This is a genomic window from Sphingomonas chungangi (genome assembly GCF_013778325.1).
Classification (GTDB): Bacteria; Pseudomonadota; Alphaproteobacteria; order Sphingomonadales; family Sphingomonadaceae; genus Solisphingomonas; species Solisphingomonas chungangi.
This window is the reverse complement of record NZ_JACEIB010000001.1, coordinates 170,252-393,550: the sequence shown is the minus strand read 5'-3', so window position 1 is coordinate 393,550 and position 223,299 is coordinate 170,252. Positions and strand designations below refer to the sequence as shown.

At 67.7% G+C, this 223,299-nt stretch carries 229 protein-coding genes and 2 riboswitches (2 of these 231 only partly in view); of the genes, 115 read left to right on the top strand and 114 right to left on the bottom strand.

What is annotated here, in order from left to right; genetic code table 11:
• Window positions 1-184: the end of an ABC transporter transmembrane domain-containing protein gene (locus HZF05_RS01915; RefSeq protein WP_160364930.1), read on the top strand. It extends 1,610 nt beyond the left edge of the window; the window shows 184 of its 1,794 coding nt (coding positions 1,611-1,794); its start codon lies off the left edge, out of view; it ends in the stop codon at window positions 182-184.
• A gap of 87 nt (window positions 185-271) precedes the next feature.
• The gene (locus HZF05_RS01910; protein WP_160364929.1) at window positions 272-424 is read left to right on the top strand and encodes a hypothetical protein; all 153 of its coding nucleotides are present in this window, start codon (window positions 272-274) and stop codon (window positions 422-424) included.
• Between the two features lie 6 nt (window positions 425-430).
• On the opposite strand, the gene HZF05_RS01905 is transcribed toward HZF05_RS01910, so the two are convergent.
• From HZF05_RS01905 to hutI, 5 genes are read right to left on the bottom strand one after another with little or no spacing between them, the layout of a single operon-like run.
• Window positions 431-985, bottom strand: coding sequence for a HutD family protein (locus HZF05_RS01905; RefSeq protein WP_160364928.1), 555 nt, complete (start codon window positions 983-985; stop codon window positions 431-433).
• Window positions 982-2,649, bottom strand: a complete 1,668-nt coding sequence (gene hutU, locus HZF05_RS01900) for a urocanate hydratase (RefSeq protein WP_160364927.1) — start codon at window positions 2,647-2,649, stop codon at window positions 982-984. Before hutU ends, HZF05_RS01905 begins: the two co-directional genes overlap by 4 nt.
• Complete coding sequence (gene hutG, locus HZF05_RS01895; protein ID WP_160364926.1) at window positions 2,646-3,455, bottom strand: N-formylglutamate deformylase; 810 nt, start codon at window positions 3,453-3,455, stop codon at window positions 2,646-2,648. Before hutG ends, hutU begins: the two co-directional genes overlap by 4 nt.
• On the bottom strand, window positions 3,452-4,981 hold the full coding sequence (gene hutH, locus HZF05_RS01890) for a histidine ammonia-lyase (protein ID WP_343046808.1): 1,530 nt from the start codon (window positions 4,979-4,981) through the stop codon (window positions 3,452-3,454). The genes hutG and hutH overlap by 4 nt, the downstream gene beginning before the upstream one ends.
• Window positions 4,978-6,189: an imidazolonepropionase gene (gene hutI / locus HZF05_RS01885; protein ID WP_160364924.1), complete on the bottom strand. Its 1,212-nt coding sequence runs from the start codon at window positions 6,187-6,189 to the stop codon at window positions 4,978-4,980. Before hutI ends, hutH begins: the two co-directional genes overlap by 4 nt.
• Window positions 6,190-6,275: 86 nt before the next feature.
• On the opposite strand from hutI, the gene HZF05_RS01880 reads away from it, so the two are divergent.
• From HZF05_RS01880 to HZF05_RS01865, 4 genes are all read left to right on the top strand, one after another.
• Window positions 6,276-7,628, top strand: coding sequence for a formimidoylglutamate deiminase (locus HZF05_RS01880; protein WP_160364923.1), 1,353 nt, complete (start codon window positions 6,276-6,278; stop codon window positions 7,626-7,628).
• The gene (locus tag HZF05_RS01875; protein ID WP_160364922.1) at window positions 7,625-8,323 is read left to right on the top strand and encodes a histidine utilization transcriptional repressor HutC; all 699 of its coding nucleotides are present in this window, start codon (window positions 7,625-7,627) and stop codon (window positions 8,321-8,323) included. The genes HZF05_RS01880 and HZF05_RS01875 overlap by 4 nt, the downstream gene beginning before the upstream one ends.
• 252 nt (window positions 8,324-8,575) lie before the next feature.
• On the top strand, window positions 8,576-9,943 hold the full coding sequence (locus tag HZF05_RS01870; protein WP_160365234.1) for an amidohydrolase: 1,368 nt from the start codon (window positions 8,576-8,578) through the stop codon (window positions 9,941-9,943).
• Window positions 9,940-11,238, top strand: a complete 1,299-nt coding sequence (locus HZF05_RS01865; protein ID WP_160364921.1) for an amidohydrolase family protein — start codon at window positions 9,940-9,942, stop codon at window positions 11,236-11,238. The genes HZF05_RS01870 and HZF05_RS01865 overlap by 4 nt, the downstream gene beginning before the upstream one ends.
• Before the next feature lie 132 nt (window positions 11,239-11,370).
• On the opposite strand, the gene HZF05_RS01860 is transcribed toward HZF05_RS01865, so the two are convergent.
• A complete protein-coding gene (locus tag HZF05_RS01860; RefSeq protein WP_160364920.1) occupies window positions 11,371-12,567 on the bottom strand; it encodes an FAD-dependent oxidoreductase in 1,197 nt (398 codons plus the stop codon).
• Between the two features lie 252 nt (window positions 12,568-12,819).
• Here HZF05_RS01860 and HZF05_RS01855 point away from each other — a divergent pair, with 252 nt between their 5' ends.
• The 9 genes from HZF05_RS01855 to HZF05_RS01815 all read left to right on the top strand — a co-directional run bounded on the left by HZF05_RS01855 (window position 12,820) and on the right by HZF05_RS01815 (window position 20,231).
• The gene (locus HZF05_RS01855) at window positions 12,820-14,205 is read left to right on the top strand and encodes a S41 family peptidase (RefSeq protein WP_160364919.1); all 1,386 of its coding nucleotides are present in this window, start codon (window positions 12,820-12,822) and stop codon (window positions 14,203-14,205) included.
• A 10-nt stretch (window positions 14,206-14,215) separates the two neighbouring features.
• Entirely contained in the window at window positions 14,216-14,683 is a 468-nt protein-coding gene (locus tag HZF05_RS01850) for a disulfide bond formation protein B (RefSeq protein ID WP_160364918.1), read from the top strand.
• 20 nt (window positions 14,684-14,703) lie between these two features.
• Window positions 14,704-15,195 (top strand): demethoxyubiquinone hydroxylase family protein, encoded by a 492-nt coding sequence (locus tag HZF05_RS01845; protein WP_160365233.1) that lies wholly within the window; start codon window positions 14,704-14,706, stop codon window positions 15,193-15,195.
• A 129-nt stretch (window positions 15,196-15,324) separates the two neighbouring features.
• Window positions 15,325-15,735 carry a hypothetical protein gene (locus HZF05_RS01840; protein WP_160364917.1) on the top strand — a complete coding sequence of 137 codons (411 nt, stop codon included), beginning with the start codon at window positions 15,325-15,327 and terminating at the stop codon, window positions 15,733-15,735.
• A 92-nt stretch (window positions 15,736-15,827) separates the two neighbouring features.
• Window positions 15,828-16,328, top strand: a complete 501-nt coding sequence (locus HZF05_RS01835; protein ID WP_181638768.1) for a hypothetical protein — start codon at window positions 15,828-15,830, stop codon at window positions 16,326-16,328.
• A gap of 59 nt (window positions 16,329-16,387) precedes the next feature.
• Entirely contained in the window at window positions 16,388-16,888 is a 501-nt protein-coding gene (locus tag HZF05_RS01830) for a DUF2306 domain-containing protein (protein ID WP_160364916.1), read from the top strand.
• Between the two features lie 36 nt (window positions 16,889-16,924).
• Window positions 16,925-18,169 (top strand): putative DNA modification/repair radical SAM protein, encoded by a 1,245-nt coding sequence (locus HZF05_RS01825; RefSeq protein ID WP_160364915.1) that lies wholly within the window; start codon window positions 16,925-16,927, stop codon window positions 18,167-18,169.
• A 17-nt stretch (window positions 18,170-18,186) separates the two neighbouring features.
• Window positions 18,187-18,819 (top strand): DUF4328 domain-containing protein, encoded by a 633-nt coding sequence (locus HZF05_RS01820; RefSeq protein WP_160364914.1) that lies wholly within the window; start codon window positions 18,187-18,189, stop codon window positions 18,817-18,819.
• Window positions 18,819-20,231, top strand: coding sequence for a UdgX family uracil-DNA binding protein (locus HZF05_RS01815; protein ID WP_160364913.1), 1,413 nt, complete (start codon window positions 18,819-18,821; stop codon window positions 20,229-20,231). Before HZF05_RS01820 ends, HZF05_RS01815 begins: the two co-directional genes overlap by 1 nt.
• Window positions 20,232-20,234: 3 nt before the next feature.
• Here HZF05_RS01815 and HZF05_RS01810 read toward each other — a convergent pair whose 3' ends face one another.
• The 5 genes from HZF05_RS01810 to HZF05_RS01790 form a co-directional block, all read right to left on the bottom strand.
• Window positions 20,235-20,498, bottom strand: a complete 264-nt coding sequence (locus HZF05_RS01810) for a GCG_CRPN prefix-to-repeats domain-containing protein (protein ID WP_160364912.1) — start codon at window positions 20,496-20,498, stop codon at window positions 20,235-20,237.
• Between the two features lie 81 nt (window positions 20,499-20,579).
• Window positions 20,580-23,984 carry a chromosome segregation protein SMC gene (gene smc / locus HZF05_RS01805; protein WP_160364911.1) on the bottom strand — a complete coding sequence of 1,135 codons (3,405 nt, stop codon included), beginning with the start codon at window positions 23,982-23,984 and terminating at the stop codon, window positions 20,580-20,582.
• A 28-nt stretch (window positions 23,985-24,012) separates the two neighbouring features.
• Window positions 24,013-24,753, bottom strand: a complete 741-nt coding sequence (locus HZF05_RS01800; protein WP_160364910.1) for a thioredoxin domain-containing protein — start codon at window positions 24,751-24,753, stop codon at window positions 24,013-24,015.
• Window positions 24,754-24,771: 18 nt separating this feature from the next.
• A complete protein-coding gene (locus HZF05_RS01795; RefSeq protein ID WP_160364909.1) occupies window positions 24,772-25,485 on the bottom strand; it encodes a thioredoxin domain-containing protein in 714 nt (237 codons plus the stop codon).
• The gene (locus tag HZF05_RS01790; protein ID WP_246331455.1) at window positions 25,482-26,048 is read right to left on the bottom strand and encodes a DUF721 domain-containing protein; all 567 of its coding nucleotides are present in this window, start codon (window positions 26,046-26,048) and stop codon (window positions 25,482-25,484) included. The genes HZF05_RS01795 and HZF05_RS01790 overlap by 4 nt, the downstream gene beginning before the upstream one ends.
• Before the next feature lie 26 nt (window positions 26,049-26,074).
• Here HZF05_RS01790 and HZF05_RS01785 point away from each other — a divergent pair, with 26 nt between their 5' ends.
• Together HZF05_RS01785 and nudC are read left to right on the top strand one after the other, a co-directional pair.
• Complete coding sequence (locus HZF05_RS01785; RefSeq protein ID WP_160364907.1) at window positions 26,075-27,115, top strand: A/G-specific adenine glycosylase; 1,041 nt, start codon at window positions 26,075-26,077, stop codon at window positions 27,113-27,115.
• Entirely contained in the window at window positions 27,112-27,987 is an 876-nt protein-coding gene (gene nudC, locus HZF05_RS01780; RefSeq protein ID WP_160364906.1) for an NAD(+) diphosphatase, read from the top strand. The genes HZF05_RS01785 and nudC overlap by 4 nt, the downstream gene beginning before the upstream one ends.
• A 131-nt stretch (window positions 27,988-28,118) precedes the next feature.
• On the opposite strand, the gene HZF05_RS01775 is transcribed toward nudC, so the two are convergent.
• Entirely contained in the window at window positions 28,119-29,012 is an 894-nt protein-coding gene (locus HZF05_RS01775; RefSeq protein ID WP_160364905.1) for a prephenate dehydratase, read from the bottom strand.
• Window positions 29,013-29,147: 135 nt separating this feature from the next.
• On the opposite strand from HZF05_RS01775, the gene HZF05_RS01770 reads away from it, so the two are divergent.
• The gene (locus HZF05_RS01770) at window positions 29,148-29,921 is read left to right on the top strand and encodes a c-type cytochrome (RefSeq protein ID WP_160364904.1); all 774 of its coding nucleotides are present in this window, start codon (window positions 29,148-29,150) and stop codon (window positions 29,919-29,921) included.
• Between the two features lie 198 nt (window positions 29,922-30,119).
• Here HZF05_RS01770 and HZF05_RS01765 read toward each other — a convergent pair whose 3' ends face one another.
• Together HZF05_RS01765 and HZF05_RS01760 are read right to left on the bottom strand one after the other, a co-directional pair.
• Complete coding sequence (locus tag HZF05_RS01765) at window positions 30,120-31,013, bottom strand: LOG family protein (protein WP_160364903.1); 894 nt, start codon at window positions 31,011-31,013, stop codon at window positions 30,120-30,122.
• A 141-nt stretch (window positions 31,014-31,154) separates the two neighbouring features.
• Window positions 31,155-31,817, bottom strand: a complete 663-nt coding sequence (locus HZF05_RS01760) for an extensin family protein (protein WP_160364902.1) — start codon at window positions 31,815-31,817, stop codon at window positions 31,155-31,157.
• A gap of 128 nt (window positions 31,818-31,945) precedes the next feature.
• On the opposite strand from HZF05_RS01760, the gene HZF05_RS01755 reads away from it, so the two are divergent.
• A complete protein-coding gene (locus HZF05_RS01755) occupies window positions 31,946-32,446 on the top strand; it encodes a hypothetical protein (RefSeq protein ID WP_160364901.1) in 501 nt (166 codons plus the stop codon).
• On the opposite strand, the gene HZF05_RS01750 is transcribed toward HZF05_RS01755, so the two are convergent.
• Window positions 32,447-32,806: a helix-turn-helix domain-containing protein gene (locus HZF05_RS01750; RefSeq protein WP_160364900.1), complete on the bottom strand. Its 360-nt coding sequence runs from the start codon at window positions 32,804-32,806 to the stop codon at window positions 32,447-32,449.
• Window positions 32,807-33,050: 244 nt separating this feature from the next.
• Here HZF05_RS01750 and HZF05_RS01745 point away from each other — a divergent pair, with 244 nt between their 5' ends.
• Window positions 33,051-34,223: a phosphoserine transaminase gene (locus HZF05_RS01745; RefSeq protein WP_160364899.1), complete on the top strand. Its 1,173-nt coding sequence runs from the start codon at window positions 33,051-33,053 to the stop codon at window positions 34,221-34,223.
• A gap of 122 nt (window positions 34,224-34,345) precedes the next feature.
• The gene (gene serA / locus HZF05_RS01740; protein WP_160364898.1) at window positions 34,346-35,923 is read left to right on the top strand and encodes a phosphoglycerate dehydrogenase; all 1,578 of its coding nucleotides are present in this window, start codon (window positions 34,346-34,348) and stop codon (window positions 35,921-35,923) included.
• Window positions 35,924-36,054: 131 nt separating this feature from the next.
• Here serA and HZF05_RS01735 read toward each other — a convergent pair whose 3' ends face one another.
• The 3 genes from HZF05_RS01735 to HZF05_RS01725 are packed head-to-tail and all read right to left on the bottom strand — an operon-like array spanning window position 36,055 to window position 37,379.
• On the bottom strand, window positions 36,055-36,372 hold the full coding sequence (locus HZF05_RS01735; protein WP_160364897.1) for a hypothetical protein: 318 nt from the start codon (window positions 36,370-36,372) through the stop codon (window positions 36,055-36,057).
• A 45-nt stretch (window positions 36,373-36,417) separates the two neighbouring features.
• On the bottom strand, window positions 36,418-36,813 hold the full coding sequence (locus tag HZF05_RS01730; RefSeq protein WP_160364896.1) for a hypothetical protein: 396 nt from the start codon (window positions 36,811-36,813) through the stop codon (window positions 36,418-36,420).
• Window positions 36,813-37,379: a hypothetical protein gene (locus HZF05_RS01725; RefSeq protein ID WP_160364895.1), complete on the bottom strand. Its 567-nt coding sequence runs from the start codon at window positions 37,377-37,379 to the stop codon at window positions 36,813-36,815. Before HZF05_RS01725 ends, HZF05_RS01730 begins: the two co-directional genes overlap by 1 nt.
• 308 nt (window positions 37,380-37,687) lie before the next feature.
• Here HZF05_RS01725 and HZF05_RS01720 point away from each other — a divergent pair, with 308 nt between their 5' ends.
• Entirely contained in the window at window positions 37,688-38,794 is a 1,107-nt protein-coding gene (locus HZF05_RS01720) for an ATP phosphoribosyltransferase regulatory subunit (RefSeq protein WP_160364894.1), read from the top strand.
• A 12-nt stretch (window positions 38,795-38,806) separates the two neighbouring features.
• A complete protein-coding gene (locus HZF05_RS01715; protein ID WP_160364893.1) occupies window positions 38,807-40,096 on the top strand; it encodes an adenylosuccinate synthase in 1,290 nt (429 codons plus the stop codon).
• Window positions 40,097-40,136: 40 nt separating this feature from the next.
• Here the strand turns inward: HZF05_RS01715 and HZF05_RS01710 are convergent, their stop codons facing one another.
• The 6 genes from HZF05_RS01710 to HZF05_RS01685 all read right to left on the bottom strand — a co-directional run bounded on the left by HZF05_RS01710 (window position 40,137) and on the right by HZF05_RS01685 (window position 44,972).
• Complete coding sequence (locus HZF05_RS01710; protein WP_160364892.1) at window positions 40,137-40,583, bottom strand: hypothetical protein; 447 nt, start codon at window positions 40,581-40,583, stop codon at window positions 40,137-40,139.
• A 169-nt stretch (window positions 40,584-40,752) separates the two neighbouring features.
• Window positions 40,753-41,076 (bottom strand): hypothetical protein, encoded by a 324-nt coding sequence (locus tag HZF05_RS01705; protein ID WP_160364891.1) that lies wholly within the window; start codon window positions 41,074-41,076, stop codon window positions 40,753-40,755.
• 113 nt (window positions 41,077-41,189) lie between these two features.
• A complete protein-coding gene (gene aroC / locus HZF05_RS01700; RefSeq protein ID WP_160364890.1) occupies window positions 41,190-42,278 on the bottom strand; it encodes a chorismate synthase in 1,089 nt (362 codons plus the stop codon).
• Complete coding sequence (gene fabI, locus HZF05_RS01695) at window positions 42,278-43,081, bottom strand: enoyl-ACP reductase FabI (protein WP_160364889.1); 804 nt, start codon at window positions 43,079-43,081, stop codon at window positions 42,278-42,280. Before fabI ends, aroC begins: the two co-directional genes overlap by 1 nt.
• Window positions 43,069-43,971, bottom strand: a complete 903-nt coding sequence (locus HZF05_RS01690) for a YihY/virulence factor BrkB family protein (protein WP_160364888.1) — start codon at window positions 43,969-43,971, stop codon at window positions 43,069-43,071. Before HZF05_RS01690 ends, fabI begins: the two co-directional genes overlap by 13 nt.
• A gap of 50 nt (window positions 43,972-44,021) precedes the next feature.
• Window positions 44,022-44,972 carry a DnaJ C-terminal domain-containing protein gene (locus tag HZF05_RS01685; protein WP_160364887.1) on the bottom strand — a complete coding sequence of 317 codons (951 nt, stop codon included), beginning with the start codon at window positions 44,970-44,972 and terminating at the stop codon, window positions 44,022-44,024.
• A gap of 113 nt (window positions 44,973-45,085) precedes the next feature.
• On the opposite strand from HZF05_RS01685, the gene pdxH reads away from it, so the two are divergent.
• The 3 genes from pdxH (at window position 45,086) to HZF05_RS01670 (ending at window position 47,482) form a co-directional block, all read left to right on the top strand.
• Window positions 45,086-45,664: a pyridoxamine 5'-phosphate oxidase gene (pdxH, locus tag HZF05_RS01680; protein ID WP_160364886.1), complete on the top strand. Its 579-nt coding sequence runs from the start codon at window positions 45,086-45,088 to the stop codon at window positions 45,662-45,664.
• Between the two features lie 103 nt (window positions 45,665-45,767).
• The gene (locus HZF05_RS01675) at window positions 45,768-46,691 is read left to right on the top strand and encodes a cation diffusion facilitator family transporter (RefSeq protein WP_160364885.1); all 924 of its coding nucleotides are present in this window, start codon (window positions 45,768-45,770) and stop codon (window positions 46,689-46,691) included.
• On the top strand, window positions 46,688-47,482 hold the full coding sequence (locus HZF05_RS01670) for a PhzF family phenazine biosynthesis protein (RefSeq protein ID WP_160364884.1): 795 nt from the start codon (window positions 46,688-46,690) through the stop codon (window positions 47,480-47,482). The genes HZF05_RS01675 and HZF05_RS01670 overlap by 4 nt, the downstream gene beginning before the upstream one ends.
• Here the strand turns inward: HZF05_RS01670 and mnmA are convergent.
• Window positions 47,479-48,588: a tRNA 2-thiouridine(34) synthase MnmA gene (mnmA, locus tag HZF05_RS01665; RefSeq protein ID WP_160365232.1), complete on the bottom strand. Its 1,110-nt coding sequence runs from the start codon at window positions 48,586-48,588 to the stop codon at window positions 47,479-47,481. The genes HZF05_RS01670 and mnmA overlap by 4 nt on opposite strands.
• 102 nt (window positions 48,589-48,690) lie before the next feature.
• Between mnmA and HZF05_RS01660 the strand changes: the two genes are divergently transcribed.
• The 3 genes from HZF05_RS01660 to HZF05_RS01650 all read left to right on the top strand — a co-directional run bounded on the left by HZF05_RS01660 (window position 48,691) and on the right by HZF05_RS01650 (window position 49,940).
• Entirely contained in the window at window positions 48,691-48,984 is a 294-nt protein-coding gene (locus HZF05_RS01660) for a hypothetical protein (protein ID WP_160364883.1), read from the top strand.
• 83 nt (window positions 48,985-49,067) lie between these two features.
• Window positions 49,068-49,367 carry a CtrA inhibitor SciP gene (gene sciP, locus HZF05_RS01655; RefSeq protein WP_160364882.1) on the top strand — a complete coding sequence of 100 codons (300 nt, stop codon included), beginning with the start codon at window positions 49,068-49,070 and terminating at the stop codon, window positions 49,365-49,367.
• 315 nt (window positions 49,368-49,682) lie between these two features.
• Complete coding sequence (locus HZF05_RS01650) at window positions 49,683-49,940, top strand: GlsB/YeaQ/YmgE family stress response membrane protein (protein ID WP_160364881.1); 258 nt, start codon at window positions 49,683-49,685, stop codon at window positions 49,938-49,940.
• A gap of 94 nt (window positions 49,941-50,034) precedes the next feature.
• Here the strand turns inward: HZF05_RS01650 and HZF05_RS01645 are convergent, their stop codons facing one another.
• The gene (locus HZF05_RS01645) at window positions 50,035-50,745 is read right to left on the bottom strand and encodes an SIMPL domain-containing protein (protein WP_160364880.1); all 711 of its coding nucleotides are present in this window, start codon (window positions 50,743-50,745) and stop codon (window positions 50,035-50,037) included.
• 217 nt (window positions 50,746-50,962) lie between these two features.
• Between HZF05_RS01645 and HZF05_RS01640 the strand changes: the two genes are divergently transcribed.
• From HZF05_RS01640 to HZF05_RS01630, 3 genes are all read left to right on the top strand, one after another.
• Window positions 50,963-52,117 (top strand): efflux RND transporter periplasmic adaptor subunit, encoded by a 1,155-nt coding sequence (locus tag HZF05_RS01640; RefSeq protein ID WP_160364879.1) that lies wholly within the window; start codon window positions 50,963-50,965, stop codon window positions 52,115-52,117.
• A gap of 232 nt (window positions 52,118-52,349) precedes the next feature.
• Entirely contained in the window at window positions 52,350-53,564 is a 1,215-nt protein-coding gene (locus HZF05_RS01635) for a DUF445 domain-containing protein (RefSeq protein ID WP_160365231.1), read from the top strand.
• 107 nt (window positions 53,565-53,671) lie between these two features.
• Window positions 53,672-54,448 carry a hypothetical protein gene (locus HZF05_RS01630; RefSeq protein WP_160364878.1) on the top strand — a complete coding sequence of 259 codons (777 nt, stop codon included), beginning with the start codon at window positions 53,672-53,674 and terminating at the stop codon, window positions 54,446-54,448.
• Here the strand turns inward: HZF05_RS01630 and HZF05_RS01625 are convergent.
• From HZF05_RS01625 to HZF05_RS01615, 3 genes are read right to left on the bottom strand one after another with little or no spacing between them, the layout of a single operon-like run.
• Window positions 54,442-57,789, bottom strand: coding sequence for an error-prone DNA polymerase (locus HZF05_RS01625; RefSeq protein ID WP_160364877.1), 3,348 nt, complete (start codon window positions 57,787-57,789; stop codon window positions 54,442-54,444). The genes HZF05_RS01630 and HZF05_RS01625 overlap by 7 nt on opposite strands.
• The gene (locus tag HZF05_RS01620) at window positions 57,786-59,447 is read right to left on the bottom strand and encodes a Y-family DNA polymerase (RefSeq protein ID WP_425505607.1); all 1,662 of its coding nucleotides are present in this window, start codon (window positions 59,445-59,447) and stop codon (window positions 57,786-57,788) included. Before HZF05_RS01620 ends, HZF05_RS01625 begins: the two co-directional genes overlap by 4 nt.
• A gap of 40 nt (window positions 59,448-59,487) precedes the next feature.
• A complete protein-coding gene (locus HZF05_RS01615) occupies window positions 59,488-60,201 on the bottom strand; it encodes an ImuA family protein (protein ID WP_160364875.1) in 714 nt (237 codons plus the stop codon).
• Between the two features lie 494 nt (window positions 60,202-60,695).
• Between HZF05_RS01615 and HZF05_RS01610 the strand changes: the two genes are divergently transcribed.
• From HZF05_RS01610 to HZF05_RS01585, 6 genes are all read left to right on the top strand, one after another.
• Window positions 60,696-61,784, top strand: coding sequence for a branched-chain amino acid aminotransferase (locus tag HZF05_RS01610; RefSeq protein ID WP_160364874.1), 1,089 nt, complete (start codon window positions 60,696-60,698; stop codon window positions 61,782-61,784).
• A 65-nt stretch (window positions 61,785-61,849) separates the two neighbouring features.
• Window positions 61,850-62,791, top strand: coding sequence for a bifunctional riboflavin kinase/FAD synthetase (locus HZF05_RS01605; protein ID WP_160364873.1), 942 nt, complete (start codon window positions 61,850-61,852; stop codon window positions 62,789-62,791).
• 13 nt (window positions 62,792-62,804) lie between these two features.
• Entirely contained in the window at window positions 62,805-65,747 is a 2,943-nt protein-coding gene (ileS, locus tag HZF05_RS01600) for an isoleucine--tRNA ligase (RefSeq protein WP_160364872.1), read from the top strand.
• Window positions 65,740-66,243, top strand: coding sequence for a signal peptidase II (gene lspA, locus HZF05_RS01595; protein ID WP_160364871.1), 504 nt, complete (start codon window positions 65,740-65,742; stop codon window positions 66,241-66,243). Before ileS ends, lspA begins: the two co-directional genes overlap by 8 nt.
• The gene (locus HZF05_RS01590) at window positions 66,243-66,668 is read left to right on the top strand and encodes a DUF3035 domain-containing protein (protein ID WP_160364870.1); all 426 of its coding nucleotides are present in this window, start codon (window positions 66,243-66,245) and stop codon (window positions 66,666-66,668) included. Before lspA ends, HZF05_RS01590 begins: the two co-directional genes overlap by 1 nt.
• A 268-nt stretch (window positions 66,669-66,936) precedes the next feature.
• Entirely contained in the window at window positions 66,937-67,812 is an 876-nt protein-coding gene (locus HZF05_RS01585) for a TorF family putative porin (protein ID WP_160364869.1), read from the top strand.
• A gap of 60 nt (window positions 67,813-67,872) precedes the next feature.
• Here HZF05_RS01585 and metC read toward each other — a convergent pair whose 3' ends face one another.
• Together metC and HZF05_RS01575 are read right to left on the bottom strand one after the other, a co-directional pair.
• A complete protein-coding gene (metC, locus tag HZF05_RS01580) occupies window positions 67,873-69,054 on the bottom strand; it encodes a cystathionine beta-lyase (protein ID WP_160364868.1) in 1,182 nt (393 codons plus the stop codon).
• Complete coding sequence (locus HZF05_RS01575; RefSeq protein WP_160364867.1) at window positions 69,051-69,899, bottom strand: sulfurtransferase; 849 nt, start codon at window positions 69,897-69,899, stop codon at window positions 69,051-69,053. Before HZF05_RS01575 ends, metC begins: the two co-directional genes overlap by 4 nt.
• A 76-nt stretch (window positions 69,900-69,975) precedes the next feature.
• Between HZF05_RS01575 and queF the strand changes: the two genes are divergently transcribed.
• A complete protein-coding gene (gene queF, locus HZF05_RS01570; protein ID WP_160364866.1) occupies window positions 69,976-70,422 on the top strand; it encodes a preQ(1) synthase in 447 nt (148 codons plus the stop codon).
• On the opposite strand, the gene HZF05_RS01565 is transcribed toward queF, so the two are convergent.
• From HZF05_RS01565 to hflK, 7 genes are all read right to left on the bottom strand, one after another.
• On the bottom strand, window positions 70,404-71,339 hold the full coding sequence (locus HZF05_RS01565) for an alpha/beta hydrolase family protein (protein WP_343046806.1): 936 nt from the start codon (window positions 71,337-71,339) through the stop codon (window positions 70,404-70,406). The two genes, queF and HZF05_RS01565, sit on opposite strands and share 19 nt — an antisense overlap.
• Window positions 71,336-72,298: an isopenicillin N synthase family dioxygenase gene (locus tag HZF05_RS01560; RefSeq protein ID WP_160364865.1), complete on the bottom strand. Its 963-nt coding sequence runs from the start codon at window positions 72,296-72,298 to the stop codon at window positions 71,336-71,338. Before HZF05_RS01560 ends, HZF05_RS01565 begins: the two co-directional genes overlap by 4 nt.
• Window positions 72,299-72,336: 38 nt before the next feature.
• Window positions 72,337-73,536, bottom strand: coding sequence for a diguanylate cyclase domain-containing protein (locus tag HZF05_RS22245; protein ID WP_220129649.1), 1,200 nt, complete (start codon window positions 73,534-73,536; stop codon window positions 72,337-72,339).
• Window positions 73,537-73,758: 222 nt separating this feature from the next.
• Window positions 73,759-75,303 carry a helicase HerA-like domain-containing protein gene (locus HZF05_RS01550; protein ID WP_160364863.1) on the bottom strand — a complete coding sequence of 515 codons (1,545 nt, stop codon included), beginning with the start codon at window positions 75,301-75,303 and terminating at the stop codon, window positions 73,759-73,761.
• Window positions 75,304-75,376: 73 nt separating this feature from the next.
• Window positions 75,377-76,975 (bottom strand): Do family serine endopeptidase, encoded by a 1,599-nt coding sequence (locus HZF05_RS01545; protein WP_160364862.1) that lies wholly within the window; start codon window positions 76,973-76,975, stop codon window positions 75,377-75,379.
• Between the two features lie 115 nt (window positions 76,976-77,090).
• A complete protein-coding gene (gene hflC, locus HZF05_RS01540; RefSeq protein ID WP_160364861.1) occupies window positions 77,091-77,945 on the bottom strand; it encodes a protease modulator HflC in 855 nt (284 codons plus the stop codon).
• The gene (gene hflK / locus HZF05_RS01535; RefSeq protein ID WP_160364860.1) at window positions 77,942-79,078 is read right to left on the bottom strand and encodes a protease modulator HflK; all 1,137 of its coding nucleotides are present in this window, start codon (window positions 79,076-79,078) and stop codon (window positions 77,942-77,944) included. The genes hflC and hflK overlap by 4 nt, the downstream gene beginning before the upstream one ends.
• On the opposite strand from hflK, the gene HZF05_RS01530 reads away from it, so the two are divergent.
• From HZF05_RS01530 to HZF05_RS01490, 9 genes are all read left to right on the top strand, one after another.
• On the top strand, window positions 79,077-80,048 hold the full coding sequence (locus tag HZF05_RS01530; RefSeq protein ID WP_160364859.1) for an Mrp/NBP35 family ATP-binding protein: 972 nt from the start codon (window positions 79,077-79,079) through the stop codon (window positions 80,046-80,048). The two genes, hflK and HZF05_RS01530, sit on opposite strands and share 2 nt — an antisense overlap.
• A 32-nt stretch (window positions 80,049-80,080) precedes the next feature.
• Window positions 80,081-80,521, top strand: coding sequence for a CoA-binding protein (locus HZF05_RS01525; protein ID WP_160364858.1), 441 nt, complete (start codon window positions 80,081-80,083; stop codon window positions 80,519-80,521).
• Between the two features lie 49 nt (window positions 80,522-80,570).
• Window positions 80,571-82,865: a phosphoenolpyruvate--protein phosphotransferase gene (ptsP, locus tag HZF05_RS01520; protein ID WP_160364857.1), complete on the top strand. Its 2,295-nt coding sequence runs from the start codon at window positions 80,571-80,573 to the stop codon at window positions 82,863-82,865.
• A 158-nt stretch (window positions 82,866-83,023) separates the two neighbouring features.
• A complete protein-coding gene (locus tag HZF05_RS01515; protein ID WP_160364856.1) occupies window positions 83,024-84,019 on the top strand; it encodes a helix-turn-helix domain-containing protein in 996 nt (331 codons plus the stop codon).
• 70 nt (window positions 84,020-84,089) lie between these two features.
• Complete coding sequence (locus HZF05_RS01510; RefSeq protein ID WP_160364855.1) at window positions 84,090-85,079, top strand: tetratricopeptide repeat protein; 990 nt, start codon at window positions 84,090-84,092, stop codon at window positions 85,077-85,079.
• Window positions 84,964-86,049, top strand: coding sequence for a tRNA lysidine(34) synthetase TilS (gene tilS, locus HZF05_RS01505; RefSeq protein ID WP_425505600.1), 1,086 nt, complete (start codon window positions 84,964-84,966; stop codon window positions 86,047-86,049). The genes HZF05_RS01510 and tilS overlap by 116 nt, the downstream gene beginning before the upstream one ends.
• A 69-nt stretch (window positions 86,050-86,118) precedes the next feature.
• Complete coding sequence (ftsH, locus tag HZF05_RS01500) at window positions 86,119-88,086, top strand: ATP-dependent zinc metalloprotease FtsH (RefSeq protein WP_160364853.1); 1,968 nt, start codon at window positions 86,119-86,121, stop codon at window positions 88,084-88,086.
• Between the two features lie 78 nt (window positions 88,087-88,164).
• Window positions 88,165-88,725, top strand: a complete 561-nt coding sequence (locus HZF05_RS01495) for a hypothetical protein (RefSeq protein ID WP_160364852.1) — start codon at window positions 88,165-88,167, stop codon at window positions 88,723-88,725.
• A gap of 16 nt (window positions 88,726-88,741) precedes the next feature.
• A complete protein-coding gene (locus HZF05_RS01490; protein ID WP_160364851.1) occupies window positions 88,742-89,317 on the top strand; it encodes a methyltransferase family protein in 576 nt (191 codons plus the stop codon).
• A 1-nt stretch (window position 89,318) separates the two neighbouring features.
• On the opposite strand, the gene HZF05_RS01485 is transcribed toward HZF05_RS01490, so the two are convergent.
• Window positions 89,319-90,434 (bottom strand): DUF3667 domain-containing protein, encoded by a 1,116-nt coding sequence (locus HZF05_RS01485; RefSeq protein WP_160364850.1) that lies wholly within the window; start codon window positions 90,432-90,434, stop codon window positions 89,319-89,321.
• Between the two features lie 95 nt (window positions 90,435-90,529).
• Between HZF05_RS01485 and HZF05_RS01480 the strand changes: the two genes are divergently transcribed.
• The 4 genes from HZF05_RS01480 to HZF05_RS01465 are packed head-to-tail and all read left to right on the top strand — an operon-like array spanning window position 90,530 to window position 93,316.
• Entirely contained in the window at window positions 90,530-91,807 is a 1,278-nt protein-coding gene (locus tag HZF05_RS01480; protein ID WP_160364849.1) for a glutamate-5-semialdehyde dehydrogenase, read from the top strand.
• Window positions 91,804-92,475 carry a nicotinate-nucleotide adenylyltransferase gene (locus HZF05_RS01475; RefSeq protein ID WP_160364848.1) on the top strand — a complete coding sequence of 224 codons (672 nt, stop codon included), beginning with the start codon at window positions 91,804-91,806 and terminating at the stop codon, window positions 92,473-92,475. Before HZF05_RS01480 ends, HZF05_RS01475 begins: the two co-directional genes overlap by 4 nt.
• On the top strand, window positions 92,472-92,873 hold the full coding sequence (rsfS, locus tag HZF05_RS01470; protein ID WP_160364847.1) for a ribosome silencing factor: 402 nt from the start codon (window positions 92,472-92,474) through the stop codon (window positions 92,871-92,873). Before HZF05_RS01475 ends, rsfS begins: the two co-directional genes overlap by 4 nt.
• A 20-nt stretch (window positions 92,874-92,893) precedes the next feature.
• Window positions 92,894-93,316: a 23S rRNA (pseudouridine(1915)-N(3))-methyltransferase RlmH gene (locus HZF05_RS01465; RefSeq protein WP_160365229.1), complete on the top strand. Its 423-nt coding sequence runs from the start codon at window positions 92,894-92,896 to the stop codon at window positions 93,314-93,316.
• Here HZF05_RS01465 and HZF05_RS01460 read toward each other — a convergent pair.
• On the bottom strand, window positions 93,301-93,648 hold the full coding sequence (locus HZF05_RS01460; protein ID WP_160364846.1) for a hypothetical protein: 348 nt from the start codon (window positions 93,646-93,648) through the stop codon (window positions 93,301-93,303). The genes HZF05_RS01465 and HZF05_RS01460 overlap by 16 nt on opposite strands.
• Here HZF05_RS01460 and HZF05_RS01455 point away from each other — a divergent pair.
• Window positions 93,626-94,579 (top strand): murein hydrolase activator EnvC family protein, encoded by a 954-nt coding sequence (locus HZF05_RS01455; protein WP_343046817.1) that lies wholly within the window; start codon window positions 93,626-93,628, stop codon window positions 94,577-94,579. The two genes, HZF05_RS01460 and HZF05_RS01455, sit on opposite strands and share 23 nt — an antisense overlap.
• Here the strand turns inward: HZF05_RS01455 and HZF05_RS01450 are convergent.
• The 4 genes from HZF05_RS01450 to ispG all read right to left on the bottom strand — a co-directional run bounded on the left by HZF05_RS01450 (window position 94,576) and on the right by ispG (window position 97,074).
• On the bottom strand, window positions 94,576-95,328 hold the full coding sequence (locus tag HZF05_RS01450; protein ID WP_160364844.1) for an isocitrate lyase/PEP mutase family protein: 753 nt from the start codon (window positions 95,326-95,328) through the stop codon (window positions 94,576-94,578). The two genes, HZF05_RS01455 and HZF05_RS01450, sit on opposite strands and share 4 nt — an antisense overlap.
• Before the next feature lie 27 nt (window positions 95,329-95,355).
• On the bottom strand, window positions 95,356-95,565 hold the full coding sequence (locus HZF05_RS01445; protein WP_160364843.1) for a hypothetical protein: 210 nt from the start codon (window positions 95,563-95,565) through the stop codon (window positions 95,356-95,358).
• Window positions 95,566-95,626: 61 nt separating this feature from the next.
• A complete protein-coding gene (locus tag HZF05_RS01440) occupies window positions 95,627-95,947 on the bottom strand; it encodes a hypothetical protein (protein WP_160364842.1) in 321 nt (106 codons plus the stop codon).
• Window positions 95,944-97,074 carry a flavodoxin-dependent (E)-4-hydroxy-3-methylbut-2-enyl-diphosphate synthase gene (gene ispG / locus HZF05_RS01435; RefSeq protein WP_160364841.1) on the bottom strand — a complete coding sequence of 377 codons (1,131 nt, stop codon included), beginning with the start codon at window positions 97,072-97,074 and terminating at the stop codon, window positions 95,944-95,946. Before ispG ends, HZF05_RS01440 begins: the two co-directional genes overlap by 4 nt.
• An 81-nt stretch (window positions 97,075-97,155) precedes the next feature.
• Here ispG and HZF05_RS01430 point away from each other — a divergent pair, with 81 nt between their 5' ends.
• Both HZF05_RS01430 and HZF05_RS01425 read left to right on the top strand, forming a co-directional pair.
• Window positions 97,156-98,076, top strand: a complete 921-nt coding sequence (locus HZF05_RS01430; protein ID WP_160364840.1) for an isoaspartyl peptidase/L-asparaginase — start codon at window positions 97,156-97,158, stop codon at window positions 98,074-98,076.
• Window positions 98,077-98,236: 160 nt separating this feature from the next.
• Window positions 98,237-99,124, top strand: coding sequence for a S1/P1 nuclease (locus HZF05_RS01425; protein WP_160364839.1), 888 nt, complete (start codon window positions 98,237-98,239; stop codon window positions 99,122-99,124).
• A 144-nt stretch (window positions 99,125-99,268) separates the two neighbouring features.
• Here HZF05_RS01425 and pal read toward each other — a convergent pair whose 3' ends face one another.
• The 7 genes from pal to HZF05_RS01390 all read right to left on the bottom strand — a co-directional run bounded on the left by pal (window position 99,269) and on the right by HZF05_RS01390 (window position 104,587).
• Window positions 99,269-99,802: a peptidoglycan-associated lipoprotein Pal gene (gene pal / locus HZF05_RS01420; protein WP_160364838.1), complete on the bottom strand. Its 534-nt coding sequence runs from the start codon at window positions 99,800-99,802 to the stop codon at window positions 99,269-99,271.
• Between the two features lie 97 nt (window positions 99,803-99,899).
• Window positions 99,900-101,207 carry a Tol-Pal system beta propeller repeat protein TolB gene (tolB, locus tag HZF05_RS01415; RefSeq protein WP_160365228.1) on the bottom strand — a complete coding sequence of 436 codons (1,308 nt, stop codon included), beginning with the start codon at window positions 101,205-101,207 and terminating at the stop codon, window positions 99,900-99,902.
• A gap of 64 nt (window positions 101,208-101,271) precedes the next feature.
• On the bottom strand, window positions 101,272-102,210 hold the full coding sequence (locus HZF05_RS01410; protein WP_160364837.1) for a TonB C-terminal domain-containing protein: 939 nt from the start codon (window positions 102,208-102,210) through the stop codon (window positions 101,272-101,274).
• A 3-nt stretch (window positions 102,211-102,213) separates the two neighbouring features.
• Window positions 102,214-102,660 carry a protein TolR gene (tolR, locus tag HZF05_RS01405; protein WP_160364836.1) on the bottom strand — a complete coding sequence of 149 codons (447 nt, stop codon included), beginning with the start codon at window positions 102,658-102,660 and terminating at the stop codon, window positions 102,214-102,216.
• The gene (gene tolQ / locus HZF05_RS01400; RefSeq protein WP_160364835.1) at window positions 102,661-103,350 is read right to left on the bottom strand and encodes a protein TolQ; all 690 of its coding nucleotides are present in this window, start codon (window positions 103,348-103,350) and stop codon (window positions 102,661-102,663) included.
• Window positions 103,347-103,808, bottom strand: a complete 462-nt coding sequence (locus HZF05_RS01395) for a YbgC/FadM family acyl-CoA thioesterase (protein WP_160364834.1) — start codon at window positions 103,806-103,808, stop codon at window positions 103,347-103,349. Before HZF05_RS01395 ends, tolQ begins: the two co-directional genes overlap by 4 nt.
• A 71-nt stretch (window positions 103,809-103,879) precedes the next feature.
• Window positions 103,880-104,587: a M24 family metallopeptidase gene (locus tag HZF05_RS01390; protein WP_160364833.1), complete on the bottom strand. Its 708-nt coding sequence runs from the start codon at window positions 104,585-104,587 to the stop codon at window positions 103,880-103,882.
• Window positions 104,588-104,687: 100 nt separating this feature from the next.
• Here HZF05_RS01390 and HZF05_RS01385 point away from each other — a divergent pair, with 100 nt between their 5' ends.
• Genes HZF05_RS01385 through HZF05_RS01375 form a run of 3 tightly spaced genes read left to right on the top strand, consistent with a single transcriptional unit; the run spans window position 104,688 to window position 105,628 of the window.
• Entirely contained in the window at window positions 104,688-105,116 is a 429-nt protein-coding gene (locus HZF05_RS01385; RefSeq protein ID WP_160364832.1) for a hypothetical protein, read from the top strand.
• Window positions 105,109-105,315 carry a helix-turn-helix domain-containing protein gene (locus tag HZF05_RS01380; protein WP_160364831.1) on the top strand — a complete coding sequence of 69 codons (207 nt, stop codon included), beginning with the start codon at window positions 105,109-105,111 and terminating at the stop codon, window positions 105,313-105,315. The genes HZF05_RS01385 and HZF05_RS01380 overlap by 8 nt, the downstream gene beginning before the upstream one ends.
• 16 nt (window positions 105,316-105,331) lie before the next feature.
• On the top strand, window positions 105,332-105,628 hold the full coding sequence (locus HZF05_RS01375) for a hypothetical protein (protein WP_160364830.1): 297 nt from the start codon (window positions 105,332-105,334) through the stop codon (window positions 105,626-105,628).
• On the opposite strand, the gene ruvB is transcribed toward HZF05_RS01375, so the two are convergent.
• Window positions 105,625-106,659, bottom strand: coding sequence for a Holliday junction branch migration DNA helicase RuvB (ruvB, locus tag HZF05_RS01370; protein WP_160364829.1), 1,035 nt, complete (start codon window positions 106,657-106,659; stop codon window positions 105,625-105,627). The genes HZF05_RS01375 and ruvB overlap by 4 nt on opposite strands.
• Window positions 106,660-106,700: 41 nt before the next feature.
• Window positions 106,701-107,210, bottom strand: a complete 510-nt coding sequence (locus HZF05_RS01365) for a hypothetical protein (RefSeq protein ID WP_160364828.1) — start codon at window positions 107,208-107,210, stop codon at window positions 106,701-106,703.
• 57 nt (window positions 107,211-107,267) lie between these two features.
• Here HZF05_RS01365 and HZF05_RS01360 point away from each other — a divergent pair, with 57 nt between their 5' ends.
• A complete protein-coding gene (locus tag HZF05_RS01360; protein WP_160364827.1) occupies window positions 107,268-107,645 on the top strand; it encodes a beta/gamma crystallin-related protein in 378 nt (125 codons plus the stop codon).
• Between the two features lie 6 nt (window positions 107,646-107,651).
• Here the strand turns inward: HZF05_RS01360 and HZF05_RS01355 are convergent, their stop codons facing one another.
• The 6 genes from HZF05_RS01355 to HZF05_RS01330 all read right to left on the bottom strand — a co-directional run bounded on the left by HZF05_RS01355 (window position 107,652) and on the right by HZF05_RS01330 (window position 111,018).
• Window positions 107,652-108,362: an SEL1-like repeat protein gene (locus tag HZF05_RS01355; protein WP_160364826.1), complete on the bottom strand. Its 711-nt coding sequence runs from the start codon at window positions 108,360-108,362 to the stop codon at window positions 107,652-107,654.
• The gene (gene ruvA, locus HZF05_RS01350; protein ID WP_160365227.1) at window positions 108,359-108,952 is read right to left on the bottom strand and encodes a Holliday junction branch migration protein RuvA; all 594 of its coding nucleotides are present in this window, start codon (window positions 108,950-108,952) and stop codon (window positions 108,359-108,361) included. Before ruvA ends, HZF05_RS01355 begins: the two co-directional genes overlap by 4 nt.
• Window positions 108,952-109,449: a crossover junction endodeoxyribonuclease RuvC gene (gene ruvC, locus HZF05_RS01345; RefSeq protein ID WP_160364825.1), complete on the bottom strand. Its 498-nt coding sequence runs from the start codon at window positions 109,447-109,449 to the stop codon at window positions 108,952-108,954. Before ruvC ends, ruvA begins: the two co-directional genes overlap by 1 nt.
• A 133-nt stretch (window positions 109,450-109,582) precedes the next feature.
• Window positions 109,583-110,326 (bottom strand): YebC/PmpR family DNA-binding transcriptional regulator, encoded by a 744-nt coding sequence (locus HZF05_RS01340; RefSeq protein WP_160364824.1) that lies wholly within the window; start codon window positions 110,324-110,326, stop codon window positions 109,583-109,585.
• 90 nt (window positions 110,327-110,416) lie between these two features.
• The gene (locus tag HZF05_RS01335) at window positions 110,417-110,659 is read right to left on the bottom strand and encodes a DUF2312 domain-containing protein (RefSeq protein WP_160364823.1); all 243 of its coding nucleotides are present in this window, start codon (window positions 110,657-110,659) and stop codon (window positions 110,417-110,419) included.
• 59 nt (window positions 110,660-110,718) lie between these two features.
• The gene (locus HZF05_RS01330) at window positions 110,719-111,018 is read right to left on the bottom strand and encodes a DUF1244 domain-containing protein (protein WP_160365226.1); all 300 of its coding nucleotides are present in this window, start codon (window positions 111,016-111,018) and stop codon (window positions 110,719-110,721) included.
• A gap of 91 nt (window positions 111,019-111,109) precedes the next feature.
• Between HZF05_RS01330 and pyk the strand changes: the two genes are divergently transcribed.
• Window positions 111,110-112,585, top strand: a complete 1,476-nt coding sequence (gene pyk, locus HZF05_RS01325) for a pyruvate kinase (RefSeq protein ID WP_160364822.1) — start codon at window positions 111,110-111,112, stop codon at window positions 112,583-112,585.
• Here the strand turns inward: pyk and HZF05_RS01320 are convergent.
• Both HZF05_RS01320 and ykgO read right to left on the bottom strand, forming a co-directional pair.
• Window positions 112,582-113,208 (bottom strand): HAD family hydrolase, encoded by a 627-nt coding sequence (locus HZF05_RS01320; protein WP_343046805.1) that lies wholly within the window; start codon window positions 113,206-113,208, stop codon window positions 112,582-112,584. The genes pyk and HZF05_RS01320 overlap by 4 nt on opposite strands.
• 5 nt (window positions 113,209-113,213) lie before the next feature.
• The gene (gene ykgO / locus HZF05_RS01315; RefSeq protein ID WP_004210176.1) at window positions 113,214-113,339 is read right to left on the bottom strand and encodes a type B 50S ribosomal protein L36; all 126 of its coding nucleotides are present in this window, start codon (window positions 113,337-113,339) and stop codon (window positions 113,214-113,216) included.
• A 216-nt stretch (window positions 113,340-113,555) separates the two neighbouring features.
• On the opposite strand from ykgO, the gene HZF05_RS01310 reads away from it, so the two are divergent.
• The 5 genes from HZF05_RS01310 to HZF05_RS01290 all read left to right on the top strand — a co-directional run bounded on the left by HZF05_RS01310 (window position 113,556) and on the right by HZF05_RS01290 (window position 117,843).
• Entirely contained in the window at window positions 113,556-114,182 is a 627-nt protein-coding gene (locus HZF05_RS01310) for a DUF4136 domain-containing protein (protein ID WP_160364821.1), read from the top strand.
• Window positions 114,179-115,300, top strand: coding sequence for a M14 family metallopeptidase (locus HZF05_RS01305; RefSeq protein ID WP_160364820.1), 1,122 nt, complete (start codon window positions 114,179-114,181; stop codon window positions 115,298-115,300). The genes HZF05_RS01310 and HZF05_RS01305 overlap by 4 nt, the downstream gene beginning before the upstream one ends.
• Before the next feature lie 77 nt (window positions 115,301-115,377).
• Window positions 115,378-116,064 carry a 2,3-diphosphoglycerate-dependent phosphoglycerate mutase gene (gene gpmA, locus HZF05_RS01300; RefSeq protein ID WP_160364819.1) on the top strand — a complete coding sequence of 229 codons (687 nt, stop codon included), beginning with the start codon at window positions 115,378-115,380 and terminating at the stop codon, window positions 116,062-116,064.
• Window positions 116,065-116,296: 232 nt separating this feature from the next.
• A complete protein-coding gene (gene purE / locus HZF05_RS01295) occupies window positions 116,297-116,782 on the top strand; it encodes a 5-(carboxyamino)imidazole ribonucleotide mutase (RefSeq protein WP_160364818.1) in 486 nt (161 codons plus the stop codon).
• The gene (locus HZF05_RS01290) at window positions 116,779-117,843 is read left to right on the top strand and encodes a 5-(carboxyamino)imidazole ribonucleotide synthase (RefSeq protein WP_160364817.1); all 1,065 of its coding nucleotides are present in this window, start codon (window positions 116,779-116,781) and stop codon (window positions 117,841-117,843) included. Before purE ends, HZF05_RS01290 begins: the two co-directional genes overlap by 4 nt.
• A gap of 1 nt (window position 117,844) precedes the next feature.
• Here HZF05_RS01290 and HZF05_RS01285 read toward each other — a convergent pair whose 3' ends face one another.
• The gene (locus HZF05_RS01285; protein ID WP_160364816.1) at window positions 117,845-118,150 is read right to left on the bottom strand and encodes a hypothetical protein; all 306 of its coding nucleotides are present in this window, start codon (window positions 118,148-118,150) and stop codon (window positions 117,845-117,847) included.
• A 37-nt stretch (window positions 118,151-118,187) separates the two neighbouring features.
• Window positions 118,188-121,010 (bottom strand): M16 family metallopeptidase, encoded by a 2,823-nt coding sequence (locus HZF05_RS01280; protein ID WP_160364815.1) that lies wholly within the window; start codon window positions 121,008-121,010, stop codon window positions 118,188-118,190.
• 106 nt (window positions 121,011-121,116) lie between these two features.
• On the opposite strand from HZF05_RS01280, the gene HZF05_RS01275 reads away from it, so the two are divergent.
• Both HZF05_RS01275 and clpB read left to right on the top strand, forming a co-directional pair.
• Window positions 121,117-121,632 carry a DUF1003 domain-containing protein gene (locus HZF05_RS01275; protein WP_160364814.1) on the top strand — a complete coding sequence of 172 codons (516 nt, stop codon included), beginning with the start codon at window positions 121,117-121,119 and terminating at the stop codon, window positions 121,630-121,632.
• 58 nt (window positions 121,633-121,690) lie between these two features.
• Window positions 121,691-124,270 carry an ATP-dependent chaperone ClpB gene (gene clpB / locus HZF05_RS01270; RefSeq protein WP_160364813.1) on the top strand — a complete coding sequence of 860 codons (2,580 nt, stop codon included), beginning with the start codon at window positions 121,691-121,693 and terminating at the stop codon, window positions 124,268-124,270.
• Between the two features lie 3 nt (window positions 124,271-124,273).
• On the opposite strand, the gene HZF05_RS01265 is transcribed toward clpB, so the two are convergent.
• The 5 genes from HZF05_RS01265 to HZF05_RS01245 form a co-directional block, all read right to left on the bottom strand.
• Complete coding sequence (locus tag HZF05_RS01265; RefSeq protein WP_160364812.1) at window positions 124,274-126,157, bottom strand: tetratricopeptide repeat-containing sulfotransferase family protein; 1,884 nt, start codon at window positions 126,155-126,157, stop codon at window positions 124,274-124,276.
• A gap of 6 nt (window positions 126,158-126,163) precedes the next feature.
• Complete coding sequence (locus HZF05_RS01260; protein WP_160364811.1) at window positions 126,164-127,675, bottom strand: putative 2OG-Fe(II) oxygenase; 1,512 nt, start codon at window positions 127,673-127,675, stop codon at window positions 126,164-126,166.
• On the bottom strand, window positions 127,672-128,754 hold the full coding sequence (locus HZF05_RS01255; RefSeq protein WP_246331452.1) for an aspartyl/asparaginyl beta-hydroxylase domain-containing protein: 1,083 nt from the start codon (window positions 128,752-128,754) through the stop codon (window positions 127,672-127,674). Before HZF05_RS01255 ends, HZF05_RS01260 begins: the two co-directional genes overlap by 4 nt.
• 126 nt (window positions 128,755-128,880) lie before the next feature.
• Window positions 128,881-130,515: a sulfotransferase gene (locus tag HZF05_RS01250; protein ID WP_160364809.1), complete on the bottom strand. Its 1,635-nt coding sequence runs from the start codon at window positions 130,513-130,515 to the stop codon at window positions 128,881-128,883.
• 115 nt (window positions 130,516-130,630) lie between these two features.
• Window positions 130,631-133,966, bottom strand: a complete 3,336-nt coding sequence (locus tag HZF05_RS01245) for a TonB-dependent receptor domain-containing protein (RefSeq protein ID WP_246331451.1) — start codon at window positions 133,964-133,966, stop codon at window positions 130,631-130,633.
• A gap of 27 nt (window positions 133,967-133,993) precedes the next feature.
• Between HZF05_RS01245 and HZF05_RS01240 the strand changes: the two genes are divergently transcribed.
• Window positions 133,994-134,518 carry a hypothetical protein gene (locus HZF05_RS01240; RefSeq protein WP_160364808.1) on the top strand — a complete coding sequence of 175 codons (525 nt, stop codon included), beginning with the start codon at window positions 133,994-133,996 and terminating at the stop codon, window positions 134,516-134,518.
• Here HZF05_RS01240 and HZF05_RS01235 read toward each other — a convergent pair.
• The 3 genes from HZF05_RS01235 to xseA form a co-directional block, all read right to left on the bottom strand.
• A complete protein-coding gene (locus HZF05_RS01235) occupies window positions 134,496-135,254 on the bottom strand; it encodes a M23 family metallopeptidase (protein ID WP_343046804.1) in 759 nt (252 codons plus the stop codon). The genes HZF05_RS01240 and HZF05_RS01235 overlap by 23 nt on opposite strands.
• A 215-nt stretch (window positions 135,255-135,469) precedes the next feature.
• A complete protein-coding gene (locus HZF05_RS01230; RefSeq protein ID WP_160364806.1) occupies window positions 135,470-135,670 on the bottom strand; it encodes a DUF2093 domain-containing protein in 201 nt (66 codons plus the stop codon).
• 25 nt (window positions 135,671-135,695) lie between these two features.
• Complete coding sequence (gene xseA, locus HZF05_RS01225) at window positions 135,696-137,150, bottom strand: exodeoxyribonuclease VII large subunit (RefSeq protein ID WP_160364805.1); 1,455 nt, start codon at window positions 137,148-137,150, stop codon at window positions 135,696-135,698.
• Here xseA and purD point away from each other — a divergent pair.
• Window positions 137,149-138,447, top strand: a complete 1,299-nt coding sequence (gene purD / locus HZF05_RS01220) for a phosphoribosylamine--glycine ligase (RefSeq protein ID WP_160364804.1) — start codon at window positions 137,149-137,151, stop codon at window positions 138,445-138,447. The genes xseA and purD overlap by 2 nt on opposite strands.
• 237 nt (window positions 138,448-138,684) lie before the next feature.
• Here the strand turns inward: purD and HZF05_RS01215 are convergent, their stop codons facing one another.
• Window positions 138,685-139,032 (bottom strand): DUF805 domain-containing protein, encoded by a 348-nt coding sequence (locus HZF05_RS01215; protein WP_181638764.1) that lies wholly within the window; start codon window positions 139,030-139,032, stop codon window positions 138,685-138,687.
• A gap of 206 nt (window positions 139,033-139,238) precedes the next feature.
• Here HZF05_RS01215 and HZF05_RS01210 point away from each other — a divergent pair, with 206 nt between their 5' ends.
• Complete coding sequence (locus tag HZF05_RS01210; RefSeq protein ID WP_160364802.1) at window positions 139,239-139,724, top strand: hypothetical protein; 486 nt, start codon at window positions 139,239-139,241, stop codon at window positions 139,722-139,724.
• Window positions 139,725-139,762: 38 nt separating this feature from the next.
• On the opposite strand, the gene HZF05_RS01205 is transcribed toward HZF05_RS01210, so the two are convergent.
• The 5 genes from HZF05_RS01205 to HZF05_RS01185 form a co-directional block, all read right to left on the bottom strand.
• Window positions 139,763-141,073 carry a hemolysin family protein gene (locus tag HZF05_RS01205; protein WP_160364801.1) on the bottom strand — a complete coding sequence of 437 codons (1,311 nt, stop codon included), beginning with the start codon at window positions 141,071-141,073 and terminating at the stop codon, window positions 139,763-139,765.
• Between the two features lie 168 nt (window positions 141,074-141,241).
• Entirely contained in the window at window positions 141,242-141,697 is a 456-nt protein-coding gene (locus HZF05_RS01200) for a nucleoside deaminase (RefSeq protein WP_160364800.1), read from the bottom strand.
• Between the two features lie 33 nt (window positions 141,698-141,730).
• Window positions 141,731-141,928, bottom strand: coding sequence for a YqaE/Pmp3 family membrane protein (locus HZF05_RS01195; RefSeq protein WP_160364799.1), 198 nt, complete (start codon window positions 141,926-141,928; stop codon window positions 141,731-141,733).
• Window positions 141,925-142,149 (bottom strand): hypothetical protein, encoded by a 225-nt coding sequence (locus tag HZF05_RS01190; RefSeq protein WP_160364798.1) that lies wholly within the window; start codon window positions 142,147-142,149, stop codon window positions 141,925-141,927. The genes HZF05_RS01195 and HZF05_RS01190 overlap by 4 nt, the downstream gene beginning before the upstream one ends.
• Before the next feature lie 60 nt (window positions 142,150-142,209).
• Window positions 142,210-142,491 carry a YciI family protein gene (locus HZF05_RS01185; RefSeq protein WP_160364797.1) on the bottom strand — a complete coding sequence of 94 codons (282 nt, stop codon included), beginning with the start codon at window positions 142,489-142,491 and terminating at the stop codon, window positions 142,210-142,212.
• A 100-nt stretch (window positions 142,492-142,591) separates the two neighbouring features.
• Between HZF05_RS01185 and rpmB the strand changes: the two genes are divergently transcribed.
• Window positions 142,592-142,885: a 50S ribosomal protein L28 gene (gene rpmB / locus HZF05_RS01180; RefSeq protein WP_160364796.1), complete on the top strand. Its 294-nt coding sequence runs from the start codon at window positions 142,592-142,594 to the stop codon at window positions 142,883-142,885.
• A gap of 206 nt (window positions 142,886-143,091) precedes the next feature.
• On the opposite strand, the gene fghA is transcribed toward rpmB, so the two are convergent.
• Genes fghA through HZF05_RS01165 form a run of 3 tightly spaced genes read right to left on the bottom strand, consistent with a single transcriptional unit; the run spans window position 143,092 to window position 145,447 of the window.
• Window positions 143,092-143,928: an S-formylglutathione hydrolase gene (gene fghA, locus HZF05_RS01175; protein WP_160364795.1), complete on the bottom strand. Its 837-nt coding sequence runs from the start codon at window positions 143,926-143,928 to the stop codon at window positions 143,092-143,094.
• A 5-nt stretch (window positions 143,929-143,933) separates the two neighbouring features.
• Window positions 143,934-144,317 carry a VOC family protein gene (locus HZF05_RS01170; protein ID WP_160364794.1) on the bottom strand — a complete coding sequence of 128 codons (384 nt, stop codon included), beginning with the start codon at window positions 144,315-144,317 and terminating at the stop codon, window positions 143,934-143,936.
• Between the two features lie 17 nt (window positions 144,318-144,334).
• Complete coding sequence (locus tag HZF05_RS01165) at window positions 144,335-145,447, bottom strand: S-(hydroxymethyl)glutathione dehydrogenase/class III alcohol dehydrogenase (protein WP_160364793.1); 1,113 nt, start codon at window positions 145,445-145,447, stop codon at window positions 144,335-144,337.
• Between the two features lie 418 nt (window positions 145,448-145,865).
• Here HZF05_RS01165 and cysD point away from each other — a divergent pair, with 418 nt between their 5' ends.
• From cysD to HZF05_RS01145, 4 genes are all read left to right on the top strand, one after another.
• The gene (gene cysD / locus HZF05_RS01160; protein WP_246331492.1) at window positions 145,866-146,717 is read left to right on the top strand and encodes a sulfate adenylyltransferase subunit CysD; all 852 of its coding nucleotides are present in this window, start codon (window positions 145,866-145,868) and stop codon (window positions 146,715-146,717) included.
• On the top strand, window positions 146,717-148,624 hold the full coding sequence (cysN, locus tag HZF05_RS01155) for a sulfate adenylyltransferase subunit CysN (RefSeq protein WP_160364791.1): 1,908 nt from the start codon (window positions 146,717-146,719) through the stop codon (window positions 148,622-148,624). The genes cysD and cysN overlap by 1 nt, the downstream gene beginning before the upstream one ends.
• Complete coding sequence (locus tag HZF05_RS01150) at window positions 148,621-149,409, top strand: 3'(2'),5'-bisphosphate nucleotidase CysQ (protein ID WP_160364790.1); 789 nt, start codon at window positions 148,621-148,623, stop codon at window positions 149,407-149,409. Before cysN ends, HZF05_RS01150 begins: the two co-directional genes overlap by 4 nt.
• Before the next feature lie 136 nt (window positions 149,410-149,545).
• The gene (locus tag HZF05_RS01145; protein WP_160364789.1) at window positions 149,546-150,985 is read left to right on the top strand and encodes an NAD-dependent succinate-semialdehyde dehydrogenase; all 1,440 of its coding nucleotides are present in this window, start codon (window positions 149,546-149,548) and stop codon (window positions 150,983-150,985) included.
• A 38-nt stretch (window positions 150,986-151,023) separates the two neighbouring features.
• On the opposite strand, the gene HZF05_RS01140 is transcribed toward HZF05_RS01145, so the two are convergent.
• Window positions 151,024-151,521: a flavin reductase gene (locus HZF05_RS01140; RefSeq protein WP_160364788.1), complete on the bottom strand. Its 498-nt coding sequence runs from the start codon at window positions 151,519-151,521 to the stop codon at window positions 151,024-151,026.
• A 258-nt stretch (window positions 151,522-151,779) separates the two neighbouring features.
• On the opposite strand from HZF05_RS01140, the gene HZF05_RS01135 reads away from it, so the two are divergent.
• The 6 genes from HZF05_RS01135 to HZF05_RS01110 all read left to right on the top strand — a co-directional run bounded on the left by HZF05_RS01135 (window position 151,780) and on the right by HZF05_RS01110 (window position 157,201).
• Complete coding sequence (locus HZF05_RS01135; protein WP_160364787.1) at window positions 151,780-152,016, top strand: DUF465 domain-containing protein; 237 nt, start codon at window positions 151,780-151,782, stop codon at window positions 152,014-152,016.
• 3 nt (window positions 152,017-152,019) lie between these two features.
• Entirely contained in the window at window positions 152,020-152,721 is a 702-nt protein-coding gene (locus HZF05_RS01130; protein WP_181638763.1) for a Bax inhibitor-1/YccA family protein, read from the top strand.
• A gap of 39 nt (window positions 152,722-152,760) precedes the next feature.
• Window positions 152,761-152,870, top strand: a riboswitch (TPP riboswitch).
• 92 nt (window positions 152,871-152,962) lie between these two features.
• A complete protein-coding gene (locus HZF05_RS01125) occupies window positions 152,963-155,203 on the top strand; it encodes a TonB-dependent receptor (protein ID WP_246331490.1) in 2,241 nt (746 codons plus the stop codon).
• Between the two features lie 11 nt (window positions 155,204-155,214).
• Window positions 155,215-156,342, top strand: coding sequence for a phosphotransferase enzyme family protein (locus tag HZF05_RS01120; RefSeq protein WP_160365221.1), 1,128 nt, complete (start codon window positions 155,215-155,217; stop codon window positions 156,340-156,342).
• Complete coding sequence (gene pnuC / locus HZF05_RS01115; protein WP_160364786.1) at window positions 156,342-156,914, top strand: nicotinamide riboside transporter PnuC; 573 nt, start codon at window positions 156,342-156,344, stop codon at window positions 156,912-156,914. The genes HZF05_RS01120 and pnuC overlap by 1 nt, the downstream gene beginning before the upstream one ends.
• 92 nt (window positions 156,915-157,006) lie before the next feature.
• Window positions 157,007-157,201, top strand: a complete 195-nt coding sequence (locus HZF05_RS01110; RefSeq protein ID WP_160364785.1) for a hypothetical protein — start codon at window positions 157,007-157,009, stop codon at window positions 157,199-157,201.
• Here the strand turns inward: HZF05_RS01110 and HZF05_RS01105 are convergent.
• From HZF05_RS01105 to HZF05_RS01085, 5 genes are read right to left on the bottom strand one after another with little or no spacing between them, the layout of a single operon-like run.
• Window positions 157,170-157,415 (bottom strand): hypothetical protein, encoded by a 246-nt coding sequence (locus tag HZF05_RS01105; RefSeq protein WP_160364784.1) that lies wholly within the window; start codon window positions 157,413-157,415, stop codon window positions 157,170-157,172. The genes HZF05_RS01110 and HZF05_RS01105 overlap by 32 nt on opposite strands.
• A 47-nt stretch (window positions 157,416-157,462) precedes the next feature.
• Window positions 157,463-157,945, bottom strand: a complete 483-nt coding sequence (locus HZF05_RS01100) for a JAB domain-containing protein (RefSeq protein WP_160364783.1) — start codon at window positions 157,943-157,945, stop codon at window positions 157,463-157,465.
• Window positions 157,946-158,004: 59 nt separating this feature from the next.
• Entirely contained in the window at window positions 158,005-158,472 is a 468-nt protein-coding gene (locus HZF05_RS01095) for a hypothetical protein (protein WP_160364782.1), read from the bottom strand.
• A gap of 43 nt (window positions 158,473-158,515) precedes the next feature.
• A complete protein-coding gene (locus HZF05_RS01090; protein ID WP_160364781.1) occupies window positions 158,516-158,971 on the bottom strand; it encodes a hypothetical protein in 456 nt (151 codons plus the stop codon).
• Window positions 158,972-159,007: 36 nt separating this feature from the next.
• Complete coding sequence (locus tag HZF05_RS01085; RefSeq protein ID WP_160364780.1) at window positions 159,008-159,553, bottom strand: LuxR C-terminal-related transcriptional regulator; 546 nt, start codon at window positions 159,551-159,553, stop codon at window positions 159,008-159,010.
• A 140-nt stretch (window positions 159,554-159,693) separates the two neighbouring features.
• Here HZF05_RS01085 and pyrC point away from each other — a divergent pair, with 140 nt between their 5' ends.
• The 3 genes from pyrC to HZF05_RS01070 all read left to right on the top strand — a co-directional run bounded on the left by pyrC (window position 159,694) and on the right by HZF05_RS01070 (window position 162,007).
• Window positions 159,694-160,731, top strand: coding sequence for a dihydroorotase (gene pyrC / locus HZF05_RS01080; protein ID WP_160364779.1), 1,038 nt, complete (start codon window positions 159,694-159,696; stop codon window positions 160,729-160,731).
• 47 nt (window positions 160,732-160,778) lie between these two features.
• Window positions 160,779-161,153, top strand: a complete 375-nt coding sequence (locus tag HZF05_RS01075; RefSeq protein ID WP_246331449.1) for an MbcA/ParS/Xre antitoxin family protein — start codon at window positions 160,779-160,781, stop codon at window positions 161,151-161,153.
• 119 nt (window positions 161,154-161,272) lie between these two features.
• Window positions 161,273-162,007, top strand: a complete 735-nt coding sequence (locus tag HZF05_RS01070; protein WP_160364777.1) for an RES family NAD+ phosphorylase — start codon at window positions 161,273-161,275, stop codon at window positions 162,005-162,007.
• On the opposite strand, the gene fdhD is transcribed toward HZF05_RS01070, so the two are convergent.
• Together fdhD and HZF05_RS01060 are read right to left on the bottom strand one after the other, a co-directional pair.
• The gene (gene fdhD / locus HZF05_RS01065) at window positions 162,004-162,729 is read right to left on the bottom strand and encodes a formate dehydrogenase accessory sulfurtransferase FdhD (protein WP_343046803.1); all 726 of its coding nucleotides are present in this window, start codon (window positions 162,727-162,729) and stop codon (window positions 162,004-162,006) included. The genes HZF05_RS01070 and fdhD overlap by 4 nt on opposite strands.
• Window positions 162,730-162,771: 42 nt before the next feature.
• Window positions 162,772-165,054 carry an FdhF/YdeP family oxidoreductase gene (locus tag HZF05_RS01060; protein WP_160364775.1) on the bottom strand — a complete coding sequence of 761 codons (2,283 nt, stop codon included), beginning with the start codon at window positions 165,052-165,054 and terminating at the stop codon, window positions 162,772-162,774.
• 106 nt (window positions 165,055-165,160) lie between these two features.
• On the opposite strand from HZF05_RS01060, the gene HZF05_RS01055 reads away from it, so the two are divergent.
• Window positions 165,161-166,288: a zinc-binding dehydrogenase gene (locus HZF05_RS01055; protein WP_160364774.1), complete on the top strand. Its 1,128-nt coding sequence runs from the start codon at window positions 165,161-165,163 to the stop codon at window positions 166,286-166,288.
• A gap of 5 nt (window positions 166,289-166,293) precedes the next feature.
• Here the strand turns inward: HZF05_RS01055 and HZF05_RS01050 are convergent, their stop codons facing one another.
• Entirely contained in the window at window positions 166,294-167,544 is a 1,251-nt protein-coding gene (locus tag HZF05_RS01050; RefSeq protein ID WP_160364773.1) for a TetR/AcrR family transcriptional regulator, read from the bottom strand.
• 233 nt (window positions 167,545-167,777) lie between these two features.
• On the opposite strand from HZF05_RS01050, the gene HZF05_RS01045 reads away from it, so the two are divergent.
• From HZF05_RS01045 to HZF05_RS00980, 14 genes are all read left to right on the top strand, one after another.
• Window positions 167,778-169,025, top strand: coding sequence for an acyl-CoA dehydrogenase family protein (locus HZF05_RS01045; RefSeq protein ID WP_160364772.1), 1,248 nt, complete (start codon window positions 167,778-167,780; stop codon window positions 169,023-169,025).
• Window positions 169,022-170,038: a phosphotransferase family protein gene (locus HZF05_RS01040; RefSeq protein WP_160364771.1), complete on the top strand. Its 1,017-nt coding sequence runs from the start codon at window positions 169,022-169,024 to the stop codon at window positions 170,036-170,038. The genes HZF05_RS01045 and HZF05_RS01040 overlap by 4 nt, the downstream gene beginning before the upstream one ends.
• Before the next feature lie 14 nt (window positions 170,039-170,052).
• Window positions 170,053-170,829 (top strand): SDR family NAD(P)-dependent oxidoreductase, encoded by a 777-nt coding sequence (locus HZF05_RS01035; protein WP_160364770.1) that lies wholly within the window; start codon window positions 170,053-170,055, stop codon window positions 170,827-170,829.
• Window positions 170,826-171,623: an SDR family oxidoreductase gene (locus tag HZF05_RS01030; protein WP_160364769.1), complete on the top strand. Its 798-nt coding sequence runs from the start codon at window positions 170,826-170,828 to the stop codon at window positions 171,621-171,623. The genes HZF05_RS01035 and HZF05_RS01030 overlap by 4 nt, the downstream gene beginning before the upstream one ends.
• A gap of 13 nt (window positions 171,624-171,636) precedes the next feature.
• Window positions 171,637-173,670 (top strand): 3-hydroxyacyl-CoA dehydrogenase NAD-binding domain-containing protein, encoded by a 2,034-nt coding sequence (locus HZF05_RS01025; RefSeq protein WP_160364768.1) that lies wholly within the window; start codon window positions 171,637-171,639, stop codon window positions 173,668-173,670.
• Window positions 173,671-173,688: 18 nt separating this feature from the next.
• Window positions 173,689-175,344 carry a long-chain-fatty-acid--CoA ligase gene (locus HZF05_RS01020; protein WP_160364767.1) on the top strand — a complete coding sequence of 552 codons (1,656 nt, stop codon included), beginning with the start codon at window positions 173,689-173,691 and terminating at the stop codon, window positions 175,342-175,344.
• A complete protein-coding gene (locus HZF05_RS01015; protein WP_160364766.1) occupies window positions 175,341-176,486 on the top strand; it encodes an iron-containing alcohol dehydrogenase in 1,146 nt (381 codons plus the stop codon). The genes HZF05_RS01020 and HZF05_RS01015 overlap by 4 nt, the downstream gene beginning before the upstream one ends.
• Window positions 176,483-176,914, top strand: a complete 432-nt coding sequence (locus HZF05_RS01010; protein WP_160364765.1) for a thioesterase family protein — start codon at window positions 176,483-176,485, stop codon at window positions 176,912-176,914. The genes HZF05_RS01015 and HZF05_RS01010 overlap by 4 nt, the downstream gene beginning before the upstream one ends.
• On the top strand, window positions 176,914-178,113 hold the full coding sequence (locus HZF05_RS01005) for an acyl-CoA dehydrogenase family protein (RefSeq protein WP_160364764.1): 1,200 nt from the start codon (window positions 176,914-176,916) through the stop codon (window positions 178,111-178,113). Before HZF05_RS01010 ends, HZF05_RS01005 begins: the two co-directional genes overlap by 1 nt.
• 1 nt (window position 178,114) lies before the next feature.
• A complete protein-coding gene (locus HZF05_RS01000; RefSeq protein WP_160364763.1) occupies window positions 178,115-179,221 on the top strand; it encodes an acyl-CoA dehydrogenase family protein in 1,107 nt (368 codons plus the stop codon).
• A complete protein-coding gene (locus HZF05_RS00995; protein ID WP_160364762.1) occupies window positions 179,218-179,670 on the top strand; it encodes a MaoC/PaaZ C-terminal domain-containing protein in 453 nt (150 codons plus the stop codon). Before HZF05_RS01000 ends, HZF05_RS00995 begins: the two co-directional genes overlap by 4 nt.
• 16 nt (window positions 179,671-179,686) lie before the next feature.
• A complete protein-coding gene (locus HZF05_RS00990) occupies window positions 179,687-180,859 on the top strand; it encodes an acetyl-CoA C-acyltransferase (protein WP_160364761.1) in 1,173 nt (390 codons plus the stop codon).
• Window positions 180,859-181,863 (top strand): NADPH:quinone oxidoreductase family protein, encoded by a 1,005-nt coding sequence (locus tag HZF05_RS00985; protein ID WP_181638762.1) that lies wholly within the window; start codon window positions 180,859-180,861, stop codon window positions 181,861-181,863. The genes HZF05_RS00990 and HZF05_RS00985 overlap by 1 nt, the downstream gene beginning before the upstream one ends.
• Window positions 181,864-182,193: 330 nt before the next feature.
• Window positions 182,194-184,737, top strand: a complete 2,544-nt coding sequence (locus HZF05_RS00980; RefSeq protein ID WP_160364760.1) for a TonB-dependent receptor — start codon at window positions 182,194-182,196, stop codon at window positions 184,735-184,737.
• A 48-nt stretch (window positions 184,738-184,785) separates the two neighbouring features.
• Here the strand turns inward: HZF05_RS00980 and HZF05_RS00975 are convergent, their stop codons facing one another.
• On the bottom strand, window positions 184,786-185,673 hold the full coding sequence (locus HZF05_RS00975) for an OmpA family protein (RefSeq protein WP_160364759.1): 888 nt from the start codon (window positions 185,671-185,673) through the stop codon (window positions 184,786-184,788).
• Between the two features lie 382 nt (window positions 185,674-186,055).
• Here HZF05_RS00975 and HZF05_RS00970 point away from each other — a divergent pair, with 382 nt between their 5' ends.
• From HZF05_RS00970 to HZF05_RS00960, 3 genes are read left to right on the top strand one after another with little or no spacing between them, the layout of a single operon-like run.
• On the top strand, window positions 186,056-186,778 hold the full coding sequence (locus HZF05_RS00970; RefSeq protein ID WP_160364758.1) for a CoA transferase subunit A: 723 nt from the start codon (window positions 186,056-186,058) through the stop codon (window positions 186,776-186,778).
• Window positions 186,778-187,416 carry a CoA transferase subunit B gene (locus tag HZF05_RS00965; protein ID WP_160364757.1) on the top strand — a complete coding sequence of 213 codons (639 nt, stop codon included), beginning with the start codon at window positions 186,778-186,780 and terminating at the stop codon, window positions 187,414-187,416. Before HZF05_RS00970 ends, HZF05_RS00965 begins: the two co-directional genes overlap by 1 nt.
• The gene (locus HZF05_RS00960) at window positions 187,416-188,261 is read left to right on the top strand and encodes an AAA family ATPase (protein ID WP_160364756.1); all 846 of its coding nucleotides are present in this window, start codon (window positions 187,416-187,418) and stop codon (window positions 188,259-188,261) included. Before HZF05_RS00965 ends, HZF05_RS00960 begins: the two co-directional genes overlap by 1 nt.
• 7 nt (window positions 188,262-188,268) lie before the next feature.
• Here HZF05_RS00960 and HZF05_RS00955 read toward each other — a convergent pair whose 3' ends face one another.
• A complete protein-coding gene (locus HZF05_RS00955; protein ID WP_160364755.1) occupies window positions 188,269-188,796 on the bottom strand; it encodes a GNAT family N-acetyltransferase in 528 nt (175 codons plus the stop codon).
• Window positions 188,797-188,907: 111 nt separating this feature from the next.
• Here HZF05_RS00955 and HZF05_RS00950 point away from each other — a divergent pair, with 111 nt between their 5' ends.
• A complete protein-coding gene (locus HZF05_RS00950) occupies window positions 188,908-190,083 on the top strand; it encodes a vWA domain-containing protein (RefSeq protein WP_160364754.1) in 1,176 nt (391 codons plus the stop codon).
• Window positions 190,084-190,115: 32 nt separating this feature from the next.
• Here the strand turns inward: HZF05_RS00950 and HZF05_RS00945 are convergent, their stop codons facing one another.
• The 4 genes from HZF05_RS00945 to HZF05_RS00930 form a co-directional block, all read right to left on the bottom strand.
• Window positions 190,116-192,008 (bottom strand): acetyl/propionyl/methylcrotonyl-CoA carboxylase subunit alpha, encoded by a 1,893-nt coding sequence (locus tag HZF05_RS00945; RefSeq protein WP_160364753.1) that lies wholly within the window; start codon window positions 192,006-192,008, stop codon window positions 190,116-190,118.
• Window positions 192,005-192,409 carry an endonuclease domain-containing protein gene (locus tag HZF05_RS00940; RefSeq protein WP_160364752.1) on the bottom strand — a complete coding sequence of 135 codons (405 nt, stop codon included), beginning with the start codon at window positions 192,407-192,409 and terminating at the stop codon, window positions 192,005-192,007. Before HZF05_RS00940 ends, HZF05_RS00945 begins: the two co-directional genes overlap by 4 nt.
• An 89-nt stretch (window positions 192,410-192,498) precedes the next feature.
• Window positions 192,499-194,100: a carboxyl transferase domain-containing protein gene (locus tag HZF05_RS00935; protein WP_160364751.1), complete on the bottom strand. Its 1,602-nt coding sequence runs from the start codon at window positions 194,098-194,100 to the stop codon at window positions 192,499-192,501.
• Entirely contained in the window at window positions 194,097-195,242 is a 1,146-nt protein-coding gene (locus tag HZF05_RS00930) for an acyl-CoA dehydrogenase family protein (protein ID WP_160364750.1), read from the bottom strand. The genes HZF05_RS00935 and HZF05_RS00930 overlap by 4 nt, the downstream gene beginning before the upstream one ends.
• Window positions 195,243-195,367: 125 nt before the next feature.
• Between HZF05_RS00930 and HZF05_RS00925 the strand changes: the two genes are divergently transcribed.
• Window positions 195,368-196,237 carry a LysR family transcriptional regulator gene (locus tag HZF05_RS00925; RefSeq protein ID WP_160365218.1) on the top strand — a complete coding sequence of 290 codons (870 nt, stop codon included), beginning with the start codon at window positions 195,368-195,370 and terminating at the stop codon, window positions 196,235-196,237.
• Here HZF05_RS00925 and HZF05_RS00920 read toward each other — a convergent pair.
• From HZF05_RS00920 to HZF05_RS00870, 11 genes are read right to left on the bottom strand one after another with little or no spacing between them, the layout of a single operon-like run.
• The gene (locus HZF05_RS00920; RefSeq protein ID WP_343046802.1) at window positions 196,209-196,991 is read right to left on the bottom strand and encodes an adenosylcobinamide-GDP ribazoletransferase; all 783 of its coding nucleotides are present in this window, start codon (window positions 196,989-196,991) and stop codon (window positions 196,209-196,211) included. The genes HZF05_RS00925 and HZF05_RS00920 overlap by 29 nt on opposite strands.
• Window positions 196,981-198,000, bottom strand: a complete 1,020-nt coding sequence (cobT, locus tag HZF05_RS00915) for a nicotinate-nucleotide--dimethylbenzimidazole phosphoribosyltransferase (RefSeq protein WP_160364749.1) — start codon at window positions 197,998-198,000, stop codon at window positions 196,981-196,983. Before cobT ends, HZF05_RS00920 begins: the two co-directional genes overlap by 11 nt.
• On the bottom strand, window positions 197,997-198,809 hold the full coding sequence (locus HZF05_RS00910; protein ID WP_160364748.1) for an HpcH/HpaI aldolase/citrate lyase family protein: 813 nt from the start codon (window positions 198,807-198,809) through the stop codon (window positions 197,997-197,999). The genes cobT and HZF05_RS00910 overlap by 4 nt, the downstream gene beginning before the upstream one ends.
• Window positions 198,806-200,260 (bottom strand): cobyric acid synthase, encoded by a 1,455-nt coding sequence (locus HZF05_RS00905; protein WP_160364747.1) that lies wholly within the window; start codon window positions 200,258-200,260, stop codon window positions 198,806-198,808. Before HZF05_RS00905 ends, HZF05_RS00910 begins: the two co-directional genes overlap by 4 nt.
• Window positions 200,248-201,153, bottom strand: coding sequence for an adenosylcobinamide-phosphate synthase CbiB (cbiB, locus tag HZF05_RS00900; protein ID WP_343046801.1), 906 nt, complete (start codon window positions 201,151-201,153; stop codon window positions 200,248-200,250). Before cbiB ends, HZF05_RS00905 begins: the two co-directional genes overlap by 13 nt.
• Entirely contained in the window at window positions 201,150-201,923 is a 774-nt protein-coding gene (locus tag HZF05_RS00895) for an ABC transporter ATP-binding protein (protein WP_160364746.1), read from the bottom strand. Before HZF05_RS00895 ends, cbiB begins: the two co-directional genes overlap by 4 nt.
• Entirely contained in the window at window positions 201,920-202,882 is a 963-nt protein-coding gene (locus tag HZF05_RS00890) for a FecCD family ABC transporter permease (RefSeq protein ID WP_160364745.1), read from the bottom strand. Before HZF05_RS00890 ends, HZF05_RS00895 begins: the two co-directional genes overlap by 4 nt.
• Window positions 202,879-203,691 (bottom strand): ABC transporter substrate-binding protein, encoded by an 813-nt coding sequence (locus HZF05_RS00885; RefSeq protein WP_246331448.1) that lies wholly within the window; start codon window positions 203,689-203,691, stop codon window positions 202,879-202,881. Before HZF05_RS00885 ends, HZF05_RS00890 begins: the two co-directional genes overlap by 4 nt.
• Window positions 203,688-204,293, bottom strand: a complete 606-nt coding sequence (gene cobO / locus HZF05_RS00880; protein WP_160364744.1) for a cob(I)yrinic acid a,c-diamide adenosyltransferase — start codon at window positions 204,291-204,293, stop codon at window positions 203,688-203,690. Before cobO ends, HZF05_RS00885 begins: the two co-directional genes overlap by 4 nt.
• Window positions 204,290-205,258, bottom strand: a complete 969-nt coding sequence (locus HZF05_RS00875; protein ID WP_160364743.1) for an aminotransferase class I/II-fold pyridoxal phosphate-dependent enzyme — start codon at window positions 205,256-205,258, stop codon at window positions 204,290-204,292. The genes cobO and HZF05_RS00875 overlap by 4 nt, the downstream gene beginning before the upstream one ends.
• Window positions 205,259-205,260: 2 nt before the next feature.
• Window positions 205,261-207,216 carry a TonB-dependent receptor plug domain-containing protein gene (locus HZF05_RS00870; RefSeq protein ID WP_160364742.1) on the bottom strand — a complete coding sequence of 652 codons (1,956 nt, stop codon included), beginning with the start codon at window positions 207,214-207,216 and terminating at the stop codon, window positions 205,261-205,263.
• Between the two features lie 131 nt (window positions 207,217-207,347).
• Window positions 207,348-207,549, bottom strand: a riboswitch (cobalamin riboswitch).
• Here HZF05_RS00870 and cobU point away from each other — a divergent pair.
• A complete protein-coding gene (gene cobU, locus HZF05_RS00865) occupies window positions 207,541-208,077 on the top strand; it encodes a bifunctional adenosylcobinamide kinase/adenosylcobinamide-phosphate guanylyltransferase (RefSeq protein ID WP_160364741.1) in 537 nt (178 codons plus the stop codon). Its footprint overlaps the riboswitch before it by 9 nt.
• Here the strand turns inward: cobU and HZF05_RS00860 are convergent, their stop codons facing one another.
• The gene (locus tag HZF05_RS00860; protein ID WP_343046800.1) at window positions 208,078-208,848 is read right to left on the bottom strand and encodes a winged helix-turn-helix transcriptional regulator; all 771 of its coding nucleotides are present in this window, start codon (window positions 208,846-208,848) and stop codon (window positions 208,078-208,080) included. It lies immediately after the preceding gene.
• Between HZF05_RS00860 and HZF05_RS00855 the strand changes: the two genes are divergently transcribed.
• The 4 genes from HZF05_RS00855 to HZF05_RS00840 are packed head-to-tail and all read left to right on the top strand — an operon-like array spanning window position 208,841 to window position 210,966.
• Window positions 208,841-209,278, top strand: a complete 438-nt coding sequence (locus tag HZF05_RS00855; protein WP_160364740.1) for a VOC family protein — start codon at window positions 208,841-208,843, stop codon at window positions 209,276-209,278. The two genes, HZF05_RS00860 and HZF05_RS00855, sit on opposite strands and share 8 nt — an antisense overlap.
• A 25-nt stretch (window positions 209,279-209,303) precedes the next feature.
• A complete protein-coding gene (locus tag HZF05_RS00850) occupies window positions 209,304-209,966 on the top strand; it encodes a glutathione S-transferase family protein (protein WP_160364739.1) in 663 nt (220 codons plus the stop codon).
• Window positions 209,963-210,454, top strand: a complete 492-nt coding sequence (locus tag HZF05_RS00845) for a VOC family protein (protein ID WP_160364738.1) — start codon at window positions 209,963-209,965, stop codon at window positions 210,452-210,454. The genes HZF05_RS00850 and HZF05_RS00845 overlap by 4 nt, the downstream gene beginning before the upstream one ends.
• Window positions 210,455-210,468: 14 nt before the next feature.
• The gene (locus HZF05_RS00840) at window positions 210,469-210,966 is read left to right on the top strand and encodes an SRPBCC domain-containing protein (RefSeq protein ID WP_160364737.1); all 498 of its coding nucleotides are present in this window, start codon (window positions 210,469-210,471) and stop codon (window positions 210,964-210,966) included.
• Between the two features lie 4 nt (window positions 210,967-210,970).
• On the opposite strand, the gene HZF05_RS00835 is transcribed toward HZF05_RS00840, so the two are convergent.
• Entirely contained in the window at window positions 210,971-211,612 is a 642-nt protein-coding gene (locus tag HZF05_RS00835; RefSeq protein ID WP_246331447.1) for an arylesterase, read from the bottom strand.
• On the opposite strand from HZF05_RS00835, the gene HZF05_RS00830 reads away from it, so the two are divergent.
• Window positions 211,603-212,322, top strand: a complete 720-nt coding sequence (locus HZF05_RS00830; protein WP_160364735.1) for an ATP-binding cassette domain-containing protein — start codon at window positions 211,603-211,605, stop codon at window positions 212,320-212,322. The two genes, HZF05_RS00835 and HZF05_RS00830, sit on opposite strands and share 10 nt — an antisense overlap.
• A complete protein-coding gene (locus HZF05_RS00825; RefSeq protein ID WP_160364734.1) occupies window positions 212,319-214,814 on the top strand; it encodes an ABC transporter permease in 2,496 nt (831 codons plus the stop codon). Before HZF05_RS00830 ends, HZF05_RS00825 begins: the two co-directional genes overlap by 4 nt.
• 18 nt (window positions 214,815-214,832) lie before the next feature.
• Here HZF05_RS00825 and HZF05_RS00820 read toward each other — a convergent pair whose 3' ends face one another.
• The 4 genes from HZF05_RS00820 to HZF05_RS00805 form a co-directional block, all read right to left on the bottom strand.
• Window positions 214,833-216,269: an NAD-dependent succinate-semialdehyde dehydrogenase gene (locus HZF05_RS00820; RefSeq protein WP_220129647.1), complete on the bottom strand. Its 1,437-nt coding sequence runs from the start codon at window positions 216,267-216,269 to the stop codon at window positions 214,833-214,835.
• Window positions 216,270-216,345: 76 nt separating this feature from the next.
• Entirely contained in the window at window positions 216,346-216,633 is a 288-nt protein-coding gene (locus tag HZF05_RS00815; protein WP_160364732.1) for a 4a-hydroxytetrahydrobiopterin dehydratase, read from the bottom strand.
• Complete coding sequence (gene gloB / locus HZF05_RS00810; protein WP_160364731.1) at window positions 216,630-217,355, bottom strand: hydroxyacylglutathione hydrolase; 726 nt, start codon at window positions 217,353-217,355, stop codon at window positions 216,630-216,632. The genes HZF05_RS00815 and gloB overlap by 4 nt, the downstream gene beginning before the upstream one ends.
• 5 nt (window positions 217,356-217,360) lie before the next feature.
• A complete protein-coding gene (locus tag HZF05_RS00805; RefSeq protein WP_160364730.1) occupies window positions 217,361-217,777 on the bottom strand; it encodes a VOC family protein in 417 nt (138 codons plus the stop codon).
• 98 nt (window positions 217,778-217,875) lie between these two features.
• Here HZF05_RS00805 and HZF05_RS00800 point away from each other — a divergent pair, with 98 nt between their 5' ends.
• Both HZF05_RS00800 and HZF05_RS00795 read left to right on the top strand, forming a co-directional pair.
• The gene (locus tag HZF05_RS00800; RefSeq protein WP_160365214.1) at window positions 217,876-218,328 is read left to right on the top strand and encodes a MaoC family dehydratase; all 453 of its coding nucleotides are present in this window, start codon (window positions 217,876-217,878) and stop codon (window positions 218,326-218,328) included.
• On the top strand, window positions 218,325-219,176 hold the full coding sequence (locus tag HZF05_RS00795) for an HpcH/HpaI aldolase/citrate lyase family protein (RefSeq protein WP_160364729.1): 852 nt from the start codon (window positions 218,325-218,327) through the stop codon (window positions 219,174-219,176). Before HZF05_RS00800 ends, HZF05_RS00795 begins: the two co-directional genes overlap by 4 nt.
• 62 nt (window positions 219,177-219,238) lie before the next feature.
• Here the strand turns inward: HZF05_RS00795 and HZF05_RS00790 are convergent, their stop codons facing one another.
• Window positions 219,239-220,177 (bottom strand): NAD(P)H-dependent flavin oxidoreductase, encoded by a 939-nt coding sequence (locus tag HZF05_RS00790; RefSeq protein ID WP_160364728.1) that lies wholly within the window; start codon window positions 220,175-220,177, stop codon window positions 219,239-219,241.
• A 272-nt stretch (window positions 220,178-220,449) separates the two neighbouring features.
• Window positions 220,450-220,890 (bottom strand): MarR family winged helix-turn-helix transcriptional regulator, encoded by a 441-nt coding sequence (locus HZF05_RS00785; RefSeq protein ID WP_246331446.1) that lies wholly within the window; start codon window positions 220,888-220,890, stop codon window positions 220,450-220,452.
• 107 nt (window positions 220,891-220,997) lie between these two features.
• Here HZF05_RS00785 and HZF05_RS00780 point away from each other — a divergent pair, with 107 nt between their 5' ends.
• Window positions 220,998-222,137, top strand: coding sequence for an HlyD family secretion protein (locus HZF05_RS00780; RefSeq protein ID WP_160364726.1), 1,140 nt, complete (start codon window positions 220,998-221,000; stop codon window positions 222,135-222,137).
• On the top strand, window positions 222,134-223,299 hold the 5' portion of the coding sequence (locus tag HZF05_RS00775) for a DHA2 family efflux MFS transporter permease subunit (RefSeq protein WP_160364725.1). Its footprint extends 412 nt past the window's final position; 1,166 of the gene's 1,578 nt are visible here — the first part of the coding sequence; the start codon lies at window positions 222,134-222,136; the stop codon falls past the right edge of the window. Before HZF05_RS00780 ends, HZF05_RS00775 begins: the two co-directional genes overlap by 4 nt.

The following is a 223,299-nucleotide window of genomic DNA, read 5'->3' as shown; positions in this document are numbered from 1 at the left end:
GCGGCTGATGAAGGGCCGCACCACGATGGTGATCGCCCACCGCCTCGCCACCGTCCGCTCGGCCGATCGCATCGTGGTGATGGACGCGGGCCGCATCGTCGAGCAGGGCACGCACGAGGAGCTGTTCGCCGGGTCCGGTCTCTATGCGCGGCTGGCGAAGCTGCAGTTCGACGCGGTGGCTTGATACGGCTGCGGCCAGCGGTTCGTCGCATCGGATCAAGAGTCGTTAACCATCCTCCGCGAGAAGGCCTTCGAGATTTGGAGGCCCGCCATGCGCAACGATTACGCGATGACCTTGATCGACCGGATGCTGAGCCGTGGCAGCAGGACGTCCAGCGAACCGATCGACCCGGCGCTGCGCGCGACCGTCGACCGACTGGTCGGCGAACTGCGCGCGATCGATTTCCGCCGCTCAGCGCGCTGACGGCGTTCAGCGCAGATCGGTGACCTGCGCGACGATCAGCGGCGACGGGCTGGTGATGGTGGCGATGCCTTCCACCAGCACGGCGTCGAAGGGCGCAAGATCAATGCTCTGCTGATCGAACGAGACAGTCGTCGCGTCCGTCGCGAACACGATCGCCGAATAGCCGTTCGTCGTGACGAGCGCGCCCGCCTCGACACGCCGCAACTGGCCGACAAAGCGATCACGGCGGACCATCAGGTTGAGATCGAGCGCCGGACCACCGATCGGCTCGCCATGAACCGGAACGTCACCCGGAAAGGCGACGGCATCTTCCTGCGGCGAAAGCGGCTCCGCACGGATATCGAGCCGCATCGTGCCCCTCAACATCATCAGATAGCGATCGACGCCGGCAAAGTGCGAGAACGCCCCCGGCGCCTCGACATCGGCCATGCTGAGCCGCCAGCCGAAATCCTCGACGCCGCTGCCCGGCGGATACGTCACGATCTCGCGGGTCACTCCGCCGCCGTTCTTCCACGGCTGCGGGCGACGATCCGCCGCCCGCAGGATCGTGACCGTCGTCACCCGAGGATGCCGGGCAGATCGAGCCCCTTCTCTCGCGCGCAATCGATCGCGATGTCGTAGCCGGCGTCGGCGTGGCGCATCACGCCGGTGGCCGGATCGTTCCACAGCACCCGCTCGAGCCGCTTCGCCGCTTCCGGCGTGCCGTCCGCGACGATCACCATGCCGGCATGCTGCGAATAGCCCATGCCGACGCCACCGCCATGATGGAGCGAGACCCATGTCGCGCCCGACGCGGTGTTGAGCAAAGCGTTGAGCAACGGCCAGTCGGATACGGCATCGGTGCCGTCCCGCATCGCCTCGGTTTCGCGGTTGGGCGAGGCGACCGATCCCGAATCGAGATGATCGCGCCCGATCACCACCGGGGCCTTGAGCTCGCCGTTCGCCACCATCTCGTTGAAGGCGAGCCCGAGCCTGTGCCGGTCCCCCAGCCCCACCCAGCAGATGCGCGCGGGCAGGCCCTGGAAGTGGATCTTCTCGCGCGCCATGTCGAGCCAGCGGTGGAGATGCGCGTTGTCGGGCAGCAGCTCCTTCACCTTGGCGTCGGTCCTGTAGATGTCCTCCGGATCGCCCGACAGCGCCGCCCAGCGGAACGGCCCGATGCCCCGGCAGAAGAGCGGGCGGATATAGGCCGGCACGAAGCCGGGGAAATCGAAGGCGTTCGCCACGCCCTCGTCCTTGGCGACCTGGCGGATGTTGTTGCCGTAATCGACGGTCGGCACGCCGGCCTTCTGGAAATCGAGCATCGCCTGGACATGGACGGCCATCGAGGCCTTGGCGGCCTTCGCCACCGCTTCCGGTTCGCGCTCGCGCCGCTCGATCCAGTCGGCGACGGTCCAGCCGGCGGGGAGATAGCCGTTGACCGGATCGTGGGCGGAGGTCTGGTCGGTGAGCAGATCGGGGCGGATGCCGCGCCGGAACATCTCCGGCAGCAGCTCGGCGGCATTGCCGAGCAGGCCGACCGAGATCGGCTTGCCCTCGGCCTTGGCCGCCTCGATCATCGCCAGCGCCTCGTCGATCGTGGTCGCCTGCTTGTCGAGATAGCCGGTGCGCAGGCGCATCTCGATGCGGCTCGGCTGGCATTCGATCGCGAGGCACGACGCGCCCGCCATCACCGCCGCCAGCGGCTGTGCGCCACCCATGCCGCCGAGACCCGCCGTCAGCAGCCAGCGGCCCGAGAGGTCGCCGTCGTAATGCTGGCGGCCCATCTCCACGAAGGTCTCGTAGGTGCCCTGCACGATGCCCTGCGTGCCGATGTAGATCCACGATCCGGCGGTCATCTGGCCGTACATGGCGAGGCCGCGCTTATCGAGCTCGTTGAAATGCTCCCAGTTCGCCCATTTGGGGACGAGGTTGCTGTTCGCGATCAGCACGCGCGGCGCGTCGGGATGCGTGCGGAACACGCCGACTGGCTTGCCCGACTGGACGAGCAGAGTCTGGTCGTCCTCCAGCCGCTTCAGCGTGGCGACGATCGCATCGAAGCTCTCCCAGTCGCGTGCGGCGCGGCCGATGCCGCCATAGACGACCAGCTCCTCGGGCCGCTCGGCGACATCCGGGTGCAGATTGTTCATCAGCATCCGCATCGGCGCCTCGGTCAGCCAGCTCTGCGCCGACAGCTCCGGGCCGGTGGGGGATTTGATGACGCGGCTGTTGTCGATGCGGCTCATGCGCGCTCCTTGGCGAAGGACAGGCAGGCTTCGAGCACCTGCTTGAGGATGGGGAGGATCACGGGTTCGGGATCGATCGGGCTGGGCCAATTGTCCGGCGAGGGCGCGTCCGGCTCGGCCATGTAGCCGCGCATCGATAGCTCCATCTGGATGGCGTGGATGCCGTCGGCCGGGCGACCGTAATGGCGCGTCGTCCAGCCGCCCCGGAAGCGGCCGTCGAGCACATGGCTGTGGCCGCTGGCGGCGCAGACCGCTTCCACCGCATCGGCCAGCGCCGGATCGCAGGTCTCGCGGTTGTTGGTCCCGATGTTGAACTGGGGGAGTTCGCCCTCGAACAGGCGCGGTACATGGCTGCGGATCGAATGCGCGTCGTAGAGGACGACGTTGCGATGCTCCGTGCGCAGCCGCAACAGCTCGGTGGAGAGCGCCTCGTGATAGGGATCGAAATAGGCCGCGCGGCGCCGATCGATCTCGGCCTGGTCCGGCCCGACACCGGCATAGAGCGGCTCGCCGTCGAACGTTTCGCTCGGGCACAGGCCGGTGGTGGTCTGCCCCGGATAGAGCGACGCGCCCGACGGATCACGGTTGCAGTCGATCACGCTGCGCGAGAGCCGGGTGCGCACCGTCGTGGCACCGAGATCGCGGGCGAAGGCATAGAGCCGGTCGATCCACCAATCCGCATCCTTGCGCGCCAGCCAGGGAGAGACGAAGGCGCCCTCCAGCTCGGGCGGCAGATCGGTGCCGGTGTGGGGAAAACCCACGACCAGCGGCGCGGTGCCGCGATGGATTTCGAGGAAGTCGCTCACCCCAGCCCCGGCAGGTCGAGCCCCGCCGCCTCGATCAGCGCGCCGGAGCGGACGATCGCGTTGGCCGCCTCCATGTCCGGGTGGAAATGGCGGTCGTCGTCGAGATGCGGCACCGCCTTGCGCAACCGTGCGCGCGCCGCCTCCAGCGCCTCGCTGGAGAGGAGCGGCGCATGGAAATCGCAGCCCTGCACCGCCGCCAGCAGCTCGATGCCGATCACGGCGCTGGCATTCTCCACCATGTCGAGCAACCGCCGCGCGCCGTGGGCGGCCATCGAGACATGGTCCTCCTGGTTGGCCGAGGTCGGGATCGAATCCACGCTCGCCGGGGTCGCGCGCTGCTTGTTCTCCGAAACCAAAGCGGCGGCCGTCACCTGCGGGATCATGAAGCCCGAATTGAGCCCCGGCTTGGGCGTCAGGAAGGCGGGCAGGCCGGACAGCGCCGGATCGACCAGCATCGCGATCCGCCGCTCGGCGATCGAGCCGATCTCGCAGACCACCAGCGCGATCATGTCGGCCGCGAAGGCGACCGGCTCGGCGTGGAAATTGCCGCCGGAGAGCGCCTCGTCGGCCTCGGCGAAGATCAGGGGATTGTCGGTGACGCCATTGGCCTCGGTCTCCAGCGTCGCCGCCGCCTGCCGCAGCACGTCGAGCGCGGCGCCCATCACCTGCGGCTGGCAGCGCAGGCAATAGGGATCCTGCACGCGGATATCGTCGACCAGGTGGCTGGCGCGGATCGCCGATCCCGCCATGAGGCTGCGCAGCGCGTCGGCCGTCTCGATCTGGCCGCGGTGGCGGCGCAGCCTGTGGATGCGGTGATCGAAAGGTGTGTCGGAGCCCTTGGCCGCCTCGGTGGACAGCGCGCCCGTCACCAGCGCGGACTGGAACAGCCGCTCCGCCCCGAACAGCCCGGCGAGAGCGTTTGCGGTGGAGAATTGGGTGCCGTTGAGCAGCGCGAGGCCCTCCTTCGGCCCCAGTTCCAGCGGCATCAGCCCCGCCTCGCGCAGCGCCTCCTCGGCGGGCCAGCGTTTGCCGCCGACCATGATCTCGCCGACGCCGATCATCGCGGCCGCCATGTGCGACAGGGGGGCGAGATCGCCCGACGCGCCCACCGATCCCTGCGACGGGATCACCGGGGTCAGGCCACGCACCAGCATCGCCTCGATCAGCGCGACCGTCTCCGGCTTCACCCCCGAGGCGCCCTGCGCGAGGCTGGCGAGCTTCAGCGCCATCATCAGCCGCACCACCGGCACCGGCGAGGGCGCGCCCGTGCCCGCCGCGTGGCTCAGCACGATATTGCGCTGGAGCGTCGCGAGGTCCTCGTCGCCAATCCGCACGCTGGCGAGCTTCCCGAAGCCGGTGTTGATGCCATAGACCGGCTCGCCCTTCGCCAGGATGCGCGCCACCGCCGCCGCGCTCTCGGCGATCGCGGCAGCGCAGGAACGATCGAGGCGCGGAGTCGCGCCCCGATAGATGCTGCGCCATTCGGCGAGGCTCACCGCGCCGGGCGTGAGCACGATATCCGTCACATTCCTCTCCATATGCGGGCATGGAGCGGGTTCAGCCCCATGCGATAGACCAGTTCGGCGGGCCGCTCGATATCCCAGATCGCGAGGTCGCAGGACTTGCCGGCTTCGAGCGTTCCGACGTCATGCTGCAGCCCGAGCGCGCGCGCAGCATTGCGGGTGACGCCGAGCAGGCATTCCTCCACCGTCAGCCGGAACAGAGTGGCGCCCATGTTGAGCACCAGCAGCAAGGAGGTGAGCGGCGAAGTGCCGGGATTGCAGTCGGTCGCGAGCGCGATCGGCACGCCGGCCGCGCGCAGCAGATCGATCGGCGGCAGCTTGGTCTCGCGCACGAAATAATAGGCGCCGGGCAGCAGGGTGGCCACCGTGCCGGCCTTCGCCATCGCGTTGACCCCGACCTCGTCGAGATACTCCAGATGATCGGCGGAGAGCGCCTTATGCTGCGCAGCAAGCGCGGCACCGTGGAGGTTCGAGAGCTGCTCCGCGTGAAGCTTGACCGGCAGATGCTGCGCAGCGGCCGCCTCGAACACGCGCGCCGTCTGGGTGGGCGTGAAGCCGATCCCTTCGCAGAAGGCATCGACCGCATCGGCCAGCCCCTCGGTCGCGACGGCCGGCAGCATGTCGTCGCAGACGGCCGCAACATAGCCGTCCTGGTCGTCGGCATATTCAGGCGGCAGCGCGTGAGCACCAAGGAAGGTGGTGGCGATCCGCACCGGCCGCTCTTTCCCCAGCCGCCGCGCCGCGCGCAGCATCTTGAGTTCGGCCTCGCGCTCCAGCCCATAGCCGGACTTCACCTCGACGGTGGTCGCGCCTTCCGCGATCAGCGCGTCGAGACGCGGCAGCGCGGATGCGACCAGATCGTCCTCGCTCGCCGCGCGGGTGGTGCGCATCGTCGAGACGATGCCGCCGCCGGTGCGCGCGATCTCCTCGTAGGACGCGCCCGCCAGCCGCAGCTCGAATTCGTGCGCGCGGTCGCCGCCGTGGACGAGATGGGTATGGCAGTCGATCAGTCCCGGCGTGATCCAGCGGCCGTCGCAGGCGATCGTCTCGTCCGCCTCGAAGGCGGGCGCGTCGGCGACTGGGCCGGCATAGGCGATCCGCCCATCCACCGCCGCGACCATGCCGCGATCGACGATGCCGAGGCCCCCAGCCGTTCCAACGCCCGTCATCGTCGCGAGGCGCGCGTCGCTCCACAGTCTGTCGCAGCGCATGTCCGACTCCGGTTGGCTCGCTCACAAGACTGGCATCGCCCGCCTATAATGTATAGACATAATCGATCGCATGAGGAGAGCGGCCGATGAACGCCAGCCTGCACTTCGCCACCGCCCTGCTGCCGGGCGGGTGGGCGAGCGACGTCCGCATCAGGATACAGGACGGCCTGATCGCGGAGATCGAGCCGGGCGTCGCGCCGGGCGACAGCGAGCGCCACGCCGTCGCGCTGCCTGGCCTCCCCAACCTCCACAGCCACGCCTTCCAGCGCGGCATGGCAGGCCTCGCCGAGGTGCGTGGGCATAACGACGACAGCTTCTGGACGTGGCGCGAGATCATGTACCGCTTCGTCGATCGGCTGACCCCCGGCGATCTCGCCGCGATCGCGAGCCAAGCCTATGCAGAGATGCTGGAGAGCGGCTTCACCCGCGTCGGCGAGTTCCACTATCTCCACCACGATCGCGACGGCCGCCCGTTCGCCGACCCGGCGGAGATGAGCAGCGCGATCATGGGTGCCGCTGAGGAGACGGGGATCGCGCTCACCCACCTGCCTGTCTTCTACGCCCATGCCGGTTTCGGCGGCAGCGCGCCGGGCGAGGGCCAACGGCGCTTCATCCACGACGTCGACGGGTTCGCGAAACTGCTCGATGCCGCGCGGGCCGAAGCAAAGGCGCTGCCGGACTCCGTGGTCGGCATCGCTCCCCACAGCCTGCGCGCGGTGACGCCCGAAGAACTGGCCGCACTCGCTCCGCTGGCGAACGGCGCGCCGATCCACATCCACATTGCCGAGCAGGCGCGCGAGGTGGAGGATTGCCTCGCCTGGAGCGGCGCGCGGCCGGTGGAATGGCTGCTCGATCATGCGCCGGTCGGCCCACAATGGTGCCTCGTCCACGCCACCCATATGACCGAGGCCGAGACGGTCGCGATGGCGAGGAGCGGCGCGGTCGCCGGCCTCTGCCCGATCACCGAGGCCAATCTCGGCGACGGGCTGTTCCCGGCGGAAGCGTACCTCGCCGAGGGTGGCGCCTATGGCGTGGGGTCGGACTCGAACGTCCGCATCGACGCGATCGAGGAACTCCGCCTGCTCGAATATGGCCAGCGCCTCGCCCGGCGCGGGCGCAACCTGCTGACCGCACCGGGCCAGTCGACCGGCGGCGCGCTCTACGGGGCGGCACTGGCCGGCGGCGCACAGGCGCTGGGCGCCGAAGCCGGGCTGCGCGTCGGTGCGCCCGCCGACATCGTCAGTCTCGACGCCGCGCACCCCTCGCTCGCTGCACGATCGGGCGATGCCTTGCTTGACGGCCTGATCTTCGCCGCCGGGCGCGAGGGCGCAGATCGCGTCTGGCGGCGCGGGCGCGAGGTCGTGACCGACGGACGGCACATCGCCCGCGATGCCATCGCTGCCCGCTACCGCGCGACGCTCGCGAAGCTGCTCGCATGAGCGCGCCCCTCCACGAGCGCATCCGCGCCGGGATCGAAGCGGAGATCCTCTCCGGCACGCTGGCGCCCGGTGCACGCCTGCCGGTCGAGCACGAACTGATGCGCCTCCACAGCTGCTCGCGCATGACGGTGAGCAAGGCGCTGTCCGCGCTCGCCTCGGCCGGGCTGATCGAGCGGCGCAAGCGGGCCGGCTCCTTCGTGGCGCGGCCGAAAGTGCACGCGATGGTGCTCGACGTGCCCGATCTCGGCGCCGAGGTGATCGGGCGGGGGCAGGCCTATGCCTATCGCCTGCTCGGCCGCAGGATGCGGGCGCCGCGCGATGAAGAGGAGAAATTGCTGGCAGGCAAGGGCCGCCTGCTCCAGCTCGACGGCCTGCACCTCGCCGACGGCATGCCGCTGGCGCTGGAGCACCGCCTCGTCGCCCTCGCCGCCGCGCCGGAGATGGCGGAGGCGGATTTCTCGGCCGAGGCGCCGGGCAGCTGGCTGCTCCACCACGTCCCCTGGACGGAAGCCGAGACCCGCATCTCTGCCGTCAACGCCGACGACGCATCGGCCGATCTGCTCGGCCTCGATCCCGGCGCCGCTTTGCTTTCGGTCGAGCGCCGCACCTGGCGCGGGGGCGAGCGCATCACCAGCGTCCGCCAGCTGTTCGTCGGATCGGCCTACGATCTGGTGGCGCGCTTCGGCCCCTCCTGAAAAAAGTCCACCTCCGTTCGCCCTGAGCCTGTCGAAGGGCTGTCCTTCTTCCTCACCCAAGCAAGAACGAAGGGCAGGGCTTCGACAAGCTCAGCCCGAACGGAGCGAGGTTGTCTCGGGGACGTCCCTCTTGAACATTCGTATCGATCGTCGCAGGCTCCGCACCATAACAGGGCAAGGGGCTTATCCGTGATCCATACCCTCGTGCGCGCCTCGAAGGCGGCCGTGACCGCGTCGACCTGCCTTGCACTGATGGCCTGCACCGCATCGGCGCCCCCGCCCGCCACCGCCTCGAAGGCGCCGGCACCGGGCGCCGGACACGGCTACGACCACGATCCCTACCCCTCGACCTATCATCCCTATCCCGGGGTGCCGACGCTGCTGACCAACGTCACCGTCTATGACGGCGAGGGCGGCCGGATCGATCACGGCGCGGTGCTGTTCGCGGACGGCAGGATCGTGCAGATCGGGCAGGACATCGCCCCACCCGCCGGCGCCACCGTGATCGACGGCACCGGCAAGTGGGTGACGCCCGGCGTCATCGACATCCACAGCCATCTCGGCGACTATCCCTCGCCCGGCGTCAAGGCGCTCTCCGACGGCAACGAGGCGACCGCGCCCGTCACCTCCGAGGTGTGGGCCGAGCACAGCGTCTGGCCGCAGGATCCCGGCTTCAGCCGCGCGCTGGCAAACGGCGGCGTCACCACGCTGGAGATCCTGCCCGGCTCCGCCAACCTGTTCGGCGGACGATCGGTGGTGCTCAAGAACGTCTATGCCCGCACCGTGCAGGGGATGAAATTCCCCGGCGCGCCCTACGGCCTCAAGATGGCATGCGGCGAGAATCCCAAGCGCGTCTATGGCTCCAAGGGCCGCGAGCCCTCCACCCGCATGGGCAATATCGCGGTCGACCGGCAGACCTGGGCGAAGGCGGTCGAATACAAGCGCAAATGGGACAAATACGAGAAAGACGGCGGCGATCCGCCGGCCCGCGATCTCGCCATGGATACGCTGGCCGGCGTGCTGGCGGGCGAGATTCTCGTCCAGAACCATTGCTACCGCGCCGACGAGATGGCCAACGTGATCGATATGTCGAAGGAGTTCGGCTATCACGTCACCGCCTTCCACCACGCGGTCGAGGCCTACAAGATCGCCGATCTGCTGAAGGCCAACGGCATCTGCGCCGCCGTCTGGGCCGACTGGTACGGCTTCAAGATGGAAAGCTACGACGGCATCCCGGAGAATCTCGCGCTGCTCCAGAAGGAGGGGACGTGCGCGATGATCCATTCGGACGACCAGAACGGCATCCAGCGGCTCAACCAGGAGGTCGCCAAGGCACAGGCGGCCGGGCGGCGCGCGGGGATCGACATTCCGGACGAGGTGGCGTGGGAATGGCTGTCGATCAATCCGGCGAAGGCGCTGGGCATCGCCGACAGGACGGGCAGCCTCAAGCCCGGCAAGATGGCCGACGTCGTGCTGTGGAACGGCAATCCCTTGAGCGTCTATTCGCGGCCCGAGAAGGTCTGGATCGACGGAGCGATGCTCTACGACGCCTATAATCCCAAGCTCCGCCCGGTGAGCGACTTCGAGCTGGGCCAGCCGGGTTCGGGAGACGTGAAATGAAGGCGCTCCTCCTCGCCGCCGCCGCGCTGGTCGCGGCACCCGCCTCTGCCGCCACCACCGCGATCGTCGGCGGCACCGTCGCGATCGGGGATGGTTCCGGGCCGATCCCCAACGGCACCGTCATCTTCACCGACGGTCGCATCGTCGCAGCGGGGGCGCGGGTGCCCGTGCCGGCCGGCGCCACCGTCATCGATGCGCACGGCAAGTGGGTCTCCGCCGGCATGGTGGCCGGCCTCTCGACGCTGGGGCTGGCGGACTCCGAGGGCGTGGAGGAGAGCAACGACGTCTCCGCCGGCAAATCCCCCTTCAACGCCGCGATCGACATATCGCCCGCCATCAACCCCAATTCGATCATCCTCAACAACGAGCGCTGGGGTGGCGTGACGAGCGCGCTGGTTTCCCCCGCCACGGCCGGTTCGATCTTCGCGGGGCAAGGCGCGGTGATCACGCTCGGCGTTGGGCCGGACCCGATACTGCGTCCGCGTGCCTTCCAGTATGTCGAGATGGGCGAGGACGGTGCGGCGGCGGCGGGCGGCAGCCGACCCGCCGCCTATGCGATGCTTCACGACGCGCTGGCCGAGGCGCAGGACTATCGCCGCAGCCCGGCCGCCTTCGGGGGCCGCGAAAAGGATTCGCTGATCAAGCGGCCCGACGCGCAGGCCCTGCTGGCGGTGCTGGACGGCAAGCAGCCGCTGCTCGTCCATGTCGAGCGGGCGAGCGACATCCGCTCGATCCTCGCGCTCAAGAAGGATTATCCGCAGCTGAAACTGGTGCTGGTGGGTGCCGAGGAAGGCTGGCTGGCCGCCCATGACATCGCGGCCGCGCACGTGCCGGTGATCGCGGCCGCATTGGTCGACCTGCCCGAATCCTTCGAGCGTGTCGCCGCGACCGAATCGAATGTCGGCCGGATGGAGCAGGCGGGCGTAACCGTCGCGCTCTCGACCGTCGACGCCAGCGCGCCGGGCAGCCAGCGCAACCTCAAGCAGTTCGCCGGCAACCTCGTGGCGATCACCAAGATCCCCGGATCGACCGGGCTGGACTGGGGCCACGCCTTCGCCTCGATCACGTCCGGCCCGGCGGTGGTGATGGGGATGGACGGCGAGATCGGCTCGCTCCGCCCCGGCCGCCGCGCCGATGTGGTGATCTGGGACGGCGATCCGCTGGAGCTCGCCTCGGCGCCGGTCGCGGTGTTCATCGACGGCCAGCCCCAGCCGCAAAGCTCGCGCCAGAGCGAGCTGCGCGACCGGTATATGAACCCGGAGGATGGGGCGCTGCCTAAGGCGTATCAGCGCTGACACCTTGCCCGTTCGCCCTGAGGAGGGACTGAGCGCAGTCGAAGGCCCGTCTCGAAGGGCATGCGCAACGGCTGTGCTTCGAGACGCCGCTTCGACTTCGCTCAGCGGCTCCTCAGCACGAACGGGACTAGATCAGAGATCAAGCGACCCCAGCGGATCGCCCACCAGCCCGCTCACCATCGCCGCCTGGATGCGCGTCGCGGGCCAGAGACGCGAGAGCGGGCCGACCAGCCGGTCGCGCACGAAGGGCAGCATCCGGCTGTCCGACTGGTAGACCGGCGTGAACAGGGCCGTCAGCCACTGGTACAGCCCGACATGCCGGCGGCGCAGCGCGATCGCCTTGCCGATCGCCGAGTCGACACCGCTCTCCATCCGCAAGGCGAGCGCCAGCGCATAGGCATCGATCAGCGCCATGTTGGCGCCCTGCCCGAGTTGCGGGCTGGCCGAGTGCCACGCATCGCCGATGTGGATCATTCCCGGCTCGGCGGGGGTCGGCAGGGTGCGGTGGGCGTAGCGGGCGAAGGTGAGCTGGTCGGACGCCTCGATCCGATCGAGCAAAGGCGCGAGCAAAGGCCAGAGGCGCAGCACCTCGTCCTTCCACGGCCCCAGCCCCGCCGCGCGCCAATCCTCCAGCCGGTCGGCACGCAGCGACCAGAAAAAGGCGGCCTGAGGCGCTCTCCGCCCCGGTGGCGTGCCGATCGGCAGCACGCCGACCATCACGCTCGCCCGTCGATAACGCTGCTCCAGCGCCGCCGCATCGAAGCCCGCGCTTTCGGGCCAGTCGAGGCTTGCCCAGAGCGCGCCATAGGCCAGCGCCCGGCCGGTCGGCGGCGCGAGCGGCGTGCGCGTGCCGAGCGCGTCCACCACCAGATCGAACGGGCCGGACTCGCTGCCATCCTCGAAGCACAGATGGCGGCGCCCGCCGCCGACCCGGCTCGCCGCGATCGGCCGCCCGGTCTCGATCGGGATACTCGCCGCCGTCACCGCGTCGTGCAGGATCGCGAACAGCGAGGCGCGGTGGATGCCGACCCCGAACCCCGCCTTCTTGCCCAACGCCGAATAGCGAACGTCGAGCACGATCGGCCCGTCCTCGCCCGCGCGGCCGAACAGGCGATCGACCCGCGCGCCGGCGGCCAGCAGCCGCTCCTCCAGCCCGAGCGCGCGGAGCACCGCCTGCCCGGTCGGCTGGATCATCAGCCCGGATCCCACCGGCTTCGGCGCGTCGAACCGCTCGAACAATGTCACCCGATGCCCGTCGCGGTGCAACAGCAGAGCCGCCGCCAGCCCCGCCGGCCCGCACCCGGCTACCGCGATGTCATACTGCCCCATACCCGCCGGTTACCCGTAAACCGGCCTCAGAGTCTGTTTGAAAAGCGCGAAAGAGCGCTTTTCGGTGCGGTGCCAGCCCGCTCCCCCGCCCAGCCTCCCGACAGGATGATACTGGATCGGGAGGCTGGGCGGGGGAGCGGGCCGGTGCGGGACTTTCAAAGACAGTCCCTCAACCCGGCCTTTTGCGCTTCGCGGAAAGGCTGTAATAGCGAACCACGACACGCGCCTGTTTGACGGAAAGACTCTCGCACGATGCCCAAGTCCCTGCTGCGTACCCTTGGCCTGCTCGCCGCCGGCGCCGCCATCCCGACCACGATGATGGCCGTCCAGAACGCCCGCGCCGCCGAATCCACCGCGCAGGACAACGACACCTACAAGCAGCTCGACCAGTTCATGAACGTGTTCCAGAAGGTGCGCGCGGACTATGTCGACAAGACCACCGACAAGGATCTGATCAAGGGCGCGATCGACGGCATGCTCGCCAGCCTCGATCCGCACAGTTCCTACATGGACGCGCACGACTTCCAGCAGATGAAGCTGACCACCGACGGCAATTACGGCGGCCTCGGCCTCACCGTGCAGGCCGAGGACGGCGTGGTGAAGGTGGTGACGCCCACCGAGGACACGCCGGCATGGAAGGCGGGCATCAAGTCCGGCGACTACATCACCCACATCAACGGCAAGCTGATCTACGGATCGACGCTGGACGAGGCGGTCGATCAGATGCGCGGCGATCCGGGCACCAAGATCACGCTCACCATCGTGCGCCCGGGCCGCGACAAGCCCTTCGACGTCACGCTCACCCGCGAGAATATCGTGATCAAGCCGGTCAAGTGGAAGGTGACCGACAATATCGGCATCATCAACATCAACAGCTTCTCCAAGCAGACCGGCGCCGACACCCGCGCCGCGATCGCCGGCATCGACAAGGCGCTCGGCCACAAGCCGACCGGCTACATCATCGATCTGCGCGACGATCCCGGGGGGCTGCTCGACCAGGCGATCGAGACCGCCGACGCTTTCCTCGATCATGGCGAGATCGTCTCGCAGCGCGGCCGCGAGAAGGACGATATCGAGCGTTACTACGCCAAGCCCGGCGACGACGCGCACGGCCTGCCGATCATTGTGCTGGTCAACGCCGGCTCCGCCTCGGCGGCCGAGATCGTGGCCGGCGCGTTGCAGGACCAGCGCCGCGCGGTCGTGATGGGCGAGCGCAGCTTCGGCAAGGGCTCCGTCCAGACGCTGCTGCCGCTGACCGACGACACGGCGCTGCGCCTGACGACGGCGCGCTACTACACGCCGTCGGGCCGTTCGGTGCAGGAGGGCGGCATCCAGCCGGATATCTCCGTGCCGCAGCTGTCCGACCCCGACTACAAGGACCGGCCCAAGTTCCGCGAGGACGATCTGCGCCGCCACCTGATCAACGAGGCCAAGGTGGACGACAGCGTGCTGGAGGCGGACAGCAAGACCGATCCGCGCTTCGCCGCCACCGCCGATCAGCTCAAGAAGCAGGGCGTCAACGATTACCAGCTGAGCTACGCGCTGCAGACACTCTCGCGCCTTGCGCCGGCCGGCAGCGGCACGCGCGTCGCACAGGCCCTGCCGCCGACCTCCGCCGATATCCCCGTCGCCAACTGAGGCGCGTCCGATGACAAACCTGTCGCGCGCGCGGCTGATCGCGATTCTCGTCCCCAACCTGCTCCTGTGGGGGGCGATCGGATCGCAATATATCGGCCACCTCGTGCCCTGCGAGATGTGCATGTGGCAGCGCTGGCCGCATGTCGCGGCGATCGTGTTGGCGCTGATCGCCATCGCGCTTCGCACCCAGCCTTCGGCGTCGCGTGCCTTCACGCTGCTGGCGGCGCTGGCGATCCTCGTCTCGGGCGGGATCGGCGTCTATCATGCCGGCGTCGAATATCATTGGTGGACCGGGCCGGAGCGCTGCACCGGCAGTCACTTCACCTCGCTCGCCGATCTGATGAAGGCGCCGGTGGTGATGTGCGACGTGCCGCAGTGGAAGCTCGCCGGGATCAGCCTCGCCGGGTTCAATGCGATCTTCTCGATCCTGGGCGGCCTCGCGACGCTGTTCTACGCGAGCCGCAAGGGCATCCGGTGAGCGCACCCGACATCAAGCCGATGATCCGCGTCGACCAGGCCGGCGAGTTCGGCGCGACGCGCATCTATGCGGGTCAGCTCGCCGTGCTCGGCACCCGCGCGGAGGCCGCCCGGCCGATCGCGCGGATGGCGGCGCAGGAGGAGCGGCACCGGCTGGCGTTCGACCGCATCGTGGCGGAACGCGGCGTGCGTCCCACGCTGCTTGCGCCGCTGTGGGACAAGGCCGGCTTCCTGCTCGGCGCTGCGACGGCGCTGATCTCGCCCGAGGCGGCGATGGCCTGCACCGCGGCGATCGAGACCGAGATCGATCGCCATTATGGCCAGCAACTGGAAGAGCTCGGCAGCGGCGATCCGGAGCTTTCCGACACCATCGCCGAATTTCGGGCCGAGGAAGTCGAGCATCGCGAAACCGCGATCGCCGAGGGCGCCGAGCGCGCGCCTGCCTATCCGATCCTCTCGGCAGCGATCCGGCTGGGCTGTCGCGCGGCGATCGGGCTTTCGAAGCGGATTTAGGATCTCCAGCCCGAAGACTCGGAACGCCGGCACGGCCGACCGGGTCATCGTCACTCCTTGAACGCTTGCCAGAACCCTCCCATCTGGTCATGCGTTGCATCGAAATACCCTCCGGTCCGGGGACACACCATGCGCAGGCTGTTGATTCTCTCGCTCGCTCTTTCCGGCACCGCCGGCATCCAGGTCGCCGCGCCGGCGCCGGTGCTCGCCCAGATCAGCCAGGACCGCGTCATCGACGTCTATGGCGACGAGAAATGCCCGAGCAGCAACGGCCAGCAGATCGTCGTCTGCCGTCACCACGACATCCAGGAAAAATACCGCATTCCCAAGGATCTGCGCGACAGCGAGATCGCGCCGCAAGCCGGCGGCGGCAACGTCAACGCGCTGAGCGCGGTGAACACCACCGGCGGCACCGGCGTGCAGATCCAGAGCTGCAATGCGATCGGATCGGGCGTCAATGCCGGCTGCACGAAGGCCGAGATCGACAATTGGAAGGCGCAGCAGCGCGCCCAGAAGAAGCAGGAGGACGGGGTCCCCTGATCCCATGCCGTTTGCGTATGACAGCATCGTTCAGCACCGCGAAAGCCTGGGACGGGCTTGAGTTTCCTCCAGTCCAGTCGCCCGAGGCCTGCATGACGACCGCGCTTGCCACCGTTCGCTCCCTTGCTGTCGCCGTCGCCGGCTTCCTGCTCGGGCTGCTGCTCGCCGCCTGGGCGCTGCCGATCGCGGCGCGCGCCGAGCCGCCCGCGCCGACGCAAACCGCCGCCGCGCAGCCGGTCGACAACGATGCCAAGACGGTCTCGATCGTCGTGTACGGCAACGACCCCTGCCCGACCGGCAAGAATGACGAGATCATCGTCTGCGCGCGCGAGCCGGAGAGCGAGCGCTACCGCATCCCCAAGCGCTTCCGCGGCAAGAAGGAAGAATCGGCTCCGGGCAACGCCTGGGCCAACAAGGTGCGCTCCACCGACGATGCGGGGCGCATGGCGGCCGGCCTGCCGAACACCTGCTCTGCGGTGGGCATGGGCGGGCAGACGGGCTGCTACCAGCAGTTCATCAACCAGGCCGCGCAGGAACGCCGCCAGCAGAAAGAGCAGCAGGCCGACACGTCGAGCGGCTCCCCGCAGGACTGATCTCCCCTCCTCGCCCAACCCGCGCTATGACTGGGCAGAGGGCACCGAAGGGGGGACTTATGGCATCGGCCGGCGGCGTCAGGACGGGCATCGCGCCAGAACCTCTCGATCGGGCGCTCGGATTCGCTTCCATCGCGATGCTGGCCCTCGTGCTCGCGGCGATCGCGCGCGGCCACGCGCATTGGGGCGAGCCCCCGGCCGCCGTCTGGGGTCATCTCGCGCTGGTGATCGCGGCGCTGGTGCTGACCCCGGTGATGATGCTGCGCACCAAGGGATCGGACAGACACCGCCTGCTCGGCACGATCTGGGTCGCCCTGCTGCTGGCGATCGCGATCGAAGGCTTCTTCATCCCGCTCCACGGCCGATCCTTCTCGCCGATCTGGCTGATCTCGCTGTTCGTGCTGTGGCGCGTCCCGACCGCCTTTCTCGCCGCGCGCCGCCACCAGGTCGCGCGCCACCGCGCGGCGATGCGCGGAACGGTGATCGGCGCGTTCGTCGTCGCCGGCCTATTCACGCTGCCGTTCGGCCGGATGCTGGGGATATGGCTGTTCCACGGCTGACTTGCGCATCAAGGCATTGGAACATATAATGAACGAATGGCGCAGCTCGATATCCAGGCCAAGCTGGCGATCCTCGCCGATGCGGCGAAATACGATGCCTCCTGCGCGTCGTCCGGCACCGCCAAGCGCGATTCGGCGGGCAAGAAGGGCGGCATCGGATCGACCGAGGGCATGGGTATCTGCCACGCCTATGCGCCGGACGGTCGCTGCATCTCACTGCTCAAGATCCTGCTGACCAACAGCTGCATCTTCGACTGCCATTATTGCATCAACCGCAAGAGCTCGAACGTGCGGCGCGCGCGCTTCACGGCGGAGGAGGTGGTGCAGCTCACCCTCTCCTTCTACCGGCGCAACTATATCGAGGGGCTGTTCCTCTCCTCCGGCATCATCCGCTCGTCCGATTATACGATGGAGCAGATCGTCGAGGTGGCGCGCTCGCTGCGTGAAGATCACGGCTTTCGCGGCTACATCCACCTGAAGACGATTCCGGATGCTGATCCGAAGCTGCTGGAACTGGCGGGGCGCCATGCCGATCGCCTTTCGATCAACGTCGAGCTGCCGACCGTCGCGGGCCTCCAGCGCCTCGCGCCCGAGAAGTCGGCGGCGCAGATCGAGGGCGCGATGGGGGCGCTCCGCCACGGCATCGAGGACGGGCGCGACGCCACCAGGCGCTACAAGGCGGCCCCCGGCTTCGCGCCGGCGGGGCAATCGACCCAGATGATCGTCGGCGCCGACGCCGCCACCGATCGCGACATCGTCGCGCGGGCGAGCACGCTCTACGATCGCTACCAGCTGCGCCGCGTCTATTATTCGGCGTTCAGCCCGATCCCGGATGCCAGCACCGTGCTACCGCTCCAGCGCCCGCCGCTGATGCGCGAGCACCGGCTCTACCAGTCGGACTGGATGATGCGCTTCTACGGCTTCGCGCCGGGCGAGGTCGCCGCCGCCGCCGATCCCGCGACGGGCATGCTGCCGCTCGACATCGATCCCAAGCTCGCCTGGGCTCTGAAATTCCGCGAGGCCTTCCCGGTCGACGTCAACCGCGCGCCGCGGGAGGCACTGCTGCGCGTGCCGGGGCTCGGTCCGAAGGCGGTGGACGGCATCATCACCGCGCGGCGCTGGCGGCGGCTGCGGCTGGAGGACGTCGCCCGCCTCACCCGCTCGATCGCGAAGCTGCGCCCGTTCCTGATCGCCGAGGACTGGCGGCCGACGACGATCGCCGAAGCCGCCGCGCCGGTCGCCCGACCGAGGCGGGAACAGTTGGAGCTGTTCGCCGCTTGATCGTGCGGGAGGTGGTGATGGACGAGATACGCGATCCGGGGCCGATCGGCCGCCAGGCGGTAATCTGGACGTGGATATGGCTGGCCGGCGAGATCGGCTCCGGGTCGGCGGGTCTTGCGCTCGCGCTCTTCTACCCGCCCGGCGCCGATCCCGGCGATGCCGATCCGTCCACGCTGGCCGGCAGGCTGCTGGCGGCGATGGGCATCCTGACGGTGGTGAGCTTCCTGCTGTTCGTCGTCGCGGCGGTCCTGTCCTGCATCTGGATCTTCCGGATGACGGCGGTGAAGCGCGCCCTCGCCAACGCGCCCTCGATGACGCCGGGCTGGGCGGTCGGCTGGTTCTTCATCCCCATCGCCAACCTGTTCAAGCCGTTCGACGGCATCCGCGAGGCGTGGCAGGTGGCGGCCGGCGCCGGGGACTGGCCGTCCGTGCCGACACCCATGCTGCTGCGCGTCTGGTGGGCGCTGTGGCTCGGCTGGACCATCCTCGACAATATCATCGCCCGGATCGAGAATGCGCTGATCGAGACAGGCTGGCTGCTGGCCCTTTCCGGCGCGATCGCGGTGCCGCTGGCGATCCTCTGGATGCGGATCGTCCGCCACATCACCGCCGCGCAGGCCATCCAGCGCGACGCCACCGCCTTCCTCTGATGGCGCTGGCAAGACTCGAGGCGGAGGACGATTTCGAGGACTGGCGCACCGCCGCTCGCACGGCCGCGCTGCTCGATATTCCGCCGGAGGGGCTGCACTGGCAGGTGGGCGATCAGCTTGCCGATCTCTTCGCCGGGTCGACGGAACCACCGCTGCCCCCCGCGCCGGCCGGTGCCGCTTTCTCGGTGCCGCGCCCGTTCGTGACGCTCGCCGAGACGGTGATTCTTCACCACGATTCCGAGCGCTTCAACCTGCTCTACACCATGCTGCTGCGCCTGCGTGACGAACCCCGCCGAATCGAGGACGAAACCGATCCGCTCCACCGGCGGCTGGAGGAGATGGCCAAGGCGGTGCGCCGCGACATCCACAAGATGCGGGCCTTCCTGCGCTTCCGCGAGGTGGCGGACGATGACGGCCAGCCCCGCTTCGTCGCGTGGTTCGAGCCCGAACATCATATCGTGCGCGCCAATGCGGGCTTCTTCCAGCGCCGCTTCGCCAGCATGCGCTGGTCCATCCTGACGCCGGAGATCTCGATCCACTGGGACGGCGATGCGCTCGCGCAAGGCCCCGGCGCCACCCGCGAGGATGCGCCCGACGGCGATCCCACCGAGGAGGTGTGGAAGACCTATTACGCATCGATCTTCAACCCGGCACGGCTGAAGACGCATGCCATGCTGAAGGAAATGCCGAAGAAATACTGGAAAAACATGCCCGAGACGGCGTTGGTCCCCGATCTGATCGCAGGCGCGCAGGCGCGGGAGGCGGCGATGGTGGCGACCCAGGCGAAGCGGACGGGACCGGGCGGCAATGCGGAGGGGGCGCTCGCCGCGCTACGCGAGGAAGCCGCGCATTGCCGGCGCTGCCCGCTGTGGAAACCCGCGACGCAGACGGTGTTCGGCGAAGGTCCGGCGGATGCCGCCCTGCTCTTCATCGGCGAGCAGCCAGGGGATCAAGAGGATCTGGCGGGCAAGCCTTTCGTCGGCCCCGCCGGGCAGCTGTTTGACCGCGCGCTGGCCGAGGCCGGCGTCGATCGCGCCCGCGCTTACGTTTCCAATGCGGTGAAGCATTTCAAGTTCGAGCCGCGCGGCAAGCGGCGCATCCATTCCAAGCCCAATGCCGGCGAGATCGAGGCCTGCCGCTGGTGGATCGATCAGGAGCGCGCGATCGTGCGGCCGAAGGTGACGGTCGCGCTCGGCGCGACGGCGGCGCATTCGCTGCTGGGCAAGTCGGTGACGATATCGAAGCTGCGCGGCGAGCCGATCGCGCTGGCGGACGGCTCGGAAGGCTGGGTGACGGTCCACCCGAGCTTCCTGCTGCGGCTCCCCGACGAGGAGCGCAAGGCGGAGGAATATGCGCGCTTCGTGGAGGATCTGAGGCGAGTCGGCGAGCGCGCGAAGGCGCTCGCCGGATAGGGTTTAGCGATAGCGCCAGCCGCCGTGCCAGCGATCGCGGTGCCACCAGTAGCGATTGCCGTCCCAATAGCCGCGATGCGGATAATAGGTGCCGACCACCAGCGCGCCATCGGGGGCGACGACGGCCGGCCCCGGACCCATGTTCGGGCGGCAATGGCCGTACGGTCCGCGATGTCCGCCCGGGCCACAGCCCTGACGAGCGTCGGCGGGGGTGACGGCGGCGATCATCGCGCCCGTGGCGAGCGCGGTCAGAAGGATCCGTTTCATAGTATCCTCGTTCCTGTACTGGACCGGCAAATACGCGCCGGACGCCCCCTCAACGGCGATGGAAACGATTGTTTCCGCCGTTCATTCGGCAGCAAGCAAACTCTCCGCCCCACCCAGATCGACCGACACCAGACGACTGACCCCACGCTCCACCATGGTGACGCCGAAGAGGCGATGCATGCGCGCCATGCTCACCGCATTGTGGGTGACGACAAGGTATCTCGTGTCGGTTTCCTGCACCATCTGGTCGAGCAGATCGCAGAAGCGCTCGATATTGGCATCGTCGAGCGGGGCGTCCACCTCGTCGAGCACGCAGATCGGCGCGGGATTGGTGAGGAACAAAGCGAAGATCAGCGCGACCGCCGTCAGCGCCTGCTCGCCGCCCGACAGGAGCGTGAGCGAAGCCAGCTTCTTGCCCGGCGGCTGCGCCATGATCTCGAGCCCCGCTTCCAGCGGATCGTCGCTGTCGACCAGCGCGAGATGCGCCTCGCCGCCCGCGAACAGGCGGGTGAAGAGGCGGCGGAAATGGCCGTCCACCGCCTCGAACGCGGCGAGCAGCCGGGCGCGGCCCTCGCGATTGAGGCTGCCGATGGAACCGCGCAGGCGGGAAACCGCCTCGGCCAGTTCGTCGCGCTGGGCGGCCTGGGTCGTGCGCTCGGCATCGAGCTCGGCGAGCTCCTGCTCGGCGATCAGGTTGACCGGGCCGATCCGCTCGCGATCGAGGTTGAGCCGGTCGAAACGCGCGGATTCGGCGCCGGCCTCGCCGACGTCCTTCGAATCGAAGCCGACCTTTTCGGGTAGCACCGGCGCCGGGCATTCGAACCGCTCGCCGGAGACGCGCCCCATCTCGACGCGGCGCAGCTCGTGATTTTCGTGGCGTGCGACAGCGGTGGCGCGCGCCTCGCGGGCGGAGGCCGCCGCCTCCCCGGCATCGGCGGCGACGCGCTCGGCCTCGCGGAGCAGCGCTTCCGCCTGACGCTCTTCCAGCGCGGTGGCCTCGCCGGTCTTGGCGGCATCCTCGCGCTCGGTCTCGGCGGCGGCGATCTTCGTCTCGACCTGCTTCGGTGCCGGGGCGAGCAATTCCGCCTCGTCGTTGGCGGCGGCGGCGCGGGCAGTCATTTCCTTGATGCGCTTGGCGGCGTCGCCGGCCCGTGCGTTCCAGCCTTTGGCCTCGGCGCGGGCAGAGACGGCGCGGTCGCGATCGGCGGCGAGCCCGCGATCGAGCGCGGCGAGATCGACGCGATACTGGCCGACCGCCGCCCGTGCAGCATCGGTGGCTGCGCGCTGGGTGGCGACACCGCGCGCCGTCTCGCCGCCGTCGGGCAAGGCGAGCACGGCCTGCTCGGCGCGCTGCACCTCGTCGGCCGCCTCGGCGCGCTCGGCTTCGGCCCCCTTCGCGCGCTCGGCCAGCTCGGCGCGACGCGACTCCACCCGTTCGATCGCGACGCGCGCGCGGCCTTCGATCATCGCCTCGTCTCGCGCGCGGCGCTCTGCTGCCTGTTGCGCGGTGCGGGCGGCTTGTCCCTCGCGTTGTGCGGTATCGAGCGTCACCGAGATGCCCGTCAGCGCCGCTTCCGCCGACGTGACCGCGTCGCGCGCCGGAGCCACCAGTCGCTCGATCTCGACGAGCCGATTGCGGCGGATCAGTCCCTCTGCCGCCGCCGCGCCGCGATCTTCGGCGATGAAACCATCCCAGCGCCGCAACCTGCCATCGCGGGTCACGAGCCGCTGGCCGACGTCGAGCAGGATCGACCCGTCATCGGCATCGACCACACCGACCTGCGCCAGCCGCCGCGCCAGCTCGGCCGGCGCCTCGACATGATCGGCGAGCGCCATGCAACCCGCGGGAAGTGCCGGATCACCCTTCGCATCCGCACCCGCCCAGCGCACCGCACCCGCGCCGATCGGCGCTTCCAGATCGTCACCCAGCGCCGCCGCCAATGCGCGCTCGTAGCCGGGCGCGGCGGTGATCCGGTCGATCGCCTTGGCCTTACCGTCTCTCTTCGCCAGCGAGCGCGAGAGTGCCGCCGCCTCCGATTCGAGCGAGGCGAGATCGGCCCGCGCCGCCGCCACTGCCGCCTGTGCCGCATCGCGATCGGCCAGCGCCGCCATACGGCGCACCTCCGCCGTGGCGATCGTTTCTCCCGCTGTAGCGGCCTCCGCTTCCGCCGCTTCGCGCACGAGGATCGAGCGCTTCAACTCCGCCTCATGCTGCGCAGCATCGCCGACCTGCGCCGCGTCGCGCGCGATACGGGCAACCTCGCCCTCCGCCCTCGACAGCCTCTGCTGCACGGAAGACAGCGCGGCACGCGCGATCCGTGCCTCCGCCTGCTCGGCCGCCTCCGCCGCGAGCGCCTGCGCCAGTGCCACTTCGGCATCGCGCAGCGTCACCTCCGCCTCGGCCAGCCGCGACGCCAGCGCCGGCCGCGACGCCTCCGCCTCGGTCGCGCGCGCCGCGAGCGTCTCCGCCTCCTCGGTCAATCGCGCGATGGCGTTGGCGGCATCCTCGGCCAGCGCGCCCTCACGCGCGCGATCATGCTCCAGAGTGTCACGCAGCCGCGCCACGTCGGCGATGCGCCGGTGGAGCGCCTCCAGCTCGGATCGCAGGGTTTGCAGCCGATGCCCGGCGCTCGCCACCACCTCGCGCGCCGCCTGCGCCGCCGATCGCGCGGCGGCAACCTTCATCGTCGCCTGCCCGACCGCCTCGGTGGCGCGGCGCTGCTGATCGGCAGTGGTGGCGACGGCCGCCTCGGCAACTTCCGCCTCGCGCTTGGCCTTCTCCGCCTGTGCCGCGGCATCGCGCCAGCGCGCGTAGATCAGCCGCCCCTCCGCGATCCGGATCTCGACAGAGAGCAGCCGGTACCGCTCCGCCGCGCGCGCCTGCCGGCGCAGTGCCGTCGCGCGCGCCTCCATGTCGCCGAGCAGGGTATCGAGCCGCTCCAGATTGGTCTCGGTCGCGCGCAGCTTCAGTTCGGCGTCGCGGCGGCGGACGTGGAGGCCGGCGATCCCGGCCGCCTCCTCCAGCATCGCGCGGCGATCGACCGGTTTGGCGGCGATGATCGCGCCGATCCGGCCCTGGCTGACCAGCGCCGGCGAATGCGCGCCCGTGGCGGCGTCGGCGAACAGCAGGGCGACGTCCTTCTGCCGCACGTCTCGCCCGTCGATGCGGTAGGCGGACCCCGCGCCGCGCTCGATCCGCCGCACCACCTCGGCGTCCCGCCCGTCCAATTGATCGAGCAGGATCGAGACCTCGGCAAAGTCGCGCGCCGGCCGCGCCGTGGTGCCAGCGAAGATCACGTCCTCCATGCCGCCGCCGCGCAGCGACTTGGCCGACGCCTCGCCCATCACCCAGCGGATCGCCTCCAGCAGGTTGGACTTGCCGCAGCCATTGGGGCCGACGATGCCCGTCAGCCCCTTCTCGATGACCAGCTCGGCCGGATCGACGAAGCTCTTGAAGCCCGTGAGCTTGAGCTTCCGGATGCGCATCGGTGCGGCCCGCCCCCTCAGGCCCGCATCAGGCGCCGGCGGCCTTCAGCGCCGGCTCCAGCGTCGCCCAGTCGTAAGCGTCGGACTTGGTACCGTTGATCAGGAAGGTCGGCGTCTGGTCGACGTTGAACTGCGACTGCGCGGTGTTCATCTGCTGGGTGATCGCGTCGGTCGCCTTGGGATCGGCGAGGCACGCCCGCGTCTTGGCTTCCGGCACGCCGCGCTGGCCGACGAACTGGATGTAGCCCAGCGCCTCGGCCCACTTGGTCGCCTGGTCGTTGGGCGATCCGGTGAGGCTGTTCTGGAAGGTCGGCGGCAGGGTCTGCAGCTTGGCGACCATCTGGTCCTGGCTCGCCATCATCTGGTCGAGGATCGGGAAGAAGGTCGACGGGCCGTTGCACTGGCCGACGAGAATCGCGGCGAGGTCCATCGGGTGGATCAGGAAGTCGCGGAACTCGTAGCTCACCTTGCCGGTCGCGACATATTGCGACTTCAGCAGCGGCTCGCCTTCCTTGGAGAAATGCGCACAGTGCGGGCAGGAGCGCGAGCCATATTCGATCAGCTTCACCGGTGCGTTCGGGTTGCCCATCACGAAGCCGCCATCGGGCGTCCTCGTCACCTGCTCGGTCCAGCCGCCCGGCGGTGCCGCGACGGGGGCGGCGGACGCGGTGTTGGTCGCGGCGGGCGCGGTGCCGTCATCGGCATGCTGCTTGCAGCCGGCGAGCGCCAGCGCGGCGAGGACGGGCACGAGGAAACGGGGGGTCTTCATGGCGAACATCTACTCCTGTCAGCCCTTGATCGCCGCCTGGACGGCGGGTTCGAGTTGCGCCCAGCCGTGGATGTCGGGCTGGGCGGCATCGTTGATGAAGAAGCCCGGCGTGCCGCTGATGTGGCGCACGTTCCAGGCATCGTTGGTGGTCTTCTGCAGCGCCGCCTCGGCGGTCTTGTCGGCGAGGCCCCTTTCGAGCGCGGCGGACGTCACGCCCTGCTTGGCCAGCATCGCCTCGATCCCGATGCTGGTGAGCATCGCGTGGATGGCGGGCGTGTTGTCGGTGCTGTTGAGCTTGTCGCGGTTGGCGCTGATGTAATCGTAGGCCTTGGGCAGCCAATCCTGCTGCGCGCCCATCACCGCGCCGACCGCATCGAAATAGCGCGGCGTCGCGACCGAGCGGGCGGCAAGCGCCATGGTGAGATCGATCGCGTCGCGCAGCGCCGGGCGGAGCTCGTAGCTCACTTGGCCCCCGCGAACGTAATTCTGGATCAGCGGCGTCGCTCCCTCGGTGGCGAAGGCGGCGCAATGCGGGCAGGTGAAGGAGAAGAATTCCAGCACCTTCACCTTGGCTGCCGGGTTGCCGATGCGCATGCCGCCATCGGGCGTGAGCGCGATAGTCTTCGTCCAATCCGCCACGTGCTGGGCGCCATGAACGGGCGGATGCCGGGTCGCGGCCTGCGCCGCGACGGGCGATGCGAGGGCAAGCAAAGCGAGAAGGGTACGGATCATTCGGAAGGCTCCGGCAGGCGCGGCGCGCCCGTGGTGAAGGACAGGCCCGTGGCCAGCGATTCGAGCACCGCGCGCAGCTCCGGATCGCCGACCGCGCGCAGCGAATCGCCGAGCGCGACGGGTTTGAGCGAGGGCGGTGCAGGCTTGGGCGCGGGTTTGGGGCGCGGCTGGGCGGCCCCCTGGCGGATCTGCACGCGGGCGACGGCAGGGTAGCCGAAGAAGAGGTTGACCCGATCGATCAGTGTCGGCGCGACATGCTGCATCATCGGGGCATGCGCGCCCTCGACCGTCAGCGTCAGCACGCCGTCCGATTTCCTGCCGGCGGGAAAGCGGATCGATTCGGGCGCCGACACGCCGGCGAAGCGCTGGCCGACGATCTCCGGCCAGCGGCTGATGATCGCCGACTGGACGAATCCGAAGCGGCGGAAGGCCGCGCCGCCGATCTCGGGCACGATCTCCGCGACCGAGCGGGCGCGGTTCTGACGCGGGGGTTCGACGGGCGTCTTGCCGCCCTTGCCGGTCTTTGCGCCCGACCCAGATTTTCGAGAAGTCCGTTCCGTCATTTCCTTCCCCATGCCATAGCCGCCTCATGCTCGTCGATACGCCAGTCTCGCGCCTGCTCGTCGATTGGTATGATGTCCACGCCCGCACGCTCCCCTGGCGCACGCCGCCGGGAGCGAAAGTGCGGCCCGATCCCTATCGGGTGTGGCTGTCCGAGATCATGCTCCAGCAGACCACGGTAGCGGCGGTCGGCCCGTATTTCGCGAAGTTCAAAGGCCGCTGGCCGACCGTGGAGGCGCTGGCGGCGGCCGACGAGGCTGAATTGATGGCCGCCTGGGCGGGGCTCGGCTACTACGCCCGCGCCCGCAATCTGATCGCCTGCGCCCGCGAAGTTGCGCGGCTGGGCGGTTTCCCGGCCACCGAGGACGGCTTGCGCGCGCTTCCCGGCATCGGCGCCTACACCGCCGCCGCCATAGCCGCGATCGCCTTCGGAGAGCGGGCGGTGGTGGTCGACGCCAATGTCGAGCGCGTCGTCTCGCGGCTGTTCGCGATATCCGAACCGCTGCCGGGCAGCCGCCCGCGCATCCGGGCGCTCGCCGACACGATCACGCCGGACGCGCGCGCCGGGGATTTCGCGCAGGCGATGATGGATCTCGGCTCCGCCGTCTGCACGCCCCGCAACCCGCGCTGCGATGCCTGCCCGCTCACCTCCGCCTGCACGGCCTATGCTCAGGGCAATCCGGAAGCCTATCCGGTCAAGCCCGCCAAGAAGGCCAAGCCCCGCCGCAGGGGCATCGCCTATTGGCTCGAATCGGAGGGCGCGGTGCTGCTCGTCCGCCGGCCGGACAAGGGGATGCTCGGCGGCATGCGCGCGCTGCCCGGCGGCGAGTGGGGCGATCCGCCGGAGGCCGCGCCGCCCGTCCCCGCGACCTGGCGCCACGTCGGCACGGTCGAGCATGTCTTCACCCATTTCGCCCTGTCGCTCGACGTGATGGCCGCCGACATTCCCGCTCGCCCGGTCGAAGGCGAATGGTGGCCGGTCGCCGCGATCGAGGAGGCCGGCCTTCCCACCCTCTATGCCCGCGCCGCCGCGCTCGGCCGCGCCTCATCGGAGATGCTCGCTTTATGACCCCTGGCTTCACCGGCTCCCTGCTCGATCGCGCCGACGAGGCGCGCCACGACGAGACGAAGGTCCGCGCGATGCGCTCCGACCCCGAAGCGCTGCTGCTGGAGATGAGCGGCCTGCATCCGACCGGCGCGGAACAGGGAACGCTCGGCTGGACGCCGCTGAAATATGCCGAGGTGCGGACCGAGCTCGCGCTGCTCGGCCGGCTCGACGGCACGCCCCGCTTCGTGGCGCTGGAGCGCGGCGTATCGGCCTTCCGCCGCTCGCCCGAACTGTTCGCCGCGATCACCGCGATGTCGGCCGAGGATGCCGGTACCTATGCGACTGCGCGCAGCCTGGTCGACTGGCACAGCCGCCACGGTTTCTGCGCCAATTGCGGGACGGAGACGATGGTGTTCCGCGCCGGCTGGGGCCGTGCCTGCCCGAACTGCAATGCCGAGCATTTCCCGCGCGTCGATCCCGTCGTGATCATGCTCGCGCAGCATGGCGAGGGCGAGAATGCCCGTGTGCTGGTGGGCCGCCAGCCGGCTTTCCCGCCGGGCCGCTATTCGGCGCTCGCCGGCTTCCTCGAACCCGGCGAATCGATCGAGGAGGCGGTCGCGCGCGAACTGAAGGAGGAGGCCGGCGTCTCCGTCCATTCGGTGCGCTACATGGCATCGCAGCCCTGGCCCTTCCCCTCGCAGTTGATGATCGCCTGCGTCGGGATGACGGACGACGATGCGCTGATCGTCGATCATACCGAGCTGGAGGAAGCGCTATGGGTGAGCCGCGACGGCGTTCGCGCCTCGCTGGCCGGCGATCCGGACGCGCCGTTCCTGCCACCCCCGCCCTACGCGATCGCGCATACCCTTTTCAGCATGTGGGTGGCTGAATGATCCTCCCTAGGCGAAGCGTGGGGCGGGCGACCATCCGAAGGATGGTGGAAGGGAGATGCGCCGCGCCTGCCCCTCCACCACCCGCTTCGCGGGCGGTCCCCTCCCAACCTGCGATGGGGAGGACCTAGAAGTTATCCCCGCGCCCTTGCCCGCGGGTAGGTGCCGAGCAACCGCACCCAGCGCGAGTGGAAAGCGAGTTCCTCCAGCGCCCGCGCCACCGGCGTGTCTTCGGGATGCCCCTCGATATCGGCGTAGAATTCGGTCGCCTGGAAGGCGCCGCCGCGCTGGTAGCTTTCCAGCTTGGTCATGTTGACACCGTTGGTGGCGAAGCCGCCCATCGCCTTGAACAGGGCGGCCGGCACGTTCTTCACCGCGAACATCAGGGTCGTCATGTACGGCCCGGGCGCCAGTTCGGCCGGCGCCGCCAGCGCCAGCGCGACGAAGCGCGTGGTGTTGTCGGCCTCGTCGGCGATCGCCTCCTCGATCAGCGGCAGACCGTAGATCTCCGACGCCAGCTTGGGCGCCAACGCGGCGACGTCCTTGGGTGCGCCCATCGCCACCACCTCGGCGGCGGCGGCGGCGGTGTCGGCATAGGGAATAGCGCGGATGCCCTTTCCGCGCAGCCAGTGCCGGCACTGGCCGAGCGCCTGCGGATGGCTCATCGCCTCCTTCACATCGCCCAGCTTACCCGATCCCAGCAGGCAGTGGCGGATCGGCAGGAAATGCTCACCGGTGATGACGAGGCCGCTTTCGGGCAGCAGGAAGTGCATATCCGCCACGCGGCCGTGCAGCGAATTCTCGATCGGGATCAGCGCGCAGTCGGCCTCGCCCTTGCGCACCGCGTCGATCGCATCCTCGAAGCCGAAGCAGGGCAGCGGCAGCGCATCGGGAAACGCCTCGCCCACCGCGATATGGCTGTTGGCGCCGGGCGCGCCCTGGAAGGCGACGGCGCGCTGCGGCTCGGCGGCGGCGGCGGCCACCATCTCGTCGACGAGCCTCGCGGCGGGGGCGGGATAGGTCTGCATGGGCCTGCGCGCTTACGCGCTCTGCGTGCACCGCCGCAAGCGCGCTTGCGCGTGACGTTTCCGGAATCTATGGGTTGCCCCCGAAAGTCGCCGCCACGTATCCAAGCGGACGACGAACAGGGAGTGCGGCGGCGCATGGTGGAGCGGAACGAGGATCCCCATTTCGAGGGTGGGCACCGGGTATCCGGTGGCGCGAAGGACCGCACCAACACGATCGCCGGCTGGGTATTGTTCGCCGGTATCTGTGCGCTCGGCTTCTCCGTGGTGACCGGCGAATATTTCCATTCCGAGCGGCCCGAGAAGATGGGCTATACGGTGGAGGGTGTCGAGGCCGAGGATACCGGTGGCGGCGAAGCGGCCGAGAAGCCGGCGGCTTTCTACCTCGCCTCGGCCGATCCGCAGAAGGGCGCCGAGGTCTTCAAGAAATGCGGTGCCTGCCATTCGGACCAGAAGGGCGGCCCCAACCAGATCGGCCCGCAGCTGTGGGGCGTCGTCGGTCGCCCGGTCGGTACCGAGGCGGGATTCTCCTATTCGGACGCGCTGAAGCAGCATAGCGGCCCGTGGACGTTCGACGAGCTCTTCCAGTGGCTGAAGAGCCCGAAGGCCTATGCGCCGGGCACCAAGATGACCTTCGCCGGGCTTTCCAAGCCTGAGGATCGCGCCAACGTCATCGCCTACCTCAACACCCAGAGCGACAGCCCGCAGAAGCTGCCGACCGCGCCGGCGGCGGCTCCCGCTGCTGCGGCGGGCACGGATGCGGCGGCCAAGCCCGGCGACAACACTGCCGGCGAGGGCGCCAAGAAGCAGCCGGTCGTCACCGAGGGCCAGGCCGCGGCGAATCCCAAGGGCACGGTGGGCGGCGACGCCGCGCCGAGCGTGACGGGCAACGCGGCCCAGACGAAGAAGTAAGGATCACATCCTCCCCAGCTCGGCTGGGGAGGGGGACCATGCGAAGCATGGCGGAGGGGCCGCCGGCGCAAGCCGACGGTCTTTTTGCTGGGACCTTAAAACCCGTTCGCCCTGAGCCTGTCGAAGGGCGGTCCTTCTTTTTCCAGCGCCGAAAGAAAGGACAGGGCTTCGACAGGCTCAGCCCGAACGGATTTCGGATTAGCCTTCGCCCATCCCATACCAGTCCTCGACGATCGCCCAGGCTTCCTCGGCGGTCTCGACGAAGCGGAACAGCTCCAGATCCTGCGGCGAGATCACGCCGTAGCTTGCCAGCGCGTGCCAATCGACCACCGTCTCCCAGAAGTCCCGCCCGAACAGCAGGATGGGCAGCGGCCGGGTCTTGCCGGTCTGCACGAGCGTCAGCAGCTCGAAGAATTCGTCGAACGTGCCGAAGCCCCCGGGAAACACCGCCACGGCACGCGCATGGAGCAGGAAGTGCATCTTCCTGAGCGCGAAATAGTGGAAGCGCAGCGACAGATGCGGGGTCACATATGCGTTGGGCGCCTGCTCGTGCGGCAGCACGATGTTGAGGCCGATCGTGTCCGCGCCGACGTCGCGGGCGCCGCGATTCGCCGCCTCCATGATCGATGGCCCGCCGCCCGAGCAGACGACGAACTGCTTCTTGCCGTCCTCGTCCAGCCCGACCTTGCTTGCGATCCGGGCCAGCTTGCGCGCCTCGTCATAATAATGGGCGAGGCCCGCCTGCTTCTCGGCGATCGCCTTCTGCTCGGGCGTCGTCGCCGCCTCCAGCACGATCGGCACGCGATCGGGTTCGGGGATGCGCGCCGATCCGTACATCACGAAGGTGGAGCCGATATTCGCCTCGTCGAGCGTCAGCTGGGTCTTGAGCAGTTCCAGCTGGAAACGGACGGGGCGCAGATCCTCGCGCAGCAGGAAATCCTCGTCCTGGAAGGCGAGGCGGTAGGAAGGGTCCTCGGTCTGCGGGGTGATCACCGCTTCGCGGGCGACCTTCGCCTCGGTGCGGGCGGGCGCGAAGATACGCTTGGGAACGCCGGCCTTGTCGCCGGCCGGGGTACGATTGTCGTTGCTCATCGGCGGGGACTTAGGCCCGCTTCGTGACGAAAGGAAGATCGCGCTGTTCGTTTGGCCTGCGGTGCCGGCCCGCTCCCCGCCCAGCCTCCCGACGACATCATGCTGGATCGGGAAGCTGGGCGGGGGAGCGGGCCGGCACCGTCACTTACAATACGGCCCAGGTCCCATATCGAAATGCAGGTGGTTGCGGTGGAGCGCGTTGGCGTCCGGCCCCAGCACCACGCTGAACCGCCGGCAGCCCGCATCGTGCACCGCGCGCAGGAAGTTGCGGGCATATTCGTCCGGCCCGTTCCAGTCGTTCAGCACCGTGATCCGCCGCCCATTGGACAGCACGAAACCCGATATGTCGACCGCGTTGGACAGGCCATGCTCGGAGAGCCGAGCGCCCGCCACGTTGTTCACTGGTCGACAGCTGTAGGTGCCGAAGCTCTCGATCTTCACGACCGGCGAGGAAAGCCAGGCCTGAGCGGCCTTCTGCGTCGCGTCGCGGGTCCAGCGGGTGAAGGCGTCGGCCAGCGGGCAGGTCATCGCGCCGAGATTGGAGACCGGCATGCCGATGTCGGAGAGCTGCACCGTCCCGATCGCCGAGCAACCGTTGCCGAAGGTGCGATCGGGCAGCACCGAATAATGCGCGCCGTCGGCGGTGAGCTGGGCGAGGCACTGCCGCCGCGCCGCTTCATCATAGACCGGGCGGGAGGGTGCAGGTCGATGGGAGGGGGTCGGTCGCTCGCCATGTCCGTGCGGCACGCAGGATGCGAGCACCACCCCGGCCATCACGACAAGAAAGCACGCCCTCCGCACCATCGTCTCCTAGCGTCGGAGCCACACCCCGGGCCAGCGGCGCGACGCTTCCGGACGCGCAACCGCCGCCAGCCGCCCGATCCCCGCGCCGAGCCGAGACGCGACCCGCTGCGCCGCGCGTTCTTCGCGCCATGGACCAGCAGCACAAGATATGGGCGATCCGGGCGGGCATCGGCGGTGCGGTGTGCGCGCTGCTGACCGCGTGGATGGTCCCCAACACCACCCCCACGGCGAAGCCTTCGGTGATCGCCGGCATGTCCGGCACGGCCGAAGCGCAGAAGCCGACCTATTCGGCGGTTCCCGATTCGGCGATTCCGTCCTGGGCGGCGAGCCTGCAGCAGAACCCCGCCGAACCCCAGGCCGCAATGGCGCAGCCGCCGCAGCAGGTGGCAGATGCGGGGCCGATGCCTGTTATGCCCAACATGGCGTCGCCCGACCCCGCCTCGGCCGACGAGGTCGCAGCCCAGGATGCTCCCGTACCGGCCCCCGCCCCGCCGCCTGCCGTGACGGTCGCCGACCCCCCGCCGGCACCGGTAGCGGCTCCGGCTCCGCGCGACGACTATCAGGCGCGCCGCGCCCAATGGCAGGCGCGGCTCGGCGCGGTCATGCAGGGTCAGGGCAATCCGGGTTGATCAGATAGCCGAGGCGGGGATGTCGAGCGCGGCCGCCAGCAGGCGGCGGCTCTGGCGGTTGCCCGCCCCCGCACCGGCCGACTCGATCCGCATCACGGTGAAACGCGATACGCCTGCCGCCCGCGCCAGCGCGCTCTGCGAGATCTGGCGGAAGCGGCGCCACGCAGCGAGCGGACTCTCTCCCGCCTCGATCGCCTCGCGGACCTCCGGGGGCGTCAGCTGCTCGGGGCTGGCATCGTTCGCCGTCGTATCGAGCATGAAACTGCCGGCAGCGGCGGACAGACGCTCGAAATGGGCCAGTGGCATCACCACCAGCACATCGCCCTGCGGCGAGACGATCTGTTGCACCCCCCGGCCCATGATGTGCGCTCCCTTACCGGATATGGACGATTCTGCAAGTGATTCGCGTCGCTTGCGAACGAAACATTCACGTAACAAGCCCGATATGGCACGATCTTGCCTGTATGATCCTGACAATACACTGAACGATTTTTGACATCGCGCAATGCTGCAAGACGGTTGACACGGGTCGGAGCGCCGCTAAGGCCGTCGGCGGGCCACGCCGTCCCAACGCGGCGCGTGCTCTCTGTGAGGAGAGTCAGACATGACTGATACGTTGCGTGCCGACGCCACCCCTGTGGCTGCTACCCGCCCGACCGAGCCCAAGCCGGCCCGCCCCTTCTTCAGCTCCGGCCCCTGCGCCAAGCCTCCGGGCTGGGATGCCGCGGCGCTGCCGCACGCCTCGCTCGGCCGCTCGCACCGCTCCAAGATCGGCAAGAGCCGCCTGGCCTATGCGATCGAGCTGACCCGCAAGATCCTCCAGGTGCCCGACACGCACCGCATCGGCATCGTCCCCGGTTCGGATACCGGCGCGGTCGAGATGGCGATGTGGACCCTGCTCGGCGCCCGCCCCGTCACCACCGTCGCGTGGGAGAGCTTCGGCGAAGGCTGGGTGACGGATGCCGCCAAGCAGCTCAAGCTCGACCCGACCGTGATCAAGGCGCCCTATGGCGGGTTGCCCGATCTGGAAGCGATCGATCAAAACAGCGACGTCGTTTTCACATGGAACGGCACCACCTCGGGCGTGCGCGTGCCGGACGGCGACTGGATCCGGGAGGACCGCGAGGGCCTGCTGATCTGCGACGCCACCTCGGCGGTGTTCGCGCAGGACGTGCCGATCGGGAAGCTCGATGTCGTCACCTTCTCCTGGCAGAAGGTGCTGGGCGGCGAGGGCGCGCACGGCGTCATCATCCTTTCGCCCCGCGCGGTCGAGCGGCTGGAGAGCCACACGCCGAGCTGGCCGATCCCCAAGGTCTTCCGCCTCACCGCCAAGGGCAAGCTGTCCGAAGGCGTGTTCAAGGGCGAGACGATCAACACCCCGTCGATGCTCTGCGTCGAGGATTACATCCATTCGCTCGAATGGGCACTCAGCCTCGGCGGCCTCTCCGGCCTGATCCAGCGCGCCGACGCCAATGCCGCCGCGCTCGACGCCATCGTGGCGGAGCGCGACTGGCTCGATCATCTCGCGACCGACCCGGCTTCGCGCTCGAACACCTCCGTCTGCCTGAAATTCAACGGGCTGGACGAAGAGCAGGCCGCCGCGATCGAGAAGAAGATGGTCTCGACCCTCGAGGCCGAGGACGCCGCCTACGATCTCGGCTCCTACCGCGATGCCCCGGCGGGCCTGCGCATCTGGTGCGGCGCCACCGTCGAGACCGCCGACATCCAGGCGCTCGGCCCCTGGCTCGACTTCGCCTTCGCCTCGGCCAAGGCCTGAATCCAATTCCCGTCGCTCCTGCGCAGGCAGGAGCCCATCTCCCAACCGTTCCGCGAGCATGACAGCTCAGGAGATGGGCCCCTGCCTCCGCAGGGGCGACGTTATCCCAAAAGGACTCCGACATGCCCAAGGTACTGATTTCCGACAAGATGGACCCGCAGGCCGCCAAGATCTTCCGCGAGCGCGGGGTCGAGGTGGACGAGATCACCGGCAAGACGCCCGACGAGCTGAAGGCGATCATCGGCGAGTATGACGGCCTCGCCATCCGCTCCTCCACCAAGGTGACCAAGGACATCCTCAGCGCGGCGACCAACCTCAAGGTCGTCGGCCGCGCCGGCATCGGCGTCGATAACGTGGACATCCCCGCCGCCTCGGCCGCCGGCGTGGTGGTGATGAACACCCCCTTCGGCAACTCGATCACCACCGCCGAGCACGCCATCGCCCTGATGTTCGCGCTCGCCCGCGATCTGCCCGAGGCCGACAAATCCACCCAGGCCGGCAAGTGGGAGAAGAACCGCTTCATGGGCGTGGAGGTCACCTCCAAGACGCTCGGCCTGATCGGCGCCGGCAATATCGGCTCGATCGTCGCCGACCGCGCGCTCGGCCTCAAGATGAAGGTCGTCGCCTACGATCCCTTCCTCACGCCCGAGCGCGCGCAGGACATGGGCGTCGAGAAGGTCGAGCTTGACCAGCTGCTCGCCCGCGCCGACTTCATCACGCTCCACACGCCCCTCACCGAGCAGACCCGAAACATCCTCTCGGCCGAAAACCTCGCCAAGACCAAGAAGGGCGTGCGCATCGTCAACTGCGCGCGCGGCGGGCTGATCGACGAGGCGGCGCTGAAGGCGGGGCTCGACAGCGGCCACATCGCCGGCGCCGCGCTCGACGTGTTCGTGACCGAACCCGCCAAGGAGAGCCCGCTGTTCGGCACGCCGAACTTCATCTCCACGCCGCACCTCGGCGCGTCCACCACCGAGGCGCAGGTCAACGTCGCCATCCAGGTCGCCGAGCAGATGGCCGATTTCCTCGTCTCGGGCGGCGTCACCAACGCGCTCAACATGCCGAGCCTCTCGGCCGAGGAGGCGCCCAAGCTGAAACCCTATATGGCGCTCGCCGAGAAGCTCGGCAGCCTCGTCGGCCAGCTCGCGCATGACGCGCTGACCGGCCTCGCCATCGAGGTGGAGGGCGCCGCCGCCGAGCTGAACCAGAAGCCGATCACCGGCGCGGTGCTGGCCGGGCTGATGCGCGTCTATTCGGACACGGTGAACATGGTCAACGCGCCGACGCTCGCCAAGGAGCGCGGGCTGGACGTGCGCGAGGTGCGCCACGATCGCGAGGGCGACTATCACACTTTGGTGCGCGTGACGGTGGACACCAAGGCCGGGCCGAAGTCGGTCGCGGGCACGCTGTTCGGCAATGCCTCGCCCCGCCTCACCGAAATCTTCGGGATCAAGGTGGAGGCCGATCTGGACGGCGCGATGCTCTACATCGTCAACGAGGACGCGCCGGGCTTCATCGGCCGCCTCGGCACGACCTTGGGCGAGGCGGGCGTCAACATCGGCACCTTCCACCTCGGCCGCCGCACGGCGGGCGGCGAGGCGGTGCTGCTGCTCTCGGTCGATACCCGCGTGGACGAGGCGCTGCTCGCCAAGGTACAGGGCCTGCCGGGCGTGAAGCAGGTCAAGGCGCTGGGGTTTTGAGGTAGAGGGCGGGCGGCTTCGTTTTGAGGTCGCCCGCCCCTACCGATGCTCTTTATACGATATCGATACGGCGCTCAGACTCTAAACCTTTGAAACGGGAATTAACGCCGCATCCCACTCCACGGGAGCAATTACGGCCGCGACCCAGTTGCCTTTAGATCAATGACCTTATCACGCTCGTAGGCGATCACGCCCGGTATGGGAGGAAGGCGGTCGATTAGCGCCCCGAAGTAGTTCGGTATCTTTCCCGCCGCGTGAAAATCCGCCGCAAAGACAGGCAATCCTTGCAAACGGCCCTTAGGCGGCGCGCCATCTGCAGGAATCACGGCAAAAGACTGATTTCCAGCGGGATTCGGTGGCAACACCGGGGCACCCCAATCATCGTTCAACTTTAACCGCCCCAAGTCCACGATCTTACCAGCAGGCGCATCGAATTTTACGGTGCCCATGCAGAAGCAGGTCGCTGCATCATCGTTTCCGCCTAGCCATAGATGTCAATAAATCAGGTACGTTCCCGGCTGCACGGCTATCAAATAAATATATAGTCCGCCCTGCTTGTCGAAAACCGGCCCCATATCCGTGTTGATAAAACTCTTCATCTCAATTGGGGGATAGTCGAAGTTCCCTGCGGTGATTTCCGGGTGCTTGACCTGCGCCTTTGCCAGCGCATTTGCTCGATCCGTGTTATACGCTGCCCGCTCTTCATCAGTTGGAATACGCAGAAAGCGGAATTCGCTTTTCTGCTGTAAACGGAAAGCGATATAGGCTTTAGAAGGATCTATTTGCAGGGTCTCGCCGTCGCCAATCTGCCTGATCCTTTCGAAAGCTTGGGCAGGAAAAGAAAGGGCGGCAACAAGAGGAAGCGCGAGCGCCAAGAGATTGAAGCGCATCAATTCAACTCCGGGTTGGCAGGCTTAGGACCAGACGCGATCTTGGCTTGCTGCATTAGCATCTTCTGCCGATCCGACTCCGTCGGTGAGGAATTCCCTTCGTCAAAATTTATTTGTTCCCATATCTGCTTAGGCAATCCGTAGCGGTGGTAGCCTTTGTATCCCATACAGACTCGCATGTTGGCGCGCCGCGCCCCTCGTCTCTTCGCAGAGCCGATGATCGCATCCATCGCTCCTCCGATCACGGCTCCGCCCAATCCACCGCCGTTAGCACTGTTATATGGATTTCCTGACACCTGGAACGAAGTTAATCCTCTGGCGTACGCATCGCATTCCGTCAGATCTGAAAGAGCCTCGGTGAACGACGTTTCTTCTCGATAGAAATAGAAATATTTATCATAGTCTTTTGTGATTTCTGCGTTTTCTGAAAACACAGTTGATGGGATTTTTATCGATGATTCATTTAAGATTGCCACATCCTGAGCTTTGGCCATCGTGGAGTGAACTTCCAAAAACAAAATAGATATTGCAGAAATATTCAACAGGTTGCGTTTTGATTTAGACATGCCACCCCCAATGCCGTTATCGGCAAGCTCCCGCTATCTGCAGAATTGATAGTCAAGCCGAACGTACCTGCAATATCAAACTTCCAATGTAGGATTTCGTCTGTCACGGTCGGCGCGACTCACCGCGTCGCCGCTCTTTCTCAGCCTGAAAATCCGAGACGGGACAACCGGCGTCACTCGTGCAGCCTTTGTCGCTTTTTCGCGAAATTCGTCGCCAACCAGTTCTTTTCGTTACCCCGCCCATCGATCCCGCCAGCGGCACCGAAGCCCTAGCATCCCCCCAGAATCCCGCTAAGAGCGTCCCCGCCATGACCAGCCCCTCGCTCCTCCCCGAAGGCCTGCGCGATCGCCTGCCCCCCGAGGCGGAGGCGCTGGGGCGGGTGCGCGGCGCGGTGCTCACCACCACCGAGCTGAACGGCTATGCCCGCGTCGAGCCGCCGCTCGCCGAGTTCGAGACGACCCTGCTCGGCCGGCTCAAATCCTCGCGCGGCACGGACTTGCTGCGCGTGATCGATCCGATCTCGCAGCGCACGCTGGCGCTCCGGCCGGACATCACCGCGCAGGTCGGCCGCATCGCCGCGACCCGCCTCGCCCACCGCGCCCGGCCGCTCAGGCTCTGCTATGCGGGCCAGGTGCTCAAGGTGCGCGGCACGCAGCTCCGCCCCGAGCGCGAGATGTGCCAGGCCGGCGCCGAGATCGTCGGCACCGATGCCGTGCCCGCCGTGATCGAGGCGGTGCGTGTCGCGCTGGATGCGCTGGCGGCGGCGGGAGCGACCGGCCTCTCGGTCGATCTCACGCTGCCCGATCTGGTGGCGACGCTCGCCGCCGGGCCGATGCCGGTCGCCGATGTCGACGCCGTGATCCACGAGCTGGACGGCAAGGATGCCGGCGCGCTCGCCGCACTCGGCGCCACCGCCTATCTGCCGCTGATCGAGGCGGCCGGGCCGGTCGATGCGGCGATCGAGCGGCTCTCGGCGATCGACAGCGGCGGCATCCTCGCCTCGCGGCTCGCCGGCGCCCGCGCCATTGCGGATGCGATCGGCGGCCGCGCCACCGTCACGCTCGATCCCACCGAGCGGCACGGCTTCGAATATCAGAGCTGGATCGGCTTCTCGCTGTTCGCCGACGGCGTGCGCGGCGAGGTCGGGCGTGGCGGGGCCTATTCGATCGTGCATCCCGACGGGCGCGAGGAGCCGGCGGTCGGCTTCTCCATCTATCTCGATCCGATCGTCGATGCGGGCGTCGCCCCGCATGGCCGGGATCGGGTGTTCCTGCCGCTCGGCACCGAGGGGCAGGTGGCCGGCACTCTCCACGCGCAGGGCCACGCCACCGTCGCGGCCCTGTCAGACGCCGACGATGCCGCCGCACTCGGCTGCACCCACATCTGGGCCGGCGGCGCCCTCCAACCCCTGTAGGAAAGTTCAGCCATGGCCAACGTCACCGTCGTCGGCGCCCAGTGGGGCGATGAGGGCAAGGGCAAGATCGTCGACTGGCTGACCGAGCGCGCCGAGGTGGTGGTGCGCTTCCAGGGCGGCCACAATGCCGGGCATACGCTCGTCGTCGGCGAGAATGTCTACAAGCTGAGCCTGCTGCCCTCGGGCATCGTGCGCGGCGCGCTCAGCGTGATCGGCAATGGCGTGGTGCTCGATCCGTGGCACCTGCGCGACGAGATCGCCAAGCTGCGCGGCCAGGGCGTGACGATCGACGAGAGCAACCTGCAGATCGCCGAGACCTGCCCGCTGATCCTCCCCTTCCACCGCGACCTCGACGGCCTGCGCGAGGACGCCAGCGGCGCCGGCAAGATCGGAACGACACGACGTGGGATTGGCCCGGCCTATGAGGACAAGGTCGGCCGTCGCGCGATCCGGGTGTGCGATCTCGCGCACCTCGACGACCTCGGCCCGCAGATCGATCGCCTCTGCGCGCACCACGACGCGCTGCGCGCCGGGTTCGGCGAGCCGCCGATCGATCGCGAGCGGCTGTTGAGCGACCTGCGCGAGATCGCCGACATCGTGCTACCCTACGCCAAGCCGGTATGGGTGACGCTCAACGAGGCCAAGCAGGCCGGCAAGCGCATCCTGTTCGAAGGCGCGCAGGGCATCCTGCTCGACGTCGATCACGGCACCTATCCGTTCGTCACCTCGTCCAACACCATCGCGGGCACGGCGGCGGGCGGCTCCGGCCTCGGGCCGAGTGCTGCGGGCTTCGTGCTGGGAATCGTCAAGGCGTACACGACCCGAGTCGGCTCCGGCCCCTTCCCGACCGAGCAGGAGAACGACATCGGCGAGCGGCTCGGCACGCGCGGGCATGAGTTCGGTACGGTGACGGGCCGCAAGCGCCGCTGCGGCTGGTTCGACGCGGTGCTGGTGCGGCAGGCGGCGGCGGTGTCCGGCATCACCGGCGTGGCGCTGACCAAGCTCGACGTGCTCGACGGTTTCGAGGAACTCAAGATCTGCGTCGGCTACCGGATCGGCGACAAGGCATATGATTACCTGCCGCCCCACGCCGCCGATCAGGCCAATGTCGAGCCGGTCTATGAGACGATTCCCGGCTGGAGCGAGAATACCGCCGGCGCACGCAGCTGGGCCGATCTGCCGGCCGCGGCGATCAAGTACATCCGTCGCGTGGAAGAACTGATCCGCTGCCCGGTGGCATTGGTTTCCACCAGCCCCGAGCGTGAAGACACCATTCTGGTCCGCGATCCGTTCGCGGACTGAACGAAGAGGCCGGGCGTTCCCACCCGGCCTCCCGATACGTTTACTGCGGGCCGCCGGACGAGGTGGCACCGCCGCTGGTGGTAGCCCCGCCGGAGGTCGACCCCATCGAGCCGCCGCTTGTCGTCGGCGAGCTGCTGCCGGACGTGCTCTTCGATCCTGATTTGCTCTTGCCGCCCGTTCCGCCGGTCGACGTCATCGAACCGCTGTTGCCGCCTTGGGTGTTCAGGCCCGAGCCGGTGCTGCCCATCGAGCCGCTACCCATCGTTCCTGCGCCCATCGTCGAGCCCATGGATCCGTTCTGGCTGGTCGAGCCGGTCGAACCGGGCTGTGTAGTCGCGCCGGTCGCGCCCGTGCCCATCGTCGAGCCCGAACTGCCCGTCGAGCCGGCAGTGCCCGATCCACCCGCGGCGGCACCACCGCCGCTCTGGGCGAGTGCGATCGCCGGAACGGCCGCCAGCACGGTGGCAGCGATCAAAAACTTGCGCATATGTCTCTCCTGCTCTTTCAAGGCATTAGCCCGCACCCTCGGCGCATTAACCAATGCCGGAGCGGTAAGTGCCGACCGAAACGCTTCCGATATAACGAAGGGCCGGAGGCCTCGCGGCCCCGGCCCTTCCTGCGCGGCGGGCCCTGTCGCCCGCTAACGCTGCACCATCTCAATAGGGATGATGCTTGGTCTTGGTCTTCGTCTTGGTGGTTCCGGTATCCGGATCGGTCGAGCTCTTCGTCGTGGTTGTCGTCGAGCCGTCCGGAGTCGCCGCCGGATCGGGTGCCATTGCGCCGGTAGGCGCCGTCGTGGTCGTCTGGGTCGTCGCCTGGCCGCCGTCGGGCGTACCGGTGGCGTCAGTGGTCGGCGCGGAGGTCGTGGTGGTCTGCTGGGTCATGCCGGGCGGCGGCGCGGACGCTGCCGGATCCGTCATCTGGGCGAAAGCGGCCGCAGGCAGCAGTACGGCCGCAGCCGTGGCGATCAAAATGCGCATGACAATCTCTCCTGTCGTTCTTTCTCTATAAGGTGAGAATGGGAACGCAGGGATCGTGCCATCGGACGCGCGCTTGATCCGGCCATTCGGGCGGATCGCCGCCGGCGAAACGATCAGCAGCCGGTCTGCGCGCGGTGGAGCAGCTTCTGGTCGGCCAGCACCAGCGCCATCATCGCCTCCACAACCGGCGCGGCGCGGATGCCGACGCAGGGATCGTGACGGCCCTTGGTGCGGATGTCGGAAGCCTCGCCCTCGCGGGTGATGGTTTCGACAGGCGTGAGGATCGAGCTGGTCGGCTTCAGCGCCACGCGCACCACCACCGGCTGCCCGGTCGCGATCCCGCCCGCGACGCCGCCGGCATGGTTGGCGAGGAAGACGGGCTTGCCGTCCCCCTGATTGTCAAAGCTGCCGGGGCGCATCGGATCGGCATTCTGCTCGCCGGTCAGCCGCGCCGCTGCGAAGCCGTCGCCGATCTCGACGCCCTTCACCGCGTTGATACTCATCATCGCGGCGGCCAGCTCGCTGTCGAGCTTGGCGTAGAGCGGCGACCCCCAGCCGGCGGGCACACCCTCGGCCATGCACTCCACCACCGCGCCGACCGAGGAGCCTGCCTTGCGGGTGCGGTCCATGATCTCTTCCCAGCGCGCGGCGGCGGCGGCATCGGGGCAGAAGAAGGGATTGGCGTCGATCTGCGCATCGTCGAACGCCGTGCGGTCGATCGCATCGCCGCCGAGCTCGACCAGATAGGCCCTGATCCGCACCTCCGCGATCACCGCCCGCGCCACCGCGCCCGCCGCCACCCGCGCCGCCGTCTCGCGCGCCGAGGATCGGCCGCCGCCGCGATAGTCGCGGAAACCGTATTTGGCGTCATAGGCGTAATCGGCATGGCCGGGGCGATAGGCCAGCGCGACCTCCGAATAATCCTTGGAGCGCTGGTCGACATTCTCGATCATCAGGCTGATCGGGGTGCCGGTGGTCCTGCCTTCGAACACCCCCGAGAGGATGCGGACCTGATCGGGCTCCTGCCGCTGCGTGGTGAAGCGCGAGGTGCCGGGGCGCCGCTTGTCGAGCCAGGGCTGGATGTCGGCCTCGGCAAGTGCCAGCCCCGGAGGACAGCCGTCCACCACGGCGCCGAGCGCCGGACCGTGGCTCTCGCCCCAAGTCGTGAAGCGGAACACGCGGCCGAAGCTGTTGTAGCTCATCAGGCGAGCGCGATATCCGGCGCGTCCTCGGCCTTCATGCCGATGACGTTGTAGCCGGCGTCGACATGGTGGATCTCGCCGGTCACCCCCGCCGACAGATCGGACAGGAAATACAGGCCCGCCCCGCCGACATCCTCGATCGTAACGGTGCGGCGCATCGGCGCGTTCAGCTCGTTCCACTTGAGGATGTAGTTGAAGTCGCCGATTCCCCGCGCGGCGAGCGTCTGGATCGGGCCGGCCGAGATCGCGTTCACCCGGATCGCCTCCGGCCCCATGTCGACCGCCAGATATTTCACGCTGGTCTCCAGCGCGGCCTTGGCGACGCCCATCACATTGTAGTGCGGGATCACCTTCTCGGCGCCGTAATAGGTCAGCGTCAGGATCGAGCCGCCGTTCGACATCATCTCCCGCGCGCGCTTCGCGACGGCGACGAGGCTGTAGGCCGAGATGTTCATGGTCATCAGGAAATTGTCGAGCGTGGTGTCGTAAAACTTGCCGCGCAGCTGGCTCTTGTCCGAGAAGCCGATGGCATGGACCACGAAGTCGATCGTCGGCCACGTCGCCTTCAGCGTATCGAACGCCGCGTCCAGCGCATCCATGTCCGCCACGTCGCAATCGATCAGCAGGTCCGAGCCGAGCTGCCCGGCGAGCGGTTTCACGCGCTTCAGGATCGCCTCCCCCTGATAGGAGAAAGCCAGTTCCGCGCCGTGCTCGCGGAGGATCTTCGCGATGCCCCAAGCGAGGCTCTTGTCGTTGGCCAGGCCCATGATGAGCCCGCGCTTACCCTGCATCAAACCGGCCATGCTGCTTCCTCAGTCTCTTCGGCGGGGTCCTTTAGCTCCTGTTCGGGGGATTCCGCCAGTGCCGCATTCAGGTGTGCGCCGATTACGAGGCCGAAACCGACCAGCCAGAAGAAGAAGAGCATGATCACGATGCCGGCCAGACTGCCATAGGTGCGGTTGTAATTGCCGAGCCGATTGAGGATCACCGGCAGCACCACCGTCACCGCCAGCCACCAGCCGGCGGTGAAGGCGGCGCCGGGCCATTTCGGATTCTTGGAGAAACGATAGAGACTCGGCGTCAGCGTGTAGAACAGCACGTAGAGCGCCACGAACACCACGAAGGTGGGCACGATGCGGGAGAGCGCGATCCAGCCGGTCAGCTCCTGCGCGACCGGGAGCAGGCGGTAGATGAACTGCTCGGCGCCGGTCAGCGCCACCTGGGCCGCGAAGGCGAGCATCATGAGCATCACGGCGACCACGATGATTGCCACCGCGCCGAGCCGGTAATGCCAGAAGGCACCGCTGGGCCGGGTGCCGTAGGCGCGACGCAATATGTCGCGGATCGTCTCGATGAAGCTGCCCACCGTCCAGAAGCCGACGATCGCACCCAGCCACAGCAGCGGCCCGGTCCGCGCCGCCAGCACCGAGTCGATCGCGGGCCGCAGCAATCCCGCGACACCGTGCGGCATCAGTCGCAGCACCTGCGCCACGGCCTCCGCCCCGTCTCCCGAGCGGCCGAACAGCTGGGCGAGCGCCGTCACGATGATGAAGAAGGGGAAGAGCGCCAGAAGCGTCAGGTAGGCGAGGTTGCCGGCGTGAATGAACCCGTCCGAATAGACGCCGATCACCACGCGCTTGGCGATGGTGAAGAGGCGCAAGGGAATGCCGAGCGCCGCCGTGGCCCGCTCCATCCGGCCAGGCCGGTGCGAACGCGCCTCCGGGCTCTCGGGCGAGATGTCCTTCAGACGCCGAGCCCGCTGCGCGGATTGCGGTCCCGGTCGCCGGTCCAGCTCTCCACCAGCTTCTCAAGCTCGGCATCGCCCGAGGGAAGATCGACGAGCAAAGTCACAAGCTGGTCGCCGCGCCCGCCGCCTTCCTTGTGGAAGCCCTTGCCGCCCAGGCGCAGCGTCTTGCCGGAGGTCGATCCCCTGGGGATCGTCACCATCACCGCGCCGTCCACGGTCGGCACCTTCACCTTGGCGCCGAGCACCGCCTCGTCGAGCCGGACCGGCAGATCGAGCCGCACATCGTCGCCCTCGCGGGTGAAGAAGCGGTGCGGTTGCACCTCGATCGTGATGATGGCATCGCCGGGGCCGGCGGGGCCGGGCTCGCCCTGGCTGGGCAGGCGGCGCTGGGTGCCGGTCTCGACGCCGGCGGGAAGCTTGAGTTCGATCGTCTTGCCGTTGGCGAGCGTCACGCGCTGCGGGCGGAGCGCCGCGGCATCCTCGAAGCTGACCGACAGGCGATAGGTGACGTCCGCGCCCTTGGGCTGCGGCCTGGCGCCGGCACGACGCGCCCCGCCGAACGGGCCGCTCCCCCCGCCATTGTTGAACAGATCGTCGAAGATGCTGGAGAAATCGCCGCCCTCAAAGCCGCCCGCGCCGCCGGGGCCGGCGCCGGGCCGGAAGCCGCCGCGCCCCGCGAACGGGTTGCCGCCGCCACCGCCGCCGAAGCCGAACGGCGCTTTGGGCTGGCCGTTCTCGTCGATCTCGCCGCGATCATATTGCGCGCGTTTGTCCTTGTCGGAGAGCAAGTCATAAGCCTGCGTCACCGCCGAGAAGCGATCGGCCGCTTGTGGATTGTCCTGGTTGCGATCCGGGTGCAGCTCCTTGGCGAGCTTGCGATAAGCGGACTTGATCGCCTTCTCGTCGGCGTTCCGCGCCACGCCCAGGGTCGAATAGGGGTCTGCCATCGTCTTCGTGTAGCCTAGCCGCGTATCGTGAAAACTGTTGCTGAAATATCACAGTGCAGATGTGGTGCCGTCACGCCTAACGCAAGTGCCACCGTATCGCTATGTGCTTGAGCATGACGACCGACCCCCATGCCCTGTTCCGAGACTGGATGGAGGACGCCAAGGCCTCCGAGCCCAACGATCCCAACGCAATGGCGCTCGCGACGGTAGATGCGGACGGCATGCCCTCGGTCAGGATGGTGCTGCTCAAGGGCCATTCGGAGGTGGGCTTCGTCTTCTACACCAACCGCGAGAGCCGCAAGGCGGGCGAGCTGGCGGGCGATCCGAAGGCGGCGCTGCTGTTCCACTGGAAGAGCCTGCGCCGGCAGGTGCGGATCGAGGGGCCGGTGAGCATGGTGTCCGACGAGGAATCGGACGCCTATTTCGCATCGCGCTCGCGGGATTCGCAGCTGGGCGCCTGGGCTTCGGAGCAATCGCGCCCGCTCGATGCCCGCGCGACCTTCGAGGCGCGGTTCGAGGAGATGGTGAAGCGCTTCGAAAGCGGCGACGTCCCGCGCCCACCGCACTGGGGCGGCTACCGCGTCGCGCCTACCCGCATCGAATTCTGGCAGGACCGCGCGCATCGCCTGCACGAGCGGCGGCTGTTCGTGCGGAACGGCGACGGATGGAGCGAGGGGTTGCTCTACCCATGAACTTCTCGCGCCTTCCCTCCGCCGTTCGTGTCGAGCGAAGTCGAGGCACGCGCTTCAGGCGCGCCGTTTACCTCACGTCCATCGACTTCGCTCGGGACCAACGGTGACTGAAAACGCCGGAGCCCTCAACCGCCGCGCCGCGCTGGCCTCGGTCAGCCTCGCGACCTTGCTGCTCGGCCTCAAGGGCTATGCGGCGGTGAAGACCGGCTCGGTCGCGATGCTGGCATCGCTCGCCGACACCGGGCTCGATCTCGTCGCCAGCCTCGTCACGCTCTACGGCGTGCATGTCGCCGCCCAGCGCGCGGACGAACATCACCGCTTCGGCCACGGCAAGGCGGAGGCGCTGGCTGCGCTGTTCCAGGTCGCGCTGATCGCCGCGTCGGCGGTGGCGATCGCGGCGCGTGCGGTGATGGCTTTGGCCGAAGGCGCGCCGACCGCCTCGCCGGAGGCCGGCATCGTCGTCTCGATCATCGCGGCGGCCGCCACCATGGTGCTGCTCGCTTATCAGAAAGCGGTGCTGGCGCGCACGAAGTCGATCGCCATCGGGGCGGACAACCTCCACTACAAGTCCGACCTCGCGCTCAACTTCGCGGTGGTCATCGCGCTGGCGCTCGATCGCTACGCCGGCTTCCACGGAGCGGACGCGCTATTCGGCCTCGGCATCGCGGCTTGGCTCGGCTGGGGCGCCTGGAGCTCCGCCGCCCACGCGCTCGACCAGCTGATGGACCGCGAATGGCCCGAGGAGAAGCGCCGCGCCTTCCTCGACGTCGCCGCCACCATCCCGGCGATGTCCGGCATGCACGACCTGCGCACCCGCACCAGCGGCGCGCACGATTTCGCGCAGTTCCACATGTCCTTCCCGCCCGAGACGACGATCGGCACCGCGCATGACGTGATGGAGGCGATCGAGACGAAGCTCATGACGGCCTTCCCCGGCCTTGAGGTCATCATCCATCCCGATCCCGTCGGCCATGTCGATGCCGAGGGAACATTGCCCGCCCACATCGCCGAGAGGAGCGAGATATGAAGCTGCCTATCCTCCAGATCGACGCGTTCGCCGATGCGCCCTTCACCGGAAACCCGGCCGCCGTGATGCCGCTCGACGCGTGGCTGGACGACGCCACGCTCCAGAAGATCGCGGAGGAGAACAACGTCTCCGAGACCGCCTTCTTCCTGCCCGATGCGAGCGGCGAGGCGGATTTCGAGCTGCGCTGGTTCACGCCCACGGTCGAGGTGGTGATGTGCGGCCACGCCACGCTGGCGAGCGGCCATGCGATCCTCGGCGGCGAGCCGGGGCGCGATCGCGTGACCTTCCGCACCCGCAAGGCCGGCGTGCTGGAGGTGATGCGCGACGGCGAGGGCTATGCGCTGGCGCTGCCGAGCTGGAAGCCGTCGCCCAAGCCGCTGCCGGAAATCGTCGCGGCGCTGGGCATCGACGGCGTGGTCGAGACGCTGTGGCACGAACATCGCTACGGCCTCGTCGTGGTCGAGGACGAGAGCATCGTCCGTGCTTGCGAACCCGACTTCCGCAAGCTCGGTTCTCATGGCGACATTCTGACGATCGTAACGGCGCGCGGGAGCGAGACGGACATCGTCAGCCGCGCCTTCGCGCCCGGCGGCGGGATCGACGAGGACCCGGTGACGGGCTCCGCGCATGCGGTGGCGGTGCCCTATTGGGCCGGGAAGCTCGGTCGGACGGCGTTCACCGCCTATCAGGCCTCCGCCCGCGGCGGGCGGCTGGACTGCCGCTACGAGGATGAACGGGTGGTGCTATCCGGCCGATGCCGCACGGTGATCGAGGGGAGCTTCCTGCTCTAAGCAGCCAGCGCCGCACCGGCGGGCTGGGTGATCTCGATCCAGCCCCCGCCCAGCACGCGCTCGCCATCGTACAGCACCGCAGCCTGTCCCGGCGCGACGCCATATTCCGGCGCATCGAACCGGACGACGCCGTTCTCGAAGCGCGCCGGCACCGGCTTCGCCATCGAGCGTACCTTGGCGGTCAGCGGCCCGGCGAAGTCGCCGCCCAGCCAGTTCACGTCGAACAGGGTGGCGGCACTCACCGCGAGCGCCCGCCTCGGGCCGACCACGACACGGTTCGCCTCCGCATCCAGCTTCACGACGTAAAGCGGTTCCGGCGACCCGCCGATCTCCAGCCCGCGCCGCTGGCCCACGGTGAAATGAACGAGACCGCGATGCGCGCCCAGCACCCGGCCGGACTGGTCGACGATCTCGCCGGCGCGCTCGGCCTCGGGGCGCACCTTCTTGACCACCGAGGCATAATCGCCGTCCGGCACGAAGCAGATGTCCTGGCTGTCGGGTTTGGCCGCGACGCCGAGGCCGATCTCTGCCGCCAGCTCGCGCACCAGCGGCTTGGGCATACCGCCCAGCGGGAAGCGCAGGTAGTCGAGCTGGTCCTGCGTCGTCGCGAAAAGGAAATAGCTCTGGTCGCGCGAAGGATCGGCGGCGCGGTGCAGCTCGGCGCCCGCCGCCGCCTCGACGCGCCGCACATAATGGCCGGTGGCGAGGCAATCCGCGCCGAGATCGCGCGCGAGCCGCAGCAGATCGGTGAACTTCACCCCCTGGTTGCATCGCACGCAGGGGATCGGGGTGCGGCCTGCCATATAATCGTCGGCGAAGCGATCGATCACACTTTCCCGGAACGCGCTCTCGTAGTCGAAGACGTAGTGCGCGATGCCGAGCCGGTCGCACACCGCGCGCGCATCGCGGATGTCGCGCCCCGCGCAGCAGCTGCCCGTCCGGCCCACCGCCGCGCCGTGATCGTAAAGCTGCAGCGTGATGCCGATCGTCTCGGCGCCGGTGCGCGCGGCGAGCGCGGCCACGACCGAGCTGTCGACCCCGCCCGACATGGCGACGACGATGCGGCGGCCCTTCAGATCGCTGCCCAGCTGGAAATCGGCCTGCATGATGGCGGCGCCCATAGCCGATCCCTCGTCCCACCGCAAAACCCGCCGGTCGAGAGACCTCGTTTACCGATTGTTAGCCATGCTTACCGCAGTGTTGTCCACATGAAGCACGACCATCTCTTCCCGGCGGAACCGGCTCTCGATCACGCGTTGCTGATCGCCGGCGCGGCGGTGAGCCAGGCCGCGACCTCGACCGCGCAGCTCGCCGGCCGCATGGCACGCCCGGAGCGCAAGCTCGCCACTGACAATCTCTCCGCGCTCGTTCAGGTTTTCGGCGGCGCGGATGCCGGCGCAGCGAACGCGCTCAACGGCAGCTTTCACCCGCGCGTCGCCCACGCATCCGCCGGCAAGGCGCGGTCAAGACTTATGAAGCCCGGATTTACCTTGGCATTTTAGCCTTCCTTCAACCGGTCCCCGTTAGATGGGGCGACGCGATGGGGGAGCATCGCCGGCCAAGGCCCAGTTCGAGGTGTGATGAAGTGATCGAGAATCAGAAGTTTCGCCCAGCCCAGGTGATCGGCCCGCTCGGCGAGCCGCTGACCCTGGACACGCTCCCGCCGCCGGAGACGCGGCGCTGGGTCGTGCGCCGCAAGGCCGAGGTGGTGGCCGCCGTCAACGGCGGACTGCTGACCGTGGACGAGGTGTGCCAGCGTTATTCGCTGACGCTCGAGGAATTCGCCGGCTGGCAGCGCGCGGTGGACCGTTCCGGCATGCCCGGCCTGCGCGTCACCCGCATCCAGCATTACAAATCGGTTTACGAGCGCCAGCAGAAGTTCTGAGCGACTGGCCAGACCAAAAGACGGGCCGTCCCGCCGACCAGCGGGGCGGCCTTTTTCTCGACCCCACCGTTCGCCCTGAGGAGGGACTGAGCGGAGCGAAGCGCAGTCGAAGGCCCGTCTCGAAGGGTATGCGCTGCGGCTGTACTTCGAGACGCCGCTTCGACTTCGCTCAGCGGCTCCTCAGCACGAACGGAGTGGCCTCAAGGTCACCCCAAAGTCCCCGCCCCACGGAACGCAATCATTCTCCATGCGTATCAACAACCGGAGCGCCATGCGGCAGGTCCAGGCCCGACATGGCGAAGCAGGAGGCAGGACATGGGTATCATTCTTTGGCTGATCATCGGCGGCATTGTCGGCTGGCTCGCCAGCATCGTCATGCGCACCGATGCCCAGCAGGGCATCATCCTCAACATCGTCGTCGGCATCGTCGGCGCGGTTATTGGCGGCCTGGTGACCGGCGGCGGCAACATCAACAATGCGGGCCTGACGCTCGGCACTTTCCTGGTGTCGCTGCTCGGCGCGATCATCCTTCTCGCGATCGTGAATTTGGTGCGCCGTGGCTCGGTGCGCTGACACGTCCCCGGTGCGAGTAGCGTTTACCGCGTAGCGCGGCTTACTTCCGCATGATGGGCCGCCCCGCCGGCGAGCGGGGCGGCCTTTGTTTTGTCTATTGCAGTTCGAACGTCACATTGACGGTCACCCCGATCTTCTCCTCGCCGGGCTGCAGGTCGGTCGCCTCCTTGGCGCGGGCCATCGCCATCATCATCGGGCGCGGCGGCTCAGGCGCATAGCCGCCGCCCTCGCCGATCGCGACGATCCGCTTGATCGAGAGGCCCGCCGCCTTGGCATAGACCTCCGCCTTGGCACGCGCCTTCTGCATCGCCTGCGCGCGCGCCTCATCCATGGCAGCGTCGGGATGCTCCAGCGCGAAGTCCGGCCCGCCGATCTGGTTGACCCCGGCGGCAACCAACGCGTCGAGGATCGACCCGGCGCGTGCGATGTCGCGGAAGGTGACAGTCAGCTGGTTGCTCGCCTGATAGCCGGTGATGGCCGGCGGCTGGCCGTCCGTATAGCGATATTGCGGCTGAAGGCTTAGCGAGGCGGTGCGGATATCCTTGTCCGTCACGCCCGCGCGCTTCAGCGCAGCCACCGTCGCGGCCATCTTGCGGGCATTCTCGGCCATCGCGCCGGCGGCGTTGGACGCCTGCGTGACGACGCCCGCCGTCACCGACGCGATATCGGGTGCGCGCGTCACCGCGCCATCGGCGCTGACATCGAGCCGAGTGCCCGCGATCGGCACAGTGGCGATATCGTCGGCGAGCGCGGCGCCGGGCATCGCCATGGCGAGCATGGCGGCGGACACAATGCGATAGTTCATGATCGTCTCCCTCGGCCGGGCGGACCCTGCCCGGCACGTACCGCAGCCTGTGCCGTGCGGCCGATCAACCGAAGCTGAACATGGTGCCCAGCCCGCGTTCATGATAGAATCCGCCCTCTCGCAAAAGCGAAGCAATGGCTTGATGCGAGTGCACTATTCAGATAACACACTCTCAGAGGGGCGCCCTGCGGGCGCGGCGTATGCGCATGGGTGAGGCATGAACTACGATCAGGGATGGAGCGGCGACGTGAACAGCGAAGACGCCGATCGCGCCACCAAGGCAAAGCGCCGCAAGCTGATCCTGATCTTCGCCGCCATCTTCGTGGCAGTGATCGTGGCCGGCATCTTCTTCGGCCGCAAGAGCACGCCGACGGCACCGAGCAACTCCGCGCCCACCGTGACGGTGATCGTGCCGGGCCGCACCGCCGTCGCCGCCAAGGTGACGGCCACCGGCTCGCTCTCGGCCAAGCGCGACATGCCGGTCGGCGTCGCGGGTGAAGGCGGCATGATCAGCCGCGTACTGGTGGATGCGGGCGACTGGGTGCGCGCCGGCGAGACGCTCGCCACGGTCGATCCGGCGGTGCAGGCGGCGCAGACCAGCCAGATGCAGGCGCAGATCGCCTCCGCCGTGGCCAACGCCAAGCTTGCCGAGAGCAATCTCGATCGCGCACAGGCGCTGGTTTCGCGCGGCTTCATCTCCAAGGCCGACATCGATTCGCGCACCGCCGCGCGCGATGCGGCCAATGCGTCGGTGCGGCTGGCACAGGCGCAATATCGCGAACAGTCGGCTCGGCTCGGCCGGCTCGACATCCGCGCGCCCGCCTCCGGCTTCGTGCTCGCCCGCAACGTCGAGGCGGGGCAGATCGTCAGCTCGGGATCGAACGCGCTGTTCAGTATCGCGATGGACGGCACGCTGGAGATGCAGGCCAAGCTCGCCGAGCAGGATATCGCCGGGCTCAAGGTCGGCATGCCGGTGACGGTCACGCCGGTCGGCGCCGGCCGCAGCTTCCAGGGCGCCATCTGGCAGATCGCGCCGATGATCGATCCGGTCAGCCGTCAGGGCACGGTGCGCGTGCAGCTTTCCTACGATCCATCGCTGCGGCCCGGCGGTTTCGCCACCGCCGCTTTCTCCTCGCAGAATACCGAGGCGCCCGTGCTCCCCGAATCCGCCGTGCTGAGCGACGATCAAGGCAATTACGTCTACGTCGTCGATCAGAACGACAAGGTACAGCGCCGCGCCGTGAAGATCGGCGACGTGTCCGACGCGGGGCTCGCCATCCTCTCGGGCCTGCAGGGCAACGAGCGCGTGGTCTATTCGGCCGGCGCCTTCCTCAACGTCGGCGAGAAGGTCGTCCCCGATCTGAAGAAGTAAGGTTTTGTCTGAGAATGCGTGGAAGAGCGCATTCTATCGCACCGGCCCGCTCCCCCGCCCAGCCTCCCGACAGAATGACCCTGGATCGGGAGGCTGGGCGGGGGAGCGGGCCGGTGCCGCCTTATCAAACCAAGAGGATGAACAATCCGCCGTCTTGTGCCTTAATGGGGGCATGAGCGATCCGCCTGCGCAACGAACCGGGTTCGCCCTCGGCGACAACGGCCTGAGGACGATGCGGCTGGTCGCGACCGGCCTGCTCGTCGTGATGGCGCTGGTCTATGTCGCGAGCCGTGCAGCCGAGGCGCATCATCCCGCCTTCGGTTATGTCCGCGCCTTCGCCGAGGCGGCGATGGTCGGCGGCCTCGCCGACTGGTTCGCGGTGACCGCTTTGTTCCGCCATCCGCTCGGCCTGCCCATCCCCCACACCGCGATCATCCCGAAGAACAAGGACCGGATCGGTGACGCGCTCGCCTCGTTCCTGCGTCAGAATTTCCTGATCCCCTCGGTGGTGGCGCGGCGCATGCGGCGGCTGGACCTCGCGGGCGCCACCGGCCGCTTTCTCGCCGCGCCCGGCCCGGCCGCCGACAAAGCGAGCCGGTTACGGCTCGGCGCCTCGCGCTTGATCGCCGACGTGGTGAGCGCGCTCGATGCCGAGCGGTTGGGAGGTATGGTGCGCTCCGCCGTGTCGCAGCGGCTTTCCGCCTTCAACGTCGCGCCGGTGCTGGGCCAGGCGCTCGCCGCCGCGATCGACAGGGACCGGCACGTACCGATCCTCGACAATGCGATCGACTGGGTCGGCCGCACGCTCGTCGCAAACGAGGAGACGATCCGGGCGATGATCTCCGCCAAGGCGGGATCGGTGATGCGCTGGACCGGCCTCGACGAGACGCTCGCCAACAAGATCCTAGACGGGCTCTACCGGCTGATCGAGGAGGTCGGCGAGGATCCCGAGCACCCCCTTCGCGACAAGGCCGAAGAGGGACTCGTCGATCTTGCCCGCCGCCTGCGCGAGGACGAGGGACTGCAGGCCCGGGTCAACGCCTTCAAGGACGAGATCATCGCCAGCCCGGCGGTGGCGGCCTGGCTCGACGGGCTGTGGGCGCAGGCACGCGCCGCCCTGCTCAAGGGCGCGCGCGATCCGGATGCGGCGATGGCGGGCCGGCTGGGCGAGACGCTACGCCAGCTCGGCCAGACCCTCCAGTCCGAGCCGCGGCTGGCGCGCACCATCAATCTCTTCGCGCGACGCGCGGCGGTGGGCATCGCGGCGGCCTATGGCGACGGCATCGTCCGGCTGGTCTCCGACACGGTGCGCAGCTGGGACGCCAAGACCGTTACCGGCAGGCTGGAGCAGGCGGTCGGCCGCGATCTCCAGTATATCCGCGTCAACGGCACATTGGTCGGCGGCATGGTGGGGCTGTTGATCCACGTCGTCGATGTCTGGCTGTGAACGGCTCCACCTGAAACCAATCGACACCCAGCGGCAAAGCGCCGGCCATCATTAATTGTCGGTCATCGCGTTGCGGCGCGGCAACGCGCGCTCTAGAGCGGCGGCCGATGCGTCCGGTGTACGCCCCATCTTCCTACGCGAACCGTCCCACGCTCGGCAGCCGGGCTGTGAGCTTCGCCATCTCGGCGGCGTTGGTCGGGCTGCTGATCTGGATGCTGATCCGGCTCGGTCTGCTGCCCGACACGGTGACGGGCAAGGCGGCCGGCGCGCTGACGACGATCAACGTGCAAGGCGATCATCCGTCGCAAGCCGCCGCCAAGGCGATCAAGGCGGCGTCCAAGCACCAGGCCGCGACGACGCGGGAGACCAAGGTCACCCCGCCGGTGACGCCCACGCCGCCGCCCAAGGTGCCACCGCCGCCGATTCCGTGGATCCAGATGAGTCACGACGATTTCGCCCAGTCCGACATTTCGACCAAGCCCAACCGCGCCGCCGAGCAGCCCGCCGCCGGCACGGACGCGAACGGCAGCGACAGTGGAGGCGGCAGCGACAACGGATCGGGCGGCGGGCAGCAGGGCGACCGGCTCTATCGGGCCGACTGGTATCCCCGCCCGCCGACACAGGCGGAGATGGCCTTCTACATCCAGCGCGCCGCGCACGTCGAAGGGTGGGGCGAGATAGCCTGCCGCACGGCGGAGCGCTGGACGGTGGTCGATTGCAAGCCGCTCGGCGAGACGCCCGGCTCCGGCTACGCGCGGGCGATGATCGATGCGTCTTGGCAGTTCCATGTCATGCCGCCGCGCATCAACGGCCGGCCGATGGTCGGAGCTTGGGTGCGCATCCATTATGATTTCTACATCACAAACTCACCGTCCCCTCAGTGAAAATCCCGTGATTTTGGGATGATGCGCACATCGCGCGGGTGCCGGCCGCGCGGGACCTGGGGGTGCGCCACCACGTCGGCGCGCGACAGAGTGACGGGAGGCAGCCCTTCCTCGCTCAGCCGGTCGAGCAACGCGGTGCGATCGACGATGCGGTCGGCCATCAGGTGGATCACCCCCTCCTTGCTCTTCTGGACGACGCCGTGCGCCTCCATCAGCCGGCTCGCCATCAGCGCGCGGCGGTAGCGATCGAGCATCCGCGCCCAGAGCAGGATGTTCACGATCCCCGCCTCGTCCTCCAGCGTCGCGAAGATCGCATTGCCCTTGCCCGGCCGCTGGCGGACCAGCACCACGCCCGCAACCCTCGCGCGCTGGCCATTGGGGACGTGGAGCAGCTCCTCGCTCGACAGGACGCCCTCGCGCCGCAGCGTCGCGCGCAGGAAGTGGATCGGGTGCTGCTTCAGCGACAGGCGGGTGGTCTGGTAGTCGGCCGTCACCTCCTCGGAGAGCGGCATGGCGGGGAGGCGCGCATCGGGCTCGGCGGCAAGCTCGCGGGCCCGGGCTGCGGCGAAAAGCGGCAGCTCGGCCGCGCCGGGCATGCGCCGCACCTCCCACGCCGCCTGACGCCGCCCGAGATCGAGCGATCCCAGCGCATCCGCATCCGCCAGCAGGCGAAGCGCACGCGCCGGCAGGGGCGTGGTCGCCTTGCTGCCCGTCACGGGAATGCGGACCCGCCGACCGATCTCCTCGACGCTGGCGAAGGCGCCTCCGGCCTCGTGCTCGGCCGCGACGGCGTGACCCCAGGCTTCCTGAAAGCCATCGATCTGGCGAAAGCCCAACCGCAGGCCGAATCCCTTGTCCTTGCGGTGCTCGGCCACGCCCCAATCCCAGCGCTTGTGCACGTCCCCGTCGGCGGCGCCGGCTTCGACGGCATTATCCCAGCCGCTGTGATTGACGTCGATCGGCAGGATCGCGACTCCATGCTCGGCCGCGTCCCGCACGATCTGGGCGGGCGCATAGAAGCCCATCGGCTGCGAATTGAGCAGGGCGGCGGCGAAGACGGCGGGATGCGTCGCCTTCAGCCATGACGAAACATAGACAAGCAACGCAAAGGAAATGGCGTGGCTTTCCGGAAAGCCATAGCTGCCGAAGCCCTTGATCTGATTGTAGCAGCGTTGTGCGAAATCGCGTTCGTAGCCGCGCGAGACCATGCCCTCGACCATCTTCTCCTCGAAATTGCCCATAGTGCCGACATTGCGAAAGGTCGCCATGGCATGGCGTAGCTGATTGGCCTCGCCGCCGCTGAAACCGGCCGCCGTGATGGCGAGGTTCATAGCCTGCTCCTGGAAGAGCGGCACGCCGAAGGTGTTGCCGAGCACCTCCTCGAGCTCGTCCTGCTTGTGCGGAGGGCTTGGCTTAGGAAAGTCCGGCAGCTTGCCGGTCAGGCGGAACTCCTCGCGCCGCCTCAGATAGGGATGTACCATGTCGCCCTCGATCGGGCCGGGGCGTACGATCGCCACCTGCACGGCGAGATCGTAGAATTTCCGTGGCCGCAGGCGCGGCAGCATGTTGATCTGCGCGCGGCTCTCGACCTGGAAGACGCCGACACTGTCGCCGGTGCAGAGCATGTCATAGACCTCGGCGGCATCCTGCGGGATGCTGGCGAGTTGGTGATCGCCGAGATCGTGCGCCCGCATCAGATCGAACGCCTTGCGGATACAGGTCAGCATGCCGAGCGCCAGCACGTCGACCTTCATCAGGCCGAGCGCGTCGATATCGTCCTTGTCCCATTCGATGAAGGTGCGGTCCTCCATCGCGGCATTGTGGATCGGCACGGTCTCGTCGAGCCGGTCCTGCGTCAGCACGAATCCGCCGACATGCTGGCCGAGATGGCGCGGGAAGGTGAGCAGTTGGTCGACGATCCAACGCAGTCGCTCCAGATCGGCCGCTTCGAGATCGAAGCCGGCATCGGTGAAGCGGCGCGTCTCCATCCGGTCGGCGAAGCTGCCCCACACCGTGCTGGTGAGGCGCGCGGTCACATCCTCGGAAATGCCCAGCACCTTGCCGACCTCGCGCACCGTGCTGCGCGGCCGGTAATGGACCACGGTGGCGGCGATGCCGGCACGATGGCGGCCGTAGCGGCGGTACAGCTCCTGGATGACCTCCTCCCTCCGCTCATGCTCGAAATCGACGTCGATGTCGGGCGGCTCCTTGCGGTCGGATGAGGCGAAGCGCGAGAAGAGCAGCTTGAACTCGCCCGGATCGACCGAGGTGATGCCGAGAAAGTAGCAGACCGCCGAGTTGGCGGCGGAACCGCGGCCCTGACAGAGGATCGGCGGATCGAGCGAACGCGCGAAGTTCACGGCCTCGTATACGGTCAAGAAATAATAAGCGTAGTTGCGCTTGCGGATCAGCCTGAACTCGGTGCGCAGCATGTTGCGGATCTTGCGGGGGATGTCGTGGCCATATTTGGCTTCCACCGCCTGCATGGTGACATGCTTGAGCCAGGGCAGCGGCTTCCAGCCCTCCGGCACCGGCTCGTGGGGATATTCGTAGCGTAGATCGTCGAGCGTGAAGCGGATCCGTTCAAACACGTCCGCCCAGGCCTCCAACGCCTTCGGCGCCTGCCGGAACAGCCGCCCCATCTCCCTCGGTTCCTTAAGATGCCGCTCAGCGTTCGCCAGCAGGCGAAGGCCCGCATCCGCGATCGCCATGCCCTCGCGGATACAGGTGATCACATCGTGGAGCGGGCGCTGCTCGGGAGTGGCGTAGAGCGCGTCGCAAGTGGCAAGCAGAGGCAAGCCGGTGCGACGCGACAGCGCGATCAGCCGGGCGAGACGGCGATGATCGTCGCCCTGCCGGTTCATCGTGGCCGCGATCCAGAGCGGAGCGTGGCGGGCGAGGCGGCGCAGCATGAATTCGTGAGTCTCGTCCGCCATTGCGATCAGCAGCAGGCCCTGCGCATGCTCGATCAGATCGGAGAGGCGGAGGATGCACTCGCCTTTCTCCGCGCGAAGATTGCCGAGGCTGAGCAACCGGGTCAGCCGCCCCCAGCCGGCACGATCGACCGGATAGGCGACGATGTCCGGCGTGCCGTCCGCGAAAGCCAGCCGCGCGCCGACGACCAGACGAAAATCGGGCCCGACCAGCCCCTGCGCCCGCGCTTCCTTCAGTGCGACATGCGCCTTCACCACACCCGCCACCGTGTTGCGGTCGGCGATGCCGATGCCGACGTGGCCGAGATCGATGGCGTGCATCATCATATCCGCCGCATGGTTCGCACCGCGCAGGAAGCTGTAGTTGGTCGCGGCCAGCAACTCGGCGAATCGCACCTCCCCGCTCATGCGAACAGCCCGTGGACGTACCAGTCGGGCGAGTCCGTCTCGCGTTCGTAGAGGCCGTGGCGGAACAGCCAGAAGCGACGGCCGCGCACATCCTCGACGCGGAAATAGTCGCGGGTGAGGAGCGGCTTGCCCTTGGCCGGCACAGCCACCCGGTCGGCCACCTCTACCTCGTCGCAATCCATCGCATCGCGACCGGGTTTGGGACGAAGCACGGAGGCCGGCGGATCGGGTAAATGGTTCACGGCAACACGCCACCATTCACCCGCGATCCGCTCCGGCCCCTCGAAGCGCACGACTTCGTGAACGATGCGGCGCCATCGGAAGCGGCGCGGCGGCCCGTCCGGCACTTCCGCCGTCACCTCGATGCGCTGTGGCGGATCGAACAAGTGGAGCGGGCGCAGCGGCGGCTCGCCGGCGGGTGGCTGCGGCCAAGGCACGGGATCGGTCAGTTCGACTGCCGGCAACCCAAGCGCCTGCTGCTCGGGGATATGCGTGCCCTGAGCAACGAAGCGGCGCACGCGGTTGCGTCCGAGCCGGGTGGAGAGGCGGTCGATCAGCGCGGCCAGCGCCTCCTCGGCGACACGGCCACCTTCCAGCCTGAGCTGGGTTGCCGCCAGTGGCTCGACCGCCGGCACCGCCAGCCGGATCATGTCGAAGCCGAAGCCGGGATCGATCGGATCGGCGAGCGCATCGATCCGCTCGCGGAACAGACGCGCGGGAACGGCGGGGTCGCGGGTGGGAAGCCCGGTCTCGATCGCGACTTCGCGCACCGCGCCATCGCTGCGATAGAGCCGGCCAACGAAGCGCCGGCCGCCGCCGTGGCGCTCCTCCAGCACCGTCGCAGCCTCGCGCGCGAGATCGTCCAGCACGGCAAGCGCATCGTCGGTGCGGGCCACCGGCTCGGCGAAGCGCCGCTCGAAGAGCAAGGCAGGCAGAGCGCGGCGGGGCGTGATCCGGCTGTCGGTGCGGCCGAGAAGGAGATCGAGCGCATCGACCAGCCCTTCGCCGAAGCGCGCAGCCAGCGGCGCGGTGGGGCGATCGGCAAGATCCCCGATGGTCTTGAGGCCGGCGCGGCGCAATGCGGTTTCCGGTTCTTCCTCCAGTCGCAGCGCGGCGATCGGAAGGCGCCGGATCGCCTGGGCCTCGTCGGTGGCGGGCAGCGCCTGGAAGCGGGCCAGCGCCTGCGCTGCCTCAGGCGTGTCGGCCAATGCAAAGCGGATCGTGAGGCCGGCGCTCGTGAGGCGCTGCTCGACATCGGCGGCTAGAGCGGATTCCCCACTCCACAACCGTTCGCTTCGCGCGGAGGATCGAACACCGTCGGGATCCGCAGTCGAGAAATCCTGCGACACAATGGCTTCCCGACCGACACGCCCCGACGTTGCTCGACGCTGCTCCAAGCGAGCGGAGATGGGTGGAGCGAGCAAAAGTCCCTCCACGCATCCGGTGATATCCAGCGTCACCCCGTCCGGGGGATCGAGCGACACCATCGGCGTCCAGCGGTCGCAGCCATCGGCGATGCGCTCCAGCCAAAGCCGGTCGGCATAGGAATCGTGATCGATTGCCGCCAACTCCGGCACGCGGGCTCGCGCATCGGCGAGCGTCAGGCCCGGGGCGAGGCCGAGACGGAGCGCACGCGCGTCGAGCGCCACCACGCGCATCGCGCCACGCTGCTTCTCGACGAAGGCGGTCGGCGGTTCGTCAGGCCCGAAGCTGCGGCGCCTCCGGTCCGCTGGCAGCAGCGGGAACCACAACCCCAGGAATCGGCGTTTCCCGAAAGGTGGAGCATTCACGATCCCACTCCAGCCGCCAGCGCCCGCCATCCGGACGTCCACGCTGGCGCAGCAGGGCGATATCGAAGGCGGGATGGCCGGGCGCATCCGCCTCCAGCGCGATCGACGGCGCGGACGAAACCTGCCAGCGAGTGTGGGCGGCACTGGGGATGGGATCGCCATCCACCCGCAGCATCAGCGCGGTGACCCCCGATTCCTCGGCCGCCATCTCCAGCCGGCGGCTCGCAGTGAGATCGAGTGCGCGCGGCTGCTTCCACAGTTCGATCACCGCCGCACCCACAGCCGGGCAGCGTACCACGTCCGCCGCCGCACGCAGCAGCATCACCGGATCGCGCAGCACCAACAATACCAGCCGCGCCGGATCGAGCCCGATCTGCGCCAGCCCCGACGCCGAGAGCCGGCCGCCCCCCTCGGCATCCTCCTGCCGGAGCCAGAGCAAGGGTGTAGATGACGGCAAGGCCCGCAACACCAGCATCGCGGCAAAGGCCGCCGCCACCGGCCCGTCCGCCGGCTCGGCCGCGAACAGTTCGTGCAGCCGCCCCCGAGCGATCCCGCCACCCAGCGCCCGATCGAGCGAATCGACACCGAGCGACGCATGGATGGGCGCATCCTGGGGGCGCATGCCCTCGATTCGGGCGATCCTCTTCCGCAAGGCACATAGCGTGGCCACCGACTCGACTAATCCATTGTTCCCTGTATGTTCCACTTTGCGCTTTGGGTGCAAAGAGTCAAGCTGGTCCGGTGGCAGATTTCCGCGATATCTGCCTGGTAAGACAATGCACATGTCAGATAGATCAGTTTCAAGTTGAAACGCCGCTTTGCAACATGAGGCGGCCATTTTACTTTGACGCCAATCATGATAATCTTGGCCGCGTGCCATCGGGAGAGTGGCACGAGGAGAAGGCACCGGTGGAACATATCGATCCGGCCATCTGCGAAGTCGAGTTTCGCTTGCTCTGTTTCATGAGCGCGATCTCGCTCGCCATTTCGGGCACGGTGATCTTCCTGCTCGTCTGAGCGGACTGATCATCCTGCGCACCGGCACAGCCTCGGGGCTGGCCTATCCCTCACTTCGCCGATAAGGGAGCCGCTGTCCTTTCCTTCAGGAGCAGCGTGATGACCTCCCTGTACCCGATCGCGATCGAGCCCAACCCGGCGGTGCTGGCGGCGGCCGAGCGCGCGGTATTGCTGGAGGATCCGGGCTTCGGCCGGGTGTTCACCGATCACATGATCACCGCCACCTGGACAGAAGGCAAGGGCTGGCATTCGGCGACATTGGGCGCGCGCCGCCCCTTCACGCTCGATCCGGCCTGCGCGGTGCTGCATTATGCGCAGGAGATATTCGAGGGCCTCAAGGCCTATCGCGCCGACAACGGCGGCATCACCCTGTTCCGCCCGGAACAGAACGCGCGCCGCATGAACGAGAGCGCGCGCCGCATGGCGATGCCGGAGATCCCGGAGGACCTGTTCCTCGACGCGATCGACGCGCTGGTGAAGGCCGATGCCGGCTGGATCCCCGGCGGCGACGGCAGTCTCTATCTGCGCCCCTTCATGTTTGCGTCCGAGACATTCCTTGGCGTGAAGCCGGCATCCGAATTCATCTTCTGCGTAATCGCCTCGCCGGCCGGTTCCTATTTCAAGGGCGGCAAGAAAGCGGTGTCGCTGTGGGTGTCCGATCATCTCAACCGCGCCGGCCCGGGCGGCACGGGCGCGGCCAAGTGCGGCGGCAACTATGCCGCGAGCCTGATGGCGCAGGCCGAGGCCTATGAGCATGGCTGCGACCAAGTGGTGTTCCTCGACGCGGTCGAGCATCGCTGGGTGGACGAGCTCGGCGGCATGAATATCTTCTTCCTGTTCGACGACGGCAGCATGATCACTCCGCCGCTGACCGGCACGATCCTGCCCGGCATCACCCGCGCCTCGATCCTCGAGCTGGTGAAGCGGCGCGGCATCGCGGTGGCCGAGCAACCCTATGCGATCGATCAGTGGCAGGCGGACGCCAAGAGCGGCAAGCTGCGCGAGGTATTCGCCTGCGGCACGGCGGCGGTGCTCACCCCGATCGGCCAGGTGAAGAGCAAGGCCGGCGACTGGACGATCGGCAATGGCGACGGCGGCCAGCTCACCGACGAGATCAAGGCCGAGCTGGTCGGTATCCAGCGCGGCCGGGTCGAAGGTCCGGCGGGCTGGGTGCGCCGGGTGGTCTGAGCCGGAGCCTTCTCCCCGCCGGAGAGGGCTTTTAACCCCCCGCCCCTCTGCTATAGCGCGCCACCATGGAACGGCTCCCCGGGGACCGCCCCGTCCCCGATCGCCTGCGCGGGGGTGTCGTGGCGCTGGGCAATTTCGACGGCTTTCATGTCGGCCACCAGGCGGTGGTGGGCCGCGCGCTGGCGCTCGCCCGCGAGACCGGCGTGCCGGCGCTGGTCGCCACCTTCGATCCGCATCCGGCGCGGTTGTTCAAACCCGACGCCCCGCCTTTTCTGCTGACCCGCATCGATCAGCGGATGGACCTGTTCGAGGCGTTCGGCATGGACGGCGCGCTGGCCCTGCCCTTCGATCACGCGCTGGCCGCGCTGGGGCCGGAGCGCTTCATGGCCGAATGGCTGGTCGAGCGGATCGGTGCTTCGGCGCTGGTGACGGGCGAGGACTTCACGTTCGGCAAGGATCGCGGCGGCAACACCGCGCTGTTGCGCAGCCTCGCGCATCAGCGCGGTATGCTCGCCGAGACGATCGCACCGGTCGAGGCGGATGGCGGCGTCGCCTCCTCCACCCGCATCCGCGACTCTCTGCGTGCCGGCGATCCGCAGGCGGCGGCGCGCCTGCTCACCCGACCCTTCGCGATCCGGGGCGCGGTGCAGCATGGCGACAAGCTCGGGCGCACGATCGGCTATCCGACCGCCAACGTGGCGATCGGCGATTATCTGCGCCCGGCCTACGGCGTGTACGCGGTGCGCGGGCGGCTGGCGGACGGGCGCGTGGTGGATGGCGCCGCCAATCTCGGCGTGAGGCCCCAGTTCGATCCGCCCAAGGAATTGCTGGAGCCATATTTCTTCGATTTCTCGGGCGATCTCTACGGCCAGACGATCGAGATCGAGCTGATCGAGTACCTCCGCCCGGAAGCGAAGTTCGACGGCCTCGACGCGCTGGTCGCCCAGATCGACGCCGATTGCGCGAAAGCCCGCGATATCCTTGCCGGAAACCCGGCTGCCCTCTAAGTCCGGCCCCGACATGTCCGATACCGAAACCAAGCGCGACTGGCGCGACACCGTCTTCCTGCCGAAGACCGACTTTCCCATGAAGGCCGGCCTCGCCGCCAAGGAACCCGCGATCCTCGCCAAGTGGCAGGCGGAGGACCTCTACGGCACGCTCCGCACGCAGCGCGCCGGCAAGCCGCGCTGGATCCTCCACGACGGCCCGCCCTACGCCAATGGCGACATCCACATGGGCCACGCCATGAACAAGGTGCTGAAGGACATCATCGTCCGCAGCCAGTCGCTCCTCGGCAAGGACGCGCCCTATGTGCCGGGTTGGGACTGCCACGGCCTGCCGATCGAATGGAAGGTCGAGGAGCAGTATCGCGCCAAGAAGCAGAACAAGGACGACGCGCCCGTCGACCAGTTCCGCGCCGAATGCCGCGCCTATGCCCAGAAATGGGTCGACGTGCAGCGCGACCAGTTCAAGCGGCTCGGCGTGATGGGGGACTGGGACGATCCCTATCTCACCATGAAGTACGAGGCCGAGGCGGCGATCGCGGGCGAGCTTCTGAAATTCGCCGAGACCGGCCAGCTCTATCGCGGCGCCAAGCCGGTGATGTGGAGCCCGGTCGAGAAGACCGCGCTCGCCGAGGCCGAGGTGGAATATGAGGACATCACCTCGACGCAGATCGACGTGGCGTTCGAGATCGTCGAAGCGCCGAACGCCCAGGAACTGGTCGGCGCATACGCTGTAATCTGGACGACGACGCCGTGGACAGTCCCTGTCAATCAGGCGCTGGCCTACGGACCGGGTGTTGAATACACCATATTCGAGATCAAAAGCGGTGAACTCGAAGATAAGCCGCATCTCGCGCGGCTTGGTGGAAAGCGGCTTGTCGTCGCGACCGCATTGATCCCAGCCTTTCTCAAGCGGATCGGCTGCGAATGGGATAACAGCGACGTCCCGCATGAAGTTTATCTCGGCGGGTGGCCGTTTGAAGGAGCAGTCGCCCGTCATCCCATGCATACGCGCGGAGGCTTCTTCGCCAAGCCCCGCCCGTTCCTGCCCGGCGACTTCGTCACCACCGATGCGGGCACCGGCCTCGTCCACATGGCGCCGGATCATGGCGAGGACGATTTCCTGCTCTGCAAGGCGCACGGCATCGATCCGGTGTTCGCGGTGGAGGATAACGGCTTCTACCGCGCCGACTGGGCGTGGATGGGCGGACAGGGCAGCGTCATCGCCCCCAAGCTCAACGCGCCCGAAGGCCCGATCTGCACGGACCTGCGCGAGGTAGGCGCCCTGCTGGCGGCGGGGAGCATGGTGCATAGCTACCCCCATTCGTGGCGCTCCAAGGCCAAGGTGATCTTCCGCTGCACCCCGCAATGGTTCATCGCGATGGACCGCCCGATCAATCCCCCCTCCCTTTCAAGGGAGGGGCCGGGGGTGGGTGACACCCTCTACGGTGCGCGTAACGGTGAGGGATTCACCCACCCCAACCCCTCCCTTGAAAGGGAGGGGCTTTCGAACGGCCCCACCCTCCGCGAACTCGCGCTGGACGCGATCGAGCATACCCGCTTCGTGCCGGACAAGGGCCGCAACCGCATCGGATCGATGGTCGCGGGGCGCCCCGACTGGGTGATCTCGCGCCAGCGCGCCTGGGGTGTGCCGATCGCCATCTACGTCGATCCCAAGACCGGCCGCTATCTCGACGACAAGGGTCTCAACGCCCGCATCGTCGAGGCCTTCAAGGCCGGCGGCGCGGACGTGTGGTACACGATGGATCACGCGGCGCTGCTGGCCGAGTTCGGCCACGATGCGAACGTGTGGCAGCCCGTCACCGACATCCTCGACGTGTGGTTCGATTCGGGATCGACCCACGCCTTCACGATCGAGGCACGCTATGGCGAGGGCGTCCGCGCCGATCTCTATCTCGAAGGATCGGACCAGCATCGCGGCTGGTTCCAGTCCTCGCTGCTGGAGTCCTGTGGCACGCGCGGGCGCGCGCCCTATGACGCGGTGCTGACCCACGGCTTCGCGCTCGACGGGCAGGGCCGCAAGATGTCCAAGAGCCTCGGCAACGTCGTCGATCCCCTGAAGGTGATCAACGAGAGCGGCGCCGACATCCTGCGCCTGTGGGTGGCATCGACCGACTATTTCGAGGATGTCCGCATCGGCAAGGAGGTGCTGGCCGGCACGTCCGACGCCTATCGCAAGCTGCGCAACAGCTTCCGCTACCTGCTCGGCGCGCTCGATGGGTTCGCGGAAGAAGAGCGCGTCGCGGTCAACGAGATGCCCGAGCTGGAGCGTTACGTGCTCCACCTGCTCGCGAAGCTCGACGCCGAGCTGCGCTCCGCCACCGACGCCTTCGAGTTCAACCGCTACGCCCGCGCGCTCACGGATTTCGCGAATGCCGATCTCTCGGCCTTCTTCTTCGATATCCGCAAGGACTGCCTGTACTGCGACGCGCCGGAGAGCCTGACGCGCCGTTCGTATCGCACCGCGCTCGACATCCTGTTCCACGCGCTGGTGCGCTACGCCGCGCCGATCCTCTGCTTCACCGCCGAGGAGGTGTGGGGCACGCGCTATCCCGATGCCGGATCAGTCCACCTGCTCGAATGGCCCGAGGTCGAAGGGCTGTGGATCGACGAGGGGCTGGCGCAGAACTGGGAACAGCTGCGCGCACTCCGTCTCGCCGTCTCCGCCGCGATCGAGCCGATGCGCAAGGCCAAGGAGCTGGGCTCGTCGCTGCAGGCCAGGGTGGCGATCGGTTCGCCCGAGCGGCCCGCCGCGACGCCCTCCGAGCTTTCCGAGCTCTTCATCGTATCCGACGTCCAGCTGGAGACGACCGATTCCACCCAGGTGGTGGTCCACGTCACCGACTGGCACAAATGCGGCCGCTGCTGGCGGCACCTCCCCGAAGTGAAGGAAGACGGCGATCTCTGCGACCGTTGCGAGGCAGCCGTTCATGGCTGACCTGAAAATCACCCGCCGCATGGGCTTCGCCGTGGCCCTACTGGTCTACGCGGTGGACCAGTTCATCAAGGCGATCATCATCCACGGTGTGGCGCTGCCCGTCCGCCGGGTGATCGAGGTGCTGCCGATCTTCCGCTTCTACTGGGTGGAGAATCACGGCATCTCGATGGGCTTCCTCACCGCCGACGGGCCGGTGGAGCGCTGGCTGCTGGTGCTGCTCACCGGCGCGATCGCCGTCGCGGTCGTTTTCTGGCTGTGGCGCGAGCGCAACAAGCTGGATGCCGCCGCACTCGGCTTGGTGCTGGGCGGGGCGCTCGGCAACATCACGGATCGGGTCAGGCTCGGCTATGTCGCCGACTTCCTGGACCTGCATTTCGGCGACATGCACCCTTTCCTGGTTTTCAATGTCGCCGATGCCGCTATTACGATAGGCGTTCTGCTGCTGGTGCTGCGCGCTCTGTTCGTGCGCACGCCCGCCGCTTCGGAGAAGAATTGATGCGTAGGACGATCGCGACGGTTGGTGCTCTGGCGGCTGGTGCCGCGGTGCTGGGCGGCTGCGCCCACACCAAGGCGACCGGCTTCGGCAACCGCAACGCGCCCAACGAATTCGTGGTGACGCGCAATCCGCCGCTGGTGATCCCGCCCGATTTCGCGCTGCGTCCGCCGCGCCCGGGTGAGCCGCGCCCGCAGGAGGCCAGCCCATCGCAGCAGGCGCTCGCCGCGATGTTCGGAGGGCAGGCGCAGGTTTCGCCCGGCCAGCAAGGCCTGGTCGATCAGACCGGCGGCGCGCCGGAAGCCGGCATCCGCTCGGAAGTCGGATCGCCCTCGACCAACGTCGTCGACAAGGGATCCGCGACAAAGGACATCATCGCCGCGCCCGCTGGCAACGGCGACAATTCGACGGCCACTACGCCACAATAAAAGCTTCGCCGCTCCGGCACTTGGCGCGGAGCGACGAACATCATGCTTCAAGATGTCAACGTTGTCGGTAATATCGTTGCGCCGATGCCTTGTTGCGCATGCGCCACATTATGACGAAACTTACATGAGCCCCGCTTTTTATCGTTGTGCGGCGCGGCGAACCTAGTCCAAAGCAGTCCTGCGGAAAGCGAGCTTAGCCCGGAACAGAGGCAAGCCGTTCTTCGCACGCGGGTTGGAAGTGCTGAATTCACTTTGAAAGGCATTTTCGATGCGCAAGGCTCTGATTCTGTCCACCCTGTTTGCTGGTACGATGCTTGCGGCCGCCCCGGCATGGGCGGACGACGCGCCCGCGCCGGCCTCCGATTTCACCATCACCGGCAGCGCGGGGGTGTGGTCCCAGTATCGCTTTCGCGGCATCTCGCAGTCGGACAACAAGCCGGTGGTGCAAGGTGCGCTGACCATCACCCACAAGTCCGGCTTCTACCTCTCGACCTGGGGATCGAGCGCGACGGGTAACGCGGCGGTCGACATCGGTGGCACCGAAATCGACGTCTTCGCCGGCTATTCCAAGACGATTGCCGGCTTCACGCTGGACGGTGGCGCCTATGGCTATCTGTATCCGGGCAGCACCAAGCCTCACATCCAGATCGATTCGAGCGGCACTTTCTTCGGCGGTGCCACTGGCATCAGCCAAAATTATTTCGAGATCTACGGCGATGTCAGCAAGACCTACGGGCCGGTGACGGCCAAGGCCGGGCTGAACTGGGCGCCGAAGCAGTCCTACTTCAAGAATTTCGGCACCTCGACCCGATACAACATGTACGTGTACGGCGAACTGGGCTTCTCGCTGCCGAGCTTCCCCGTCTCCTTCCACAGCCATCTGGGCCATACAGCGGGCGGGTTCGATTTCTTCCCGCTCGGTCAGTCTCATCCCCACCAATATTTCGACTACACCGTCGGCGCGACATACAAGTGGAAGTCCCTTGCGTTCGACCTGTCGGTGGTCGGCACGTCGCTGTCGAAGAAGGACACCACCGTGTTCGCGTTCGATGACGGCGAGGACGGTACCGAAGCGTTCCGCCAGAACGATTATCGCCGCGCCGCCAAGGCGGTGCTGGTCGGATCGATCAGCGCCAGCTTCTGATCCTTTCCAGAGGGGGACGGGCGTCGGCCGCAAGGCCGGCGCCCTTTTCCTTGTCCGCGATCAGCCGCGCGTGTTGCGAAAGCGGGTGAGGCCTTCCTCCAGATCGGCGATCAGGTCGTCGGGATGCTCGAGCCCTATATGCAGCCGCACCGCCGGGCCGGCCGCTTCCCACCGCGTCGCGGTGCGGATCGAGGCTGGCTCGATCGGCAGCGCCAGGCTCTCGAACCCGCCCCAGCTGTAGCCGATACCGAAATGCTTGCACCCGTCGATCAGTGCGGCCCGGGCCGCAGCGTCACCGCCGTCCAGCACGAAGCTGAACAGACCGGACGATCCCTTGAAACCGCGCGCCCACAGATCGTGACCCGGGCAGGACGGCAGCGCCGGGTGCAGCACCCGCGCAACCTCGGGGCGGCTTTCGAGCCAGCGCGCCACCTTGAGCGCGCCGTCCTCGTGCGCTTTCATGCGGATGGCGAGCGTGCGCAGCCCGCGCAGCGCCAGATAGGCGTCATCCGGCGAAACGTGCTGGCCGAACAGCTGCGTGGTCCGGCGCAGCTTGGCATAATGCTCAGCCGTGGTGGTGACCGATCCCAGCATCGCATCCGAATGTCCGACGACATATTTCGTGCAGGCGAGAATGGTGAGATCCACCCCCCTTTCGATCGCCGGGAACAGCAGAGGCGTCGCCCAGGTGTTGTCGAGCAGGGTGACGATGCCGCGCGCCTTCGCGACCGAGGCGATCGCCTGCACGTCCTGCACCTCGAAGGTGAGACTTCCGGGGCTTTCGAGGAAAATCGCCGCCGTCCTCTCGCCGATCAGATCGGCGATCCCGGCACCGATCATCGGATCGTAGAAGCGCGTGGTGATGCCCATCTGCCCCAGCACCGTGCGACAGAAGACGCGGGTCGGCTCGTAGGTCGAGTCCACCATCAGCAGATCGTCACCGGCTTTCAGCACCGAGAGCAACGCCACCGAGATCGCTGCGACGCCAGACGGGTAGAGCATCGTCCCCTCCGCGCCGGGCTCCAGATCGGTGAGCGCCTCCGCCAGCGCCCACTGGGTCGGCGTGCCGCGCCGGCCGTAATGCCATTCGCCGTCGGCGTTGCGCCCCGTGCCCGTTTTCAGCGATGCGCAGTCCTCGAACAGGATGGTGGAGGCGCGATGAACCGGCGGGTTGACGATCGGCCCGGTCCATTCGGGACGGCGGCCGCCCTCGACTACCTTGGTTTCGTCGCGTTCGCTCACGAGACGGCCTTCGGCGTCGAGGAATCGGCGCCATATTCGCTCCACGAACCATCGTAGAGCGCCATATCCGTGCGGCCGAGCGTGTGCGCGGCGAAGAACAGGCCCGCAGCGGTGACCCCCGATCCACAGGTGAAGACCAAAGGCCGCGCCGGATCGACGCCGGCCTGCTCGAACAATTCTGCCAGCGCCTCGCCCTTCTTCCAGCGGCCCTCGGCATCGAACAGCCGGCTGTAGGGCAGGTTGATCGATCCGGGGATGTGGCCGGGCGCGATGCCGGGACGCGGATCGGCCTCGGCACCCGAGAAACGCGGGGCGCCCCGCGCATCGACCAGTTGTTCAATGGGGGTATCGACAAGTGCACGCACTGCCGCAAGATCGCGGATGAGCGCATCGTCACGCGCGGTGAAGCCGGTGCGCTGCTCGGGCAGCGGATCGAGCCGCCCGGCCCCTTTTTCCAGCGGCTGACCAGCCTTCCGCCATGCCTGCGCGCCGCCGTCGAGGATCGCCAGCCGGTCGGCCCCGAACAGGCGCAGCACCCACCATGCCCGCGCCGCCGTGCGGTGCGGCGAATCGTCGTAGAGGATGATGCGATCGTCGCGCCGCACGCCCAATGCCGCCATCCGGGCGCGGAACTGGATGAGGTTGGGCGCCATCGTCGGGCGCGGATCATCGGTATCGGCGAGCGTCCTCAGATCGAGGAAGCGCGCGCCGGGGATGTGCCCCGCTTGATATTCCGCCGCCGCGTCGCGCTCGGGCTCGAACGGCAAATAGGTCGCGTCGAGCACAACGATGCCGGGATCGTCGAGCCGCCGCGAGAGCCATTCGACCGTGACGAGATCGTCCATGCGCTTACTCCTTTGCGGTGGAGATAGCATGCCGCCCGCCATTGCGAAGGGGGGCCGCGCACCTTAGGTGGCGGCCATGAGCATCACCCATCTCGGCCAGCCCAGCCAGCTTCCGGCCAGCCCCGAAGAGGCCATCCTCGATTACGTGCCCAATCCGCGCCCCGGCCGCCCGTATCTGGTGCGCTTCGCCGTGCCCGAATTTACCTCGCTCTGCCCCGTGACGGGCCAGCCCGATTTCGCGCATCTCGTGATCGACTATGCGCCCTGCGAGACGATCGTGGAATCGAAGTCGCTCAAGCTGTTCCTGGGCTCCTTCCGCAACCATGCGGCCTTCCACGAGGATTGCACGGTCGGCATCGGCGAGCGGCTGTTCGCCGAGATGAAGCCGCTGTGGCTGCGCATCGGCGGCTATTGGTATCCGCGCGGCGGCATCCCGATCGACGTCTTCTGGTCCTCGGGCGAGCCGCCCGCCGGTCTGTGGCTGCCCGATCAGGGCGTGCCGGGCTATCGCGGGCGGGGGTGACCTCTTTTGACCCGTGGTGGTGCCTCTACAACATCATACCACAGGGTCTGCTGAAGAACCTCATCCCAAGCGGCGGCGCTCGGTGTGATCAACTCGAAATGACCGGCGTCCGAAATTACGGCATTGTCTTCATTGTCCCCCGCTTCCCTTGCTTGCCGAGAAAAGCGGGCCGCGTAAGCCGGCGGTGCAATCGGGTCCTCTGAACCGCTGACAGACGCAAACGGTATCCCCAATGGTAGCAGGGAGGCCGGTGAGGTGTCGGCAAAAACATCCCGCCGATCAGCGGTAGGGTGGCCGACCAGCTGGTTCACCGTATCTTCGCCGCAGGCTTCCACGGCCTCGGTGCGCGCTTTTGCCAAATCCGGCAGGCCGCCCAAGCTCACGACCCTGACCAAAGGCAGCGGATGCGCCGTCCAAAGCACGCTCGTCTTTGCGATCTTAGGCCGTGCCGCCAGCCACAATGCGAGATGCCCGCCCGCCGAATGACCCACCGCCACCACGCGCTTCACGTCCAGCCCCATCTTCGGCCCCTCGCGGCCCAGCATGTCGGCAGCCGCCGCGACATCCTGGAAGGTGCCGGGATAGCCGCCGCCCGGCACGTCCACCCCGCGATATTCGATGTTCCACACCGCGATGCCGCGCTTCATCAGGTCGGCGGCGAGCGCGTGCATGATGTCAGCCTTGGCGACCGCCGTCTGCCAGCAGCCGCCGTGGATCATCAGCACGACCGGGAACGGCCCGTTGCCCTCGGGCTTCCACAGCTCGACATGCTGGAGCGGGTCGGGCCCGTAGGCGAGGTTCGGTCCCGGTGAGGGCGGCTGCACCACCCGCTGCTGGAACTCCGCATAGGTCATCGGTGCGGCCATCGCCGGAGTTCCCATCGCAAGCAGCGCCAGCGCGACCGCGAGCCGCTTCACAGCAGCTTGATCTCGCGTAGCCGCTGCATGAGATATTCGTGTGCGGTGATCGGCTCCGGATAGCGATCGGGATGCGCAGCATCGACGCAACCCGGCAGCGTCTCGATCAGATAGTCCGGCCGGAAGTGCAGGAAGAAGGGCATCGAATATCGCGGGTGACCACGCCGTTCCGAAACCGGATTCGCGACCCGATGCGTGGTCGAGCGCAGACGATCGTTGGTCAGGCGCTGAAGCATGTCGCCGACGTTGACGGCCAGCTCACCCTCCCTGGGCGTCACGGACAACCATTTGCCGTCGCGATCGAGGATCTCCAGTCCCGCTTCCTCGGCGCCCAGCAGCAGGGTGATGGTGTTGATGTCCTCGTGCGCGCCGGCGCGGATCGAGGGGCCGCCACCCTGCACGGGCGGATAGTGGAGCAGGCGCAGGACGGAGTTACCTTCCGATACCGTGTCCTCGAAGAAATCCGGAGCGAGGCCGAGATGGCGGGCGATCGCCTCGAGCAGTCGCAGCCCAGTCGCCTCGAAAGCAGCGAACAATTCGAGCATCACGGCGCGGAAATCGGCCAGTTCCTGCGGCCAGATGTTCGGCGGCATCCGGTCCGCGTAGCGATGACCCTGCGGCAGCTCGCGGCCGACGTGCCAGAATTCCTTGAGGTCGACCGCCTTGGCATCCTTCGCGGTTTCGACGCCGAAGGCGGTATAGCCGCGCTGACCACCGCCGCCGGTCGGTCGATAGCCGAGCTTCGCCTCCACGGGCAGCGCGAACAGAGCCTTGGATGCGGCCTCGGCGCGGGCGATCAGCTCGCTCGAAATGCCGTGGTTCGAGACAACGGCGAAGCCGTAGCGCTCGAAACTGTGGCCGAGCGCCTGGGCGAAAGCCTCACGATCCTGCGCGAAATCGGCAAGCGACACGGAAGCTACGTCCGCCACGGGGGCGGGTCTGTCCAATACGGTATCCATGGATACCCGATAAGCCCCCGCGACCCCGAGGGGAAGCGTCAGCGCGCAGTGGCGCGGCGGGGTGCCGCGGAATTCACCGCAATTCGCAGGTTCGGTGCCGACGCGATGACGGCACGGCAGCGGCCCCTGCCCTTCGCATCGTAGAGCGCGGCATCCGCGGCCGACATCAGCCGTGCGAGATCGTGGCCGTGATCGGGCATGCGTGCAATGCCGATGCTGGTGCCGATCGTCACCGATACGCCGTTGTCGAGATCGTAGGGCCGGTTGGCGATGGCGGCGATCACCCGCTCGGCGCGGCCCAGCGTGCCGCCGCGATCCGCCTCGGGAACAAGGAGGACGAACTCGTCGCCGCCGATCCGAGCCGCCGTGCCGCCCGTCGGAGCCAGGGCCTGCAGCCGCGCTGCGACCATGCGCAGCAGCGCGTCGCCAGCCGCATGGCCGTGACGGTCGTTCACCGCCTTGAAGCCGTCGAGATCCAGATAGAAGAAGGCAAGCGGCCCGCGACGATCCTCGCGATGCTGCCACCCGGTGATGGCGCGCTCCAGACCGGCGCGGTTCGCAAGGCCTGTCAGCTGGTCGTGGTTGGCGCGGCGATCATTCTCGCGCTCGGCGGCGATGGTGCGGACGAGCATGCGGTGCAGGCTGCGGATCGCGACCCACAGGCTGAACAGATAGACCGGCACCTGCGGCACCAGTATCCACAATTCCCAACGGCCGGACATCGCCGCGCCGATCGCAGCGGGCCCGAAGCTGACGACCACCATCGCCGTGCACAGGCGCGGCGCGGTGAAGTTGCGGAAGGCGATGCCGCCCGCCATTGCAGCGGCCGAAATGGTGGTGATGCCGGCGATCAGCCAGTCGCGGCTGAGCAAGCCGACGAAGCTGCCATAGCCGACACCGAGCGCCCACATCAATGCCAGGATCACATAGGCGTCGGTATGTGTGCGCAGGCCGAGCGGCGCGTTGCGGCGGGCGTGCCACAGCACATAGAGTCGCACCGCGCCGAGGATCGTCTCGTAGGCGGCCCACAGCAGGAACGGCGCGCTCGGGTGCCGGAAGGAGGCGACCGCCGAGACGGCGATGGTGTTGAACACCCCGCCGAAGAAGATGACGAGCGTGCCGAACAGCCCGGCCAGCAGCATCGGGCGCACCTCGGCGGGCACGTCGGCGCCCGGCTCGACCAGCCATCGGCCGAGGCGTGTGCGCGGTGCGCTGTAAGTGGCCGCCTGATAGATCACGCCGTCTCCCCTCGACATCGGTCGAAGTTAGAGGCGGCGGGTTAACGCGCGGCAAAAATCGGGTGGGGTTTTGCGTCCCTCTCCCGTTCGCCCTGAGGAGGGACTGAGCGGAGCGTGAGCGAAGTCGAAGGCCCGTCTCGAAGGGTGTTGCGCGTCGCATGTGCTTCGAGACGCCGCTTCGACTTCGCTCAGCGGCTCCCCAGCACGAACGGATGGCGGGAACTACCGCATCAGCGAGCCCAGCACGCCGCGCACCAGCGATCCGACCAGCCCGCCGCCCGACGAAGAGGAGCGTCGGCTGCCACCTCCGAATATCTCGCGGCCGACTTCGTTGGCCACCTGCCGCCCGATCGAGGAGGAGGCCGCGCGCGTCGCCGAGGTGATCGCCTTGTCCCAGATCGAGGGCGCCGCCGCCTTGCCTGGCGCAGTGGGCGCGACCTGGGCTTGCGCCTGCGCGGCGGCGGTCGAGGCCTGCGCCTTGGCCGCAAGCTTCTCGTAGGCGCTCTCGCGGTTGACCGCCGTATCGTACTTGCCGCCGACCGGCGAGAACGAGCGCAGGGTGGCGCGCTCCTGCGGCGTGATCGGGCCGACGCGGCTCCGCGGCGGCTTGATGAGTGTACGCTCGACCGGCTGGGGCGAACCGTCGGGCTGGAGCAGCGACACCAGCGCTTCGCCCACCTTCAGCTCGATGATCGCCTTCTCGACGTCGACGCCGGGATTGGCGCGGAAGGTGTCGGCGGCCGCCTTCACCGCCTTCTGGTCCTTGGGGGTGAAGGCGCGGATCGCGTGCTGCACGCGGTTGCCGAGCTGGCCCGCCACCGTGTCCGGAACGTCGATCGGGTTCTGGGTGATGAAATAGACGCCGACGCCCTTGGAGCGGATCAACCGCACAACCTGCTCGACCTTGGTCAGCAAGGATGGCGGGGCGTTGTCGAACAGCAGGTGCGCCTCGTCGAAGAAGAAGACGAGCTTGGGCTTGTCCGGATCGCCGACCTCGGGGAGCGCCTCGAACAGCTCGGACAGCATCCAGAGCAGGAAGGTGGCGTAGAGCTTGGGGCTCGCCATCAATTTGTCGGCGGCGAGGATCGAGATCTGGCCCCGCCCCTTGTCGTCGGTCAGCATGAAATCGTGGATGTCGAGCGCGGGCTCGCCGAAGAAATGGTCGCCGCCCTGGCTGCGCAGCTGGAGCAAAGCACGCTGGATCGCGCCGACCGAAGCCTTGGAAACGTTGCCGTAGGTGGTGGCGAGCTCGTCCGCCCGCGCGCTGATCTCGCCCAGCATCGCGCCGAGATCGTCGAGGTCGAGCAGCAGCAGCCCCTCCTTGTCGGCAAGTGTGAAGGCGACGGTCAGTACGCCCTCCTGCACGTCGTTGAGATCGAGCAACTGCGAGAGCAGCAGCGGCCCCATCTCGGAGACGGTGGTGCGGATCGGGTGACCCTGCTCTCCGAACAGATCCCAGAAGATCGCGGGATTGTCCGAATAGGACCAGTCGCCCTCGCCGATCTGCTTCGCGCGCTCGGCGAAGGTGGCGTGCATCGGCGAGGTCGGCGATCCGGCCATGGCGATGCCGGAGAGATCGCCTTTCACGTCGGCGAGGAATACCGGCACGCCGAGCCGCGAGAAATCCTCGGCGATGCCCTGCAGCGTGACGGTCTTGCCGGTGCCGGTCGCGCCCGCGATCAGGCCGTGGCGGTTGGCGCGCTTGAGCACGAGGCTCTGCTTCTGCCCGTCCGCGCTCGCGCCGATGAAGATGCCGTCGTCCGCCATATGTGCCCGCTCCCGAGGTTGCAGCGGACCTTATAGCCCTCTCCCGCCTTTGCGGGAGAGGGCTTCATTCAGCTCACTTCTTCTGCAGCTTCACGCCGATATAGACGGCCTGCTGGGTGCCACGCTGGACCTGGAGCAGCACGGTGTCGCGGCCGGCCTTCTGCGCATCCGCGATCACCTGCGCGGCGGCGGCGACGGTGAGGACCGGCTGCTGGTTGATCGACAGGATCACGTCGCCGCGCTTCAGCCCGTTAGAGCCCGCGTCGCTCGACGAATCGACCGAAGCGATCACCACGCCGCGGATGCTCGCCGAGAGGCCGAGCTGCTGCGCGATGCGCGGGGTCAGCGCCTGCAGGCCGAGGCCGAGCGCCGAGGACGCCGCCTTGCTCTGCTGGGCGGCGGCACCACTGTCCGGCGTGCCGTCATTGTCGCTGTCGTTGCCGTTGCCGAGCTGGCCGGCCAGCTGGTCTTCCGGCGGGCGCTCGCCGACGATCGCCGTGACGGTGATCTTCTGGCCGCGGCGGTAGAGCTCGACCGGTACCTTGGAGCCGATCGGCAGGTTGGCGACAATGTAGGACAGGCTGTTGTCCGGCGTGACGTCCTGGTTGTTGACGCGCACGATCACGTCGCCCGACTGGATGCCGGCCTTGGCGGCGGCATAGCCCGGCTCGACGCGGCCGACGATCTCGCCGTGATTCTTCGGTAGGCCGAGCGCCGAGGCCATCTCGTCGTCGATCTGCTGGATCGAGACGCCGAGATAGCCGCGCTTCACGCGCCCGCCCTTCATCAGGATGTCGACGACGGGCTTCGCCTCCTCCGCCGGAATGGCGAAGCCGATGCCGACATTGCCGCCCGACGGCGAATAGATCGCCGAGTTGATGCCGACGACGTTGCCCGCCATGTCGAACATCGGGCCGCCGGAATTGCCCGAATTGATCGCGGCGTCGGTCTGGATGTAGCGGTCGTACGGACCCGAGCCGATCGAGCGGTGGATCGCCGAGACGATGCCGGCGGTGACGGTGCCGCCGAGCGCGAAGGGGTTGCCGATCGCGATCACCCAGTCGCCGACGCGGGTCTTGGTGGAATCGCCGAACTGCACGAAGGGCAACGGCTTGGGCGCGTCGATCTTGAGGACGGCGAGGTCCGCTGCCTGGTCGCGCCCGACCACCTTCGCCTTGTATTCGGTGCGGTCCGGCAGGGTGACAGTCACACTCTCGAGCGTCGCGCCCTTGCTCTGCGGCGAGTTGGGATCGCCGGCGATGACGTGGTTGTTGGTGACGACATAGCCGTCCGCAGAGATGATGAAGCCCGATCCCAGCGACATCGCCTCGCGAGTCTGCGGCTTGCCGTTGCTGGAGCCGCTGTTGCCGCCACCATTGTCGTCGTCGTCACCGCCGCCGCCGTTGAACTGGCGGAAGAGGTCGTCGAACGGCGTGCCCGCGAACGGGTTCTGCTGCTGCTGCACCTTGATCCGCTGCGTGGTCGAGATGTTGACCACCGCAGGCGAGAGGCGCGCGGTCAAATCCGCGAAGCTGGCGGGGCCGCCGAGCGGGCCGTGCGATTGCGAGCCCGCATTCTGGGCGACCTGCGCACTGCTCGGCTGCTGCATGGTGAAGGTGGCGGCACCGCCGCCGGCAAGCAGCGCGGCAGTAATGGCATAAGCGTAACGCACGTTGGATGGCCTCCCCACGGGACTGTGGCTCAGAAAAGAATAGTCGACGCGCCGAAACGGGCGCAGCCAAGGCTGCGGGCGCCCGCCTGAACGCGGTTTGAACGGCCGGCGATGCTCACTGTTTCCCGCCGGTGCGGAACTGGCGGAAATATTCGCTGTTCGGCGACAGGATCATCTGCGTCGATCCGTCCGCCAGTGTCTTCTGATAGGACTGCATGGCCCGGTAAAAATCGTAGAAATCCGGATCCTGGCCGAAGGCATCGGCATACATCTTGGCAGCCTGCGCCTCGCCGTCCGCGCGAATATGCGCGATCTCGGCCTGACCGTCGGCACGGATCGCGTCCGCCTGCTGCTCGCGATCGGTGCGCATCCGGCCGATCGCATTGTCGAGCGCCGCGCCCTCCGGGAGAATGGTGCGAGCCAGCCGCACCTCGCTCACCCGCACGCCGAATCGCCGGGTCGCCTGATCCAGCCGGTCGCGCACCATGCGCATCGCGGGAATCCGCTCGGGCACAAGCAGCTGGGACACGGGAAGCGCACCAAGCGCGGAACGCAGCGCCGTGCCCAGCACCGGCTTCACCGTATCGCCGAAGACCCGCGCGTCGCCGTGGGTGGCGGTGTAGAAGAGCGCAGGATCGACGACGCGATAGCGCGCATAGGCATCCGCCGCGATCGATCCGCCGTCGGCCGTCTGGATCGGCTGCCCGTCCAGTTCCAGCATCTGCACGCGCTTGTCGACGAAGAACACCTGATCGAGCAGCGGCAGGCGCGCGATCAGCCCGGCGCCGGTCTGGCCGAAGCGCTCGTCGGCGCGATAGAGGTTCACCACTGCGCGCGGCACGCCCATGCGGACGATCACCGCCTGCTGCGTCTCGCCCACTGTGGTGAAGACGCTGGCGGCGGCCAGCACCAGCAGGATCAGCAGGATCGCCCAGCCGATCGGGCTGCGGAGCAGGCGTGCGACCGTCATTGCCCCACTCCCTGCTGCGGCTGGGGCTGTTTCCTGGGCGCCACCGGCTGCACCTGCACCGTGGCGTTGGGCGCGTCGACGATCACCTTGCTGCTCTTTGACAGGATCGCTTCCATCGTGTCGTAATACATGCGCGAACGGATCACCTGCGGGGACGCCTTGTAGGCATCGTAGACCTCGTCGAAGATCTCGGTCTGCGCCCGCGCATCGGCGATCTTCTTGGAGGCCTCGTTCCGGGCCTTGTCGGCATTGGCGGCGGCATCCGATCGCGCATCGGCGATCGCCTTGACGGCGCCGTCGAGCTGATCGGGCAGCGCCGCCTGGCGGATGGTGACGCCCTGCACCAGCACGCCGGCATGATAGCGATCGAGCAGATCCTGCGTCCGCGCGGTGACGCGCGCGGCGAGGTCCGCCTGGCCGACGCCGGTCACCTGATCCAGCGTGATCGCCGCCACCGCCTCGCGCATAGCCGCCTGTGCGGCGTTGCGGATCAGGTCCTCCGGCGCGCCCGGCAGATTGAAGAGATAGAGATCCGGGTCGCGCACCGACCAGTTCACCGTATAGGTCAGGTTCACGAGATCCTGGCCGCGGGTGAGCAGCAGATTGGCGCCGCCCGAGGCGGGCACGTCGAAGCTGCGTCGCTCCTCGACATTGATGGGCGTGACGACGTCCACGGGCGCCGGGAAGGTGACGCCGAGGCCGGGCTTGAGGATGCCGGCGTAGCGGCCGAAACGGGTGATGACACCGCGATCGTCAGGCCCGATACGGTGCAGGCTGGTCGAGATCAGCCACAGCGCGACAAAGGCGACCAGCGCATAGCCCCAGATCGGCCGGCCGCCGCCAGGCAGGCCGGCGAAGCGATCACGCCCGCGGCGGATCAATTCTTCCAGCGATGGCTGGCCGCCCTCGGTCTTCGGTCCTCGCGGCTTGCGGCGCGGCGGCTGGAGCCATGGATTGCGCGGCTCGCCCTTGCGACCGCCGGGCGTCTTGTCCTCGCCCGGACCCCACGGGCCTTCCTCGTTCAGCACGGTCAGCGCATCGCGCTCTCGTTCGGTCATCGAGCCATTATAGGGGCGAACCTGCGGAAAAATAGTGCCATGCGCACGCCGGGCGCCTAAGCGCGGCGCCGACATGACCGACTCCTTCCCTCTCGCCGCCGCGCTCTTCGCTTTGCCCGAAGCCCGCCGCATCGCCCCGCCGCGCCTTTCGGACGGCGTCGCGAGCGTGATCCTCGACGTGACCGGCCTCGGCGCGCCCGCACGCGAGGCGCTCGAGGCCGAGGTGCGCGGGCGTCTGATCGCCGTCGCCGGGGTGCGCGAGGTGCGTATCGTCCAGACCGCCGAGAAGACCGAGCGACAGCTGATCGCGGTGGGATCGGGCAAGGGCGGTGTCGGCAAGTCGACACTGTCCGCCAACCTCGCCATCGCGCTCAAGCGGCTCGGTCATCGCACAGGGCTGGTCGATGCCGACATATACGGCCCCTCGCAGCCGCGCCTGATGGCGGCCGAGGGCGAAAGGCCGATGGCGCACGACAAGCAGCTGCTACCGATCATGACCCGTTTCGGCGTGCCGATGCTGTCGATGGGCCAGCTCGTCGCGCCGGAAAAGGCGCTGGCGTGGCGCGGGCCGATGGCGTCGGGCGCGCTCGGCCAGCTGGTCGATGCGCGGTGGGAGCATGTCGATACTTTGGTGGTGGACCTGCCGCCCGGCACCGGCGACGTTCAGCTCTCGATGATCCAGAAGCACCGGCCGGCGGGCGCCGTGGTCGTCTCTACCCCGCAGGATTTGGCCCTGATCGACGCTTTGCGCGCGATCGACCTGTTCAACACCGCCGGCATCCCGATCCTCGGCCTCGTCGAGAACATGGCGGGCTATGTCTGTCCGCATTGCGGCGAGGTCTCGGACCCGTTCGGCAACGGCGGCGCGGAGGCGGAGGCGGCACGGCTGGGCATTCCCTTCCTCGGCCGCGTGCCGCTCGATATCGCCATCCGCCGTGCGTCCGACGCAGGCGAGCCGCCGGCGGCCGGAGAAGAGAAAGCGGCGCGCCCCTTCCTCGACATAGCGGAGAAAGTGGCGGCCGGATTGAACGCGACGCGCCGCTGACCATTTATCCTCGCACAACGAGGAGACCCGTCATGCCCCTCACGTCCGACGCCGACATCGCCCGACTGCTCCGCGAGACGCGCACCGTCGCGTTGGTCGGCATATCCGACAGGCCCAGCCGCCCGAGTTACGGCGTTATGCAGACGTTGCAGACCCACGGCTATCGCGTGTTCCCGGTCAATCCGCAGATTACGGGCGAGCATGTCCATGGCGAATATGTCTGGCGCGAACTGGCGCAGATCGGCGAGCCGATCGACATGGTCGACATCTTCCGCAATTCGGCGGCGGCCGGCGCGGCGGTCGACCAGGCGATCGCGGTGGGCGCGAAGGCGGTGTGGATGCAACTTGGCGTGGTCAACGAGGCCGCCGCCGCCCGCGCCGAGGCCGCGGGGCTCAAGGTGGTGATGGACCGCTGTCCGGCGATCGAGATCCCCCGTCTCGGCATCGAACGGATCGAACCGGCGGCGACCTGAGAATATCGGCCTTGGCCGCGCACGCTTTCATCTGATAGCGCTGGCATCCATGGCCGTTCCCGCCCCGACCCCCGCCGCCACCGCCGCCCGCGAGATCCTGACGCGGCTGCACGACGTGATGGCGGGGCGCACGAACGCGCAGGCCAAGCTCAACAATGTCGTGAAGATCATCGCCGAGGCGACCGCCAGCGAGGTTTGCTCGATCTACCTGCTGCGTGACGGCGTGCTGGAGCTGTTCGCGACGCAAGGCCTCCACCAGGACGCCGTTCACGTCACCAAGCTGGCCTTGGGCGAAGGGCTGGTCGGCACGATCGCCAAACATGTCGAGACGCTCAATCTCGACGAGGCGACCAGCCACCCGGAGTTCGCCTACAAGCCGGAGACGGGCGAAGAACTGTATCACAGCTTCGCCGGCGTGCCGATCGTGCGACGCGAGCGGGCAGTGGGCGTGCTCTGCGTCCAGCACGAGGCCAGCCGCCGCTACGACGATGTCGAGATCGAGGCGCTGCAGACCGTCGCGATGGTGCTCGCCGAGCTGATCGCCGCCGCCGGTCTGATCGACGAGAGCAGCGGTGGCGGCGCGGGCGCGCGAGATAATGGCCCCGCGCAGCTCACCGGCCTCAAGCTGGTCGACGGCATGGCGCGCGGCCACGCCGTCTTCCACCAGCCCCGCGTGATCGTCGAGCATACCGTCGCCGAGGATGTCGAGGTCGAGCGCCAGCGCGTCTATTCCGCCTTCCGCCAGATGCGCGAATCCATCGAGCGGATGACCAGCCAGGCCGAGTTCGGCATGGCCGGCGAGCATCAGGAGGTGCTCGAGACCTACAAGATGTTCGCCTATGACGAGGGCTGGAGCCGCCGGATCAACGAGGCGATCAGCTCCGGCCTGACGGCGGAAGCGGCGATCGAACGGGTGCAGCAGCGCCAGCGGATGCGGATGCGCGAGATTTCCGATCCGCTGCTCGCCGACCGGATGCACGATCTGGAGGATCTCTCCAACCGGCTGCTGCGCATCGTCTCGGGCCAGCTCGGCACCGCGGCGCAGATGGGGCTGCGGCAGGATTCGATCCTGATCGCGCGCAACCTCGGCCCCGCCGAACTGCTCGAATATGATCGCCGCCGCCTGAAGGGCGTGGTGCTGGAGGAAGGCTCGCTCACGGCGCACGTCACCATTGTCGCGCGCGCGATGGGCGTGCCCGTGATGGGGCGCACCAAGGATGTACGCCACATGGTCGCGGAAGGCGACCTGCTGCTGCTGGACACCAGCCAGCAACGTGTCGTGGTTAGGCCTACCGCCACGATGGAAGAGGCGTTCGAGGCCAAGCTCTCGGTCACGCAAAGGCGCCGCGCCGAATTCGCCGCGCTACGAGACCAGCCGGCGCTGTCCAAGGATGGCGTGCGGGTGCAACTGATGATGAATGCCGGCCTGCGCGACGACGTGGCCGCACTCGAGACGACCGGTGCCGACGGCATCGGGCTGTTCCGCACCGAGTTCCAGTTCCTCGTCTCCGCGACGCTTCCGCAGCGCGAGCGCCAGCAGCGGCTCTACAAGGATGTGATGGACGCGGCCGGCGACCGCCCGGTGATCTTCCGCACCGTCGACATCGGCGGCGACAAGGCCTTGCCCTACATGAAGGGGCCGGAGGACGAGGCGGGCGGCGAGGAAAATCCGGCGATGGGCTGGCGCGCGCTGCGCCTCGCGCTGGAACGCGACGCGCTGATGAAGGCGCAGGCCCGCGCGCTGCTGGAAGCATCGGCCGGTCGCACGCTCCACGTCATGTTTCCGATGGTGTCGGAGCCGTGGGAATATGAGGCGGCGCGCGATCTCGTCGAGCAGCAGCGCAAGTGGCTGGCGGATCGCGGCAAGCTTGGGCCGGGCGCGGTGCGCTACGGCGCGATGCTGGAGGTGCCGGCGCTCGCCGAGATGCTCGACCAGCTGCTACCGCGCCTCGATTTCCTGTCGATCGGCACCAACGACCTGACCCAGTTCCTGTTCGCGGCCGATCGCGGCAATCCCAAGCTGGCCGATCGCTACGACTGGCTCTCGCCCGCGATCCTGCGCTTCCTCGCGCGGGTGTCGCGGACATGCCGCGAGGCAGGCGTGCCGGTCGGCGTGTGCGGCGAGATGGGCGGCCGGCCGCTGGAGGCGATGGCGCTGCTCGGGCTCGGCATCGACCGGCTGTCGATCACGCCTGCGGCGATCGGGCCGGTGAAGGCGATGATCCGCTCGCTCGATATCGGCGCGCTGCGCGATGTCATCCCGACGCTGCTTGACGAGGCGCCGCGCGACCTGCGCCAGCGGATCGAGGCCTGGGCGATCGGAAACGGCGTCGCCCTCGACTGAGCGATGACGATTCGGGCCATCCGTGCCGTTCGCACGATCGATCGCAGGATTGTCATCGTCGCCGTGCAGGCATTTGACATTGGGCCGAGCCTGTTGCGTAACATCGTTCAGGTTTGATCTGCGTTGCTTTCGGGGCTGTGGCCCAGCGGGGAGACATGATGGACGAAGCGGGCGAGCGGGCGGCGGAGGCCCCGGCGGCGGACGTGCCGACGACGGTGGGCGGGCGGCTGCGCGCGGCGCGTGAAGCGCGCGGCCAGACGCTCGACGACATCGCCCGGCAGACGCGTGTTCCCGTGCGCCACCTCGTCCAGATCGAGGAGGGCCGGCTCGAAGGCCTTCCGGCCGCTCCCTACAGTGCGGGCTTCGTCAAATCCTACGCGCGCGCGGTCGACCTCGATCCGATGGAAGCGAGCCAACAGTTCCGCGCCGAGTTCGCCGCGGCCGCGCAGGCTTCTCCGCGCATTGCCTACGAGCCCTATGAACCTGCCGATCCCGTGCGCCTGCCGCCGCGCCTGCTCGCCTTCGTGGCGCTGGCGATCGCGATCCTGCTGGTGGCGGGCTACGGCATCTGGCGCAGCGGCATCCTGACCGGCGAGGGCGCCGACCAGCGTGCGCAGCTTGCCGCCGGCGGTGAACCGATCGGCACGAGCGGTTCGCCCGCCTCACCGCCACCCGGTCGGCAGGCCGCACCCAAGCCGGCGGCACCGATCGGTGGTGCGGTCCGCCTGACCGCGACGCAGGACACATGGTTCGAGGTGACCGACAAGGCCTCCGGCACGCGCCTCTACACCGGCGTGCTCAAGCAGGGCCAGAATTGGGACGTGCCGCCGACCGCCGGCGATCCCGTGATCAGGACCGGCCGCCCCGAAGGCCTGGCCGTCACCGTCGGCGGCCAGCCGGTCGCGCCGCTCGGCGAACCGGCGCATACCATATCGAACGTCAGCCTCAAGGCGGCCCCGCTGACCGCACGCCCGGCCCCGGCCCAGCCCGTCGCCATGCCGCCCGCGATGGCGAGCGCGCCAAAGCCAACACCGCGCAGGCCGGTCGCCGCACCGCCGCCGGCCGCGACGGATACCAGCGTACCAGCCGCGTTCCGTGCTACCACCGAGCCTACCAACGCCGCCAATACGACAACGACCACGCCGCAACCCTGACGCTTCATCGTGGCGACAGCCGCGATTTCGGATAGGATGCGTCACGACCATCAGCACAGGATCAAACCCCATGCGCCTGGCGTTCATCGCCCTTCTCCTCGCCGGCACCGCCGCGCCCGCGCTCGCCCAGGACCAGTCGATCCCCGGCCGCGTCGACAAGCTCGAGCATGAGATGCGCGCGGTTCAGCGCAAGGTCTTCCCAGGCGCCAATCCCGATTACTTCGATCCGCAGATCACGCCGCAGGCAGCGCCCCCGCCCGATGCCGGCTCGCCCGCCAGCTCGGCGGTAAGCGATCTGTCGCAACGCGTGTCGGCGTTGGAACAACAGGTCCAGCAGTTCACCAACCAAGCCGAGGAGAACGGCCACCGCCTCGACGTGCTGGAGCAGAATTACAGCAAGATGAAGGGCGACACCGATTATCGCCTGAACGCGCTGGAAGGCCATGGCGCGCCGCCCTCGCCGGCCCAGGGCGGAATGGTGGATGCCGGCCCGCCGCCGGCCGCGACGGTTTCGACCTCCGATCCCAACGCCGCCCCCCCCTTCGGCCCCAAGGGCCGCAAGCCGGTGTCGGGCACGCCGGCGCCGACCATGAGCGACGAATCCGGCAATCAGGCCCCTCCGTCCGCTACCGGTCCAGCCGCTATGCCCGTGCTCACCAAGACGGGCGATCCGGCCGAGGACCAGTATATGCTGGGCTACACGCTATGGACGCAGAAGCGCTATGCCGATGCCGAGACGCAGCTGAAGCAGGTCGCCGCCAAATATCCCAAGCACAAGCGCGCGAGCTACGCGCAGAATCTGCTCGGCCGCGCCTATCTCGACGACGGCCAGCTCAGCGAGGCGGCCAAGGCCTTCTACGCCAGCTACAAGCAGTTCCCGCGCGGCGAGCGGGCGCCCGACAGCCTCTATTATCTCGGCCAGACGCTCCAGCAGCTGAAGAAGAATGCCGAGGCCTGCCAGGCCTATGGCGAGTTCGACGACGTCTATGGCGCCACAGCCGCGCCGGCGCTCAAGGCGCGCGTCAAGCAGGCGCAGACGGATGCCAAGTGCGGCGCCTGATCCGGCGCTCCTGGACCGGTTCGAGCGAGATCTAGGACGGCTGATCTCCCCAGACCCTCCCCCGTCAGAGGGAGAATTTCGAACGGGCATCGCCCTCTCGGGCGGACCGGACAGCCTCGCCTTGCTGCTGCTCGCGGCTGCGATCGGCCCCGTAAAGGCGATGACGGTCGATCACGGACTGCGCGCCGACAGTGCGTCGGAGGCCGAGACCGCCGGTGCGGCGGCCCGATGGCTGGGCGTGCCGCATGAGATCATGAAGGTCTCGGTCCGCGACGGCGGCGACGGACTGCAAGGCGAGGCCCGTCGCGCGCGCTATGCGGCGCTCGGCGACTGGGCACGTCGCGAAGGCCTCGCCGCCATCCTCACCGCGCACCATGCCGACGACCAGGCCGAGACGATGCTGATGCGCCTGTCGCGCGGCGCTGGCCTGTCGGGTCTCACCGGCATCCGGCCGGTTCGACCGCTGGACGAGACTGATCCTTCCGGCCCGCTTCTCGTCCGCCCCTTGCTCGGCTGGCGCAAGGTGGAGCTGGAGGCGATCGTCACGGTGGCCGGGATTGAGCCGGCGCGCGATCCCTCCAACTACAGCGACCGATTCGATCGCACCGCCGCCCGCGCGCTGCTCGCTGCCACTCCCTGGCTCGATCCGATTCGATTTTCGTCGAGCGCCGGCCATCTGCGCGACGCCGACGAGGCGCTGGAGGCCCTGACCGGGCGCTTCCTCATCGATGCGCTTTCCGTGACGGAAGTGGGAGTCGAGCTCACTCCCGGCGGTGCCCCCCGCGAAATCGTTCGCAGGGGGTTACGACGTATGTTTTCCGGGCATTTCGATGCGCATCCGGACGGTCCAGGCCTCGATCGGCTGATGGCCACGCTGGCCGCCGGAGGCACCGGCATGCTTGGCCCGGTGCTGGCGAAAGGCGGGCCGATCTGGACCTTCCGCGCCGCTCCGCCCCGTCGATCGGTCTGATCGACGTTGTTCCATTGCCATTAACCCGTCCGATCCTACATAATCGGGCGACCTTACTAGGGATCGGACATGCAGAACGACGACAAGGACCCGCAGGGCAACGGCGGCGGGGGCAATGCCTGGATGAAGAACATGCTGGTCGTGTTCGCCATCGTCGGCGCGCTGTTCCTGTTCGTCTCGCTGTTCAACAACGGCATGGGCGACAGCCGCGCCAGCCAGACGATCCCCTATTCCGAATTCCTCTCCAAGGTGGACGACGGCAGCGTCAAGGAAGTGACGATCGCCGACAACGTCATCACCGGCAAATATGCCGGCGATCAGGGCTTCCGTACGATCTCGCCCAACGACAACGAGCTGGTCGACCGCCTGCAGCGCAAGAGCATCAAGTTCAGCGTGAAGCCGGAGGAGCAGGGCTCGATCTGGGTCGCTTTGCTGCTGCAGGCGCTGCCGTTCCTGCTGATCCTCGGCATCGCCTTCTTCGTGATGCGCCAGATGCAGAAGAATGCGGGCTCGGGCGCGATGGGCTTCGGCAAGAGCCGCGCCAAGCTGCTGACCGAGAAGCATGGCCGCGTCACCTTCGACGACGTCGCTGGGATCGAGGAAGCGCGCGAGGAGCTGGAGGAGATCGTCGAGTTCCTGAAGGACCCGTCCCGCTTCGCGCGGCTCGGCGGCAAGATCCCGAAGGGCGCGCTGCTGGTCGGCTCGCCCGGCACCGGCAAGACCCTGCTCGCCCGCGCGATCGCGGGTGAGGCGGGCGTGCCCTTCTTCACCATCTCTGGTTCCGACTTCGTCGAGATGTTCGTCGGCGTCGGCGCCAGCCGCGTCCGCGACATGTTCGAGCAGGCCAAGAAGAACGCGCCCTGCATCGTCTTCATCGACGAGATCGACGCCGTCGGCCGCCATCGCGGGGCCGGCCTCGGCAACGGAAACGACGAGCGCGAGCAGACACTGAACCAGCTCCTCGTCGAGATGGACGGTTTCGAGGCCAACGAAGGTATCATCATCATCGCGGCGACCAACCGCCCCGACGTGCTCGATCCGGCCTTGCTCCGTCCCGGTCGCTTCGATCGCCAGGTCGTCGTGCCGCGCCCGGATATCGAGGGCCGCGTGAAGATCCTCGAAGTCCACATGAAGAAGGTGCCGACCGCGCCGGACGTCGATACGCGCACCATCGCGCGCGGCACGCCGGGCTTCTCGGGCGCCGATCTCGCCAATCTCGTCAACGAGGCCGCACTTCTCGCGGCGCGCAAGGCCAAGCGCCTCGTCGCCATGCTCGAGTTCGAGGAGGCGAAGGACAAGGTCTATATGGGCGCCGCCCGCAAATCGATGGTGATGACCGAGGAGGAGAAGAAGTCCACCGCGTACCACGAGGCCGGCCATGCCATTGTCTCGCTGGTGGTGCCGGGCTGCGATCCGCTCCACAAGGTGACGATCATTCCGCGCGGCCGCGCGCTGGGCGTGACCTGGAACCTGCCCGAGCGCGACGTGCTCACCCAGACGATGAAGTCGATGAAGGGCAAGCTGGCCCTCTGCTTCGGCGGGCGCATCGCCGAGCAGCTGATCTACGGGCATGATGAGCTCAACACCGGCGCCGCCAACGACATCCAGCAGGCGACCAACCTCGCCCGCGCGATGGTGATGGAATATGGCATGTCGGAAAAGCTCGGCTGGCTGCGCTACCGCGACAACCAGGATGAAGTTTTCCTCGGCCATTCGGTCGCGCGCGCGCAGAACATGTCGGAGGAGACCGCCCGCCTGATCGACAGCGAGGTCCGCCGCCTGATCGAGGAGGCCGAGGCCACCGCGCGCAAGGTGCTGACCGACAATCTCGATTCGCTGCATCGGGTCACCGAGGCGCTACTCGAATTCGAGACGCTCACCGGCGAGGAAACCAAGCGCCTGATGAACGGTGAGGATATCGGCCGCGATCTCGCGCCCCGCGCGCCGCAGCTGCGCCCGGCGACCGGCTCGTCCATCCCCAAGTCCAAGCGCCCCGGCGGCGGTGCATGGGGCAATCCGGCACCGCAGGGCGCCTGACGCGTTCGATCCCTCGCATCATTCCGGGGGCCGGTGCAGCGATGCGCCGGCCCTCTTCGTTTCGGGAGAACGTGGCGGATGACTACGACGAACTGGCGCGCGATCGGGCGGGATCGCCGGGTGTTGTGGCTGGGCGGGTTGCTCGCCGCAGCCGTGCTGATCGGGCTGCTCGCGGCGTGGATCTCGCAAGGCGAGTTCAAGGGCAGATATGCCGTCCCGACATTGGGCGCGGACAAGAGCAGCGTCATCGCGCAGCAGGCCTCACCGCCCCTCGTCGCAAAGCCCGCGCCGATCGCCCCGGCGCCGAAGGCGCAAATCCCGCCTGTACAGCTTCCGCCGCCGCCGATGGTCGCCGAGCAGGATGCTCCGCCGCCCGACACCGACGAAGCACCGAGCGATTCCGATCGCATGGCGCGCGCCATCGATCGAGCCGCGCGCAAGGCGCTCGATCGCGGCGAGCCGGTACGCTGGCACAAGGCCGGCGAGGAAGGCTATGTCGTGGTGAGCGACATCCGGGACTATGGCACCCACGCCTGCCGCAACGTCTCCGCCACGATCAACAGCGACGATGGCCCGACCGAATCGAGCTCGCATCTGTGGTGCACCACCCCCGATGGCGATTGGGCCCCAGCCGAATAGGCGGTAGGCTGATGCGATGACCGTCAGCTTCATCGCGACCATCGCCTGGTGGCTGTTCATCGCCAGCTGGTGGGCAGCTTCCTGGTGGGTCGCCAAGGCGACAACGACCGCGCCCAGGGCCAAGCGCCTCGCCTATTTCGCCGGTTTCGCGATCGGCTTCACCGCACTTTTCGCGGCGAACCATTCCGATCCGTGGCACCGCAGCGGCTGGCTGCTCTGGCACAACCCGGCCGTGATCGACTGGCTGCTGCTCGCCGGACAGATCGCGGCCTTCGCCTTCGCCTGGTGGGCACGCGTGCATCTCGGCAAGCTCTGGTCAGGCATGCTGACGCTGCGCGAGGGGCACAGGGTGGTCGACACCGGCCCCTATCGCCTCGCCCGCCATCCGATCTACACGGGCTTCATCGCGGCCGGCTGGTGCTATGCGCTGATCGAGACCCACCCGATCGCGTTGTTCGGTGCGGCGGTGCTCACGATCGTCATGACGGTGAAGGCGAAGGAGGAGGAGCGCTTCCTCCGCCAGGAGCTCGGCGCCGCCGACTACGACGCCTATGCCGCGCGCACCCGAATGCTGGTCCCGCTGCCGAAATAGCTCACTCCGCCTCCAGCCAGAGCAGGAAGGCGAAGAAGAGCGAGCAGGTGATCGCCGTCATCGTGAGCAGAGTGAAGGTGCGCCACGTCGCGCCGAAGCGGCCGAGGCCGTACGCATGTTTCAGGTGCTTGTACATGTGGACGGGCGGCACGATCAGCCACGCCAGCCACAGCCAGGACGACGAGATCCCGACGATGTGCAGCCCGATCAACCCCACCGCCAGCAGGGTCATGAAGCTCAGCGAGTGGATCGCGAAGATGGCATGATCGTACATCCCGACGTCGCGCCGCCAGAAGAACATCAGCCAGATGAAGGGCAGTGAGATCGGGATCAGCGCCCAGCTATATTTGTAGGACGCCATCTTGAGCTTGTAGGCGTAGAGCGCGCCATTCTCGTTGACGCCGTGGATCTGGCGATCGAGCCAGGGGATGTCGCTGTGCCACTCGGCATCGTCGCCGTGGAGCAGGCCGTGGCCGCCATCGGTCGAAACCGCGCCGGGCAGTTGGGCCGCGACGTTGCTCATCGCCTGCACGTCAGCCTGCTCGGCCTTGATCTTCTTGTCGATGTCGGTGGTGTCGGCCTTGGGATCGGCGGCGAGCTTGTCGGCGCGATCCTTCTGCAATTTCGCAAGGTTCTGGACGGATTGCTGCGCCGCCTTGTTCATCTCGACCTTGGCCTTGGCCATGCCGGCGGCGGCGCCGGATACGTCCGGCATGGTCAGCCGGTTGACCGCCGCGAACAGCAGGAAGACCGAGAAAAGGAACATCGCCATCGGCGTCACGAACTTGGCGCGCTCGCCATGGACGTAACGGCGCGTCAGGTCGCCCGGATGCCAGGCCAGCATCGGCAGCGTGTTCCAGAACTTGCCCTCGAAGTGGAAGACACCGTGCAGGATATCGTGGACGAGGCCCATCATGTTGCGGTGGAGATGCCCGCTCTGTCCGCAATCCTGGCAGAAGGACCCGGAGCGCGTGGCGCCGCAATTGAGGCAGACACCGCCGGCGCCGTCGTGCGGGTCGTGCCCCGCCTCTCCGCTCGCCACGCCGCCGCGATCCACCTCGCGCGCGACGATGCCTCCGGTCAGGATGTCGCCGATACCGTCCGCTGCTCCGCCCACGACCAACCCCTCGTTGTGGTGCAGCAAGATAATACACGTCGCGGCGCAGGGGTCGAGAGGGTGCCGGCGCGCGTGATTCCTGCTACGCGCGGACCATGGACATGCCGCTCCCCCTCACCGAGCAGGACGCCGACGCGCTGATCGGCGACATGGGTCGCCGCGCACGCGACGCCGCGCGGGTGCTGGCCGGCGCGCCGACCGCCCGCAAGGCCGAGGCGCTGCGCGGCAGCGCCGCGCTGCTGCGCGAGCGCTCGGCCCCGATCCTGTCCGCCAATGCCGCCGACATGGCCCGCGCCGATGCCTCCGGCATGACGGCGGCGATGAAGGACCGTCTGCAGCTGGACGAAGAGCGCCTCGAAGGCGTCGCGTCGGCTCTGGAGGCCGTGGCAGGGCTCGACGATCCGGTCGGCGGCCTCGTCGACGAGCGGACGCGGCCTAACGGCCTTGTCCTGCGCCGCGTGCGCGTGCCGCTGGGCGTCGTCGGCATCATCTACGAGAGCCGCCCCAACGTCACGGCGGACGCCGGCGCGCTGGCGCTGATGGCGGGCAATGCCGCGGTCCTGCGTGGCGGATCGGAAGCGCGCGCGAGCAACGCCGCGATCCACGCCGCGCTCGCCGACGGGATCGAGGGCGCCGGCCTGCCGCGCGACGCCGTGCAGATGATCCCGACCACCGATCGCGCGGCGGTGGGCGCGCTGCTGCGCGCGCAGGGTCTGGTCGACATCATCGTGCCGCGCGGGGGCAAGGGCCTCGTCGCGCGCGTGCAGGACGAGGCGCGGGTGCCGGTGCTCGCCCATCTCGACGGGATCAACCACAGCTTCGTCCATGCCTCCGCCGACAAAAGCATGGCGGAAGCGATCGTGGTCAACGCCAAGCTGCGCCGGACCGGCGTCTGCGGCGCGACCGAGACTTTGCTGATCGATCGGACCTATCCGCATGGCGCGGCGCTGGTCGCCGCGCTGGCCGACGCCGGCTGCGTCCTTCGGGGCGATGCGGAGGCACAGGTACTCGATCCCCGCATCACGGCGGCGAGCGACGAAGATTGGGACACGGAATATCTCGACGCAATCTGTTCAGTCCGAATCGTCGGCGGCGTGGACGGCGCGATCGCCCACATCGCCGCCCACGCCTCGCACCATACCGACGCGATCATCGCCGAGGACGAGGCCGCCGCGGCGCGCTTCCTCGGCGAGGTCGATTCGGCGATCGTGATGTGGAACGCCTCCACCCAGTTCGCCGACGGCGGCGAGTTCGGTCTCGGCGCCGAGATCGGTATCTCCACCGGCCGGCTTCACGCCCGTGGCCCAGTCGCGCTCGAAGGCCTCACCACCTACAAATGGCAGGTGCTGGGGACGGGCCAGATCCGGCCTTGAAGCGCATCGGCCTGCTCGGCGGATCGTTCAACCCGGCGCATGAGGGACATCGCCGGATCAGTCTGTTCGCGCTGGAGGCGCTCGGGCTGGACGAGGTATGGTGGCTGGTCTCGCCCGGCAACCCGCTCAAATCTGCGAAGGGAATGGCGCCACTCTCCGCGCGGCTCGCCTCGGCAGAACGCGTGGCGCGCCACGCGCCCATCGTCCCCACCGCGATCGAGACGACGCTGCGCACCCGCTTCACCGCCGACACGCTGCACAAGCTGGTCGGGCATTTCCCGCACAACCGCTTCATCTGGTTGATGGGCGCGGACAATCTCGCGCAATTCCATCGCTGGCAGCGGTGGCGGCAGATTGCTCGCACCCTTCCCATTGCCGTGATCGCGCGACCGGGATATGATGCATCCGCCCGATCCGCGGTGGCGATGGGCTGGCTCGGCCGTTACGGCCATCCCCCCGGCACCGCGAGACGGTGGACGCGATGGAGTTTGCCGGCGCTCGTGCTGCTGCACACGGTACCCGATTCGACTTCAGCCACCGCCCGGCGGGCTGCCGATCCCGATTGGCATCGCCGCCGACACCCCAGGGCCCTGCGCGACCGCGTGACGCGCCGGCCCGTTCCCCCGGAGGATACTTGCCTTCCCCTACCGCCGCCGCCCGCTCCATGACGGGTGGCCCCGCTGCCTCTGCCGAAGCCCAGGCGCTTCATGCCACCATCCTGCAGTCGCTGGATGACGATCAGGCGGTCGAGACCGTCTCGATTCCGCTCGCCGGCAAGTCGACCATCGCCGATTACATGGTGATCGCGTCGGGCCGCTCGAGCCGCCAGGTCTCCTCGATGGCGTCCAAGCTGGCCGAGAAGGTCAAGGCGCAGACCGGCCAGGGCCCCAAGATGGAAGGCCTCGCCGCCGCCGACTGGGTGCTGATCGACGCAGGCGACGTGATCGTCCACCTGTTCCGCCCGGAAGTCCGCAGCTTCTACAATCTGGAGCGGATGTGGGCGTTCGGCGACGAGAGCGCCGCGACCGCATCGCCCTCCAACCCGCCCGCGCCGCCCGGCGCCTGACCGGCCGCGCGGGGGACGGATTGCTGCTCCACATCGTCGCCCGCGGGCGGATCGGGCGCGGACCCGAGGCCGATCTGGTGGAGCGGTACCTGAAGCGCGTGAACTGGCCGACCAAGGTCAGCGAGTTGCCCGATACCGGCGGGCGGGTGCCTGAGATGGCGCCCGCCACCCGTACGGTGGTGCTGGACGAGACCGGGCGCGACCTGCCCTCTCGCGAACTGGCTATGATCCTCGGCCGCTGGCGCGACGACGGCGTGCGCGAGGCGCGCTTCCTGCTCGGCGCTGCGGACGGCCATGAGGCGGTGACGCGTGACCAGGCCGACCTGCTGCTCGCCTTCGGCAAGGCGACCTGGCCGCACCTGATGGCGCGCGCGATGCTCGCCGAACAGCTCTGGCGTGCGACCAGCATCCTCGCCGGTCATCCCTATCATCGCGAGGGGTGATGGACTTCCAGCGCCCCCCTCATCCGTTCGTCCTGAGCGAAGTCGAAGGACGTGCTGTCGGCGGTTTCGTCCAGGGCACGTCCTTCGACAGGCTCAGGACGAACGGTGCATGGCTGGCTCTCGCATTGCTGCTTACCGCCCCCGCCCCCGCGCAGGCGCCCGGCCTCGACGATGCCAAGGTCGCACTGGTCGCGGCCAAACAGGCGGCCGCCGATGCCGAGGCGCGCGCCGCGGCGCTCAACCAGGCGGCCGAGGACGCCGACAACCAGGCCGACCGCGCGCGCGCAGGCGCAGGCGCTCCAATTGCAGGTGCAGGCCGCCCAGTCCGACATCGCCGCCGCGCAGGCGCGGATCCAGCTGATCGCCTCCCTCCAGCAGATCGCGCGGCGGAAGATCGCTGACAGGCAGGGGCCGATCCTGCACCTCACCGCCGCGCTCCAGACGATGGCGCGGCGGCCCCCGGCACTGGCGATCGCCCAGCCCGGATCGATCGAAGACATCGTCCACGTCCGCCTGCTGCTCGCCGACACGCTGCCGGTGATCCAGGCTCGCACCGCCGGCCTGCGCGCCGATCTCGACAAGCAGACCCAGCTGCGCACCGATGCCGAGCGCGCGATCGCGGCGCTCGGAGCCAGCCAGAAGCTGCTCGCCCAGCGCCAGCGAGAGCTCGCGAGCCTCGAACAGACTGCGATCCGCAAGTCCCAGCGCCTCGCCGAGCAGGCGGCCGACGAGCAGCAGCGCGCGCTCGGCCTCGGCGAGGAGGCGCGCGACGCCGCCGACCGGATGCAGAGCGCCGAGGATGCCGGCGACATCCGCGCCCGGCTGGAGCGCCTGGCCGGGCCGGACATGCGCCCTGCCGGCGCGGGCGACGCGATGCCGGCGAGCGGCCGCGCATCGCGCTACCGTCTGCCGACCCCCGGCAGGGTCGAGACCGGCTACGGCGAGGTCTCGCCCGCCGGCGTACGCTCGCGCGGGCTGACCGTCGCGCCGCAGCCGGGCGCCGATATCGTGGCCCCCGCCGCCGGCACGATCGTCTACGCCAAGCCGTTCCGCAGTTACGGGCAGGTCGTGATCATCGACCATGGCGGCGGCTGGACGACGACGCTGACCGGCCTCGCCAGCATCGCCGTGAGAGCCGGCCAGCATGTCGCGCAGGGCGACGCGATCGGCAGCGGCGGAGCTTCGCGAAACGCACGGGTCACCGCCGAGCTGAGGCATGGCAACCGCCCGATCGACATCGTCGCGATGGCGCAGGCCGGCTAGGCCGGCTCGCAAACCTTGAGCCGAGCCGCCGCCGCGTCGAACGCCTCCCAGACGATCCCGGCCAGGCTGCCGCCGACGCTGCACCGGCGCACCCCGATCCGGGCGAACTCGGCGACGCTCGCATCGTAGTCGTGGATCACGACGTTGACCGGTTTGGGCGCCACCGCAGCGACCAGCTCCGCCACCGCACCGGGATCGAGGATGAAGGGCACGAACAGGCAGTCCGCCCCGGCTTCCGCATAGGCTACGGCGCGCGCGATGCTGTCGGCGGCGCTCATCTCCGGCACCCGGAAATTCTCGTTGCGGCCGATCAGCATCACTGCCGGATCGACGGCATCGATCGCCGCGCGCGCCGCCGCGATGCGATCGACCGCATGCGCCAGATCATACATGTGGTGGCCCGACCAATCCTCGATCGACACGCCGGCCACCCCGGTGTCCACCGCCAGCGCGACGTTGCGCGCCACCGCATCGGGATCGTCGGCAAAGCCGTTCTCGAAGTCGGCGTTGACCGGCAGATCGGTCGCGCCGACGAGCATGCGCAGGTGGGCGAGGACGTCTTCAAGGCTCAGCTCGCCATCCTGCCGCCCCTCCGCCCAGGCAGCGCCTGCGCTAGTCGAGGCGATCGCCTTGAAGCCCAGCCGGGCGAGGCGGACGGCGCTGCCGCCGTCCCACGCATTGGGGATGATGAAGAAGCCCTGTTGGTGCAGCGCGCGGAAGGCGGCGCGCGTCTCGGCGACGGTCGGCATGAGTCTCTCCCGTTGTCGGGGGGAGTCTTACGTCGCGACGATGACGATTGTTATCGCCTTCTCGTCCTGTTCGATCGGGCTGAGCGAATCCGCCGCGTCGACGTCGAACCGATCGTCCAGCACGGGCGCGGCGACGGCGCAGTCCCCGCCATGGCCGGCCATGTCGTCGTCGATCGGCGCGCGCGCCGGCCGACAGCGGCTGTGATCCTTCGCGGCAAGGCAGACTGCGAATCCCATATCCAAAGGACGCCGTCGAAAACGATCATCCGCAGAGCCGTGGCGATATTTCGCCACCGCCCTAGCGCCCGGCAGGCTCCGACAGGAAGCCGACCTTGATCGTGTGGCCGGACTTGCGCAGCGTCGAAAGCACGCTGTCGACGCAGGTGTAGGGGACGGCGTTGCTCAGCCCCTGCAGCTGGACGGCGCGCTGCCTGTCCGAAAGCGCGGCGTTCAGCGCCGCCTCGCCATCGTCCGTGGTGGGATCGCCGATCTCGATGCTGCCGACGCGGGCGTGGCAGGCCTTGGCCTCGGCGTCCCAGCTCAGATACACGGTCTGGTGGGCGGCGGCGTCTGACAAGGCCGGACCGGCCACCGCCAACCCCAGCAGAAGCGAAATCACTCGGCCGCGACCGCCTGTTCCGCCGCCGCCTTGTGCGCCTCGATCTCGGCCGCCTTGGCCTCGACCAGCTTCACGACGTGATCGATCATGTCCTCGTTGGCGATCGTGTGGTCGGTCAAGCCCGAAAGGTAGATCATGTGCTTGCCGTTGCCGCCGCCGGTGACGCCGATGTCGGTCTCGCGCGCCTCGCCGGGGCCGTTGACGACGCAGCCCAGCACCGAGAGCGAGAGCGGGGTGGAGATGTGCTTCAGGCGCTCCTCCAGCTTCTCGACCGTGCGGATCACGTCGAAACCCTGTCGCGCGCAGGACGGGCAGGAGACGACGCGCACGCCGCGCGTGCGGATGCCGAGGCTCTTCAGGATCTCGTAGCCGACGCGCACTTCCTCCTCGGGCTCGGCCGAGAGCGAGACGCGGATCGTGTCGCCGATGCCGTACCAGAGCAAGGAGCCCATGCCGATCGCCGACTTCACCGTGCCGCCGATCAGGCCGCCGGCCTCGGTGATGCCGAGGTGCAGCGGGCAGTCCACCGCCTCGGCGAGTTGCTGGTAGGCGGCGACGGCGAGGAACACGTCCGACGCTTTCACCGCGACCTTGTATTCGTGGAAATCGGCGTCCTGCAGCAGCTTGATATGATCGAGCGCGCTTTCGACCAGCGCCTCGGGGCAGGGCTCGCCATATTTCTCGAGCAGATCCTTCTCGAGGCTGCCGGCGTTGACACCGATGCGGATCGCGCAATTGTTGGCCTTGGCGGCGTTCACCACCTCCTGCACGCGGGCCGACGAGCCGATATTGCCGGGGTTGATGCGCAGGCAGGCGGCACCGGCGTCGGCGGCTTCGAGCGCGCGCTTGTAGTGGAAATGGATGTCCGCGACGATCGGCACGCGCGCGGCGCGGACGATCTGCTTCAGGGCCGCCGTCGATTCCTCGTCGGGGCAGGAGACGCGGATGATGTCGGCGCCGGCCTCCTCGCAGCGGCGGATCTGGTCGATCGTCGCCTTGGCGTCGGAGGTGAGCGTGTTGGTCATCGTCTGGACGGTGACGGGGGCGTCGCCGCCGACGGGCACGTTGCCGACCATGATCTGGCGGCTCTGGCGCCGATGGATATCGCGCCACGGACGAACGGACATGAGGATACTCGCGGTTGTTGCCGAGGGCTTCTATAGGCGCTCGGTGCGGCAAAAGTAAGCGCTACGGGCGAAGGAGTTTCTGTGGGCTGGACCCTGATGATCCATGGCGGCGCGGGATCGATGCGGCGCGGCCAACTGGCGGAGGCCGACGACGCGGCCGGACGCGCGGGCCTGTCGGCCGCGCTGGAGGCCGGCGCCGCGATCCTGCGCGACGGCGGATCGGCGCTCGATGCCGTCGAGGCGGCGGTGAAGGTGCTGGAGGACGATCCCGCCTTCAACGCCGGCCGGGGATCGGTCTTCACCTGGGACGGGCGGATCGAGTGCGACGCCGCGATCATGGACGGCCGCGACCGCAATGCCGGTGCGGTGGCGGGCGTCACCGCGACGCGCCACCCGGTCAGCCTCGCCCGCGAGGTGATGGCGAACAGCGCGCACGTCCTGCTCTCGGCCGCCGGCGCCGACGCCTTCTCGAAGGAGCACGGGCTGGAGCAGGCGGATCAGGCCTGGTTCGCGATCCCCGAACGCCGCCGCCAGCTCGACGAGATGAAGGCGCGGCCCGAGGGCGCGTTCGATTCGGGGATGAAGTACGGCACGGTCGGCGCGGTCGCGGTGGACGAGGCCGGCCACGTCGCCGCCGCCACCTCGACCGGCGGGCTCACCGCCAAGCGCTGGGGCCGGATCGGCGATTCGCCGCTGATCGGCGCCGGCACCTATGCCGACGACCGCGCCGCCGCGATCAGCTGCACCGGATCGGGCGAGCATTTCATCCGGCTCGGCCTCGCCCACGAACTGTGCGCGCGACTCAGGCTGTGCGGCGATGAACTCTCCATTGTCGAGCAGGATCTGATCGCGGAACTCGGCCGGATCGGCGGGAAGGGCGGCTTCATCGCCGTGACGCCTGAGGGCGACGCGCGCTGGGCGTTCAACACGCCGGGCATGTATCGCGGGCGGGTAAGCCACGATCTTGAGGCACAGATCGCGATCTTCGGCGACGAGGGATGATTTTGCGGCTCTGCAATCGTTCTGGGCCGCTAAGCCGCTAAGGGCGCCCCATATACTCCGTTCGTGCTGAGCGAAGTCGAAGGACGGGCTGTCGAGCGCATCGCCCGTGGCCCGTGCTTTGACTTCGCTCAGCACGAACGGTCATCGGGATTTGATCAAGATGCGTATCCGCCTGTTGCTCTCCGCGATCGCCGCCCTGTTCCTGTCCGCATCGCCGGCCGCCGCTTGGTGGGAGTATGGCCACCAGACCATCGCCGCGATCGCGTACAGAGAGGTCTCCCCGCAGACCCGCGCCGGGATCGACCGGCTGCTCCGCCAGTCGAAACTGCTCGACACCCCGACCTGCCCGGCGCGCACGATCGAGCAGGCCTCGGTCTGGCCGGATTGCGTGAAGCAGCTCGGCGACCGGTTCAGCTATGCCTACAACTGGCACTTCGTCGATATCGACGTGTGCAAGCCGTTCGATCCGAAGGGGCCGTGCGCGGGCGGCAATTGCGTGATCAGCCAGATCGAGCGCAACCAGCGGCTGCTGGCGGACAAAAAGCTCAACCCGCGCGAGCGGTTGATGGCCTTGGTGTTCCTCGTCCATTTCGTCGGCGACCTGCACCAGCCGTTGCACGCTTCGGAACGCGATGGGGATCAGGGCGGCAACAGGTTGAAGGTCCATTACGGCGCTATCCCGCACACCAACCTGCATTCGGTATGGGACGGCCTGCTCGCCGATCGCGCGATCTCGACGCCACCGGGCGGCGCGACGGGCCTGCTGCAGGGGACGACGCCGGAAGGGCGCGCGGCGATGGCACAGGGCAGCGTCACTGACTGGGCAAGGGAGAGCTGGGAATTGTCGCACGACGCCGTCTATCCGCTCGCCACCCGTGCTCCAGCCTGCCCGGCGACATCACCGGCCGACGCGGGCTATGACGAGGCGACGATCGAGCAGTTGGTGCCAGTAGTGCGTCAGCAGGTGCTGAAGGGCGGGGTGCGGCTCGCGAAGATGCTCGACGACGCCTTTGCTGGGCGCGTCGAGATGAAGCCAAAATATAACTAAAAAATTCCTTCCCAAGCTCGTCTTGGGGAGGGGGACCGCCAGCCGAAGGCTGGTGGTGGAGGGCAGGCGCGGCGCATTTCCCCTTCCGCTCGCCTGCGGCGAGCAGTCCCCCTCCCCGAGCAGGCTCGGGGAGGAATAAGACGCTTACTGCGGCACCACCGTGACGGCGCGGCGGTTCTGCGCCCAGGCGCTCTCGTCCGATCCCATCGCGACGGGGCGTTCCTTGCCGTAGCTGATCGTGCTCATGCGATCGGGCGACACGCCCGCGCTGGCGAGGAAATTCTTCGCCGCCGTGGCACGGCGATCGCCGAGCGCGAGGTTGTACTCGCGCGTGCCGCGCTCGTCGCAATGGCCCTCGATCGTGACGCGCACGTTCGGGTGCGCAACCAGCCACTTGGCCTGCGCGGTCAGGATGCCCTGCGCCTCCGAATCGACATCCGAATGATCGGTGTCGAAATGGACGGTGTCGGTGCCGACCTGCTGGAGGAAGTCGGCGCGCGAGCCCGGCACGATGCCGGTGCCGACCGGACCGGTCGACGCGCCGTTGTCACCGGCCGGGCCGGCGGGGCCCGGGGGGGGCGGCAGCTCGGCCGGCTTCTTCTTGGCGCAGCCGGCCAGCGCGATCATCGCGGCGACAGTCACTATCGTCGCCGTCCTGGTGGCGGTTCTTGCAGTCATCGATTCGTCTCCTCTTTTCTCAACGGCTGCCCCCGTCATCCTTCATTACAGGCTGGTAATCTTAACCATCCCGAGTCAACCCCAAAACCGAAATTCGTTACGGCAGCAACGGCGACCAGGCCGGATCGGATCCATCGAGCGGTGTCGGAATCCGCCTTTCGTTGGTGCCGGTCAGGTCCACCGACCACAGATCCGCCCTGCCGGAACCCTGGCCGGTGCGGAAAAACATGATCACGCGGCCGTTGGGAGACCAGCTCGGCCCCTCGTCCTGCCAGCCATGGGTCAGGATCTTCTCGCCGCCGCCGTCCGGCGACATCACGCCGACATCGAAGCCGCCGCCGATCCGGGTGAACGCGATCAGGTCGCCTCGCGGGCTCCACACCGGGGTGCCGTGGCGGCCGGCGCCGAAGCTGATGCGGTGCTGGTTGGAGCCGTCCGCATTCATCACATAGACCTGCTGGCCGCCCGACCTGTCGCTCTCGAACACGATACGGCTGCCGTCCGGCGAATAGCAGGGCGAGGTGTTGATGCCAGGCGCGTTGGTGAGGCGCTGCGGCGATCCGCCATTGGCCGAGACGCGATAGATCTGGGTATTACCGCCGATCGACATCGAATAGACGATATAGCGCCCATCCGGCGAGAAACGGGGGCTGAGCGTCATGTTCGGCGCGTCCACCACCAGCTTCTGGACGCGGCTGCCGAGATTGTAGGTGTAGATGCGCGGCCGATTGCCATCATAGCTCATGAACACGATTTCCTGCTGATTCGGCGAGTAGCGCGGGGTCAGCACGATGCTCTGGCCGTTGGTCAGGAAATGATGGTTGGCGCCGTCCTGATCCATCACCGCCAGCCGCTTGATGCGGCGGTTCTTGGGTCCGGTTTCCGATACGTAGACCACACGACTGTCGAAATAGGGCCCTTCGCCGGTGAGGCGGGTGTAGATCGTATCGGCGCATTTGTGCGCGCCGCGACGCCAGTCGGCGGGCTTGAGGACGAAGCCCTGCCGGGTCAGTTCGGTATGCTGGTAGACATCGTAGAGGTAGCAGCCGACCGTGACGGTGCCGTCGCCGTTCGCCTGTACGAACCCCTGCACCAGGGCCGAGGCGCCGGTGGTCGTCCAGTAATCATATTCGGGCGTGGTCACCTGCGGATAGGAGACGGCATGATCGGACGAGACCGGTTTGAACAGGCCGGACCCGGCGAGATCGGCGGTGACGATCTTGGCGACCTGCGCACCGAGCTCGTCGGTGTTTCCGGCGGCGGTGTGGACGACGGCAGGCGTCGGCATCGTCGGGATCGCGATCGGCATCGGCTGCGACAGGCCGCCGGTGATGTCGACGACGAGGCGCTGGCCAGGCTGCGGCCCCGACCCGGGCGCAGCCCGGGTGGCGGGAACCTGCGCCATCACGGCGGTGGATACCAGTAGCGCGAACGCTCCGGCCATCAAGCGGCGGGTCATTACTTCTCCCTCACTGCATCTGCTCCGGATGGAACACGAAATCGAAATCGTCCCAGCCGCCACTATAGAGTTCCGGCGGCAGTCCGGTGATAGGTGAACACCGACGCACCGCGCGCACCGCTGCATCCGCCATTTGGCGAGCATAAGCGGAATTGGACCCGCTGATCCCACTTTGGGCGCCTGCCGTCACGCTCGCCACCGTGCCGTCCTTGTTCATGCGGATGCTGAGCGTGGTGGTGATCCTGCCGCTATCCGCACCACCGGCAGGCGGATTGTAACAGGGCTGCACCTTGGATGCGATCAGCCTGGTGAGGCCGCTCATCGACTGGGCCGAGATCGCCGCCGCGTGCGGGGCGCTCGCCTTGCCGGGCGCCTTGCTGGGCGAGAGGCCTTTCAGGAAATCACTGCCGAGTCGCGAGCCCTTGGGCTTGGCATTGCCGGGCTTGTCGGGCGGCAGGTCGCTCAGGAAATCGGACGACAGGCCGGCCTTCTTCGCGGGCTTGGCGGGTGTCGGCTTGGCCGTCTTCTCCGGCGCGGGCTTGGCCTGCTGCTTCTCGGGCTTGGGCTTCTCGGCCGGCTTGGGCGGCGCGGGCTTCGGCTTCGGCTCGGGTTTCGGTTCCGGCTTGGGCTCTGGCTTCGGCGGCGCCGGGGTCGGCTTGGGCGGCGTTGGCCTGGGCTGGGGCTTCGGCACCGGCTCGGCCTTGGGCGGGGGCGGCGTGGTGTCCTCCGGCGCGCCCTTCTCGGGCGCCACGGACGGCGCGGGCGCCTCCTGGCTCACCTTGGGCGCGGCCGAGGTCTTGCCGACCTTGTCGACGAACTGGACGTCCATCGTGTCGGCGATCGGCGGCTTGGGGATGCGCGCCGAGAACAGGCTGAGCGACAGCAGCACGAACAGGGCGATATGCCCGATCGCTGCAACACCCAGGCCTGTACGTTCGGCGCGGTCCATCTTTTATTCGCGCTCGCCCTGCGCAGTGGAGACGATCGAGATCCTGTCGAGGCCAGCCCGGTTGAGCTCGCCCATCACCTGCATCACCTTCTCGAACTGCAGCGCCTTGTCGGCGCGCAGGAAGACCTGCTGCGGCTCGGGCGCGCCGGCCGATTTGGCGGCGATCGTATCGAGGCGCTGCGGCAGCTCGGCGTCGGAGACGAGATCGTCGTCGACATAGACCTGGCCGGTCTGGTCGATCGAGATCTGGGTTGGCTTCTTGGGCTGTTCCAGCGCCTTGGCACGGCTGTCCGGCAGGTTAATCGGCACGCCGGTCATCAGCAGCGGCGCGGTGATCATGAAGATGATCAGCAACACCAGCATCACGTCGACCAGCGGCGTGACGTTGATCTCCGCCATCGGCGTGCGCCGGCCGCCATGGCCGCGCCGGGGGCCTACACCCATGGCCATTTAGTCGGCCTCCAGCTCGCGGCTGAGCGTCGCGTGGAAGCCATCGGCGAAGCGATGGAGCTTGGCCTCCAGCTTGTTGATCCCGTGCGAAAGCCGGTTGTAGGCGATCACCGAGGGAATGGCGGCGAACAGGCCGAGTGCCGTCGCGAACAAGGCTTCCGCGATGCCCGGCGCGACCACGCCGAGCGAGGTGTTCTGCTGCGCGGCGATGCTGGTGAAGCTGCGCATGATGCCCCACACCGTCCCGAACAGGCCGACGAACGGCCCGACCGAACCGATCGTCGCGAGGATGTTCAGGCGATCCGACAGGCGATCGATTTCGGCCGCGATCGTCGCCGCCATCATCGTGGTCAGGCGCTCGCGCGTGCCTTCGCGGTCGATCTTCTTGCCCGAGGTGGAGCGGCGCCATTCGGTGACGCCCGCGCCCAGCACCTTGGCCGCCGGCAGATCGCTGTTGCGGTTGGCGGTATAGTAATTGTCGATGTCCTCGGCCGCCCAGAAGTCCTTCTCGAACTTGGCGGAGCGGCGCGCGATGCTCTTCAGCTTGCCGCCGTGGCCGATGATGATCGCCCACGTCCAGACCGAGGCGAGCAACAGGCCCACCATCACGGTTTTCACGACCCAATCGGCTTGAAGGAAGAGAGCGAGCGGCGACATGGACGCCGCCTCGGTCGCCAGATGTGGAGTCATTGTTGTCCTTCTTCCCCTTGCAGGCGGCGAAACGCATCGAGCCAAGGTTGCGGCTGCCGCCTCGGCTTTCCCTCCGGCGAGAGAAAGGCGGCGGTGATCTCCGCTTGCGCGACCAACACCCCGCCCCGCATGACTCGTTGCTGAATGACGCAGGAAACGGCCTTGGTATCCATCACCCGCGAAACAATCAGCAGATCGTCGTCGAGACGGGCCGGCGCGCGGTAGCGGATGGCAAGGTTGGTGATGGCATACACCCCCTCGCCGCTCTCGAACGCGGCGCGCTGGTCGATCCCTGCGGCGCGCAGCATGTCGGACCGCGCGCGCTCCATGAAGCGCAGGTAATTGGCGTGATAGACGACGCCGGAGAGATCAGTGTCCTCGAAATAGACGCGGCATGGGAAGCGATGCTCGCTCCCCACGAAGCGGCCACTCCGGGGCTGATCCTCGTCGTTAACCATGACAGCGCGGGCAATACCGGTTCGTCGCAGGGAGGCCAAGCCTTAAGCCCCTCCCTTTCAGGGAAGGGGAATCACGCGCCGTCCAGCAACCTCTCGTAGAAGCCGCCGAAGCTGCCGTCCGGCGCGACGAGATGGATTTCGAGAATCCAGTGACGGCGGCGGCCGAAGGCATCCGGCTCGCTCATCCGCGTCGGGTTCTCGGGGCGGATATGACCGAGGCGCTTTTCGCCGGGCCAGCGCGCGTGGGGAAATTCGCCGACCAGATGACCGGCAATCTGGCCGCCGAAGCGCCATCCGGCCGCCTCCGCCGATCGCACAGCGAAATCGTAGAGATCGGCACCCGTGATCTCGGGATTCGCCAGCGTATGCGCCTTCACCGCCTCGAACTGGATCGGCAGATCGCGGACCAGCGCATGCTTCAGCGGGTCCGGCCCGACCGCATAGCAGCGCCCGACATCGGCTTCCCAGTCCTCGAAAACCGGGCCGAGATCGAGAAACACCATGTCGTCGTCACCGATCGTGCGGACCGGCGGATTGTCCCCGGCGGTCGCCAGCGTGTTGAGCCCGGCGCGGACGATGCGCTTGTGCCAATGCTTCTCCACCCCGAAGCGATCGGCGGCGAGGTGCAGGATGTCCTGCTCCACCGCACGCTCGGAGCGCCCCGGCGCGATCAGGCCGAGCTCTTCGATCGTATCGAGCAAGGCGAGCGCCTGCGTCTCTGCGGCGATGAGGTCTGCATGGCGCTGACGTTCCTCGTCGGCGGTGATGATCGTCTCCATGAGCCGATCGTGAGCGAAGCGGAAAGAGCACGCAACCCGATGCTTGACTCCCGTATCACCTCAAGGTTACACGTAACCCATAGGTTACAGGGGATCGATCATGTCGCAATTGGATGTCACGCGGGCCGAGTGGATGAGCCGCCGCCGCGCCAATCTCTTCTTCGTTTCCGCATTCATGTTCATCGTCATCTCGATGCTGGAATTCCCGGCTCGCGAGACGATCGACTATGCGATCATCTGGGTGGTCTGGGCGGCGCTGCTGCTGGTCAACCTCGCCGGGATCGGCGGCTGGTTCTGCCCGCCCGTCGCCCGCGCGCTGACCGAAGACGAGACGACGCGCGCGCATCGCGCCAAGGCGCTTTCGATCGGCTTCTTCGTGAGCAACGGCGTGGGGCTGTTCCTGGCGATCCTCGTCCGCTTCGTCGCGCTGGAGGCGCGCGAGGTTGCGATGATCGTGGTGACCGCCGGCATTTCCTCCGCGCTGATCTCCTTCGCAGCGCAGGAGCGTCTCGCGATGCGTGATGCCTGAGGGGCTGAGCAACCGGCTGAAGGAGGAGCGCGCCCGGCTCGGCTGGACACAGGCCGAGCTGGCCGACCGCGCCGGCGTCAGCCGCAAGACGATCAACACCGTCGAGAACGGCGTGTTCGTACCCTCGACGATCCTCGCGCTGCGCCTCGCCCGCGTGCTGGAACGGCCGGTAGAGGCGCTGTTCGCGCTGGAGGATTGAAGCGGGAGCTTACGCCATGGCCTATCTGGGGCTGTTCTTCGCCGGGATGTTCCTGTGCAACGCCCTGCCGCACCTGTTGAAGGGGCTGCAGGGCGAGGCGTTCTACACGCCTTGGGCGAAGCCGCGCGGCACGGGCAAGTCCCCGGCGCTGGAGAATGTGCTGTGGGGCTTCGCCAACCTGCTGGTCGCGACGTTCCTGATCGACCGTATCTTCCTGAAGAACGTGCCCCACGGGATGGTCGCGCTCGCGGCGGGGTTCATGCTCATCGCGGTGGCCTGCGCGCTGATTTTTTCGAAGCGGAACGCCGCCTAACCGCGATCGCCGTCGAACAGCCCCTCTTGCGCACCCGCTGGCATCGGCAGGCCGAGATGAGTCCACGCCCGCCCCGTCAGGCACCGCCCTCGCGACGTCCGCGCCAGCAAGCCGAGCTGGATGAGATAGGGTTCGATCACCTCCTCCACGGTATCGCGCGGTTCGGAGAGGCCGGCAGCGATCGTCTCGACGCCGACCGGGCCGCCGCGATAGATGTCTGCGATCATCAGCAGGTAGCGCCGGTCCATCGCGTCGAGGCCCAGCCTGTCCACCTCCAGCCGGGTCAGTGCGGCGTCGGCGACCTCCCTGCCGACGGTGAGATCGCCCGCCATATGCGCGAAATCCCGCACGCGGCGCAGCAGGCGACCGGCGATGCGCGGGGTACCCCGCGATCGACGGGCGACCTCGGTGGCGCCGTCGGGGGCAAGATCCATCGCCATCAGCCGCGCGGCGCGGGAGACGACATGCTCCAGCTCGTCGACCGTGTAGAATTGCAGGCGGATCGGGATGCCGAAGCGATCGCGCAGCGGCGTGGTGAGCAGCCCCTGCCTGGTCGTCGCGCCCACCAGAGTGAAGCGCGGCAGCTCGATGCGAACCGAACGCGCCGACGGCCCCTCGCCGATCATCAGATCGAGCACGCGATCCTCCATCGCCGGATAGAGCACCTCCTCGACGGCGGGCTGGAGGCGGTGGATCTCGTCGATGAAGAGGACGTCGCCCTCCTCCAGATTGGTCAGCAGCGCCGCGAGATCGCCGGACTTGGCGATCACCGGGCCGGACGTGGCGCGAAATCCAACCCCCAGTTCTCGCGCGACGATTTGCGCCAGCGTCGTCTTGCCGAGACCGGGGGGACCGAAGAACAGCACATGGTCCATCGCCTCGCCGCGCGACTTCGCGGCGCCGATGAACACGCGCAGATTTTCGCGGGCCGCCTTCTGGCCGACGAAATCGTCGAGTGTCTTCGGGCGCAGCGCGGCGTCGAGATCCTCGAGCTTGCGTTCGGCGGCGATGAGGCGATCCTGTTCGGCCATGAATGTTCCCTAGCCGTTCCGTTTCACGCGCGCCAGACGGCTCAGGGCTGCTCCGTGACGGACAGGCCGATCGTCTCGTCGGCAGCCGCCGAAAGCTGGAGGGTATAGACACCCCGAGGCAGGACGAAATCGACCTGCTTGGCGATGCCCGAGCAGGGAGCGCCGTGCGCGTGCGCGGTCGAAGCGATAACCTTGCCGCCCCGCATCACGTCTATCCACGCCTTGTGCTGGAGCGCGATCCGGTAGGTACCGGGTACCGGGATCTTCATGATGACGAGGCCGCCCTTGTCGCCATCGACGACCGGCCTGCCGAGCGGAACCGCGAACCGGACCTTGGCTGCGTCGATCAACCGGATCATCACCCCCCCGCCCGGCCTCACCACCGGGACGCCGGAAACGGCTCTGACGGCGGTGATCGGCTCGGCGCTGTCCCAGACGCGCGACGGCACGAGGCAGCGCGGCTCGGGCGGATCGGCCCGCAGCGGTGCCGCGCCTGTCAGCATCACGATCGCCATCAACCACACCGATCGCATCACCATCTCCTTCGTCATCCGCTTGCCAGCATCGGACCCGCGGCGCAATGTGCGCGGGTCACAGGGGAGAGGGACATGACCAAGCTAATCCTGACCGCCGCCACGCTCGCCTTGCTCGCCGCCGGCCCCGCACCGGCGCGCCGCCATTGGGGCGACGATCGCGGCCCGGACCAGCGCCCGCCAGCGGCGGTGCTATATTCGAAACCCGGCTTCCAGGGGCACAGCTTCTACGCCGATCATGAGGTCCGCAAGCTCAGCACCAAGGACATGGACGACAAGATTTCCTCCATCCACATCATCAGCGGCGTCTGGCAGGTCTGCGTCGACGACAAGTTCGAGGGCCGCTGCGAAATCGTCGATCATTCGATGCCGGACACCCGCGTGATCAACATGGACGACAAGATCTCTTCCGTGCGCCCGGTCCCGCCGGGCGGCCCCGGCTGGCAGCGCTGAGGCCGGTCAGAGCGCCCGCGCCGTCAGGTTGAGTGCGGCCACCGGCGCGGCCTCGCACCAAGCCTTCACGCGCTGCACGAAGGCGGGCGGCGCGGTTTCGGCGGCGCGCCCGATCCACGTCACGGCCTCGTCCAGCCGGCCATCCTCGGCGAGCAGCCGGGCGTGGTTGAACTGGCCGCGATAATCGCCGCTCTCGGCCGCGACGCGATAGCATTCCGCCGCCTTGGCGCGATCACGGAGGGTCACGCGACCCTCCTCATGGAAAATGCCGACGAAATTGATCGATTTGGCGTGCCCCATCGCGCCCGCCCGCTGGAACCAGCCGAGCGCGGCGGCCTCGTCTTTTTCCACGCCCGCGCCCAGGGCCAGCGCGCTGCCGTAATTGTACATGCCCCAGTCGAGCCCTGCCTGTGCCGCGTGCGCATACCAGTAGGTGGCCTCGGCGCGATCCTCGGTAGTGCCCCAACCTTTCTCGAAGCAGCGCCCGAGCATATTCATGCCCATCGCGTCGCCCGCCGCCGCCGCCCTGCGGAACCAGCCGAGCGCCGCTACCGCATCGGAGGCGACGCCCCGCTCGTCGAGCAGAGCTTGACCATAGGCCGCCTGAGCTTCGGGGAGGCCGGCTTCGGCCCCCGCCTTCAACAGCTCCGCCGCTTTTTCGGGAGAGCCCGCCAGGGTCGCACGCAAATCGTCCGCGGTGCCGTCGAGCAGGCTCACTTCGCCGCCTTGCGCAGTGCGAGGCGGACAAGCGCATCGAGCGTCGCGTCCGGTCCCAGTTCTTCGACCGCCGCGCCAACCGCCGCCGAGGCTTCGGCCGGGCGGAAGCCGAGATTGGCGAGCGCGGAGAGCGCGTCGGCCCCGGCGCTGCCCGTGGGCGCCGCCGCGCCGCCGGCCGGCCCGAGCGCCGGCCCCGCCTTGTCCTTGAGCTCGGTGACGATGCGCAGCGCGAGCTTCGGGCCGACGCCGTTGGCGCGCGCCACCATCGCCTTGTCGCCCGACGCCACTGCGCGCGAAAGCTCGTCGGGCGCCAGCACCGTCAGGATCGACAGCGCCACGCGGCCGCCGACGCCCTGCACCTGCGTCAGCAGCCGGAACCAGTCGCGCTCCGCCACCGACCCGAAGCCGAACAGCGTGATCGCATCCTCGCGCACCTGCATGTCGGTGAGGATCTTCACTTGTCCGCCGATGCCGCCGAGCGCCGCCAGCGTCTTACCCGACAGCTGGACGAGATAGCCGACGCCGTTCACGTCGATCACGGCATGGTCGCCCGCCGCCTCGGCCAGCACGCCGGTCAGCCGTGCGATCATCATCCCGCCCTCCTCAGCATCGCCTTGGCAGAGGCAAGATGGTGCGCGTGGGTGATCGCCACCGCCAGCGCGTCGGCCGCGTCGGCGCCGGTCAGCTTCACGCCGGGCAGCAGCCGCGCGACCATCGCCTGCACCTGCTCCTTGGCAGCACCACCGGTGCCGACCACCGCCTTCTTGACGATGCTGGGATGATATTCGCCGACCACCAGCTCGGCCTGCGCCGCCGCCAGCAGCGCCATGCCGCGCGCCTGGCCGAGCTTGAGCGTCGATTGCGCGTTGGAGTTGCCGAGCACCTCCTCCACCGCCGCGCCCTGCGGCTGGTGGCCGCGGATCACCTCGACGATCGCGCCGTGGAGCAGCGCCAGCCGGCGCGGCAGCGGCATCGAGGCGTCGGTGCGGATCTGGCCGTTGGCGACGTGCGACAAGCGATTGCCGTCGGCCCTGATCAGTCCCCAGCCGGTGGTGCCGAGGCCCGGATCAAGACCGAGGATCAGCATGCCAGCAGGCCGGCCGCGAATGCCCCCCGTTCGCACTGAGCGAAGTCGAAGTGCGTGCCCCAAACACCTTCGCCTGCCGCACGTCCTTCGACTAGGCTCAGGACGAACGGAGTATGGGGAGCGAGGCCGTGGGTCAGCCCAGTTTCTCCATCACGTCATCCGGCACATCGTAATTGCCCCAGACGGTCTGGACGTCGTCGTCGTCGTCGAGCGTGTCGATCAGCTTCATCAGCAACGCCGCGTCCGCCTCGGACGTCACCGCCACCTGCGTCTGCGGACGCCACGCCAGCTTGATGCCCTCGGCCTCGCCCAGCACCGGCTCCAGCGCCTTGGCGACCTCGTGCAGCGAATCGATCGAGCACCAGATTTCGTGGCCCTCATCCGACGCCACATCCTCGGCGCCGGCTTCCAGCGCCGCCTCGAACACCTTGTCGGCGTCACCCGCGCTTTCCGGATAGGTGATCAAGCCCAAGCGATCGAAGCCGTGGCTCACCGAACCGGACGCGCCGAGATTGCCGCCATTCTTGGAGACGATCGTGCGCACATTGGTGGCGGTGCGGTTGCGGTTGTCGGTCAGCGTCTCGATGATCAGCGACACGCCCGCCGGGCCGAAGCCCTCGTAGCGCACTTCCTCGTAATTGGCGCCGTCGTTGCCGGCCGCCTTGTCGATCGAGCGCTTGATATTGTCGTTGGGCATCGACTGCGCACGCGCCGCGATGATGGCGGAGCGCAGGCGCGCATTCATCGCCGGATCGGGCAGGCCCATCTTCGCCGCCACGGTGATCTCGCGGCTGAGCTTGGAGAAGAGCGAGGAGCGCTTCTTATCCTGCGCACCCTTGCGATGCATGATGTTCTTGAACTTGGAATGGCCGGCCATCGCCGAAATCGTCCTGTCTGCTTGTCGTTCCGGCGTCTCTAGGCTTTGGCGGGCCTGACGATCAAGCCCGCCCGCCGAGGAACCGGGGCGTCAGCTCAGGCCGAGCGCCGCCTTGTAGGTTTCGAGCAATGCCTCCGCCTCGTCGCGGGCGTTCTTCTCCATCTTGCGCAGGCGCACGATGGCCCGCATCGTCTTCGGATCGTAACCCTGCGACTTGGCCTCCAGATAGACGTCCTTGATGTCGTCCTGCATGCCCTTCTTCTCCTCCTCGAGGCGCTCGATGCGTTCGATGAAGAGGCGCAGCTGGTCGGCTGCGACGTTGCCGTCACTCATGGGGGTCCCGCTCCCGATTCGAATAAGAAGGCGCGGGATAAGGGACGAAATCCTATTGCTCAAGCGGAAGGGTTGAGCTTCAGACTTTCTTCCATGCGCGCCAGCTGCTCGGGCGTCGCCTCCGTCTGGTGCGTCGTCTTCCACTCGGAATAGGGCATGCCATAGACCGCTTCGCGGCCCTGGTCCTTCGAGATCGTCCCGCCGGACGCCTCGGCCGTCCAGTCGCCCAGGCAGTTGCGGCAGAAGCCGGCCAGGCCCATCAGGTCGATATTCTGCGCATCGTCGCGATGGCGCAGGTGCAGAACGAGCCGGCGGAACACTTTCGCGGCGATTTCGTCGTCGATTTCGTCCAGTTGCATAGCGCTGTCATTTCCGGTTGCCATGGAGACTGCTAGGGCTATGGGCATCGCGCGCCGGCCCTGCAACCGGTGACGCCAACGGGAGAGCTTCATGACGATCAGCACCAGCGCGTTTGCGCCCCGCCGCCGCAAGGTCCGGGTGCTCGCGACGCTCGGCCCCGCCAGCCGCTCGCCCGAGATGATCCGCAAGCTGTTCGTCGCCGGCGCCGACGCCTTCCGCGTCAACATGAGCCACGGCACGCACGAGGATCACGCCCAGTCGATCGCGGCGATCCGCGCCCTGGAGAAGGAGCTCAACCGCCCAACCACGATCCTCGCCGACCTGCAGGGGCCGAAGCTGCGCGTCGGGACCTTCGCGGACGGAATCGTGACGCTCAAGAAAGGCGACAGCTTCCGCCTCGATCGCACCGGCGAGCCGGGCGATGCGACCCGCGTCTCGCTCCCCCATCGCGAGATCTTCGAGGCGCTGGAGGCCGGCACCCGCCTGCTGGTCGACGACGGCAAGCTGGTGCTGCGTGTACAGTCCGCCACGCACGACCTGATCGAGACGCTGGTCGAGGTCGGCGGCCCGATCTCGGACCGCAAGGGCGTCAACGTGCCCGACGTGGTGGTGCCGCTCCCCGCGCTGACCGAGAAGGACCGCAAGGATCTCGCCTTCGCGCTGGAGCATCATGTCGACTGGATCGCGATCAGCTTCGTCCAGCGCCCCGAAGACGTCGCCGAGGCGCGCCGCCTGATCGGCGGCAAGGCGGCTTTGCTCTCCAAGATCGAGAAGCCCGCCGCGATCGACCGGCTCGACGAGATCATCGAACTGTCCGACGGCGTGATGGTGGCGCGCGGCGATCTCGGCGTCGAGCTGCCGCCCGAGCGGGTGCCCCCGATCCAGAAGCGCATCGTCGAGACCGCGCGCCGGCTCGGCCGCCCGGTGGTGGTGGCGACGCAGATGCTCGAATCGATGATCAAGTCGCCCTCGCCGACCCGCGCCGAGGTGTCCGACGTCGCGACCGCCATCTACGACGGCGCCGACGCGATCATGCTCTCGGCCGAGTCAGCCGCCGGCGACTGGCCGGAAGAGGCCGTGTCGATGATGGATCGCATCGCCGTATCGGTGGAGGGCGACGCCGCCTACAAGGCGCGCATCCACTTCACCGAGACCCTGCCCGATCGCACCACGGCGGATGCGCTGTCGTCGGCGGCGGCCGAGATCGTCGAGACGGTGTCGGCCTCGGCGATCACCTGTTTCACCTCGTCGGGCGGCACGGCCCGGCGCATTGCGCGCGAGCGGCCGGCGGTGCCGCTACTGGTGCTGACCCCCAAGCTCGCCACCGCCCGCCGGATCGGCCTGCTGTGGGGTGCGCACGCGGTACACACGCGCGACGTTGGCAGCTTCGAGGAGATGGTGGCGAAGTCCAAGCGCATGGCGCTGCGCGCGCGCGTCGCCAATGCAGGCGATTCGGTGGTGCTGATGGCCGGCGTGCCGTTCGGGACGCCGGGGTCGACCAACGTGCTGCACGTCGTCCGGCTGAGCGGTGACGAGCTCCGCAATTATAAGCCCAGCGACGACTAAATCAGGTCGTAGCCCCGTAGAGCGGCGCGAAGAGCGGGAGCATCGACAAACCGGTGCCCCACCAGCCCGGCGCGCTCGCCCGCCTCGACATTGTCCTGGCGGTCGTCGACGAACAGCGCCTCGCCCGGGACCAGCCCGAAGCGCTCCAGCGCCAGCCCGTAGATCGCCGGATCGGGCTTGATCAGCTTCACCTCGCCCGAGACGACCACGTCGCGGAAGCGATCGAACAGAGCCGCCTCGCGCGCCCGGAAGGGCGGCCAGAATTCGTGGCTGAAATTGGTGATCGCATAGAGCGGCACGCCGGCCGCATCGAGGTCCGCGACGAGATCGGCCATGCCGGGCAGCAGATCGCCGATCGTCTCGCCGAAGTCGGCACCCCAGCGGCGGATATTCTCCGCCTCGTCCGGATACAGCGCGATCCGCTCCGCCGAGGTATCGGCGAAGTCGCGGCCGGCATCATGCTGGGTGTGCCATTCGAGCGTCAGCACCTCGCTCATCAGGCGATCGAGGCGCGCGCTGTCGGTGACATGCCGCGCGAAGAAGGCGCGCGGGTTCCAGTCGACAAGCACGTTGCCGACATCGAAGACGACGCTGGTAGGAGCCGGCGCTCGCACGCCGGCCACCCGAATCAGCCCTGACGGGCCTTGAAGCGGCGGTTCGTCTTGTTGATGACGTAGGTGCGACCGCGACGACGGATGACGCGGTTGTCGCGATGACGCCCCTTGAGCGACTTGAGCGAGTTACGGATCTTCATGGCTGGCGCCCTGCTTCTTTCGGTTCGGGGCGTGCGCCCTTGAAAAACGAGGCGCCCGCCTATGCAGGATCGCCACGCGAGTCAAGGGAGACTGCGGTCCGTCCCCTCGTTCAGCCGTTGGAAAGCGGCGGCGAATGAAGCAAAAGACATCGTCGAGACGTTTCAGTATCCAAGCCCGCGCCCGTCCCGATCGCGCGGCCATTCGAGAGGCTTGCCATGACCCAGTCGCGAATCCCCCTCCGCCTTGCTCTCGCGCTCGGCGGCGCGCTGGCGCTGGCCGGCTGCGAAACCGCCAATCCGGTGCAGGTGACGCGCTTCCACCTCACCCAGCCGATCGCGCCGGGCAGCTTCTCGATCGAATCGATGCCGGCGGCCGGACCGGGCTCGCCAATGGCCCCCGACAGCATCGAGCTCAACACCTATAGCGACATCGTCGCGGGCGAGCTCACCCACCTCGGCTTCACCCGCGCCGAAGGCCCCGGCTCGTCCGAGCTGACCGTCAGCGTCTTGGTCGATCGCGGCACGCGGCCCGATTACAATGCCGGCGGCTCCTCGATCAGCTTCGGCATCGGCGGCGCGAGTTTCGGGCGCCATTCAGGCTTCGGCGGCGGAGTCGGCACCACCGTGCCGATCGGCAACCAAGAGCATTTCCTCGTCGGCACGCGCATGCAGGTGCAGATCAAGCGCCGCTCGGACGGCACCGCCATCTGGGAAGGCCGCGCGATGACCGAGGCCAAGGGCACCTCGCCCGATGCCTCGCCGCAGGCCGCCGTCGCCAAGCTGGCACATGCGATGTTCACGGGCTTCCCGGGACAGTCGGGGCAGACTATCTCGGTGAAATGACAATCCGCATTTCGGCCGCTTTCGACAGCGGCAACATCCGCCTGACCGGAATCCTCGACGATCGCATCACGCTCGAGATCGCGCACGACGAGGATTCGGATTTCTATCAATGGTTCCACTTCCGCGCGCTCGGCGTGCGCGGCAAGCGGCTGACCTACGAAATCACCAACGCCGGCCAGTCGGCCTATCCGGGCGGCTGGCCAGGCTACCACGCCTGCTGGTCCGACGACCGGGTGACATGGCGGCGGGTGGCAGACACCTCCTATGCTGACGGCATGCTCCGCTTCACGCACGAGGCAGCGGGCGACGCGATCTGGTTCGCCTATTTCGCGCCCTACTCGATGGAGCGGCACAACAATCTGGTGGCGCGCATCGCTGGCCGGCCCGGCGTGACCCTCGCTTCGCTCGGCCAGACGCTGGACGGCCGCGAGATGGATTGCCTAACGCTGGGCGAGGGTCCGAAGCAGGTGTGGCTCTATGCCCGTCAGCATCCCGGCGAATCGATGGCCGAATGGTGGATGGAAGGCGCGCTGGAATGCCTGACCGATCCGGCCGATCCGATAGCACGATCGCTGCGCAAGCAGGCCACCTTCCACATCGTCCCCAACATGAACCCGGACGGCAGCTTCCGCGGCCACTTGCGCACCAACGCCGTCGGCGTGAACCTCAACCGCGAATGGCACGAACCGACGCCGGAGCGCTCGCCCGAAGTGCTGTGCGTCCGCAATGCGATGGACAAGACCGGGGTGAACTTCGCCATGGACGTGCATGGCGACGAGGCGATCCCCTACGTCTTCCTCGCCGGTTTCGAGGGTATCCCCTCGCTCAAGGACGCGCAGGTGAGCGGCTATCAGGCCTATCAGGACGCACTGGTCATCCGCACGCCCGATTTCCAGAAGGCGAAGGGTTATGCCGTGGCGGGCAAGGGTCGGGCCAACCTCTCCATGTCCACCAACCAGCTCGCCGAGCGCTTCGGCTGCGTGGCGATGACCCTGGAAATGCCCTTCAAGGACAATGACGACCTGCCCGACGCCGAATTCGGCTGGTCGCCCGAGCGGAGCAAGAAGCTGGGCGAGGCCTGCCTCGCCGCGCTGCACGACGTGATAGGCGATCTTTAGCGCGACGCGGCAGCGGCGGGGATGACGAACCGCCGAGCCTCGGCTACGCGGTTGGCGAACAGCCCTTGGGAGGAACCATGCCCCGCCTCGTCCTGATCCGCCACGGCCAGTCCGCCTGGAACCTGGAGAACCGCTTCACCGGCTGGTGGGACGTGAACCTTACCGACAAGGGCGTGGAGGAAGCGAAGGCCGCCGGGCGCCTGTTGGCGGAAAAGGGCTTCGACTTCGACCAGTGCTTCACCAGCGTCCAGACCCGGGCGATCAAGACGCTCAATCTCGCGCTGGAGGAGATGGGGCGCCTCTGGCTGCCAGTGGAGAAGGACTGGCACCTGAACGAGCGCCACTATGGCGGCCTCACCGGCCTCGACAAGGCCGAGACGGCGGCCAAGCATGGCGACGAGCAGGTGAAGATCTGGCGCCGCAGCTTCGACATCCCGCCGCCGCCGCTGGAGGCCGGAAGCGAGTTCGATCTGTCGAAGGATCGCCGCTACGACGGCATCCCGATCCCCAATACCGAAAGCCTGAAGGACACGATCGCGCGCGTGCTGCCTTATTGGGAGAGCCGGATCGCGCCGGTGCTGACGGCGGGCAAGCGTGTGGCGATCTCCGCCCACGGCAATTCGCTGCGCGCGCTGGTGAAGCATCTTTCCGGCATCTCGGATCAGGAGATCATCGACATCGAGATCCCGACCGGCCAGCCGATCGTTTACGAGCTCGATCATGCTCTGAAGCCGATGGATCGCTATTATCTGAGCGAACGATAAACCCCAACGCCGTTCGCCCTGAGGAGGGACTGAGCGAGCGCAGCGAAGTCGAAGGCCCGTCTCGAAGGGCGCCCACGCGCAACATGCTTCGAGACGCCGCTTCGACAGGCTCAGCGGCTCCTCAGCACGAACGGTGAGGAATAGCCGGATTTTTGGCGGGTTTGCGTTGCCATCGCGCATACCCGCCGCTAAGCACCCCGCTTCCTTCAAACCCTCGCTCCGGGCAGGCCGCATGACCGACCAGCCGATCGTTGGCATTATTATGGGCAGCCGTTCCGACTGGGAGACGATGCGTCACGCCGCCGAGACGCTGGCGGCGCTCGGCGTGCCGCACGAGACGAAGGTGGTTTCGGCGCATCGCACGCCCGAGCGGCTGTACGATTATGCGAAGAGCGCGAAGGATCGCGGGCTCAAGGTGGTGATCGCTGGCGCCGGCGGCGCGGCCCACCTGCCCGGCATGTGCGCCTCAATGACGCCGCTTCCGGTGCTCGGCGTGCCCGTGGAATCCAAGGCGCTCTCCGGCATGGATTCGCTGCTCTCGATCGTCCAGATGCCGGGCGGCATCCCCGTCGGCACGCTGGCGATCGGCAAGGCGGGGGCGATCAACGCCGGGCTGCTCGCCGCCGCGATCCTGGCCACGCACGACGAGGCGCTGGCGGAGCGCCTCGCAGACTGGCGGGCGAAGCAGACCCAATCGGTGGATGAAGCACCCGAATGATCATCCCGCCCGGATCGACCATCGGCATCATCGGGGGCGGCCAGCTCGGCCGGATGCTGGCGGTCGCGGCGGCGCAGATCGGCTATCGCAGCCACGTCTACGCGCCCGAGGCGACCGGCCCGGCGGGCGAGGTCTGCGCCGAGTGGACGCAGGGCGATTACGAAGACGCCGGGGCGCTGAAGCGCTTCGCCGAGTCCTGCCACGTCGTCACCTACGAGTTCGAGAACCTGCCGGTCGAGGCACTGGCCGCGACCGAGGGCCTGCGCCCCTTCCACCCGAGCGTCGAGGCATTGCGCATCGCGCAGGATCGCGCCCTGGAAAAGGGTTTCGCCGGCCGCCACGACATTCCGACCGCGCCGTGGACGGCGGTCAACACGCTCGACGAGTTGCGCGACGCAGTCGCCGGCATCGGCACGCCCGCGATCCTGAAGACCCGCCGTTTCGGCTATGACGGCAAAGGCCAGGCCCGGCTCTGCTCGCCCGACGACATCGAGGCAGCGTGGCAGACGATCGGCGGCCAGCCGGCGGTGCTGGAAGGCTTCGTGCGCTTCGACGTCGAATATTCGGTGCTGCTCGCCCGCGCGCCCAATGGCGAGAGCGTGGCGTGGGACGTGCCGACCAACGTACACAGCAACGGCGTCCTCGCGCTCTCCACCGTGCCGCCACAGGGGCAGGTCGCGGAGCAGGTGGCAGATGCGGTGACGCTCAGCAAGCGGCTGGCGGACGCGCTCGATTATGTCGGCGTGCTGGCGGTGGAATGGTTCGCTGGCGCTGACGGCCCGATCTTCAACGAGATGGCACCGCGCGTGCACAACAGCGGCCACTGGACGATCGAGGGCGCCACCACCTCGCAGTTCGAGAACCACATCCGCGCGATCTGCGGCCTGCCGTTGGGATCGACCTCGCTGATGGGTTCGCATGTCGAGATGGAAAACCTGATCGGCGAGGAGGCCGAGCGCTGGCCCGCCATCCTCGCCGAACGCGACGCCCATCTCCATCTCTACGGCAAGAGCGTGCGCCCCGGCCGCAAGATGGGCCACGTCACGCGGGTAACGCGCTAGATCAGGCCTTCCGCGTCGCGGTCATCGGGAATTTGCCGAAGGCGCCGGTGTCGATCGTGCCCTCGATCGTGTCGCCGTCGAGCCGACCCTCGATAGTCAGCGTCATCGGGAAAGGCACGGTCAGCTGCATCTTCGCCGTCACCAGATCACCGGTCACCTGCCCATCGGTCACATCCATCGATCCGAGCGGGCCGCTATTGGTGCCGGCAAAGCTGCCGTCGTCCTTGCTGGTAAGCGTCAGCACGGACTTCTGCTCGCCCATCGGCGACTGCGCCACGCTGTCCCACTGACCATCGATTGCTGCCATCATGCGATCCTTTCCCATTACGTAATACGCTTCACCATTACTGCGCGGCGGGTGCCTTGACCACCTCCACCGGCAGCCCCAGCGTATCGAGCTGCGGTTTCACCTTGGCGGCGTCGCCGACCACCACCCACACCAGATCGTTCGGTCGGATGTCGCGCCGCGCCACCGTGTTGAGCTCATCCGTGGTCAGCGCGCGATACTTGTCGGCGATGTGCGTGTAATAATCGTCCGGGCGCCGGAGGAGGTCGTTGCGCTGCATCGCATCGAGCAGTTCGGTACCGGTCTCGAAGCTGCCGGGCAGCTGGCGGATATTGCGCTCGACGGTGCGCTCGCGCTCGGTATCGGTGAGCGGCTGGGTGGTCAGAAATGCCTTGATGTCGCCCAGCATCGCCTGGATCGACGCGCCCGTCTTGTCCGTCTGCACCGGCGCGGAGATCAGATACGGCACACGCCCGGCATAACGCGAGATGCCGGCCTGCACGCCGTAGGACCAGGCCTTGGTCTCGCGAATGTCCATGTTGAGGCGCGAGAGGAAGCTGCCGCCCAGCGCGTCGTTGGCGGCGATCAGCGGCAGCAGCTCGTCCGTGCCATTGGCGCCGAGCACCTCGCCCGCCTGGATCACCGATTGCGGCGAGCCCGGCCTATCGAGCAGCACGATACGCGGCTTCGGCGCGGGCAGCGGCGAATCCGTCGATGCCGCCCCCGCAGGGCCGATGTTCTTCCAAGCGCCGAAGCGGCTTTCCAGCATCGACCGGAGGACGCCAAGCGGCAGATCGGAGACGATGAAGATGCTGGTGTCGGACGGGCGCAGCCACCTGTCCTTGAACGCCACCAGATCGGCCTTGGTGAGCTTCGTCACCGCCGCCGGATCGCCCGATCCGCTCGCCGGCACGCCATAGGGATGCCCCGGCCCGTAGATCAGGCCCGGCAACGTGCGCGAGGCGAGCCCTTCCGGATCGGACATTTCCGATTCTATGCCCGCCAGCTGCTCGCCGCGCACGCGATCGATCTCGGCGAAGGTCGGATGCAAGGTCACGTCGGCGAGCAGGTCCATGCCCGGAGCGAGATTGGGGGTGAGCACGGCAAGATCGATCTCGGACCGGTCCATCGATCCGCCCGCCGCGATGCGCGAGCCGAGATGTTCCTGCTCGGACGCGATATCGGCCGATCCACGCGTCGGCGTGCCTTCGTCGAGCAGGCTCAACATCAAAGTCGCGGTGCCGAGCTTTCCCTTGGGATCGGCCGCGAAGCCGCCGTCGAACGTGATGGCGAGGCGGGTGAGCGGCAGACCGGTGCGCTGGGCATAGACCAGCTTCAAGCCGTTGGAGAGCGTGGCGCGGGCGATCGCGGGGTAGGTGAGCGCCGCGATGTCGCCGACCGGCGGCGCGATGCGCTTCGGCCCGGTGGCGGGCGCCGCGCCACTGGCGGCGACCTCCGTCGCGCCGTGGATCGGCTTCTCGGCCTCCTGCACGGCCTTCGCCTCCTCATAGGGCGCGCGCGCGCCCGGCGCGACGGTCAGTGCATAGACCGGGCGGGTCAGCCACTTCTGGAGCGCCGCCTTCACGCTGGCGGGCGTCTCATTGGCATATTGCTTCAACTGCTTCTCGTAGAAGCCGGGATCGTTGGCATAGACCGCGCCCTGCGCCAGCACCGCCGCACGACCCGAGAAGCCGCCGACCTTCTCCAGCCCGAAGATGCGCCCGGCAATCTCCTGCGTCACCGCGCGCTGAATCTCATCGGCGGTCGGCCCGGTGGCGATCAGATCGGCGATGATGGCATCGAGCCGCTGGCCGACCAGCTTGGGATCGACGCCAGGGCGGACGTCCACCTGGACCTCGAACTCACCGACCCGCTCCATCGGCTCGACGTTCGCGCTGACCGAGACAGCCAGGTGCTCCTTGCGCACCAGAGCATTGTCGAGCCGCGAACTGGCGAGGCCGCCCAGCACCGAGGCGGCGATGTCGAGCGGCACAGAATCGGGATCGGTCAGCCCCGGAACCGCCCATTGGCGATAGAGCCGCGTGGTGGCGACCTGATCGTGGATCGTCTCGTCCTTGCGCGCCTTGAGCGTCGGCACGGAGGCCATGGTGGGCAACGGCTGCGGGCCGCGAGGAATGTCACCGAAATACTTCTCGACCAGCGGCCTGGCGGTGGCGGCATCGATGTCGCCGCTCAGCACCAGCACCGCATTGTTCGGACCATAATGCCCACGGAACCACTCGCGCACGTCGGCTAGGCTGGCATGATCGAGGTCCGCCATCGAACCGATGGTGGTGTGCTGATACGGGTGTCCATCCGGGAACAGCGCCTGCTGCTCGGCATATTGGACGAGGCCGTAGGGCTGGTTGTCGTCCTGCCGCTTCTCGTTCTGGACGACGCCGCGCTGGCGATCGAGCGTCTCCTGCCCGACCGCACCGAGCAGGTGGCCCATGCGATCGCTTTCGAGGAACAGTGCCAGCGGCAGCGCCCCGGTCGGCACCGTCTCGAAGAAATTGGTGCGATCGAAGCTGGTGGTGCCGTTGTAATCGGTGGCACCTACGCTCTCGAGCGGCTTGAAGAAGTCGCCCGGCGCATTCTCCGATCCGTTGAACATCAGGTGCTCGAACAGGTGCGCGAAGCCGGTCTTGCCGGCAGGCTCGTCCTTGGAACCGGCATGATACCAGACCGAGACGCCCACCACCGGCGCCTTGCGATCAGTCGACACCACGACGCGCAGGCCGTTGGCGAGCGTGAACTGCTCGTAGGGCAGCTTCACCTGGTCGGCGAGGACCGAGAGCGGCGCGGGCTTGGTGGAGGGCGGTGCGGCCGAGAGTGGCGACAAAGCGGAAGCGAAAAGAAGCGCGGGAATCGCGAGACGCATCAGGACAGGACCTCGAAGGAAACGTGACACAACCATAATGCCGCACGCGCTTGGCGCCAGCCGGCAATTGGCGCACCACTCGGCGCCATCATTTCAGGAGTCGCCCATGGCCCTTCGCGTCCATCTTACCTTGCCCGAGCTCGCGCTGCGCTATCTCCGCAAGGACCCACACCATCTCGATCCCGAGGAGCGCAAGGTCCTCGAAACCTTCAAGGAACGCGCACCGATCAGTCGCGACGCGGCCGATATCGAGGAGGCGGAGGCGACTTTCGGAGATCGGCTGGCTGATCGCGTCGCGGCAGTCGGCGGATCGTGGGGCTTCATCATCAGCTTCGGCGTGATCCTGTTCGGCTGGATGCTGCTCAACAGCGACATCCTCGCCCACTGGAACCGGGCGTTCGATCCCTACCCCTATATCTTCCTCAACCTGATGCTCTCGATGCTGGCCGCCATCCAGGCGCCGGTGATCATGATGAGCCAGAACCGCCAGGGCGACCGCGACCGGGTGGCGGCGAGCCACGATTACGAGGTCAATCTGCGCGCCGAGCTGGAGATCATGCGGCTGCACGAGAAGGTCGATCTGCTGCTCGCGCGGATCGAGAAGCAGGAAATGGGCGGATGACCCTTGTGTTGTAAATAAGTCACACCATATCGCGCCGGACAGTTCCCAGGGGAGTTTCATGGACCTCGAAAAATTCACCGATCGCGCGAAGGGTTTCCTGCAATCCGCGCAGACCGTCGCGATCCGCATGAACCACCAGCGCATCGCGCCCGAGCATATCCTGAAGGCCCTGCTGGAGGACGAGCAGGGCATGGCCTCGGGCCTGATCGCCAAGGCCGGCGGATCGGCGCAGGTCGCGCTGCGTGACACCGATGCGGCGTTGGCCAGGATTCCGGCCGTCTCGGGCAGTGGTGCGCAAGCGGCACCCGGCCTCGATAACGATGCGATTCGCCTGCTCGATTCCGCCGAGCAGATCGCCAGGAAGGCGGGCGACAGCTTCGTCACCGTCGAGCGGCTGCTACTCGCCTGCGCGCTGGCGACCACGACGGCCGCCGGCAAGGCGCTCGCCGCGGCCGGCGTGAAGCCCGACACCCTCAACGCCGCGATCAACGAGCTGCGCGGCGGGCGCACCGCCGACACCCAATCCGCCGAGGACCGCTACGACGCGCTCAAGAAGTTCGCGCGCGACCTCACCGCCGCCGCACGCGACGGCAAGCTCGATCCGGTGATCGGCCGCGACGAGGAGATCCGCCGCACCATCCAGATCCTCGCCCGGCGCACCAAGAACAACCCCGTCCTCATTGGCGATCCGGGTGTCGGTAAAACAGCCATCGCGGAAGGGCTCGCCCTTCGCATCGCCAATGGCGACGTGCCCGACACTCTCCGCGACCGCCAGCTGATGGCGCTCGACATGGGCGCGCTTATCGCGGGCGCCAAATATCGCGGCGAATTCGAGGAGCGTCTGAAGGGCGTGCTCGACGAGGTGAAGCAGGCCGACGGCCACATCATCCTGTTCATCGACGAGATGCACACGCTGATCGGCGCCGGCAAGTCCGAGGGCGCCATGGACGCAGGCAATTTGCTCAAGCCGGCGCTCGCGCGGGGCGAACTGCACTGCATCGGCGCGACCACGCTCGACGAATATCGCAAATATGTCGAGAAGGACCCGGCGCTGCAGCGGCGCTTCCAGCCGGTGTTCGTCGGCGAGCCGACGGTCGAGGACACGATCTCGATCCTGCGCGGCCTCAAGGACAAATACGAGTTGCATCACGGCGTGCGCATCACCGACGGGGCGCTCGTCTCGGCCGCGACGCTCAGCAACCGCTACATCACGGATCGCTTCCTGCCCGACAAGGCGATCGACCTGATGGACGAGGCCGCCTCGCGCCTGCGCATGGAGGTCGAATCCAAGCCCGAGGAGATCGAGAGCCTCGATCGCCGCATCATCCGCCTCAAGATCGAGCGCGAGGCGCTGAAGAAGGAGACCGACAAGGCGAGCGCCGACCGGCTTGGCAGTCTCGAATATGATCTCGCCCGGCTGGAGGAGGAATCCGCCGCGCTCACCCAGCGCTGGCAGGCCGAGAAGGAGAAGATCGCGGGCCAGGCCAAGATCAAGGAACAGCTAGATGCGGCGAAGCTCCAGCTGGAGCAGGCGCAGCGTTCGGGCGATCTCGGCAAGGCGGGCGAGCTTTCCTACGGCGTGATCCCCGGCCTCGAGAAGCAATTGGCCGACGTCGAACAGGCGTCCGCCGGCGCTATGCTGCGCGAGGAGGTGACCAGCGAGGACATCGCCGCCGTGGTCGGCCGCTGGACCGGCATCCCGGTCGACCGCATGCTGGAGGGCGAGCGCGAGAAGCTCCTCAAGATGGAGGAGACGATCGGCAAGCGCGTCATCGGCCAGTCCGAGGCGGTGGTCGCGGTCAGCCGCGCCGTCCGCCGCGCGCGCGCCGGGTTGCAGGACCCGAACCGGCCGCTCGGCAGCTTCCTGTTCCTCGGCCCGACCGGCGTCGGCAAGACCGAACTGACCCGCGCGCTCGCCGGCTTCCTGTTCGACGACGACAGCGCGATGGTCCGCCTCGACATGTCCGAGTTCATGGAGAAGCATTCGGTCGCCCGGCTGATCGGCGCGCCTCCGGGCTATGTCGGCTATGACGAGGGCGGCGTGCTCACCGAGGCGGTGCGGCGCAGGCCCTATCAGGTCGTGCTGTTCGACGAGGTGGAGAAGGCGCATCCGGACGTGTTCAACGTCCTGCTCCAGGTGCTCGACGACGGGCGGCTCACCGACGGCCAGGGCCGCACGGTGGACTTCACCAACACGCTCATCATTCTCACCTCGAACCTCGGCTCGCAGTTCCTTGCCTCACTGGGCGAGGACCAGCCGGTCAAGGATGCGGAAGGTGCGGTGATGGAGGTGGTGCGCGCGCACTTCCGCCCCGAATTCCTCAACCGCCTAGATGAGATCATCCTCTTCCACCGGTTGGGCGCGGGCCACATGGCGCCGATCGTCGACATCCAGGTGGCGCGCATCCAGAAGCTGCTGCGCGACCGCAAGATCGCGCTCAGGCTGACGGATGCTGCGCGGGCATGGCTGGGCCGGGTCGGCTACGATCCGGTCTATGGCGCGCGGCCGCTGAAGCGCGCGGTACAGCGCTATCTGCAGGATCCGCTCGCCGAAATGATCCTGCAGGGCGAGGTGCCCGACGGGTCGATGGTCAACGTCGACGAGGGCGACGGCGCGCTGAAGCTTGCGGTCGCGTGACTGTCACATGCTATATCCCATCCTCTCCGCCCAAGGCGCGAGGATGGGCAGCACCGGTTCCATGTGCACCCGATACCGCTCCCACCGGCCTGCGGCGCGGCTGTAGATCGGCTCGGTGACCTGAGAGTAGCTCGCCGTGCGGATATGTGGGCGTCGCGAGGCGCTGGTCCGGTTATCCAGCACCGCATCGTTCCAGGGGAGACCCAGAAACGCAATCAGCGACCGCATCTCGTCTTCCAGATCCTCAACCATCCGTTCGTAACGCACGACATGCACGTCGAGCGGCAGCAGGGCGCGCGCTTTCGTCCAGGACTCGAATACCATGTCGTAGAGCCGCGCCGCGCTTTCCAGCGTCCCCATGTGCCGCATTGCGCGGTTGAGTTGAAAGTTGGCCATGAAGCAACTCAACACCACATCGCAGGGATGCCGTTCGACGAGAATGAACTTCGCGTCAGGGAACAACCGGTGGATGAGAGGCGCCCTAGCGAGATGCAGCGGGTATTTGTCGACCACGACAAGCCCGTCGCGCGGCGGTGGCGCGACGTGCTCCAGCGCCTCGAAATAGCGGTGACGCAACCGATTGGCCTCTTCCGTATCGATACTGGCGATGCGCTCGGCATCACCCAGCAATACTTCGGGCTGACGCATCATCGGCAGTTCCTCGGTCACGTGGAGCGCCGGATTGCCCATCAGCAGCGTGTCGAGCAGCGTCGTGCCCGATCGAGGAAAGCCCGCCAGGATCACGGGGGACGGTGGGGCGGCGTCGATGTTGAGGGGCTGCCACCTAGCGATCTTGGCAGGCGTTATCGTGCCGCTGACAGCCGCGACATCGTCGCTATAGTCGGTTTCCCCCGCCGGCACGGGGAGGGCATCGGCCGCCGCCCGGTTCATCGCCTCATATGCCGTGAAGGCGCGATCCGCATCGCCCGTGCGATCGGCCAGGTCGGCGAGCAACTGATAACGCCGCACCGGATCGATCGATTCCGGCACGCGCTCGGCGACGCGCAGGGCCTCTTCCAACCGGCCCTCGCGGCGCAGCAACCAGGCGCGCACAAAATCGATCTCGTCTCCGGCGACGCCGTTATCGCGCCCCTCTTTGATCAACGCCGCGAGATCCTCGATACGATTGAGATTCTCCAGCAGCAGGCCGAGTTCGACATAGGCGGCAACGGAGGTCGGAGCGATTCGGATCGCCGTACGATAAGCTCGCTCGGCGGCCGGAAAATCCTGCATCGCAGCCTCAGCGAGGCCGAGTTCGAGCTGAATATCGGGCATGTCAGATGCATATTTGACGCCCTCGCGCATCACCTTCAGCCGATCCTCGCGTCGATCCGCGCGCGCCAGCGACTTGGAAAGATTGACGTAGAGGACGGCCATGTCCGGCCGGTAGGTGAGCGCCCATTCATAGGCTTCGATGGCGCCCTCGACGTCGCCCAGCTCGGTTCGGACGTTGCCGAGATTGTTCCATGTCTCAAAATCGTTGCGCACCTGCGCAACGACAGCCTCGTAGGACGCCGCCGCTTCGCTCAACGCGCCGCGCTGTTGCAAGGCGTAGCCCATCAGGCGACGCAGCCGCGCATCTTGCGCGGGGCCGGCCGCGCATAAAGACACGACCTCGTCGATAACACCCGTCGCGGCCAGTGCCGTTGCCAGATTAACGCGCGTCCCGACGTCGTCCGGCCAACGATCGAGCGCTTTGCGCAAATGGGGGATGCCACCTGCGGTGTCGCCCTGCTGACAAAGCAGCATGCCGATGAAACCATGAATTTCGATGCTTTGGGGATGCGCCGCAAGGGCGGCCTCGGCCGCCGAAAGGGCACCCGAACGGTCACCGGCAAGGAAGTGCTCGAAAGCCTTGGCGAGAACGGAGTCGAGGGTGACGGTCATGACGATCTACGTTGGCTGGAGGACATCGAAGGCGACCGTGAGACGCTCGCCCGCGGAGAAGGGAACGGTACCGTGCCACATGGTCGAAGGAAACAGCACCAGCCGGCCCGGTTTTGGCTCGACGCTCCGCACCGGCGGACAATCAAGGCCGAGTTCCGCCTGCGGCTCGCCGAGCCTCAAAAAGCCAGCATCCGCCGGATCATCGTTCCGGTCTGGCAGCGCCACGTAGAGCGCCGAACTCAGCCAACCGGCAGAATGGAAATGATTGGCGTGATAACCGGCACCTTTCAGTCGGACCGACCACGAACCGGCGAACCGCGCAGGCCTGTCGCGCCGGGCACGCAGCGTCGGGTGGCGCGGATCCTGCTCCGGCAGGCGGCCGACATAGTCGGCCACAGCCTGCACGATCGCGGCGCGCAGCTGACGGATTTCGGGTTCGATCCGCGACAGCAACGCACCGTCGGTCTGGGTACCGTTTCGCACCGATTGGTCGAGGTGCTGATGGCGTGAACGGTGCAATCCCCGAAGCGTTTCCGCGAGCCGATCCAGAGAAGGCAGCTGATCGGCGAGATCGATCACGCCGATCAGCGCGGGATCGCCCTCCAGCCAATTCCACCGTGGATCGCCCAGCAGGCGCCATGCAGTCCCCGCATAGGGCCAGATCAGGCCACCCTCGGGCGTATCAAGCCAAGTCTCGATCTCCGCCGCTGCAAGCTCGATCCGCCCCGTCCGCATACGATGCCGGATCGATCGGCCGGCGAGCGTCACATCGCGAATGCCGGACAGTCGCGTGAAGCAGGCATCGGCAGCAGCGACGCGACCGACTTCCGAATGTATCGTCGCCTCGTTGGCATCGAGGAACGGCGCATTACCGACGCGGCGCCGCGCACGGGCGATGACGCTCATGGCCTGTTCGAAGCGCTCGGCGTGGATCAGCGCGATGAGATAGGCCTGCCACAGCGCGACGTCGCCGGGCGCAGCCTCCAACGCGCGTTCAAACGAAGCCGTGAAACCGTCCAAGTCCCCCATCATCCAGCGCAGCTGCGAGAGATCGTGATGACCGGGCAGCCACCCCGGATTCTCGGTCAGCAATGAATCCAGCAGTGCCTCGGCGCTGGCGGCATCTCCTTCGCCGAGGCGCGCCGCTGCCAATCCCAGCAGCACGGTGCCATCCAGCGGCGCAAGCCGGCGCGCCTCCTCAAACAGGGCAACGGCCGGACGCCCCGCCTCCATCGTGGTCCTTGCGCGGCCGTGAGCGATGCTGGCATCCCTCGGCGCCAGTTCGGCCGCACGCGAGAGGGCCTCGATTGCGGCCTCGCGATCGTCAAGGCCGCGATGCAGCAGGCCGACCCATTGCCAGAGGCGCGGGTCGCGAGGCGCCCGGCGTGCGCCCTCGAGCACGGCGGAGAGCGCTTCGTCCTCGCGCCCGCCATCCAGCGCCGCCTCGGCGAGGCGTATGACCGACGCCCGGTCTCCCGGTGCACGCCGGACATATTCTAGAAGAGGTTGGATGCTCAAAGCCCGCGCGTCGCCCCGATCACTTCCGCTTCCATGACGCTTTGCACCGCGTGCCGCTCGCCGGAACGGAGGCCAGGATGCCACACGTCGACGATTAGGACCACGCGCAGCTGGTCGGTGGGATTGCAGGCCTCGTGCTCGATCGTATCGTCGAAAACGAACGCCTGCCCGACATGCCACTCGCGCGTTTCGGCGCCGACACGGAACCAGCATCCGTCGGGCACGATGAGGGGCAGGTGGCAGACCAGCCGGGTATTGGCAACACCAGTGTGCGGCGGGATCGTGACTTTCGGGGCAAGCAGGGAGAACATCGCGTTTGGCGAACATCCCGCAATGTGCGGTTGCGGCAGCGTGCGGAGCAGATTCACGGTGCGCGGGCAATGGCGCGCGTTGGCGTCGATGACTTCGCCGTTCTGGATCAGGTGGATAGCCGTCCAGTCGCGATTGTGGTTCAGCGCGCGCCATTGCTGCAACGGCTCGTGGTCCGCATATTGAATATAAGGCACGAGCTGCGCGCGCTCGGCCGTGGCCACGGCTTGGAATTCCTCGCGGATTGCCTCCGTGGCCGCCTCCAGCGCGGCCAACCACGGAAAATCCTGGCGATCGTGAAATTCCCGTTCAACGAGCCCGGGATAGTGGAAATGGGTCGGTTCGGAATGATAGGGCCGGGTCTGCCGGAGCACGTTGCTGCGAAAGCGCGCCAGCCGCCGCCGTTCGTCAGGATCCAGCCTCGCCTCGACGGATGCGGTCGCCTGTAGCAAGCGGACTCCGCGCCGATCGAGATAGGCCTGTCGACGGCTCTCGGCATGCTGCGCCATTGCCGCCATCGGCGGCGGCAGCGCACCGGATGGGCGCTGAGCAAGTGCCCGATCGAATGCCATGTCCGCCTCCGGATCACCGGCGCGATCAAGTAAGCTCGCGTGAAGCAGGAGCGCCGTGAAATCGAGGGGCGCGGCTGCAAGAGCGCCGCGCACCGCCCGCATCGCGGCCTCCGAATCGCCCATCGCACGACACATGCCGGCCAGCTTTAGCCAATGGGTGTTATCGGCCGGCATCATAGCTACCAACCGCTCGAGCAAGGCGCGCGCGCGCGGAGCATCTCCCACCGCCGCGGCCGCATCGGCATCGCGCGCCAGCGTCGCCGCCGTGGCCTCCATCAGGCGGCGCTCCGCGTGGATGCGCGGCCGGGCGGCGACAGACAAGCCTCACGCATAGCCGAAGCGCTTCACCCATGGATCGAGAAGCGGCATCACAGGGGCCAGGCCCGCCTCATACGCCTGCCACCGCGCTACGCCGCGATCCGACAAGCCGCCGGCGAGTTGCGCCGCGCTGGGCGTGAAGACGCCGCGTTCGCCGACCTTTTCGGCGAACCGGGCGAGCTCAGCCGTCCAGCGGATCGAGAGCCAATCGCACAGGGCCCGCGTCCGTCCCTCGAAGTCCGCGATCAAATCCTCGAGCCGGCAGCGCAGCATGGGTGGCGAAAAGACAGAGGCGGTCGCTTCTATCAGTTCCATCGTTTCGGCGTAGAGCGACGCGGTGCCCAGCAGGGTGAGGAACTGAAACGTTGGCCCGCTCATCCGGAAACGGTGACGGAAGCAACTCAGCACCACATCGCGCGGGTCGCGCTGCGCGAAGATGATGCGGGCCTCCGGGAAAAGCCGGGCGATCAAAGGAAGCTTGAAGCTGTGGAAAGGGTGCTTGTCGACAAACACCTGACCCGTTACCTGTACACTTTCGCCGACGCGCCGCCAATAGGCCTGCCGGAAGCCGTCGATCTCGATCTCGGCCTGCTGGCTGAAGGCTGCGAATCGGCCGGCTCCCTCTGTGGCGATCCGGATGCTGTCTATAAGGCATTCCTTTTCGGCCAGGGTGACGACATCGGGATGCTGCTCCAACACCTGCTCCAGCAGCGTCGTGCCCGATCGCGGAAAGCCGACAAGGAATATGTGACGTCGGGCCGGGCCCGTCGCCGCATTCGACTTCGCCCGTGCCACGCTCCCGCTCGATAATTGATCGCGCAGCGCGCGAATGAAGGTCTGGGGCGTCTCGGCGCCCGCGAAGCGATCCGCGTAGATGGTCCGGAACTGCTCACCGGCCTGGCGGTATGCAGTGAAGGCATCCGCGGCACGGCCAAGCGCATCGAGCGCGTCACCGAGCAGACCTTGGGCCAACGCACGGTCGATCGGCGAAGCGCTCTTGTCCGACAGCAGCCGTGTGAGGCGGGTGATGCCGTCGCTCGCTCGGCCTTCCGCAATGTCGGCGTCGGCGATCGCCAGAATGGCGCCCGGGAAATTCGGCTCGCGCATGAGCACCCGCTCCGCCAGCGCTCGGGCTTCTGCGGGCGCTCCACGACGCGCGGCCAGCCCGGCCAAGCCGTTGAGCGCAACGAGATTGTCGGGCTGGATTGCCAGCGTCGCCTCGAAATCCTGCCGCGCCTCGACCAAGCGCGACTGCGCCGTCAGCGCCACACCGCGATTGGCGCGGGCCTGGGGAAAATCCGGCACGGCGGCCAGCGCCGCGCCAAACTCCTCGGCAGCCTCCTCGTGACGATCGAGCCGCTGGAGGCACAGCCCCAGCGCGTTGAGTATGCCCGGTGCTCGCGGCGCCAACTGCTTCGCGCGCAGGAGCAAAACGAGCGCTTCGTCGGGCTTGCCCTCCTCTTCCAGCCGCCCGGCCGCAAGATCGAGGACCAGAGGGTGCTCGATACCGTCCCGCAAGGCCATCAGGGCGAGCGATCCAGCATGGCGGATATCGCCGCCCGTCAACGAGGCATGAACCTCTCGGATGCGATCCTTGTCGCGATCGGACAGCGGAGGCGGCGCAAGGACGCTCTCGGTCACACCGGGTCCTTTCGCGCACGGGGACGGACTTGCGGATTCATGGCTTCCGGCATCGGCAAAAAAAGGGGTTGGCGGCAGGTGCCACCAACCCCGTGGAAGTTATGCGTAAACCTTATCAGAAGTCCAGCGTGACACCGGCGAAGATGTACCGGCCGAGCGCGTCATAGACGTTCGGGAAGGTGTTGCCGTTGCAGAACACGCTCGGGCAGGCGTTGATCTCCGAGCTCGAGCCGTTCGAGCCGACGATCGGCGGATCGCGATCGAGGATGTTGTTCACGCCGAGACGGAACGTGTAGTGATCCGACATCTTGGCGCTGAACGACAGATCGAAGTAGCTCTGCGACGGGATCTTCGCGTTGACCGGCGAGAAGGTGCCGTTCAGCGACGGGTTGCTGCTCGACAGATCGATGTCGACCTTCGAGAAGTAACGCCACTGCAGCTGGACACCCAGACCGTTCGCCATGTTGAAGTTCAGGCGAGCGGTGTGACGCCACTTCGGGTTCGGCGTGCCGCACTGCAAACCGTAGAAGCCAGAGCAGTTATATTCCTGCGAGACTTCGTTGTTGGTCTTGAGCGAATGCAGCCAGGTGCCGATCAGGCTGGCGCTAATGGTGCCAAGTTCGCCGACGCGGTGCGAGTAGCTCGCATTCACGTCGATACCATCCGTCTTCTGCGAACCGACATTGAGGTCGGTATCGACGACATAGCCGTTCGGCGTGCGCCACAGCGAACCAAACTGGTCACGATGGATCAGGCCGCAGAAGGTCGGATCGCCGGTATTCACGCAGGTGCTGAGGATGGTGTCCTGCGGGATGGCGGTGATGACGTTCTTGATCTTGATGTTGAAGTAATCGACCGTCACGGCCAGGCCAGGGAGGAAGCTCGGCTCGAAGATCACGCCCGCGGTGATCGTGTTCGACTTCTCCGGCTTCAGATTGGTATTGCCACCGATCAAGCCGTTATACTGGCCTGCGCTGTTGCCGGCGATGTGACCGTACTGATCCGCCGACACACCCGTGAGAACGCACGCGGCCTGCGACGCCGTCGGATCGGCACCCGCGCACGGATCCGAGTTACCATTGAGCGCGACAAGCTGCGGCGCGAATAGTTCCTGGATGTTCGGGGCGCGAACGGCGCGGTTGTAGGCAACCCGGAAACGGATGTCCTTCACCGGCGCGATTTCGCCCGAGAGCTTGAAGGTGTTCGTGCTGAAGCTATTTCCGGCGACGTGATAGTTCGAGTAGCGATAGCCACCATCGAACGACGCATCATAGATGAAGTTGTCGTGCACGATCGGCACGCGCGCTTCCGCGAACAGTTCCTTCACGTTGAACGAGCCCGACACCGGCAGAGTCGCGGCGCCCTGGCCGGCGAGATCGCCGGTCTGGAACTCCTCGTCGGTGTTCAGCGAGAGGGTTTCCTTGCGGTACTCGGCACCGACGTTCAGGCCGACGCCCTCGCTCGCCCACGGCGACTTGATGCCGTATTCGCCGAGCAGCGCGGTGACCGAGGCCGACGCGACCTGCTCGGTGTTCACACCGCGCTGGAAGCCCGGCGTCGCCAGATAGGCAACCGCCGCCGGGGTGATGCCACCCTGGCCGAAGATGTCATAGGGGACGCAGTTCGTATCGGTGCCTGCGACCGCCGAGCGGCACATCGGCGTGCCGTCCGGACCGGTGACCACGTCGAGCGCCTTGGTGAGGCGGTTGATCGAGAAGTCGTTGGTGTAGGTCTCCTGGAGGAGCGTGCGGCCGTACTGATAATAAGCGTCGTACGAGATACCCGGGGCGAGATCGCCCTTCGCGCCGACCACACCGCGATAGGAGGTGTGCTGGCGATCGTCACGACGCGGGCCGCCTTCGACGTCACGCTTCAGGACCTGCAGGAAGCCCTTGTTGTAAGTCGCGCCGGTCGTCGGATCGGTGAAAACCGCGGCCGGATCGCCCGAGGTGCCCACGAAGCCGCCGGTGGCGGTCACGAGATTGGCCGCGTTACAGATGACGCCCAACTCTTGCGCGGAGAGCAGGGGGTTGTCGCAGTTGACCGACAGCGTGTTGCCGAAGTCGCCCGACGGGGCGATCTGGGCGACCGAACGGTCATCCATGAACATGCCCTCGATATAGGGCTTGAACATGTCGCTCACATCATAGTGAGCAAAGAAGCCACCGGTGTAGCGCTCATCGGGGCGCTGATAATAGTTTGTCGGCGCGAAGTTGTAGAGCGTGCGGCCCGGGACAATCGTGCGGCCCGCTCCCAGCTGGTAGAAGGTCGAGGTCGCAGCAGCCGGATCATACAGAATGAAGTTCGGGTTGCCATTGATCGACGAACCGCCGCAGACCGTGCGGCGACCGCCGGTCGCGATCGTCGCAGCGGTGTTCGCCTGCAGCGCGCAGGCGCTGTAATCGCGCGAATCCTGGGTGACCGCGTTCAGCTTGCGGTAGCCGACATAAGCAACGATGTGGCCACGATTGTCGTCGAAGCCAGCGCCCACGGTCGCAGTGACGTCGATCGTGCCGCCGTCCGCCGTGTTGCCGTTCGGGTAGCCGAAGTTACGCGCCGCGAGGTCGTCGCGGATGCCCTGGGCGTTCGAATTGTTGTCGTGCTGGTAGAGGCTGTACTGGCTGTCGAGCTTGAAGCCGGTATAGTCGCGGTCCATGATGAAGTTGACGACGCCGGCGACGGCGTCGGCGCCGTAGGTCGAGGACGCGCCGCCGGTCAGCACCTGGACGCTCTTCACGAGCGAGGCCGGGATGAAGTTCAGATCGGCGAAGGGGCTGGTCGGATCGCCTGGGACGAGTCGGCGGCCGTCGATCAGGACGAGCGTGCGCTCCGGCCCGAGGCCGCGCAGATTGGCCACGGCGGTGCCGCTGGCGCCGTTCGAAATGTTGCCGCCCTGGTCGGCGAAGACCTGCGGCAGGCTGTTCAGCAGATCCTCGATACGGGTCACGCCCTGCGCCTTGATCTGCGCCGAGTTCACGACCGTGATCGGGCTGACCGAGGTCAGGTTGGGCTGCGGAATGCGCGAACCGGTGACGATGATCTCTCCGCCGCCGTTCGTGTTGTCGGACGTGGATGCCGACGACGTGCTCTGACCCTCGATCGAACCAGCCGGCTGGCTTGCCGCCGGCGCCGTCGTCTGAGCAAAGCCTGGCGAGGCAATAAACGCCGCGCCAGCGATCATCGTGGTCGCCAGAAGGCGTTCCCGCATAGACCTGTTCATATTTGATGTCCCCATTTGGATCCGGGCCCTGCTGGACCGGTTTACCTGTCCCTGACCGCCGGGCCTTATTGGTACCGGACATTCAGATGAGGGAAGCTTACGGGAATTGGACGCGGCGCAGCAATCAGCAACAAACCGCAACACGCAATTGCAGGATCTCTGTAGCAAATGGGCAACAGGCCGCCCCCTTGATGCGCCGCGCGGCAGCGCTACTGTGGCGCCGGGTGGCAAGGAGCGCACGACATGCGGACGAAGATATTGGCCATCGGCCTCGCGGCGGCAATTTTGGGGGGCGCCGCGCCAATGCCGGGCAGTTCGCAGTCGCATGCGTTCGATCCTGTCATCGCCTGTCGGTCGATCGCCGAGCCGGCTGCGCGCCTCGCCTGTTTCGACAAAAGCGTCGCGGACTTCCAGGTGGCGACCGACAAACGCGACGTCGTCATCGTTGATCGCGCGGAGGTGCGTGAGGCACGCCATTCGCTGTTCGGTTTCAACCTCCCGACCCTGCGAATCTTCGGAGGTGGCGACAACAAGCAGGGCTCCGCGCCGGTGGATGAGGAGGAGAAGGAAATCAACGCTACCGTGCGCTCGGCGCGCATGAACGGTGATCTCACCTGGACGATCGTCCTTGATTCGGGTGCGGTCTGGCAACAGACCGACCAAGCGGCGCTCCCGCTACCGCCCAGGGCCGGTGACGCGGTCGACATTCGTCGCGCAGCGCTCGGCAGCTATATCATGAAGGTCGGCAGACAACCGGGCTTCAAGGCGCGTCGGATCGGCTGAGCCGATCAGCCGGCGCGGCCATCGCGCCCGCCACCAGCTTGGGATCGATCCGCTCGCCGCGCCAGGTGAGCGCCCAGTGGAGATGCGGGCCGGTGGCGCGGCCGGTCATGCCGCTCTCGCCGATCACCTGGCCCTGCTTCACGACATCGCCGACTTTCACGTCGATGTGGCTGAGGTGCAGGAAGGCGCTGTCCAGCCCCATGCCGTGCGCGACCATCAGCAGATGCCCCTCCAGCGTGAACGGATCGCCGGTCGCGGCGAGGATCACCACGCCGTCGGCGGGTGCGCGCACCGGGGTTCCGGTCGGCACCGCGACATCCTCGCCGCTGTGGTAGCTGCCCTTCTCGCCATTGTAGACGCGCTGCGCCCCGAAGGCACCCGAGATGCGGCCGTTGACCGGCCAGATGAAGCTCTGCCGCCAGCCGTCGCCCTGGACGATCGCAGCCTGTTCGCGGGCGGCCTTGATCTGGGCAAGCTCGCCCTCGCGGATCTTCAGGAACTCGGCCTCGGGCTGCTGGTATTTGGGGATCGGCAGCGCCTCGATCCGGTAGGTGCTCGGCGCTATCGTCATCGAGTAAGTTACGACAGTGCCGTCGGCACGGACGGCCTCCAGCGTCGCGCTCGGGCCATGATCGCGGCCGAATGCAATAAGGAAGCGCCGTTGCGCGTCCATCGGAACGGGCGAACCATCATATCCGAGAGTTGCAGTTCCGGCCGGCGCCACGCCGATGACCATGCCGCCTTGCTGCATCGCGCCATGGAATGCGAAGCCCGCGGGATTTGGCGCTGGCGAATGGATAACCAGTGGCTGGCCAGGCATCGGGCAGCAGCCCGGATTTTTGGCTCCGACGGAGGGAAGGACGGGTGGGGCGCCGACGAGTTGGCCTGTCGGCGCGACGCAGCTGGCCAGCGCGACCAGCAGGGCCGGCGCGCCGAGCCGGCGTCCGCGCCTCAAAGGCCGAGCTCGGCCTTGGTGGAGAACTCCGCCGACGCATAGGGCTCCTGCCGCTCGACGCTCCAATATTTGAGCTTGTCGAGCGGGATCGTCTGCCCCGACACCGCGCAGGTGACGTGATCGCCCGGCACCAGCACGCGGAAGCTGTTGGCGAGGTAGCGCAGCCGCGCCTCGCGCCCGCTTTGCGACATCAGCATGGCCATATCCTTTCTTTTCCTCCCCTTACAGAAGGCGCGGCTGAAGGGAAGGGTTGGTCGGCGGCTTGGGCTTCGGGCGCGGCGGAGGCAGCGGTGCTTCCGTGGTCGCGACATCGACGCGGCCGTCGGCGAAGACGAGGGTCATGGCGGCCACCTCGCGCGCCTTCTCCGCGCTGGCAACGACATGCCCATCGGCCTCGACGCGGGCATAGCCGCGCTGGAGGACGAGATCGGGGTTGAGGCTGCGCGCGAGGCGCCACAGCGTCTCCAGCCGCCGTTCGCCTTCGGCGACGCGGGTCGTCACCAGCGTAGGACGCAAGCCGACACGGGCCAGCAATGCGCGGTCACGATCCACCCGCGTGGCGAGGAGGCGAGGCCGCAGCGCGCCCGAGGCATGGGCGAGATCGCCGCGCGCCACCGCCAGGCGCTTCGACAACGCACGCGGCAGGCGCTCGGAGAGATCGTCGAGCTTCTGCCGCTGCGGGCCGAGCAGGGTGTCGGGCGTCGGCATCCGCCGCGCGAGCGCATCGAAGCGCTCCCCTGCCCGTTCCCGATACCGGCGGGCGCAATTGGCGGAGCGACTTGCCAGCGTGCCGAGGAAGGCGGCGAGCTCGGCGCGCACCGGCACCGCCATCTCGGCGGCGGCGGTGGGGGTGGGCGCGCGTCGATCGGCGGCGAAGTCGCAGAGCGTGGTGTCGGTCTCGTGGCCCACCGCCGAGACGATCGGGATCGTGCACCCCGCGACGGCGCGCACCACCACCTCCTCGTTGAAGGCCCACAGATCCTCGATCGATCCGCCGCCGCGCGCGACGATGACGAGATCCGGCCTCGGCACCGGGCCACCGCCCGGCAGGCCTGAGAAGCCGTTGATCGCCGCCGCCACCTTCTCGGCCGCACCGTCGCCCTGCACCGGCACGCCCCACACCAGCACGCGGCTGGGGAAGCGATCGGCGAGGCGGTGGAGGATGTCACGGATCACCGCGCCGGTGGGCGAGGTCACCACGCCGATCGTGCGCGGCAGGAAGGGCAGAGCCTTCTTTCGATCCTCGTCGAACAGCCCCTCGGCGGCGAGCGCGCGGCGGCGCTTGTCGAGCAGCGCCATCAGCGCGCCCTGCCCCGCCAGCTCCATCCGGTCGATGACGATCTGGTATTTGGAGCGCCCCGGATAGGTGGTGAGCCTGCCCGTGCAGATCACCTCGATCCCGTCCTCCGGCCGGAAGCGCAGGTTCGCCGCCTGCCCCTTCCACACCACGCCGTCGATCACCGCCTTGTCGTCCTTGAGCGCGAGGTAGCAGTGACCGGAAACGTGGCGCTTCCACCCCGAAATCTCGCCGCGCACGCGGACATGGCCGAAGCGATCCTCCACCGTCCGCTTGAGCGCGCCCGACAGCTCCGAAACCGAAAGCGCGGGCGCGTTGTCGCCGGGCGCTTCGTTCGCTAGGAGCGCGCTTTCATCGTACGGAGCGAAGGGGTCGGCCATGAATGTCCTGCTGCTGGGATCGGGAGGCCGTGAACATGCGCTCGCCTGGAAGCTGGCGCAATCGCCGAAGCTGACGAAGCTCTATGCGGCGCCCGGAAATCCGGGGATCGGCCATTGCGCGGCGCTGGTGCCCCTGTCGCTTTCGGATCATGCGGCGATCATCTCCTTCGCGCAGGAAGCGGCGATCGATCTGGTCGTCGTCGGGCCGGAGCAGCCGCTGGTCGACGGCCTCGCCGATGCCCTGCGCGACGCCGGCATCGCGGTTTTCGGCCCCTCGGCGGCGGCGGCGCAACTGGAGGGCTCCAAGGCCTTCACCAAGGCGCTGTGCGACCGCGCCAACGTGCCGACCGCCGCTTATGCCCGCCATACCGATGCGGAGGCCGCCAAGGCCGACCTGCCGCGCTTCGGCCTGCCGGTGGTGATCAAGGCCGACGGACTCGCGGCGGGCAAGGGGGTGATCATCGCCACCACCGCCGCCGAGGCCGAAGCGGCGATCGACGACATCCTCGGCGGTCGCTTCGGCGCGGCGGGCGCCAGCCTCGTCATCGAGCAGTTCCTCGAAGGCGAGGAGGTCAGCTTCTTCGCGCTCTCCGATGGAACCACCGTCGTGCCCTTCGGATCGGCGCAGGATCACAAGCGCGTCGGCGACGGCGACACCGGCCCCAATACCGGCGGCATGGGCGCCTACACCCCCGCCCGCGTGCTGACGCCCGAGCTGGAGGCCCGCGTGATGGCCGAGATCGTCCGCCCCTCGATCGCGGGCATGGCGGAGGCCGGAACCCCCTTCACCGGCGTGCTGTTCGCCGGACTGATGCTGACCGCGACCGGCCCGCAGCTGATCGAATACAATGTCCGCTTCGGCGATCCCGAATGCCAGGTGCTGATGATGCGGCTTGACGAGGACCTGCTGCCGATCCTCCACGCGGCGGCCACCGGCACGCTGGAGGACCGCCCGATCCGCTGGAAGGACGAGGCGGCGCTGACGGTGGTGATGGCCGCCGACGGCTATCCCGAAGCGCCCAGGACCGGCGGAGTGATCCGGGGGATCGAGGCGGCGGAGGCGGGCGGTGCGCAGGTCTTCCACGCCGGCACCCGCAATAGCGCGGCCGGTCTGGAGTCGGCGGGCGGCCGCGTGCTGGCCGTCACCGCCTCGGCGCCGAGCGTGAAGGAAGCCCAGGCCGCCGCCTACCGCGCGGTCGACGCGATCGACTTCTCCACCGGCTTCTGCCGACGCGACATCGGCTGGCGGGAAGTGGCGCGGGGTAAAGTTGACGAAGTTGACAGGGTGAAGGCCTGAAAGAAGACATTCCTACAGAGTGTGCGCGACGCTGAGAAAGAGCCAGCCGACTCCGGCCGGAGCCACCCTCTCACGCGAAATCCTACATTGGAAGAGCGGCCACGGTCGCTCGAACATTCGTCGCTCCTGCGAAGGCAGGAGCCCATCACCTGAGCGGTCGTTTTCGCAGAGCTGTGGGAGATGGACCCCTGCCTTCGCAGGGGCGACGGGGCGGTAACCACCGCCCCATTAGTGGTTCTAAGTAGCCAGTCGCTCAATCTCGGGCTTCGCCGGCGCGATCCCTGCTACGATCACGGGAACGAGATTTAGAAGGAAGCCAAGTTGAATGCCGTTCCATGCCGGACCCACATTGAAAGAGAAGATCATCAGAACAATCCAGCCGCTTGAAAAAGGGGCATCGCGCAGCCTCTGATAGGTCAACAATATCAGTAAGATATAGAAAGCCGCCCCAAGCAGAAACCCCATCCAAGGCGGCGCACCGAGCAACGCGATGAGGGAGGGCAGGCCAAAGGCCGCAATTAACAAGATCGTCGACGCCAACCAGTATCGCCGACGCGAACGATGGGCTTCGAAAAACGCATTCATCGCGTCGTTCTACTTCGTCCATCAGCCGCTTTCCACCACCCGTCCCCTTGCGAGCGTAGCGAAGCAATCCATCGCGGTGGCCCGTGGATCGCCACGGCGCGTTCCGCGCCTCGCGATGACGCTTCCTCGGGCGCCTCCCTCTCGCCCGCCTTGCCTCTCCGCCTCACCCGCGCCAATGTCAGCGCCGTCATCCGTCGGGGAGCATCATGTCCACCAGCACGATCGTCATCATCGCCGTCGCCCTGATCCTGCTCGCTATCCTGCTGCTGGTGCTCGCCCGCACCGGCCGCAAGACGCCCGAGAGTCCCGCGAACGAGGACGGCATCGCGATGGTGCGCCCGGCGACCGAGCTGTCGCCGATGGCCGATCCGCTGCCCGAGCCCACCGTCGCGCCCGGCGTCCCCGTCTCCGAGATCGCGCCCGCCCCCTATCCGGTGGTGCCGGATGGCCCGGCCGATCCGCTCACCCGCATGAAGGGACTGGGGCCGAAGGCGGAGGCCGTGCTCAACGGCATCGGCATCATCCAGTATGCGCAGATCGCGGCGTGGTCAGAGGCCGACGTCGCACGCATCGACCCGCAGATGGGCGCCTTCAAGGGGCGCATCCAGCGCGACCGTTGGGTGGAGCAGGCGCGCTACCTCGCCGCCGGCGACACCGCGGGCTTCGAGGCGGTATTCGGCAAGCTGGGCTGAGCCGCTCCTTGCGTTCCCCGGCCTTCGCCGGGGAACAGTTATGCGTCGCCCCGCCGGCTCGCCAGCAGCTTGTCGACGCGCCGCCCGTCCATGTCGACCACCTCGAAACGCCAGCCGTCGAAATCGAAATGCTCGCCCGTCTCGGGAATGCGGCGCAGCGCGGACAGCGCGAAACCGGCGGCGGTGGCGTAGTCGCGATCGTCGGGCAGCGGGATGCCGAGCTTCTCCGCCATCGCATCGGCCGAGAGCGCGCCCGAGATCAGGTGGCTGCCATCCTCGCGCTCGACCATCGCGGGATCGTAGCCCTCCTCCTGATCGGAGGCGAAGGCGCCGGCGATCGCGGTGAGCAGGCTGCCCGGCGTCACCAGTCCGTCGAGGTGGCCATATTCGTCGACCACCAAAGCCAGCGGCACCTCGGCGTCGCGCAGCACCGCGAGCGCGTCCATCGCGTCCATCCGGTCGTGAATGGTGGAGACGGGCTTCATCTTCTCGCGCAGGTCGATCGCGCGGCCTTCGAGCAACGCCACCAGCAGGTCGCGCAGGCGGACGACGCCGACGATGCTGTCGACCGAGCCTTCCGCCACCGGCAGGCGGCTGTGCGGCGTCTCGGCGACGATTTCGCGAATCTCCTCCAGCGTCGCCTCGGCGTCGATCCAGTCGATGTCGGTGCGCGGCGTCATCACCTCGCGCACCGGACGATCGGCGAGGCGGACGACGCCCGAGATGATCGCGCGCTCGCTCTCCTCGATCACGCCCGCCGAGGAGGCCTCGGCGACGACGAGGTGCAGTTCCTCGGCGGTCACATGATCCTCCCGCTCGCGCTTGAGGCCGAGCAGGGCGAAGACCGTCAGGCTGGTCTTGTCGAGCAGCCACACCACCGGCGCTGTCGCCCTGGCCAGCCACGTCATCGGCAATGCCGCGATCGCCGCGATCGGCTCGGGCGAGCGCAAAGCGAGCTGCTTGGGCACCAGCTCGCCGATGATCAGCGAGACGTAGGTGGTGAGGATGATCACCAAAGTGAAGCCGACCGGGCCGGCATGATCGTGGGCCATGCCCAGCCGCTCCAGCCGCTCGGAGACCGGGCCACCCAGCGCCTCGCCCGAATAGGCGCCGGACAGGATGGCGATCAGGGTGATGCCGATCTGGACCGTGGAGAGGAACTTGGACGGGTTCTCGCGCAGCGCCAGTGCGGCCCGCGCGCCGGTGCGTCCGGTGCGCGCCATCGCCTCCAGCCGGGCGGTGCGCGAGGAGACGATCGCCAGCTCGCTCATCGCGAACAGGCCGTTGAGCACGACCAACGCGAGGATGATGACGACGTCGATCCAGGGGAAGGGGGCAAGAGGCGGCATGGTCGCCTGATGTCCATGCCCAATCGCGAGCGTTTCGACAATGGCGAAGCATTCGCAATTTCCGTTCGCCCTGAGCCTGTCGAAGGGCTGCCCTTCCCTTTTGCGGGCATTCGAAGAAGAAGGGCAGGGCTTCGACAAGCTCGGCCCGAACGGTTGAAGGCGTCCGGCCTAGGCGCGTCGCGTGGCGAAGAACCGCCTGAGCAGCCCAGCCGCTTCCGCCTCCCCGATGCCCCCATAGACCTCCGGCCGGTGATGGCAGGTCGGCTGCGCGAAAAAGCGCGGGCCGTGGGCGACCGCCCCGCCCTTCTCGTCCGCCGCGCCGTAATAAAGCCGGTCTATGCGGGCATGGGCGATGGCGCCGGCGCACATCGCGCAAGGTTCCAGCGTCACCCACAGGTCGCAACCGTCCAGCCGTCCGGTGCCGAGCCTCGCCAGCGCGGCGCGGATCGCCTCCATCTCGGCATGGGCGGTGGGATCGCCGAGCTCGCGCATCCGGTTGGCGACGACGGCCACCACTTCGCCGCCGCGCCTCACCACCGCGCCGACCGGCACCTCGCCCGCTTCGCCCGCGCGAGCGGCGGCGTCTAGCGCGAGGCGCATGGGTTCGGGCAGCGGGAAGGCCATCGCAGCGCCCTTAGCGCATGCTGCGAGCTTTCGTCAGCGGTTGCGGATGCCGTTCATCAGATCGGGCCGCAAGACCGCGACCAGCGAGAAGATCATGCCCGGCACGTAAGCGAGGCAGGTGAGGATCAGCGAAACGAGGAAAATCACGCCGATCCCCTCCACCATCCACACCCCGATCGGCGGCAACAGCACGGCAAGGATGACCGCCCAGATGTTCGGAGACCCGTTCATTGCGGCTTCTGCACGTTGACGGTGGGCGTCTGCACGACGTGATTCTCGACGCCGACCGAGACGTTGGCGGTCTGCACGTTGAACGCCGGTGCCGAGCCGCCCTGCACCGAGATCGTCGGCAACGAGGCCGTCTTGGTCTGGCTGACGTTCACATAGCCGAGCGCGATCGCCCCGATCCCGACCAGCACCACGATGACCAACAGCACGAGAATCGCGCGCATCGCCTCACTCCCTCTTCCAATCCTTGGGAGGGTGAACGATTCGTCTCCGTATCGGTTGCGTCAGGCCGGCAACACCTTCCGGAAGGCGGTGACGCTCACCTCGGCGAACAGCCCGGCCTCGGCATAGGGATCGGCCGCCGCGAAGGCCTCGGCCGATTCGAGGTCGGCCATGTCGACGATCACGATCGATCCCCTGGGCGCGCCGTCCTCGCCCAGCATCGGCCCGGCCAGGAACAATGCCCCGCCGATTCGCTCCAGATGCTCCAGGTGGCGCGGTCGCGTATTCGCGCGCAGGCTTCCGGCGTCGGGGCGGTCGTGGCAGAGGATGGCGAAAAGCGGCATATTCGGGCGCTCCGGAAGGGTCCGGGCGGGTTGACCCCGCCCCGCTTCTCCACTAGGGACGCCGACTTTCCGATCAACAGATTCTTTCAGGACCAAGATCATGTCGCGCATCTGCGAGCTGACCGGCAAGGGCCGCCAGGTGGGTCACAACGTGTCCCACGCCAACAACAAGACCAAGCGCACCTTCCTGCCCAACCTGCAGAACGTGACGCTGATCTCCGACGCGCTGGGCACGTCGGTGAAGCTGCGCGTGTCGACGCACGGCCTGCGCTCGGTCGAGCACAATGGCGGCCTCGACAACTGGCTGCTCAAGACCTCGGACGCGGACCTCAGCCTGCGCGCCCGTCGCCTGAAGCGCGATATCGCCAAGAAGAAGGCGGCCGTCGCCGCCTGATCCGGATGGCCGGGCGACCGGCCGTCGAGCGATTTCGAAAGGCCCCGCCGGGCGAGGTTCGGTGGGGCCTTTCGTGCGCCTGCGTTTCAGAGAGGGTACCTGTTTCCCCCGTTCGTCCTGAGCCTGTCGAAGGACGTGCCCCAAGCCTGGTGCTTGCAACACGCACTTCGACAGGCTCAGTGCGAACGGTGTATTTGGCCAATGGCTTAACCCAGCCGCTCCGCGTGCCAGCGCAGGTGATCGGCCATGAAGGTCGATATGAAATAATAGCTGTGGTCGTAGCCCGGCTGCATCCTGAGCGTCAGGTCGATGCCGGCCTTCTCGCACTCGATGGCCAGCAGTTCGGGGCGAAGCTGCTCCTTCAGGAACCCGTCCGCCTCGCCCTGATCGACCAGCAGGGCCGGCACCCGCGCGCCGTCCTCGATCAGCGCCACCGCGTCGTGCCTGCGCCAGCCTGAGCGATCGGTGCCGAGATAGCCGGTCAGCGCCTTCTCGCCCCACGGCACCTGCCCAGGCGCCACGATCGGCGCGAAGGCGGATACTGCCCGGAAGCGATCCGGAAAACTCAGGCCGATGGTCAGCGCGCCATGGCCGCCCATCGAATGGCCGAGGATCGACTGGCGGGCCATGTCGGCCGGAAATTCCGCGGCGATCAGCGCCGGAAGCTCTTCCGTGACATAGCTCCACATGCGGTAGTTGGCCGCATAGGGCTCCTCCGTCGCATCGACATAGAAGCCCGCGCCCAGCCCGAAGTCATAAGCGCCGGCCGGATCGTCCGGCACGCCTTCGCCGCGCGGAGAGGTATCCGGTGCGACGAGGATCAGGCCGAGCGTTGCGCAGGCCGCGCGAAATTCGCCCTTCTCGGTGACGTTGGCATGGGTGCAGGTGAGACCGGAGAGATACCAGACCACCGGCAGCTTCGCGCCCGGCGCGTGCGGCGGGACATAGACCGAGAAGGTCATGTCGGTGCCGGTCGCGTCCGAGGCATGGCGATAGACGCCCTGCACGCCGCCATAAGCGAGGTTGGCGGAAACCCGCTCCACGCCGCTCACTCGACCACGCGGTGCAGCGCGCAGAGCTTGTTGCCGTCGGGATCGCGCAGATAGGCGAGATAGAGAGCGCCGAAACTGTGCCGGCGGATACCGGGATCCTCCTCGATCGCGGTGCCGCCATGTGCGAGGCCAGCCGCGTGCCACGCCGCCGCCTGCTCGGCACTCTCCATCGCGAAACCGATCGTGCCGCCATTGGCGTGCGTCGCGCTCTCGCCGTCGATCGGTCTGGTGACCATGAAAAGGCTGCCCTTGTGCGGATAGACCAGCCGGCCATAGGCATCGGTCCGGCCGGGCTTGCCGCCCATCGTCGCGAACAGCGCGTCGTAGAAGGTCTTGGCGCGATCGATATCGTTGGCGCCGATCATCACATGGCTGAACATCGTATCCTCCTCCGCTGTCAGTAGATGACGACGCTGCGGATGCTTGTCCCCGCATGCATCAGGTCGAAGCCCTTGTTGATCTCCTCCAGCCCCATGACGTGGGTGATCATCGGGTCGATCTCGATCTTGCCGGTCATGTACATGTCGACGATCTTCGGCACGTCGGTGCGGCCCTTGGCGCCACCGAACGCGGTGCCGCGCCAGTTGCGGCCGGTGACCAGCTGGAACGGCCGCGTCGCGATCTCCTTGCCCGCTTCGGCCACCCCGATGATGATCGAGGTGCCCCAGCCGCGATGGCAGGCCTCCAGCGCGGTGCGCATCACCTCGGTGTTGCCGGTGGCATCGAACGTGTAGTCGGCGCCGCCGTCGGTCAGCTGGACGATCCTCGCCACCACGTCCTCGCGGCTCATGCCTTTGGAGTTGAGGAAGTCGGTCATGCCGAAGCGGCGGCCCCATTCCTCGCGATCCGGGTTGATGTCCACGCCGATGATCCTGTTCGCGCCGGCCAGCCGCGCGCCCTGCAGCACGTTGAGGCCGATGCCGCCCAATCCGAACACCACGACATTGTCGCCGACCTGCACCTTGGCGGTGTTCACCACCGCGCCGACGCCCGTGGTCACGCCGCAGCCGATATAGCAGGCGGTCTTGAACGGCGCGTCCTCGCGGATCTTCGCGACCGCGATCTCGGGCAGCACGGTGAAGTTCGCAAAGGTCGAACAGCCCATGTAATGGAAGATCGGCTGGCCCCTGTAGCTGAACCGCGTCGTGCCGTCGGGCATCAGCCCCTTGCCCTGGGTCGCGCGGATCGCGGTGCACAGGTTGGTCTTGCCCGAGAGGCAGCTTTTGCACTGCCGGCATTCGGGCGTGTAGAGCGGGATGACGTGATCGCCGGGCTTCACCGAGGTGACGCCCGCGCCCACCTCGCGGACGATGCCGGCGCCTTCGTGGCCCAGCACGCTCGGAAACAGGCCCTCGCTGTCGAGGCCGTCCAGCGTATAGGCATCGGTGTGGCAGATGCCCGTCGCCATGATCTCGACCAGCACCTCGCCCGCCTTCGGCCCCTCGAGATCGAGCTCCACGATCTCCAGCGGCTTCTTCGCTTCGAACGCTACGGCGGCGCGGGTCTTCATGAAGTCTCTCCGTGGATCTGCGGTCGAATGCCGGGCGGCACGGCCCGGCTCTAACCGAGCCGAACGGCCGGCGAAACCGGAAATGGCGGAGGAGCACCGCCGGTGCGCGCCGGAGCGCCGAGTCGATCCCTCACGCCCCTCGTTCGACATCCGGTCTCGCCCGCAGGCCAGGACGCTTGCCGATCCGATCCGACGGTCCCGACCGGTCGATCGGCATGGCCGCCCGCACCTGCCATGGGATAGGATATTCCCTGCAAACCAGGTTTGCTCGGCACAAGTTATTCTGCCCTGTGCCGGCAGCCTCGCGCTCCATACATTGAGAGCCGCCCATCCTGCGGAGGGTGGGGCAGCGAATGGAAGAGACGTGACGAGCACATTGACCCATTTGGAACGGCTCGAGGCAGAGTCGATCCACATCATGCGGGAAGTGGTGGCGGAAGCCGAGAAGCCGGTGATGCTCTACAGCGTCGGCAAGGATTCGGCGGTGATGCTGCACCTGGCACGCAAGGCCTTCTACCCCTCGCCGCCGCCCTTCCCGCTGCTGCACGTCGACACGACGTGGAAATTCCAGGCGATGTACGAACTGCGGGATCGCATGGCGCGCGAGAGCGGCATGGAACTGCTGGTCTACCAAAACCCCGAAGCCAGGGCCCGCGGCATCAACCCGTTCGACCACGGCGCGCTCCACACCGACATGTGGAAGACCGAGGGGCTGAAACAGGCGCTCGACCTCCACGGCTTCGACGCGGCGTTCGGCGGGGCACGCCGCGACGAGGAGAAGAGCCGGGCGAAGGAGCGCATCTTCTCCTTCCGCACGGCGTCTCACGGCTGGGACCCCAAGAACCAGCGGCCGGAGATCTGGAATCTGTACAACGCCAGGAAGACGAAGGGCGAGAGCATCCGGGTGTTCCCGATCAGCAACTGGACCGAGCTCGACATCTGGCAGTACATCCAGCTCAACGACGTGCCGATCGTGCCGCTCTACTTCGCGGCCCCCCGGCCCACGGTAGAACGCGACGGCATGCTCCTGATGGTCGACGACGACCGCTTCCCGCTGAAGCCGGGCGAGGTGCCGGTGGAACGCTCGATCCGCTTCCGTACGCTCGGCTGCTATCCGCTGACCGGCGCGGTGGAAAGCACGGCCTCGACGCTGAGCGAGGTGATCCAAGAGACGCTCCTCACCACGACATCGGAGCGGCAGGGCCGCGCGATCGACAAGGATGCCGGCGGCGCCGGCATGGAAGTGAAGAAGCAGCAGGGCTATTTCTGATGACGACGAAGGAGCCGATTTATCAGGTCGAAAGCCTCATCGCCGAGGACATCGACGCGTATCTCGCCAAGCACCAGCACAAGACGCTGCTGCGCTTCATCACCTGCGGATCGGTGGACGACGGCAAGTCGACGCTGATCGGGCGGCTGCTCTACGATTCGAAGATGATCTTCGAGGACCAGCTGGCGGCGCTGGAGGCTGATTCGAAACGCGTCGGCACGCAGGGCCAGGAGATCGACTTCGCGTTGCTGGTCGACGGCCTCGCCGCCGAGCGCGAACAGGGGATCACCATCGACGTCGCCTATCGCTTCTTCGGCACCGAGAAGCGCAAGTTCATCGTCGCCGACACGCCCGGCCACGAGCAATACACCCGCAACATGGTGACAGGCGCGTCGACCGCCGATCTCGCCGTGATCCTGATCGACGCGCGCAAGGGCGTGCTCACCCAGACCCGGCGGCACAGCTACCTCGCCCACCTGATCGGCATCCGGAACATCGTGCTGGCCGTCAACAAGATGGATCTGGTCGATTATTCGCACGCGCGGTTCGACGAGATCGTCGCCGACTATCGCGCCTTCGCGCAATCTATCGGCATCGCCGATTTCGTCGCCATGCCGATCTCCGGCTTCAAGGGCGACAACATCACCGGCCCCAGCGCCAACACGCCCTGGTACACCGGCCCGGCCCTGATGGAGCATCTCGAGACGGTCGAGCTCGATCAGGTCTCCGATCAGGCCAAGCCCTTCCGCATGCCCGTCCAGTGGGTCAACCGCCCCAATCTCGATTTCCGGGGCTTTTCGGGCCTGATCGCCGCGGGCACGGTGAAGCCCGGCGACGCGATCCGCGTGCTGCCCTCCGGCAAGACCTCGACGGTGACGCGCATCGTGACGCTGGCGGGCGATCTGGAGCAGGCGATCGCCGGCCAATCGGTCACCCTCACCTTCGCCGACGAGATCGATTGCTCGCGTGGCGACGTGATCGCGCTCGCCGACAATCCCCCGCAGGCCGCCGACCAGTTCGAAGCGACGATCGTCTGGATGGCCGACGAGGAGATGCTGCCTGGCCGGCCCTACTGGCTCAAGATCGGCACGCAGACCGTCACCGCGACCGTCCAGCAGCCGAAATACCAGGTCAACGTCAACACGATGGAGCATCTGGCGGCGAAGACGCTGGAGCTGAACGCGATCGGCGTCGCCAACCTCGCCACCGATCGCAACATCGTATTCGAACCCTACGAGCAGAACCACGCGCTCGGCGGCTTCATCCTGATCGACAAGATCAGCAACGCCACCGTCGCGGCGGGCATGCTGCACTTCGCGCTGCGCCGCTCGCAGAACGTCCACTGGCAGGCGACCGATGTTGGCCGAGAGCATCATGCCGGGATCAAGAACCAGAAACCGGCCGTTTTGTGGTTCACCGGCCTGTCGGGCGCCGGCAAGTCGACCATCGCCAATCTCGTCGAGAAGAAGCTGGCGCGGATGAACCGCCACACCTTCCTGCTCGATGGCGACAATGTCCGCCACGGGCTCAACAAGGATCTGGGCTTCACCGATGCCGATCGGATCGAGAATATCCGGCGCGTCGGCGAGGTGGCGAAGCTGATGACCGATGCCGGGCTGATCGTGATCACCGCCTTCATCTCGCCCTTCCGCTCCGAAAGGGATATGGTGCGCTCCATGATGGCGCCGGGCGAGTTCATCGAGGTGCATATCGACACGCCGCTGGCCGAGGCCGAGGCGCGCGACGTGAAGGGCCTCTACAGGAAGGCGCGGAGTGGTCAGCTCAAGAACTTCACCGGCATCGACAGCCCCTACGAGGCGCCCGAAAGCCCCGAGATCCGTATCGATACGACGGCGCTGACACCCGACGAGGCGGCGGACCTGATCGTCGCGCAGCTGATCCCATGAACGAAACGACCTCTCCTGCCCCGTCCGACGCGCCGCTGACCGACGTGCAGCTTGCGCGCCGCATCGCCGAGAAGGTCGGCGAGCTGCTGCTGATCCTGCAGGGATCGGGCCTGTTCGAAGGCAAGGCGCTCGGCAAGGCCGGCGACCGGTTGGCCAACGCCTTCATCATGGAGGCGCTGAAGACGCATCGCCCCGACGACGCCGTGCTCTCCGAGGAGGAGAAGGATTCGGCGGCGCGCCTCTCCGCCAGCCGGGTGTGGATCGTGGATCCGCTCGACGGCACGCGCGAATATGGCGAGGGGCGTACCGACTGGGCGGTGCATGTCGCCCTCTCGATCGACGGCAAGCCGGGGCCGAGCGCGGTGGCGCTGCCGGGCCAGGGCGTCACCCTGTGCACCGGGACAAAACCTGCACCGACACAGCCGCCGCGCAAGCTCCGGATGACGATCAGCCGCTCCCGTCCCGCTGCCGAGGCCGTCGCCGTTGCCGAGGCGCTTGACGCCGAGCTGGTGCCTATGGGCTCTGCGGGGGCCAAGGCGATGGCCGTCGTGCAGGGCGACGCCGACATATATCTCCATACCGGCGGTCAATATGAGTGGGACAATTGCGCACCCGCCGCCGTCGCCAAGGCCGCCGGCCTGCACGTCAGCCGCGCCGATGGCTCTCCGCTCGCCTACAATGCCGAAAATCCCTACCTGCCCGATCTGCTGATCTGTTCGCCCCATCTGGTTCAGCAGGTGTTGGAGGCGCTTTCCAAGTTCAAATCGGACAATAGGGCACAGTAGCGGCGACCTTGCGGAGCCGGCCGTTCCTCGGCGTGGCCGTATTGGCGCCGATCTCGCCGGCGCGGCGGCGGGCGGTTGCGATGATCCGATCCCATGTCTAAGCGATCGGCGGAGCGCTGACCGCGAGGATCGACACATGCCGGATGAAGCCCGCCTGTTCCGTGAAGCCTGCCTTATCGACGGGCGCTGGATAGAGACGGCCGACGCCTGGATCGACGTCGACAATCCAGCGACAGGCGAGGTCATCGGCCGCGTGCCGAAGCTCGGCGCGGCCGAGGCGCAGGCGGCGATCGACGCGGCCGAGCGCGCGATGCCGGCCTGGGCGGCGCTCACCGCCAAGGAGCGCGCCAATATCCTGCGCCGCTGGTACGACCTCATCATGGCGCACCAGGAACCGCTGGCACGCATCCTAACCCGCGAGCAGGGCAAGCCGCTCGCCGAGGCCAAGGGCGAGATCGCCTATGCCGCGAGCTTCATCGAATGGTTCGCCGAGGAGGCCAAGCGCGTCTATGGCGAGGTGATCCCCGGCCATCTCGCGAACGCGCGCATCGTCGTACTCAAGCAGCCGATCGGCGTGGTCGCGGCGATCACGCCGTGGAACTTCCCGGCGGCGATGATCACCCGCAAGCTCGGGCCGGCGCTGGCGGCGGGCTGCGCGACGGTGCTCAAGCCCGCGAGTCAGACGCCGTTCACCGCGCTGGCGCTCGCCGTGCTGGCGGAGGAAGCGGGCATCCCCAAGGGGCTGATCAACGTCGTCACGGGCAGTGCGGCGGCGATCGGCGAGACGTGGACGGCAAGCCCGGTGGTCCGCAAGCTGACCTTCACCGGATCGACCGAGATCGGCGCGAAACTCTACGAGCAGAGCGCGCCGACGATCAAGAAACTGAGCCTGGAGCTCGGCGGCAACGCGCCGTTCCTGGTGTTCGACGATGCCGATGTCGATGCGGCGGTGGCGGGCGCGATCGCGTCGAAATACCGCAACGCCGGCCAGACCTGCGTCTGCGCCAACCGGCTCTACGTGCAGTCCGGCATCCACGACGCCTTCGTCGCGAAGCTGGTCGAGGCGGTGGGCAGGCTCAAGGTCGGCAAGGGCGAGGAGGAGGGCACCCAGATCGGCCCGCTGATCGACGAGGCGGCGGTCGCCAAGGCGCAGGAGCATGTCGACGACGTGCTCGCCAAGGGCGGCGCGGTGCTGGCGGGCGGCAAGCCGCTCGGCGGGCGCTTCTTCCAGCCGACGGTGCTGACCGGGGTGAAGCCCGGCATGATCATCCTGAAGGAAGAGACGTTCGGCCCGGTCGCGCCGATCGTGAAGTTCGAGACCGAGGCCGAGGCGATCGCGCTCGCCAACGACAGCGAGTTCGGCCTCGCCGCTTACTTCTATGCCCAGAATCTCGGGCTGGTGTGGCGCGTGGCGGAGGCGATCGAGAGCGGCATCATCGGCATCAACACCGGCATCATCTCCACCGAGGTGGCGCCGTTCGGCGGAGTGAAGCTCTCGGGCCTCGGCCGCGAGGGCTCGCGTCACGGCATCGAGGATTATCTCGAGATCAAATATCTCTGCATGGATATCGGCTGACCCGGAGCGACCGGCGCCGCTCACTGCCCCGGCGAAATTCAGCCGCCTTCGGAGAACGGCGCGAAAGAGCCGTAGCCGCCCTGGAAGAACAGCAGCGGGCTGTGCGGATGCTCGATCGCGAGCGAATGGACCTGACCAATCGCGATGAAATGATCCCCGGCCTCGTGGACGGCATGGAGATCGCAATCGATCCAGGCGACCACACCCTCGATGATCGGCAGCCCCGCGCCCGAGAATCGGTGGGGGACAGCGGCGAACTTGTCGTCCGCCTTCGACGCGAGCGCACGGCACACGTCGAGCTGGTGCCCGGCCAGCACGTTGACGCAGAAGCGCCCCGCCGCCGCGATCTTCGGCCAGCTGCCCGATTTGCGATCGGGAAAGAATGCGACCAGCGGCGGATCGAGCGACACCGAGGTGAAGGAGCCGACCACCATGCCGATCGGCCGATCCTCGTGGATCGCGGTCACCGCGCAGACGCCGGTCGGATAGTGGCCGAGGATGCGGCGGAATTCGGCGCTGTCGATGGTCGTGGTCACCGGATCATCCTCTCGAACGCAGGCCGGCTGTTGCCTCCTCGATCGCGCTTTTCCAAGCGAAAACCGCTTCGCCGGGCGCTCATCCCCCGTTCAGCTTGCTCCGCCTAGAAGAGTTTCTGCGGACCGGGCCCCTCTGGCGGCGGCTTACCCAAGCCCCGTGATGTCGGACCGCATCGAGCGTGCTCGGTGCCGGTTCGGACCTTTGGCCTTCACCTTCACCGACACCTCGATCGAAGTCATTTCGATGGAGGAAAGACAATGAATGCTCTCGTCGAGCGCCTGATCGCCACCCACCGCCAGCTCAATCGCGAGATCCGTCGCGAGCTTGGCGCACGCCTGCCCGACCATATGCGGCTCCGGCGGCTGAAGAAGCTCCGGCTGGCCACCAAGGACCAGCTCGTCCGCCATGTGCCGGACGCGGCCGAGTTCGGCCGCGCCGCGCGCCGCCTGCTGGCCAGGCTGCGCACGCCCGCGCCCCGCGCGAAGGAGGCCTGAGCCATGGAACGCGTTCAGCTGAGGCCGCTGGCCGGCGGCGACGTCGATCAGGGCCTGCGTGCCCACATGATCGGCATCTATCGCACGATGGCGCTGGGCCTGCTGCTCACCGCGGGCGTCTCGCTCGCGGTGGCGAGCACCCCGGCGCTGGTGGCGGCGATCTTCGGCACGCCGCTGAAATGGGTGGCGATGTTCGCGCCGCTCGCCTTCGTGTTCTTCTTCACCTTCCGGATCGACCGGATGACGACGGCGTCGGCCAGGCTCGCCTTCTTCGCCTTCGCCGCGGTGATGGGCGTGTCGATGGCCAGCATCTTTCTAGTCTTCACCGGGGCCAGCATCGCGCAGATGTTCCTGGTGGCGGCGACGATGTTCGCGGGCGTCAGCCTGTGGGGCTACACCACCCACCGCGATCTGTCGCGCTGGTCGACATTCCTGATGATGGGCCTGATCGGTGTTGTCGCGACCTCGCTGATCAACCTGTTCGTCGGATCGAGCGCGATCCAGACGATCCTGTCGCTGGTCGGCGTGGTGGTCTTCACCGGCCTCACCGCCTGGGACACGCAGCGGGCGAAGTCCGAATATTTCGCCTATGCCGGCACCCAGCAGGCCGAGAAGCTCGCGGTGATGAGCGCGCTCGGCCTGTACCTGAACCTCGTCAACATCTTCCAGCTGCTGCTCAATCTGGGCGGGGAGCGGGAGGCGTAAGAAACATACTTCCCACATCGCCTATCAGCGCCTAGAGCGACGCCATCCCCGGGGGGCCGCTGACGCGCGGCTGAGAGGTGGGCTGCAGCCCACGACCCGCTGAACCTGATCCGGTTGATACCGGCGTAGGGAGGGTTGGCGGCCGGTCCGTTGTCCCTCCGATTGGAGCGGATGCGTGACGAAGGCCCAGTTTTCCCGTGCTGTACGAATTCCCCTGATCGAGCGAACCGCCTGCACCGCGCTGGCCCTGCTGCTCGGCACGCCGGCGCTGGCGGCGGACGATGCTCCGACCGACATCAAGGTGGTCGGCCATCCCGATCCCGAGGGATTGTTGCCCGATCAGACGGCGCCCAGGGCGGTCAGCGCGATCTCGGCGGACTTCATCACCAAGCAGGCGGCGACGCTCAACGCCTTCCAGCTGGTCAACCTGCTGCCCGGCGCCAACGTCTCTTCGAGCGATCCCTACGGGCTCTCGACCAGCTCCAGCCTGACGCTGCGAGGGCTGGGACAGGACGAGATCGGCGTGCTCATGGAAGGCGCGCCGCAGAACGACATCGGCTATTACTACGCCTATCCCGCCCAGTTCGCCGATGCCGAGAATATCCGCCAGATTTCGCTGGCGCAGGGGGCCGTGGACATCGATTCCCCGACCGTCGGCGGGGCGGGCGGCCTGCTGTCGCTGACGTTGGACGATCCGAAAACCAAGTTCGGCGGCCTGCTCGATCTCTCGATCGGTTCCTACAATGAGCGCCGCGTCTTTGCCCGCGTCGACACCGGGACGATCGGATCGACGGGGCTCAGGGCCTTCCTCTCCTATTCGAACAATCGCGCGGACAACTGGCGGGGCGCGGGCTTCGACACGCGCCAGCATGTCGATGCCAAGCTGCTCGGCGAATGGGGCGACGGCAATCGCGCCAGCATCGCCGTCTCGTTCAACGACGCGGACAATTCGATCTATCCGAGCCCGACGCTCGCCGACTGGCAGGCCTATGGCCGCACCTTCAACCTCGATCGGCATTATACGGACGGGGACGTCAATTACTGGCGCCTCTATCGCAGCCCGTTCCGCAACGTTTACGTTTCGGCGCCGGTGCACCTGAAGCTGTCCGATCGGCTGGCGCTCGACAGCACCACCTATCTGCAGTTCGGCTACGGCAACTCGCCCTACGGCACCCAATTGAGCGCCACCGGCAATTTCCTGGGCACCGAAGAACTGACCCAGCCGATCACGCTGCCGAACGGAGCGGACGCGGCGACGGTGCTCGGCAATTTCACCGGGGACCAGTTCCGTGCCGGCAACGTCAGCAAGCTGACCTGGGACACCGGCGCGAACCGGCTCACCGCCGGCTTGTGGTTCGACACCGGAACCGACCGCGTGCTCCAGACCTACACGCCGATCCGGCCGGACGGCCATCCGGTCGACCCCTGGGGCTATCGGGACGATGCGATCCGCACCGCCGACGGCCGCCTGCTCGCCTATGAGAACGAGCGCACGCGCACCGTCACCAAGGGCTTCTTCCTTGCCGACAGCATCGATCTGACCCCCCGCCTGACCGTGGATGTCGGCTTCAAGGGCGTCGACTTGCTCCACGACGGGCGCAATTATCTGCCCGGCCCGCAGGATCGCGTGCGCTTCGACAGCTTCGCCGCCCTGCCGCGCGCGGCGGTCCACTACCGGCTGGACGACCGCCAGCAGCTCTTCGCCAACCTCACCACCAACTTCCGCGCGCCGGACGAATATACGCTCTACAACGTCTATGATGGCGCCGGGGGGGTGAGCAGCACCGGTACCACCCATCTGAAGAACGAATATTCGGTCTCGGAGGAAGTGGGCTATCGCTACATCGGACCAGACTTCTCGGCCTCGCTGACCGGCTTCCACTATCATTTCCGCAACCGCCAGCAGGCGACCGTGATCGACAATGGAGGGGCGCTCATCAGCACGACGATCAATGCCGGATCGCAGACCTCCTATGGCGTCGATGCCGAGCTGGACTATCGCCCCGCCAAGGGCGTCAGCATCTATGTGTCGGGCGAATATCTCCATGCCCGGATCGACAGCGACCTTCCTGTCGGCGGCGATTTTCTCCCCACGAAAGGCAAGCATGCCGTGTCGGCACCGACCGTGCAGCTCGGGCTGGGCGGCACCTATGACGACGGGCTGCTGTTCGGCAGCTTCGCGCTCAAATATGTCGGCCGGCAATATGCGACCTTCATGAACGACGAGAGCATCAAGGGCTATGCGACGCTCGACATGTCGATCGGCGTCCACCTCGGCGACCTGATCGACCACCGGCGCACCGATCTCAGGCTCAACGTCATCAACGCGACGGACCCGCACGTCCTCTCCGGCGTAGAGGCGATCTCCACCAACGCGCAGGACACGACCGGGCGGAACGGCATGACGATCGCGGGTTCCGCGCCGGCTTATTATATCGGGAGCGGGCGCGCCGTGATGGCGACGCTCAGCCGCGCATTCTGAGCATGAGCGGCATGCCCGCCACCGCCGGTCATCTCGTGCACGGCATGGGCACGGCGATGGAGGCGCCGACCTGGCCGGCGATCACGCCGTCCGAGGCGGAGGCGGTGCTGCGGCGCTTCCCGGCGGCCGGACGGCTGATTGGGCTGCGCTGGCATTCGCCGCGCCCCTTCTCGGCGGCGACGCTGGTGCAGACGAGCCGGGGCGAGTTCTTCCTCAAGCGCCATCACCGGTTGCTGCGATCGCCCGAGGGGCTGGCCGAGGAGCATGGCTTCATCGCGCATCTGCGCGCCGCCGGGATATCGGTGCCGGACATCATGACGACGACAACGAAGGCGGGCGCCGTCGCGGACGGCGAGTGGACCTACGAGCTCCACCGCCGGGCACCCGGCGCCGATCTCTATCGCGACCGGCTGTCATGGACGCCATTCCTCTCGCACGATCACGCGCATGCGGCGGGCGCGATGCTGGCGCGGTTGCATCGGGCCGCGCGGGGCTACGAAGCGCCGGCGCGCCGGCCGCAACCGCTGGTCGCGAGCGCGACGATCCTGAACGCCGCCGATCCGCTGATGGCGGCGGAGGCTTATGTGGGTGCCCGTCCGGCGCTCGCGGCCTTCCTGTCGGACCGGCCCTGGCGCGCGCAGCTGTCGGACCTGTTCGGCGCGCTGGGCGAGGGACTGCCCGAGCGGCTCGCGGCGCAGCCGTCTCTGTGGACGCATAACGACTGGCATCCATCGAACCTGCTCTGGGCGCCGGACGGCACCGTCTCGGCGGTGTTCGACTTCGGGCTGGCGACGCGCACCTCGGCACTGCACGATTTCGCCACCGCGATCGAACGCACCGCCGTCGAGTGGCTGCGGCTGGGCGAGGACGGCATCGCGGATGCGGGGACGGTCGCCGCGCTGGTCGCCGGCTATCGGACAGTCCTGCCGCTCACCCCCGACGACATCGAGACCGTCGCGCGCCTGCTTCCGCTGGCCCATATCGAGTTCGCGATGTCCGAGGCCGACTATTTCGCCGGCATCACCGGCGATCGCCGCGATGCCGCCGTGGCGTGGGACGACTATCTCATAGGCCATGCCGAGTGGTTCCTGTCGTCACCGGGCCGGGCCTTCCTCGAAGACATTCGGGCGCTCGCCTGATGTCTGTGCTGGAGATCGTCGCCGTCGTCATCACCTTCCTGGCGATCTGGCTGACCGCGAAACGCCGGATGCTGTGCTGGCCCATCAACCTCTTGGCCTGCGCGCTCTACTTCAAGCTGTTCCTCGACGTGCGGCTCTATGCCGACATGGTGCTGCAGGCACTGTTCGGTCTCGGCATAATCTACGGCTGGATCGCCTGGGCGCGCGGCAAAGACGATGCGGGCGAGGTCGTCGTGCTGCCGCTGCCGGCATGGCAGGCGATCGCCGGATTGCTCGTCGGCGCGATCGGCGCGGTCGCAATCGGCTGGTTCACCAGCCACTATACCAACGCGGCGCTGCCCTGGATGGATTCGACGCTGACCAGCTTCAGCCTTGTCGCCCAGTTCTGGACGGCGCGCCGCCACGCCGCGAACTGGCTGCTCTGGATCGTGGTGGACCTCTTCTACGTCGGGATGTTCGTCTTCAAGGGGCTGCTGCCCACCGCCGGGCTCTATCTGGCGATGACATTGCTGGCCATGCGCGGCTATCACGGGTGGAGGGCGGCTGCGAAGGCCGCGTCTTCATCCGACTAGCCAGGGCATGCTTGGTCGCATGCGCGCGCGGCATTTGCGAGAGACCGCCTTTTACGCCATGATCCCTATGAGAGAATTGCGGGGGATTGCGGTTGGCCGACCATAACGAGGGCGTTGCCGTGCTGGGTAGCGCGCCGGCCGTGGACGCCATGGCCGAGGGCATGGCCGCCAAGTTCGCCGGGCGCGCGCTGGAGGTCGCCCGGCGGCAGCTCGCGGCGGCTCAGGACGGGGCGAGCATGGCGACCTGGCGCTCGATCATCGCGCGGCTGGAACACCTGCATCGCTGAGCAGACCGCCGGCTAGCACCGTGATGGACAGCTGCATGTCCTCGCCCTCCCAGATTTCGACCGAGCGGGCGCGGCGCGGATCTTCCGCCGTCATGTCGTGCCCCAGCTCGTCGGCCGTATCGAGCGCGACGGACATGGCGGCGTTGATCGTCGCCGGGCAACCTTCGTGCCGGGCTTCCCGGCCGTCCTGATAGCGAATGATGATGTCGAACATGGATGGTCCCCCGAAAAGAGATTGAAAGGTGGGCGCCGCTTGCGCCTTCAGATGTGCCCCTCGGCGCGAAGGCTGGTCCAACCCGAGCGCGCGAGGATCAGGTGATCGAGCAGGGCGACGCCGAGCGCCTCCCCGCCCTCGCGCAGCGCCCGGCTCGCGCGGATGTCGGCCATGCTCGGGTTGCGGTCGCCGGAGGGATGGTTGTGCGCCACCACGATCCCCGCCGCGCCTACCTCGAGCGCGCGCTTCAGGATTTCGCGCGGGTAGATCGGCGCCTGGTCGACGGTGCCGCGCGCGAGCACCTCGTCCCCGATCAACCCGTTGCGCACGGTGAGGAACAGCACGCGGACCTGCTCGTAACGGAGGTGCGACATGCCGAGCATCAAATAGTCGGTGACGGCCCGCGAGCCGGCGAACAGCGGCCCGTCCATGCAGCGCCCGCGCGCCGCCGCGATCATGGCTTCGTGGATCGTCGCGAGATGGGCCGCGACGCCGTCGTCCGGATCGCCGCCCTCGTCGGCGGAGAGCACCGCGCCGAGGCTGTGGTGCCGGATCAGCAGTTCGTCGGATCGGCGGCCGGCGTCGCGACCTACGATCGGGCGGAGGATCGCCTCCAGGAGACGTCTCTCCCGGTCCGCTTCAGCCTCAGCCGGTGGCGCCGCACGCCGATGATGAGCAGCACCACCATCGGATAGGCCCAGAGCGCCTGCAGCGACATATAGGCTGGCCGGTTGACGTCCGGCGCGAGCAGGATCGGAACGTGGCACAAGACCTCGATCGCCTGCATGCTGGTCATCCATAAGGGCCAATGCCGTCTCGCATGATAAGTGAGCGCCGCGAAGGCGCAGAGCATCGCCAGATCGCTGGCGAGGAGCCCGTATTCGACATGCGCCCACCGCTTCCCCAGCGGGGACACGAGCGCGACCGAGGTGAGGCTTCCCAGCCAGAAGACCAGCAGAGCGAGCCGTTCCGGAGCCCCGCCGCGCAAGGCCGCATAGAGGGTCGCGGCGAGGAACAGCGCGGAGAATATCTCGGTGTGGTGCTCGATCGTCTCCATCGCTTGACCGGACCAGCCATCGCCGGCCCGGTCAAGGGGTGGATCAGGCGGCGACGCGGCCCGGAAGGCCGACGACGGTGCCGCGCGCCGCGTCCTGGGCCACCGGTTCGGCGCCCGCATCCTGGAAGGCGCGGACGAGATCGGCATCGGCGCCGATCCGCTCGAGATCGCTGGTGGTGGGTGTCGGGAACCAGTCGCCCCACGCCACCGTCTTGAGGCCGAGATCGGCCTTGTCGATCGAGAGCGCGCCGTGCGCGATTACCGCCTTGCGATAGGCCGTCGAGGTCGCGCTCAGCAACTCGACCGCGTGATCGACCGCATCGGCGCCGATCGAGAGCGGCATGCGGGCATCGGGGTCCATCCGCGCCTCGGCGATACCGATCAGCATCTGGCCGATCTGGATCATCCCGGTGTTGAGCGATTCCTTCACGCCGGCGATGGCCAGCGCCACCGGCTGCGAGACGCGCTTGCGCGCTTCGATCGTCCTTGGAGTGGGCATTTTCGTCTCCCCGCGCCGGAGCGCGAGGCCCGGCGATCAGTGCGGCTGGTGCAGGACCCAGTCCCAGAGCTTGCTGAGGAGGAGAGCGGCCACGCAGACGAGCGCCAGCGCCGAGCAGATCTTTACGATCCAGTCGGCAGACGATCGCATCGCGATCGCGACGTCGAAAGCGGAGTCCCTTTCATCCTCGTCCGGATCGGGCGCCGGTGCCGGCCGGGGCGAGACGAGCGGCTCGAAGACGCTCCTCTCCTCGCGGACGACCATCGGCGCCGATGGCTCGAACATCCCCTCCCTGCGAGGTGACGCGCCGATCCTGCCGGGTTCCGCCGGTTCCGGAAGGTCCAGCCTTGGGGGGTCCAAAGGCTGGTACCCTCCCTCCGCCTCGTGGCGTTCCAGCATGCGCGCCGCCACCGAGCGCCGGTCGACGCCGAGCTTCGCCATGGCGAGCTTCACCGTCTTGTCGATCGCGCCGGGCGACGCGCCGAGCCGGGCGGCGATCTCCTTGGTGGTGTAGCCGGCGCGGACGAGGCGCAGGCACGCCTTCTGGCGTTCGGTCAATCGGGAGAGGCGTGCATCGTCCACGCGGAAATCCTTAACGACCTCCGCGCGCCGTTTCGAGTCGATCCGTGCGGATATCGTTCGCCAAAGGTCCAAGCGTGTCCTTGCCGGGCGATGCGCAGACTCGCTTGGCATATCGCGCGCGGCGGAGCTAGAGCCGCGCCATGACCGATATGATCACGATCCGCCGCCCCGACGACTGGCATGTCCACCTGCGCGACGGCGACATGCTGAAGGCAGTGGCGGGCTACACCGCGCGCCAGTTCGCCCGCGCGATCGTGATGCCGAACCTGACGCCGCCCGTCACCACCATGGAGGCGGCGAGCGCCTATCGCGATCGCATCCTCGCCGCGCTGCCCGAGGGCGCCGATTTCACGCCGCTGATGACCTGCTACCTGACCGACGGCGCCGATCCGGCGGAGATCGCGCGCGGGCATGCGGAGGGCGTGTTCACCGCCTGCAAGCTCTACCCCGCCCACGCGACGACCAACAGCGCCCACGGCGTCACCGACATCCGCAAGCTCACCGGCGTGCTGGAGACGATGCAACGGATCGGCATGCCGCTGCTGATCCACGGCGAGGTGACCGACCGTCACGTCGACATCTTCGATCGCGAGGCGGTGTTCATCGACACGATCCTCGCGCCGCTGGTGCGCGATTATCCTGCGCTCAGGATCGTGCTGGAGCATATCACCACCGCCGAGGCGGCCGCCTTCGTCGAGGAGAGCGGCCCCCAGATCGCCGCCACGATCACGCCGCAGCATCTGGTCATCAACCGCAACGCGATCTTCGACGGCGGCATCCGGCCGCACGCTTATTGCCTGCCGGTCGCCAAGCGCGAGAAGCACCGGCTGGCCGTGCGGCGCGCGGCGGTGTCGGGATCGCCCAAATTCTTCCTCGGCACCGACAGCGCGCCGCACGCGATCGACCGCAAGGAGACCGCCTGCGGCTGCGCCGGCATCTTCAACGCGCCCTATGCGATCGAAAGCTATGCGCAGGTGTTCGAGGAGGACGGCGTGCTCGATCGGCTGGAGGGTTTCGCCTCCGAGCATGGTCCGCGCTTCTACGGCCTTCCCCTCAATGAGGGCACGATCACGCTGGAGCGGGTCGATACCGTCGTACCCGATCGGATCGGTGACGGCGCGCTTGCGCTGGTGCCGTTCCACGCCGGCGAAACGGTGCGCTGGCAGTTCGTCGATTGAATTGCTCCTTGGAACGATATATACCGATATCGGTCTAAGGAATGACCATGGAAGCCGCTGTCCAGTCGAATGACGATCGGGTTCGGGTGCTCGGGATCGCCGTCGCGCGCATCGCGGAAAGCTGGCGGCTGACCAACGATCAGCTCGGCGCGATCCTCGGCCTCTCGCCCGCGACCGCCTCGCGGCTGCGCAGCGGCGCCTTCCGCATGGAGCCGCAGAGCAAGGCGTTCGAGCTCGGCCAGTACCTGCTGCGCCTTTTTCGCGGGCTGGACGCGCTGATGGGCAGCGACGACGAGGCCTCGATCTCCTGGCTGAGGACGCCCAATCTCGATCTCGCCGGCCGGCCGCTCGATCTGATCCGCACCATCAAGGGGCTGGGCGAGGTCACGCACTATGTCGACGACTTCCGCGCCCACGTCTGAGGGTCTGTTTGCGAATGCGCGGAAAAGCGCATTCGGCCGCACCGGCCCGCTCCCCCACCCGACCTCCCACATGATACTGCCGTTGGGAGGTCGGGTGGGGGCCGGTGCGGCTCTATCAAATGGCGTCTGAGCCGGTTCCCACGGCCGCCGATGTCCGACCCTATGCGGGGAAGGTCTGGCGCATCGTCGAGGCCCAGCACCGCATCTCGACCAACCGGCTGGCGGACGATGCCGCCGATCAGCGGCTGCTCGAAGATCTCGCCGAAGAGGCGAAGCCCAGCCTGCCTTTGGCCGCGCGGGGGCTGGACTACCTGCTGTCGACGCCGTTCCGCTACGGCTACGCCAAGGCCTCGCGCTTCCGCCGCGCCTACGAACGGCCCGGAATCTTCTACGCGTCAGAGCATGCCGCGACCGCCGTCGCGGAAGCCGCCTACTGGCGGCTGCTCTTCTTCTCCCGCTCCCCCGGCACCCAGCTGCCGCGCGGGACGATCGAGCACAGCGCCTATACGGTGCGGCTGCGGGTCGAGCGCGCGCTGGACCTGACTACGCCGCCGCTCGACACGGGCCGCGCGCTATGGACCGATCCGGCCGATTATGCCGCCTGCCAGCAGTTGGCCGGCGAGGCGCGCGCGATCGGGGCGCAGCTGATCCGCTACGCGTCGGTGCGCGATGCCGTACACCGGGTGAACGTCGCGCTGCTCGATCCCGCCGGATTTGCGGACGCGGCGCCCAAGGTGGTGACCACCTATCACATGCGGCTCGACCGGCGCGGGATCGACATCCTGGCCGCCTTTCCCTCGACCGAGCGCCATCGCTTCGCTTTCGCCGATTTCGGCCTTGCGGCGCCGGCCTAGAGCCTCAGCACCGCATCCGGCCGGGCAAGCACGACGAGCGGCAATCCCGCCTGCCGCGCGCGCTCGATGGCGAGGCTGGTCGGCGCCGAGATGGTGACGAGCATCGGGCAGCCGGCGAGCACCGCCTTCTCGACCAGTTCGTAGGAGCAGCGCGAGGAGAGCAGAGCGAAGCCCCCGTCCCAGCCGGTGCCGCCCCGCAGCATCGCGCCGATCAGCTTGTCGAAGGCGTTGTGGCGGCCGACATCCTCGCGCACCAGTCGGATCGCGCCGTCGGCATCGCAGAGCGCAGCGGCGTGGACGGCGCCGGTCAGGCGATTGAGCGGCTGATGGTCATGCAACCGATCGACCGCGGCAAAGATGGCCTCTTCGTTCGCCTGAGCGGTCGCCGTGACGGCATGCAGGGGCCGGATCGCCTGCTCCAGATTTTCGATTCCGCACAGGCCGCAGGAGGAATCGGAGGTGCGATGGCGGGTGCGCAGCTCCGCGCGGGCGGCCGCCTCCGGCGTCAGCGTGAGGCGCAGCATGATACCGGCCTCGACCGCCTGCGCATCGACATCGAGAATGTCGGCCGCACTTTCTACCAACCGCTCGCTCAGCGCGAAGCCGCAAGCGAGATCCTCCAGCGCCTCGCCGGTGCCCATCAGCACGGCATAGCCCATGCCGTTGAGCTCGATCGCAATCGGCACTTCCTCGGCGATCGCGCGCGATATCGACGCGCGCACGCCATCGCGCCCGATCGACTCGAACCGGACCTCGCCCACCGCTCAGGCGGCCGCGCGCATCGTCACGCGAACCGACTTGTAGGACGGAGTGCCGCTTTCCGGATCGTGATCCTCCAGCGCCACGAGCCCGTTCGCCTCCGGATAATAAGCGGCGAGCGACCCCTTCGCGATGGCATGCTCGATCACCGTATAGCCGCGCAGGTCTCGCCCCGGCCCGGCGTGGATGTCGACCACGTCGCCATGCGCGAGGCCGAGATCGCGCAGATCCTCGGCATGGGCGAAGATCACGTCGCGCCGCCCGTGGACGCCGCGATAGCGGTCGTTCAGGCCGTAGATGGTGGTATTGTACTGATCATGGCTGCGCACCGTGGTGAGCAACAATTCGCGCGCCTCTCCGGATGCGCCCTTGATCGGGTGGACGAGGAAATGCGCCTTGCCGTCGGGCGTGTTCCACACCCGCTCGGACGCGCCGACGGTCAGGCGGAAGCCGCCCTTGTGCCGGACGCGCGCGTTGAAGTCGCGGAAATCGGGATAGACCGCCTCGATCCCGTCCCGGATGCGGTCGTAATCGGCGACCAGCCCGTCCCAGTCGATCGCGACGTCGGGGATCGCGGCCTTGGCGATGCCGGCGATGATCGCGGGCTCCGACTTCAGATCCGGCGAGGCGGGCTTCAGCTTGCCGCGCGAGGCGTGGACCATCGACATCGAATCCTCGACGGTGACGTACTGCGATCCGGTCGCCTGCTCGTCATGCTCGGTGCGGCCGAGGCACGGCAGCACGATCGTCTCCTTCGCCAGCAGCAGGCAGGTGCGGTTGAACTTGGTGAGGATGCTCACCGACAGATCGAGCTTGCGGAAGGCGGCGAAGCTCGTCTCCGGATCGGACATCGCGACCGCCAGATTGCCGCCCAGCCCGATGAAGGCCCTCGCCTTCCCGTCGCGCATCGCCGCCAGCGCATCGACCGCATTGTGGCCGTGCGCGCGGGGTGAGACGATGCCGAAGCGCTTGTCGAGCCGCGCCAGCATCTCCTCGCTCGGGATCTCGGTGATGCCGACAGTGCGATCGCCCTGCACGTTCGAATGGCCGCGCAGGGGGCAGATGCCGGCGCCTTCCTTGCCGATATTCCCGCGCAGCAGCATCAGATTGGCGATCTGCTGGACGTTGGCGGTGCCATAGCTGTGCTGGGTGATGCCCATGCCGTAGCAGAGGATGACGCGGTCGGCCTTCCAGTAGGTCTCGGCCATGCTCTCGATCGCAGCGCGGGTGAGGCCGGAGCGGCACGCGATCTCGTCCCACTCGGTCGCCTCGATATCGGCGCGCAGTTCCTCGATGCCGACCGTGTGCTGGGCTATGAAGGGGCGATCCAGCAGCCCTTCCCCGCCCGCATCGATATCCTTCGCGTCGGCCTCGAACAGCGCCTTCATCATGCCCTTCAGCATCGCACCGTCTCCGCCAACCTTCACCTGGTGGTAGGCGGAGGCGAGTTGCGTCGAGCTGGGCGTCAGCATCTCGGTGGGGTGCTGAGGGGATTTGAAGCGCTCCAGCCCGCGCTCGCGCATCGGGTTGGCGACGACGATCGGCACGCCGCGCTTGGCCGCGTCGCTCAACGTGGTGAGCATGCGCGGATGGTTGGTGCCGGGATTATGGCCGATGCAGAAGATCGCATCGGAATGGTCGAAATCCTCGAGTGTCACCGTGCCCTTGCCGACGCCGATCGATTTCGGCAGGCCGACGCTGGTCGCCTCGTGGCACATGTTCGAGCAGTCGGGGAAATTGTTGGTGCCATAGGCGCGCGCCAGCAGCTGATAGAGGAAGGCCGCCTCGTTGGAGGCGCGTCCGGACGTGTAGAACTCCGCCTCGTTGGGATCGGCGAGCGCTTGCAGGCCCGCACCGATGCGCGCGAAGGCCTCGCCCCACTCCACAGCCACAAAATGGTCGGTCGCGGCATCGTAGCGTAGCGGATGGGTGAGCCGCCCGGCATCCTCCAGCGCATAATCCGACCAGCCGAGCAATTCGCTCGCGCTGTGCTGCGCGAAGAAACCGGGATCGACGCGCTTCGTCGTCGCCTCCCAGGTCACCGCCTTGGCGCCGTTCTCGCAGAATTCGAACGAAGAGGTCTTCTTCGGATCCGGCCAGGCGCAGCCCGGGCAATCGAAGCCGTCGGGCTGGTTCATCTGGAGCAGCGCGCGCGTGTCGGCGGAGGCGCCCATCTGTTCCTTGATCGCCAGCGCCACCGCTTTCAGCGCGCCCCAGCCGCCGGCGGGGCCGTCATAGGGCTCGACGCCGGGAACGTCGCGATCGTCGGTTTCCAGTTCGTGTGCCATGTCGCCTCTCATAGTCCGTCCCTCGTCGCAAAGCGACCGGCACCGTGCTGGCAAAACGATCGCACATCGGTACGGTGCCGACACCATAATCGAGAGGATGACCGGCATGACCTTCACGGGACGCGAGCTCAGGACGACGCTCACCGAAGACGGGACGCTGACGCTCAGCCTCGAGGACGTGACCGTCCCGGCGCCCGGCCCGGACGAGATCGTCGTGCGCGTGGAAGCCGCCCCGATCAATCCGAGCGATCTCGGCCTGCTGCTCGGCCCCGCAGACATGAAGACGCTGGAGTCGTCCGGGACGGAGGAGCGCCCCATCGCCACGTTTCGGCTCCCCAAGGCGATCCTCGGCGGATTGCGTCCCCGGATCGGCCAGTCGCTCGCAGTCGGCAACGAGGGCGCCGGTATCGTCGTCGCAGCGGGCGAAAAGGCAAAGGCGCTGGAGGGGCGCCGCGTGGGCATGGTCGGCGGCGCGATGTTCGCCGACTATCGCGTCCTCAAGGCGCGCGAAGCGCTGCCGCTGCCCGATGGCGCCACCTCGGCCGAGGGTGCGGCGATGTTCGTCAATCCGCTGACCGCGCTCGGCTTCGTCGAGACGATGCGGATGGAGGGGCACACGGCGATCGTCCATACCGCAGCCGCCTCCAATCTCGGCCAGATGCTCCAGAAGCTCTGCCTCGCCGACGGCATCCCCCTGGTGAACATCGTGCGATCCGAGGAACAGGCCGACATCCTGCGCGCGCTCGGTGCGACCCATGTGCTCGACAGCCGCGCGGAGGATTTCCGCAAGCGGCTGACCGATGCCGTGGCCGAAACGGGCGCGACCTTGGCCTTCGATGCGATCGGCGGCGGCGATCTCGGCAGCACGGTCCTGCAGGCGATGGAGCAGGCCGCAAGCCGCAACGCCACCGAATATAGCCGCTACGGATCGAGCGTGTTCAAGCAGCTCTACGTCTATGGTGCGCTCGACCCTTCGCCCTCGACGCTCAACCGCCTGGCGTTCGGCTTCACATGGAGCGTGTCCGGCTGGCTGCTGTTCAACTTCCTGCGGCGCGCCGGGGCCGAGGTGAATGCGCGCATGCGCCAGCGGGTCGTCGACGAGCTCACCACCACCTTCGCCAGCCGTTACACCGCGACGATCGGGCTGGCCGAGGCACTGCGGCCGGACGTGCTCAAGGCCTATGAACGCAAGGCGACGGGCGAGAAATACCTGATCGACCCCACGCGCGGCTGACGCCGCTATTCCGGATCGAACAGCCCCTCGCCCAGCACCGTCTCGTAGGTGGCGATCGCCTCCTCGATCGATTGCCCCTCGTGCCCGCCTTGCAGATCGTGGGCGGCGTTGATCGAGGACAGGATCAGATGCGAAGCGATCAGCGGGTCGATCGGCCGCACCGTCCCCTCCGCCATCGCCTCGACCAGCGCGCCCATCACGCCCAGCGCTGTCCGCTGCGCATAGAGCAAGGCGAGATCGCGCACCGCGGGCGGCATCGCCTGATAGGCGGTCACCCGCAGCAGCGGAAATTCGTTCGCGAGCTGGAGCGCCAGCGCCGAAGTGACGGTGGTGGAAATCCGCCGCCACGGCGATTCATGCTCGCCATAGGCCTTGGCGCGCAGATCGGCGAGGCGGCGATGGCTGATCCGCCAGCAGGAGACGATCAGATCATCCTTGGCGTCGAGATGGTGATAGAAGCTGCCCTTGGTGCGATTGAGCTCGGCCATGATCCGCTTGACCGAGGCGCCGCGATAGCCGGTGTCGTTGATCAGCCGGGTGGCGACGCGCAGGAAGCTTTCCTGCTCGCCCGGCCCCGTCATCGCATCCGGCTCGATGATGCGGGCGTCCCAGGCGGTGCCGGCGGTGGTAATGCCGCCGTCGAGGATGCGGAAGAAGCGGCGACGGACGTTCGGCAGGTCCCCGATCGCGAACTGGCCGAGCCAGGTGTCCTGCCAGAACAGCGCTTCGTTGAGGATGTGCGCGCGCGCCGTCAGCAGGCGCTTGCGCGCCTCGTCAGTCGGCGGCCCGAAGAAGCCGCGAACCGCGCGGCGGATCGTGCGATACTGCGCGATCAGGCGGCTGCGCGCCTCCCCGTCCATTGACCTCATCTCGGAGAGGTTGGCGATCGGGCGCCCCCGCTCGCGCCGCGCCTGGGCGAAATCCTCGAAATACAGCTCGACATAGCGCGCGACGCGGGCGCGGGGGGTGGGTTCCCGCCCCGCTTCGTGCACCATCGCCGCCAGCCGCGCGAGCGCATCCTCGAACACGGCGGCGACCAGTTGCTCCTTCCGCCGGAAATAATAAGTGACGCTGGTGGTGGTGAGACCGAGCTCGCCGGCCACGTCCGCCAGGGTCATCCCGCGCATGCCCTTCCGGTTCAGAAGGATGGTCGCGGCATCGACGATCCGCTGCTTCTGCCGCTCGTAGCGATTGGCATTGTCCGGAACCGGGATCCCCGCCTCGTTATCGTCGTTGGTGGCCGTGGAAGCACGCATGGCTCCCTTATCGTCAAAGCACGGCCTTCTGTCGACCCAAAGGTCGCAAGGCATGTCCGTGATTTCGAATCATGGGTCAGATACGCACTGACCGATGCGATCGCGCTGCTCCTCGCTATTTTCATGAGAAAAGCCGCCGATCGGACTGGACACCGAGTCTCCTTCCCGCCATGAACGGCATCAATTCGAACTTGGGGTATGCAACCCGAGTCGACGACGCGAGGAGCCGGCGAATGGACTTTACGCTCAGCGAGCGGGAACGGCATTTCCAGGCGAAGGTCCGGGATTTCATGGCCGCGGAAGTCCGGCCACGCATCGCCGACTGCGCCCGCGAACTGGAGACGGGTGATCGCTGGGCACCGCTCGGAACGATCGAGGCGCTGAAGCCCAAGGCCAAGGCGGCGGGCCTCTGGAACCTGTTCATGCCGCCGGCTTCGGGCCATGCGCATGTCGATGACGGCTTCGTGTTCGAGGGCACGCAGCTCTCCAACCTCGAATATGCACTCTGCGCCGAGGAGATGGGCCGCATCGTCTGGGCACCGGAGGTGTTCAACTGCTCGGCGCCCGATACCGGCAACATGGAGGTACTGCACCGCTACGGCACCCGCGCGCAGAAGGATCGCTGGCTGAAGCCGCTGATGGACGGAGACATCCGTTCCGCCTTCCTGATGACCGAGCCCGAGGTGGCGTCTTCCGACGCGACCAACATCCGCACCTCGATCGTGCGCGATGGCGATCATTACGTGATCAACGGGCGAAAATGGTGGTCGTCCGGCATGGGCGATCCGCGCGCGAAGCTCGCCATCGTGATGGGCAAGACCAACCCTGACGCGCAGGCGCACGCCCAGCAGGCGATGATCCTCGTCGATGTCGATACGCCGGGCGTGAAGGTCGAGCGGCTGCTGTCTGTCTACGGCTATGATCACGCGCCCCACGGCCATGCCGAGGTGACGCTGACCGACGTGCGCGTGCCCGCCGAGAACCTGCTGCTCGGCGAGGGCCGCGGCTTCGAGATCGCGCAGGGGCGGCTCGGGCCGGGGCGCATCCATCACTGCATGCGCACGATCGGCGCCGCCGAGGAGGCGCTGGAGGCGATGGCGCGGCGGCTGATGTCCCGCACCGCCTTCGGCAAGCGCATCGCCGAGCACAGCGTGTGGGAGGAGCGGATCGCCCGCGCCCGCATCGACATCGAGATGACCCGCCTGCTCTGCCTCAAGGCCGCGGACATGATGGACCGCGCCGGCAACAAGGCGGCGAGGAACGAGATCGCGATGATCAAGGTGCAGGCGCCGCAGATGGCGCTCAGGATCATCGACGACGCGGTGCAGGCGCATGGCGGCGGCGGCGTCTCGGGCGATTTCCAGCTGGCGGCGGACTGGGCCAACATCCGGACCCTGCGCCTCGCCGACGGGCCGGACGAGGTCCATGCCCGCGCCATCGCCCGTGCCGAATTCGGCAAGTACCGGGACGCCGCCCGGTGAGCGATCTCGACGAGGGGAAGCTGGCGGGGTGGCTGAAGGAAGCCGCCTCCGCCGAGCTTCGTTCTGTCGAGAAATTCCCGGGCGGCCAGTCCAACCCGACCTATCGGGTCGCAACGTCGGCCGGGAATTTCGTGCTGCGCCGCAAGCCCTTCGGTCCGTTGCTGCCCTCGGCACACGCGGTCGATCGAGAATTTCGCCTGATCTGCGCCCTGCACCCGACCGGCTTTCCGGTGCCCCGCCCCGTCGCGCTGTGCGAGGACGAGAGCGTGATCGGTGCCGTCTTCTACCTGATGGAGATGGTCGAGGGCCGCACTCTCTGGGACGGGACGCTACCCGATGTCCCGAAGGCCGATCGGTCCGCTCATTACGAGGCGATGGTCGATACGCTGGCGGCGCTCCACGCGGTCGATCACGAGGCCGTCGGGCTCGGCGATTTCGGGCGGCCGGGCAATTATTTCGAGCGTCAGGTCCGACGCTGGACCAAGCAGTATCGCGCTTCGCAGACCGACGACATTCCCGAGGTCGAGAAACTGATCGAGTGGCTGCCCCGCACCCTGCCGGTGCAGACGCGCACCTCGATCATCCACGGCGACTACCGGATCGACAACCTGATCTACGCGCCGCATGCGCCCAAGGTGGCGGCGGTGCTCGACTGGGAGCTGACCACGATCGGCGATCCGCTCGCCGATTTCACCTACCTCGCGATGAACTGGGCGATGCCGCGCGATGGCCGCTCCGGCCTCGCCGGCGTCGATCTGGACACTGAAGGACTGCCGCCGCTCGATGCCATGGTGGAACGATACTGCGCCGCCACCGGCCGCGATGGAGTGCCCGATCTGCACTGGTATTTCGCCTACAACCTGTTCCGGCTGACCGGCATCGTCCAGGGCATCAAGAAGCGCATGATCGACGGCAATGCCTCGAGTGCGCAGGCCGCCGATACCGTCGCCAAGTTCGGGCTGCTGACGAGCGCCGCCTGGGCCGAGGCGCGCAAGGCCGGCGCCCCCGCATGAGGAGAGCGAAACGCATGGATTTGTTCGATCTGACCGGCAAGGTCGCGATCATCACCGGATCGTCGCGCGGCATCGGCCGCGCCATCGCCGAGGCCTATGCCGATGCCGGCGCGAAAGTGGTGATCTCCAGCCGCAAGCAGCCCGCCTGCGAGGAGGTGGCCGACGCGATCAACGCGAAGCATGGCGAGGAACGCGCTATCGCCATCGCCGCCAGCATCTCGGACAAGGCCGCGCTCGAGGCGCTGGTCGCAGAGACGAGGGCGCGCTTCGGCCGGATCGACATCCTCGTCTGCAACGCCGCCTCGAACCCCTATTACGGGCCGATGGCGGGGATCAGCGACGAGCAGTTCCGCAAGATCTTCGACAACAACGTGCTCGCCAACCACTGGCTGGTCGGCATGGTCGCGCCCGAGATGATCGAACGGAAGGATGGCACGATCGTCATCGTCTCGTCGATCGGCGGGTTGATCGGATCGGACGTGATCGGCGCCTACAACGTCTCCAAGGCGGCGGACTTCCAGCTTGTGCGCAACTTCGCGCTGGAGTTCGGCAAGCACAATGTCCGTGTCAACGCGATCGCACCGGGCGTCATCCGGACCGATTTCGCCAAGGCGCTGTGGGAGGATCCTAAGGCCGAGGCGGCGCTGAAGCGCGTCACCCCGCTCGGCCGCATCGGCGAGCCGGACGAGATCGCGGGCGCGGCGGTGTTCCTCGCCTCGAAGGCGGGTGCCTACGTCACCGGGCAGGGCATCGTCGTCGACGGCGGCACGACCATCCGGGGCGGCATGTGAGCGTGCGGTTCGCCGGCAAGAGCGTCCTCGTCACCGGGGCGGGATCGGGAATCGGCCGCGCCACCGCCCGCCTGTTCGCGGACGAGGGCGCGAAGGTGCTGGCGGTCGATGTGACCGACGGCGTCGAGGAAACCGCCGCCGGGCACGACGCGATCGCCGCGATGCGCGGCGATGCGGGCAGCGAGGCGGACGTGTCCGCGATGATCTCCGCCGCGATCGGCAAGCATGGCGGGATCGACGTGATCTTCGCCAATGCCGGGATCAGCGGCGGCCTGCCCGGCATCCTCGATCAGTCGGTGGAGGATTGGCAGGCGATCCTGCAGGTCAATCTGATCGGCCCGTTCCTCGCGATCAGGCATGGCGCGAAGGCGATGCTCGATGCGGGCAAGCCGGGCGCGATCGTCTGCACGGCCTCGGTCGCGGGCCTGCGCGCGGGCGCCGGTGGGCCGGCTTATTCGGCCTCCAAGGCAGGCGTGATCAATCTCGTGCAGACCGCCGCGCAACAGCTCAGCGGCTCCGGCATCCGCGTCAACGCGGTCTGTCCCGGCCTGATCGAGACGGGCATGACCCAGCCCTTCTACGACCTCGCCCGCGCCAAGGGCCGAGGCGACCAGCTGGGCCAGCTCAACCCGCTCAAGCGCGGGGGCGAGCCGATCGAGATCGCCACCGCCGTCGCCTTCCTCGCCTCCGACGAGGCGAGCTACGTCAACGGCCATGCGCTGGTCGTCGATGCGGGCCTCTCCTCCTCCCATCCCTTCGCCCGCCCGCGCGGCATCGGCGAGACGACCTTCTGACGAGAGACATCTCATGATCGAGACCAAGCTGCACGACGACGTCCTCGAGCTCGTGATGAACGACCCGCCGGTGAACGCGCTGGGCGCAAGCGTGCGGCAGGGCCTCGCCAAGGCGCTGGCCGAGGCGCAGGGCGATCCGGCCGTGAAGGCGATCGTGATCCGCGGCGGCGGCAAGATGTTCTCGGGCGGCGCCGACATCACCGAGTTCGGCAAGCCGCCGGTCGAGCCCTGGCTGCCCGCCCTGGTCGACGCGATCGAGGCGAGCGCCAAGCCGGTCATCGGCGCGATCCACGGCATGGCGCTAGGCGGCGGGCTGGAGGTGGCGCTGGGCTGCCACTACCGGATCGCCGACCCCGAGGCGAAGCTCGGCCTGCCGGAAGTCTCGCTCGGCATCCTGCCCGGCGCCGGCGGCACGCAGCGCCTGCCGCGCCTGATCGGCGCGGAGGCTGCGCTCGGCATGATCGTCTCGGGCACCCCCATTCCCGCCTCCAAGGCGGCGCAGGCCGGGCTCGTCGACAAGCTCTCGGAGAGCGACGACAGCCTCGCAGCCGAGGCGATCGCCTACGCCCGCACGCTTGAGACCCCGCGCCGCACGGGGGACCGCTCCGTCGCGGCCGACCCAGCGGTCTTCGAAAGGTTCGCGGCCGACAATGCCCGCAAGATCGATAACCTCGACGCGCCCAAGGCCTGCATCGAAGCGGTGAAGGCCGCAACCGAACTGCCGCTCACGGAAGGGCAGGAGAAGGAACGCGCGCTCTTCATGCAGCTCATCTCCGGCGATCAGTCCAGGGCGCTGCGCCACGTCTTCTTCGCCGAGCGCGCCGCCGCCCGGATCGATGGTCTGCCGAAGGACATCCGGCTCCGCCCGATCGGACGAGTCGGCGTGATCGGCGCCGGCACGATGGGCGGCGGCATCTCGATGAACTTCCTCTCCGCCGGCATTCCCGTCACCATCGTCGAGATGGCGCAGGAAGCGCTGGACCGCGGCACCGGCGTGATGCGAAGAAATTACGAGGCGACCGCCACCAAGGGCCGCCTCACCGCCGAGCAGGTGGAGAAGGCGATGGACCTGCTCACCCCCACGCTCGATTTCGACGCTCTCGCGAGCTGCGACCTGATCATCGAGGCGGCCTACGAGAATATGGACGTGAAGAAGGAGATCTTCGCGCGGCTCGATGGCATCGCCAAGCCGGGCGCGATGCTCGCCTCTAACACCTCCTATCTCTCGATCGACGAGATCGCGGCCGCTACCGCACGCCCGCAGGACGTACTCGGCCTCCACTTCTTCTCGCCCGCCAACGTGATGAAGCTCGTCGAGGTGGTGCGCGGTGCCCGGACAGCGCCCGATGCGCTCGCCACCGGCATGGCGCTGGCCCGGAAGATCGGCAAGGTGCCGGTGGTAGCCGGCGTTTGCTACGGCTTCATCGGCAACCGGATGCTGATCCCGCGCCAGACCAACGCCAACGCGCTGCTGCTTGAGGGCGCCACGCCGGAGCAGGTCGATCGCGTCCACACCGCCTTCGGGATGCCGATGGGGCCGTTCCAGATGGCCGATCTCGCCGGCGTCGACATCGGCTGGCACCGCGATCCGAGCCGCATCGAGAGCCTGCAGGATGCGCTGTGCGCGCAAGGGCGCTGGGGACAGAAGAAGCAGGCCGGCTTCTACGATTATGACGGGAAGCGGCAGCCCAGCCCCTCCCCCGTCGTCGCGAAGATCATCGACGATTTCCGCGTCAAGGCCGGTATCACCCCACGCGACATCTCCGACGAGGAGATCATGGTCCGCACACTTTATACGATGGTCAACGAAGGCGCGAAGATCCTCGAGGAAGGCATCGCCCAGCGCGCCTCCGACATCGATGTCGTGTGGAACTACGGCTATGGCTGGCCGCGCCACAAGGGCGGACCGATGTTCTGGGCCGACACGATCGGATGGGATAGGATCGTCGATGGCCTGATGCGTTACAAGGACAGGCTTGGGGACGATTTCACCCTCTCGCCGTTGCTCATGCAGCGCGCGGCAGAGGACAAGCCGCTCGACCGATAAAAGCATAAGGAGAGGATCATGCCGCTACGCTTCGCCGAACCGGCGACCGAGGCCTACCGCTTCCCGCTGACCATCCGCCACCTGCTCGACAGCGCGCTGACCACGGCGGGCGACCGGCGGATCGTCTATCGCGATCAGGGCAGCTGGACCTATCGCGAGTTCGCGGCCCGCGTCGGCCGTCTCGCCTCCCTTCTGGAGGGCGTCGGCGCCGAGCAGGGCATGACGGTCGCCGTGATGGACTGGGACAGCCACCGCTATCTGGAGGCCTATTTCGCGATCCCGATGATGGGCGCGGTGCTGCAGACGGTGAACGTCCGCCTGCCCCCGCCGCAGGTCGCCTACACGCTGAACCACGCGCACGCGGAGATCCTGCTCGTCCATCGCGATTTCTTCCCGCTGGTCGACGCGATCCTGCCTTCGCTGCCCGGCATCAAGGCGGTGATCGCGATCATGGACGGCGCCGAAGGCGAATTGCCGCCCTATGCGAAGGGCGAATATGAAGCGCTGTCGGCCGCCGCCTCGCCCGATTATCCGTTCGAGGATTTCGATGAGAACGCGCTCGCCACCACCTTCTACACCACCGGCACCACCGGCAATCCCAAGGGTGTCTGCTTCACCCACCGCCAGCTGGTGCTCCACACGCTGACCTGCAACGCGCCGTTCGGCACGCAGGAGGGCACCGGATTCGGCTACAGCGACGTTTACATGCCGTTGACGCCGATGTTCCACGTCCATGCCTGGGGTGTGCCGTACGTCGCGACGATGCTCGGCATGACGCAGGTCTATCCCGGCCGCTACGAGCCGGAGATGCTCTGCCGGCTGCGCACCGAGCACAAGGTCACCTACTCGCACTGCGTGCCGACGATCCTGCGCATGGTGCTCGACGCGGCCGATGCGACGGGCGCCGACGTCAGCGGCTGGACGCTCACCATCGGCGGATCGGCGCTGTCCGCGCAGCTGTGCGAGGAAGGGCGGCGGCGGGGCATGCGCCTGATCGCGGGCTACGGCATGTCGGAGACGGCCCCGCTCGTCGCGGTGGCGCGCATCCGCCCCGGCACCGAGGGCGACGAGGCGGCCGAGATCGAGGCGCTGACCGCCACGGTGCCGGCGCCGATGGTGTCCGCCCGGATCGTCGACGAGGACATGAACGACGTGGCCCATGACGGACGGGCGCGGGGTGAACTGGTGCTGCGCGCGCCGTGGCTGACGCCCTGCTACACCGGCGACGCGAAGGCGTCGGAGACGCTGTGGCGCGGCGGCTGGATGCACACGCAGGATATCGCGACGATCGATCCCGACGGCTATATCCGCATTCGCGACCGGCTGAAGGACGTGATCAAGACCGGCGGCGAGTGGATCGACTCGATCCAGCTCGAGGAGCTTGTGGCGACCGCCGAGAGCGTGGCCGAGGCCGCCGTGGTCGCCGTGCCCGATGCCAAATGGGGCGAGCGACCGCTAGCGGTGGTGGTGCCGAAGCCGGGCGCCGCGCCGACGCTCGACGAGCTCAACGCGCCGGTTGAAAAGGCGATCGGCGCCGGGGCTATCACGCGCTATGCGAAGCTCGAACGCTTCGAGATCGTCGATGCCCTGCCGCGCACCAGCGTCGGCAAGATCGACAAGAAGCTGATCCGCGCGAATCTCGCCGAGATGGCGAAGGAGGTGACGGCAGCGTGAGCCCCTTCGCCTTCCGATATGGCCCCCGGCTGGTGATGGGCGAAGGCGCCGCGGCGCGGATCGGCGAGTGGATCGCGCCGGGGCCAGTGCTGTTCGTCACCGACGCGCAGGTACTCGCGCTCGGCCTCGCCGATGCCGCGCTGGAGGGGCTGCGCGTCGACGGAAGGGCGATCGCCGTCTTCGATGCGGTGGAGGCCGATCCTTCGCGCATCACGCTGGAGGCTGCAGTCGCGGCCGGGCGCGCGGCGGGCGTGGCGAGCGTGATCGGCTTCGGCGGGGGCAGCCCGATGGATGTCGCCAAGCTGGCTGCCTATCTGCTCGGCTCGGGCGACGATCTCGATACGATCTGGGGCGTCGGCAACGCGCGCGGCACCGGCCTGCCGCTGGTGCTGGTGCCGACCACGGCGGGCACCGGATCGGAGGCGACGCCCGTCTCGATCATCACGCTGCCGGGCGACGAGAAGCGCGGTGTTTCCTCATCGGCCCTGATCGCCGAGCATGCGGTGCTCGATCCGCTGCTGACACTCGGCCTGCCTCGCTCCGTCACCGCCGCGACCGGGATGGATGCGATGGTCCACGCGATCGAGGCCTATACCTCCGCGCACCTCAAGAATCCGATGTCGGACATGCTGGCGCGCGAGGCGCTGCGGCTGCTGGCGCGCAATCTGCTGATGGCGTGTGAGACGCCGGACGACACGGCCGCGCGCTCGGCGATGCTGCTCGGCGCGCATCTCGCCGGCGTCGCCTTCGCCAATGCCCCCGTCGCGGGGGTGCATGCTCTCGCCTATCCGCTCGGCGGTCGCTTTCACGTGCCGCACGGCCTTTCCAACGTGCTGATGCTGCCGCACGTGCTGGGCTTCAACATGCACGCGGCGATGCCGCTCTATGCCGAGCTCGGGCCGATCGTCGATCCGGTGCTGGAGGGGCTCGGCCAACAGGCGCAGGCCGCAGGACTGGTCGAGGCGCTGCGTCGCATGTCGGAGACGGCGGGCATGCCGCAACATCTGCGCGACGTCGGGGTCGCGGCGGCCGATCTCGACACGCTCGCCGCCGATGCGATGATGCAGGAGCGCCTGCTGCGCAACAATCCGCGTCCGATCGCGATCGAGGACGCGCGTCTGCTTTACGAGGCTGCGCTGTGAGCCGCGATCCGCTCCGCCCTCGCTCCGCCTACCGCCACTGGACGCCGATCACCACGCGCTGGCACGACAACGACGTTTACGGCCACGTCAACAACACGGTCTATTACGGCTGGTTCGACACGGCGGTGAACGCCTGGCTGGTCGAGGCGGGGCTGCTCGACGTGGCGGCCGGCGATCCGATCGGCCTCGTCGTCGAGACCGGATGCCGCTACGCCGCGTCGCTCGCTTTCCCTCAAAAGATCGAGGTCGGATTGGCGGTGGCGAAGCTCGGCACGTCGAGCGTCACCTACCATCTCGGCATCTTCGCCGAAGGCGCGGCCGATGCCGCCGCGGAGGGCCATTTCACCCACGTCTATGTCGGCCGCGACAGCCGCCGCCCCGTTCCCCTGCCCGCCGCGTGGCGCGGCATGCTCGAAAGGCTGATCTGATGGATCTCCGTTTCTCGCCCGAGGAAGAGGCTTTCCGCGAGGAAGTGCGTACCTTCCTGAAGGAGAAGCTGCCCGCCCGCATCGCCGACAAGGTGCGTACCGGCAAGCGCCTCACCAAGGCCGACATGGTCGAGTGGCACGGCCTGCTCAACGAACGCGGCTGGTATGCCAACCACTGGCCGAAGGATTATGGCGGCCCCGGCTGGTCGGTCGCGCAGGCAGCGATCTTCGACGTCGAGAGCGCGCTGGCCCACGCGCCGCGGATCGTCCCCTTCGGTGTTTCGATGCTCGGCCCGGTGCTGATCAAATACGGATCGCAGGCGCAGAAGGATTACTGGCTGCCGCGCATCCTCGACGGCACCGACTGGTGGTGCCAGGGCTATTCGGAGCCCGGCGCGGGATCGGACCTCGCCAGTCTCAAGACGGCCGCCGTGCGAGACGGCGATCACTATGTCGTCAACGGCCAGAAGACCTGGACGACGCTCGGCCAATATGCCGACATGATCTTCTGCCTGGTCCGCACGTCCACCGAGGGCAAGAAGCAGGAGGGCATCTCCTTCCTGCTGATCGATATGAAGACGCCCGGCGTCGAGGTCCGCCCGATCATCCTGCTCGACGGCGAGCATGAGGTGAACGAGGTGTTCTTCACCGACGTGCGCGTGCCCGTCGAGAACCTCGTCGGCGAGGAGAATAAGGGCTGGACCTACGCCAAGTATCTGCTGACCTACGAGCGCGCGGGGCTGGCCGGCGTCGGCGGATCGATGGCGGCGTTCGATCACCTGAAGGAGATCGCGCGCAGCCAGCGCAAGGGCGGCAGGCCGCTCGCCGAAGATCCCCTGTTCGCGGCGCGGCTCGCGCGGCTGGAGATCGATCTGGAGAATATGAAGACCACCAACCTGCGCGTGCTCGCCGCGTCGGGCAGCGGCGGATCGGCGCCGCTGGAAATGAGCGCGATGCTCAAGATCCGGGGCACCGAAATCCGCCAGGAGATCACCAGCCTCACGCGGCGCGCACTGGGGCCCTACGCTCAGCCCTTTGTCAGCGAGGCACTGGACGAAGGCTTCAACGGCGATCCGATCGGACCGGATTATGCGGCCCCCGTCGCGGCTGACTATTTCAACAACCGCAAGCTCTCGATCTTCGGCGGCTCCAACGAGGTGCAGCGCGAGATCATCACCAAAGCGATGCTGGAGCTCTGACATGGACTTCAACCACAGCGAAGACCGGCAGATGCTGGCCGACACGCTCGGCCGCTATCTCCAGCAGCGCTATCCGATCGATGTGCGCAACACGATCAGCGGCTCGGACGAGGGCTGGTCGCGCGAGCATTGGGCGGCGCTCGCCGAACTCGGTGTCGTCGGCGCGCTGTTCGGCGAGGATACGGGGGGCTTCGGCGGCACCGGCTTCGACGTCGCGGCGGTGTTCGAGCAGCTCGGCAGGGCGCTGGTGGTGGAACCGTTCCTCGGCACGCTGATGGCTGGTCGGGCACTGGCCAAGGCGGGCGGACAGGAGGCGCTGCTCGGCGAAGTGATCGCCGGCACCACGCTTCTCGCCTTCGCGCACGAGGAACCGCAGAGCCGCTACGATCTCGCAGACGTTGAAACGCGCGCGACCCGCGCCGGTGACGGCTGGGCGCTCTCCGGCCACAAGGCGGTCGTCCTGCAGATCGAGGCGGCGGATCGCATCCTCGTCTCCGCGCGCGTCGCCGGCCAACCGGGCGAGGAAGCCGGCATCGGCCTGTTCCTCGTCGACAAGACGGGCGCCACCCTGCGTGGCTACCCGATGATCGATGGCGGGCGCGGCGGCGAGCTGGCGCTGGACAACACGCCCGCCACCTTGATCACCGAGGATGGCTACCCGCTGATCGAGGAGACGGTATCCGCCGGCATCGTCGCGCTCGCGTGGGAAGCCGTGGGCGTGATGGACGTGCTCAAGGCCTCGACGCTCGACTATCTGCGCACCCGCAAGCAGTTCGGCGTCCCGATCGGCAAGTTCCAGGCGTTGCAGCATCGCATGGCGACCGTCGCGCTGGAGATCGAGCAGGCCCGCTCCGCCGCGATCAACGCCGCCGATGCGCTCGACAAGGATCGGCATATTCGCGAGCGCGCCGTCTCGGCCGCCAAATATACGATCGGCAAGGTCGGCACGCTCGCCGCCGAGGAATCGATCCAGATGCACGGTGGCATCGGCATGACGTGGGAGCTGCCCCTCTCCCACTTCGCCAAGCGGCTGACGATGATCGGCCACCAGCTCGGCGATGACGATCATCATATCGGCCGCTACATCGCGCTGGGCCGGGCCGCGTGAGCGACCTGCTCGGCCGCCTGAGGGAGGATATCGGGACGCCGCGCGTCTCGGACTGGCTGACGGTCGATCAGCCGCTGATCGACCGCTTCGCCGATGCGACGCTCGATCGCCAATATATCCATGTCGATCCGGTGCGCGCCGCCGCCACGCCGTTCGGCGGCACGGTGGCGCACGGCCTGCTGACGCTCTCGCTGCTGCCCCACCTGATGGGCTCGATCCCGCAGCCCGATCGGCCGATGGCGCGCATGGGGATCAATTACGGCTTCGACCGGGTGCGCTTCGTCCATCCCGTCCGCTCGGGCAGCCGTATCCGCGCCGCCGCCACGCTGACCGCGATCGAGGAGATCGCGCCGGACACGTTCCAGCAGACCCACGACATCACCGTGGAGATCGAGGGTGAAGCCAAGCCCGCTCTGGTCGCCACCTGGCTCACCCGCTTCATGATCTGAACGACAGGAGATATTCATGCGCGACGCCGTCATCGTCTCCACCGCCCGCACACCGATCGGCCGCGCCTATCGCGGCGCGTTCAACGCCACCCCATCGCCGACGCTGGCCGCGCACGCGATCCGCGCGGCGGTCGAGCGCTCCGGCGTCGATCCCGCCGAGGTGGACGACTGCATCATCGGCGCCGCGCTGCCGCAGGGCGTGCAGCACACGATCGGCCGCACCGCCGCGCTGCGCGCCGGCCTGCCGGTGACGGTGGCCGGCATGACCATCGACCGGCAATGCGCGTCGGGCCTGATGGCGATCGCGACCGCCGCCAAGCAGGTGATCGTCGACCGCATGGAGGTCGTGGTGGCGGGCGGCGTCGAATCGATCTCGATGGTGCAGACGCCGCAGATGCGCGTCGGCCCCGATCCCGAGCTGCTGGCGATGCACAGGGACGTGTACATGCCGATGCTGCAGACCGCCGAGGTGGTGGCGAAGCGCTACGGCATTTCCCGAGAGCGGCAGGACGCCTACGGCCTGCGCTCGCAGGAGCTGACCGCGAAGGCACAAGCGGCAGGCGCGTTCGATCAGGAGATCGTCCCCGTCACCGCGATCATGGCGGTTACCGACAAGGCAACGGGCGAAACCTCGCATAAGGAGGTGACGCTCGCCAAGGATGAGGGCAATCGGCCGGACACCACCGCCGAGGGCCTCGCGGCGCTGAAGACGGTGGTCGAGGGCGGCGTGATCACCGCCGGCAACGCCTCGCAGCTGTCGGACGGCGCATCCGCCTGCGTGGTGATGGAGGCGGGGCTGGCGGCCGAACGCGGGCTCGCCCCGCTAGGCCGCTACGTCGGCATGGCGGTGGCGGGCACGGAGCCCGACGAGATGGGCATCGGCCCGGTCTTCGCGGTGCCGAAACTGCTCGAGCGCTTCGGCCTCGGCATGGACGATATCGGCCTGTGGGAACTGAACGAGGCCTTCGCCGTGCAGGTGCTTTACTGCCAGGACCGGCTCGGCATTCCGGGCGAACTGCTCAACGTGAATGGCGGCGCCATCTCGATCGGCCATCCCTACGGCATGTCGGGCGCGCGGATGGTCGGCCACGCGCTGATCGAGGGCAAGCGACGCGGCGCGAAGCACGTCGTCGTCACCATGTGCATCGGCGGTGGCATGGGCGCGGCCGGCCTTTTCGAGGTGCTGTGATGAAGGCGCTGCTCTCCCGCCAGCCCGGCGGCCCCGAAACGCTCGAGCTCGCCGACATCCCGACGCCGGAGCCCGGCAAGGGCGAGCTCAGGGTGCGCGTGCTCGCTTGCGCGATCAACTATCCCGACGTGCTGGTGATCGAGGACAAGTACCAGTTCAAGCCGGTCCGCCCCTTCGCGCCCGGCAACGAGATATCCGGCGTGGTCGATGCCGTCGGCGACGATGTATCCGGCTGGACGCCGGGCGATCGCCTGATCACCATCTGCGGCCATGGCGGGCTCGCCGAGCAGCTGGTGCTGCCTGCCGATCAGGCGATCCGCTTGCCCGAAGGCCAGGACCCGGTGGAGGGCGCCGCGCTGATCTTCACCTACGGCACGTCGATCCACGCGCTGGTGGATCGGGCGGCGCTCAAGGCCGGGGAGACGCTGCTGGTGCTCGGCGCGGCGGGCGGCATCGGCCTCTCGGCGATCGAGATCGGCAAGGCGATGGGAGCGACCGTCGTCGCTGCGGTGTCCAGCGAGGAAAAGGCGGCAGCCGCGACGGCCGCAGGCGCCGACCGTACGATCGTCTACGGGCGCGGGCCGTTCGACAAGGAGGGCTCGAAGGCTCTCGCGCAGGCTTTCAAAGAGGCGGTCGGCCCCAGGGGTGCCGACGTGATCTACGATCCGGTCGGCGGCGACTATGCCGAGCCAGCGCTGCGCAGTATCGCATGGGAGGGGCGCTATCTGGTCGTCGGTTTTCCCGCCGGCATCCCCAAACTGCCGCTCAACCTCACCCTGCTCAAGGCCTGCGACGTGCGCGGCGTGTTCTGGGGTGCGTTCGTCGCGCGCGAGCCGGCGCGCCATCGTGCTCATGTCGAGCAGCTGATGGCTTGGTGGCGGGAGGGGCGCATCCAACCGCATATCGATCGCGTCTATCCGCTCGCCGAGGGCGGCGATGCGATCATCCGGCTGGCCAGCCGCTCGGCGATCGGCAAGGTCGTCGTACGGGTGAGCGAGGGCTGAACCGCCCGCCTGCCATCCAGTTGACCCTATATTCAAATCAACGCGATCAACGATCGCGCGGCGGCGCGTGCCCTTGAGATATCGACGAGACCATTGCCGCATCTTCATTGTGCGGGGCGGCAAAGTGTTGCCGAGATGGCACCTCGATTCTGGTTATGACGCAAGACCATACCCGATATTCAATTCGACTTGACGCTTGTTCGGCCTTGCATCATCCTCCCCTCACTGACGGGCGCTGCGCACCGAATGATCGGGCGCGGCGGACCGGGGCGAGGAGGCGACAGACCCCAGCTCCGTGTCGGCCTGGCGGGAGAGGAAGGGGATCGTCTGATGCAGAACAAGACCAAGCTGTGCCTGGCCGTGTCCGGCGCGGCGCTGTTTGCCGCAAGTTCGTTTTCGTCCGCACTCGCGCAGGCCGCGCCCGCGCCCCGGCCGGTCGCGACGGGCGACGCGCCGAGGAGCGTCGACGAGATCATCGTCACCGCGCAGAAGCGCTCCGAAAATCTCCAGAACGTCCCCATCGTTGTGACGACCGTGAACAGGCAGTTGCTGCAGGATTCGGGGGTCAAGGACATCAAGGATCTGGCCCTGCTCGCGCCGGGCCTGCTCGTCACCTCGACGACCAGCGAAGCCTCCACCACCGCACGCATCCGCGGCATCGGCACGGTGGGCGACAATGCCGGTCTCGAATCCTCGGTCGGCGTGGTGATCGACGGCGTCTATCGCCCGCGCAACGGTGTCGGCTTCGGTGATCTCGGCAACGTCGACCGGATCGAGGTACTGAAAGGCCCGCAGGGCACGCTGTTCGGCAAATCGGCGACGGCCGGCGTGATCAACATCCTCACCGCCGCGCCCAAGAACAAGTTCGGCATCGATGCCGAGGTGGAGGCGGGCAATTACGGCGATATCGGCGGATCGGCCGAGATCACCGGCCCGATCGTCAACGACAAGGTCGCCGCCAGCCTCTATTTCGCGGATCGCCACCGCGACGGCTTCTTCGATGTGGACACAGGCCCCGGTCCGCGCACCTCGACCCACGACACCAACCGCGACTTCTACACGATCCGCGGCCAGCTGCTGTTCACCCCGTCCGACACGTTCAAGGCGCGCGTGATCGCGGACTATTCGAAGCGGCACGAGGAATGCTGCATCGCCGTGATCACCCGTGCCAGCCAGGAACCGGCACCCAATCTCGCCAACAACATCGTCGCGGCGCTCGGCGGCAACGACGGCGATCCCGCTCACCCGTACCGCCGTCAGGCCTATGCCAACCAGCCCGACGGCCAGCGCGTGCGCGACGCCGGCATCTCGCTGCAGGCGGACTGGGATATCGGGCCGGGGACGCTCACCTCGATCAGCGCCTATCGCGACTGGCGGAACATTTCCGGCTTCGATGCCGATTTCTCCACCGCCGACATCGATTATCTGCCGCCGGACAAGAGCAATTCCACGCGCTTCCGCACCTTCAGCCAGGAACTGCGCTATGCGGGCACCTCCGGCAATCTCGACTGGCTGATCGGCGGCTTCTACAGCCACGAGAAGCTCAACCAGAACACCAGCGTGCGCGTCGGCAGCGACTTCACGCCCTATCTCAGCCTGCTCTTCTCCTCGCTGGTCGAGGGCGCGCCCGATCCGACCTTCCTGCAGACCGGGCTGACCTTCCCGTTCGTCGGCGGAGTGAACTATGCAGCCGGTTCCGGCTCGCTCGATCGCTACCGCCAGCTCGACAAGACCTATGCCCTGTTCACCAACGAGACCTATCACTTCAGCGATGCGCTGAGCCTCAATGTCGGGCTGCGCTATTCGATCGACGACAAGGTGCTCAACCAGACGAGCAGCAACATCGGCAACGGTGCCGGCTGCGCGGCCGCCAACGCCGCGTTCGGTATTCTGGAAGCGGTCAACCCGGCGGCGGCGGCGCAGCTCGCGCAGGTCAACGAGACGATGTGCCTGCCCTTTCTCAGCCCCGGCTACAACAATTTCACCAACCGCCAGTCGCACACCGAACATGCGCCGACCGGCACCGCCAAGCTCGCCTATCGCTTCGGGCCGGAGCTGATGGTCTATGCCTCCTACGCACGCGGCTACAAGGCGGGCGGCTTCAACCTCGATCGCGTCGAATGCACGGTCGGCGAGGCGGATTGCCTGCCCGGCAGCGCGGCGGTGATCACCCCGATCCGCAACACCCGCTTCCACGACGAGACCAACAATGCGTTCGAAGTGGGCGAGAAGGCGACCCTGCTCGATCGCAAGCTGCTGCTCAACGCCGCGCTCTTCTACCAGAGCTACAAGAACTTCCAGCTCAACACCTTCAACGGGCTGGTCTTCGTGGTCGATTCGATCCCCAAGGTGATCAGCAAGGGCGTGGATGCGGACTTCGTCTGGTTCGCCGATCCCAAGCTGACCTTCCAGGGCGGCATCACCGTCGCCGACACGCGCTACCATCTGAACAGCGCGGAACTGGCCGATCTGGAGTTGCGCACCGGCTTCCAGGGCGGGCGGCACTCGCGCCTGTCGCTGGCGCCGCTCTATTCGGCCTCGCTGTCGGGCACCTTCACCCAGCCGATCGGCGAGGATTACCAGCTGCGCTTCAACATGGGTGCCAAATATTCGTCGAAATACAATACCGGCTCCGATCTCGATCCCGGCAAGGAGCAGAAGGGTTATGTGCTGGCCAATGCCCGGCTGGGCTTCGGGCCGACGAACAAGCGCTGGTCGGTCGAGATGTGGACCGAGAACATGTTCAACACGCACTACAAGCAGGTAGCGTTCGACAACGGCTTCCAGAACGTGCCGACCAATGCGACCGGCGTGCTCGATGCCTTCCTCGGCGCGCCGCGCACCTTCGGTGCAACCCTGCGCCTGCATTATTGAGCCGATACGGGGCGGCTCGCTCCCTGATAGAGAGCGAGCCGCGCCTCCTCACATCCCGTCGACGCTCTTGCTGACGAGGACGTTGACCGCCACGCGGCGATTCTCGGCTTTGCCCTCGGGCGTGTCGTTGCTGGCCGCCGGATCGGCCTTGGCCATCCCCGTCGGGGTCAGCATGCGATAGGGCTTCCAGCCGCAGCTCTGCTGGAGATAGTTGATCACGCGCGCCGCACGCTTCTCGCTGAGCGCCTGGTTGAGGTCGTCGCCGCCGGTCGAGTCGGTGTAGCCGACGACCAGCAACAGCGCGTTCTCGTTGGTCTGCGCGGTGTTGGCGGTCTGGCAGAGCTCCGCCTTGTCCTGATCGGAGAGCTGCGCCTTGCCCGTGTCGAAATGCACGTTGGTCGTGGCCTTGATATTGTACTTGTCGATGTCGCCCATGCGGCCCTTCAGCGCCTCGGTCGCGGCGGTCTGCTCGTCGAAGCGCTGGGACGTGCCGTTGCGGATCATGCTGGCGGTCTTGAGGTCGCCATTCTTGAGGCTGACCTGGCTCGCCACGAGACCGTCGCCCGACTGCATCGTCTTGACCGTGACCGGCAATCCGTTGAGCAGCGAATCCGCGCCGAGCTTGCCGCGGCCGCCGAACAGGCCCGATGCGGCCTTGATCCTGGTCTGATCGTTGACCGCAATCACTGTGCTGCTGCCGTCGGCGGCCAGCACCTTGATCTTGTCGTCGTTGCGCGCGGTGATCGTGCCCTTGATTTCCGGCCCGGGAGTCGACGGTGCAGGTGCCGCCGCCGGCGGTGGGGGCGGGAGCGTCCCATTGACGACGATATTGGGATCGGGCGCGGCCTGTTCCTGGGCGAACAGGCTGCCCGACGCCGATATGGTCAGCACGGCAAACAAGGCGCGGACTTCCGGCCGCTTGGATATGATACGCATGGAACGAACCCTCTCGAAATTGTTCGGGACGGCTTGGGTGTTCAGGACAACCTGTCTCCCAGATTAACCTTCCCCGGAGTCTCGTCCGTTGCGCGGGCGATTCGAGCGTCGCTTGCGGCAAACCGAATGAACCGGCAGCCTCCGGGACTGTCGAGGCGCGGATCGTCCGGAGACCATCGGGCAATCGATTGCAGCGCCTTCGGCCTCGATGTTGCGGCGCGATTCTGTCCAGAGACGGGAGCGGCGCGCCCAAGACGATCGCCGGGATGCCGTGGATATCATGTTGCGGCGGCATGATGCTGCACCGCACATTCCGGCTCAACATTTGTTAGACCTCCGCAATCGGACCGGTTAGAGCGCGCTCTCGAAAGGATCGGCGAAGATGAAGAAGCTTTATCCTGATGCGACCGCGGCGCTGGAGGGCATTCTGCGCGACGGCATGCTGATCGCGGCAGGTGGTTTTGGCCTGTGCGGCATACCCGAGCGTCTGCTGGACGCGATCCAGGCTTCGGGCGTGAAGGGGCTCACCTTCGCCTCGAACAATGCCGGCATCGACAACGAGGGCATCGGCAAGCTGCTGCGCACCAAGCAGGTCGCCAAGATGATCTCGTCCTACGTGGGCGAGAACAAGGAATTCGAGCGGCAATATCTCTCCGGCGAGCTGGAGGTGGAGTTCTGCCCGCAAGGCACGCTCGCCGAGCGGCTGCGCGCGGGCGGCGCGGGCATCCCCGGCTTCTACACCAAGACCGGCGTCGGCACCCAGGTGGCCGAGGGCAAGGAGGTGAAGAGCTTCGGCGGCGAGGATTATATCCTCGAACAGGGCATCTTCGCCGATCTCGCCATCATCAAGGGCTGGAAGGCGGACGAGAGCGGCAACCTGATCTTCCGCAAGACCTCGCGCAACTTCAACCATCCGGCGGCCACGGCCGGCAAGATCTGCGTCGCCGAGGTGGAAGAGATCGTGCCGGTGGGCAGCCTCGATGGGGACGCGATCCACCTGCCGGGCATCTACGTCAACCGCCTGATCCTGGGCGCGCCCTACGACAAGAAGATCGAGCAGCGCACGACCCGCCCGAGAGATGGGCGCAAGAGGGAGGCCGCATAATGGCGTGGACCCGCGACGAGATGGCGGCGCGTGCCGCCCGCGAGCTGAAGGACGGTTTCTACGTCAACCTCGGCATCGGCATCCCGACCCTGGTGGCGAACCATGTGCCGGACGGCGTCGAGGTGACGCTCCAGTCCGAGAACGGCATGCTCGGCATCGGCCCCTTTCCGTTCGAGGGCGAGGAGGATGCCGATCTGATCAACGCGGGCAAGCAGACCGTCTCGGAGCTGCCGCAGACCGCCTATTTCTCCTCGGCCGACAGCTTCGCGATGATCCGCGGCGGGCATATCGACCTCGCCGTGCTGGGCGCGATGGAAGTCGCCGAGAATGGCGACATCGCCAACTGGATGATCCCGGGCAAGATGGTGAAGGGCATGGGCGGCGCCATGGACCTCGTCGCCGGCGTCAAGAAGATCATCGTCGTGATGGAGCACACCTCCAAGGACGGCTCTGCCAAGTTCATCCCGGCCTGCACGCTGCCGCTGACCGGACTCAACGTCGTCGACATGATCGTCACCGATCTCTGCGTCTTCGCCCGCCCCGATCACGACAGCCCGTTCAAACTGGTCGAGCTGGCGCCGGGCGTCACCGCCGAGGACATCGCCGCGAAGACCACCGCCCGGTACGAGGCCGTCTGATGCGCTTCACCGGCACCGACAGCTACGTCGCGACCGACGATCTCAAGGTGGCGGTGAACGCCGCGGTGACGCTGCGCCGCCCGCTGCTGGTGAAGGGCGAGCCCGGCACCGGCAAGACGGTGCTCGCCCACGAGATCGCGGCGGCGGCGAACGCCCCGCTGATCGAGTGGCACGTCAAGTCCACCACCAAGGCCCACCAGGGCCTCTACGAATATGACGCGGTCGCCCGCCTGCGCGACGGCCAGCTCGGCGATTCGCGCGTCCACGACATCGCCAACTACATCCGCAAGGGGAAGCTCTGGGAGGCCTTCACCTCCCCCACCCTCCCCGTGCTGCTGATCGACGAGATCGACAAGGCCGACATCGAATTCCCCAACGACCTGTTGCAGGAACTCGATCGCATGTCGTTCGACGTCTACGAGACGGGCGAGACCGTGACGGCGCGCGAGCGGCCCATCGTGGTGATCACGTCGAACAACGAGAAGGAGCTGCCCGACGCTTTCCTGCGCCGCTGCTTCTTCCATTACATCCGCTTCCCCGATCGCGAGACGATGCAGGCGATCGTCGCCGTCCACTTCCCGGACATCGAGAAACGGCTGGTGTCGCGCGCGCTCGACATCTTCTACGAGGTGCGCGAGGTGCCGGGCCTCAAGAAGAAGCCCTCGACCAGCGAACTGATCGACTGGCTGAAGCTGCTGCTCCACGAGGACATGCCGCTGGACGTGCTCGCCGAGAAGGATATCCGCAAGGCCATCCCTCCGCTCCACGGCGCGCTGCTCAAGAACGAGGCCGACGTGATGCTATTCGAGCGGCTGGCCTTCCTGGCGCGGCGACAGGGTTCCTGAGCGGAAATCAATCCCGCAGCCGGTCGGGATGGAGCAGCGCCATGCTGACCACGTCGATCCAGCGCCCGTCAATGAACTGGGCGCGCGCCGCCCGCCCCTCCTCGCGGAAGCCCATCGTGGCATAGAGGCCGATCGCAGGCAGATTGTCGGCGAAGACCGACAGCGCAAGCCGCGTCAGGTTCAGGTGATCCCAGCAATAGCCGATCGCGACCCCCAGCGCGTCGCGACCCAGTCCGCGGCGGCGAAACTTGGGATCGCCGATGCGCAGGCCGATCGTCGCCGACCGGTGGACCGGGTGGATATTCAGGATCTGCACGAAGCCGATGATGTCCACATCGCGGCGTGAGCGAATCGCGAAGAAGATGCGCGAAGCATCGCCCCCCGCATTGAGCCAGAAATCCTCGTGCCGCTGCCAGTTGGCGGGGCGATAGGGCTCGTTCAGCCGTGCATCGCCGGGATCGTCGCCCCACTGGAAGAGGCGGGGAATGTCGACCGGCAGGATCGGACCCAATGCGATGTCCCGGCCGAAGATCATGCGAGCGCCCCTTTGCTGCCCCCCGCACGCTCTCCTGCCTGCGGCGGCTGTCGCCGGGCTGAACAAAGTGCACGCTTCCCTCGGCAGCCGGCCTGTGCCAGCGTCGGCGAGATGTTCATCTCCTTCCTCGACGAGCTGCGCCGCGCCGGCATCCCCGCCAGCCCCAAGGAGCATCTGGCGCTGCTGGAGGCGCTCGACGCCGACGTGATCGATCCGAGTCCGGAGGAATTCTATTACCTCGCCCGCGCCATCTACGTGAAGGACGAGGGACTGATCGATCGCTTCGATCAGGTCTTCGCCAAGGTGTTCAAGGGCGTGATCGGCGAGCCGACGCCCGAGGGCGAGATCCCCGAAGATTGGCTGAAGGCGATCACCGAGAAGTTCCTGACGCCCGAGGAGATGGAAGCGATCAAGTCGCTCGGCTCCTGGGAAGAGATCATGGAGACGCTGAAGAAGCGTCTGGAGGAACAGCAGGGCCGCCATCAGGGCGGCAACAAGTGGATAGGCACCGGCGGCACCTCGCCGTTCGGCAACAACGGCTACAATCCGGAAGGCGTGCGGATCGGCGGCGAGTCCAAACACAAGCGCGCGATCAAGGTATGGGAGAAGCGCGAATTCCGGAATCTCGACAATTCGGTCGAGCTCGGCACGCGCAACATCAAGGTGGCGCTGCGCCGCCTGCGCCGGTTCGCCCGCGACGGCGCCGCCGAGGAACTGGACCTCGACGCCACCATCGCCGGCACCGCGCGCAAGGGCTATCTCGACATCAACATGCGGCCCGAGCGGCGCAATGCGGTGAAGCTGCTGCTGTTCCTCGACGTCGGCGGATCGATGGACCCGTTCGTCAAGCTTTGCGAGGAATTGTTCTCCGCCGCCACCGCCGAGTTCAAGCATCTCGAATTCTTCTATTTCCACAATTGCGTCTACGAAGGCGTGTGGAAGGACAATCGCCGCCGCTTCCAGGAGCGCACGCCGACGTGGGACGTGCTCCACAAGTTCGGACACGACTACAAACTGGTCTTCGTCGGCGATGCGCAGATGAGCCCTTACGAGATCAGCCATCCCGGCGGATCGGTGGAGCACAACAATCCCGAGGCCGGAGCGCTGTGGCTGCAGCGGATGACGGGGGTGTACCAGTCCGCCGCGTGGCTGAACCCCGTGGCCGAGCAGCATTGGGGCTATTCGCAATCCACCCGCATGATCCGCGACATCATGGGCGACCGCATGTACCCGCTGACCCTGCAGGGTCTGGACGAGGCGGCCAGGGCGCTCAGCCGGAAGAAGTGACCGAAGCCAGCCTGAGACCATCCGTTTGGGGGTCAGCTCTCCGCTTTCTCGATCTTCGCCAGCAGCGCCCCTTCGCTGACCTGACCGCCCTCGGCCGCGTTCAGCTCGGCCACGGTCCCGTCGAACGGCGCGACGAGGCTGTGTTCCATCTTCATCGCTTCGAGGGTCAGCAGCTTCTGGCCCTTGCTGACCGCCTGCCCCGCCTGCACTGCGACTGCGATGATGCGGCCCGGCATCGGCGAGAGGATGGCACCATCGGCGGCATCGCCGCCGCCCGTACCGCTTGCACGGCTCGGGCCGACCAGGAACGCCGCGCCATCGATCAGCACGAGCTGTTCCAGCCGGTTCGGCATTTCCCGCATCGGCGTGTGATAAGGCGAGCCGTCGAGGCTGGGGGCAAATTCCGTCCGCTGCCCGTTCACGGCGAGCGCGATCTTGTCGGTCGGTTTCCTGTTCAGGCGAAAGCCGAACAACCCGTCGACGATCGGCGAAAATCCGCTGAGATTCCGCCCGATCCATCGCGCTGCATGGGTCAGATCGTGATCGGAAAGCCTGGGTGCCTCCGCCATCGCCTCGCCCTCGCGGCCGATCAGACCGGTATCGACATCTCCGGCGGCGAACACGGGATGATCGAGCGCCTTCACCAGAAAACTGGCATTGGTCTTCACCGGATAGACCGTCGAGCCTGACACGATCGCGCGAAGCCGCAGGCGTGCCTCGTCCCGATCGTCGCCATGCGCGATGACCTTGGCGATCATCGGATCGTAAAACGGTGAAACCTCGGCGCCTTCGTACACGCCGGTATCGATGCGCTCACCGGCGCTGTAGCCGAATTGGAGGATATCGAGCTTCCCGATCGAAGGCAGAAATCCCTTCGCCGGATCCTCCGCATACAACCGCGCTTCCATCGCCCAGCCATGGATCGCCAGCTCGTCCTGTCGCTTCGGCAGCGGCTCGCCCGACGCCACGCGCAGCTGCCACTCCACCAGATCCTGACCGGTGATCTCTTCGGTGACGGGATGCTCGACCTGCAGGCGGGTGTTCATCTCCATGAACCAGATGCGGTCGGCGCGCAGGCCCTCGGAGCCGTCGGCGATGAATTCGATCGTGCCGGCGCCGACATAGTCGACCGCCTTGGCCGCGCGCACCGCCGCCTGGCAGATCGCCTCGCGCGTCTCCGCATCCATGCCGGGCGCGGGCGCCTCCTCGATCACCTTCTGGTGGCGGCGCTGGAGCGAGCAGTCGCGCTCGAACAGGTGGACGACGTTGCCGTGGGTGTCGCCGAACACCTGCACCTCGATATGGCGCGGGTTGGTGACCCATTTCTCCAGCAGCACCTGGTCGTTGCCAAAGCTCGACGCCGCCTCGCGCCGGCAGGAAAGCAAGGAGTCGGCGAAATCCTCCGCCGCATCCACCTTGCGCATGCCCTTGCCGCCGCCGCCCGCGACCGCCTTGATCAACACCGGATAACCGATCTTGTCGGCCTCGGCCTTGAGGCGCTCCGCCGACTGGTCGTCGCCGAGATAGCCGGGCGTGGTCGGCACGCCGGCCTCCTGCATCAGCGTCTTGGCGGCGTCCTTGAGGCCCATGGCGGTGATCGAGGACGGGTTCGGCCCGACCCAGATCAGCCCGGCATCGATCACCGCCTGCGCGAACTCGGCATTCTCGGAGAGGAAGCCGTAGCCGGGGTGGATCGCCTCGGCCCCGGTCTGCCTGGCGGCCGCGATGATCCGATCGCCGAGCAGATAGCTCTCGCGCACCGGCGACGGCCCGATATGCACCGCCTCGTCCGCCGAGCGCACGTGCAATGCGTTCGCATCGGCATCCGAATAGACGGCGACGGTCCGGATCCCGAGCCTCCGCGCGGTGCGGATGACCCGGCAGGCGATCTCACCGCGATTGGCGATGAGGAGGGAGGTGATCATGATGGCTCGCCCAGAAATATCTCCCCGGAACGGGGAGGGGGACCAGCCGAAGGCTGGTGGAGGGGTCGGCCTGCGGAGCAGGCCGAAACGATGCCGCGAAGTACGGCGTCGAGATCGCTGAGTACGTCACGGGCCGGGATGCGAAGCGTGCGGAAGCCGAGATCGGATAGGCGCGCGTCTCGGTTTGCATCCCGGGTAGCGCGGTCGCCTCGATCATGCGCTTCGCCGTCTATCTCGATTGCAAGCCGCGCTTCGAGGCAGGCGAAATCGAGGATGTAGCGATCGATAGGATGCTGGCGGCGGAACTTTAAGCCGCCCGGTCGCGGGCGAAGAACGCGCCAGAGCAAGACTTCCGGCAAGTTACCGCTGCGGCGTTCGCGACGCGCGCGAGCGATGGCCATTCGCGAGGTATCGAAAACCCCTCCACCACCCGGCTGCGCCGGGCGGTCCCCCTCCCCGTCCCGGGGAGGTATGGGCGCATCGCTCTCCATCACATCCTGAACACGCCGAAGCGCGCCGCTTCGGGCACCGGCGCGTTCAGCGTCGCGGCGAAGGCGAGGCCGAGCACGTCGCGGCTCTGTGCCGGGTCGATGATGCCGTCGTCCCACATCCGTGCCGTCGCGAAATAGGGGTTGCCCTCGTCCTCGTATTTCTGGCGGATCGGGGCCTTGAAGGCTTCCGCCTCCTCCGGCGTCCATTTCGCGGCATCGCGGTGGACGGTGGCCAGCACGCTTGCCGCCTGCTCGCCGCCCATCACGCTGATCCGCGCGTTCGGCCAGGTGAACAGGAAACGCGGCTGGTAGGCGCGGCCGCACATGCCGTAATTGCCCGCGCCGAAGCTGCCGCCGATCAGCACGGTGATCTTGGGCACCTGCGCGGTCGCCACCGCCGTCACCAGCTTGGCGCCGTTCTTGGCGATGCCTTCGGCCTCGTACTTGCCGCCGACCATGAAGCCCGAGATGTTCTGGAGGAACAGCAGGGGGATGCGCCGCTGGCAGGCGAGCTCGATGAAGTGCGCGCCCTTGAGCGCACTCTCCGAGAACAGCACGCCGTTATTGGCGAGGATCGCGACCGGCATGCCCCAGATGTGCGCGAAGCCGCAGACGAGGGTGGTGCCGTAGAGCGCCTTGAACTCGTGGAACTCGCTGCCGTCGACGATGCGAGCGATCACCTCGCGCACATCATAGGGCGCGCGGACGTCCTGAGGCACGATGCCGTACAGCTCTTCCGGCGCAAATTTCGGCGCACGCGGCTCGCGCATGTTGAGGTCGATCCCCGGCGCCGGCTGCAGCGTCGAGACGATGTCGCGCACGATCGTCAGCGCATGCTCGTCATTCTCGGCGACATGATCGACCACGCCGGACTTGCGCCCGTGCAGATCGCCCCCGCCGAGATCCTCGGCCGAGATCACCTCGCCCGTCGCGGCCTGCACCAGCGGCGGGCCGGCGAGGAAGATCGTGCCCTGGTTGCGCACGATCACCGTCTCGTCGGACATCGCCGGCACGTACGCGCCGCCCGCCGTGCACGATCCCATCACGCAGGCGACCTGGGGCACGCCCAGCGCCGACATGTTCGCCTGATTGTAGAAGATACGGCCGAAATGGTCGCGATCGGGGAAGACCTCGGCCTGGTTGGGCAGGTTGGCACCGCCGCTGTCGACCAGATAGACGCAGGGCAGCCGGTTCTCGATCGCGATCTCCTGCGCGCGGAGATGCTTCTTCACGGTGAGCGGATAATAGGTGCCGCCCTTCACCGTCGCGTCGTTGCAGACGATCATCGCCTGCCGGCCGGAGACGCGGCCGATGCCGGCGATCAGGCCGGCGCCCGGCACCTCGTCGTCATAGAGGCCGTTGGCGGCGAGCTGGCCGATTTCGAGGAAGGGCGAGCCGGGATCGAGCAAGCCCTCGACGCGATCGCGCGGCAGGAGTTTCCCACGGGAAACATGCTTTGCGCGGGCGCTCTCGGAACCACCCTGCGCGGCACTCGCGACGGTGGAGCGCAGCGCCTCCGCCAGACCGCGATTGTGCGCGGCGTTGGCGCGGAAGTCTTCGCTGTCGGGCAGCAGCTTGGTGTCGAGGACGGGCGCGCTCATGCTCCGATCAGCTCGCGCCCGATCAGCATGCGGCGGATCTCGTTGGTCCCTGCCCCGATGTCGAGCAGCTTGGCGTCGCGCATGTAGCGCTCCACCGGCCAGTCCTTCGTATAGCCGGCGCCGCCGAGCGCCTGCACCGCCTCCAGCGCCGTCTTCATCGCATTCTCCGAAGCGAGCAGGATCGCGCCGGCCGCATCGAAGCGCGTCGTCCGCCCCGCGTCGCATGCCCGCGCCACCGCATAGACATAGGCGCGCGCCGAATTGAGCGCGACATACATGTCGGCGATCTTCGCCTGGATCAGCTGGAAGGCCCCGATCGGCTTGCCGAACTGCTTGCGCTCGCGAACGTAGGGGAGAACCACGTCGAGGCAGGCCTGCATGATGCCCAGCTGGATGCCGGAGAGCACGGTACGCTCGTAATCGAGGCCGGACATCAGCACGCCGACGCCGCCGTTCAGCGGCCCCATGACATTCTCCTCCGGCACCTCGCAATCATCGAACACCAGCTCGGCGGTGGGCGATCCGCGCATGCCCATCTTCGAGATTGTCTGGCCGATCGAGAAACCCTTCATGTCCTTCTCGATCAGGAAGGTGGTGATGCCCCGCGATCCCTCACCGGTCTTCGCATAGACGACCAGCGTGTCGGCATAAGGCGCGTTGGTGATCCAGAACTTGGTGCCGTTGAGGACGTAGCGATCGCCCTTCTTCTCGGCCTTCAGCTTCATCGAGACGACGTCGGAGCCGGCGCCGGCCTCCGACATGGCGAGGCTACCGACATGCTCGCCGGAGACCAGCTTCGGCAGGTATTTCGCCTTCTGCGCGTCGTTGCCCCAGCGGCGGATCTGGTTGACGCAGAGGTTCGAGTGCGCCCCATAGCTGAGCCCGATCGAGGCCGATGCGCGCGCCACCTCCTCCTGCGCGACGACATGCTGGAGGTAGCCGAGGCCAAGCCCGCCATACTCCTCCTCCACGGTGATGCCGTGCAGGCCGAGCGCGCCCATTTCCGGCCACAGCGCGCGCGGGAACCAGTCCTTCTCGTCGATCTCGGCGGCGAGCGGCGCGATCCTGTCGGCGGAAAACCGGGCCGTGCTCTCGCGGATCATGTCCGCTTCCTCACCCAGCGCGAAATCGAAATCGGTCACGGCGTCTCTCCTGCTGGGCGCTTTGTAGCGGCTTCGCGCGATTCTCGAAAATTGAACTGTCGGCAAGCATGGCATAGATGCGATCTATGCATCGGCGGGTGCATCATACGCTCAAGGCCCACCCGATGCTCGATCGTTACCTGCTTCGTTATTTCCTCGCGGTGGTGGACCAGGGCAATTTCTCGCGCGCCGCCGCTGCGTGCAACGTCTCGCAGCCGACGCTGTCGGTGGGCATCGCCAAGCTGGAGCGAGAATTGGGGCATCCGCTCTTCATCCGCTCCAACCAGCGCGTCGAACTGACCGACGCCGGTGCCCGCTTCCTCACCCACGCGCGCCGGATCGAGCGCGAGTTCAACGTCGCCACGCAAGCGATGGGTCTGTCGAGCGACCTGCCACCGTTCCGGGTCGGCGTCATCGGCAGCTTGCCGGGCGGACTGGTGGCATCGGCGGTGGCGGAGGCGCAGCCGGGGCGAACGCATCGCTTCGAACTGCTGTTCGGCACCGAGCGCGAGCTGGCCGGGCATCTCTCCAAGGGGCGGATCGATCTGGCGCTGACGTTGGTCGATCGCGGCGCCGATCGCTTTGCCGAGCAGCCTGTCGTCACCGAGGGCTACAGCCTCGCCATCTCGTCCGCGCATGCGCTGGCGGCAGAGGGTTCGATTACGCCCGAGCGGCTCGCCAACGAGACGATGATCGTCCGCCGCCATTGCGAGGCGCTGTCCGAGACCAGCCGTTTCTTCACCGAACGCGGTGTGCGCCCGCATTTCGCCTTCCGATCGACCAACGACGAGCGGGTGATGGACATGGTCGCGGCGGGGCTTGGCCTGACCGTGATGCCGGATTGCTATTGCGGCGAAGGCGTAATGCGTCCGCGGCTCGCCGGCTTCGAGGCGCGCCGGACGATCGGATGGGCGGCGGCGCCCGATATGGAGCATCTGCTCGGCGCGCCCCTGCCGCTGATGCGGGCTATCGAGGCGAGTTTGCGGCCAGCATGAGAAGCACTACGAGCTGTCCGGTATAGGCCGCAAAGCCGAGGCAGTCGCCGGTCGATCCGCCGATCCGGCGTCGAAGCAGACGGCCGAACCAGAGCAGGAAGAGCGCACCCGCGATCAACGCCCCACCCAGCGCGATCGGCGTGATCAGCAGGAGCGGCAGCAACCCCGGGACGGCCGCCAACGCGCCCGCCGCCAGCAGCATCGGCCCGGCCGCCCCGATCGCGCGCGCTACGCCACTGCCACCATCGGAGGGCGGCACCGTCGCCATCACCGCGACACCCCACAGCCGCCCCATCGTCGCCGCGCCGACGATGCCCGCGAAGGCGAACGAGGCCGGCAGATCGGCCGTCGTCGCCACCCGGAGCAGCACGGCGAGGCCCAGCCCCAAGGCACCATAGCTGCCGATGCGACTGTCCTTCATGATGCGGTGGACATCCTCCGCCGTGCGCCCACCGCCGAAGGCATCGCAGAAATCGGCGACCGCGTCCTCGTGGAAAGCGCCGGTCAGCCGCGCCTCGACCGCCAATGCGATGACCGCTGCCACCAGCGGCGACCACAGCATCCGCGCGCCCACAAACACGCCGGCCGTGACGCAGCCGATCAGCGCGCCGACCAGCGGCAGCCACGCCATGCCGCGCGACAACGCATCGCGCGCCTCCGCCTCATTCAGCCGTCCGATGACGGGCACCGGCAGGCGCGTGAGGAACTGGAGCGCCATCAGCGGCGGCGCCCAGAAGGGTGCCTCAGTCCTCACGATCCACGCCGAGCTCGTCGAGCCGCGCCACGCCCGTCAGTAACGCCGCCGCCGCATCGACCAGCGGCAGCGCGACCAGCGCCCCCGTCCCCTCGCCCAGCCGCATGCCCCAGTCGAGCAGCGGCTCCAGCCCCAGCGCGTCGAGCGCCGCCTCGTGGCCGGGCTCGGCAGAGCGATGGCCCGCGATCATCGCGTTCGCGGAGCCCGGAGCGAGCCGCTCGGCGATCAACGCGCCGGCGGTCGCGACATAGCCGTCGAGCAGCATGGTCGCGCCCAATTCCGCTCCCCGCGCGAAGTAGCCGGCCATTGCGGCGATCTCGTAGCCGCACACCCCGGCGATCGCGGCCCGCGGATCGTCGGGCAGGATCGCGGCGGCGCGGGCCGTGGCCGCCGCGACGATGCGTGCCTTGGCGGCGACCACATCCTCGCTCGCTCCCGCGCCCGGCCCGGTCGCACCTTCCGGGCTTGCGCCGGTGAGCAGCGCGGTGAGACAGGCGGCGGGCGTGGTATTGCCGATGCCCATCTCGCCGGCGATCAGCAATCTGTATCCGTCCGCGACGGCATGGTCCGCCTCCTCGGCGCCCACCGCCCACGCGGCATCGAATTCGGCGATCGTCATCGCCGGACCATGCGCGAGGCTCCTGGTGCCGGAGGAGACCCGGCCGTTCCGGAAGAAATCCGGTGCCGGTTCCGGCAACGGCGCCATTCCGCCCACATCGACCAGCCGCAGGTCGCAGCGGTGCGCGGCAGCCAGCACGCTGCTCGTCGCGCGACCGGAAAGGATGGTGCCGACCATCAGCCCGGTCACCTCGGACGGCCAGGCCGAGACCCCGTCCGCCACCACGCCGTGGTCGCCCGCGAACAGCACGATGCGGCGCGGCCGCGTCACCGGATCGAGCCGTTGCTGGATCGTCGCCAGCCGTACTGCCAGCGTCTCCAATCTCCCCAGGCTGCGGCGCGGCTTGGCAAGCGCGTCGAGATGCGCCCAGACCTGAGCCTCGCTCGTCACCGCGCCCGCTCCAGCAGCGCGCGGGCGGTGGCGACGTGCATGTCCTCCACCATCCGGTCGCGGAAGCGGACGGCACCGCCCTGCGCCGCCTCGATCAGCGCGCGCGCATCCTCGATCTCGGCCTCGCTGGGGCTGAAGGCACGGTTGGCGACGGCGATCTGGTTGGGATGGATCAGGGTCTTGCCGTCGAAGCCAAGATCGCGGCCCTCGCGGCACTCCCCTTCCAGTCCCTCCGGATCGTCGAGCCGGTTCCACACGCCATCGATCACGAAGACGCCCGCCGCGCGGCCCGCCAGCACGATCGTCTGGAGGGCGAGGGTCAGGCCGCCGCGCCCGGCCAAAGGCGGCAAGCGCAAGGCGTGGGCGATGTCGTTGGTGCCGGCGATCAGGCCGACGACGCCGTCGGCCGCAGCGATCGATGCGGCGGCGAGGATGCCGGCGGGCGTCTCGATCATGGCCAGCACGGGCTTGCCGACGGCGCGCGCGATCTGCGCGGCGCTTTCGGCCATCTCGACCTTGGGGATGACGATCGCCGCCGTCTGCGAGGCCTGGGCCGCCACGACATCCTCCGCATGATGAGGACTGTCGGGCGCGTTGATGCGGATCGCCGCGATCCGATCACCGAATCCCTCGTCCATGGCTGCCGCCGCCGCGTCGCGCGCCGTCGCCTTGTCCGCCTCCGGCACGGCATCCTCGAGATCGAGGATGATCATGTCGGCATCGAGCGTCCGCGCCTTGGCGATGGCGCGGGCGTTCGAGGCGGGCAGATACAGCGCCGAGCGCGGCGGGAGGGTTTCGAGAGAGGTCATTCGGCTTCCTTCGCGATGGCCAGCAGGCGATCCACGTCGAGCACCTGTTCGAGGGTTTCGGCGATTTCGTCCAGTGCCGCGTCGATCACCTCGCCCCGCGCGTGACCATCCGAAGCGGCGCCGACGCGCGACAGCCAGTGGGCGCGGGCCTCAGGCAGGTCGAACAGCCCGTGGACGTAGCATCCTGCGATCTGCCCGGCATCGGCGCCGTCCTCCGTGCCGTCGGCGAAGCGCAGCAGAGGATGCGTGCCAGGATCGGGTCGAGTGACACCGCAATGGATCTCGTAGCCGGAAAAAGGGGCGCCGCCCTCGATGTGGTCGCCCGCGATCGGTCGTACGATCTTGGCTGGCGCCAGCGCCGTCTCGATCGGCAGCAGCCCGAGTCCCTCGACCGTCTCGATCGGCCCCTCCACCCCCTCGGAATCGGAGACCGTACGGCCGAGCATCTGGTAGCCGCCGCAGATGCCCAGCACCTGCCCGCCCCGCCGGACGTGCGCGGCGAGGTCCACGTCCCACCCCTGCGCGCGCAGGAAGGCGAGATCGGCGATCGTCGCCTTGGTGCCGGGCAGGATCACCAGCGCCGCGTCGCCCGGCAGCGGCCGCCCCGGCGGGATCATCGCAAGGCGGACGCCGGGCTCGTGCGCCAGCGCGTCGAAATCGTCGAAATTGGCGATGCGGCTGAGCATCGGAACCGCGATTACCGGCCTCTCCCCCGCCGACTGCGACCGATCGAGCACCACCGCATCCTCCGCCGGCAGGCGCGCGGCGGCGGAGAGCCACGGAACGACGCCCAGCCCCGGCCAGCCGGTGCGGCGCCCGATCTCGGCGAAGCCGTCGTCGAACAGGCGCAGGTCGCCCCGGAACTTGTTGATCAGGAAAGCGCGGATCATCGCCGCGTCTTGCCGATCGATCACCGCTTGCGTGCCGACGACCGAGGCGATCACGCCGCCGCGATCAATGTCGCCGACCAGCACCACCGGTACGCCCGCCGCCCGCGCGAAGCCCATGTTGGCGATGTCCCCGGCGCGCAGGTTGATCTCGGCGGGACTGCCGGCGCCCTCGACCACGACGATGTCGCACTGCGCGCGCAGGCGACGGTAGGCGCCGAGCACCTGGTAGAGCCAGTCCGCCTTGCGCCGCTGGTAATCGCCAGCGCCCAACGTCGCGGCCGGCTTGCCGTTGACGATCACCTGCGCGGTGCGGTCGGACTGCGGCTTGAGCAGCACCGGGTTCATGTCGGCATGCGGGGGCACTCGCGCGGCGATCGCCTGCAAGGCCTGCGCGCGGCCGACCTCGTCACCCTCGGGCGTGACGGCGGCGTTGTTGGACATGTTCTGCGGCTTGAACGGTCGCACCGACAGTCCTCGGTTGGCGAGCAGCCTGCACAGCCCGGCGACCAGCACCGACTTGCCGACATCCGATCCCGTCCCCTGCAGCATCACCGCCCCCACGCGAAGGCTCCCGCGATCAGCCAGAGCAGCAGGCAGGCGCGGCGATAGACGGTGAGCGCGCGATAGAGATCGGCGGCGGCGGGTGGCGGCCCTTCTCCGATCACAGGCCTTGGCGCTGGTTCGCCGTCATATGTCACCGATCCGCCAAGACGCCGCCCCAGCGCGCCGGCCATCGCCGCCTCCGGCCAGCCGGCATTGGGCGAGGCGTGCCTGCGCGCGTCGCGAACCATGATCCGCCAGCCGCCGCGCCCGGCGAGGGCAATCAGCGCGCCGGAGAGTCGCGCGGGGACGAAGGCGATCAGGTCGTCCGCCCGCGCCGAGGCCCAGCCGAACGCCTCGAGCCGCTCAGTGCGGTGGCCGACCAGCGAATCCGCCGTGCTGATCGCCTTGGCCGCGAACAGGCCCGGCAGGCCCAGCAACGCGTACCAGAAGGCCGGCATCACCACCCCGTCACAGAAACTTTCGGCGAGGCTCTCGATCGCGGCGGTCGCGACGCCCGCTTCGGCCAGCCTATCGGTATCCCGCCCGACGATCCGGGCAACTCCATGGCGTGCGCCGGGCAGATCGCCCGCCGCCAGCGGCTCCGCGACCGCGACGACATGATCGTTAAGGCTGCGCTGCGCCAGGCCGGTGCTTCCCGCGATCACCGCCAGCGCGAAGCCCAGGCTGCCGCCCGCGACATGTTCGATCGCCCAGCCGACGCCGCCGGCCGTCACGATCAGAACGAGCAGAAGGGCGACACCCTTCGCGCGCCGCGCCACTCCATGGTTCCAGCGTCGCTCGATCCCATCGATCAGCGCCCCAACCGCCATCACCGGATGCGGCCACTTCACAGGATAGCCCACTGTCGCCTCGCCCACGAGGATCGTCAGCAGCTCGGGCCCATGCCTCACGCCCTGCCCAGCGGCACGATGAAGCGGCGCCCGTCGGAGGCGCGGCCGATCTCCACCGTGACGCCGTAGGTCTCGGCGAGCAGCGGCGCGGTCAGCACCGCTTGGGCCTCGCCCGTCGCGACGACATGGCCGTCGCGCAGCAGCACGACATCGTCGGCGACGCGCGCCGCCTGGTTGAGATCGTGGAGCACCACGATCACCCCGGCGCCTGCCCGTGCGACCTCCCGCAGGCGCTCCAGCACGTCGATCTGGTGGGCAGGATCGAGGCTCGCCAGCGGCTCGTCGGCAAGCAGCCATTCGGGTTCGCCGGCCAGCACGCGCGCCAGCAGCACGCGCCCCCGCTCGCCGCCGGACAGGCGCTCGACGGCACGATCGGCGAGATGAGCGACATCCGTCGCCGCCATCGCCCGCTCGACCGCCGCGCGATCCGCCTCGGTCTCGCCGAAGCGCCCGCGATGCGGCAGACGGCCGAGGCCGACCAACGTCGTCACGTCGACATTCCAGTGGACCTCGCCCGATTGCGGCAGCAGCCCGATCCGCCGCCCACGCATGCGCCCGTCGAGCGCGGCGATCACCTCGCCATCGATCGTCGCGGTGCCGCTGTCTGGCGTGCGCAGACCGGCAAGGCAGGCGAGCAGGCTGGATTTGCCCGCGCCGTTGGGGCCGAGCAAGGCCGTCACACGCCCGCGCGCGAAGCCGAGATCGACGCCGTAGAGCACGGTGCGCCGCCCGAGCGTCAGCGACACCGCCGATGCCTGAAGCCCGTTCATGCCAGCTTCCTCCGCATCCGGATCAGCATCGCGAAGAAGAACGGCCCGCCCAGCATGGCGGTGGCGATGCCGAGCCGAAGCTCGCTCACCGTCGGCAACAGGCGCACGCCGGCATCGGCAAGGGTCAGCAGCAGCGCGCCACCCAGCGCCGAGGGCAGCAGGATCGCCGAGGGCCGATGCCCGGCATAGGGCCGCACCATATGCGCCACCAACAGGCCCACGAAACTGATCACGCCCGCCGCCGCCACCGAAGCGGCGACGCACAACGAGGTAGAGAGGATCACCAGCAATTGCAGCCGCCCGAGGTTGACGCCCATCGATCGCGCCGCATCCTCGCCCAGGGTCAGCGCATCGAGCGAGCGGCCGAGGAAGGCCGCCAGCACCGCGCCCGCCGCGATCATCGGCGTCGCCAGTTCGACATCCTGCCAGCTGCGATCGGTGAGCGCGCCGTTGAGCCAGGTCATGATCTCGGACGCGACGAACGGCGTGGGTGCGAGGCTGATCGCCAGCGCGGTGGCGGAACTGCCGATGCTGGTGATGATCAGGCCGGCCAGCGTGAACAGCATCAGGCTGCCCGACCGCCCCGCGATCAGCGCGAGCAGCGCCATGGTCGTCGCCGCGCCGACCAGCGCGAAGGCCGGGAGGAGGTAGGCGGAGACGGCATAGCCGAAGAAGAGCGAGACCACCGCGCCCAGCGCCGCGCCGGAAGAGACGCCGAACAGGCCCGGATCGGCCAGCGGGTTGCGCAGATAGCCCTGCATCACGGCGCCCGACAGGCCGAGCGCCGCGCCCACCACCAGCGCAAGCACGGTGCGCGGCAGACGCAGTTCGACGATGATGATCGATCGGGGATCGGCGGCGCTCCAGGCGTCGAGCGGCAGCCAGACCTTGCCGGCGACCACCGACAGAGCGGCGGCTGCGACGCAGCCGATCAGGAGCCAGAGCGTCAGCCGGTTCATCGCGTCACCTCGCGGCGGACTACGGCAAGCCGATTGGCGGCCTCGATCAGCGTCGGACCGCCGCAATGGAGCAGGCGCTCGGGATAGGGCGCGATGGTGGTGAAGCGGCGCAGGCGCGCCAGCGCGGGGTGCGAGGTCATGCGGTCCGCCCGCCCCTCGGCCGCGGCCACGGAGAACACCACGCGCGGCGGCTTCGCAATCAGATATTCCAAGGGCAGCACGTCCCATTGCTTGAGGCCGTAGGCGGCGCTCTGGTTGACGAAGCCGGTGCGGCGCAAGAGATCGTCGGCGAGCGTGCCGGCGCCGGGCACCAGTCCCTCACCCTCCCAGATCAGCGCGGGGACCGGCTTGCCGGGCGCCGATCGCGCCGCCGTCACTGCCGCTTCCATGCGGCGCGCCAACGCCTCGCCACGCTCGGGATGGCCGGCCACCCGGGCGATATCGCGCACCTGCTGCTCGCTCTCCGCCACCGAGGACGGCACCGGATATTGCTCCAGCCGGACGTGCATCCGTTCAAGCGCGGCTATGGTCGAGGGCGCGACATGCTCGCCGCTCATCACCATGTCCGGGCGCAGCGCCACCACCTCCTCGGCGGTGCCCGAGGTCGCCTTGAAGCGGTCGGCAAGCGCGATCGGGATCGAAGTGGCCTGTGGATCCTGCGAATAGTGGCTGATGCCGGCAATCTGGTCCGGGTCCGCCACCTGCATCAGCACCGCGTCCACGCATGGGTTGATCGAGACGAGGCGCGGGCCGGAACCCATCGCCGGCGTCGCCAGCAGGCCGATCAGGAGGGCGGCGCGCCGGATCAATATTCGACCCCTTTCTGCGCCTTGAAGCCGGCCCTGTAGGGATGCTTCACCTCCTCGAACTCGGTGACGAGATCGGCCAGTTCCAGCAGCTCGGGCTTCGCGTTGCGGCCGGTGATGCAGACATGTTTGGTGAGCGGGCGGTCTTTCAAGAAATCCACGATCTCCGCGATCGGCAGAGTATCGTCGCGCAGCACGATGTTGAGCTCGTCGAGGATCACGAAGTCGAAGGCCGGATCGAGGATCATCGCCTTCGATCGCTCCCATGCGGCGCGGGCGGCGGCGATGTCGCGGGCGCGGTCCTGCGTGTCCCAGGTGAAGCCCTCGCCCATCACCTCGAAGGTGACGAGATCGGGGTTCGCCTCGAAGAAGTTGCGCTCGCCCGTCTCCCACTTGCCCTTCACATACTGGAGGATCGCCACCTTCATGCCCCAACCGAGACTGCGGATCGCCATGCCGAAGGCGGAGGATGACTTACCCTTGCCCGGCCCGGTGTGGACGATCAGCAGACCGCGTTCGAGCGTGCGGCGCGCCTGCATCTTGGCGCGCGCCTCGGCGACCCGTTTCATGCGGGCATTGTGGCGGGCGAAATCCTCTTCGCTCATGATTGGAACTCCTCGAGCGCCTCTGCCAGCCGGTCTGCGGCGATCAAATCGCGCGGCAGGCCGAGCCGCAGACGGTCCTGCCTGTCCGCGAACGGCCGGGCAAGGATGGCGCGGGATGCGAGGTGGCGGAACAGCACATAAGCGTCCGGCACCTCGATGAGGCGGAACAGGCTTGTCCCGCCGACGATGGGGAAATTGGTCCGCGCGATATCGAGCCGGTCGTTGGCCTCGGCGATGCGCCGCCGCTGCGCGTCCCGCCACGCCCGGTCGGCATAAGCGGCGGTGCCGATCGCGATCGCCGGGGTCGAGACCGGCCAGTCGCCGAGCATCGCCCGCAATGCCGCCGAAATGCCGCGCGATGCGATGACGAAGCCAAGCCGCAACCCGGGCAGGCCGTAGAATTTCCCGAAGGAGCGGAGCACAATCAGTTGCTCCTCGTCCGCATCAGCCACGCTCTCGCGCGGATCGGCATCGGCAAAGGCTTCGTCGACAATCAGCGTCGCGCGCGCTGCCAAGCCGCGCAGCGTCGCGCGATGGAAGACCCGGCCATCGGGGTTGTTGGGATTGGCGAGGACGATCAGGTTCGCATCGACCATCCTGATCTCGTCTCCCGACACCCCGATCGTGCCCGACCAGGCGGCGGCGTGACCCGCATAGCCCGGCCGCACCACCGCCACCCGCCGCGCCGGGATCAGCTCGGCCAGCAAGCGCAGCGCAAGGTCGGTGCCGGGCACCGCAACCACCTCGCGCCCGGCCGGCACGCCGAAAGCCGATCTCGCCAACGCTTCCAGCGCCGCGAGTGCATCCGGATCGGGCAGGCGGCCATATGCCACTTCCCCCACCGGATACGCCCACGGCGCGATACCGGTGGAGAGGTCGATCCAGCCCTCTCCGCCGAACATCGCGCGTGCCGCCTCGATCCGGCCGCCATGGGCGGTGAACGGATCGAGATCGGTCGGCGCCATCGTCAGTAGCTGAACCGGACGCCGCCATACGCGGCGCGGCCCGGCTGGCCGTAGCCCGTCGCGGTCTCGTAATGGACATCGAACAGGTTATCGATGCGCCCGTAGACCTCCAAATTCCTGCCGATCGGATAGGAGGCGCGCAGGCCGGTCAGCACATAGCCCTGCAGCCGTTGCGTGTTGCCGACGTCGTTCCAGCTGCCAGAGACATGTGTGACGGTCGCCCCGGTGCTCAATCCGAATGCCCAGTCGTAATCGGCGTTGAGCGTGATCGAGTTGTCCGGCCGCCGGGCGAGGCGCAACCCTTCCGCGCCCGCCGACAGGTTCCTCGCGTCGAGATAGGTGTAGCTGGCGCTCACCCGGAACGCGTCGACCGGCTTCAACGCCACCGTCACCTCGACACCCTGCGAGCGGGCGCGATCGATATTGTCGTAGAAGCCACCGGCGGCGTTGTCGGTGCATTGCGGCGCCGGCACCGCGACGAAGCAGCTGACGAAATCGATCAGGTTGCGCGACGTGCGGCGGAAATAGGTCGCACTCGCCTCGAAACGCCCGTCGAGTGCCTTCTGCGTGACGCCGGCATCCCAGCCTTTCGATCGTTCCGGCCTCAAGGCCAGGTTCCCGTAATTGCTGAACAGCTGATAGAGCGAGGGCACCTTGAAGCCCTCGGTATAGCTGGCGCGGAAAGTGGTGGCGCCGCCGTTTGGCGAATAGACGCCAGACCCTGCGAAGCTGGTCTTGCCGCCGAAGCGGCTGTGGTGATCGTAGCGCGCACCGCCGGTCAGCGTCAGGCCCTTGATCGGCGTGGCGACGATCTGCGCGTAGCCGCTGTCGATATCGGCGTGGTTGGGCGGCGGCGAGGCCGGGAAGTCGAAGCTGCTGATCGCGAGGAAACGCGAATGCTCGTGCTCGGCGCCGAAGGTCGCCTGGATGCCCGGTGCGATATCGACACTGCCCTGATAGTCGATCCGCGCGTTGCGGCCCTTGCCGAGGAAGGTCAGCTCGACATCGCTGGTCGGATCGAAATCCTGCGTCTTGGTATCGGTGTAGCTGAAGCCGATGCGGTTGCGGAAATGCCCGTCGAACAACGCGGCATTGAGGCCAGCATAGCCGATCAGCTCGCGCGAGACCTGATATTCGGCATCGTCGGCGAGGACAAAATTGGGCGGCGGGAAGCCGTCGATGTCGGTGCGGCTGTGCGAGTAATAACCGCGCAGGTCGATCGAGATCGCATCGGTGAGCGCCAGGTTGAAACTGGCGTTGGCGCCGTAGTTCTTGTCGCCGTCGCGTTCGGTGCCGCCGTCGAAGGCGGAGATGCCGTCGGTGCGGAAATAGCCGCCGCCTATGCTGGCCGATAGCGGGCCGATCTTGTCCGAGACGTTGGCGATGCCGTGCGCGGTACCGAAGGAGCCGCCTTCGGCGCTGGCGTTGACCGCGAGATGGTCGGTCGGCTGACGGGTGATCAGGTTGACGACGCCGCCCATCGCCTGGCTGCCCCACAGCACCGAGGAGGGACCGCGTAGCACCTCGATGCGATCGATGTTGCCGATCAGCAGGCTGCCGAAATCGAAGCCGCCGGCGGGCGTCGACGGGTCGTTGATCTTGACGCCGTCGATCAGCGCCACGGTCTGGTCGCTGTCGGCGCCGCGGATGAACACCGAGGCGGTGGTGCCGATGCCGCCATTCTGCGCGATCGAGACGCCCGGCACCTGCCGCAGCAGCTCCAGCGGCGTCACCGCCTGCTGGGTCCTGATGGTCTTGGCGTCGATGATCGTGATCGACTGGCCGACCTCGGACAAGGGTTGCACGGTGCGGCCGGCGGTGACGACGATCTGATCGCCGGACTGGGTGGCATCGGACAGCGCGGCGGTCGATTGGGCGGAATCGCCCGGATCGGCGGCAGCCCAGGCAGGCATGGCCGGCACCGCGGCGGTCAGCAGAAACAGAGATAGAAGTCGCATCATTCCCTCGCTCGTTTGCGGGGATCGCGCTTCTCGATGCGGCTTGAGACCAGATCCCCCCGCACGACCCCCAATGGACGTCGTCACGCGAGGAGAAACCCTCGATCGCCCGGCACACCCCGTCCGCGCGAAGGACAGACCGCGATCAGGCAGGTCTCCTGGCTCCCGGGTTGTCATGTCCTCCGGCCTTCCCGGATCGGACGATCCAGTGGCGCGAATGGAGGGCACTCGCCGGTCACAGTTGCGGGGGCAGCGCCGGATCGGAGGGCCTGCGCCCGCCTCCCGGCTTCCCTTTTGATCCCATCTCTGGGAACCTGTTCGCACATGCCGCATAGTCGCGGCGTGCCGTCGGAGCAACAGAAATTGACCACCAGCCTGTTTCTCGGCGGCGCGCGATCGGGCAAGAGTCGGCTGGCGCAAGCGGCCGCCGAGGCATTCGACGGCCCGCTGATCTATGTCGCGACGGCCGAGGCGGGGGACGCCGAGATGGCGGCGCGGATCGCCCATCACCGCGCGGACCGGGGCGATCGCTGGACGACGGTGGAATGCCGGATCGATCTGGCCGACGCGATCGCCGCGTATGAACAGCCGGTGCTCGTCGACTGCCTGACCTTATGGCTCTCCAACCTGATGCTGGGCGGGCACGATGTGGCCGGTCACACGCAGCGGCTGATCGACACCGTGCGCGAGCGCGCGGCACCACTGTTCCTCGTGAGTAACGAGGTCGGGTTGGGCTTAGTCCCCGAAACGCCCCTCGGGCGCGCCTTCCGCGACGAGCAGGGCCGGCTCAACCAGTCGATCGCGGCCGTAGTCGATCACGTGACCTTCGTGGCGGCGGGATTGCCCCTGCGCCTGAAATGATCAGTCGGCGAGCTTCTCGGGCAGCTCGAACAGATCGACGAAACGTTGTGCCGCAGCCCGATCGCCCTCGACCCTGAGCTTCCCTTCGGCCTCGTTCACCTCGAATCGGATCTTGCCATAGACGGTGAAGGCGAAGGTGGTTGGGTCGCTGATGAAACGGACGTCGGCCTTGCCGGTCTCCCCCCTGCGGATCTCGAGCGCGCCGTCTGCCAGCTCGCCGACGAAGAGATCGGTCGGGAACTCGAAGGCGATCGTCATGCGCAGCCCTCCCGCCTTCTCGCGGTCGATCATCGTGCGCAACGACATCATCGCCGAGGCCGGCGAGAAGAACAGGCTCACGTCATGCCGCCGCGAGCGGGTGGACCAGCGCCCCATTTCCTGGATCATCGGCTCGGCCAGATAGCCCCATTGGGTCAACTCGTAGACCTGCACCGAGAGCGCCGAGGGCAGCTTGCGCTTCACCAGGACGTTCGCCTCTTCAAGCCCCTCCAGCCGCTGAGTCAGCACGTTGGCGCTGATCCCGGGCAGGTTGGCCTTCAGCTCGCCGAAGCGGCGCGGGCCGAACATCAGCTCGCGGATGATCAGCAGCGACCAGCGCTCGCCGACGAATTCCAGTGCCAGCGCGGTGCCGCAGGCATCGTCATACCAGCGTTTTTCCGCCACTTTCTCGGCTTTGGATATTTTTTCTGACTTCATAGTTGCTTTTAATAACCACACCGCGCATCCTTTGCAAGTGCCGAGTCGCACAAGAGGGAGAATGACGATGTCCAAGATGATCTTCGTGAACCTGCCCGTCGCCGACGTGGCGAAGTCCACCGCCTTCTACGAAGCGATCGGCTTCGTGAAGGACGAGACGATCTGCAAAGGCCCCGAGGCGGCGATGGTCCGCTGGTCCGACGACATCAACTTCATGCTGCTGAGCCACGACCATTTCGCGCAGTTTGCTCCCAAGCCGATGGCCGACAGCCACGCCACCAGCCCGGTGCTCTTCGCGCTCTCGTTCGACAGCCGTGCGGACGTCGACGCCTTCGTCGAGAAGGCGATCGCCGCCGGCGCCAAGGAAGGCCACGAGCCGGAAGATATGGGCTTCATGTATTCGCGCGCCTTCGAGGATCCGGACGGCTTCGGCTTCGGGCCGATGTGGATGGACGTCGAGGCGGCGGTCGCGGCGATGAACCAGCCGCAGGCCGAGGCCGCCTGAGCGCGGGCCAAGAGGGAGAGGAACCATGACCCCCACCATCACCGCCTTCAAATGGGTGCCCCCCTTCGCGCGCGGCTTCGTCCGCGACATCCGCGCGCGCTGGGCCTTCGAGGAGGCCGGGCAGGCCTATGACGTCGATCTGGTCGACGGCATCTATGTAAAGAGCCAAGCGCACCGTTACTTTCAGCCCTTCGGCCAGATACCGACCTATCGGGACGACACCATCGAGATATTCGAATCGGGCGCGATCGTGCTCCACATCTGCGAGGCGGCGGACGCGCTGGTGCCGGCCGATCCCGCCGCGCGCGTCCGGGCGACGCAGTGGCTGATCGCCGCGCTCAACTCGGTCGAGCCGTGGGTGATGCAGCTCGCCGTGGTCGACGTGTTCGAGGCCGATCGCGACTGGTCCAGATCGCGCCGGCCCAAGGTGATGGAGGATCTCCACGCCCGCCTCAGGGACCTCGCCGATGCGCTCGGCGACAGGGAGGCGCTGGATGGCGGCGCCTTCACCTATGGCGACCTGATGATGGTCTCGGTGCTGGGCGGCCTGCGCGGCACCGGCGTGCTGGACGATCATCCCAACCTCGCCGCCTACGTCGCGCGGGGCGAGGCGCGGCCGGCGCATGTGAAGGCAATGGCCGACCACCTCGCCACCTTCGAGGATGCGAAGCAGGGAGAGGTCGCGTGAGCAAGCTCGTCACCTATCTGTGGTTCGATCACGGCAAGGCGCGCGAGGCGGCCGAATTCTACGCCGCCACCTTCCCGGACAGCCATGTCGGCCACGCCAACGATGCCGCGGCGGACTTTCCGGGCGGCGAGAAGGGCATGGAGCTGACCGTCGAGTTCACCGTGATGGGCCAGAAGTTCGTCGGCCTCAACGGCGGGCCGATGTTCACGCCCACCGAGGCGGTGAGCTTCATGATCACCACCGAAACGCAGGAGGAAACCGATCGCCTGTGGAACGCGATCGTCGGCAATGGCGGCGCGGAGAGCGCCTGCGGCTGGTGCAAGGATCGCTGGGGCTTTTCCTGGCAGATCACGCCGCGCCAACTGCTCGAGGCGATGAGCGATCCCGATCGCGCCGCCGCCAAGCGTTCGATGGAGGCCATGATGACGATGCGCAAGATCGACATCGCAACGATCGAGGCCGCCCGCAAGGGCGAGCCGGTCGCCTGAGAAGGAGAGAGACGATGCCCCCCTATGAAGGCCCCGATCACGGCAACCTCGACCTGTCGGTAACCCGTCTGATCGACGCGCCGGTCGCGACCGTCTGGAATATCGCCACCCAGAGGATGGAGGAGTATTTCTGCCCCAGGCCCTGGCGGGTCGAGGTGGTCGAGCACGACTGGCGCGCCGGCGGCCGCTCCGCGCTGGTCATGCATGGTCCGGACGGCGAGCATATGCCGCAAGAGGGTGTGTTCCTGGAGGTGACGCCGCCATCCGGGAACGCCACCGCGCGCTTCGTCTTCACCGATTCGCTCGGCCCGGGGTGGAAGCCGCAGGGACCGTTCATGGTCGGCATCATGGAGTTCGCCGACGAGGGCGGCCGGACGCGCTACACCGGCACGGCCCGCCACTGGTCTGCCGAAGCCTGCGAGCAGCACAAGGCGATGGGCTTCGAGCAGGGCTGGGGCATCGTCGCCGCGCAGCTCGCGGCGATTGCCGAAGCAGAGGTGCAGCCGGCCTGACCCGTCAGCGCAGGGCGGCGCGGATTGTCGGCAGCATCCGGCCTACGATGATGTCGACGCCCTGCGCATTGGGATGCTTGCCGTCCGCCTGGATCAGCGCCGCCTTGCCCGCCACCCCGTCGAGGAAGAAGGGGTAGAGCCGATCGCCATATTTGCGGGCGAGACGCGGGTAGAGCGTGTCAAAGGCTTTGGCATAATCCACGCCGAGATTGGGCGCCGCCTTCATGCCGACGATCAGCACCTTGATCTGCCGGCGCTTCAATTCGGCGAGGATCAGGTCGAGATTCTGCTCGACGGCGGCGGGCGGCATACCTCGGAGCATATCGTTGGCGCCAAGCTCGACGATCACGAGGTCCGGCTTCACGCCCAGCCCGCGCAGCCCCCATGCCAGCCGCGCGCGACCCTGCGCCGCCGTGTCACCGGCGATGCCGCCATTCTTCACGGTCGCGGGCACGCCGCTCTTCCTCAGCGCCTGCTCCAGCCGGACGGTGAAGCCCTGCGCGGGCGGCAGCCCGTAGCCGGCGGTGAGGCTGTCGCCCAGCGCCCAGACCAGCGGCCCCTGCGCGTGCGCGGCCGTCACGAAAAGGAAAGCGAAGCAATGGACAAGCGCGCGGATCGCACCATATCCGGAAGACCGTGGCTTCATCCGCTTCTCCTGCATCCGCAGCCCCCGATAGCATCGTCATCGATGCGCGCAATCTGACGCTCGCGCTCGGCCGCCCGCCGGCGCGCACCGAGATCCTGCGCGGCATCGACCTGACCGTGGCGGCGGGCGAGAGCGTGGCGCTGCTCGGTCCTTCGGGATCGGGCAAATCCTCGCTGATGGCGCTGCTCTCCGGCATGGAGCGGCCGACCGGCGGCAGCGCGCGGGTTGCTGGCCTCGCCTTCGATGCGCTCGACGAGAACCAGCTGGCCGTGGCGCGGCGCGGGCGGATCGGGATCATCCTGCAGGCCTTCCACCTGCTGCCGACGATGACCGCGCTGGAGAATGTCGCGGTGCCGCTGGAACTGGCCGGCGAGAAGGACGCCTTCGCCCGCGCCGAGGCGGAACTGATTGCAGTCGGCCTCGGCCACCGCCTGCGCCACTATCCCGCGCAGCTTTCGGGCGGCGAGCAGCAGCGCGTCGCCATCGCCCGCGCGCTGGCCCCCCGTCCGGCCCTGCTCTTCGCTGACGAGCCGACCGGCAATCTCGACGGCATCACCGGCCACGCGATCATGGACCTGCTGTTTGGGCGCCATGCCGAAACGGGCGCGACGCTGTTCGTCATCACCCACGATCCCGGCCTCGCAGCCCGCTGCGGCCGCGTCATCGAGCTCGCCGATGGCCGCATCCTCCGGGACAGCGCCGCCGCATGAGCGTCGCCTGGCGGCTCGCCATCCGCGATCTGCGCGCCGGCGGGCGCGGGCTGTGGCTACTGCTGATCTGCCTGTTCCTCGGCACCGCCGCGCTCGCCGGGATCGGCAGCCTCTCCGCCTCGATCCTCGGCGCGCTCGACGGGCAGAGCCGCCAGATGCTGGGCGGTGACCTCGAGATGCGCGTCTCGCAGCGCCGCGCCACCGTGGAGGAAGGCGCCGCGCTCGCCGCCTACGGCAGGACGTCCGAGGTGATCGCCACCAACTCGATGGTCACACCGCTCTCCGGTCGCGCGCCGGCGCTCGCGAACCTTCGCGCCGTGGACGACGCCTGGCCGCTGGTCGGGCGGTTTACGCTTCAGCCCGGCGCGCTGGCGGATCGGCCTCATGGCGCGGATATCGCCGTGGCTCCCGCCCTTGCCGACCGGCTTGGCCTGCACGTCGGCGACCGGGTGCGGATCGGTATGGCGACGATGCGCGTGATCGGCCTGGTCGACCAGGAGCCCGACCATCTCGGCGCCGGCTTCAGTTTCGGGCCGACCGTACTGGTCGACATGGCGGGGCTGGACGCAACGCAGGCGATCCAGCCGGGCAGCCTCTACACCGGCGCCTATCGCATCCTGCTTCCGCCCGGCGCGGATGCGAATGCGATCGGCGACCATATCGTGCATCGCTTCCCGAGCGCGGGGTGGACCGCCAAGACGCCGGATCAGGCGGCCGGCAACCTCAAGAAGGGCATCGCCCAGCTCGGCCAGTTCCTGCTGCTGGTCGGCCTCGCCGCGCTGGCGATCGCGGGGGTGGGCGTAGGCAGCGGGGTGAGCGCCTATCTCGGCCGCAAGACGCGGATGGTGGCGACGCTCAAGGTGCTCGGTGCCGAGGCCAAGACGATCGCCAGCCTGTTCCTGATCCAGCTCGGGCTGGTCGCGGCGTTGGCGATCACGGCGGGCCTCGCGCTCGGCGCGGCCGTGCCGGCGATCGTGACCGCCATTGCCGGCGATGCGCTGCCGGTCCCGCCGCGACTCGCGCTCTATCCGGAACCGCTGGCGGTGGCCGCCGCGCTCAGCCTGCTGGTGGCGCTGCTCTTCGCCCTTCCGGCGCTGGCCCGCGCCCGATCGGTACCGGCCGCGACCCTGCTGCGCGACGCTATCCTGCCGTTACGTCGACCAAGCCTTGCCATATTGGCCGGAATGGCGACCTTGCTCGCGGCGCTCGTCGCGCTGGCGGTGTTGACCGCGAGCGACCGCGCCATCGCGCTCGGCTTCGTAGGCGCGACCTTCGCGCTGGTGCTAGCGCTGTGGCTGCTGGGGCTGGGCCTGCGCTGGCTGCTCGCCCGCCTGCCCCGCCCGCGTCGCCCGCTGTTCCGCATGGCGCTCGCCAACCTCCACCGCCCGGGATCGCAGACCGACCGGCTGGTGGTGGCGCTCGGCCTCGGTTTCTCACTGTTCGTGGCGCTGGCGGTGATCGACACCAGCCTGTCCAGCGAACTCGCCGACGCCGCCCCCGCCAAGGCGCCGCGCTTCTTCGCGATCGATCTCCAGCCCGAAGATGCCGGCACCTTTCGCAAGGCGATACATGACGCCGCGCCCACCGCTACGATCGAGGCGGTGCCGTCGCTGCGCGGATCGATCGTCGCACTCAAGGGCGTCCGCGTCGCCGACATGAAGACATTGCCGGAGGGCGCATGGATATTGAAGGGCGACCGGACGATCACCTGGTCCGCCAACGTACCTCCGCGCAACACGGTGGTTGCAGGCAAATGGTGGCCGGCGAGCTATAATGGCCCACCGCTGGTATCGATGGAGGACAAGGCGGCGCAACTGCTCGGCCTGCACGTCGGCGACACGATCACGGTCGCGGTGCTGGGCGTCGAGGTGCCGGCGCGGATCGCAGCGCTGCGCAAGGTGGACTGGGGCGGACTAGGCCTGAATTTCGCTCTGGTCTTCTCGCCCGGCTATATCCAGGAGGCGCCGCATGCCTTGCTTGCCAGCGTCTATGCGCCGCGGAACCGCGACGGCCCGATCGCCGGCGCGGTGGCGGCCGCGCTTCCTTCCGTCACCATGCTGCGGACCGGCGACATCATCGGCCAGATCAGCGACCTGCTCTCCCGCATCGCGCTTGCCATCCGCGCGGCAGCGGCGGTGACGGTGGTGGCGGGGATCGTCGTGCTGGTCGGCGCGGTCACCGCATCGGGGCAGGCGCGCCGCTACGATGTGGTGATCCTCAAGCTGCTTGGCGGGAGCCGCGGCCAGCTCCTCGCCGGTCAGGCGCTGGAATATCTTCTGCTGTCGGCCGTGCTTGCCGCCGTCGCGCTGGCCGTGGGCGGCGCGGGCGGCTGGTACGTGGTCACGCGCGTGCTTGCCTTACCCTGGGCACCTGACGCCGCGACGGCGGCGGCGACACTTGGTCTCGCGATCGGCGCGACCTTGGTCATCGGCGTTGCCGGCAGCCTTCCGGCGCTCAGGGCGACGCCAGCGGAAGGGCTGCGCGCGCCCTGACCCGCCGGCACGCCAGAATCAGACGTAAGCCTGGGTCACGAACTTGGCGACCAGATAGGGCTCAAGCGCGTCGGCGCCGCCCTCGGTGCCGTAGCCCGAATCCTTGACGCCGCCGAACGGCACTTCGGGCAGCGCGAGGCCGAGATGGTTGATCGTGATCATCCCGGTCTCGACCCGATCACCCAGCGCCTGGATCGTCTTCGGTGAGCGTGCGTAGGCATAAGCGGCAAGGCCGTAGGGCAGGCGGTTGGCCTCCGTGATCGCCTCCTCCTCGGTGGCGAAACGATTGATGATCGCGACCGGGCCGAACGGTTCCTCGTTCATGATCCGCGCCCCGCTCGGCACGTCGGTCAGCACCGTCGGCTCGAAGAAGTTGCCGCGGTTGCCGATGCGGTTGCCGCCGGTCAGCAGCTTTCCGCCGCGCTCCACCGCGTCTCGGATCAGCGCCTCAACCGCCGGGATGCGGCGATCGTTGGCGAGCGGGCCCATCTGCGTGCCCTGTTCCATGCCGTCGCCCACCTTCACCGTCTTGATCGTCTCCACGAAGGTCTCGACGAAGGGATCGAAGGCGTCGTTCTGGATCATGAAGCGGGTGGGGGACACGCAGACCTGCCCGGCGTTGCGCGTCTTGAACATCGCCATCGTCTTCGCGGTCGCGGCGATGTCGGCATCCTCGAACACAATCACCGGGGCGTGGCCGCCCAGCTCCATCGTGGCGCGCTTCATATGCTGGCCGGCGAGCGCGGCGAGCTGTTTGCCGACGGGCGTGGAGCCGGTGAAGCTCATCTTGCGGATCACCGGATGGGCGATCAGATAGGACGAAATCTCCGCCGGCTCGCCATAGACGAGCTGGACGACGCCCGCCGGCACGCCGGCATCGTGGAAGGCGCGGAACAGCTCGGCGCAGGAGGCCGGCGTCTCCTCCGGCCCCTTGACGATGATGGAGCAGCCCGACGCGAGCGCGGCCGAGACCTTGCGCACCGCCTGGTTGATCGGGAAGTTCCACGGCGTGAAGGCTGCGACCGGGCCGACCGGCTCCTTCACTACCAGCTGGTGCACGCCCGGCGCACGGGCCGGGATTATCCGGCCATAGGCGCGTCTGCCTTCGTCGGCGAACCAGTCGATGATGTCGGCGGCGGCCATCGCCTCGGCCTTCGCATCGGCAAGCGGCTTGCCCTGCTCGGCAGTCATCAGCGGGGCGATCGCCTCGGCCCGCTCGCGCATCAGCTCGGCGGCCTTGCGCATGATCTTGGCGCGATCGAAGGGCGAGGTGGCGCGCCATTCGGCGAAACCTCTCTGCGTCGCTTCCAGCGCGCGATCGAGATCGGCGATGCCGGCCTTGGCGAGGCTGCCGATCCGTTCGCCGGTCGCCGGATTGACCACGGCGATCGTGGCACCGGCCGCGGCGGCCGCCCATGCGCCGTCGATGAAGAGCTGGGTGTCGCTATAGCTCATGGTCATCCTTCAGGGAGAGGGTGAGGCAGCGGCTAGATAGAGCGCAGCGTACCGAGAACAAGACGCTCGACGTGCCCTAGATCAGTGCGTCGATCGCGCGCGCCAGATCGACGTCCCGCCGCGAAAGGCCGCCGGCATCGTGCGTGGTCAGCAAGATCTCGACGCGGTTGTAGAGGTTCGACCATTCAGGATGGTGATCCGCCTTCTCGGCGAGGAGTGCCACGCGCGTCATGAAGCCGAACGCCTCGACGAAATCGGCAAAGGCGAATTTACGCGTGATTCCGTCGCGGCCCTCGTCCACCGCCCATTCGGGCAGGGTGGGCAGCAGCTCGGATCGTTCGGCGGGGGTCAGCTTGGCGATCATTTGAAGACATCCTTCGCGGCCCGGCGCTCCGCCAGCTGTTCGGGCGAGGCGGCGCGCATGAACGGGTTGGTGGCGCGCTCGGCACCGATGGTGGAGGGCAATGTCGGCACGCCTTTCGCGCGCAGTACCTCGGCGTCGGCTAGCGCCTGTTTTGCCTCACCGTTGTCCGGCTCGGCCGCCACCGCATAGCGCCCGTTGGCGACGGTATATTCGTGGCCGCAGGCAACGCGTGTTTCCGGCGGCAGCGCCGCCAGCTTGCGCATGGCGGCGAACATGTCGGCAGCCGAGCCCTCGAACAGCCGTCCGCAGCCCATCGCGAACAGGGTGTCGCCTGTAAAGACAATCTCGAGGCCAGGCATGTGGATCGCGATGTGGCCAGACGTGTGCGCGCCGACCGCGATCGCCACGCCCTCATGCGCGCCGATCCGCACCGTGTCGCCCTCGCCGATCACCCGATCGAGCGTCGGGATGCGGCCCTCTTCATACGGGCCGGTGATGACGGCGCCGGTCGCCGCCTTGATGTCGGCATTGCCGCCGACATGATCGGAATGCCAGTGCGTGTTCCACACTTGCGTGATCCGCCAGCCCCGCGCCTCGACCGCCGCCAGCACCGGCGGCGCCTCGCCGGGATCGACCGCCACCGTCTCGCCGCTCGCATCGTCGTGGAGCAGCCAGACGTAATTGTCGCTGAGCGCGGGCACGGGGATGAGCGCGGTCGCCATGCGGCTCACCAGCTGCCGGTGTTGGGCATCGACGCCCAGGGCTCGGCCGGCGGCAGCCGGTCGCCGGCCTGCAACAGCTCGATCGAGATGTTATCGGGCGTGCGAACGAAGGCCATATGGCCGTCGCGCGGCGGGCGGTTGATGGTGACGCCCGCGTCCATCAGCTTGCCGCAGAGATCGTAGATATTCTCCACGCGATAGGCGAGATGGCCGAAATTGCGGCCGCCGGCATAGCCCGTCTCGTCCCAATTGTGGGTCAGCTCCACCTCGGCCGCCTCGTCGCCGGGCGCGGCGAGATAGATCAGGGTGAAACGCCCCTGCTCGCTGTCGTAGCGCTTCGTCTCCCGGAGGCCGAGCAGCCCGAAGAAACGGATCGTCGCCTCGGGATCGGAGACGCGGATCATCGTATGGAGATATTTCATGGCGGGGAGATAGGCGACCGACGGCGTGATAACCAGTGGTGGATGACTCCTCCGGGCCGATCGCCTATGCCCTGCCCCCCGACGCAGAGGGACACGACATGGCCGGCCGCTTTTTCAACGAATGGACCGTGGGCGACCGGATCGAGCACCCGATCCGCCGCACCGTCACCGAGACGGACAATCTGCTCTTCTCGACGATGACGCACAATCCGCAGCCGCTGCACATCGATCTGGAAGCGGCGAAAGCCAGCGAGTTCGGCCAGATCCTCGTCAACGGCACTTTTACCTTCGCGCTGATGGTGGGGCTGTCGGTGGGCGAGACGACGCTGGGCACGCTGGTCGCCAATCTCGGCTACGACAAACTGGTGATGCCGAAGCCGGTGTTCATTGGCGACACCATGCGCGCCACGTCCGAGGTGATCGAGCTCAAGGAGAGCAAGTCGCGCCCCTCGGCGGGCATCGTCACCTTCGCCCACGAACTGATCAACCAGCGCGACGAGGTGGTGTGCCGTTGCACCCGCTCGGCCCTGCTCCAAAGGAGGCCCGCATGAAGCTCCGTTCGCTGCTCTTCGTACCCGGCGACCGCCCCGAACGGATGGAGAAGGCGCTGGGCCTCGGCGCCGACGCGCTGATTCTCGATCTGGAGGATTCGGTGGCGCTCTCCGCCAAGCCGGAGGCGCGCAAGGCCGTCGCCGAATTCCTCGGCAAGACGGAGGATCGGGCTGTCCGGCTGTTCGTGCGGCTCAATCCGATCGGATCGGGACAGGTCGATGCCGATCTCGGCGCCGTCGCATCGGGCAAGCCCGACGGCATCGTGCTGCCCAAGGCGGAAGGCGCCACATCGATCGACGCGATCGCAGCCCGCATGGCGGCGCGCGGGCTGTTCGCGCCGATCCTGCCGATCGCGAGCGAGACGCCGGCCGCGATCTTCCAGCTCGGCAACTACAAGTCGGCGGCGCATCGCATGTGCGGCATGACCTGGGGCGCGGAGGACCTGCCCGCCGCGATCGGCGCGACGACATCGCGCGAGGAGGATGGTCGCTACACGCCGCCCTACGAGGTGGCGCGCTCGCTCACCCTGTTCGGCGCGCACGCCGCCGGCGTGCCGGCGATCGAGACGGTGTTCCCCGCCTTCCGCGACGTGGACGGCCTGACCCGATATGCCGCCCGCGCGGCGCGCGACGGGTTCACCGGCATGATGGCGATCCACCCCTCGCAGGTGGAGCCGATCAATGCCGCATTCACTCCACCAGCCGAAGCGGTGGCGCATGCCCGCGCGGTGGTCGCGGCGTTCGCGGCGAATCCCGATGCCGGCGCGCTCCAGCTCGACGGCAGCATGATCGACGCGCCGCATCTGAAGCAGGCCCAGCGCCTGCTCGAGCGCGTCGGGGAAGGCTGAGCGACACTTTCACCCCGGGGTTTTCGGCATCTCGGCCTTGCCCCATGTCGGCGTCGGTCGGTTCAGCCCATCAGCCGGGCCAGCGCCGTGCGATATTCCTGCGTCAGCCGCTCGACCAGCTTGGCCGCGGGCAACACCGCATGCACCGCGCCGATCCCCTGCCCGCAACCCCAGATGTCGCGCCACGCCTTCGCCCCGCCGGACACCGCCGCGCCGAAATCCATCTTGGACGGATCCGCCTCGGGAAGGTGATCGGGGTCCATGCCGGCCGCGACGATGCTGGGCTTCAGATAGTTGCCGTGCACGCCCGTGAAGAGGTTCGAATAGACGATGTCCTCGCCCTTGCTGTCGACGATCATCTGCTTGTAGGCATCGACCGCATGCGCCTCCTCGGTCGCGATGAAGGCCGATCCGATATAGGCGAGATCCGCGCCCATCACCCGCGCCGCCGCGATCGCGCCGCCGGTGGCGATCGCGCCCGAAAGCGCGAGCGGCCCGTCGAACCATTCGCGGATTTCCTGCACCAGTGCGAAGGGGGAGAGCGTGCCGGCATGGCCGCCGGCGCCAGTGGCGACCGCGATCAACCCGTCCGCCCCCTTCTCGATCGCCTTGCGGGCGAACATGTCGTTGATGATGTCGTGCAGGACGATGCCGCCATAGCTGTGGATCGCCTCGTTCACGTCCGGCCGCGCGCCGAGGGAGGTGATGACGATCGGCACCTCGTACTTCACGCACAGAGCCAGATCCTCTTCCAGCCGCGCGTTGCTGCGATGGACGATCAGATTGACCGCGAAGGGCGCGTCCTGCGGGGTGAGCTCCGCATTCAGGCGGACCAGCCAGTCCTCGAACACGCCCGAGGGCCGCGCGTTGAGCGAAGGGAAGGAGCCGACCACGCCTGCCCGGCATTGCGCGATGACGAGTTCGAGCTGCGAGATGATGAACATGGGCGATGCGATGGCGGGGATCGTCAGGCGGCCGTCGAGCAACGCGGGCATGGTCATGGGTTCATCTCCCGAAGATTTGAGTGGCGCTTGAGCATAGTTGCATCACGGGCGGAAGAGGCTGGAAGCGACCGCCTGCCACGCTACCTTGCCTCTCCGGAGGCCGGACGTCGAATGCCGTAGCGTCCGCGGGGACGTCGCCCGCCGCCAAATTTTTGCGCCGCCCGCCGGCCACAGGACCGAAATCGCGAGCGACCGCTCAGGGAGGCTGCGCGCCTCACGGAGCGCAAGCTGGACGCCGGACGGCGATCTCGACAGCTTTGACTCGAAACTTAGCCGCCGAGCTCGAGCAGGCGGGCGTTGAGCTTGCCGACGACGCGAACGATCTCGTCGCACTCCTCGGCGCTCAGCACCCCGAAGACGCTCTGCATATATTCGAGGCGGGAGCCTTCCGCGGCCTCCACGGCCTTCTCCCCGGCCGGCGTCAGCGAGATACGCTTGGCACGGCGATCCTCGGGATCGGGATCACGGCGGACCAATCCGTCCCGCTCCAGCGCGTCGATTGCCTCGGTCACCGTGCGCGGTGCATAGCCGAAGGACGACGCAAGATCGATCGATCGCAACGAGCCCGACAGCGACACGAGCTTCAGAATGCGCGCACGCGCGAACGAAGCGCCCTGTGCCGTCATGATCCGATCGATCAGCCGGTGCGAGCGCTGGTAAAAATCGCGCATCGCGTCGCCCGCACGATCATAATCCGCCTGGTCTGCCAATCTGCCCGCCATATCTTGAGGGACCATAACAAGAGGGGTTGCCATATTGCGGCTTTCGGTGCAAGGGCGCGTTTTGACGCGCTGCAGCGTTGGCTCAGGGAAAGCGCATGGCCGAAACCGAACCCCAGCAACCATCCGTCCGGCCGAAACGGGGCCTGAGCCCGCGCGCCAGGATCGTGCTCGGCATAGTGGCGCTGGTCGTGGTGGTCGCGCTGGCGGTCTGGTTTGTCCACTACGAGACGCGCGGCAAGTATCTCGAAAGCACCGACGACGCCTACATCCGCGCCGATTCGGTAACGGTGAGCCCCAAGGTCACGGGCTATGTCGATCAGGTCTTCGTCGCCGACAACCAGGACGTGAAGGCCGGCCAGCCGCTCGTCCGCATCGACGCACGCGACTACAAGGCGCAGACCGCGCAATATCAGGCGCAGATCGACGTCGCCAAGGCCAATGCCGACAATGTCCGCGCCGGCATCCGCGAGCAGCAGGCTGCGATCGACCAGGCCCGCGCCCAGCTTGCCTCCTCGCAGGCGGATGCGCGCTTCGCGGCCGGCGAGGTGGCGCGCTACGCCCCGCTCGCCGCCAGCGGAGCGGAAACGCGGGAAAAGCTCGCCTCGCTGCGCAACCAGGCCACCCAGGCGGCCAAGACCGCGGCCTCCAATTCCGCCGCGCTGGAGAGCGCCGAGCGCCACGTCGCCTCGCTGCAGGCGCAGGTCCGCCAGGCCGAGGCGCAGGGCGAGGCCGCCAAGGCGCAGCTTGCCGCCGCCGACGTCGATCTCGGCTCGACCGTCGTGAAGGCCTCGGTCGACGGGCGAGTCGGCGACAAGAGCGTGCGCGTCGGCCAATATGTCAGCCAAGGCACGCGGATGATGTCGGTGGTGCCGCTCAGGGCGATCTACATCACCGCCAATTTCAAGGAAACGCAGATGGGGCTGATGCGCGACGGCCAGCCCGTCCACATCAAGGTCGACGCGCTGCCAGGCGTCGAACTGGACGGCCATGTCGAGAGCGTGTCGCCCGGCACAGGCGCGCAATTCTCGCTGATCCCGCCGCAGAACGCGACCGGCAACTTCACCAAGATCGTCCAGCGCGTCCCGGTGCGCGTCGCCATCGACGCGGGGCCGGACGCGCGGCGCGTGCTCGTTCCCGGCCTATCGGTGGAAGTGACGGTCGACACGATCGGCGCCAAGGGCGACGTCGCGCGAATCAAGGATCAGGAAAAGGCGCGGAAGCAGGACGGCCAGTGAGCGCCGACGCGCCCGCTCAACCCGGTCCGGTCCCGCCCGGTCACGCGCCGCCGGCCCGCGCCGACGCGGCGGCGTGGCTGGCGGTCGCGGCGGGCACGCTCGGGGCGCTGATGGCGACGCTCGACATCTCGATCGTCAACTCGTCGCTGCCCACCATCCAGGGCGAGATCGGCGCCAGCGGCTCCGAAGGCACTTGGATCTCGACCGCCTATCTGGTCGCCGAGATCGTGATCATCCCGCTGTCCGGCTGGCTGGAGCGGTTGTTCGGACTGCGCACCTTCCTGTTGATCGCGACGACGCTGTTCGTCAGCTTCTCGATGGTCTGCGGTTTCTCGAACACACTGCCGATGATGATCATCGGGCGGGTCGGCCAGGGCTTCACCGGGGGCGCGCTGATCCCGACCGCGATGACGATCATCGCCACCCGGCTGCCGCGCGAGCAGCAACCGATCGGCAACGCCGCCTTCGGCGCCACTGCGATCATGGGGCCGGTGGTCGGCCCGGTTGTCGGCGGCTGGCTGACCGAGAATGTCAGCTGGCACTACGCCTTCTTCATCAACCTGCCGGTCGGCATCACGCTGCTGACCCTGCTGATCGTCGCGATGCCGCACCAGCGCCCGAAATGGGACCTTCTGCGCCAGGCCGACTGGTGCGGCATAGCCGGCCTCGCCATGGGGCTGGGCGCGATGACCGTGGTGCTGGAGGAAGGCCAGCGCGAGCAATGGTTCTCGTCATCCGAAATACGCTGGCTGACGCTCGTCTCGGTGATGGGCTTCGCATTGCTTTTCCTCGGCCAGGCGACGGCGAACAAGCCCGTCATCCGCCTGAGGCTGCTGCTCGACCGGCAGTTCGGCTCGGTCGTGGTGATGGTGACCGCGGTCGGCATGGTGATGTACGGCACCTCCTACGTGATCCCGCAATTCCTCGCCGGCATCGCCGGCTACAATTCGCTGCAGTCCGGTGAAGTGGTGCTGCTTTCCGGCTTGCCGATGATGCTGATGATGCCGGTGACGCCCTGGCTGGTCCGAAACGTCGATATCCGGATCGCCGTCACTTTCGGCATGAGCATGCTGGCCTTGTCGGCGTGGCTCGAAACAGACCTCACCTCGTTGTCCACCGGCACCGCCTTCGCCGATTCCCAACTGATACGCGGCGTCGGCAG

Coding starts and splice junctions, on each gene's coding strand:
- HZF05_RS00805 (WP_160364730.1), bottom strand. CDS start 217,777: ATGAAATATCTCCATACGATGATCCGCGTCTCCGATCCCGAGGCGACG.
- HZF05_RS01605 (WP_160364873.1), top strand. CDS start 61,850: ATGGAACGGCTCCCCGGGGACCGCCCCGTCCCCGATCGCCTGCGCGGG.
- HZF05_RS01290 (WP_160364817.1), top strand. CDS start 116,779: ATGATCATCCCGCCCGGATCGACCATCGGCATCATCGGGGGCGGCCAG.
- HZF05_RS01045 (WP_160364772.1), top strand. CDS start 167,778: ATGGACTTTACGCTCAGCGAGCGGGAACGGCATTTCCAGGCGAAGGTC.
- tilS (WP_425505600.1), top strand. CDS start 84,964: ATGCCGAGGCCTGCCAGGCCTATGGCGAGTTCGACGACGTCTATGGCG.
- aroC (WP_160364890.1), bottom strand. CDS start 42,278: ATGAGCTACAACAGCTTCGGCCGCGTGTTCCGCTTCACGACTTGGGGC.
- HZF05_RS01205 (WP_160364801.1), bottom strand. CDS start 141,073: ATGCCGCCTCTTGCCCCCTTCCCCTGGATCGACGTCGTCATCATCCTC.
- HZF05_RS01190 (WP_160364798.1), bottom strand. CDS start 142,149: ATGCGCGCGATTCTCGTGCTGTTGGTCATCGTGGTGCTGGTCGGGATC.
- HZF05_RS01755 (WP_160364901.1), top strand. CDS start 31,946: ATGGACCAGCAGCACAAGATATGGGCGATCCGGGCGGGCATCGGCGGT.
- HZF05_RS01070 (WP_160364777.1), top strand. CDS start 161,273: ATGGCGTCTGAGCCGGTTCCCACGGCCGCCGATGTCCGACCCTATGCG.
- HZF05_RS01200 (WP_160364800.1), bottom strand. CDS start 141,697: ATGGCCTTCCCGCTGCCCGAACCCATGCGCCTCGCGCTAGACGCCGCC.
- HZF05_RS01170 (WP_160364794.1), bottom strand. CDS start 144,317: ATGTTCAGCCATGTGATGATCGGCGCCAACGATATCGATCGCGCCAAG.
- HZF05_RS01750 (WP_160364900.1), bottom strand. CDS start 32,806: ATGGGCCGGGGGGTGCAACAGATCGTCTCGCCGCAGGGCGATGTGCTG.
- HZF05_RS00835 (WP_246331447.1), bottom strand. CDS start 211,612: ATGAAGCCACGGTCTTCCGGATATGGTGCGATCCGCGCGCTTGTCCAT.
- HZF05_RS01810 (WP_160364912.1), bottom strand. CDS start 20,498: ATGAAACGGATCCTTCTGACCGCGCTCGCCACGGGCGCGATGATCGCC.
- HZF05_RS01650 (WP_160364881.1), top strand. CDS start 49,683: ATGGGTATCATTCTTTGGCTGATCATCGGCGGCATTGTCGGCTGGCTC.
- HZF05_RS01480 (WP_160364849.1), top strand. CDS start 90,530: ATGGACATGCCGCTCCCCCTCACCGAGCAGGACGCCGACGCGCTGATC.
- pal (WP_160364838.1), bottom strand. CDS start 99,802: ATGACTGCAAGAACCGCCACCAGGACGGCGACGATAGTGACTGTCGCC.
- cobU (WP_160364741.1), top strand. CDS start 207,541: ATGCCGCATAGTCGCGGCGTGCCGTCGGAGCAACAGAAATTGACCACC.
- HZF05_RS01745 (WP_160364899.1), top strand. CDS start 33,051: ATGACTGATACGTTGCGTGCCGACGCCACCCCTGTGGCTGCTACCCGC.
- mnmA (WP_160365232.1), bottom strand. CDS start 48,588: ATGCAGGCCGATTTCCAGCTGGGCAGCGATCTGAAGGGCCGCCGCATC.
- cobO (WP_160364744.1), bottom strand. CDS start 204,293: ATGAGCGAAGAGGATTTCGCCCGCCACAATGCCCGCATGAAACGGGTC.
- ispG (WP_160364841.1), bottom strand. CDS start 97,074: ATGTCCGTTCGTCCGTGGCGCGATATCCATCGGCGCCAGAGCCGCCAG.
- ruvB (WP_160364829.1), bottom strand. CDS start 106,659: ATGGCCGAACAGGATCGCCTCATCGCCGCCGAACGCAAGCTCGAGGAT.
- HZF05_RS01670 (WP_160364884.1), top strand. CDS start 46,688: ATGAAGCTGCCTATCCTCCAGATCGACGCGTTCGCCGATGCGCCCTTC.
- HZF05_RS01615 (WP_160364875.1), bottom strand. CDS start 60,201: ATGCGCCCCCAGGATGCGCCCATCCATGCGTCGCTCGGTGTCGATTCG.
- HZF05_RS01055 (WP_160364774.1), top strand. CDS start 165,161: ATGACCTTCACGGGACGCGAGCTCAGGACGACGCTCACCGAAGACGGG.
- HZF05_RS01735 (WP_160364897.1), bottom strand. CDS start 36,372: ATGGGCACCGTAAAATTCGATGCGCCTGCTGGTAAGATCGTGGACTTG.
- HZF05_RS00795 (WP_160364729.1), top strand. CDS start 218,325: ATGAAGCTCCGTTCGCTGCTCTTCGTACCCGGCGACCGCCCCGAACGG.
- HZF05_RS00800 (WP_160365214.1), top strand. CDS start 217,876: ATGGCCGGCCGCTTTTTCAACGAATGGACCGTGGGCGACCGGATCGAG.
- HZF05_RS01550 (WP_160364863.1), bottom strand. CDS start 75,303: ATGGCGGACGACGGCATCTTCATCGGCGCGAGCGCGGACGGGCAGAAG.
- HZF05_RS01390 (WP_160364833.1), bottom strand. CDS start 104,587: ATGGAGACGATCATCACCGCCGACGAGGAACGTCAGCGCCATGCAGAC.
- HZF05_RS01840 (WP_160364917.1), top strand. CDS start 15,325: ATGCGCAGGCTGTTGATTCTCTCGCTCGCTCTTTCCGGCACCGCCGGC.
- HZF05_RS00820 (WP_220129647.1), bottom strand. CDS start 216,269: ATGAGCTATAGCGACACCCAGCTCTTCATCGACGGCGCATGGGCGGCC.
- gloB (WP_160364731.1), bottom strand. CDS start 217,355: ATGGCGACCGCGCTCATCCCCGTGCCCGCGCTCAGCGACAATTACGTC.
- HZF05_RS01610 (WP_160364874.1), top strand. CDS start 60,696: ATGACCTCCCTGTACCCGATCGCGATCGAGCCCAACCCGGCGGTGCTG.
- HZF05_RS00895 (WP_160364746.1), bottom strand. CDS start 201,923: ATGAACGGGCTTCAGGCATCGGCGGTGTCGCTGACGCTCGGGCGGCGC.
- purE (WP_160364818.1), top strand. CDS start 116,297: ATGACCGACCAGCCGATCGTTGGCATTATTATGGGCAGCCGTTCCGAC.
- HZF05_RS01230 (WP_160364806.1), bottom strand. CDS start 135,670: ATGCTGATGTCGCAAAGCGGGCGCGAGGCGCGGCTGCGCTACCTCGCC.
- ruvC (WP_160364825.1), bottom strand. CDS start 109,449: ATGCTGATCCTCGGTCTTGATCCGGGCCTCGGCACCACCGGCTGGGGA.
- HZF05_RS01815 (WP_160364913.1), top strand. CDS start 18,819: ATGGCGCTGGCAAGACTCGAGGCGGAGGACGATTTCGAGGACTGGCGC.
- pyrC (WP_160364779.1), top strand. CDS start 159,694: ATGACCGATATGATCACGATCCGCCGCCCCGACGACTGGCATGTCCAC.
- HZF05_RS00945 (WP_160364753.1), bottom strand. CDS start 192,008: ATGATCACCTCCCTCCTCATCGCCAATCGCGGTGAGATCGCCTGCCGG.
- HZF05_RS01035 (WP_160364770.1), top strand. CDS start 170,053: ATGGATTTGTTCGATCTGACCGGCAAGGTCGCGATCATCACCGGATCG.
- ruvA (WP_160365227.1), bottom strand. CDS start 108,952: ATGATCGCACGGCTGACCGGCGTGCTGGCCGAGGCGGCGGGCGACCAT.
- HZF05_RS01725 (WP_160364895.1), bottom strand. CDS start 37,379: ATGTCTAAATCAAAACGCAACCTGTTGAATATTTCTGCAATATCTATT.
- HZF05_RS01000 (WP_160364763.1), top strand. CDS start 178,115: ATGGACTTCAACCACAGCGAAGACCGGCAGATGCTGGCCGACACGCTC.
- HZF05_RS01865 (WP_160364921.1), top strand. CDS start 9,940: ATGAAGGCGCTCCTCCTCGCCGCCGCCGCGCTGGTCGCGGCACCCGCC.
- fabI (WP_160364889.1), bottom strand. CDS start 43,081: ATGGCCGGTTTGATGCAGGGTAAGCGCGGGCTCATCATGGGCCTGGCC.
- HZF05_RS01365 (WP_160364828.1), bottom strand. CDS start 107,210: ATGACGAAGGAGATGGTGATGCGATCGGTGTGGTTGATGGCGATCGTG.
- HZF05_RS01860 (WP_160364920.1), bottom strand. CDS start 12,567: ATGGGGCAGTATGACATCGCGGTAGCCGGGTGCGGGCCGGCGGGGCTG.
- HZF05_RS01590 (WP_160364870.1), top strand. CDS start 66,243: ATGCGTAGGACGATCGCGACGGTTGGTGCTCTGGCGGCTGGTGCCGCG.
- HZF05_RS01020 (WP_160364767.1), top strand. CDS start 173,689: ATGCCGCTACGCTTCGCCGAACCGGCGACCGAGGCCTACCGCTTCCCG.
- HZF05_RS01870 (WP_160365234.1), top strand. CDS start 8,576: ATGGCCTGCACCGCATCGGCGCCCCCGCCCGCCACCGCCTCGAAGGCG.
- HZF05_RS01730 (WP_160364896.1), bottom strand. CDS start 36,813: ATGCGCTTCAATCTCTTGGCGCTCGCGCTTCCTCTTGTTGCCGCCCTT.
- HZF05_RS00960 (WP_160364756.1), top strand. CDS start 187,416: ATGCGCTTCACCGGCACCGACAGCTACGTCGCGACCGACGATCTCAAG.
- HZF05_RS01620 (WP_425505607.1), bottom strand. CDS start 59,447: ATGCGCGTGGTGGCGCTCGACGCGCGTGCGCTCCGTCTCGGCCTCGCC.
- HZF05_RS01855 (WP_160364919.1), top strand. CDS start 12,820: ATGCCCAAGTCCCTGCTGCGTACCCTTGGCCTGCTCGCCGCCGGCGCC.
- pdxH (WP_160364886.1), top strand. CDS start 45,086: ATGACGACCGACCCCCATGCCCTGTTCCGAGACTGGATGGAGGACGCC.
- HZF05_RS01835 (WP_181638768.1), top strand. CDS start 15,828: ATGACGACCGCGCTTGCCACCGTTCGCTCCCTTGCTGTCGCCGTCGCC.
- HZF05_RS01215 (WP_181638764.1), bottom strand. CDS start 139,032: ATGAATGCGTTTTTCGAAGCCCATCGTTCGCGTCGGCGATACTGGTTG.
- nudC (WP_160364906.1), top strand. CDS start 27,112: ATGACCCCTGGCTTCACCGGCTCCCTGCTCGATCGCGCCGACGAGGCG.
- HZF05_RS01380 (WP_160364831.1), top strand. CDS start 105,109: ATGCCTGAGGGGCTGAGCAACCGGCTGAAGGAGGAGCGCGCCCGGCTC.
- HZF05_RS01765 (WP_160364903.1), bottom strand. CDS start 31,013: ATGAGCAACGACAATCGTACCCCGGCCGGCGACAAGGCCGGCGTTCCC.
- HZF05_RS01280 (WP_160364815.1), bottom strand. CDS start 121,010: ATGCGTCTCGCGATTCCCGCGCTTCTTTTCGCTTCCGCTTTGTCGCCA.
- HZF05_RS01845 (WP_160365233.1), top strand. CDS start 14,704: ATGATCCGCGTCGACCAGGCCGGCGAGTTCGGCGCGACGCGCATCTAT.
- HZF05_RS01235 (WP_343046804.1), bottom strand. CDS start 135,254: ATGGTCATCGGCGTGGCGCCGGCCGGAACTGCAACTCTCGGATATGAT.
- tolB (WP_160365228.1), bottom strand. CDS start 101,207: ATGGCGCAGGTTCCCGCCACCCGGGCTGCGCCCGGGTCGGGGCCGCAG.
- HZF05_RS01630 (WP_160364878.1), top strand. CDS start 53,672: ATGCGTCCGGTGTACGCCCCATCTTCCTACGCGAACCGTCCCACGCTC.
- hflK (WP_160364860.1), bottom strand. CDS start 79,078: ATGTCGGCGCCGCGCTTAGGCGCCCGGCGTGCGCATGGCACTATTTTT.
- HZF05_RS01635 (WP_160365231.1), top strand. CDS start 52,350: ATGCGGCTGGTCGCGACCGGCCTGCTCGTCGTGATGGCGCTGGTCTAT.
- HZF05_RS00925 (WP_160365218.1), top strand. CDS start 195,368: ATGCTCGATCGTTACCTGCTTCGTTATTTCCTCGCGGTGGTGGACCAG.
- HZF05_RS00910 (WP_160364748.1), bottom strand. CDS start 198,809: ATGACCTCTCTCGAAACCCTCCCGCCGCGCTCGGCGCTGTATCTGCCC.
- HZF05_RS01410 (WP_160364837.1), bottom strand. CDS start 102,210: ATGGACCGCGCCGAACGTACAGGCCTGGGTGTTGCAGCGATCGGGCAT.
- HZF05_RS00955 (WP_160364755.1), bottom strand. CDS start 188,796: ATGATCTTCGGCCGGGACATCGCATTGGGTCCGATCCTGCCGGTCGAC.
- HZF05_RS01560 (WP_160364865.1), bottom strand. CDS start 72,298: ATGGATACCGTATTGGACAGACCCGCCCCCGTGGCGGACGTAGCTTCC.
- HZF05_RS01660 (WP_160364883.1), top strand. CDS start 48,691: ATGAAGCACGACCATCTCTTCCCGGCGGAACCGGCTCTCGATCACGCG.
- HZF05_RS01360 (WP_160364827.1), top strand. CDS start 107,268: ATGACCAAGCTAATCCTGACCGCCGCCACGCTCGCCTTGCTCGCCGCC.
- cysN (WP_160364791.1), top strand. CDS start 146,717: ATGACGACGAAGGAGCCGATTTATCAGGTCGAAAGCCTCATCGCCGAG.
- HZF05_RS01425 (WP_160364839.1), top strand. CDS start 98,237: ATGCGTATCCGCCTGTTGCTCTCCGCGATCGCCGCCCTGTTCCTGTCC.
- HZF05_RS01395 (WP_160364834.1), bottom strand. CDS start 103,808: ATGGTTAACGACGAGGATCAGCCCCGGAGTGGCCGCTTCGTGGGGAGC.
- HZF05_RS01820 (WP_160364914.1), top strand. CDS start 18,187: ATGGACGAGATACGCGATCCGGGGCCGATCGGCCGCCAGGCGGTAATC.
- HZF05_RS01525 (WP_160364858.1), top strand. CDS start 80,081: ATGCCCCTCACGTCCGACGCCGACATCGCCCGACTGCTCCGCGAGACG.
- ftsH (WP_160364853.1), top strand. CDS start 86,119: ATGCAGAACGACGACAAGGACCCGCAGGGCAACGGCGGCGGGGGCAAT.
- HZF05_RS00940 (WP_160364752.1), bottom strand. CDS start 192,409: ATGGCCATCGCTCGCGCGCGTCGCGAACGCCGCAGCGGTAACTTGCCG.
- queF (WP_160364866.1), top strand. CDS start 69,976: ATGAGCATCACCCATCTCGGCCAGCCCAGCCAGCTTCCGGCCAGCCCC.
- HZF05_RS01305 (WP_160364820.1), top strand. CDS start 114,179: ATGACAATCCGCATTTCGGCCGCTTTCGACAGCGGCAACATCCGCCTG.
- HZF05_RS01450 (WP_160364844.1), bottom strand. CDS start 95,328: ATGCCGACCGTCGCCGAGACGCGCGCCGCCTTCCGCGCGCTGCACCAA.
- smc (WP_160364911.1), bottom strand. CDS start 23,984: ATGCGCATCCGGAAGCTCAAGCTCACGGGCTTCAAGAGCTTCGTCGAT.
- HZF05_RS01050 (WP_160364773.1), bottom strand. CDS start 167,544: ATGCGTGCTTCCACGGCCACCAACGACGATAACGAGGCGGGGATCCCG.
- HZF05_RS01060 (WP_160364775.1), bottom strand. CDS start 165,054: ATGGCACACGAACTGGAAACCGACGATCGCGACGTTCCCGGCGTCGAG.
- HZF05_RS01690 (WP_160364888.1), bottom strand. CDS start 43,971: ATGGAGCGGGCCACGGCGGCGCTCGGCATTCCCTTGCGCCTCTTCACC.
- HZF05_RS00825 (WP_160364734.1), top strand. CDS start 212,319: ATGAGCGTCGCCTGGCGGCTCGCCATCCGCGATCTGCGCGCCGGCGGG.
- tolQ (WP_160364835.1), bottom strand. CDS start 103,350: ATGACTCCACATCTGGCGACCGAGGCGGCGTCCATGTCGCCGCTCGCT.
- purD (WP_160364804.1), top strand. CDS start 137,149: ATGAATGTCCTGCTGCTGGGATCGGGAGGCCGTGAACATGCGCTCGCC.
- pyk (WP_160364822.1), top strand. CDS start 111,110: ATGACGATCAGCACCAGCGCGTTTGCGCCCCGCCGCCGCAAGGTCCGG.
- HZF05_RS00890 (WP_160364745.1), bottom strand. CDS start 202,882: ATGAACCGGCTGACGCTCTGGCTCCTGATCGGCTGCGTCGCAGCCGCC.
- HZF05_RS00985 (WP_181638762.1), top strand. CDS start 180,859: ATGAAGGCGCTGCTCTCCCGCCAGCCCGGCGGCCCCGAAACGCTCGAG.
- HZF05_RS01625 (WP_160364877.1), bottom strand. CDS start 57,789: ATGAGCGGGGAGGTGCGATTCGCCGAGTTGCTGGCCGCGACCAACTAC.
- rpmB (WP_160364796.1), top strand. CDS start 142,592: ATGTCGCGCATCTGCGAGCTGACCGGCAAGGGCCGCCAGGTGGGTCAC.
- HZF05_RS01825 (WP_160364915.1), top strand. CDS start 16,925: ATGGCGCAGCTCGATATCCAGGCCAAGCTGGCGATCCTCGCCGATGCG.
- xseA (WP_160364805.1), bottom strand. CDS start 137,150: ATGGCCGACCCCTTCGCTCCGTACGATGAAAGCGCGCTCCTAGCGAAC.
- HZF05_RS00855 (WP_160364740.1), top strand. CDS start 208,841: ATGTCCAAGATGATCTTCGTGAACCTGCCCGTCGCCGACGTGGCGAAG.
- HZF05_RS01275 (WP_160364814.1), top strand. CDS start 121,117: ATGGCCCTTCGCGTCCATCTTACCTTGCCCGAGCTCGCGCTGCGCTAT.
- HZF05_RS01530 (WP_160364859.1), top strand. CDS start 79,077: ATGACCGACTCCTTCCCTCTCGCCGCCGCGCTCTTCGCTTTGCCCGAA.
- hutU (WP_160364927.1), bottom strand. CDS start 2,649: ATGAGCCGCATCGACAACAGCCGCGTCATCAAATCCCCCACCGGCCCG.
- HZF05_RS01375 (WP_160364830.1), top strand. CDS start 105,332: ATGGCCTATCTGGGGCTGTTCTTCGCCGGGATGTTCCTGTGCAACGCC.
- rsfS (WP_160364847.1), top strand. CDS start 92,472: ATGACGGGTGGCCCCGCTGCCTCTGCCGAAGCCCAGGCGCTTCATGCC.
- HZF05_RS01095 (WP_160364782.1), bottom strand. CDS start 158,472: ATGGAGACGATCGAGCACCACACCGAGATATTCTCCGCGCTGTTCCTC.
- HZF05_RS01025 (WP_160364768.1), top strand. CDS start 171,637: ATGATCGAGACCAAGCTGCACGACGACGTCCTCGAGCTCGTGATGAAC.
- HZF05_RS01385 (WP_160364832.1), top strand. CDS start 104,688: ATGTCGCAATTGGATGTCACGCGGGCCGAGTGGATGAGCCGCCGCCGC.
- HZF05_RS01105 (WP_160364784.1), bottom strand. CDS start 157,415: ATGTTCGACATCATCATTCGCTATCAGGACGGCCGGGAAGCCCGGCAC.
- HZF05_RS01640 (WP_160364879.1), top strand. CDS start 50,963: ATGAACTACGATCAGGGATGGAGCGGCGACGTGAACAGCGAAGACGCC.
- HZF05_RS01165 (WP_160364793.1), bottom strand. CDS start 145,447: ATGAAGACCCGCGCCGCCGTAGCGTTCGAAGCGAAGAAGCCGCTGGAG.
- HZF05_RS01770 (WP_160364904.1), top strand. CDS start 29,148: ATGGTGGAGCGGAACGAGGATCCCCATTTCGAGGGTGGGCACCGGGTA.
- ileS (WP_160364872.1), top strand. CDS start 62,805: ATGTCCGATACCGAAACCAAGCGCGACTGGCGCGACACCGTCTTCCTG.
- HZF05_RS00780 (WP_160364726.1), top strand. CDS start 220,998: ATGGCCGAAACCGAACCCCAGCAACCATCCGTCCGGCCGAAACGGGGC.
- HZF05_RS01685 (WP_160364887.1), bottom strand. CDS start 44,972: ATGGCAGACCCCTATTCGACCCTGGGCGTGGCGCGGAACGCCGACGAG.
- HZF05_RS00970 (WP_160364758.1), top strand. CDS start 186,056: ATGAAGAAGCTTTATCCTGATGCGACCGCGGCGCTGGAGGGCATTCTG.
- HZF05_RS01875 (WP_160364922.1), top strand. CDS start 7,625: ATGAGCGCGCCCCTCCACGAGCGCATCCGCGCCGGGATCGAAGCGGAG.
- clpB (WP_160364813.1), top strand. CDS start 121,691: ATGGACCTCGAAAAATTCACCGATCGCGCGAAGGGTTTCCTGCAATCC.
- HZF05_RS00950 (WP_160364754.1), top strand. CDS start 188,908: ATGTTCATCTCCTTCCTCGACGAGCTGCGCCGCGCCGGCATCCCCGCC.
- HZF05_RS01585 (WP_160364869.1), top strand. CDS start 66,937: ATGCGCAAGGCTCTGATTCTGTCCACCCTGTTTGCTGGTACGATGCTT.
- HZF05_RS01335 (WP_160364823.1), bottom strand. CDS start 110,659: ATGAGTGACGGCAACGTCGCAGCCGACCAGCTGCGCCTCTTCATCGAA.
- HZF05_RS00935 (WP_160364751.1), bottom strand. CDS start 194,100: ATGAGCGCGCCCGTCCTCGACACCAAGCTGCTGCCCGACAGCGAAGAC.
- HZF05_RS01210 (WP_160364802.1), top strand. CDS start 139,239: ATGTCCACCAGCACGATCGTCATCATCGCCGTCGCCCTGATCCTGCTC.
- HZF05_RS01800 (WP_160364910.1), bottom strand. CDS start 24,753: ATGAAGACCCCCCGTTTCCTCGTGCCCGTCCTCGCCGCGCTGGCGCTC.
- HZF05_RS01795 (WP_160364909.1), bottom strand. CDS start 25,485: ATGATCCGTACCCTTCTCGCTTTGCTTGCCCTCGCATCGCCCGTCGCG.
- HZF05_RS01575 (WP_160364867.1), bottom strand. CDS start 69,899: ATGGACGATCTCGTCACGGTCGAATGGCTCTCGCGGCGGCTCGACGAT.
- HZF05_RS00870 (WP_160364742.1), bottom strand. CDS start 207,216: ATGCGACTTCTATCTCTGTTTCTGCTGACCGCCGCGGTGCCGGCCATG.
- HZF05_RS01760 (WP_160364902.1), bottom strand. CDS start 31,817: ATGGTGCGGAGGGCGTGCTTTCTTGTCGTGATGGCCGGGGTGGTGCTC.
- gpmA (WP_160364819.1), top strand. CDS start 115,378: ATGCCCCGCCTCGTCCTGATCCGCCACGGCCAGTCCGCCTGGAACCTG.
- HZF05_RS00840 (WP_160364737.1), top strand. CDS start 210,469: ATGCCCCCCTATGAAGGCCCCGATCACGGCAACCTCGACCTGTCGGTA.
- HZF05_RS01515 (WP_160364856.1), top strand. CDS start 83,024: ATGGACGAAGCGGGCGAGCGGGCGGCGGAGGCCCCGGCGGCGGACGTG.
- HZF05_RS01705 (WP_160364891.1), bottom strand. CDS start 41,076: ATGCGCATTTTGATCGCCACGGCTGCGGCCGTACTGCTGCCTGCGGCC.
- ykgO (WP_004210176.1), bottom strand. CDS start 113,339: ATGAAGATCCGTAACTCGCTCAAGTCGCTCAAGGGGCGTCATCGCGAC.
- HZF05_RS01510 (WP_160364855.1), top strand. CDS start 84,090: ATGCGCCTGGCGTTCATCGCCCTTCTCCTCGCCGGCACCGCCGCGCCC.
- HZF05_RS01075 (WP_246331449.1), top strand. CDS start 160,779: ATGGAAGCCGCTGTCCAGTCGAATGACGATCGGGTTCGGGTGCTCGGG.
- HZF05_RS01340 (WP_160364824.1), bottom strand. CDS start 110,326: ATGGCCGGCCATTCCAAGTTCAAGAACATCATGCATCGCAAGGGTGCG.
- HZF05_RS00965 (WP_160364757.1), top strand. CDS start 186,778: ATGGCGTGGACCCGCGACGAGATGGCGGCGCGTGCCGCCCGCGAGCTG.
- HZF05_RS01120 (WP_160365221.1), top strand. CDS start 155,215: ATGCCCGCCACCGCCGGTCATCTCGTGCACGGCATGGGCACGGCGATG.
- HZF05_RS01910 (WP_160364929.1), top strand. CDS start 272: ATGCGCAACGATTACGCGATGACCTTGATCGACCGGATGCTGAGCCGT.
- hflC (WP_160364861.1), bottom strand. CDS start 77,945: ATGACGGTCGCACGCCTGCTCCGCAGCCCGATCGGCTGGGCGATCCTG.
- HZF05_RS01490 (WP_160364851.1), top strand. CDS start 88,742: ATGACCGTCAGCTTCATCGCGACCATCGCCTGGTGGCTGTTCATCGCC.
- HZF05_RS01130 (WP_181638763.1), top strand. CDS start 152,020: ATGGAACGCGTTCAGCTGAGGCCGCTGGCCGGCGGCGACGTCGATCAG.
- HZF05_RS00815 (WP_160364732.1), bottom strand. CDS start 216,633: ATGATCGCCAAGCTGACCCCCGCCGAACGATCCGAGCTGCTGCCCACC.
- serA (WP_160364898.1), top strand. CDS start 34,346: ATGCCCAAGGTACTGATTTCCGACAAGATGGACCCGCAGGCCGCCAAG.
- HZF05_RS01850 (WP_160364918.1), top strand. CDS start 14,216: ATGACAAACCTGTCGCGCGCGCGGCTGATCGCGATTCTCGTCCCCAAC.
- HZF05_RS01720 (WP_160364894.1), top strand. CDS start 37,688: ATGACCAGCCCCTCGCTCCTCCCCGAAGGCCTGCGCGATCGCCTGCCC.
- cysD (WP_246331492.1), top strand. CDS start 145,866: ATGCGGGAAGTGGTGGCGGAAGCCGAGAAGCCGGTGATGCTCTACAGC.
- HZF05_RS01005 (WP_160364764.1), top strand. CDS start 176,914: ATGGATCTCCGTTTCTCGCCCGAGGAAGAGGCTTTCCGCGAGGAAGTG.
- HZF05_RS01310 (WP_160364821.1), top strand. CDS start 113,556: ATGACCCAGTCGCGAATCCCCCTCCGCCTTGCTCTCGCGCTCGGCGGC.
- HZF05_RS01830 (WP_160364916.1), top strand. CDS start 16,388: ATGGCATCGGCCGGCGGCGTCAGGACGGGCATCGCGCCAGAACCTCTC.
- HZF05_RS01880 (WP_160364923.1), top strand. CDS start 6,276: ATGAACGCCAGCCTGCACTTCGCCACCGCCCTGCTGCCGGGCGGGTGG.
- HZF05_RS01265 (WP_160364812.1), bottom strand. CDS start 126,157: ATGACCGTCACCCTCGACTCCGTTCTCGCCAAGGCTTTCGAGCACTTC.
- HZF05_RS00850 (WP_160364739.1), top strand. CDS start 209,304: ATGACCCCCACCATCACCGCCTTCAAATGGGTGCCCCCCTTCGCGCGC.
- HZF05_RS01645 (WP_160364880.1), bottom strand. CDS start 50,745: ATGAACTATCGCATTGTGTCCGCCGCCATGCTCGCCATGGCGATGCCC.
- HZF05_RS01715 (WP_160364893.1), top strand. CDS start 38,807: ATGGCCAACGTCACCGTCGTCGGCGCCCAGTGGGGCGATGAGGGCAAG.
- HZF05_RS01710 (WP_160364892.1), bottom strand. CDS start 40,583: ATGCGCAAGTTTTTGATCGCTGCCACCGTGCTGGCGGCCGTTCCGGCG.
- lspA (WP_160364871.1), top strand. CDS start 65,740: ATGGCTGACCTGAAAATCACCCGCCGCATGGGCTTCGCCGTGGCCCTA.
- HZF05_RS01330 (WP_160365226.1), bottom strand. CDS start 111,018: ATGCAACTGGACGAAATCGACGACGAAATCGCCGCGAAAGTGTTCCGC.
- HZF05_RS01145 (WP_160364789.1), top strand. CDS start 149,546: ATGCCGGATGAAGCCCGCCTGTTCCGTGAAGCCTGCCTTATCGACGGG.
- HZF05_RS01150 (WP_160364790.1), top strand. CDS start 148,621: ATGAACGAAACGACCTCTCCTGCCCCGTCCGACGCGCCGCTGACCGAC.
- HZF05_RS01135 (WP_160364787.1), top strand. CDS start 151,780: ATGAATGCTCTCGTCGAGCGCCTGATCGCCACCCACCGCCAGCTCAAT.
- hutI (WP_160364924.1), bottom strand. CDS start 6,189: ATGCGCTGCGACAGACTGTGGAGCGACGCGCGCCTCGCGACGATGACG.
- HZF05_RS00980 (WP_160364760.1), top strand. CDS start 182,194: ATGCAGAACAAGACCAAGCTGTGCCTGGCCGTGTCCGGCGCGGCGCTG.
- HZF05_RS01185 (WP_160364797.1), bottom strand. CDS start 142,491: ATGCCGCTTTTCGCCATCCTCTGCCACGACCGCCCCGACGCCGGAAGC.
- HZF05_RS01445 (WP_160364843.1), bottom strand. CDS start 95,565: ATGGGATTCGCAGTCTGCCTTGCCGCGAAGGATCACAGCCGCTGTCGG.
- HZF05_RS01285 (WP_160364816.1), bottom strand. CDS start 118,150: ATGGCAGCAATCGATGGTCAGTGGGACAGCGTGGCGCAGTCGCCGATG.
- HZF05_RS00975 (WP_160364759.1), bottom strand. CDS start 185,673: ATGCGTATCATATCCAAGCGGCCGGAAGTCCGCGCCTTGTTTGCCGTG.
- ptsP (WP_160364857.1), top strand. CDS start 80,571: ATGGCCGTTCCCGCCCCGACCCCCGCCGCCACCGCCGCCCGCGAGATC.
- HZF05_RS01785 (WP_160364907.1), top strand. CDS start 26,075: ATGCTCGTCGATACGCCAGTCTCGCGCCTGCTCGTCGATTGGTATGAT.
- HZF05_RS01090 (WP_160364781.1), bottom strand. CDS start 158,971: ATGCCCACTCCAAGGACGATCGAAGCGCGCAAGCGCGTCTCGCAGCCG.
- HZF05_RS00990 (WP_160364761.1), top strand. CDS start 179,687: ATGCGCGACGCCGTCATCGTCTCCACCGCCCGCACACCGATCGGCCGC.
- HZF05_RS00875 (WP_160364743.1), bottom strand. CDS start 205,258: ATGGCGCCGACCGATCTCGATCCGTTCACCGCCCATGGCGGCCGGATC.
- pnuC (WP_160364786.1), top strand. CDS start 156,342: ATGTCTGTGCTGGAGATCGTCGCCGTCGTCATCACCTTCCTGGCGATC.
- HZF05_RS01495 (WP_160364852.1), top strand. CDS start 88,165: ATGACTACGACGAACTGGCGCGCGATCGGGCGGGATCGCCGGGTGTTG.
- tolR (WP_160364836.1), bottom strand. CDS start 102,660: ATGGCCATGGGTGTAGGCCCCCGGCGCGGCCATGGCGGCCGGCGCACG.
- HZF05_RS01790 (WP_246331455.1), bottom strand. CDS start 26,048: ATGACGGAACGGACTTCTCGAAAATCTGGGTCGGGCGCAAAGACCGGC.
- HZF05_RS01775 (WP_160364905.1), bottom strand. CDS start 29,012: ATGCAGACCTATCCCGCCCCCGCCGCGAGGCTCGTCGACGAGATGGTG.
- HZF05_RS01460 (WP_160364846.1), bottom strand. CDS start 93,648: ATGTCGGACTGGGCGGCCTGCACCTGCAATTGGAGCGCCTGCGCCTGC.
- HZF05_RS00790 (WP_160364728.1), bottom strand. CDS start 220,177: ATGACCATGCCCGCGTTGCTCGACGGCCGCCTGACGATCCCCGCCATC.
- HZF05_RS01195 (WP_160364799.1), bottom strand. CDS start 141,928: ATGAACGGGTCTCCGAACATCTGGGCGGTCATCCTTGCCGTGCTGTTG.